Origin of the sequence: Bartonella tamiae Th239 (assembly GCF_000278275.1) — a bacterium.
GTDB classification, from domain to species: domain Bacteria; phylum Pseudomonadota; class Alphaproteobacteria; order Rhizobiales; family Rhizobiaceae; genus Bartonella; species Bartonella tamiae.
On record NZ_JH725147.1, the window covers coordinates 1,943,446 to 2,131,562 of the forward strand.

144 protein-coding genes, 4 tRNA genes, 2 rRNA genes and 3 pseudogenes (2 of these 153 only partly in view) are annotated in these 188,117 nt (G+C 38.5%); 64 read left to right on the forward strand and 89 right to left on the reverse strand.

The genetic code is table 11. The annotated features are described in order from the left end of the window. Positions 1–9: the start of a tRNA-binding protein gene (locus tag ME5_RS08765; RefSeq protein WP_008040331.1), read on the reverse strand. Its footprint begins 366 nt before the window's first position; the window shows 9 of its 375 coding nt (coding positions 1–9); the start codon lies at positions 7–9; the stop codon falls past the left edge of the window. Continuing rightward, positions 1–478, reverse strand: partial view of a type III secretion system chaperone family protein gene (locus ME5_RS08770; RefSeq protein ID WP_008040332.1) — the 5' portion only. It extends 23 nt beyond the left edge of the window; 478 of the gene's 501 nt are visible here — the first part of the coding sequence; the start codon lies at positions 476–478; the stop codon falls past the left edge of the window. The genes ME5_RS08765 and ME5_RS08770 overlap by 32 nt, the downstream gene beginning before the upstream one ends. A 345-nt stretch (positions 479–823) precedes the next feature. Beyond that, positions 824–1,135, reverse strand: coding sequence for an accessory factor UbiK family protein (locus ME5_RS08775; RefSeq protein ID WP_008040333.1), 312 nt, complete (start codon positions 1,133–1,135; stop codon positions 824–826). A gap of 212 nt (positions 1,136–1,347) precedes the next feature. Here ME5_RS08775 and lgt point away from each other — a divergent pair, with 212 nt between their 5' ends. Genes lgt through ME5_RS08800 form a run of 5 tightly spaced genes read left to right on the forward strand, consistent with a single transcriptional unit; the run spans position 1,348 to position 5,793 of the window. Next, the gene (lgt, locus tag ME5_RS08780) at positions 1,348–2,202 is read left to right on the forward strand and encodes a prolipoprotein diacylglyceryl transferase (protein ID WP_008040334.1); all 855 of its coding nucleotides are present in this window, start codon (positions 1,348–1,350) and stop codon (positions 2,200–2,202) included. Between the two features lie 27 nt (positions 2,203–2,229). Next, on the forward strand, positions 2,230–3,333 hold the full coding sequence (locus ME5_RS08785; protein ID WP_008040335.1) for a class I SAM-dependent methyltransferase: 1,104 nt from the start codon (positions 2,230–2,232) through the stop codon (positions 3,331–3,333). A 56-nt stretch (positions 3,334–3,389) separates the two neighbouring features. Further along, positions 3,390–4,181: a peptidoglycan editing factor PgeF gene (gene pgeF, locus ME5_RS08790; protein ID WP_008040337.1), complete on the forward strand. Its 792-nt coding sequence runs from the start codon at positions 3,390–3,392 to the stop codon at positions 4,179–4,181. Continuing rightward, positions 4,178–5,332, forward strand: a complete 1,155-nt coding sequence (locus ME5_RS08795; protein WP_008040339.1) for a M24 family metallopeptidase — start codon at positions 4,178–4,180, stop codon at positions 5,330–5,332. The genes pgeF and ME5_RS08795 overlap by 4 nt, the downstream gene beginning before the upstream one ends. Positions 5,333–5,337: 5 nt before the next feature. Then, entirely contained in the window at positions 5,338–5,793 is a 456-nt protein-coding gene (locus ME5_RS08800; RefSeq protein ID WP_008040342.1) for a hypothetical protein, read from the forward strand. A gap of 146 nt (positions 5,794–5,939) precedes the next feature. Here the strand turns inward: ME5_RS08800 and ME5_RS08805 are convergent, their stop codons facing one another. Continuing rightward, positions 5,940–6,872: a bile acid:sodium symporter family protein gene (locus ME5_RS08805; protein WP_008040343.1), complete on the reverse strand. Its 933-nt coding sequence runs from the start codon at positions 6,870–6,872 to the stop codon at positions 5,940–5,942. Positions 6,873–7,276: 404 nt separating this feature from the next. Here ME5_RS08805 and ME5_RS08810 point away from each other — a divergent pair, with 404 nt between their 5' ends. Next, positions 7,277–8,209, forward strand: coding sequence for a ribose-phosphate pyrophosphokinase (locus ME5_RS08810; RefSeq protein ID WP_008040345.1), 933 nt, complete (start codon positions 7,277–7,279; stop codon positions 8,207–8,209). 359 nt (positions 8,210–8,568) lie between these two features. On the opposite strand, the gene ME5_RS08815 is transcribed toward ME5_RS08810, so the two are convergent. Continuing rightward, on the reverse strand, positions 8,569–10,095 hold the full coding sequence (locus ME5_RS08815) for a helicase HerA domain-containing protein (protein ID WP_008040347.1): 1,527 nt from the start codon (positions 10,093–10,095) through the stop codon (positions 8,569–8,571). A 387-nt stretch (positions 10,096–10,482) separates the two neighbouring features. On the opposite strand from ME5_RS08815, the gene ME5_RS08820 reads away from it, so the two are divergent. Together ME5_RS08820 and pth are read left to right on the forward strand one after the other, a co-directional pair. Further along, positions 10,483–11,115, forward strand: coding sequence for a 50S ribosomal protein L25/general stress protein Ctc (locus ME5_RS08820; protein WP_008040348.1), 633 nt, complete (start codon positions 10,483–10,485; stop codon positions 11,113–11,115). 54 nt (positions 11,116–11,169) lie between these two features. Continuing rightward, positions 11,170–11,901: an aminoacyl-tRNA hydrolase gene (gene pth / locus ME5_RS08825; protein WP_008040349.1), complete on the forward strand. Its 732-nt coding sequence runs from the start codon at positions 11,170–11,172 to the stop codon at positions 11,899–11,901. Here pth and ME5_RS08830 read toward each other — a convergent pair whose 3' ends face one another. From ME5_RS08830 to ME5_RS08855, 6 genes are all read right to left on the reverse strand, one after another. After that, positions 11,902–12,729, reverse strand: a complete 828-nt coding sequence (locus tag ME5_RS08830) for an ABC transporter permease (RefSeq protein ID WP_008040350.1) — start codon at positions 12,727–12,729, stop codon at positions 11,902–11,904. A 79-nt stretch (positions 12,730–12,808) separates the two neighbouring features. Continuing rightward, positions 12,809–13,891, reverse strand: coding sequence for an extracellular solute-binding protein (locus tag ME5_RS08835; protein WP_008040351.1), 1,083 nt, complete (start codon positions 13,889–13,891; stop codon positions 12,809–12,811). Position 13,892: 1 nt separating this feature from the next. After that, positions 13,893–14,936: an ABC transporter ATP-binding protein gene (locus ME5_RS08840; RefSeq protein ID WP_008040353.1), complete on the reverse strand. Its 1,044-nt coding sequence runs from the start codon at positions 14,934–14,936 to the stop codon at positions 13,893–13,895. An 11-nt stretch (positions 14,937–14,947) separates the two neighbouring features. After that, a complete protein-coding gene (locus ME5_RS08845) occupies positions 14,948–15,724 on the reverse strand; it encodes an ABC transporter permease (protein ID WP_008040355.1) in 777 nt (258 codons plus the stop codon). A gap of 119 nt (positions 15,725–15,843) precedes the next feature. Next, entirely contained in the window at positions 15,844–16,479 is a 636-nt protein-coding gene (locus ME5_RS08850) for a TIGR00725 family protein (protein ID WP_008040357.1), read from the reverse strand. Positions 16,480–17,257: 778 nt separating this feature from the next. Then, complete coding sequence (locus tag ME5_RS08855) at positions 17,258–17,941, reverse strand: L,D-transpeptidase (RefSeq protein WP_008040358.1); 684 nt, start codon at positions 17,939–17,941, stop codon at positions 17,258–17,260. A gap of 228 nt (positions 17,942–18,169) precedes the next feature. Between ME5_RS08855 and ychF the strand changes: the two genes are divergently transcribed. Next, positions 18,170–19,273: a redox-regulated ATPase YchF gene (ychF, locus tag ME5_RS08860; RefSeq protein WP_008040360.1), complete on the forward strand. Its 1,104-nt coding sequence runs from the start codon at positions 18,170–18,172 to the stop codon at positions 19,271–19,273. A gap of 186 nt (positions 19,274–19,459) precedes the next feature. Here ychF and ME5_RS08865 read toward each other — a convergent pair whose 3' ends face one another. From ME5_RS08865 to ME5_RS08890, 6 genes are all read right to left on the reverse strand, one after another. Continuing rightward, positions 19,460–19,903: a PRC-barrel domain-containing protein gene (locus tag ME5_RS08865; RefSeq protein WP_008040365.1), complete on the reverse strand. Its 444-nt coding sequence runs from the start codon at positions 19,901–19,903 to the stop codon at positions 19,460–19,462. A 309-nt stretch (positions 19,904–20,212) separates the two neighbouring features. Next, positions 20,213–20,761, reverse strand: a complete 549-nt coding sequence (locus tag ME5_RS08870; protein WP_008040366.1) for an adenine phosphoribosyltransferase — start codon at positions 20,759–20,761, stop codon at positions 20,213–20,215. Further along, on the reverse strand, positions 20,751–21,629 hold the full coding sequence (locus ME5_RS08875; protein WP_008040367.1) for a cytochrome c1: 879 nt from the start codon (positions 21,627–21,629) through the stop codon (positions 20,751–20,753). The genes ME5_RS08870 and ME5_RS08875 overlap by 11 nt, the downstream gene beginning before the upstream one ends. Next, complete coding sequence (locus tag ME5_RS08880; RefSeq protein WP_008040368.1) at positions 21,623–22,888, reverse strand: cytochrome b; 1,266 nt, start codon at positions 22,886–22,888, stop codon at positions 21,623–21,625. The genes ME5_RS08875 and ME5_RS08880 overlap by 7 nt, the downstream gene beginning before the upstream one ends. A gap of 5 nt (positions 22,889–22,893) precedes the next feature. Next, positions 22,894–23,442: a ubiquinol-cytochrome c reductase iron-sulfur subunit gene (petA, locus tag ME5_RS08885; RefSeq protein WP_008040369.1), complete on the reverse strand. Its 549-nt coding sequence runs from the start codon at positions 23,440–23,442 to the stop codon at positions 22,894–22,896. 133 nt (positions 23,443–23,575) lie between these two features. Continuing rightward, complete coding sequence (locus ME5_RS08890; protein WP_008040370.1) at positions 23,576–25,414, reverse strand: ABC transporter ATP-binding protein; 1,839 nt, start codon at positions 25,412–25,414, stop codon at positions 23,576–23,578. A gap of 484 nt (positions 25,415–25,898) precedes the next feature. On the opposite strand from ME5_RS08890, the gene ME5_RS08895 reads away from it, so the two are divergent. Next, positions 25,899–26,381, forward strand: a complete 483-nt coding sequence (locus ME5_RS08895; RefSeq protein WP_008040371.1) for a tRNA (cytidine(34)-2'-O)-methyltransferase — start codon at positions 25,899–25,901, stop codon at positions 26,379–26,381. 53 nt (positions 26,382–26,434) lie between these two features. Beyond that, entirely contained in the window at positions 26,435–27,349 is a 915-nt protein-coding gene (gene hemF, locus ME5_RS08900) for an oxygen-dependent coproporphyrinogen oxidase (RefSeq protein ID WP_008040372.1), read from the forward strand. 20 nt (positions 27,350–27,369) lie between these two features. On the opposite strand, the gene ME5_RS08905 is transcribed toward hemF, so the two are convergent. Continuing rightward, entirely contained in the window at positions 27,370–28,638 is a 1,269-nt protein-coding gene (locus ME5_RS08905; RefSeq protein ID WP_008040374.1) for a CCA tRNA nucleotidyltransferase, read from the reverse strand. Positions 28,639–29,079: 441 nt separating this feature from the next. Between ME5_RS08905 and ME5_RS08910 the strand changes: the two genes are divergently transcribed. Genes ME5_RS08910 through ME5_RS08925 form a run of 4 tightly spaced genes read left to right on the forward strand, consistent with a single transcriptional unit; the run spans position 29,080 to position 35,943 of the window. Further along, the gene (locus ME5_RS08910) at positions 29,080–30,111 is read left to right on the forward strand and encodes an AAA family ATPase (RefSeq protein WP_008040376.1); all 1,032 of its coding nucleotides are present in this window, start codon (positions 29,080–29,082) and stop codon (positions 30,109–30,111) included. After that, positions 30,111–31,040 (forward strand): DUF58 domain-containing protein, encoded by a 930-nt coding sequence (locus ME5_RS08915; RefSeq protein WP_008040377.1) that lies wholly within the window; start codon positions 30,111–30,113, stop codon positions 31,038–31,040. The genes ME5_RS08910 and ME5_RS08915 overlap by 1 nt, the downstream gene beginning before the upstream one ends. Beyond that, the gene (locus ME5_RS08920) at positions 31,040–33,850 is read left to right on the forward strand and encodes a DUF4159 domain-containing protein (RefSeq protein WP_008040378.1); all 2,811 of its coding nucleotides are present in this window, start codon (positions 31,040–31,042) and stop codon (positions 33,848–33,850) included. Before ME5_RS08915 ends, ME5_RS08920 begins: the two co-directional genes overlap by 1 nt. Further along, entirely contained in the window at positions 33,847–35,943 is a 2,097-nt protein-coding gene (locus tag ME5_RS08925) for a glutamine amidotransferase (protein ID WP_008040379.1), read from the forward strand. The genes ME5_RS08920 and ME5_RS08925 overlap by 4 nt, the downstream gene beginning before the upstream one ends. Before the next feature lie 48 nt (positions 35,944–35,991). On the opposite strand, the gene ME5_RS08930 is transcribed toward ME5_RS08925, so the two are convergent. Further along, on the reverse strand, positions 35,992–36,543 hold the full coding sequence (locus tag ME5_RS08930) for a GNAT family N-acetyltransferase (RefSeq protein ID WP_008040380.1): 552 nt from the start codon (positions 36,541–36,543) through the stop codon (positions 35,992–35,994). A 724-nt stretch (positions 36,544–37,267) separates the two neighbouring features. Here ME5_RS08930 and ME5_RS10670 point away from each other — a divergent pair. The 4 genes and pseudogenes from ME5_RS10670 (at position 37,268) to ME5_RS08955 (ending at position 40,936) form a co-directional block, all read left to right on the forward strand. After that, entirely contained in the window at positions 37,268–37,411 is a 144-nt protein-coding gene (locus tag ME5_RS10670; RefSeq protein ID WP_008040381.1) for a hypothetical protein, read from the forward strand. A 598-nt stretch (positions 37,412–38,009) separates the two neighbouring features. Next, a pseudogene (locus ME5_RS08940) lies at positions 38,010–38,911 on the forward strand (autotransporter outer membrane beta-barrel domain-containing protein). A 629-nt stretch (positions 38,912–39,540) separates the two neighbouring features. Further along, the gene (locus ME5_RS08950) at positions 39,541–39,768 is read left to right on the forward strand and encodes an OmpW/AlkL family protein (protein ID WP_081485901.1); all 228 of its coding nucleotides are present in this window, start codon (positions 39,541–39,543) and stop codon (positions 39,766–39,768) included. Between the two features lie 262 nt (positions 39,769–40,030). Next, positions 40,031–40,936: a metallophosphoesterase family protein gene (locus tag ME5_RS08955; protein ID WP_008040388.1), complete on the forward strand. Its 906-nt coding sequence runs from the start codon at positions 40,031–40,033 to the stop codon at positions 40,934–40,936. 127 nt (positions 40,937–41,063) lie between these two features. Here the strand turns inward: ME5_RS08955 and leuA are convergent, their stop codons facing one another. The 5 genes from leuA to ME5_RS08980 all read right to left on the reverse strand — a co-directional run bounded on the left by leuA (position 41,064) and on the right by ME5_RS08980 (position 48,156). Next, positions 41,064–42,764, reverse strand: coding sequence for a 2-isopropylmalate synthase (gene leuA / locus ME5_RS08960; protein ID WP_008040390.1), 1,701 nt, complete (start codon positions 42,762–42,764; stop codon positions 41,064–41,066). A 314-nt stretch (positions 42,765–43,078) separates the two neighbouring features. After that, complete coding sequence (locus ME5_RS08965) at positions 43,079–43,651, reverse strand: NUDIX domain-containing protein (protein ID WP_008040392.1); 573 nt, start codon at positions 43,649–43,651, stop codon at positions 43,079–43,081. A gap of 6 nt (positions 43,652–43,657) precedes the next feature. Beyond that, positions 43,658–44,566, reverse strand: coding sequence for a cation diffusion facilitator family transporter (locus ME5_RS08970; RefSeq protein ID WP_008040394.1), 909 nt, complete (start codon positions 44,564–44,566; stop codon positions 43,658–43,660). Then, positions 44,566–46,734, reverse strand: coding sequence for an anthranilate synthase component I (locus ME5_RS08975; protein WP_008040395.1), 2,169 nt, complete (start codon positions 46,732–46,734; stop codon positions 44,566–44,568). The genes ME5_RS08970 and ME5_RS08975 overlap by 1 nt, the downstream gene beginning before the upstream one ends. Before the next feature lie 453 nt (positions 46,735–47,187). Then, positions 47,188–48,156 (reverse strand): small ribosomal subunit Rsm22 family protein, encoded by a 969-nt coding sequence (locus tag ME5_RS08980; protein ID WP_008040397.1) that lies wholly within the window; start codon positions 48,154–48,156, stop codon positions 47,188–47,190. Positions 48,157–48,284: 128 nt separating this feature from the next. Between ME5_RS08980 and ME5_RS10800 the strand changes: the two are divergent. The 4 genes and pseudogenes from ME5_RS10800 to ME5_RS08995 form a co-directional block, all read left to right on the forward strand. Continuing rightward, positions 48,285–49,205 (forward strand): annotated as a pseudogene (locus ME5_RS10800) (choline ABC transporter substrate-binding protein); the annotation flags it as partial. 36 nt (positions 49,206–49,241) lie between these two features. Further along, complete coding sequence (choW, locus tag ME5_RS10805) at positions 49,242–50,054, forward strand: choline ABC transporter permease subunit (protein WP_245256558.1); 813 nt, start codon at positions 49,242–49,244, stop codon at positions 50,052–50,054. Next, positions 50,055–51,095: a quaternary amine ABC transporter ATP-binding protein gene (locus ME5_RS08990; RefSeq protein ID WP_008040400.1), complete on the forward strand. Its 1,041-nt coding sequence runs from the start codon at positions 50,055–50,057 to the stop codon at positions 51,093–51,095. It begins immediately after the preceding gene. Positions 51,096–51,108: 13 nt separating this feature from the next. Beyond that, positions 51,109–51,924, forward strand: a complete 816-nt coding sequence (locus ME5_RS08995) for a TrmH family RNA methyltransferase (protein ID WP_008040403.1) — start codon at positions 51,109–51,111, stop codon at positions 51,922–51,924. Between the two features lie 149 nt (positions 51,925–52,073). Here the strand turns inward: ME5_RS08995 and mnmA are convergent, their stop codons facing one another. After that, on the reverse strand, positions 52,074–53,270 hold the full coding sequence (mnmA, locus tag ME5_RS09000) for a tRNA 2-thiouridine(34) synthase MnmA (RefSeq protein ID WP_008040405.1): 1,197 nt from the start codon (positions 53,268–53,270) through the stop codon (positions 52,074–52,076). Between the two features lie 372 nt (positions 53,271–53,642). On the opposite strand from mnmA, the gene sciP reads away from it, so the two are divergent. Continuing rightward, positions 53,643–53,918, forward strand: coding sequence for a CtrA inhibitor SciP (sciP, locus tag ME5_RS09005; RefSeq protein ID WP_008040406.1), 276 nt, complete (start codon positions 53,643–53,645; stop codon positions 53,916–53,918). 685 nt (positions 53,919–54,603) lie between these two features. On the opposite strand, the gene ME5_RS09010 is transcribed toward sciP, so the two are convergent. Next, positions 54,604–54,990 (reverse strand): flagellar export protein FliJ, encoded by a 387-nt coding sequence (locus ME5_RS09010; RefSeq protein WP_035000090.1) that lies wholly within the window; start codon positions 54,988–54,990, stop codon positions 54,604–54,606. A gap of 566 nt (positions 54,991–55,556) precedes the next feature. On the opposite strand from ME5_RS09010, the gene ctrA reads away from it, so the two are divergent. Next, the gene (ctrA, locus tag ME5_RS09015; RefSeq protein WP_008040410.1) at positions 55,557–56,258 is read left to right on the forward strand and encodes a response regulator transcription factor CtrA; all 702 of its coding nucleotides are present in this window, start codon (positions 55,557–55,559) and stop codon (positions 56,256–56,258) included. A 283-nt stretch (positions 56,259–56,541) separates the two neighbouring features. On the opposite strand, the gene chpT is transcribed toward ctrA, so the two are convergent. Beyond that, positions 56,542–57,189, reverse strand: coding sequence for a histidine phosphotransferase ChpT (gene chpT, locus ME5_RS09020; protein ID WP_008040416.1), 648 nt, complete (start codon positions 57,187–57,189; stop codon positions 56,542–56,544). 203 nt (positions 57,190–57,392) lie between these two features. Here chpT and ME5_RS09025 point away from each other — a divergent pair, with 203 nt between their 5' ends. From ME5_RS09025 to ME5_RS09035, 3 genes are all read left to right on the forward strand, one after another. Further along, the gene (locus ME5_RS09025; protein WP_008040418.1) at positions 57,393–57,986 is read left to right on the forward strand and encodes a DUF1134 domain-containing protein; all 594 of its coding nucleotides are present in this window, start codon (positions 57,393–57,395) and stop codon (positions 57,984–57,986) included. 28 nt (positions 57,987–58,014) lie between these two features. Then, the gene (locus tag ME5_RS09030) at positions 58,015–58,782 is read left to right on the forward strand and encodes a hypothetical protein (protein WP_008040421.1); all 768 of its coding nucleotides are present in this window, start codon (positions 58,015–58,017) and stop codon (positions 58,780–58,782) included. Positions 58,783–58,956: 174 nt separating this feature from the next. Beyond that, on the forward strand, positions 58,957–60,279 hold the full coding sequence (locus tag ME5_RS09035; RefSeq protein WP_008040422.1) for an NCS2 family permease: 1,323 nt from the start codon (positions 58,957–58,959) through the stop codon (positions 60,277–60,279). 300 nt (positions 60,280–60,579) lie between these two features. Here the strand turns inward: ME5_RS09035 and ME5_RS09040 are convergent, their stop codons facing one another. Both ME5_RS09040 and ME5_RS09045 read right to left on the reverse strand, forming a co-directional pair. Continuing rightward, positions 60,580–61,698 carry a DegT/DnrJ/EryC1/StrS family aminotransferase gene (locus tag ME5_RS09040; RefSeq protein ID WP_008040423.1) on the reverse strand — a complete coding sequence of 373 codons (1,119 nt, stop codon included), beginning with the start codon at positions 61,696–61,698 and terminating at the stop codon, positions 60,580–60,582. Positions 61,699–61,831: 133 nt separating this feature from the next. Then, positions 61,832–62,794 (reverse strand): Gfo/Idh/MocA family protein, encoded by a 963-nt coding sequence (locus tag ME5_RS09045; protein ID WP_008040424.1) that lies wholly within the window; start codon positions 62,792–62,794, stop codon positions 61,832–61,834. Between the two features lie 167 nt (positions 62,795–62,961). Between ME5_RS09045 and ME5_RS09050 the strand changes: the two genes are divergently transcribed. Then, a tRNA-Met gene (locus tag ME5_RS09050) sits at positions 62,962–63,038 on the forward strand. 258 nt (positions 63,039–63,296) lie between these two features. On the opposite strand, the gene ME5_RS09060 is transcribed toward ME5_RS09050, so the two are convergent. Together ME5_RS09060 and ME5_RS09065 are read right to left on the reverse strand one after the other, a co-directional pair. Beyond that, a complete protein-coding gene (locus tag ME5_RS09060; RefSeq protein ID WP_008040425.1) occupies positions 63,297–66,470 on the reverse strand; it encodes an efflux RND transporter permease subunit in 3,174 nt (1,057 codons plus the stop codon). Beyond that, complete coding sequence (locus tag ME5_RS09065) at positions 66,467–67,783, reverse strand: efflux RND transporter periplasmic adaptor subunit (protein WP_008040426.1); 1,317 nt, start codon at positions 67,781–67,783, stop codon at positions 66,467–66,469. Before ME5_RS09065 ends, ME5_RS09060 begins: the two co-directional genes overlap by 4 nt. A gap of 212 nt (positions 67,784–67,995) precedes the next feature. On the opposite strand from ME5_RS09065, the gene ME5_RS09070 reads away from it, so the two are divergent. Further along, positions 67,996–68,625 (forward strand): TetR family transcriptional regulator, encoded by a 630-nt coding sequence (locus ME5_RS09070; protein ID WP_008040427.1) that lies wholly within the window; start codon positions 67,996–67,998, stop codon positions 68,623–68,625. A gap of 53 nt (positions 68,626–68,678) precedes the next feature. On the opposite strand, the gene ME5_RS09075 is transcribed toward ME5_RS09070, so the two are convergent. The 4 genes from ME5_RS09075 to ME5_RS09090 all read right to left on the reverse strand — a co-directional run bounded on the left by ME5_RS09075 (position 68,679) and on the right by ME5_RS09090 (position 75,545). Continuing rightward, positions 68,679–69,407 (reverse strand): HAD family hydrolase, encoded by a 729-nt coding sequence (locus tag ME5_RS09075; RefSeq protein WP_008040428.1) that lies wholly within the window; start codon positions 69,405–69,407, stop codon positions 68,679–68,681. Beyond that, positions 69,407–71,056 (reverse strand): glucose-6-phosphate isomerase, encoded by a 1,650-nt coding sequence (gene pgi / locus ME5_RS09080; RefSeq protein WP_008040429.1) that lies wholly within the window; start codon positions 71,054–71,056, stop codon positions 69,407–69,409. Before pgi ends, ME5_RS09075 begins: the two co-directional genes overlap by 1 nt. A gap of 164 nt (positions 71,057–71,220) precedes the next feature. Continuing rightward, a complete protein-coding gene (locus ME5_RS09085) occupies positions 71,221–74,370 on the reverse strand; it encodes an efflux RND transporter permease subunit (RefSeq protein ID WP_008040430.1) in 3,150 nt (1,049 codons plus the stop codon). Between the two features lie 8 nt (positions 74,371–74,378). Next, positions 74,379–75,545, reverse strand: a complete 1,167-nt coding sequence (locus ME5_RS09090) for an efflux RND transporter periplasmic adaptor subunit (protein ID WP_008040432.1) — start codon at positions 75,543–75,545, stop codon at positions 74,379–74,381. A 260-nt stretch (positions 75,546–75,805) separates the two neighbouring features. Between ME5_RS09090 and ME5_RS09095 the strand changes: the two genes are divergently transcribed. The 3 genes from ME5_RS09095 (at position 75,806) to ME5_RS09105 (ending at position 78,426) form a co-directional block, all read left to right on the forward strand. After that, positions 75,806–77,272, forward strand: a complete 1,467-nt coding sequence (locus ME5_RS09095) for a sensor histidine kinase (protein ID WP_008040434.1) — start codon at positions 75,806–75,808, stop codon at positions 77,270–77,272. A 148-nt stretch (positions 77,273–77,420) separates the two neighbouring features. Then, positions 77,421–77,497 (forward strand) — tRNA-Arg (locus ME5_RS09100). Positions 77,498–78,045: 548 nt separating this feature from the next. After that, a complete protein-coding gene (locus tag ME5_RS09105; protein ID WP_081485900.1) occupies positions 78,046–78,426 on the forward strand; it encodes a cysteine hydrolase family protein in 381 nt (126 codons plus the stop codon). 475 nt (positions 78,427–78,901) lie between these two features. Here ME5_RS09105 and ME5_RS09110 read toward each other — a convergent pair whose 3' ends face one another. From ME5_RS09110 to ME5_RS09135, 6 genes are all read right to left on the reverse strand, one after another. Further along, positions 78,902–79,741, reverse strand: coding sequence for a dipeptide ABC transporter ATP-binding protein (locus ME5_RS09110; RefSeq protein ID WP_008040437.1), 840 nt, complete (start codon positions 79,739–79,741; stop codon positions 78,902–78,904). Beyond that, positions 79,738–80,580 carry an ABC transporter ATP-binding protein gene (locus ME5_RS09115; RefSeq protein WP_008040439.1) on the reverse strand — a complete coding sequence of 281 codons (843 nt, stop codon included), beginning with the start codon at positions 80,578–80,580 and terminating at the stop codon, positions 79,738–79,740. The genes ME5_RS09110 and ME5_RS09115 overlap by 4 nt, the downstream gene beginning before the upstream one ends. Before the next feature lie 3 nt (positions 80,581–80,583). After that, on the reverse strand, positions 80,584–81,489 hold the full coding sequence (locus ME5_RS09120; protein WP_008040442.1) for an ABC transporter permease subunit: 906 nt from the start codon (positions 81,487–81,489) through the stop codon (positions 80,584–80,586). Then, positions 81,489–82,505, reverse strand: a complete 1,017-nt coding sequence (locus ME5_RS09125; protein ID WP_008040452.1) for an ABC transporter permease subunit — start codon at positions 82,503–82,505, stop codon at positions 81,489–81,491. Before ME5_RS09125 ends, ME5_RS09120 begins: the two co-directional genes overlap by 1 nt. A gap of 22 nt (positions 82,506–82,527) precedes the next feature. Then, on the reverse strand, positions 82,528–84,123 hold the full coding sequence (locus ME5_RS09130) for an ABC transporter substrate-binding protein (protein ID WP_039964552.1): 1,596 nt from the start codon (positions 84,121–84,123) through the stop codon (positions 82,528–82,530). A gap of 212 nt (positions 84,124–84,335) precedes the next feature. Further along, positions 84,336–85,931 (reverse strand): ABC transporter substrate-binding protein, encoded by a 1,596-nt coding sequence (locus tag ME5_RS09135; RefSeq protein WP_196793580.1) that lies wholly within the window; start codon positions 85,929–85,931, stop codon positions 84,336–84,338. A gap of 320 nt (positions 85,932–86,251) precedes the next feature. Here ME5_RS09135 and ME5_RS09140 point away from each other — a divergent pair, with 320 nt between their 5' ends. Then, positions 86,252–87,271 (forward strand): dipeptidase, encoded by a 1,020-nt coding sequence (locus ME5_RS09140; RefSeq protein ID WP_008040455.1) that lies wholly within the window; start codon positions 86,252–86,254, stop codon positions 87,269–87,271. Here ME5_RS09140 and ME5_RS09145 read toward each other — a convergent pair. Next, entirely contained in the window at positions 87,248–87,865 is a 618-nt protein-coding gene (locus ME5_RS09145) for a TetR/AcrR family transcriptional regulator (protein WP_008040457.1), read from the reverse strand. The genes ME5_RS09140 and ME5_RS09145 overlap by 24 nt on opposite strands. A 98-nt stretch (positions 87,866–87,963) precedes the next feature. On the opposite strand from ME5_RS09145, the gene ME5_RS09150 reads away from it, so the two are divergent. Then, complete coding sequence (locus tag ME5_RS09150) at positions 87,964–89,169, forward strand: MFS transporter (protein ID WP_008040460.1); 1,206 nt, start codon at positions 87,964–87,966, stop codon at positions 89,167–89,169. 7 nt (positions 89,170–89,176) lie between these two features. Here ME5_RS09150 and ME5_RS09155 read toward each other — a convergent pair whose 3' ends face one another. The 4 genes from ME5_RS09155 to rplU form a co-directional block, all read right to left on the reverse strand. Further along, entirely contained in the window at positions 89,177–90,631 is a 1,455-nt protein-coding gene (locus ME5_RS09155) for an MATE family efflux transporter (protein WP_008040461.1), read from the reverse strand. A gap of 665 nt (positions 90,632–91,296) precedes the next feature. Beyond that, a complete protein-coding gene (locus ME5_RS09160; protein ID WP_008040463.1) occupies positions 91,297–91,893 on the reverse strand; it encodes a GNAT family N-acetyltransferase in 597 nt (198 codons plus the stop codon). 121 nt (positions 91,894–92,014) lie between these two features. Continuing rightward, on the reverse strand, positions 92,015–92,284 hold the full coding sequence (rpmA, locus tag ME5_RS09165; RefSeq protein WP_008040465.1) for a 50S ribosomal protein L27: 270 nt from the start codon (positions 92,282–92,284) through the stop codon (positions 92,015–92,017). A gap of 20 nt (positions 92,285–92,304) precedes the next feature. Further along, positions 92,305–92,781, reverse strand: coding sequence for a 50S ribosomal protein L21 (gene rplU, locus ME5_RS09170; RefSeq protein WP_008040467.1), 477 nt, complete (start codon positions 92,779–92,781; stop codon positions 92,305–92,307). Positions 92,782–93,106: 325 nt separating this feature from the next. Between rplU and ME5_RS09175 the strand changes: the two genes are divergently transcribed. Further along, positions 93,107–93,196 (forward strand) — tRNA-Ser (locus ME5_RS09175). Positions 93,197–93,645: 449 nt separating this feature from the next. Here the strand turns inward: ME5_RS09175 and ME5_RS09180 are convergent. The 3 genes from ME5_RS09180 to ptsP are packed head-to-tail and all read right to left on the reverse strand — an operon-like array spanning position 93,646 to position 98,826. Further along, positions 93,646–95,367 (reverse strand): PTS fructose transporter subunit IIC, encoded by a 1,722-nt coding sequence (locus ME5_RS09180; RefSeq protein ID WP_035000069.1) that lies wholly within the window; start codon positions 95,365–95,367, stop codon positions 93,646–93,648. Positions 95,368–95,386: 19 nt separating this feature from the next. Next, positions 95,387–96,328, reverse strand: a complete 942-nt coding sequence (locus ME5_RS09185; RefSeq protein WP_008040472.1) for a 1-phosphofructokinase family hexose kinase — start codon at positions 96,326–96,328, stop codon at positions 95,387–95,389. Then, on the reverse strand, positions 96,325–98,826 hold the full coding sequence (ptsP, locus tag ME5_RS09190; protein ID WP_008040474.1) for a phosphoenolpyruvate--protein phosphotransferase: 2,502 nt from the start codon (positions 98,824–98,826) through the stop codon (positions 96,325–96,327). The genes ME5_RS09185 and ptsP overlap by 4 nt, the downstream gene beginning before the upstream one ends. A 132-nt stretch (positions 98,827–98,958) precedes the next feature. Here ptsP and ME5_RS09195 point away from each other — a divergent pair, with 132 nt between their 5' ends. Next, the gene (locus ME5_RS09195) at positions 98,959–99,981 is read left to right on the forward strand and encodes a LacI family DNA-binding transcriptional regulator (RefSeq protein ID WP_008040476.1); all 1,023 of its coding nucleotides are present in this window, start codon (positions 98,959–98,961) and stop codon (positions 99,979–99,981) included. A gap of 128 nt (positions 99,982–100,109) precedes the next feature. On the opposite strand, the gene ME5_RS09200 is transcribed toward ME5_RS09195, so the two are convergent. After that, entirely contained in the window at positions 100,110–100,982 is an 873-nt protein-coding gene (locus ME5_RS09200; protein WP_008040478.1) for an NAD(P)-dependent oxidoreductase, read from the reverse strand. Between the two features lie 397 nt (positions 100,983–101,379). Here ME5_RS09200 and ME5_RS09205 point away from each other — a divergent pair, with 397 nt between their 5' ends. From ME5_RS09205 to ME5_RS09225, 5 genes are all read left to right on the forward strand, one after another. After that, positions 101,380–102,429: an NAD(P)-dependent alcohol dehydrogenase gene (locus ME5_RS09205; RefSeq protein WP_008040480.1), complete on the forward strand. Its 1,050-nt coding sequence runs from the start codon at positions 101,380–101,382 to the stop codon at positions 102,427–102,429. 330 nt (positions 102,430–102,759) lie between these two features. Continuing rightward, positions 102,760–103,689, forward strand: a complete 930-nt coding sequence (locus ME5_RS09210; RefSeq protein WP_008040482.1) for a siderophore ABC transporter substrate-binding protein — start codon at positions 102,760–102,762, stop codon at positions 103,687–103,689. A 114-nt stretch (positions 103,690–103,803) separates the two neighbouring features. Further along, positions 103,804–104,763: an ABC transporter permease gene (locus tag ME5_RS09215; RefSeq protein WP_008040485.1), complete on the forward strand. Its 960-nt coding sequence runs from the start codon at positions 103,804–103,806 to the stop codon at positions 104,761–104,763. After that, positions 104,756–105,706 (forward strand): iron chelate uptake ABC transporter family permease subunit, encoded by a 951-nt coding sequence (locus ME5_RS09220; protein WP_035000066.1) that lies wholly within the window; start codon positions 104,756–104,758, stop codon positions 105,704–105,706. The genes ME5_RS09215 and ME5_RS09220 overlap by 8 nt, the downstream gene beginning before the upstream one ends. After that, a complete protein-coding gene (locus ME5_RS09225) occupies positions 105,703–106,458 on the forward strand; it encodes an iron ABC transporter ATP-binding protein (protein WP_008040490.1) in 756 nt (251 codons plus the stop codon). The genes ME5_RS09220 and ME5_RS09225 overlap by 4 nt, the downstream gene beginning before the upstream one ends. A 550-nt stretch (positions 106,459–107,008) precedes the next feature. On the opposite strand, the gene ME5_RS09230 is transcribed toward ME5_RS09225, so the two are convergent. Next, positions 107,009–108,649, reverse strand: a complete 1,641-nt coding sequence (locus ME5_RS09230; protein ID WP_008040491.1) for a Na+/H+ antiporter — start codon at positions 108,647–108,649, stop codon at positions 107,009–107,011. 357 nt (positions 108,650–109,006) lie between these two features. Between ME5_RS09230 and ME5_RS09235 the strand changes: the two genes are divergently transcribed. Both ME5_RS09235 and ME5_RS09240 read left to right on the forward strand, forming a co-directional pair. Beyond that, positions 109,007–109,468, forward strand: a complete 462-nt coding sequence (locus tag ME5_RS09235; protein WP_008040492.1) for a TspO/MBR family protein — start codon at positions 109,007–109,009, stop codon at positions 109,466–109,468. A gap of 249 nt (positions 109,469–109,717) precedes the next feature. Continuing rightward, complete coding sequence (locus tag ME5_RS09240) at positions 109,718–111,802, forward strand: catalase (RefSeq protein WP_008040493.1); 2,085 nt, start codon at positions 109,718–109,720, stop codon at positions 111,800–111,802. Between the two features lie 84 nt (positions 111,803–111,886). Here ME5_RS09240 and ME5_RS09245 read toward each other — a convergent pair whose 3' ends face one another. The 7 genes from ME5_RS09245 to ME5_RS09275 all read right to left on the reverse strand — a co-directional run bounded on the left by ME5_RS09245 (position 111,887) and on the right by ME5_RS09275 (position 133,770). Beyond that, entirely contained in the window at positions 111,887–114,409 is a 2,523-nt protein-coding gene (locus ME5_RS09245; protein ID WP_245256524.1) for a hypothetical protein, read from the reverse strand. A gap of 313 nt (positions 114,410–114,722) precedes the next feature. Then, positions 114,723–115,892 (reverse strand): beta-barrel domain-containing protein, encoded by a 1,170-nt coding sequence (locus ME5_RS09250; RefSeq protein WP_008040495.1) that lies wholly within the window; start codon positions 115,890–115,892, stop codon positions 114,723–114,725. 4 nt (positions 115,893–115,896) lie between these two features. Next, positions 115,897–118,080 (reverse strand): type I secretion system permease/ATPase, encoded by a 2,184-nt coding sequence (locus tag ME5_RS09255; protein ID WP_008040496.1) that lies wholly within the window; start codon positions 118,078–118,080, stop codon positions 115,897–115,899. Between the two features lie 16 nt (positions 118,081–118,096). Continuing rightward, on the reverse strand, positions 118,097–119,464 hold the full coding sequence (locus tag ME5_RS09260; protein ID WP_245256560.1) for a TolC family protein: 1,368 nt from the start codon (positions 119,462–119,464) through the stop codon (positions 118,097–118,099). 98 nt (positions 119,465–119,562) lie between these two features. Continuing rightward, on the reverse strand, positions 119,563–121,158 hold the full coding sequence (locus ME5_RS09265) for a tryptophan 7-halogenase (RefSeq protein WP_008040498.1): 1,596 nt from the start codon (positions 121,156–121,158) through the stop codon (positions 119,563–119,565). Positions 121,159–121,217: 59 nt separating this feature from the next. Then, positions 121,218–133,376 carry an Ig-like domain repeat protein gene (locus tag ME5_RS09270; protein ID WP_008040499.1) on the reverse strand — a complete coding sequence of 4,053 codons (12,159 nt, stop codon included), beginning with the start codon at positions 133,374–133,376 and terminating at the stop codon, positions 121,218–121,220. A gap of 40 nt (positions 133,377–133,416) precedes the next feature. Further along, positions 133,417–133,770 (reverse strand): hypothetical protein, encoded by a 354-nt coding sequence (locus ME5_RS09275; protein ID WP_008040500.1) that lies wholly within the window; start codon positions 133,768–133,770, stop codon positions 133,417–133,419. A 262-nt stretch (positions 133,771–134,032) separates the two neighbouring features. On the opposite strand from ME5_RS09275, the gene ME5_RS09280 reads away from it, so the two are divergent. From ME5_RS09280 to ME5_RS09290, 3 genes are all read left to right on the forward strand, one after another. After that, positions 134,033–135,442, forward strand: a complete 1,410-nt coding sequence (locus tag ME5_RS09280) for an aspartate aminotransferase family protein (protein ID WP_008040501.1) — start codon at positions 134,033–134,035, stop codon at positions 135,440–135,442. 161 nt (positions 135,443–135,603) lie between these two features. After that, positions 135,604–136,707 (forward strand): peptidogalycan biosysnthesis protein, encoded by a 1,104-nt coding sequence (locus ME5_RS09285; RefSeq protein ID WP_008040502.1) that lies wholly within the window; start codon positions 135,604–135,606, stop codon positions 136,705–136,707. Between the two features lie 68 nt (positions 136,708–136,775). After that, positions 136,776–137,582 carry an arginase family protein gene (locus ME5_RS09290; RefSeq protein WP_245256525.1) on the forward strand — a complete coding sequence of 269 codons (807 nt, stop codon included), beginning with the start codon at positions 136,776–136,778 and terminating at the stop codon, positions 137,580–137,582. 22 nt (positions 137,583–137,604) lie between these two features. Here ME5_RS09290 and ME5_RS09295 read toward each other — a convergent pair whose 3' ends face one another. Continuing rightward, on the reverse strand, positions 137,605–138,951 hold the full coding sequence (locus ME5_RS09295) for an ATP-binding protein (RefSeq protein ID WP_245256526.1): 1,347 nt from the start codon (positions 138,949–138,951) through the stop codon (positions 137,605–137,607). Then, on the reverse strand, positions 138,951–139,709 hold the full coding sequence (locus ME5_RS09300) for a response regulator (protein ID WP_008040505.1): 759 nt from the start codon (positions 139,707–139,709) through the stop codon (positions 138,951–138,953). The genes ME5_RS09295 and ME5_RS09300 overlap by 1 nt, the downstream gene beginning before the upstream one ends. Before the next feature lie 135 nt (positions 139,710–139,844). On the opposite strand from ME5_RS09300, the gene ME5_RS09305 reads away from it, so the two are divergent. The 6 genes from ME5_RS09305 to ME5_RS09330 all read left to right on the forward strand — a co-directional run bounded on the left by ME5_RS09305 (position 139,845) and on the right by ME5_RS09330 (position 143,804). Continuing rightward, positions 139,845–140,555 (forward strand): MtnX-like HAD-IB family phosphatase, encoded by a 711-nt coding sequence (locus tag ME5_RS09305; protein ID WP_008040506.1) that lies wholly within the window; start codon positions 139,845–139,847, stop codon positions 140,553–140,555. Continuing rightward, positions 140,552–141,424 carry an alpha/beta hydrolase gene (locus ME5_RS09310; RefSeq protein ID WP_008040507.1) on the forward strand — a complete coding sequence of 291 codons (873 nt, stop codon included), beginning with the start codon at positions 140,552–140,554 and terminating at the stop codon, positions 141,422–141,424. Before ME5_RS09305 ends, ME5_RS09310 begins: the two co-directional genes overlap by 4 nt. Then, complete coding sequence (locus tag ME5_RS09315) at positions 141,421–141,789, forward strand: EamA family transporter (RefSeq protein WP_008040508.1); 369 nt, start codon at positions 141,421–141,423, stop codon at positions 141,787–141,789. The genes ME5_RS09310 and ME5_RS09315 overlap by 4 nt, the downstream gene beginning before the upstream one ends. Beyond that, the gene (locus tag ME5_RS09320) at positions 141,786–142,178 is read left to right on the forward strand and encodes a DMT family transporter (RefSeq protein ID WP_245256527.1); all 393 of its coding nucleotides are present in this window, start codon (positions 141,786–141,788) and stop codon (positions 142,176–142,178) included. The genes ME5_RS09315 and ME5_RS09320 overlap by 4 nt, the downstream gene beginning before the upstream one ends. Positions 142,179–142,183: 5 nt before the next feature. Next, positions 142,184–143,386 (forward strand): DegT/DnrJ/EryC1/StrS family aminotransferase, encoded by a 1,203-nt coding sequence (locus ME5_RS09325; RefSeq protein WP_008040510.1) that lies wholly within the window; start codon positions 142,184–142,186, stop codon positions 143,384–143,386. Between the two features lie 124 nt (positions 143,387–143,510). Next, a complete protein-coding gene (locus ME5_RS09330; RefSeq protein ID WP_008040511.1) occupies positions 143,511–143,804 on the forward strand; it encodes a PepSY domain-containing protein in 294 nt (97 codons plus the stop codon). Between the two features lie 99 nt (positions 143,805–143,903). Here ME5_RS09330 and ME5_RS09335 read toward each other — a convergent pair whose 3' ends face one another. The 16 genes from ME5_RS09335 to ME5_RS09410 form a co-directional block, all read right to left on the reverse strand. After that, entirely contained in the window at positions 143,904–144,656 is a 753-nt protein-coding gene (locus ME5_RS09335; protein WP_425338809.1) for an ABC transporter permease, read from the reverse strand. 107 nt (positions 144,657–144,763) lie between these two features. Then, positions 144,764–145,702, reverse strand: a complete 939-nt coding sequence (locus ME5_RS09340) for an ABC transporter permease (RefSeq protein WP_008040513.1) — start codon at positions 145,700–145,702, stop codon at positions 144,764–144,766. 39 nt (positions 145,703–145,741) lie between these two features. Next, a complete protein-coding gene (locus tag ME5_RS09345; protein ID WP_008040514.1) occupies positions 145,742–146,701 on the reverse strand; it encodes an ABC transporter ATP-binding protein in 960 nt (319 codons plus the stop codon). Between the two features lie 2 nt (positions 146,702–146,703). Continuing rightward, positions 146,704–147,738 carry an ABC transporter ATP-binding protein gene (locus ME5_RS09350; protein ID WP_008040515.1) on the reverse strand — a complete coding sequence of 345 codons (1,035 nt, stop codon included), beginning with the start codon at positions 147,736–147,738 and terminating at the stop codon, positions 146,704–146,706. 51 nt (positions 147,739–147,789) lie between these two features. After that, positions 147,790–149,421, reverse strand: a complete 1,632-nt coding sequence (locus tag ME5_RS09355) for an ABC transporter substrate-binding protein (protein ID WP_008040516.1) — start codon at positions 149,419–149,421, stop codon at positions 147,790–147,792. 24 nt (positions 149,422–149,445) lie between these two features. After that, positions 149,446–150,987, reverse strand: a complete 1,542-nt coding sequence (pehA, locus tag ME5_RS09360) for a phosphoric/sulfuric ester hydrolase PehA (RefSeq protein ID WP_008040517.1) — start codon at positions 150,985–150,987, stop codon at positions 149,446–149,448. A gap of 246 nt (positions 150,988–151,233) precedes the next feature. Then, a complete protein-coding gene (locus ME5_RS09365) occupies positions 151,234–152,553 on the reverse strand; it encodes an MFS transporter (RefSeq protein WP_008040518.1) in 1,320 nt (439 codons plus the stop codon). 18 nt (positions 152,554–152,571) lie between these two features. Further along, on the reverse strand, positions 152,572–153,213 hold the full coding sequence (gene otnC / locus ME5_RS09370; RefSeq protein WP_008040519.1) for a 3-oxo-tetronate 4-phosphate decarboxylase: 642 nt from the start codon (positions 153,211–153,213) through the stop codon (positions 152,572–152,574). A 29-nt stretch (positions 153,214–153,242) separates the two neighbouring features. Next, entirely contained in the window at positions 153,243–154,208 is a 966-nt protein-coding gene (gene denD / locus ME5_RS09375; RefSeq protein ID WP_008040520.1) for a D-erythronate dehydrogenase, read from the reverse strand. 1 nt (position 154,209) lies between these two features. Further along, complete coding sequence (locus ME5_RS09380) at positions 154,210–154,995, reverse strand: DeoR/GlpR family DNA-binding transcription regulator (RefSeq protein WP_008040521.1); 786 nt, start codon at positions 154,993–154,995, stop codon at positions 154,210–154,212. Beyond that, positions 154,992–155,777 carry a 2-oxo-tetronate isomerase gene (gene otnI, locus ME5_RS09385; RefSeq protein WP_008040522.1) on the reverse strand — a complete coding sequence of 262 codons (786 nt, stop codon included), beginning with the start codon at positions 155,775–155,777 and terminating at the stop codon, positions 154,992–154,994. The genes ME5_RS09380 and otnI overlap by 4 nt, the downstream gene beginning before the upstream one ends. Before the next feature lie 4 nt (positions 155,778–155,781). Further along, positions 155,782–157,056, reverse strand: a complete 1,275-nt coding sequence (gene otnK, locus ME5_RS09390) for a 3-oxo-tetronate kinase (protein WP_008040523.1) — start codon at positions 157,054–157,056, stop codon at positions 155,782–155,784. A gap of 2 nt (positions 157,057–157,058) precedes the next feature. Continuing rightward, positions 157,059–157,958 (reverse strand): L-threonate dehydrogenase, encoded by a 900-nt coding sequence (gene ltnD, locus ME5_RS09395; RefSeq protein ID WP_008040524.1) that lies wholly within the window; start codon positions 157,956–157,958, stop codon positions 157,059–157,061. A gap of 277 nt (positions 157,959–158,235) precedes the next feature. After that, positions 158,236–159,609, reverse strand: coding sequence for a sensor histidine kinase (locus ME5_RS09400; RefSeq protein ID WP_008040525.1), 1,374 nt, complete (start codon positions 159,607–159,609; stop codon positions 158,236–158,238). Then, positions 159,606–160,739 carry an ABC transporter substrate-binding protein gene (locus tag ME5_RS09405; RefSeq protein WP_008040537.1) on the reverse strand — a complete coding sequence of 378 codons (1,134 nt, stop codon included), beginning with the start codon at positions 160,737–160,739 and terminating at the stop codon, positions 159,606–159,608. The genes ME5_RS09400 and ME5_RS09405 overlap by 4 nt, the downstream gene beginning before the upstream one ends. Continuing rightward, entirely contained in the window at positions 160,723–161,403 is a 681-nt protein-coding gene (locus ME5_RS09410; protein WP_008040538.1) for a response regulator transcription factor, read from the reverse strand. Before ME5_RS09410 ends, ME5_RS09405 begins: the two co-directional genes overlap by 17 nt. 243 nt (positions 161,404–161,646) lie before the next feature. Between ME5_RS09410 and ME5_RS09415 the strand changes: the two genes are divergently transcribed. The 3 genes from ME5_RS09415 (at position 161,647) to ME5_RS09425 (ending at position 165,726) form a co-directional block, all read left to right on the forward strand. Further along, a complete protein-coding gene (locus ME5_RS09415) occupies positions 161,647–162,741 on the forward strand; it encodes an ABC transporter substrate-binding protein (RefSeq protein WP_008040539.1) in 1,095 nt (364 codons plus the stop codon). Between the two features lie 101 nt (positions 162,742–162,842). Then, positions 162,843–164,648, forward strand: coding sequence for an ABC transporter permease (locus tag ME5_RS09420; RefSeq protein WP_008040540.1), 1,806 nt, complete (start codon positions 162,843–162,845; stop codon positions 164,646–164,648). Next, the gene (locus tag ME5_RS09425; protein WP_008040541.1) at positions 164,641–165,726 is read left to right on the forward strand and encodes an ABC transporter ATP-binding protein; all 1,086 of its coding nucleotides are present in this window, start codon (positions 164,641–164,643) and stop codon (positions 165,724–165,726) included. The genes ME5_RS09420 and ME5_RS09425 overlap by 8 nt, the downstream gene beginning before the upstream one ends. A 196-nt stretch (positions 165,727–165,922) precedes the next feature. On the opposite strand, the gene ME5_RS10910 is transcribed toward ME5_RS09425, so the two are convergent. The 6 genes from ME5_RS10910 to ME5_RS10675 form a co-directional block, all read right to left on the reverse strand. Further along, the gene (locus ME5_RS10910; protein ID WP_008040542.1) at positions 165,923–166,261 is read right to left on the reverse strand and encodes an SDR family NAD(P)-dependent oxidoreductase; all 339 of its coding nucleotides are present in this window, start codon (positions 166,259–166,261) and stop codon (positions 165,923–165,925) included. Then, positions 166,249–166,545, reverse strand: a complete 297-nt coding sequence (locus ME5_RS10915) for an SDR family NAD(P)-dependent oxidoreductase (RefSeq protein WP_008040543.1) — start codon at positions 166,543–166,545, stop codon at positions 166,249–166,251. Before ME5_RS10915 ends, ME5_RS10910 begins: the two co-directional genes overlap by 13 nt. 436 nt (positions 166,546–166,981) lie before the next feature. After that, positions 166,982–168,295: an MFS transporter gene (gene tcuC, locus ME5_RS09440; protein WP_008040544.1), complete on the reverse strand. Its 1,314-nt coding sequence runs from the start codon at positions 168,293–168,295 to the stop codon at positions 166,982–166,984. A 363-nt stretch (positions 168,296–168,658) separates the two neighbouring features. Next, on the reverse strand, positions 168,659–169,282 hold the full coding sequence (locus tag ME5_RS09445) for a response regulator transcription factor (RefSeq protein WP_008040552.1): 624 nt from the start codon (positions 169,280–169,282) through the stop codon (positions 168,659–168,661). Beyond that, the gene (locus tag ME5_RS09450) at positions 169,272–170,285 is read right to left on the reverse strand and encodes a sensor histidine kinase (protein WP_245256528.1); all 1,014 of its coding nucleotides are present in this window, start codon (positions 170,283–170,285) and stop codon (positions 169,272–169,274) included. Before ME5_RS09450 ends, ME5_RS09445 begins: the two co-directional genes overlap by 11 nt. A gap of 385 nt (positions 170,286–170,670) precedes the next feature. Beyond that, positions 170,671–170,841, reverse strand: a complete 171-nt coding sequence (locus tag ME5_RS10675; RefSeq protein ID WP_008040554.1) for a hypothetical protein — start codon at positions 170,839–170,841, stop codon at positions 170,671–170,673. A 425-nt stretch (positions 170,842–171,266) separates the two neighbouring features. On the opposite strand from ME5_RS10675, the gene mgtA reads away from it, so the two are divergent. Continuing rightward, entirely contained in the window at positions 171,267–173,972 is a 2,706-nt protein-coding gene (mgtA, locus tag ME5_RS09455) for a magnesium-translocating P-type ATPase (protein WP_008040555.1), read from the forward strand. Between the two features lie 234 nt (positions 173,973–174,206). Then, the gene (locus tag ME5_RS09460; RefSeq protein WP_008040556.1) at positions 174,207–174,923 is read left to right on the forward strand and encodes an MgtC/SapB family protein; all 717 of its coding nucleotides are present in this window, start codon (positions 174,207–174,209) and stop codon (positions 174,921–174,923) included. A 389-nt stretch (positions 174,924–175,312) separates the two neighbouring features. Here the strand turns inward: ME5_RS09460 and ME5_RS09465 are convergent, their stop codons facing one another. Continuing rightward, positions 175,313–175,750 carry an Lrp/AsnC family transcriptional regulator gene (locus ME5_RS09465; protein WP_008040557.1) on the reverse strand — a complete coding sequence of 146 codons (438 nt, stop codon included), beginning with the start codon at positions 175,748–175,750 and terminating at the stop codon, positions 175,313–175,315. Positions 175,751–175,876: 126 nt separating this feature from the next. Between ME5_RS09465 and rocF the strand changes: the two genes are divergently transcribed. The 6 genes from rocF to ME5_RS09495 are packed head-to-tail and all read left to right on the forward strand — an operon-like array spanning position 175,877 to position 180,940. Further along, positions 175,877–176,797 (forward strand): arginase, encoded by a 921-nt coding sequence (rocF, locus tag ME5_RS09470; RefSeq protein ID WP_008040558.1) that lies wholly within the window; start codon positions 175,877–175,879, stop codon positions 176,795–176,797. A gap of 18 nt (positions 176,798–176,815) precedes the next feature. Then, a complete protein-coding gene (locus tag ME5_RS09475; RefSeq protein WP_008040559.1) occupies positions 176,816–177,886 on the forward strand; it encodes an ornithine cyclodeaminase in 1,071 nt (356 codons plus the stop codon). A 54-nt stretch (positions 177,887–177,940) separates the two neighbouring features. Further along, positions 177,941–178,702, forward strand: coding sequence for a transporter substrate-binding domain-containing protein (locus ME5_RS09480; RefSeq protein WP_008040560.1), 762 nt, complete (start codon positions 177,941–177,943; stop codon positions 178,700–178,702). A 38-nt stretch (positions 178,703–178,740) separates the two neighbouring features. Next, complete coding sequence (locus ME5_RS09485; protein ID WP_008040561.1) at positions 178,741–179,457, forward strand: ABC transporter permease; 717 nt, start codon at positions 178,741–178,743, stop codon at positions 179,455–179,457. After that, positions 179,457–180,152 (forward strand): ABC transporter permease, encoded by a 696-nt coding sequence (locus tag ME5_RS09490; RefSeq protein ID WP_008040562.1) that lies wholly within the window; start codon positions 179,457–179,459, stop codon positions 180,150–180,152. Before ME5_RS09485 ends, ME5_RS09490 begins: the two co-directional genes overlap by 1 nt. Positions 180,153–180,181: 29 nt before the next feature. Then, positions 180,182–180,940 (forward strand): amino acid ABC transporter ATP-binding protein, encoded by a 759-nt coding sequence (locus ME5_RS09495; protein WP_008040563.1) that lies wholly within the window; start codon positions 180,182–180,184, stop codon positions 180,938–180,940. A 175-nt stretch (positions 180,941–181,115) separates the two neighbouring features. Here the strand turns inward: ME5_RS09495 and ME5_RS09500 are convergent, their stop codons facing one another. From ME5_RS09500 to ME5_RS09525, 6 genes and pseudogenes are all read right to left on the reverse strand, one after another. Further along, positions 181,116–182,054, reverse strand: a complete 939-nt coding sequence (locus tag ME5_RS09500) for an ABC transporter substrate-binding protein (protein ID WP_008040564.1) — start codon at positions 182,052–182,054, stop codon at positions 181,116–181,118. Between the two features lie 13 nt (positions 182,055–182,067). Then, positions 182,068–182,853, reverse strand: coding sequence for an ABC transporter permease (locus ME5_RS09505; protein ID WP_245256529.1), 786 nt, complete (start codon positions 182,851–182,853; stop codon positions 182,068–182,070). Between the two features lies 1 nt (position 182,854). Beyond that, positions 182,855–183,584, reverse strand: a pseudogene (locus tag ME5_RS09510) (ABC transporter ATP-binding protein). Positions 183,585–184,443: 859 nt separating this feature from the next. Next, positions 184,444–184,520, reverse strand: a tRNA-Met gene (locus ME5_RS09515). A gap of 236 nt (positions 184,521–184,756) precedes the next feature. Then, positions 184,757–184,871: ribosomal RNA gene (gene rrf, locus ME5_RS09520) — 5S ribosomal RNA — on the reverse strand. 186 nt (positions 184,872–185,057) lie between these two features. Further along, a 23S ribosomal RNA gene (locus ME5_RS09525) occupies positions 185,058–187,867 on the reverse strand. Positions 187,868–188,117 lie beyond the last annotated feature (250 nt).

The following is a 188,117-nucleotide window of genomic DNA, read 5'->3' on the forward strand; positions in this document are numbered from 1 at the left end:
ATAAAGCATATTGCAGGGCATTTTCAGCAGATGTATCAGACCATGCAACCATTTGAAAAGCGCTATAATGACTTTCGCATATTTCAATCGCATTAAGCAGTAAAGTTTGAAGTTGTATATCTGAAGGATGGGCACCACCTGTCAAAAGCAAAGCTTGCCGATAAATAATAGAGGCAGATCGTTCCCAATAATCAAAATGCCCCATTAACAATTTTTCATTGATTGCAAGGACAAGTGAACGACTTTCAGCTTGTCGATTAGGAAAAACGACAAAATTAAACCCACAAGCCAAATGAAGTGCTTCTTGATCTTCCATCCATGAAAAGGCAATATTATAGTTCGTCCAATGCCCTTCAATACAAACAGTAATTTCATCCTCGCCAGTACGTTCAAAAGACCAATCATGGCCAAAAGCCATTTGTTCAATTAAATCGACAGGATGTTGATCCCGTTGCGTTTGGCCAAAAGCAAGGCTCATATTATTCCTCAATTTGCAAAGCGCGTCACTGCAAAGCACAAAGTTTTCCTTACAAGGTGAAAACACCCTGTCCAAACCCGCACCAAGCTGTAAACGCATAAAACACTGACTAGATGAATGAAATGAAATACAAACACATTATATTTCACAACAAGATGCTTGAAGCAATCAAAACGAATCATCAAGCAAATTCAGTGTATTGATCCAGAGTCTGAACGCTAGCCCCATGATTCAAAAAAAAACAAAGACGTAAAAAAACGAACCAAAAATTCTATCTCAGTTCGCTGTAAGAGACTCTGGATTAACGATTTTTTTTAGTTATTCACAGATGTGAAAAACTGGGGATTATTTTTTTGTTTCATCTTTTGCAGGCTTCGATGACGCAGCTGAGGAAGAATTTTTATTCTTGGCTTCTTTTTCTCGTTCCAATGCATCAAGACGAACTTTCAATGCCTGACATTCAGAACGTGCTTTCATGGCGATTTCTTTTACCACTTCAAACTCTTCACGTTGGACAAGATCCAACTTATTTAAAACACGTTCAGCCTGCGCACGAAAGACTGTTTCAGCTTCTTGACGAACACCTTGCGCTGCACCAGCAGCATCAGTCATCAATTTAGCAAGTTCATCTAATACTCGATTGGGTCCGTTACTCATTGCGCTTATCCTTTTTGGTTTCTTTAATTATGTCATAAATTTATTCATCAAGCCATAGTGTTAAATTTTTAAGAATTCTCAATAAAATAAAAAGATGATTTGAAAAATCAGTATGGTATCATTTATTATTTTAAAATCTCAATTATAGAGTTTCCCTTGACGCTGACACTATCCTCCGTCAAGTTCATAAAAAAAGAAACATTGGAATGACTATGAATGAATTGCCGTTTTGTCCTGCTATTGCCTTTCCCGCTTATCTTAATCCCGTCATTGTTCAATTAGGTCCTATTGGTCTTCATTGGTATGGTTTAGGATATGTCATAGGCATTTTATTTGCTTGGTGGTATGGCACCCAACTTTTGAAAAAAAAGACATTATGGCACAATGATTGCCCGCCCATGACACCAGAAAAATTAGGTGATTTTGTTATATGGGCTGCCATTGGCGTCGTCGTTGGTGGACGTTTAGGACAAGTTTTATTCTGGGATCCATATTATTATTTCACGCAACCAGCCGAAATTATTGCTGTTTGGGATGGTGGTATGGCTTTTCACGGTGGTCTCATTGGCACGATCATTGCTATGATTCTCTTTGCTCGCAAAAATCATATTGGTATTTGGACAACATTTGATACGATTGCCGCAGGTGTACCTGTTGGGCTTGGTATTGTACGTATTTGTAATTTTATCAATCAAGAACTTTGGGGTAATGTTACACATGTATCATGGGCGGTTTGTTTCCCAAATGATCCAAAATATCTTCCACGACACCCCAGTCAACTCTACGAAGCCTTTATGGAAGGCTTGGTCTTATTTATTCTTTTAGCCCTTGCCATTTTTGTTTTCAAAGCATTACGCAAACCTGGAATTGTTTCTGGCCTCTTTATTTTTGGATATGGTGTTGCACGTATGATTTCCGAAATTTTTCGCGTGCCGGGAGAAGATCCACAATGGTTCAGCACACTTATGCATAACACTGGTTTCACTTACGGTATGGCGCTTTCACTGCCCATGGTTTTATTTGGAATTTACGCAATGTATCGTGCGATAAAATATCAATCATCATAATTCATGTTGGAAACAACCGAGTGGATCATGTCAGAGCTTAAACAAAAAATAAAAGCGCTTATCCAAGAAAAAGGAGCCATAACTGTCAGTGATTATATGGCTTTAGCACTTGCAGATACTCAAGGGGGATATTATCACACACAAAATCCTTTTGGACGAGAAGGAGATTTTATCACTGCCCCTGAAATCAGTCAGATGTTTGGTGAATTAATTGGCGTGTGGGTTTTAACCAGTTGGAAAATGCTCGGCAAACCAGAAAAAATTATTTTGTGTGAAATGGGGCCTGGACGCGGAACATTGATGAAAGATGTTTTGCGCACACTCCATCAACTTTCTCCTGAGTTTATGCGTGCTGCTGAAATTTTTATGATTGAAACCAGCCTTCGACTTCAACACATACAAAAAATAACTCTTGAGAACAATGCCGATCGGATAAATTGGGTTGAAACATTTGATCACATTGCGCATGGTCCTTTAATTTTTTATGCCAATGAATTGCTTGATGCCCTACCTATACATCAATTTATCAAACAAGATGGAAAATGGAGAGAACGTCTTATTCATATGGATACTCAAAACAATTTTTCTTTTATAGTAGGAACAAATGAACTAGATTCCAGCTCATTGCCAAACGCTTATTCCAAACTTCACAATGGCGCCATTCTTGAACTATCCCCACAACGCAATCACATTTGTGAAATGGTAGCAAAACGTCTATATGACACACATGGCTGTGCGCTTTTTATTGATTATGGCAGTGATCATTTTCCTCATGGCGATACATTACAAGCCATTTCTAAACATAGCTATCGTGATATTTTTCAAGCACCTGGACAAGATGATTTAACCAGTCATGTTGATTTTTCTTCACTTCTTGCCATAGCAAAACAAAACAACTGCGAAGCAGCACTTTTAACTCAAGGGGATTTTTTACTCCGTATGGGGCTCTTGGAACGTGCAGGCCATCTTGGCGCAAATAAAGATATCCACATGCAAGAAAAAATCAAAGCCCAAGTTGAAAGGCTCGCAGCCACAGATCAAATGGGAACGCTGTTTAAAGTATTAAGTTTGAGTGATAAAAAGACACAACTCAATCCTATCTTTTTAGCTGATCATCATGATCATGATTGACAAGTGCTTTTGTCTCACGCACCATAAGAGTACGATCACTCAATGTCGGAATTTTTATGGCAACGCCTCTTCGCCCAATTTTTGCTTCTCAACTTTTAAATTTGCAACGCTTCGGTGTTCATCATGGTTTTTTCACTCGCCAAGGGGGGGTTTCCGATGGAATTTTTAACAGCTTAAATGTTGGATTAGGATCAAACGACAATCGCGATAATATCCTTAAAAATCGCGAACGCATTACTAATTTTTTTCATCTTAAACCACAAAATCTTGTAACACCCTATCAAATTCATTCAAATAAAGTACATATTATCGATAGCTCAAATATTGCAAAACAATTAGAAGGCGATGGTCTCATAACTTTAGAAAAAGGTATTGCCATTGGCATTTTAACAGCTGATTGTGGGCCCATACTTTTTGCCGATCCCAATAAAAAAATTATTGCCTGTGCTCATGCTGGTTGGCGCGGAGCCTTAAATGGTATTATAGAAAATACCATTCAAAACATGGAAAAACTTGGCTCAAAACGCGCCAATATAATTGCAATATTAGGACCATGTATTGGACCTAAAAATTATGAAATCAACGAAGAATTTCGTCAAAACTTTCTAGAGGAAAGAACAACAAATACAAAATTTTTTGTTGGCACTTCATCTCCAACGCACTATCTGTTTAATTTATGGGCATTTATCTTAGAGCGTCTAAAAGAAGCAGGCGTACAAGCAGAATGTGTTGAAATGTGTACCTATGAAGATGAAACACGGTTTTATTCTTATCGACGCAAAACCCATCGCAATGAAAGTGATTATGGTAGGCAAATGTCCGTCATTATGTTGGAGAATTATTTATGAGCCTTTTTTTTTCTCAAGAAGAATATCAAAGTCGTCGCGCCAAATTATTGGCAAAAATGCAAGAAGAAAAATTGGATGCTGTCATATTATTTGCACAAGAAAGTATGTATTGGCTAACAGGTTATGACACATTTGGGTTTTGTTTTTTTCAATCTCTCATTGTCACGAGCGATGGAAAAACTGTTCTCTTGACAAGGCTTCCTGATTTAAGACAAGCACAAGCAACATCTAATATTCAAGAGATTGTTCTTTGGCGTGATAGAGAACAGGTAAACCCCGCACTTGATTTACGCAATCTTCTTAATGACATGGAATTGCTCGGCTGTAAAATTGGTGTAGAATATCAAACGCACGGTCTTACTGCTGCCAATGGTCGATTGGTGGATGAGCAATTGACAAGTTTTGGTAAGATTAGTGATATTTCTGGTCTTGTTGACACTTTGCGCCTAATTAAAAGTGCTGATGAAATTACCTATATTCGAAAAGCTGCAGAATTAAGTGATCAAGCGTTAGATGAGGCTTTAGATTGCATTCATGCAGGCGCAAATGAAGCAGATATTCTTGCTCAAATGATGAAAACCAATCTTGCAGGTGATGGAGATTTTCCTGCCAATGAATATGTCATAGGCTCTGGTAAAGATGCTCTATTATGCCGATATAAATCAGGCCGAAATATATTAAATGATCAAGATCAACTGACTTTGGAATGGTCTGGTGCTTATCGCCATTATCACGCTCCTATGATGCGGACAATTTGTATCGGAAAGTCTACCTCGCGTCATGAAGAGCTTTATACTGCCTGCTATGAAGCGATGGAAGCGATGGAAACAACACTCATTCCTGGTGCAACATTTTCAGATGTTTTTGATGCCAATACGCGTGTATTAGAAAATCATGATCTAACACGCCACCGTTTTAATGCATGCGGTTATTCAATCGGTGCGCGATTTGCTCCATCATGGATGGAAATGCAACAATTTCACGCAGGCAATACCACGTTGATCGAGTCAAGTATGACAGTTTTTGCGCATGTGATGGTTTTTGATTCAGACAGCCAAACTGCAATGACACTTGCGCGGAGCTATCTTATTACACCTAATGGCAATGAAAGCCTTTCACGTCATTCACTTGATTTAATAATTCGACCGTAAAGACGATGCGTAAAATTTTTATTTTTTATTGTATCATTCTTACTTTGTTGCTCAGCGCTTGTGCAAACAAAATAAAAGATACTCCGGTTCATGACGGTTCATTACCCGCCATAGAAAATAGATTTTCTTTAAATACAATTGAGGGTTTATCGGCGCTTCATAAAGATACGTTTTATAAAACAATCGAGAATTTGGCACCCACTTATCATCTTATTGTCACACAATATCCTGCTAATATTTTGTTACGTGGTTATGTTTCAAACGAAATGGAAGACACTCATCTTTCATTCTATTATGTTTTTGATGTTATTGATCAAAAAGGACAGCGTTTGCATCGTATCAACGGAATCATTACAACGAAGGAAAAAAATAAAGATCAACTTGATAAAAAGTTTTATGAGAACATGTCTAAAGACATTCTTATAAAGTTGCAAAATTGGCTTAAAACAATGAAAGAATAATAAATCTTCATAGAAGACGTCCTGTTTATAGTGCTTATCACTATACAACTAAGATTTTGCCTATCAAGCATTATAGACATCATATTTTGAGCTTATAAATTTTTTTACTAAAATGACAGAGAAAGATTATTATCAAAAATAGAAAACTAATCTTTTATTGGTCGATTTGCCCAATATCCTGCCAATAATGATCCACTTAAATTATGCCAAACACTAAATATAGCAGCAGGTATAGCAGCAATAGGATTAAGAGTGACAGCAGAAACCAAAACAATCGCAAGCCCTGAGTTTTCCATACCAATTTCAAAACTCACCGCACGGCTATGTTTTTGAGACAGCCCAAATAATCGGCTTAATCCATATCCCGATGCTAAACCAATGCCATTATGCAAAACAACAGAAACAAAAGCAATAATCGCCATATTCGCGAGATTATTTGCATTAGCCGCAACAACAGCCATAATGATAAGAATAATGGCGACAATTGAAATGAGAGGGACAATAGACTGAATATAAGCAACAAATTTTCTCATAACACTATGCAAGAAAACACCAATAGCAACAGGTAAAATAACAACGGTTAAAATATTGAACATCATGATCCAAACATCCACGTGAATATATGAACCTGCCAAAACGTAAAAACTTATTGGTGTTAAAATTGGTGATAAAAGCGTGATCACACTTGTTAATGTGACAGAAAGAGCTATATCGCCGCGTGCAATGAATGTCATCACATTTGAGGCCGTGCCACTTGGGCAACATCCAACAAGGATAAGCCCAACGGCCAAGGCATCAGGTAATTTTAAAAGATGTGCGAGACCAAAGGCAATGAAAGGCATAAGTAAACAGCGCATAAGAACGCCAAAACCAATTATTGCAGGACGTGTCAAAACCATTTTAAAATCTTTCGGCGACATGGTTAGACCCATTCCAAGCATGATAAGACCGAGGAGCCAAGACACATAAGATCCTAAATGAAACGACAAAACGATTTCAGATTGAAAAAAAGCAAAACCTGCAAATAAAATAACCCATAAGGGAAAAAAGCGTGTCAATGTTTGCACGATTATTTGCATGACTTGTCCTTCTTAAAATATTTCTTAAAAGAAGTTTCATTACAAATCATAGTTCTATATAAAAGTTAAGAAAATTATTTTAAATAAAGTCCTATTTTATAATTAAAAACGCCATAAAACCGCAAAGATTTATTTTAAAATTATAAAGCCCCTTCACGATAAGCGATTAAAGATATGATCATGGAATAATGAAATCAACAAGCCAAGGGACAAAGATGACTCATTTTTGAGTTTTTTTTAAAAATATTTTTGATTAAACCGTTACATTAATAAAATATGTTTCCTATTCGATTAAACGTAGAAAGAGAAAAATTAAAATAATCTTGATGACTCTCTTGCAATCTTCTCTTAAAAAGTTCAAAACGCAAAAGATACTCCTTTACTCCATAATTTGAGGACCAGCCATGAAACTTTTCTGCGGCAATTCAAACCCACGCCTTGCCAAAGATGTTGCAAAATATCTTAATATTCCATTAGGTAAAGCAACGGTCCGACGTTTTAACGATCAAGAAGTCTTCGTTGAATTGCATGAAAATGTACGCGGAAAGGATGTTTTTTTGCTTCAGTCAACATCTTATCCTGCTAATGACCACCTTATGGAACTGCTCATCATGATTGATGCTTTGCGCCGTTCTTCAGCCCGACGTATCACTGCAGTGATTCCTTATTTTGGTTACGCACGTCAAGACAGAAAGCCTGGACCACGTACCCCCATATCGGCAAAGCTTGTTTCTAATCTCGTTACAACAGCAGGAGCCAATCGCGTTTTAACGCTTGATTTACATGCAGGTCAAATTCAAGGTTTTTTTGATATACCGACTGATAATTTATACGCTGTTCCAGTCATAGCACGGGATATTAAGGCACATTATTCGCTTGAAAATGTTATGGTTGTTTCCCCAGATGTTGGCGGTGTTGTGCGTGCCCGTTCACTTGCAAAACGCCTTGATAGTTTGCTTGCCATAGTTGATAAACGTCGTGAACGCCCAGGTGAATCTGAAGTGATGAATGTTATCGGAGATGTAAGCGGTAAAGATTGTATTTTGTTGGATGATATCGTCGATTCAGGTGGCACATTATGTAATGCTGCTGAAGCTCTTTTAAATAAAGGAGCAAAAAGTGTCACAGCATATATAACACATGGCGTTCTTTCAGGTGATGCTGTGGCACGTGTTGCTGGATCAAAGTTAAAAGAGTTGGTCATTACTGATTCAATTATGCCAACTTCTGCTTGTGAACAAGCACCAAACATTCGAATTTTGTCCATCGCTGATCTTATTGGAGAAGCGATTTCAAGAACAGCCGCTGAACAGTCAGTTTCAAGTTTGTTTGATTGAATATTTTACGACAACTCGTTAAGATATCGCATCATTACTTTTTTGTTGCGATATTTTAAAAATTTAAGTTGATGATAAATGCATTTCATTTCTTAAAATGAAGACTGTCATTAAATTTTAAAGTTTAAAAAATTAAATATATAAAACTTAATCCAATGTATGTGATTATAGTTTTACGTTTAATCACTTTAACATAGAAGTTGATTGTTCATTTCATAGGACCACGTTGAAAATATTATCACACATACCTCCCTTATTATAAAGACGTTTTATGTAACATTAGCGCTTTTAAAAAACGGTTTCTTTACACTCAATTTTCAAAATTAATGAAGAAAATTTAGTTGATCACACAAAATGCATTATTCTGCTGCATCATAATTATTTGTTAAGATATCAGGCTCGTCAGGATTGCCCGGCAAAGTTTCAATGCCTAGTTCTGGAAAAACAGCGATGCGTTTGCCATCAAAATCTGTACGCATCACCAAAAGACCACGTTCTTCAAAATACGTTAAAAGCCGACGTGCACGACTGAGTGAATGTGTGCCATAAAGTCTTGCAAGCATAGCATCTGATGGACATTGTTTGTGAGTAACGGCTGCTTGTGCGACACTTAAAAACACACCTTGAATATCATCTGTTAAACTTTCTGACAATTTTAATGCCATTTTCCAGCTATCGCTTGAGGCCGATGTTTCATCAATTGAAGCTTGGGCAACAGCAAGTTTACGTCGAAATTGTGCCAAATCAAGAGGCGCTCCTGAAACACGATGAATACGACACCGTACCAAAAAATCTTGATAAAGCACAGCCACTGAACGATACGACGCTTCTGGATCATTAACAATATCGCGCATAATCTCATTAAGTTTTGCATCACGTTCTGCCTCAGTAATTTCAGGGAAAAGCGTGTTATCTTCTATCGTAAGATCGTCTTTCTGACGCACAACATCTTCCAAAATTTCATTGGTCGATTTTGATGGAGGCGAAGCCATACGACGAAGCGGAAGTGCAATTTCATCAGATGAAGGCGTAAAAATAAGATCTTGTGCATCAATTGGTACCGAAGGCAATGGCATAAGCTTAGGACTTGTTGAGCGTGCTTGTGTTTCAACACTTCCAATAATAAGAGGCAAAGGTCGACGGGACAAAGCAGGCCCCAATGCAACAAAATTGCCCCGTTCCAGATCTCGAAACATTTCAGCTTGCCGACGATCCATACCTAAAAGATCGGCAGCACGAGCCATATCAATATCAAGAAATGTGCGCCCCATTAAAAAGTTGGATGCTTCTGCTGCAACGTTTTTTGCTAATTTTGCCAATCTTTGCGTGGCTATCACTCCAGCCAAACCACGTTTACGCCCACGACACATAAGATTGGTCATAGCACCAAGTGAAACTTTTCTCGCTTCATCAGCCACTTCCCCTGCGGCTGCGGGTGCAAATAATTGTGCTTCATCAACAACAACCAACATGGGATACCAATGATCACGCTCAGCATCAAACAGCCCGCCTAAAAAAGCGGCCGCAGCACGCATTTGTTGTTCAGTATCTAATCCTTCCAAATTAAGTATGACTGAAACGCGATGATGTCTTATACGATTCGCAATGCGTGTTAATTCTTGTTCACTGCGTCTTGCTTCAACCACGACATGATCGAATTTATCCGCCAATGTGACAAAATCACCTTCAGGGTCAATGACACATTGTTGTACCCATTGTGCACTTTGCTCAAGCAATCGGCGCAACAAATGGGATTTACCTGAACCAGAATTACCTTGAACCAATAAACGCGTTGCCAAAAGCTCCTCAAGATCCACCATAGCAGGCGTTGAGGCACTGAGTTTTGTCCGTTCAAGAACCGTTCCTAGATCAACCTCTACTTTCATATCTTGCCCATATTCTTACTTGTGCCTAATGCACATTTAATAATCATGTGCATTAGGCACATAAAATTATATCAACGACAGATCTCATAATCATTGACGTCACACTTATATGACTGTGAAAGACTATAAATTCATAAGAATAAAAGCTTAAACAACTCTAATCGATTCTGTGCTTGACATTCTTTTAGCATTTATGAAGCAGGAGAGGGAAATAACATCGTTTTTCCCACAACTCTTGCATATAATGATCATTTAACGTATAGAAACGCATCCGTGTAGACACCCTTGGAGGCAACACGGAATGGATATTCATAGACATGATGATGAAAGTCCATATTCATACACAATTTTTGTGATGAATCTCCAATTTTAAAAAGGACTAAAGCCATGAGTAAAGGTTATACACTCAAGGCCGAAGCACGCGAACGGGTTGGTAAGGGGTCCTCCCGTGAACTTCGCCGCAACGGTCTTATTCCAGCTGTCATTTATGGTGACAAGCAAGCCCCAATAGCAATCGCCGTTCCTTATAAGGAAGTTTTTTATAAAATTCATGGCGGTGGTTTTCGCACAACGGTTGCTACAATCGAAATTAACAACCAAAAAATTCAAGTGTTGCCAAAAGATTATCAACTTGATCCTGTGCGAGATTTTCCTATGCATGTGGATTTTTTACGCGTATCTGCAAAATCCGTTGTGACTGTAGAAATTCCAGTACGCTTCTTAAACGAAGAAGCAGCTCCCGGTATTAAGCTTGGTGGTGTTTTGAATATTGTACGCCATGAAGTCGAAGTGACTGCTCCTGCAAATTCAATTCCAGATTCGATCGAAATTGATTTGACAGGTTATGAAGTAGGTGATTCCATTCATATTTCAGCAGTTAAACTACCTAACGGCGTTGAACCTGTCATTCAAGATCGTGACTTTACAATCGCCACGATCGCCCCACCAGCAACCATGGGTGCTGAAGACAACGATGGTGAAGGTGAAACAGAATCTGAAGACGGTGAAAAGTCCGAATAATAACGATTTGGCGGGCTTTGTCCCGCCTTTCTTTTTTAAAAAGGCTCAAAGTGTATGCTGCTCATCGTTGGACTTGGAAATCCTGGTTCTCAATACCAAAACAATCGACATAATATAGGTTTTATGGCGGTCGATAGCATTCAACAAAAATCGTCCTTTTCGCCATGGACAAAAAAATTTCACGCTGAGGTGTCCACTGGGTTCATTGAAAATGAAAAGATTTTTCTTTTAAAACCGCAAACTTTTATGAATTTGTCTGGACAGGCGGTCGGTGAGGCTATGCGCTTTTACAAATTACAGCCTGAAAATATTATTGTATTTTACGATGAGCTTGATTTAATCCCAGGTAAAATGCGCATTAAAGTTGGTGGAGGAAGTGGCGGTCATAATGGGATCAAATCCATTGATGCACATTGTGGACTAAATTATAAACGCGTGCGTTTGGGCATAGGTCATCCCGGCTCAAAAGATAAAGTTACACCATATGTATTGGGTGATTTTTCACAAGCAGACAATCAATGGCGTGATCCCGTTTTAAACGCAATTGCGACGCATATTTCCATGCTTGTCCAAAAGGATGATAATAGTTTTATGAATATTGTATCGCGTTCGATAAATGATAATACAACAAAACTAAATAAAAATAGTTATGCGATTCAAAAAGCATCGGATCTAAAAGAAAAAAGTCATATTCATCAGGCTCGTCAAACAAAAAAACTGAGCAAGCCTGTTGCAGGACCAATGGCTGATATGCTTAAAAAGCTTTTTTCTAAAGATGATACTTAATTAAGTTTTTCTTCTCACAATATATGCACGAACCATTTCACCAAAGGCGATTATTAGAGTGCAAATGGCAACAAGGACGAGCGAAACTGCACCCGCTCCCGGCATATCTGTTCCAGTTTCTGATATTTTTGAATAAAGCAGTAATGGCAGTATATTCACCTGTGTCCCAGCCAAAGCAAGTGCTGTTCCGTATGCGCCTGTTGCAACGGAAGCTGTCAAACAAAATGAAGCCACGACACTAGGCATTATTTGTGGAAAAACAATATCAAGAAACGCTCGCGAAAAACGTGCTCCAAGTGATCTGGCGGCTAGAAATTGATTTTGATCAAAATTAATAAAAGACGGAAGCATGATAAGGATAACTCGTGGCGTTAAATAATAAGAATACGCAAGTGCTAACCCGTAAGGCGAGTAAATAAAACCACCTGTTATTGCAGGATCAAATCCGATTTTTTCTAACATCATGACAATAAAACCAGATCGACCAAGAAGAAGGATAAAACCATAGGCAACGATTAAACCTGAAAATGTAAGGGGCAAAGAGATTGCCATAAGTGCCATTGATCTTTGGTAGGGTTTCAGCCGTGACAGAACCATTGCTATGCAAACACCAAGACAAACCGACATCAAAGATGCTGAGAAAGCAAGAATAATCGTACCGTAAAGCCCATTCCAAAAGATACGATCTGCCCATAATTGAGAAAACGCACGGCTACCTCCTTCAAAAGCAGACCACAAAACGGTTGTCACAGGAATAAGAAAAAAAAGAATAAAGGCGATGATGGCTGGCAGGGTAAAACCAATTAAAATTATTTTTGATGTACGCACAGAACGAACAACCTTTTTTGCTAATTATGTAACAAACATTAGACAAATAGGACAGGTCTTGAACCTATCCTATCAATATTTATTGACCCAGAACAGCTTCTGCCCAACCTTTATCGATTTCAGCTTTTTTTTCTGTGGCTTTAATAATATCCAATGGCTGAACTTGAGGTACGGAAGGCATTTTATGTGCAACATTTTCAGGTAATTTTATACCTGGCACTGATGGACGAACATATCCTTCAGCAAAGATTTTCTGTCCCATATCACTCATAACAAAATTCAACCATAATTGTCCTGCTTCTGGGTTAGGACTATTTTTTACTAAAGACATGGCATAAGGTGCAGCAGCGGAGGCTTCTTTTGGAATGACAACGGCAATATCATCACCCATACCATCAGTATATTTTGCTCTCAAACCGTCATTTTCATATCCAATCCAAATAGGAATTTCACCTTTGAGAAATTGAGCATAAGGTGTTGTGCCAACAGTACGTAAAATATTGCCGCGTTTTGAAAGTTCCCCTAAATATTTAATACCAGGATTTATATCATCCATTGTGCCACCAGCACCAAAATTTGCTGCAAAAGCAACAACCTGCCCTTGCCCTGTTGACCGCGGATCTAAATAAACAATCGAGTTTTTATATTCCTCTTTCAGTAAATCACCCCAACCTTCTGGTATATTTTTGACGAGCTTTTTATTGACCAAAAATGCAACAGACAACGTATGAACACTAAACCAATCCTCGTTTTGTCCTCGCAATTGTGACGGCAGTTTATCATAATTGACAGGCTGAAAAGACTGAACAATGCCAGCTTTTGATGCATCAAGTGCAGAGCTTGCAAAATAATAGGCAGTATCAGCTTGTGGACGATTACGCGCTTTATCTAAAGCAACTACTGTAGCAGCAGAGCCAATATCATTATAAACGATTTCAATACCCTGATATCGTTCTTGGAAGGCTTTAAATTGACCCGCCCAGTTAGCCCATGTTGGACCTGTATCAAATGATACAACCATACCATAGTCTAAAGCCTTTTTATAAAGTATCTCTTCACCCTCATATAGCTCTGGCCCAGGTAAATTTTGAGCAAAAGTAAAACCGCTTAAAGATATAAAGGCTGTCCCTATGATCGTCATTAAAAAGTGCCGTCTTAACATGCTATTTTTCTCCGTCATTTTTATCGATTGGTAATAGACAAACTGCTTCTGGTGGTATGATGAAATGATTGATGTTTTCATGAAGATGCGTTTCGATCTTCACGACCTCGTTTGCCATCTGAATATCTAATCTGCGAAGGGAGCCTAAATATCGATCGGCCAGAATGTTTCCTGAAAAAGAATTCACTCTATCTGGTACTTTAATGGGTAAAATACGTTCAGGACGTACAAGTACCATGACTCGACTACCTAGATTAAAAGAGCCTGTTTTACAGCTTAGAATCCCAAAACCCGTTTGAACAACATTATGCGCGTGCACAGTGGCATACCATAAATTTGATTGACCAACAAAAGCAGCAACTTTCGCATTACAAGGAGATTCATATAATTCTTTCGGTGTCGCAATTTGTAAAATGTGACCACCACTCATAACGGCTACTTTATCTGAAATCGAAAAGGCTTCTTCCTGATCGTGCGTAACTAATAAAGTTGCAATATTTTGTGAGCGCTGCACCTTGAGGATTTCATCGCGCATTTCTTGGCGCAAGCTCGAATCAAGTGCAGAAAGTGGTTCATCTAACAATAATCCAACTGGATTAAAAATCAAAGCACGTGCTAAGGCTACACGCTGTTGTTGCCCACCAGAAAGAGCAGATGGATATGCATCACACCTATGCCCCATTCCCACACGCTCAAGCATCTCCATTGCCCGCACACGTCTTTCTTCTCTTTCCTTTCCTCGAACTTTAAGAGGATAAGCCACATTTTCCCATAAGCGCATATGAGGAAATAAAGAATAAGATTGAAAAACAACACCCAATTCGCGTTTTTCAGATGGAAGTGCGGTAACGTCTTTACCATCTATGCAAACAAGCCCAGCATTAGCTTTTATAAAACCAACAATAAGACGTAAAATGGTCGATTTTCCAGATCCTGATGCACCAATAATACTAACCAATTCCCCACGCTTAATATGCAAAGAAATATCACTTACACCTGTAGCAGTTCCCGGATAATTATATGTAATATTTTTAAGGCGAAGCATCCTTAATACCTTCAAACAGATGAAACACGTGAAAAGCGGTTAACCAGATTGCTTAAAGCTGACGCAATAGCAGCCAAAAGAAGTAAAATAACTGTGGCAGCACAAGCAAAGCCCGTAGCGCCGTAAAATGCTTGCAAAAGTACAACAGGATAGGTTCGTGACATAAAACCTGCAATGAGATTCGAAAGTTGAAACTCTCCAATAGATAAAGCTGCAACCGTTAAACTTGTTGAAAGCAAACTAGGTCCAAGCAAGGGTATAGTTATAAACCATAATCGATGGAAAAACCTTGCCCCCAAAGATGCAGCAGCCAATTCATAAACATCCAAATGAAGTTGATCCATATCGGCTAAAAGTGCAGACACCGTATAAGGTAAAGTTAGAATAAGATGACCAGCAACCAAAAGCCAAAAGCTCCCCAACCATGGTAAACCATCAGAAGAAAAGACAAGAATGAAACCAAATGCCAAAACCAATTCAGGCACCGCTATAGGCAACAATGTTACTAATCGCACGAAAAATTTTATCCCCCCTTTTGCTCCACTATGAATAGCATAAGCAAAAGGAACACCTATAAAAATATTCAAAATACAGGTAGCAGAGACAATCTTTAGACTTGTTATAAAAGCTCGACGAAATGACGGATCGTTTAATATCTCCTTATACCAATGTAATGTAAATCCATTGGGAAGAATAGAGTTAGTCCAAACTTGACCAAAAGAACCAATGAGCAAAAGCCCAACAGGCGCAATAAGGAAAATACCATATATGACGGCGACGTAATTCAACAGATTGCCATTTCTTATAAATATTAGTGCTTCGTAAATAAAAACGATTTTGAGCGTTTGTTCTCAGTCGAAAACAGGCTCTACATGCTCTAGAAAAATGACAATTATATTACAAAAATCTAAAATCCAGACAGATCGAATATTTTATTTGCAATGTGCAAGATCGCTTCCTCAACTGTTTCAACATAGATAACTCCATTGAGTTGAGGTGCATCCTTCATTGCTAAAATTTTCCTTTCAAACTGTAAACCCAATGCCATTTCTGAAATCGTTCCAACACCCCCGCCAACGGCAACTAGTACTAAAGCAGCCCTTGCAATCAAGGCATTGCGAGCAGGACCTATGCCTGTGGCAATAGGAATAGAAACATACGGATTTGCACATTCAAAATCTCCATCCGGCAAAAGCCCAATGGGCGTTCCACCCGCCTCCAAATGCCCTTTACATGCAGCTTCCATGACGCCGTTTTTTCCTCCGCATATAAGTTGTAGTCCGTATAAAGCATAAGCACGCCCAAGGTCTTCAGCCAATTTATATTGCAGTTTTGTGGCGTCCCTAGGGCCAATAATTGCTATTGGAACACGACGCAAACTATTACCTTCGGCAAGTTTTTTGAGCGCTTGTAAAGGGTTAACATTGGTTAACTTTCCAGATATTACTTCTGATAATTCTTTCCATTTTAAACTATGCCCGTCAAAAAACTGATTTCCTTTTATAAGAATGCTAGTTTCCTCAGACCATTTTAATATATCCATAAATAATTTCTTTCTGTAAAAAAGTAGATCTTTATATTAAGAATAAAATAATGCGTTCAAGTGACACATAGTATTCAATCATTGATTATAGTATAAAAATGTAATAAATATTTTTCTAAAACATCAGGAATACTATCGTAATGAATATGATATATTATTTATATAAAAATCACGATCAGTCACTATAAATAAATAATTACGTTTAATAATTTTATCACAAAAAGTATGCTGAGCACTCTATAATATGACGAACAGACATATTTACAAAAATCGAACCCTGATTATTATACTGTATTTTTTATAAATAATATACATATGGCTAATCAAGTGAAAAAAAATCTAATAAATTTCCATTACTTTATGAAAAAGATTTTCGTTACGATCGCTTATCCTGACAAATCAAATTTTCAATTAAGTGTTTTTATTATTAATTCTAACTTAGTTAATTGACTTTAAGTGATTTCATTGGTCAAAAGGTATCATTATTGATGTTTTTTATCACATGTCTTATTTCTACTTTGGATGAAATGATTTTGACATTAAATGAGTATTAATTACTTTTGATAATTTTTATCTTATGAATTTGTCCATTACATATGATTTGAAAAATAGCTGTTGAAAGGCCAATTTAGATACGCAATTCAGTCTAAGGCACCAAAATTGTGATATGATTTGAGAAAAATAATTTAAAAAACTAAGAAAACACTCATACATTTAACGACACCTAATAAAAAAGGCAGGATCAAGATACCCTGCCTCGGTTTCTTAAAATGGAAAATTAAACCATATTTGGGCTACCATGCTGTAAAACAACAACACGACTTGCATTAGGCACTCGACCATAAAGATCGATAATATCCTGATTCAGCAAACGGATGCAACCACTGGATACGGCTTTACCGATAGACCAAGCTTCATGTGAACCATGAATACGAAAGAGTGTATCTTTACCATTTCGGAAAAGATAAAGCGCACGCGCACCAAGCGGGTTATCAGGACCTGGTTCCATTCCTTGACCCAAATGACCATAACGTTCAGGCTCACGCTCCATCATTGATTGTGTTGGTGTCCAACGCGGCCATTGACGTTTATATTGTACGACCGCTTCACCTTCCAGCTCTAAGCCTTGTTTACCAACTCCAATACCATAACGCAAAGCACGAGCGTTAACACCAACGAGATAAAGAAAACGCGCTTGTGTATCGACAACAAGTGTTCCTGGCGTATAAGGTGAATTGTAAGTGACTTCCTGGCGCCAAAATTGTGGATTGATTTTACTCATATCAACTGCTGGCAGTGGATATGGTTCATCAGTAATTGGTCCATAAAGCGCACGAATTTCAGCAGGAACAGGCCAGCTTTGTGGCTGCTGTCTCACTGTTTGCTTAGGTCTATTTGTTGCACAACCAGCAAGCACGAGTGGTGCTGCAATTAAAAATGAACGGCGAGACAAGTGTCCCATAACTTCTCCAATTATTTTTTTCTCAAGATCACTATTAGTATAAAAAACTTAGCACTCAGTTAATTCCAATTAGGGCGATTTTATGCATATAAATCATAAATGATTAAAACTTTATCAATTGTATCTTTTTAGCATCACATAAAAGCCCATACTGGCGTGTTTGAAAAAACATGATATAGGACTTATTTAACGTTTCTGCATCGACAAACAAGAATAGCGAGAAAATTTATGGGATTTAAATGTGGTATTGTTGGCTTACCAAATGTTGGTAAATCAACTCTTTTTAACGCTTTAACAAAAACCGCAGCAGCACAGGCGGCTAATTATCCGTTTTGTACTATAGAGCCCAATACGGGCGAAGTTGCCGTTCCTGATCAAAGAATGAAAAAAATTGCCGCTATTGCAGGTTCTAAAGAAATCATACCAACGCGTATTAGCTTTGTCGATATTGCTGGTCTTGTACGCGGCGCCTCTAAAGGGGAAGGACTCGGCAATCAATTTCTTGCCAATATTCGCGAAGTTGATGCAATAGCGCATGTACTACGTTGTTTTGTAGATGATGACATCACACATGTTGAAGGAAATATTAATCCTGTATCAGATGCGGCTACGGTTGAAACAGAACTGATGATTTCGGATTTGGAAAGTTTAGAACGTCGCATTGCTCAATTACGCAAACGCGCTATAGGTAAAGACAAAGAAGCCCAAAGTATTCTTCCTATGATGGAGGTATGTTTAAAACTTCTTCAGGACGGCAAACCTGTGCGCATGTTATTAAAAGACATTTCTCAAGATGATCGTCTTATTCTTGATAGTCTCAACCTTCTCACGTCAAAGCCTGTTTTATATGTTTGCAATGTCTCAGAAAGCGATACGGTTGAGGGCAATACATTTACAAAAGATGTCGCTCTTATGGCCAAAGAACAAGGTGCCGAGATTGTCATCATATCAGCCGCTATTGAGGCGGAATTATCGCAATTACAAGATGAAGAAGCCGCCGAATATCTAGAAACTATGGGATTACACGAACCTGGTCTTGATCGACTGATACGCGCAGGTTATCATCTTTTAGATCTGATCACTTATTTTACTTGCGGACCAAAAGAAACACGCGCATGGACAATAAAAAGAGGCACAAAAGCACCACAAGCTGCTGGTGTCATTCATTCAGATTTTGAAAGAGGCTTTATTCGCGCACAAACTATTGGATACGAGGATTATCTCACACTTGGCGGCGAAGTGGCTGCCAAAGAAGCTGGAAAAGCACGTGATGAAGGTAAAGAATATGTGGTACAAGATGGCGATGTAATGTTGTTTAAACATAATACATAACCCAATCATAGATGAATTCAATCATATCTTTTTGATAATATGTGTTATTTGTTTTAAAAGGTACAACTACTTTAAAGTAGAGCTCAATCTAATGAAACCCTTTTTAAAGAGATTGTACCTTTTAAAGATAGAGATATTAGATTAACAGGTAAAATTTATATTAACTGTTGAACTACATAAATAGGTTTATAAATCCCAGCGTCCTTCATACTTAAATTCAGGTGCGCTTTCTAAACTTGCTTTCGTTGCATTCGTGATTACTTTCCAAGAACCGTTGTCATTGGTCATGCGGATCGTTGACGGATCAACCACAACATAGCGTTCACCGACACCAAGAAAACCACCGACACCAATAACAATGCCTTCGATTTCATTTTTTTGAATGACGACGTCTTTAATCTCTCCAATTGTTTCATCTTGTAGATTTAAGACTTTGGTATTGATAAGGCTCGAAGCAACAAAATCGGTCTTTGTTGGCGTGACATATAGCGCTGCCATATCATTTGTTGCGTGATCAGTTTGTGCTGTAGAATATGCTGTGGATGGGGTTGTAGGCGCCGTTGGTGCCTGAGCAAAAGCGACCCCTGCACATGCAGTCGTCATCATTGCTATAAGAGCGATTTTTTTCATAAGTTTTGCCTCCTTTTGTTACCACCATTAAATGATTAGGCAAAAGAATCGTTCCATCGCTTTTTATTTGTTAAAAAAATAAGAAAAGGCTTATCTTTGATTTTTATTAAAAAATTAATAGCTTACAAGGCTCAAGCTAAATTATAAAAAAAACTTATAAAGAATACAAAGAGTTTAAGCCTACCAAAAAAAACTAAATATAATGAACATAAACAATTATGACTATGCATTTTCTTCGAAGATGAAACGATTGTATGAAAGGATACACTAATGCCAAATCAACAATTTTTCTGATCATCACAAAGTAAATTAATGACCATCATAAGAAATAAGTGTTCGAACATCGACACCAAGATCACGCAATTTTTGTGCGCCACCAAGATCGGGAAGATTAACAATAAAACAAGCAGCCACAATATCCGCATCCATTTGTTTTAATAATTCTGCCGCAGCAACAGCCGTTCCACCCGTGGCAATTAAATCATCAATGAGAACCACCTTCTCCCCAGGCTTAATAGCATCTCGATGCATTTCCATTTCATCAATACCATATTCAAGACTATAGGCAATACGGACGGTATCATAAGGTAATTTGCCTTTTTTTCTTATTGGAACAAATCCCGAGGATAATTGATGGGCAACAGCACCACCTAAGATAAACCCTCGCGCTTCGATACCAGCAATTTTATCCACTTTTAAACCGACATAAGGATAAACCAAAGCATCTATAGAGCGTCGAAAAACACCAGCATTGCCAAGAAGCGTTGAAATATCACGAAATTTGACACCGGTTTTCGGATAATTATCGATTGTACGAATAGCGTTTCTTAAGGTGTTTTCAAGCGTTTCATTGAGCATGAGTTTCAGTATCCAATTCATTCCAAATGCGTCTTTTTACACCATATACTAAGCCAGAAAAGACAATTAAAAATAAAATTACACGAAAACCTGTTTTCTTTCGTGTTTCCATATGAGGATCCGCCGCCCACATTAAAAAAGCTGAGACATCTTTGGCATAATTGTCAACTGTTTGAGCTGTACCATCATCATAAGTGACTATATCATCGCTTAATGGCGGTGGCATAGCAAGGCTTTTTCCTTTTAAAAAATAAGGATTATACCAATTTCCATCTGCAATTATCACATGATCTGAGGCATCTTGATATCCTTGCAAAAGCGCAGCAATATAATCAGAACCAGCAGTTGTGTAATTGGTCAAAAGGTCACCAATAAATCCCGGAAATGGGCGTGGTGCGGCACGCGCCTTTGCCATAAGAGATAAATCACCGGGATTTGCACCATTATGAGCAAATTTTGCAGCTTCATCATTTTCATAAGGTGAAGGAAAATAATCAGATTCCAATGCTTTTCTATGAAACATTTCCCCTTCACTATTGGGACCATCCAAAACCTCATATTCAGCAGCTAGTGTTTTAATCATTTGCGCACTATACCCAAGAGCGCTCAAATCACGAAAAGCTACATATTTTAGTGAATGGCAAACCGAGCAAACTTCTCGATAAATTTTAAAACCACGCTGCAATTGTGCTTTATCATAAGTGCCAAAAGGACCAGAAAAACTCCAAGACTGTTTTTCAGGTAAAAGTAACGGATAATGCTCTTCATGTGTGTTTTGTGAAACATTTTCACTTTGTGCATTAATATCTAAACTTGGTACAAAGCTTAAGATACAGATAAAAAATAATAAAATTCTTTTTTTTACCATAGCTTCCGACCATTATTGTGTTTTGTTTGTATATCCTCCCAGACAGAAGCGGGTATTTTTTTATTTTTTTCAAATTTTCCCAATAGGGGCATGATGATTAAAAAGAAAGAAAAATAATATGCTGTTGCAATCTGTGACCAAAAGACCATCTGACCATCGATCTGTCGTGATCCTAACCAGCCTAGCAAAACAACATCCGAAATAAAAAGCCAAAAACAGACTCTATAAATAGGCCGATAACGTGCTGATCTAACTTTTGAACGATCAAGCCAGGGTACAAACAATAAAACCAGAACCGATCCTACTAAAACAAGCACGCCACCAAAGGTCGAAGAGATGGGTCCAAAATCTGCAGTAATAGCGCGAAGCATCGCATAAAATGGCAAAAAATACCATTCAGGCACAACATGAGTCGAGGTAGTCATTGTATCGCCTACGATATAATTATCTGGATGTCCCATATAATCGGGCATAAAGAACAAAAACCATGCAAAAAATATTAAAAAAACACTGAGTGCAAAGAGATCTTTGACCATTGCAAAGGGCGAAAAACGCACTGTCTCTTTTTTTGATTGGATATCAATTCCTGTGGGATTGTTTTGCCCAACATGATGCACCGCCCAAATATGAAAAACGACTAAAAGAACTAGCACAAAGGGAAAAAGATAATGAAGGGCAAAAAATCGATTGAGTGTTGGCTGTCCCACACTGAAACCACCAAGAAGCGTTTCTTGAAGCCACACACCTATAAAAGGTACAGCTTTAAAAAAACCTGACAGAACAGACGCAGCCGATGTTGACATCATCCCCCAAACTAAAACATAGCCCAAAAAAGCAGTCGCCATCATCACCAGATAAATCAAAACACCGATAATCCATACCAATTCACGAGGTTTTTTATGCGAACCATAATAAAGACCCCGAGCCAAATGAATGTAAGCGGCAATAAAAAAGAAAGAAGAACCTACAGCATGCCATGGTCCAAAAAGCCAACCAAATTGACCATCACGCATAAAACGCTCGCGCGCATCAAAGGCCAAATCAATGTCAGGCACATAATGCATAGCCATCACAATACCTGTTAAAACCTGTGATAAAAGTATAAGTGTTAAAATACCACCAAAAGTATAAAAATAATTTAAATTACGTGGCACAGAAAAAATGATAACAGCATTATAAAGTAAACGTGGAAGCGGCAAACGCTCATCAAACCAGCGTGCAAGACGCCATTTCGGATGATAGGGAGGGTGATTTTTCATATCCATTATCCGATCTGCAATAAAGTATCGGACAAAAATTTATAAGGAGGGATAGCAAGATTTTGATTGGCTGGTCCATTACGCACCCTACCTGCAGTATCATAGGCTGAACCATGGCAAGGACAAAACCAGCCATTATAAGCACCTGATTGGCCAATTGGAACACAGCCAAGATGGGTACAAAGATTGATCATAATCAACCAATTTTCACGCCCCTTTCCAGCTGATCGCGCTTCATCCGTTGCGAAGGCTTCAGGTGTGAGATTGGGATTGCGCGCCCATGGATCTTTTAGCCCATCAATATCAAAATTACGCGCTTCATCCATTTCTTTTTTCGTACGATTACGAATAACAACAGGTTGTCCACGCCATTTAACAGTTACAGACATGCCTTCTTCTATCCCCGTAAGATCAATCTCTACCGAAGCACTTGCAAGAATTGATTGATCAGGACGTAATTGATCAATAAAAGGCCACGCGAGAGCACCCACGCCAATGACACCAGCAGTTCCAGTAGCAAGGAATAAAAAATCGCGTCGGTTTTGTTTTGTCATGATTAAATTCGGACAATATGAGGTTTGTAATTATAAATACAATTAATTGTCTATCATTCTACGTCATTTTGTCTACACCATAAAAGAAAAAAGGCTACCTCTCGGCAGCCTTTTTTATGTTTAGTGTGACGGATTAAGCCGCTTCGCCAAAATCAAGTGTTCCTCTGATTTGTCTTTTCCAAAGACGTGCATAGATCCCACCTTTTTCAAGCAATTCCTGATGCGTACCATCTTCAACGATTTTACCTTTATCCATAACAATCAAACGATCCATCTGAGCAATTGTTGATAAACGATGAGCAATTGCCAAAACAGTCTTATTTTGCATCAAACGCGTAAGATTTTCTTGGATTGCAGCTTCTGCTTCCGAATCAAGCGCAGATGTTGCCTCATCAAGGATCAAAATTGGTGCATCTTTGAGCATAACACGTGAAATCGCAATACGTTGACGCTGTCCACCTGAAAGGCGTGCTCCTCTTTCACCAACATATGCTTCATAACCAACACGGCCTTTATGATCTCGTAAACCGTCAATAAAGTCATCTGCTTTGGCATCACGGACTGCGTACAAAATATCGTTTTCATTTGCATCTGGACGCCCATAAAGGATATTATCGCGAAGCGAACGGTGCAAAAGTGAGGTGTCTTGTGTCACCATACCGATATTGGCGCGCAAACTTTCTTGGCTAACATCGGCAATATTTTGCCCATCAATGAAAATAGCCCCTTTTTCGACATCATAAAAACGCAAGAGCAAATTGACCATTGTTGATTTTCCTGCACCCGAACGTCCTACAATACCTACCTTTTGTCCTGGTTTTATGGTGAGATTTAAATTTTCAAGAACGCCATTCGATTTTCCATAATGAAATCCAATATTTTCAAAACGGATTTCACCGCGACGAACAAGTAATGTCTTTGCATTTGGCTTATCTTCAATCAAACGTTTTTGTGCAATAGAACGCATGCCATCTTCAACAATACCGATATTTTCAAATAAAGCTGACATTTCCCACATAATCCATTGTGCCATACCGTTCAGCCGTAAAACAAGACCAATCCCAACAGCAACAGCTCCAACAAGTATAGAATTTTGTTGCCAAAGAAAAATCCCTAAAGCACCCACTGCAAATAATAAAAGGCTATTGGCAAAATAAACACTTATTGAAAATTTTGAAATGAGACGCATTTGACGATGGACTGTTTTCTGAAAAGCTTCAAAACCCTCACGCGCAAAAGATTCTTCACGCTCATTATGAGAAAAAAGCTTTACTGTTGCGATATTTGTATAAGAATCAACAACGCGTCCTGTCATAAGCGAACGTGCATCTGCTTGAGCTTCTGAAGCAACACGTAATTTAGGAATAAAATATCGTAACAAGCCAATATAGGCCAACATCCATAAAATAAAAGGGATCATTAAACGCCAATCAGAAGAAGCTGCAATGATCAAAGTACCTGCAAAATAAACAATAACGTAATTTAAAACATCAAAAAGTTTCATAACAGATTCACGCACAGATAATGCCGTTTGCATCACCTTAGCCGAGATTCTTCCTGAAAATTCATTCTGGAAATAACTCATGGATTGTCCAAGAAGATAGCGATGGGCTTGCCAGCGAATGCGCATTGGATAATTTCCAAGCAATGTTTGATGCATAACGATGTTATGTAAGGCAACAACCAGAGGTAAAAAAACGATAACAACAACGCCGATCAAAGCAAGTTTCATGCCTTGTGTCTGAAAAAAAGTTGCGCGTGCATCATCGTTTAGCCAATCCACAATTGTGCCTAAAAAACTAAAAAGTGATACCTCCATAATCGCTGTTAAAGCAGTAAAAATGGCCATAACAATAAGCCAAGGCCAAACACCTTTTGTATAATGCAGACAAAAAGCAACCAAGCCCTGTGGTGGGTGTTGGGGTGCCTCTTCTGGAAAAGCTTCTAAACGTCGTTCAAACCATCCAAACATGGTCTATCTCCTTTAAATCTCTTGGAACCCAACCTCGATTTTCGCGTTACCAAAAGATATATCAAACAAAACAGCGTCATGAATCATGACGTAAAAATTGCGTTACTTGCAGACGCATCCGGCCCCGTTAAGAGACAAATGAATGTTGCGGCTCACAAAGTTATGCAAACAATTCGATTATCGAGGAATGATTTAGCATGGTCGATACCAAAACATTTCAGGCGCTTTGACCTGACCAAAGTCGGCTTGATTGTCACTTAATTTATGACATTTTTTTTATCAAAGCAGATAATAAAGAATAAAAACCTACAAAGACCCAAATTTTGAGAAACATTGTAAACCTCCCTTCTCTATTGTTGAAAAATCTTATAACTTATTTTTTCATAAAATTCTATTGCTTTGCCATGCATTTTTTACACATCACCTATTAAAATCGGAATAACAGTCTTTACAAAAAGTGAAAATAAAGACTATCAGCTATAATATGAGCATTCATATCGCCCTTTACCAACCAGATATTGCAGGCAATGCAGGGACAATTTTACGTCTTGGTGCGTGTCTTGGTGTGTCAGTCCATATTATTGAACCTGCAGGCTTCAACTTATCAGACCGTAATCTTAAACGTGCTGGTATGGATTATCTTGAATTGGCAACGCTACAGCGACATCTAGATTGGCAACATTTTGTCGATAGTATGAAAGCCTTAAATCGTCGTATTATTCTTTTAACGACCAAAGCGTCTCAAAGTTATACGGATTTTTCGTATCAAAAAGGCGATATTTTACTCTTTGGGCGAGAATCGGCAGGTGTTCCGCAAACTATTCACAACTGTGTTGATGCAGAAGTCACTATTCCGATGCAATCTGAAGCACGCTCGATAAATATTGCATTAAGTGTCGCAATGTCCACAGGTGAAGCCCTGCGACAATTAAAACTTCCTTCAAATATTGGACAAATGTCTTCTTAATCCGTATGTATGACGAAGATTCACTTTAAACAAACATATGGATCTTTTCAGACATGACCGTTCACTCTATTGCCGACGATATGCCTCTTGATATTGATGACAAGAAAAAAAAAGCAGAAAGCTGGTTTCAATCTTTAAGAGAAACAATTTGCTCATCTTTTGAAAAATTAGAACATGAATTAACAGGTCAATTTCATGATTATCCAGCTGGTCGTTTCATCAAAACACCATGGGAAAAGTCGGAAGGTCTTAACGGTGGCGGCATTATGTCAATTATGAAAGGGCGTGTTTTTGAAAAAGTCGGCATTCATACGTCAACTGTTTTTGGTGAATTTTCTCCTGAATTTCGAAAGCAAATCCCCGGTGCAGAAGAAGACCCACGCTATTGGGCAAGCGGTATTTCACTCATAGCACATCCACAAAATCCTCACGTTCCAGTTGCACATATGAATACACGCATGATCGTTACAACACGACAATGGTTTGGTGGCGGCGCTGATCTTACCCCTATGCTTGCCAAACGGCGCACACAAAGTGATATTGATTCTAAAACATTTCATCAAGCTTTTGAATTTTTATGTGCCAAGCATAAAAAAGTGGCTGATTATGAAAAATTTAAAAAATGGTGTGATGACTATTTTTTTCTCAAACATCGCAATGAACCAAGAGGAATTGGTGGCATATTTTATGATTGGCTCCACAGCACAAAAGAAGCAGGTGGGTGGGATGCCGATTTTAATTTTACACGAGATGTAGGACGCACTTTTAATATTGTCTATCCTCATATTGTCAGACAAAATTTCAATAAACCATGGACAGATAATGAACGTGAAGCGCAATTATTTCAGCGTGGTCGCTATGTAGAATTTAATCTTCTTTATGATCGCGGCACCCTTTTCGGTTTAAAGACAGGAGGTAATGTTGATAGTATATTATCCTCCATGCCACCTGCTGTAAAATGGGCATAAAAGTTACAATTGTTGTGTTTTTAAGTTAAAGATAGAGTGTTGATGAGTTTTTCTTTTGATAGAGAAAATCCACTTTCAAGCCAAATATTTTCAAGCCTTTTCAAGGCGTCCCCTAATAATGGTCCTTTTTCATAGCCAAGTGCTATTAAATCTTCACCATTAACAGGAAAAAGCGGACATTCGAAACTTTCTGCAATGGCGTAAAGGCGTGCATAATGGCCAGCTTCTAGTAAAGCTTGATCATCATTCACGGCACGCGCACGCGCAGCTGACAAAGATAAAGCCAGCCGATCCATAACCGACTGCCGACCATAACGATAAATAATCTTTTTTAAAGCAATATCCGAACAGTCAGCCTTCATTGGCAAACAGTGGCTCCACTGTATAAGTCGTGCTTTTTCAGCATTTGAAAAACGCATTCTTTTTGCCATCATTTTTAAACGATCAGGATCTGGAGGTACCATTGCTTCCAGTCTTAATAAGGGATCATCTTTCCAACCATTGACTGCACCTGTTTCAACAAGAGCGTGTATAGAATCAATCCCCCATTTATCTGTTTCTGGCAAAACAACCGTTAACACCCCTGTTTGGCGCATCCAAAGCAACGCCCTGGATGGATCAGGAGCCTGAAGCAAATTTTTTAATTCCATCCATATGCGCTCGCTCGAAAGGCTTGCTAATCCTTCTTTCAAACGCGAACAAGCTTTCAAACCTTCTGCATCTGGACGTCCTTGTCCGTACCAAGCAAAAAATCTAAAAAATCGTAATATTCGCAAATAATCTTCTTTGATGCGCTCATCTGGATCACCAATAAAACGCAAAAGGCGTTTTTCAATATCTATAATTCCACCAACACTATCATAAAGCGTTCCATGAGCATCAACATAAAGCGCATTCATTGTGAAATCACGGCGTTTGGCATCAATCAGCCAATCACGACCAAATATAACCTTTGCATGGCGACCGTCAGTTTCAACATCTAGACGCAAAGTTGTGACTTCAAAAGCCTGATTTGATCCAACAACTGTAATTGTACCGAATGCATAGCCTGTCGAAATAGCTTTAAAGCCTGCTTGCACAACACGTTTTATGATCTCATCAGGCTTACATGTCGTGGCAATGTCAATATCCTTAATAGGATGCCCTAAAAGATGATTGCGCACAGCACCACCAACAATACGTGCCTCTTCATCATTTTTTGACAAACAATAAAGCACTTTTTGTACTGTTTTATCATTCAACCATTCAATATTTGATCCAATATTTCGTGTTGTTACGTGATCTATCATTCAAAACCATCTCGAATTATTTTTGGGTTACGTTTCATGTTTCATCACTTAATCTTATTATAAAAACATATTAATCTTCTTACTTCCTCATCAAAAAATAAAATTTTGATAAAGATTTAAAAACACATAACATCACAGCAAACAAGACATATCGCTGTTATAGCATAATAAAGCACCGCCAAATATATTAAAATCATTCACCATGATTGATTGTGATGATGGTTGATAATTTTTATCAAGTAATGAGTGGATAGTCCTTCTTTTCTATTGTTTTTTTGTTAAAAGACATGAAATCGTCAATGTTCAAAGACATGAAAGTGTTATGATTATAAGCTCAAAATATATGGAGCATTTTTTCGTCGTAAAATTGTTCACAGTGACAACTGTTATGTGTATAAAATTGCATTCGATTTTTTATCGCTAAAATCTTAAGGAAAAACGATGGAGCGCAAAGCAAAGACATCCCCCTCTGCAAAAATAAACAGCAAAGGTGATGATAAATCATTAAGTGTTGACGATATAGATAGCTTGCATCGTGAACTGTTAGAATTGCGTCAAAGCATTAGTCACGCTGTGTTTGGACAAGAAAGCGTGATTGAACATGCTATCACGGCAATCTTAGCAGGGGGACATGCTTTATTAATTGGCGTTCCGGGTCTAGCAAAAACGCGTCTTGTTGAAACACTGGGAACTGTGTTAGGGCTTGAACAAAAGCGTATTCAATTTACACCTGATCTTATGCCATCAGATATTGTTGGTTCAGAAATCATGGACAGTGATAGCAAAGGAAAACGTTCCTTTCGTTATATTAAGGGGCCGCTTTTTACGCAACTTTTAATGGCAGATGAAATTAACCGTGCGTCTCCACGTACGCAATCAGCTTTGCTACAAGCGATGCAAGAATATCATGTTACCGTGACCGGTGAGCGTTATGATCTCCCCCAACCTTTTCATGTTTTAGCAACACAAAACCCGCTTGAACAGGAGGGAACCTATCCCTTGCCTGAAGCACAACTTGATCGCTTTTTAATGCAAATTGACATTGATTATCCTGATATTGATACCGAACGACGTATCATTATTGAAACAACGGGAAAAAAGGCAGAAAAAGCAAAAGTTGTTTTCTCAAGTGAGCGCTTGCAACTCATTCAAAACGTCGTACGCCAAATGCCTATATCTGAAAATGTTGTGGAAGCAATCTTACGTTTGGTGCGCTCTGCGCGTCCTGATGGCAATAATAATCATGCGCGCAACCACATAGCATGGGGCCCCGGACCACGCGCTTCACAAGCGCTTTCATTATGCGTACGCGCCCGTGCTTTATATCAAGGGCGCTTAGCACCTTCACCTGATGATGTCAAAGCACTCGCATTACCAGTCTTACAGCATCGCATGGCACTTAATTTTAATGCACGTGCGGCAGGTTTAAAAATAAATGATATTATTGCTGATCTCGTGAAAGAAAATATCTAATGGCGATTGGCACATCCACCACTTTGGGTTCTTTGTCTCACGTGTCTGAACAGGCACGTGTGCAAGCCGAAAAACTACCTGACCTTTTATTAGAAGCACGTAAAATTGCCAATCATTTAAGTCTTGGTTTGCATGGTTTGCGCAAACGCGGTCAAGGGGACAATTTTTGGCAATTTCGTCCTTATAATAAGGGTGAAGATATCTCACATATAGACTGGCGTCGCTCAGCGCGTGATGATCAAATATATGTTCGTGATTTTGAATGGCAATCAGCACAAACAATTTGGATCTGGACAGATCAATCTGCTTCCATGGACTATCAATCACAATTTTCAAAAACAAGCAAAATTGAACGCGCGCTTTTAATTGCTTTAACATTAGCAGAAGTTTTTATGGCAAAAGGTGAGCGTATTGGTGTACCTGATCATATTATACCTACCACGTCACGCAATATAAGCGATCGTATTGCTCAAGAGTTTATAAAACCAAAGCAGTTGCAAACAGATCATAACAATCATAAAACTTTGCCAAGTTTTAACGATATGAACCGATTTGCGCATCTCGTACTTATCAGTGATTTTATTGATGATCCTGACATTCTTATCAAAAAGCTTTCGGCATTGACCGATCGAAATCTGCATCTTCATTTTATCGAGATATGCGATCCGGCGGAAGAACGCTTTCCTTATAATGGGCGCACTGAATTTTTCGATCCTGAGACAGGTACCAAACTTCTGACAGAGCGCGCAGAAGATTATCACGATGCTTATCAGCATCTTTATATGGCACGCCGCAGTGAATTTACTCAATTTGCCAGTAAAAATGGTTGGAGTTATCACATAAGTAAAACCAATCGCCCTGTCAGCGATGTTCTTTCTCGTTTGACGCTCACAATGAGTGAGGCAATAGGCTATAGGAAGCGTTTATAATGGCATTTGGTGCGCCTTTTCTTTTACTTGGTCTTTTAATTTTACCAGCAATATGGTGGCTGTCACGCATCACGCCACCACCGCCACAAACAGAAATATTTCCACCTTTGCGGTTACTCCTCAAAGTCACTGGGCGCCATACAACCCCCAGTCAAATTCCTTGGTGGCTTCTTTTATTGCGGCTTATAATGGCTGCTCTTGTGATTATCGCCCTTGCCAATCCCATTTATAGACCAAAGGCGATTGAGATAAATAACAATCACCCATTAGCACTGATTATTGATAACAGTTGGGCTTCAAATCATGATTGGCAAAATCTTATCAAGGAAGCAACGATTTTGATTGATCAAGCCATTCGCGCTCAACAATTGGTTTATTTGGCCACCACAGCTGATGGCAGTAATCAAGATATGCGCCCATTAAGTGGCGAAGCAATAAAAAACCGTTTATTGACACTAAAACCTCAACCAATCGCTCCAAATCGACTTGTTATCATTGAAAAACTGCTTGAAACAGTAGATGCAGAAAAGGTAGATATTGCGTATCTCACCGATGGTTTAAAAACACAACAAGACCAAGAAGCATTTGAAAAAATCAAACAAATAGCAAGTGATTCACTTTTAATTTACACGTCTGATATCTCTAAGCTTTATGGTATAAACACATTGAAAAGCGAAAAAGATGCGCTTGTTGCAACAATCATTCGTAGTGATACAAAAATAGACAAAACGCTCAACCTTGGCATTTATGATCAAAAAAACAGACGTCTTGGCGATGCACAAACTCAATTCAAACAAAGTGAAACACAATCACAAGCTTATTTTTATTTGCCATTAGAATTGCGCAATGATGCCGCTATGATTCGCATTGATCATCAAAATAATGCTGCAAGCACCTATCTTGTTGACCAAAGAGAACGTATTTTTCGCGTTGCGATTTTATCCTCTTCAGCCAATGAAATAACACAACCACTTCTTGCACCGCTTTACTATGTTATAAAAGCATTAGAAGGTCAGGCTGATCTTATAACAGCAAGCGGTGGAGTTTTTAGTGATGATGTTGAAAAATTGCTCAATCAAAATCCATCTATTTTTGTTTTGGGCGATGTTGTTAATATGCCCCAAAATACCGAAGATAAATTGAACCAATTTATTCAAAATGGTGGAACACTTATTCGTTTTGCAGGAAACAATCTTGCCAATGCATCAACACATGATCATTTACTCCCTGTAGAATTACGCCATGGTGAAAGACAATTGGGGGGCATTATGTCTTGGGTAAGTCCTCAAAAACTGGCACCTTTCACTCAAAATAGTCTTTTTTCTGATATTCCATTTCCAGAAGATGTAACAGTTTCACGGCAAATATTGGCTGAACCTTCTCCTACACTTTTTGATAAAACTCTTCTTAGTCTGAATGATGGAACACCACTTGTGACTGCAAGCACACTTGGAAAAGGTAAGCTTATTTTTATTCATACAGCGCCTGAACCTTCATGGACAACATTGCCTTTATCAGGATTCTTCGTTGAAATGCTCAAAAAGCTTGTTCAATTCAGTGCTGTATATGATGAAAACCTACAAGAAGAACACGTTAATCAAAACTCTAGTCGTCAGCCATGGCGCGTACTTAACGGGCAAGGGCAGTTAGAAATGGCTGGATCTCATGTTCTTCCTTTATTATTGACGGATAAAGCCTCATTGCCAAATTATAATCATCCTCCTGGATTTTACGGTCGTGAAAATAATTTATATGCTTTAAATTTGCTCGATCAAACATCAAAATTTTTACCTCTTGATTATGCATCTTTTGGTAAAAACAGCCAAATTCTTGATTATAGTGCTGGTGATGAAATCCGCTTACATGGCCCCCTTCTTATTCTCGCAGCACTTTTATTTGCTCTCGATAGTCTGCTTATTCTTGGTGTCGGACGTTTTTTTAAAAAACGCCGCCATATCCTAAGTCTACTAATTATCGGTATAAGTATTTCTGTTGTATTCCCCCTTTATTATCCAACACCAGTTCATGCTCAAGACTTATCACAAAAGGATCAAATTCTAGTACAATCGGCTGGGAAAACCCATCTGGCCTATGTCATAACAGGTGACAGTCAGATTGATAATATAAGTAAGACAGCACTGGAATCTTTAAGCCAATTTGTCGAAGCGCGCACGACTATAGACTTTGGTGCAGTTTCTGGTCTGGATCTTGATAAGGATGAATTGGCTTTTTATCCACTTATTTATTGGCCAATTGATGCGAAAACAACCATACCGAGTGAAAAAGCCATAGAAAAAATAAATGCCTATATGCTTTATGGCGGTACAGTTTTATTTGACACAAGAGATCAAATAACGGCAGGACTAAATTTGGAGGGATCGGCCACACCAAATACACAAAGATTGCGTGAAATTTTATCAGGTCTTAATATTCCTGCTTTGGAACAAACGCCTCCTGAACATGTCATTTCTCGTTCATTCTACTTAATGCCTGATTTTCCTGGACGCTATCGTGGTTCGCCCTTATGGATTGAATCTTCTGCAATGGCAACAAGAGATGATCGTCCGATTTATTCAGGAGACGGCATAAGCTCAATTTTAATCACGGCAAATGATATGGCAGGTGCATGGTCGCATGATGGGAAAGGGTCATGGACATTTCCTCTTGTACCAGATGACCCAATGCAACGCATTTGGGCGTTTCGTGGTGGTTTAAACATTATTATGTATACACTCACTGGTAACTATAAGGCCGATCAGGTTCATGTGCCTGCACTTTTGGAACGATTAGATCAAGAGAGACAGAAATGAATCAGTCACTCACTTTTCAGCCCGTTCTTCCATTTTTTTGGGCATTTATAATTATTGGTATAGCCGCACTCTTTGTTTTTGTTGCACTCATTATACGTAAAAAAGGTTCATTTCTTAGGTCGTTAGCACTTGTGGCTTTAGGTATTACTCTTTTAAATCCTATTATTATAGGACAGAAAACGGAACCACTCGAAAGTATCGTCGGTGTCGTGATTGATCGTACACCGAGCCAAAATTACGGAACGCGCACAAAAGATACAGATGAAGCATTGGCAGAGCTTAAAGCGGCATTGAAAAATTATCCGCAATTTCATCCCCGTTTCATTGAAGTTCATGGTGAAGCTGATAACAATCAAGCTATTGAGACAAGATTATTTAGTGCTCTTAACCAAGAAATTTCAGACGTACCAAATGCACTTTATGCAGGAACTATTTTGATCACGGATGGGCAAGTCCATGATATTCCCCAAAATGCCACTAGTGTTTTTGCACAACATCCTGTCAATGCGCTCATTACAGGACAAAAAGATGAGTTTGATCGTGAAATAAAATTTGTCGAACCGCCTCGTTTTGGTTTTACAAATCAACCCACAAAATTTACGCTTAAAATCGATGAGAAAGGACAATTTCCGCCTCATAATTCCGTTGTTACGCTTTCCATTACTGTGAATGGCGAACATATCCGAGCTATAAATTTAAACAACCAAACAAATGCTGAATTTTCAATCACACTGCCAAAAGTTGGAAAAAATATTATTCAAGCTTCCGTTTCAAAAATAGACGGTGAATTGACAACTGAAAATAATGAAACGGTTGCCATTGTTGAAGGTATCAAAGAAAATCTTCGCGTTCTTTTGGTCTCAGGCGAGCCTTATAATGGTGCCCGTATATGGCGTGATCTTTTAAAAAGTGACACAAGTGTTGATCTCGTTCACTTTACTATTCTTCGTCCTTCAACCAAATCTGACAACACACCTTTAAATGAATTATCATTGATTGTTTTCCCAACAACAGAGCTGTTTGTTGATAAAATTAATGATTTTGATCTTGTTATTTTTGATCGCTATCAACATTACGATGTCTTACCGTTACTATATTATGATTATGTCGCTCAATATGTTAAAAATGGCGGTGCACTTCTTATGGCAACGGGACCTGAATTTTCTGGTAACACATCTTTAGCACGTACCCCTTTAATAAGTGTATTACCTGCTCTACCAACAGGCGAGGTCATAGAAAAGCCTTATCGACCCCAATTGACACAACAAGGTGAGCGTCATCCTGTTACCAGAGGATTGACAGATTCTGGATCCTCAAATCGAGAATGGGGCCGTTGGATGCGCCAAATCGCTATTCAAAACAATGGCGACAGTACTGTTTTAATGAGTGGTGCTGATGATAAACCCTTAATGCTACTTTCTCATATCGGAAAGGGTCGCGTCGGCATGCTTTTATCCGATGAAGGTTGGCTATGGGCGCGTGGATTCGAGGGTGGTGGTCCTTATGCAACGCTTTATCGACGTTTGGCCCATTGGTTGATGAAGGAGCAAGATTTAGAAGAAGAAGCTTTAACGGCCAATAGTAAAGGTCAAACACTTATGATACGTCGTCAAACAATGGCTGATAAAGCTGATGACGTTGACATTCATTATCCCTCTGGAAAAACCATCACGCTGCCTTTAACAAAAGAACAAGAAGGTGTTTTTGTTGCACGTCTCGACACTGACGAAACGGGACTTTTTGAAATAAAGAATGGCGACAAAACAACCATCGCACATGTCGGTCCCATGAATTCACCCGAATTTTCAGAATTAATTTCAACAAAAGAAAAATTAAAACCATTTGTAAATGAAACGGGTGGAAGTATAAGCCGGCTGCATGAAAGCTCAAAAGATCATATTGATTTACCCCAAATTGATGTCGTCAAAAATGACATAAAAATACAATCAAATATTCAACACACTCTTCGATTACATGAAGCGCAACAAACACGCGTGGTTGATAGCGTACAGTTTTCACTTTTTTCAGGAATGACCGCTCTTCTTGCTTGTATTTTTCTTTTTATGAGTATGTGGTATCGAGAAAGTCATTAGAAAACTTTTTAAGTCTATAATCAATGGTGATAGAGACTGATATTTTTCTTAAAATGACATGCGATGCTTAAGTGTTCCAATAGCCTTTTCAATACTATTTTGTTTGAGTTCTAAAATAAGAAGACGTTCAGGATTTACAGGTGCGGGCATTTTAATATCTTCATATAAAGCTTTTTTAAATCCAAATTTACGATAATAGGGTTCATCACCGACAAGAATAATAAAATCAGCATTGTGATTTTTCGCACTTTCTATACTACGCACAATAAGTTGGCTGCCTAAACCTTCATTTTTAAAATCCTGTGCGATCACAATCGGTCCTAATAGATAACCTTCTAAGTCACTAAGCTTAACGGGTGTCATGCGGATAGTGCCAATGATTTGGCTATTATACTCAACAATGAATGAAAGGTTTAAATCATGCCCACCCTTTTCTCGGAGAAGATGAGCGGCACGTGTAAAACGTGCAGGACCAAATGCCTCAGCATTCAAACGATTAATAGACTCTAGATGAAACTGTGTTTCATTTAAAACAATAAATTCATCTTTATTTTTTATTCCATCGTCATTTGACGAAGCCGCTTGCGATAAAGACACCATAACAACTCCACGAAGCAACACATTAAAAGAAAAATAACCCTTTTTGGGGTTTATAAATTTCTTTCATCGTCGTTGGTTCGTTGCAAACATCAAGCCTTACTTTTATCTTTAGCGTATATTTTATTCTTATTGAAGACGAGAAACACGTCTATATAATTCACTAAAGAAATTTTAAAAAATGTAAACATATAAATTGCAACAAAATCATCACATTTCATGTTGAAAATCTCATTCATGTAAATTGAGCACATTTAAATAAATACCAATCGATAGTTTATTTAGGCCCAAAACTTATTATTTTTTAGATTCTCGTGTTACTTAATTTGTAAATTATTGGTTTTATGGAAGTAAGGCTAATGAATGTTTTATTTTTATTAAGCGATAAGCAAATGGCACGCATATGGTCTTTTTTTCATTGTCACACGGAGTTGCCCGTGTCGATGATCAGTGTGTTGTCAGCGACATCGTCTATGCCATTCAATATAGTTTACAAATGAAAGCCTTCTTACTAGAATTTTAGATTTGTCAAAATAACATCGAAATTATTATTTTAAAATTGATATTTTATCATTGAAAATAAAGCTATGATTCAGTCAAAAATTTAAGATTAAGCTTTTCCACCTTACCCTAACTATTTAAGTGACCAGTATAAAAGATAGTACGCCTTAAACCTCTCGCATTCATAGAAGTCATCAAAATTATCACGATCATAAAGGAGGATCCGATGACGATCTATAGCAATATTGCATCAGGAGCACAAATTATCAATCGTGAAACGGATATATTAACGATTAAAAACTATAATGCTACTGGTGCTAATGTTTCTTATGAAAGTTCAGGCGTTATGCACATTTCAAATAATACGTAGGGCAAGCCATTCTTAGCGATAAAAGTGACGGTGTGGTGTTTGCAGACAATATTACAATGATTGGAATTACAGAACTTATCAGCAAAAATAACATGTCACGTTTTAGGAACAATACAGGCGAAAATATCGACATGAGAGTATGCGCTAAAGAATCAAAGATTTATTCATACGGTAATAAATTTAAAGGTGGACTGGTTACTAATAATGGTACTATAATTTTTGATCGTGAAACATAAAAGAATCTATTTATACTAGTCTAACAATCAATAATAACTCATCAATGTATCTTGCTAGTGCAATAGATTTCAAAAAATCGATAGTAAATAACTCGACGTCTAGTGAAATTATCCTTGATCAAATAAATGTAACAAATGAAACGGTCAATAATTCCGGTAATAATTAATTTGTCTCAAATTCTAGTTTTGGTAATGTAAAAATGCTGGTTTGATCAATTTTTAAGCGAACAGACTCCATCTATAATATTAACAGTGAATGGAAATAATCAAAGAACCTATGGTGTTATCATACTAGGCTTAGTGTTAGGTGATGATACTTCACCGACAGACTTTTTGCACATTACTACAAATAGCTCAGGAAAATCTTACGTCAGGTTGTTAATCGTGGTGGTCTTGGTGCTTTAACCACTGGTGATAGTATCCAAGTCATTAAGATGGACGGTGCATCTTCTAAAGATAGCTTCTCTTTGAAAAGTGATTATAGCTTTGAAGGACAGGGAGCAGTCTTGAGTGGTGCCTATGCTTATTTTCTCTATGCTGATAATAAGGATGGCAATATTTTTTGTGGTTGGTGTCTATGATCATTTTATTAACCCTCAGTAGCACTAAATGGGGTCTATCCTCAAGTCTTGCAACAATTAAACAAGCTTAGCATATTGGAGCCGCACATTGGTAAACTCACATGGATTGGAACAAATTCTGATAGACAAACGACGGCAATCAACAATGAAAATGAAAAACGTGGTTTTTGGATAAAGATAGAAAGCTCTGCTGTTCACATCAATTCCAATGTTAATAAAACCCGCAGCAACTATGATCTTGATATAATCAAAACACAGATTGGCTTTGACGTCGAAGTCACAGTAAACAATGCTGGTAAGCTTATCGGCGTTGCCTCTGTGCAATATGGACATGCTAAGGCGGATGTGTTTTCACCTTATGATCACGGTTCGATTAAAACAGATGGCTATGGACTTGCGGGTACATTAACTTGGTATGGTGCCAATGAATTTATATTGATAGTGTGGCGCAGGTTATGTGGTATGATACAGCTATTAAATTAGATTGGTTAAACCGTCGAGAGCTTATCAATAATGATGATGGAATAGGCTATGCTTTGTCAGTTGTAACGGGCAGGAAGATTACACTTAATCAAGAATGGACGATGACACCGCAGGTAAAGCTTTCCCACAATGCTTTGGGTTTTGATAGTTTTAACGATGCTTATAATGTGCATGTCAGCCGAGATGATGGTGATGCGTAGACTGGTCGTTTAGGCCTTGCATTCAACCAAGAAAAGGCATGGAAGTCTGAAGCAGGAAATACACGCCGTTTAAAAGCCTATGGCATAGGCAATCTTTACTATGAATTCCTGAATGCTACATAAGTTTCGATTACAAATGTTGACTTCCGCAATCGTTCAGATCACTTTTAGCATAGTCTTGGTATGGGAGTTTTCTATAATTGGCAGGATGATTCCTATCCTATCTACGGTGAGATTGATGGCCGCGCCTCATTCACTGACTTCGGTGATAGCTACTCGCTTAATGGGACAATGGGGTTAAGAGCCAAGTTTTAATTTGATCTACTCAGTATTTTGCTACTCTCGTTCATAGTTTAAAAAATTTTGTATTTAACTAAACACTTAATGGTATCTTTCTTTAGAATTTAACATAGAACTTAATATAAACGTAACAGTGTCCTTCAAAAACCTATATTTTTCAAGATATGTAGTTTGCTCGTATAGTAAAGTCGTTTGATATTAACGCTTGGTAATATTGATTTATAATAAGGAGATTCTTATTATAATGCGAAATCAGATTTTGCTTTAAAGATAGGACTCATCGTTTTTAGTAAGAAGGGGCAGGATCTTTAACATCTGCTGGTTCTGGAATACTCGGGAAAATACGGATTCTACAACCAACATTGACTTTACAATATTATGTTACAAATTTGGAAAATTTTAAACCCTATATTGGTGCGAGTGTAAATTACACAATCTTTTACCAAACAGATGCTAATGAAAACAATGCTGGTATCGGTTTAAGTTATCTTTATATTGATAATAGTTGGGGTTATGCATTACAAGCTGGTTTTGATTATATGCTTAAACAGCATTGAGGTTTTAAATTCGATCTAAAAAAATTATATTTGCGCTTCGATTGGCACGGTAAAATCAATAGTGCTACCGCAGACGCACTTGGACTAGATCCTCACATCAGCGCAAAAACTAAACTTAATCCTTGGCTTATCGGTACGAATGTTACTTATCGATTTTAACATCAATAAGGATAATCGATGTAATTAACGATGCAGGTCTTTTTAATTCAAGAAAGAAGGCTAAATAGCCTTCTTTTTTATTGCCTATTTTTAAGAGCCGTTTATGCTGTTATCTATGTTTTATTTAGCACATATATCTGACATACATCTTGCTCCGCTACCAAATCCATCGGTGGCAGAATTGTTTGGTAAACGATTAACTGGCTATATGAATTGGAAAAAAAATCGTCAGACAAATATGGGCATAGAGACACTTAATGCTCTCATGCTAAATTTAAAAGCAAAAAAGCCTCACCATCTTCTCATTTCAGGTGATCTCGTTAATTTGTCACTTGATGATGAATTTTCACAGGCTCGTCAATGGCTTTTAAAACAAGGCAGCCCTAATGATATCTCTTTAACATTTGGTAATCATGATGCATATGTTCGCGGAAGTTTTGATAAGGCCTGCAACATTTTCTCACCATGGATTAAAGGCGATTTACAAACCTCTTGGAATGATGCATTTCCATTTATGAGAATACGTGACAATGTTGCAATCATTAGTGCATCATCTGCTATAGCAACACCACCTTTTCAAGCTTCAGGATATTTTGGCTCGAAGCAAAAAGAGCATCTCGCAACACTTCTCAATGAAGCCACAGAAAAAAAATTCTTCCGTGTTGTTATGATTCATCATCCTCCATTTCGAAAGGCAACATATTGGCATAAAAAACTTTGGGGCATTCAACGTTTTCAAACCACTATTCAAAATCAGGGTGCTGATTTAATTTTACATGGCCATACCCATCTTCCTACATTGCATTATATACAAGGTAAAAAAAGAAAAATACCCGTAGTTGGCGTCTCATCTGCTTCACAAAGTTTTAGTGGGCATAAACCACCTGCCAATTACAATTGGTTTTCTATTTCTCGCCAAAATGATAAATGGAAATGTAAATTACAACGTTATACAATTATCAATACAAATAATGAGATTGAGTGTACTGAAGAAGATATTCTTTATTGATTGGATGCATATCGTATACAAAATCTATGCTATTCAAAAAAATCAAAGTATTAAACAATTCTATGAGACACTAAAAATCCAATTCAACCGCAAGAACCCGTCTTGCGGTTGATTGAGTAAATCTACATTATTTTAAAAGACGATTTGCGGCTGAAATAATTGCAGCTAAAGAAGCATTCGCTATATTGTCATCAATTGCTACACCAAACGCTTTACCTTTAGGCGAATGAATTTCCATATAACAAATCGCTGTTGCATCTGATCCTTGTTGCAGGGAATGTTCGGAGTAATTTATGACAGATAATGGCAGATTGAGATAATGGGATAGTCCATTTATAAAGCCATCGACCAATCCAGTTCCTTGTCCCTCAATATGATGTATGGTGCCAGTATCGGTAATATCAGCACTGACAATGCTTTTATGGCGATCAGCACTATCGGTTTTTGTATAATAATCTACAAAATTTAAACGTGCATCTTTTTGATCAATATAAGCTTTTGTAAATTCATCATAAATACGCTGTGATGAGAGTTCTTTTCCTTCTCTATCGGTAATATCTTGAATGATCGTGCGCAATTCAACCTGTAAGTCACGCGGTAAGTTAAGACCGTAGTCTTGTTGTAAAATATAGGCAATTCCACCTTTTCCAGATTGCGAATTAATACGGATAATCGCTTCATAAGAACGCCCGACATCCTGCGGATCAATCGGCAAATATGGGACTTCCCATAACGATTTATTTGATTTTTTAATCGCTTTCATACCTTTATTAATAGCATCCTGATGGGATCCAGAAAATGCTGTATAAACAAGTTCTCCCACATAAGGGTGGCGTTCTGGTATTACCAATTGATTGCAATATTCGTAAACTTCTTTCATTTTTTCAATGTCTGAGCAGTCAATTTCTGGATCAATCCCTTGTGTAAACATGTTTAAAGCCAATGTTACAATATCAACATTCCCTGTGCGTTCACCATTACCAAATAATGTGCCCTCCACACGATCAGCTCCAGCCATTAGGCCCAGTTCAGTTGCAGCAATACCTGTTCCACGATCATTATGGGGGTGAAGAGAAATGACAACACCATCACGCCGATCAATATTGCGACACATCCATTCTATCTGATCGGCATAGATATTGGGTGTCGACATTTCAACCGTTGATGGAAGATTTAAAATCATTTTATTCTCAGGGGTGGGATTAATAATTTCAATCACAGCATTGGATATTTCCAAAGCCACCTCTAATTCAGTGCCGGTAAAACTCTCTGGAGAATATTGAAATCGATATCCGTTCGATGTTTTTGTAGACATATCCATAATCATTTTGGCTGCATCAGTAGCAATTTGTTTTACACCAGAAACATCTTTACCAAAAACAACACGGCGCTGTAATTCACTTGTTGAGTTATAAAAATGGACGATTGGATGTAGAGCTCCATCTAAAGCCTCAAAAGTTTTGGAGATCAATTCAGGTCGACATTGAACCAAAACCTGTAAACTTAAATAATCAGGCACATCACCATGCTCAACACACCAGCGCGCAAAATCAAAATCTGTCTGAGATGCCGAAGGAAATCCAATTTCAATTTCAGGAAAACCCATTGAAACGAGAAAACGGAACATGCGTTCTTTACGATCTTGTCCCATAGGATCAATCAGAGCCTGGTTGCCATCTCTCAAATCTACAGAGCACCAAATTGGTGCTTTTTCGATTTTTTTATCTGGCCACTGACGATTTTTAAGTTGGACTTGTGGGTAAGGTTGATATTTTAAAGGAGCGTTTCGCATTCCTTTTGATAATTGATTGTGATTTGAATAGGACATAGTTTGCTTCTCTAATGATCCGGCAACACCGGTTTTGAAAATGAATATGAAAGGAGCGTTTATTGCCGGCAGGCTTAACGGCCACCGGGCGCCCCTCACCGGACCCGGCAACCGCACATAAGGTCTAGAAGAAGCGTATTGAAAAAGCACACAAAAACGTAAACGCAATTTTTATTACGCCCTATTAGTAAGCTTTGTGTTTCAAGTTTATCCATACATGAAATATTGCACAAGATCTCTTATCTTGCAAATAATTTTATTTCTCATTCACAGCAGCCCCTTTTTTTAACGTTTTAGAATGAAAAAAATTAATCTTATAAGAAATATTTTTGCCGCAGAATAGTTAATAATAAAGCTGTTTTCATATCATTGATCTGACAATTGTCTAAAAGCATGAAAGCTTTTTCTATTGGCATTTCAATACACTCGATCTCCTCCCCCTCTTCCAAAAGACCACCAAAACCTGTTTTATCTTCCTGTTCATAATGCGCAAGATAAAGAATAAAACGCTCTGTAGCATATCCCGGTGTCACAAATCCTTCAAACACGCGATCAAGATTATGTAATTGAAATCCAAGTTCTTCTTTTGCCTCACGCATTACTGCCTGTTCTTCTGTTTCTTTCTCATCAACCATTCCTGCACATGCTTCTAAAAGTGAGGTTAATCCCTGTTCCAGATAGGCAGGGATACGAAACTGTCTGACAAAAACGACAGTCTTTGTTTTTAGATTAAAAGGAAGAACAACAACGGCTTTCTGACAATGATAAACTTCACGTGTTTGTTTACGCCAATGGCCATCAGCAAATTTTTGTTCATATGATGTTGCCGTTAATTGACGCCATCCATATGATAAGGTTTTATTTTCTACATTCCTAATTTTTGTCATGATTTCTTAAGCAAAAGGAACAGCTTTTGTTCCTAAAGGTAATTTTGCTTCCTTTTCAGGCTCCACATGAATAACAATGCGCGCACTATCAATTTCTTCTTTGATAGCATCTTCAATACGATCACAAATTTCATGCGCTTCACCAACGCTCATTACCGCAGGTACAACCAAATGAAATTCTATAAAAGTTGCCCTTCCTGCTACCCGCGTTCTAAGATCATGGGCTTCAATCGCGCCATCAGCATGAGAAGATATAATATCTCTAATGCGCATTGTTTCTTCAATCTCAACACCAACATCCATTAAACCTTGAACAGAACTGTTGATCACTTTCCATCCTTGCCATAAAATATTAACGGCGACAATAATTGCCAAAATAGGATCTAAAATAGCCCATCCAGTAATCAATGCAGCAATCAAACCAATAAAAACACCAAAAGAAGTGAAGACATCTGTCATTAAATGAACGCCGTCAGCTTTAAGTGCTGGGGAACGATAGAGTTTTGACTGATGAATGAGTAGTAATGCCCATAGACCATTTACAATACTGGCAAAAAGATTAATGCCCAATCCAAGACCCGGTTTTTCTGGCAAATGCGCAGTCGATAATGCAGACCATGATTCATTAAGAATCAAAAGTGCAGCAACTATAATCAATGCCCCTTCAATGACTGCAGAAAAATATTCTGCCTTATGATGACCAAAAGGATGATCTTGATCGGCGGGTTTCATACTGATGTTGATTGCCCACCACGCGGCAAACGCTGCAATGACATTAACAATTGATTCAAGCGCATCCGAATAAAGAGCGACAGAACCTGTTACATGATAAGCAAGATACTTAAGAGCAAAGACAATAATCGAAACTGGAATTGTTAAAATTGCTAAACGTTTGACCCATGACTTCCTATCCATTATGCTGATACCTTGTTCAAAAGTTTGGACACAACATTATTTATCATACGCATTCCTGCATCTTCTCCCAAACTCATAATTGATTCAGGATGAAATTGAACAGCAGCAATCGGCTCTTCTTTATGTTCAATTCCCATAATGACATTGTCATGAGTGCGTGCAGTGATTGTAAAAACATCTGGAAGCGTCGAAGGGTCGGCAAAAATAGAGTGGTAACGCCCTACTGTAATTTCATTGGGCAACCCATCAAAAACACTGCCTGGCACATAAATATGAATGCGTGATGGTTTTCCATGCATTGGAACATCCAATTGATCCAATTGACCACCAAAGGCTTCAACCAAACCTTGTAAACCAAGACAAACACCAAAAATAGGAATGCTGCGTTGTCTGATATGCTGGATTGTTTTCTCCATATTAAAATCTTTAGGCGCACCAGGACCAGGCGATAAAACAACGAGATCTGGTGACAAACGATCCAAGAGCGCTTCTTCAACAGGTGTTCGAACAGTAACGACCTTTGCACCTGTTTGGCGAAAATAATTGGCTAATGTATGAACAAATGAATCCTCATGATCAATCAATAAAAGAGTGCGTCCCTGCCCTAATTTTTGATTGATAATATTGGGCGTTTTTTCATTGTTATTGATACTATCACGAATAGCTGCAATCATTGCAGACGCTTTTAATTCAGTTTCTGCCTCTTCTGCTTCAGGATCAGAATCATAAAGCAATGTTGCGCCTGCGCGTACAGAGGCGATTCCATCTTTGATTCGCACTGTGCGTAAGGTCAGCCCGGTATTCATGTCGCCATTGAAATGCATCATTCCAATAGCACCGCCATACCAAGCACGCGCACTTTTTTCATGATTTTCAATAAATCGCATGGCCCAAATTTTTGGCGCGCCTGTCACTGTTACCGCCCATGTATGCGATAAAAAAGCATCAAAGGCATCCATACCATCACGCAAACGTCCTTCTATATGATCGACAGTATGGATAAGGCGCGAATAAATTTCAATTTGACGCCGCCCGATGACACGCACAGATCCTGCCTCACATACACGACTTTTGTCGTTTCTATCGACATCAGAGCACATGGTGAGTTCTGATTCGTCTTTTTTAGAATTGAGAAGTTTTAAAATTTGTTCCGAATCAGAAATGGCATCTTGACCGCGTTTTATAGTGCCTGAAATTGGGCATGTTTCAACGCGCCTTCCAGAAACTCTGACAAACATTTCAGGTGATGCACCAACCAAATATTCTTGTTCGCCTAAGTTTATGAAGAATGAATAAGGAGAAGGATTGGTTTGTTTAAGACGTTTACTGATAGCAGATGGAGTAGATTGGCAAGGCTCGAAAAACGTCTGTCCCGGTACAACTTCAAACAAATCCCCTTTTTTAAAACTTTCCTTTGCAGCCCTTACCAGTTGTGCATATTCCCCGGGAGTATGATCGCCTTTTGGAGGTAAAGTTGTTGATGGTTGAAAGGGTTCGTCTTGGGTTTTACGCGGCAAATCCTTTGTTGTTTTTCCATCAAACGAAAAGTCATAATGATCAACCCATGCGCGCGCTGAATAATGATCGACAATCAAAACAGAATCTGGCAAATAAAGAACAAGATCGCGATGATCTTCTGGGCGTTTTATTTTATATTCAATAGGCTCAAATTGAAAAGCCAAATCATAACCAAAAGCACCGTAAAGTCCGAGGCTTTTATCTTCTTTAGAAAAAAACAAATCAACAATCGCGCGCAAAACACTAAAAACAGATGACTTATGCGAACGGTCTTCTTCAATAAATTGATCAGATGTTTTTTCAACATCTGCAAGAATCGTTCTTTTTGTAATTTCTAAAAGTGTTATGTTGTTTAAACCTTCAACGACAGGTGCAATTACATGCAATAAAATTTCACCCCGCTGATTTAAAGCTTCAATTTTAATATGATTTTGCTTTGTTGTTATCACAATTGGCGGGTCAACAATCCCTGAGTCCCAACGAGTATAACGACCAGGATATTCATAATTTGATGAAAATATCGCACCACGACGGCTATCCAATGCATCAACAAGATGATCGATTGCTCCTTCATAAGCAATAGCCTCTCGTTGACGCGAAATCGTAATAGCACCTCGTGTTTTATAGTCTAATCGATCATATTCATTCATAGTCTTTATCCTTCGCTCTTTTGGCTTTCTTAGAAACCAGTTCGGAGCAATAGAAAAAGGCCGCCTGGTTTTCCCTTGCGGCCCTTGCAAATTATATCACACATAAAACTATGTCTGGCCGCTATGAACGACACCACCACCAGATTTTCAATGTGCAAATATTTTCCATAATAGTCTCTTACTCCTTCACATCGACCAGTGCAATATTAAAATAGTCTCGAAACACTATCGATCACACTTTTTAAGTGTAATGGAGAGAAACCACACAAAAGAAAAGTCCGAGCATTGGGGACTCGGACTTTTCATTCCTCCATAATGAAGGTTTATACAGGCCTAGGAAATAGCGGGGGACCTAATTGCCTGTAACCGACGCATAGTGAAGATCAGATGCATCAGGTAAAAACAAGCATATACAAAAAATTGTAATAGTCAATTACTTTTACAACCTAAGGTTTATTTTATTTCATCACCCCATTCACATCTGCGTGCTTGATGATAGCGGGATGTCTCCTTTTTGCTCACAATCTCATGTTTTACATCACCATTTGGCAAGCAAAGCTTAAGATCTACACGTCTTCCTGAGCGGAGTGGACGACGAAGAACACGTTGATGGTTGTGATCAATGGGGAATTTAGAAACGGCGATATAATGATATTTTTCATCCTCATAAGGCACATCAGCTTTTTTGGTTTGACGATGAATTCGTGAACGCTCAATACGAACTGAGAAATGACACCAGTCAGGTTTAGCTAATGCACACGGATTTTGATGTGGACAGGGTGCAACCACAAAACCACCCCATGTGATCAAACGTTGCCTTTGCCGCATAAGCCGCCTCCATCCATTTGGTGTACCAGGCTCTACAATAATCAATATGTGTTCAGTTTTTTGCCAAAGCAGTTCTATGAGCTGATCTTGTTCACTTTCTTTCAGTTCATCAAGTACATAGGCAAGTGTCACAAGATCGGCATTATTGAGGTCTTCATTTTTAATTTTCTGTATAGAGGTAAGATGCCATTGCGTTTTATAATCAAAACTCTGGTTAATAAGACATTGAGCAATTTTTTGTATTGGCTCGCTATAATCTGTCATTTCTGCATAATTTATCGATGGAAACAGTGCTTTTGCGGCAAGAACTGCTGTTGCTGGACCAGATCCAACATCAAGTTGAGTGAGTGGTGAAAAATCTGGCAATGCATGGATAACATGATTAAATACTGAAAAGACGGCGCCGTAAGTTGCAGGGAAACGAGCCGCGACATAAGCAAGTGCTGCTTGGGCAGAATTAAGATGAGCGGTGCCATCTAATAATTCTGAGCGATAGCGATGACTTAACCGTAAACTTTCTTCTTCCAACTTGGCAAGTGATATATTTCGTAAAAGCTCATCAATCGCCTTTTTTAAATCTGCTGGAAGTTGCATTGCCTATCCTATAAGTCTTCAATTTTATCAAGTGTTATTCCATTTTTTACCAAAATAGTCTAATTCCTAAGATAATTTTTATATTCTTATCCGAAAGACGCTTAACGATCTTGTCTTATTTAAAAAATATGATGTCCTTTTTTCTTCTTGCTTTGTGTGTTAGCTGTGCGCAAGCAAATGCAAAAGAACAAGATTCTTGCCAAATTGTGCGTTTCGCCGATACAGGTTGGACAGATATTTCTGCAACCACGGGTGTTGCAACAACACTTCTTAATGCGCTTGGCTATAAAACAGAAACACGTATTTTATCTGTGCCTGTAACCTATGCGTCTTTAGCCTCAGGAGATATTGATGTCTTTTTAGGGTATTGGAACCCTTCCATGACACCTAATCTAAAACCTTATCTTGAAAAAGGCAGTGTTGAAACTTTGCGTTATAATTTAACAGGGGCAAAATATACCCTTGCTGTTCCTCGTTTTATTTATGATCAGGGCTTAAAAAGCTTTGATGATATTGCCCGCTTTGGTCCTGCACTTGATTATAAAATTTACGGTATTGAACCAGGAAATGATGGCAATCGTACGATACTTTCAATGCTAGAAGATGGTGCTTATGGGTTGAAAGATTTCCATATTGTAGAAACTTCAGAACAGGCTATGCTTTCAGAAGTTAAAGCCCATATTCGTGAGCAAAAACCCATTGTCTTTTTAGGCTGGGAACCTCATCCTATGAATGTCCGTCTTGAGATGGCATATTTAAGCGGTGGCGATCAATATTTTGGACCTAATTTTGGCGGAGCAAAAGTTGGCACCAATACACGCAAATCCTATCGTCAAGACTGTCCAAATGTTGGACAATTTTTGTCTAATCTTATTTTTACGCTTAACGCTGAAAATGAAATAATGGGGGATATTCTTGATAAGGGCGAAGATCCTTCTTATGCGGCACAAAAATGGCTACAAAAAAATCCCGATGCGATCATTCCATGGCTAGAAAATGTCACAACTTTTGATGGCAATAATGCTTTAGATGCCGTCACAACAACACTCTCAGCAAAACAAAATCAAAACAATCAAGCTTATAAAATTCCTGTTGGCAAATGGGCAGATCATGCAGTTGAATGGCTTATTGATCACGCAAGCATTTTTTTTGATACAATCAGGCTTGGTTTAGATGAAGTTTTAAAAATAACCCTCACCTTACTTTTATGGCCAAATCCACTTATTCTTATCGCCATTTTATGTCTTTTGGCATGGATCATACAACGCAATTGGCGTATAGTCTTATTAACAAGTCTTGGTTTTTTATTTGTTATCAATCAAGGCTATTGGATTGATACGATGGAAACGCTTACGCTGCTTCTTTGGTCGTGTATCTTATGTATGGGTATAGGTGTTCCCATCGGTGTCATGAGTGCACATCACCCTCGTCTTTACCGTTTCATACAACCTATACTCGATCTCATGCAAACTTTGCCCATATTTGTTTATCTCATACCTGCGATTATATTTTTCCGTATCGGTATGGTTCCGGGTTTAATTGCGACAGTCGTTTTCGTTCTTCCTGCCCCCATCCGCCTTTCACAACAAGGTATTGCCTCAACGCCATATTCATTGATTGAAGCAGGAAAAGCATTTGGTGCCAATCGACGTCAAATCTTATGGAAAATCGAATTTCCGCACGCTATGCCGCAAATTCGTGCAGGCATGACTCAAACAATCATGTTGTCGCTTTCTATGGTTGTCATTGCAGCAACTGTTGGAGGCAATGGGCTAGGTGTCAAAGTTTACCGTGCTTTGCAACAACATGATGCAGCAATGGGTTTTGAGGCGGGCTGTGTGATTGTTGTTGTCGCAATCGTTCTTGATCGCTTATTTAGACCAGGAAAGGCGCATTAGATGGCACATATCGTACTTGATGATATAAGTGTATTTTTTGGTAAAAGACAAAAAGAGGCTATTCTTTTAGCCAATGAAGGGGCATCAAGAGCTGACATTAAAGAACGCACCGATACTGTTTTGGGTATTCATCAATGCAATTTAACGGTCGATGAGGGTGAAACACTTGTTCTTATGGGGTTGTCAGGTTCTGGAAAGTCAACTTTATTGCGCACAATTAATCGTCTCATCAAAACTATTCAGGGTCAAATTGTCATTGGAGAAAACGGTCATGACATTGATGTAACAAACGCCACCCCTGACGCGTTACGATTTTTAAGAACACGCCTTGTCTCTATGGTTTTTCAACAATTTGCTTTATTGCCATGGCGTAGTGTTTTCGATAATATTGCTTTTGGCTTAGAAATATCAGGTTTGCCCAAAAGAGATCACCAAAAAGTGGTAGAAGATCAAATAGATATTGTTGGCCTTGGAGACTGGGCATACCGCCCTGTTGGCGAACTTTCCGGTGGCATGCAGCAGCGTGTGGGATTAGCACGCGCCTTTGCTACAGGTGCGCCAATATTATTAATGGACGAACCTTTTTCAGCGCTTGATCCTCTTATTCGCAATCACCTTCAAAACGAAATGCTTAATTTACAGCAAAGATTGAACAAAACACTTGTCTTTGTCAGTCATGATCTGGATGAAGCGCTTAAAATGGGCAATCGTATTGCGATTATGGATGATGGACGAATATTGCAATGTGCAGCTCCTCAAGAGATCGTCACATCACCTGCAAATGAATATGTGGCTAATTTTGTTCGTCATATCAATCCGCTTAACTTTTTGACAGCACGCCATATTATGCGTCCTCTTAATGCACAAAATGCAAAAGAACATGTTGTAGGAATGGCGAAACCTGACACAAGTTTGCGTGATCTTATTCGTTTTTGTGATCGAAAGGATGCCTCCATTGGCATTGGGGAAAATGGACGCGTGATTGGGGTTGTGCATCAAAGTGATATCATTCATCATTTAGCAGAACATCAAAAACGATAATGGATGAGATCTAATGTCCCTCAATCTTGTGGCAATAAATGACGTGCATGATCTGCGTTTAGCTCCTTATCGCAGTATAAAAGAAAAAGATCTTATCGGTCGCCAAAATCAATTCATTGCTGAAGGTAAGGTTGTTTTAAACGTCTTAATGGAATCACAACGATTTGCGCTTCAATCCATGTTGATTGTTGAATCAAAACTTAAAACATTAAAACCGCTCCTTGAGCACTATAAACCCAAATGCCCTATTTATTTTGTACCACAAAATGTCATGGATCATGTCGCAGGTTTTCATGTCCATCGTGGTATTCTTGGCTTAGGAGAGAAAATTCTAGCAACCAATCTTTCCGATTTTTTGCAGAAAGTGACACAAAATGCTCTTCTTATTGTCTTATGTGGAATATCAAATCACGATAATATGGGTGCTATTTTTCGCAATGCAGCTGCCTTTGGGGCCAATGGTATTATCATTGATAAAACAAGTTGTGACCCACTTTATCGTAAAGCCATACGTGTCTCTGTTGGTGCAGCCCTTAAAGTTCCATATACACAGGGTGAAGATATCGAAACAATCGTTTCAGAACTCAAACGCCTCAATTTCGAAATTTACGCACTGTCTCCTTCCGCTTCAACGTCTTTAAACAGTATCAATTCAATTCAAAATAAAGCATTAATTTTGGGAACAGAAGGCGATGGACTTCCACAATCTCTGCTCGCAAAAGTCAATACACTTTCGATCTTAATGGTCAAAGATTTTGATAGCCTCAATGTTGCCACAGCAACTGGTATAGCACTTTCTCATTTCTTTAATCTTAAAGCTGAGCGATAAAATACATATCATCGCAAAATCAAAACAAGATTTTAAAAGCGTATTTATACGCACTTTAAAAAAAAATGATTATTTTGTGCGCTATCCTGATTGCATCTCATAAATAATGAAGCAAAATTAAATATCAAAACAATATTTACTTTTAGCACTTAAGCCGCAGTTTCAGTTTTAAGTTTTTGCATCAATTGTTTTAATTGTGTTTCAGCTTCAACCGAACGTTCAGAACGGGCAATAAAACCACCGCCTAGAACGCGTGCGTCATCATCTTCATGATCATAGAAAACGCAAGCCTGACCAGGGGCCACACCACTTTCACCTTTTATAAGTTCTACTGAAAATGTTTCATTTTCATACCGCAAAAGAGCTGGGCGCGGTGGTCGTGTTGAGCGGATTTTCGCAGCAACTTTTATCCCTTCCTGAGGGAAGTTACCCAAGATGTCATCACCCAGCCAATTCGCATCACGCAAAATTAATTTATAGGTTTCTAATGCTTCTTTCGGTCCAACAATCACACGCGCATTTTCAGCATCAAGATGGATAACATAAAGTGCTTCACCAGTGGCGATGCCGATACCACGTCTTTGACCAATAGTATAATTCACGATACCACTATGATCACCTAAGATACGACCATCAATGTGAACAATAACACCGGGATTTGCAGCTTCTGGACGAAGCTTCGCAATCACATCAGAATATTTTCCTTGCGGTACAAAACAAATATCTTGACTGTCATGTTTATCGGCCACAACAAGACCCATTTCAGCAGCAATTTCGCGCACCCGAGGTTTTGGCATTGATCCAAGCGGAAAACGTAAATAATCAATCTGCTCTTGTGTTGTCGCAAAAAGAAAATAACTTTGATCTCTTTCGGCATCAATTGGACGGTACATAGCACGATGAGCTCCATTGGCACGCGAACGAATATAATGACCCGTTGCTAAAGCATCTGCACCTAATTCTTTCGCAGTTGCCAATAAATCAGCAAATTTTACAGTCTGGTTGCATGCCACACAAGGAATTGGTGTTTCCCCATGAACATAACTTTCAGCAAATGGATTGATAACAGCTTCACGAAAACGCTTTTCATAATCCAAAACATAATGAGGTATGTCTAAAGTTTCACAAACACGTCTCGCATCTTCAATATCTTGTCCAGCACAACATGAACCAACACGATGAGCGGCTTGCCCATGGTCATAAAGCTGCAAGGTTACACCAACAACATTGTATCCTTCGTTTTTTAAAAGCCCTGCAACGACTGACGAATCAACCCCTCCAGACATGGCAACAACCACACGCGTATCTTCAGGCGCATTGGGAAGATCTAAACTGTTGAGAGACATGTATTTACCTTTTAATTGAATAGTATCGTTATGAAAACTTCATCATCAAGTTATATATCGATGTTTTATAGACTTAACGCAACCCGATTTGTAAATCGATTGAAGGTTTATATAAGCGTCTTAAAACCAAAAAAATAATAGACTGAGGAGATAATTTAAAAAAAAATACAAAAAAAATAAAGTAGTCTTTTTTATTCAACTTAAAAAAAATACCAAAAAAAATCATATCTCATTGTATTAATTATATTATTTTATATTTTAAATAATCATTGAAAAAAAAAGAGTTAAATTTTCCTTTCCAGCTTTTTAGGTCTTTTTTAAAGCTCAGCGGATATGGTCACATTGGGTCCTTGAAAAAGAGTAGAGAGTACAATGACCGATTTGGTAAGACCACGAGTAAAATATGTTATTGGCCCTGATGGCAGTCCGCTGACGATCACTGATCTTCCGCCGACCACCACAAGGCGCTGGGTAATCCGCCGCAAGGCGGAAGTTGTTGCTGCTGTAAGAGGTGGCTTGTTAAGCCTTGATGAAGCTTGTCAACGTTATGCATTAACGGTTGAAGAGTTTTTATCATGGCAATGTTCAATTGATGAACATGGGCTTGCAGGTTTACGCACAACACGTATCCAACAATATCGTCATTAATTGGAACAGAAATTTTAAAACAACAAATGCTCACTGTAACTTTTAACAATGAAACCGCATAGATAAAATGGAATGGAAACATTCAGATATCAAAATTTTATCCGTATATTTTAAGATTTCTCTTTCAATACAATTTAATTTAATAATAAAAAATGGTCGGATTTCCGACCATTTTTTATAAATATGCATGAATCATTTTATATTTACGAAGTGATAAACAACACACTGACATCATTAAAAGACGGCATAAAAACACTTATCACTTATCCACGATAAGTGGAACACATTGCACACGACGTTTAAAGCTATAAATCTATAATTTCAGACGTTTTCGATCAGGATATATAGAGTTAATAAACTCAAATGACTCTCTTACAATATTTTTTGCCAAATGAAGCTCATGCCCACTTCATTTGAATGAAATGGAACAATAAATAGCTAAAAAGACAAAGAAGACAGTATAAAGAGAACGATATATTTTCTTTTTAGCTTTTTGACAAAAAAAATTGAAGCGGTTTTTGTATCCTTTGGATATGGGAAATTTTATCGGTAACTTTGTCAAGCTGCCTTGAAAATATCCATATCCCCTGCGGCTTCATTCTTCGTTGTAAAAAAATTCATACCATATTGATAAAATGAAGTGGTCGTGAGCCTCATGGGCAAAATTAAAAATTGCGCTTATTATTTAGCCAATCATTGAACGACGTTGAACAAATACAATTTCATCGTCAGCCAAAATTTTTCCATCACGCTCTTCAAGTGCCTGAGCACGTTTCAATTCTTCTTGTGCATCATGCAAAGCCACTTCAGCATTTGTTTTTTGTATTTGAAGATCTTGTAATGAATTTATTAAATTTTCTCGTCTTAAACGAGCCGCGCGTGCAAAAGTAGGGTAAGCAAAATGATGAACATCTGTATATCCTGATTTGCGTTCTTCATTTAGAATTTGTGTTTCAAGTTCATTTGCCATACGCTCAAACTCGGTCATCATCACATCAAGTTGAGAAATTTGACGGCGCTTTTCACGCACTTGAAACATTTTTAATCGAACAACACTTTCACGCGGCTTCATACGCATTACTCCCTACTCCGCAACTCTATCAGTCACGCCATCACATTATTTATAAAGACCAAAAGTTAAAACTTTATCTAAGATGAGGTCATCTTCATTTTTATTCCAAAGAAACACGATCGAAAAAAAAAATTTTTGATATGACTTTGGTAACACTTTATTTACGGTCTTCACACACTATAGATTAAGAGACTTAAAGCTCGGTAAACAAAACAGCATTTCGATTATAAATTTCACGAGTCAGAAGAGTCAGTTACGATGGTTTCTTAAAGAAATTATTAAGCATAAAAATTAACTATTTATCTGCTTGAATCAATACTATACGCATATTTCTTCATAAAATTTTATTAATAGCTTGCCAAGAAGAATCATAATTTGTTAACCATTTTCCTGCAAAATATAAAAACAGGCAACAATAGTTCTGCGTGCTGCCATATCATAAATCTTCGCTAGCTTATAAAGCGCTGATTTTGTGGTGTTTTTAAATCAACCTAGCAGCCGATATGACGGTTGTTTAAATGGACCATTGTCAAGTCTGATTCGGCTGACAGAAAGGGGATATTCGAATGCGTATATTATTGATTGAAGACGATCGTGCAACAGCAACAAGCATTGAGCTGATGTTGAAGACTGAAAGTTTTAACGTTTATACAACCGACCTGGGCGAAGAAGGTGTCGACCTCGGTAAGCTTTATGATTATGATATTATTTTACTAGATCTTAATTTACCTGATATGTCTGGCTATGAAGTTTTACGCACCTTGCGTTTAGCAAAAATTAAAACGCCAATTCTTATTCTTTCTGGAATGGGTGGTATTGAAGACAAAGTACGCGGGCTTGGATTTGGTGCTGACGATTATATGACAAAACCTTTCCATAAAGACGAACTTATTGCGCGTATTCACGCTATTATCCGTCGATCAAAAGGTCATGCACAATCGGTGATAACAACAGGTGATTTGCTTGTTAATCTCGATGCAAAAACTGTTGAAATTGCAGGATTGCCTGTTCATTTAACAGGTAAAGAATATCAAATGCTTGAATTATTATCACTTCGAAAAGGCACAACATTAACGAAAGAAATGTTTTTGAACCATCTTTATGGCGGCATGGATGAACCTGAATTAAAAATTATAGATGTGTTCATCTGTAAATTACGCAAAAAGCTTGATGCTATATCAGGGGGCATCAACTATATTGAAACTGTTTGGGGCCGTGGTTACGTTTTACGCGATCCGATAACACAAACATTGCGTGAATCTGCATAAGTTTAATTGATAATTATAGATCAATTTAAAGCTCAGTATTTTTAATGCTGAGCTTTTTCTTTATAGATGATCATTAAGGAAATATTGATTATTTATAGAATGCTGTATTTGAATGGATAGTGTTTTATTAAAACATCAATAATTTATGGAAAAATTTATATCTTTTAAAGTCGTACACACTGTCATTAAAGCTCAGCTACACAAAAGGTAAAATTTTTAAATTCGCCGACTCTCAATCAACGTCTAAACACTTAAAATTAACAATCAAAAATCCAGATTTTTTTTACGATTGGGCTGTAAATACAATATAATCAGATTGACTATCGATTGAAAGTGACATTTTGCTCAGTTCAGCCATAAGTAATGTAAAATAGGGTTGAATGGCATGAGCATCAATTGGTTCATCAGGGATTTTGCCTTCATAAAGTTCTAAAAATTTAGATGGAATACGTAAAACTTTTCCCTCTACTTTTATGACAAAAAGGCGACCACTTTCTATCTCATTAATTTTTTTATTTTCAATAGAGACAGAGAGATTTCCACCTCTTGGAATCGTTGCATTGGCAATGAGCAAAAGATTGAGTAAAAATTTAATTTCATTTTTAGGCATAAGAAGCCTTGGTGCATGCCAATCTAAATGTGCTTTTTCATTTTTCATATAATCTTTGGCAACCTGTTCTGCATCGCCTGTATCTATTTCGCTTCCTGCAGAACCTGCAGCACCAAATGCGATACGGGCAAATTGCAAACGTGCAGATGCATTGGCAGCCGATAATCGAATCAAATCAAGAGCAGCTTCTTCCGCTCCACCTTCATCGTAAAGTTCCATCCCATTATTGATGGCCCCAACAGGTGAAACCAAATCGTGGCAAATACGGCTGCATAACAATGCCGCCAAATCAGCAGGGCTTAAAGAAAGTGCAAGCGTCATTATTTTATAACTCCATAGTTTTTATCCTTCTATCTGGCAGGTAACTTCTTAAGATTCCATGCACAAATATGAAAGAAGTTTCATTTGCTTGAATAATTTTTAAACTTTAAGGATTTAAATAACTTTAGCGAATATTATCGCTAAGAATCAAAGCTTATGATTGAATAAGTTTTTTATTGACTATTTTAAATAAGGGGAAACCCATGTTACGTTCTCAACTCTGCAAAAAGCTTCATCTTTCATTGATTATTTTGACATTTCTGTTTGTTCAAACAGGTCAAAGTCATGCGCAAATGGTGCAGCAACATCAAGATTCACGCTATTCCTCACAAGAAATTGTTGATTCAGGCCATCGTTTTTTTGGTGATGCGGCTGGCGGCATCGCAACAGCTGTTGAAAATATTTTTTCAAAATATGGACTACCTAACGGTTATATTCTGGGTGAAGAAGGTTCAGGCGCATTTATTGGCGGCTTAACTTATGGGGAAGGCCAACTTTATACAAAAAATGCAGGCGATTACAAAGTCTTCTGGCAAGGACCATCTGTTGGATGGGATTTTGGTGGACAAGGATCGCGTTTAATGATTTTGGTTTACGATCTTGATTATATCAATAATCTCTGGGGTCGTTACGGTGGTATTTCTGGATCAGCCTATTTTGTAGCAGGTGTTGGTTTTCACGTACTTAAACGCCAAAATGTTCTTTTAGTCCCCATTCGCACAGGTGTCGGTGCAAGACTTGGTATCAATATTGGTTATTTAAAACTCACACCAACTGCAACTTGGAATCCATTTTAAATTATCCACGATAAGCGCGGTGCAAACAATGCTTATACAATCGGTATTATTTTTTATTTTAGGAATAAGCGTTATCTCTTTAATACTGATATTGCTTGCACCAGTTATGTGGCGCCGTGCAGTTTTTATAGCGCGCAAAAATTTGCAATCTGAGCTGCCCCTGTCATTTGAAGATATTGAACATGACATCAATGCTTTACGTGTCTATCACGCAAAAGAAATAGCGCGTGTTCAAAAAAATTACGATAGTCTTTTAGAAAGCTATACTGCACAAAAAATCGCATATGACGAAGCAAAAGAGCAAATATATATTTATCGTGATAAAAAATATCAAAATGATCTTTTAGAAGATGCGCGCATAGAGGCAGAGGAAGTCGATCTGATCACAAAGCTTGATCCACATCAGCAGACTGTAGATGAGGATATACAAAAACCGACGGAAAAGTATAAAATGCCTAAAAAAAAACGCAATAAGATCAAAAATTTACAAAATCTGATTGAACGTATTCAGGCGCTGGAAAATCATCTACAAAAATATTCAAAAAAGGACAAGGTGATTTATCCCGATGCAGATGATCTCGCAAAAATAAGGCAGGAAATGGTTGATGTTACTGCTTTGATGACTGCACAAACGGCATTGAATGAAGGATGCTCTTCACCTATTTATACTCTTGTTAAACAAGTAAAAGATCAAGAGAGTTTAGCCGCATATATCAATCATTATCTTTCAACGGCAAACACAACGCCATCTGAAGGTCTTCTATTATCATCGAGTAAAATAGACAAAAAACTCTAAGATGAGACACAAAAACTGTGAATCATGACAAAACAAACAAGACCGTTGGTTCACAGATACTAGTCAAGATAACACTCTTACGTATAAGATAATAGTTGTTTGAAATGATAAAAACATTGCCTCATCATTCATAAACAGATTGAATTTTTTTCTTACGTATAAGGATCTGCTTTTTTGCTTGAAAAACTTTTTCACTTAAAAGAAAACAAAACACGCATCGGCATTGAGATCGCCTCAGGCTTCACAACTTTTCTGACTATGTCTTATATATTAGCAGTTAATCCGCAAATTTTAGGCGATGCAGGAATGGATAAGGGAGCTGTGTTTGTTGCCACATGTATCGCTGCAGCACTCGGTTCTATCATTATGGCACTTGTTGCCAATTGGCCTGTAGGCATGGCACCCGGCATGGGTTTGAATGCCTTTTTTGCCTATTCAGTGGTCCTCAATATGGGATATAATTGGCAACAAGCCTTAGGTGCTGTTTTTATTTCGGGTATTATTTTCTTTATTTTAACAGCAACAGGCATTAGACGGTGGCTGATCGAAGGTGTACCGCAATCTCTGCGCAGTGCAATTGCTGCAGGTATAGGTATGTTTTTAGCCATTGTTGCCTTTCAAAATGCTGGTATTGTTGTCAAAAATGACGCAACGCTCATCGGCTTAGGGGATGTTACCCAAACAGCACCCATGATGGCTGCACTTGGACTTATGATTATTATTGCCTTGGATAAGTTTAATATTCGTGGTGCTATTTTAATTGGGATTTTTGTCATCACACTTTTATCCTTTTTCTTAACAGAAGAAGGTGCGCGTAATTTTCAAACATTATGGAATACGGGTGGGATTTCAATGCCCCCTTCAATTGCACCTACTTTTTTACAACTTGATATTATGGGGATTTTAAATATTGGAATTATCCATATATTATTGGTTTTTGTTCTGGTTGAAGTATTTGATGCGACTGGCACTCTTATTGGTGTTGGAAAGCGTGCTGGTCTTTTAAGAAACGATAAGCCCAATAATCTAGGAAAAGCACTTTTTGCAGATAGTACAGCTATTCTTGCCGGCTCACTTGTTGGCACAAGTTCAACAACGGCCTATGTGGAAAGTGCATCAGGTGTGGCTGCAGGCGGGCGAACTGGTCTTACCGCCTTAACAGTTGCGGCTTTATTTTTGTTAGCATTATTTTTTGCACCTATTGCATTATCTATTCCAGCTTACGCTACAGCACCAGCGCTCATTTTTGTTGCCTGTTTGATGATGCGTGAATTTACCGAAATTAACTGGTCAAATCTTGTAGAAGCGACCCCAGCTGCTTTAACAGCTCTTCTTATGCCTCTAACATATTCTATCGCAAACGGATTAGCATTTGGCTTTATCAGTTATGCTTTTCTTAAAACTGTTACGGGGCACTGGCGTGAAGTCCATCCAGCTACATGGATTATTGCTTTATTATTTATTTTACGCTTTATAATGGAGGCTGGTATTTTGTAAAATTATAAATTGTAATTATAGTATAGAAAAACACCACTCGTAGAACACAAGTTTAAAATGCAGAAACGCTTAAGTTTAAGTTAGTTATCATTAAAGGATAAAACCTTTTTTCTGATAAATTGTGTTTTTATCTAAAATTAAAAACGACTTTTAAATGATTTATTGTGCGCAATCACAGAAATAAACAATAAATAAAAGATCGGCTTTACCCGACCTTTCATAATCATTATAAAAATTTTATCTTATCTTAAGAAAACAAACAATGCGTTTGCTCTTTACGCCTGTTTCAACATCCCTGCATCATGTATGATAAAACTGTCTAATTGTATGAATAATTTTTTCCTGGTCACTTTGTGCAAGATAGGGATGCATGGGAAGACTTAATACATGATCGGCAGCTCTCTCAGAAACAGATAAACCACCGGGGCATTGAGGATAATGCTTATACGCAATTTGTTGATGCAGTGATTTAACATAATAAATCATGGTTGGAATACCTGCATTATTAAGATGCGCTTTCAAACCATTACGATCTTCAACTTCAATTGTATATTGAGCAAAAGCTGAGCGAAGATTTGGTGCAATTTCCGGTACTTTTACGACGTCTTTTAAACCATCAAAATAACGTTTACCAATCAACGCTCTTTTTTCCATCTCATCTTCAAGAATCGTCAGCTTTTCAAGTAAAATAGCAGCTTGTATCGTATCAAGCCTTGAATTTAGTCCAACATAGATATTGTCATATTGCGTCTCACCTTTACCGTGAAAAAGAATTGACCTTAGTTTTTCTGCCAAAGCATCATCATCTGTAAACATGGCACCGCCATCTCCATAACAACCTAAGGGTTTTGCAGGATAAAAGCTTGTCGATGCCACATCTCCAAAAGCGCCGCACATAGTATTATCGCGTTTACCACCAATAGATTGTGCTGCATCTTCAATGATAAAAAGATTCTCACGAGAAGCAATTGCTGAAATTTCTTGATAATCAGCCGCAAGTCCAAAAAGATCAACAGGAATGATAGCACGTGGAGTTAAGCGTCCCTCTTTCTTAATCATATCGATCGCTTCTGCAAGTCTTTGCGAATCAATATTATAAGTATCCTTATCAATATCAACGAATACAGGCTCTGCACCGACTAAAGCAACAACTTCAGCAGTGGCTGCAAAAGTAAAACTGGGACAAAATACTGCATCACCGGGTCCGATATTTTTGGCCATTAAGGGCATCATTAAAGCATCTGTACCATTCGCACAGGCAATAACATGTTTAACACCGATATAATCGGCAAGACGCGCTTCCAGTTCACCGACTTCAGGACCTAGAATAAATTTTCCACTTTCGATGACATGGGCTATTGCTGTATTGATTTTATCTTCAATACGAGCACGTTGTGCTGCAAGATCAATAAATTGCATATTATCTCCATCATTTTAAATGATAAAACCGCCACCTTAAAGACGAATCATATCAAATTATTTATAAATTATACTGCCATGACTAACGAAAAGATAATCAAAGTTATATGATCTTTGTTATAGGTTTTGAAGTTTATGTAGGAATAGAGTGATCAACACTACCTGCCGTTAGAATGCGCAGCACTGCAATCGCTTCAGCACCATTAGTGCGCGGTTCTTCACGTGTTTCAATACAATGTAAAAAATGTTGTAATTCTCGTGTAAGCGGCATCCCCTCTTCAACAGGGATATATTCAGGTTCGTCGGCAGTAAAAGCCCACTGATTATTATCTTGCCATACATCAAATCGGTAAATTGCCAATTTGCGAATCCAAGGTTCAACATCATCAAAAACAGCCATTGCCTTAGTACCAACAACAGTTAACCGACGCTCACGATAAGGGTTTAATCGAGAAGCAAACAAATGGCTGCGCAAACCATTAGGAAAAGTCATATGGACATGGGCAAAATCTGAAAGCTGATCAATAATGGCAGCCCCCTCACCTCGAATGTTAGATGGCTCGCACCCTGTCAATGCAAGAATCATTGAAAGATCATGGGGTGCCAAGTCCCATAAGGCATCACTTTCAGTATGAAATTTTCCAAGTCCCAAACGATGAGAATGAATATAACGCACCTCGCCAAGTTCACCACGATGAACAAGATCCAACATTTTTTCAAAAGCCGGATGAAAGCGTAAAACATGACCTACCATAAAAATACGCTTATTTTCATGGGCAATTTTTACCTCATGTTCTGCATCCGCAACGTTTAATGCAATGGGTTTTTCAACCAGAACATCTTTACCGTTTTCAACCGCACGAATAGCATTTTCTGCGTGAAACTGTGGAGGCAGAGCTAAAACCAATGCATCAATATCAGTGCGTTTGAACACTTCATCGACTGGTATTGCCTCAACATCATGTTCTGCAGCAAATCCCTCTGCTCGATGTGGATTTGCATCAGCAACAGCTTTTAATACACCTAAATTTTTTAACGTACGAATATGATTACTTCCCCAATAACCACATCCTAAAACTGCTACGCTTGGCGCCATTATCTATGCCTTATCTTGATTGCTCTATCAAAAAGCAATATCTTATCTGTTCAATAACGTTGATAAGTGCGAATGACAAGAGAAAAGCTTAAATTCGATGCTTGACATAATGTCACTCAACGCCTTATATCCGCGCCACGGTTATTTTTTATAATTGACCACATCCTGGCGGAGTAGCTCAGTAGGTTAGAGCAGAGGAATCATAATCCTTGTGTCGGGGGTTCGAATCCCTCCTCCGCTACCATATTTCTTAATTTCATCTTTTTTTATGAAATAATTATTTGTGAAATAGTGGTGAAACGATACAAAATTTTTAAATAAGCGCAGCGCTTTGCCTTCAAATCTAATAATGACGACCTTTGTCTTTTTATAAACGATGCTTTCATCTTTTCTTTTGCGACGCGCAAATCAAACAATGAAACTGTTTTTTTAACGCCTTTCGCCATAAATAAAAACCCCGAAAAACGGGGTTTTTAATCTCTTAAATAAAGATATCTTTATTCTAATTGCTATGTGCTGGCTTATCAGAGGTGGAATGTGACGTCTTCTTTTTCTTTTGATCATCATTTGATGATTGGTCAGCACTACGGTTTGTACCGCCGCCAAACACCCGATAAAACATCGGAACAAAAAACATCGCAATACAAGTTGCAGCCAACATACCACCAATAACTCCTGTACCGATAGAATGACGACTTGCAGAACCTGCACCCGTTGATATTGCCATAGGAACAACACCAAGAATAAATGCGAGAGACGTCATAACAATCGGACGGAAACGCATCCGGGCTGCCGATATAGCCGCATCGATAACAGATTGTCCCCTTTCACGTTCAAGAACCGCAAACTCGACAATCAAAATTGCATTTTTCGCCGCCAAACCAATCAGAGTCACAAGACCAATTTGGAAATAGACGTCATTGGTTAACCCACGCAGATAGGTAAAGGTCAAGGCGCCCAATATTCCAAAAGGAACAGCAGTCACAACAGCAAGTGGCAATGTCCATTTTTCATATTGTGCGGCCAAGATTAAGAATACCATGATTATACCAAAAATCATCGCTTGTGCCCCAGCACCGCTTGTTGCAACTTCTTGATACGCCGATCCAGTCCACTCAATTTGATAAGTATTAGGCAAAATATCATTTGCAATAGCAGTCATGGCAGAAATCGCTTGACCAGATGTAAAACCGTCTGCGGGATTACCCATAATTTTGGTTGCATAAAAAGCATTAAATCTTTCAAGCTGATCTGAACTTGTTATTCTTTCAGTTGTTACAAGCGTATTAAGTGGAATCATATCCCCTGAATTAGAACGAACAAAAACCTGCTTAATATCTTCAGCACTTTTGCGGAACTCACCGTCGGATTGAATCTTAACCTGATAGTTACGACCATAAAGTGTAAAATCATTGATATAAACATTACCAAATGTTGCCGATAAGGCATCATAAATGGTATTGATCGGAACATCCATCGCTCGCGCTTTGACACGATCAACTTCAAAATTATAGGTAGGAACATTTGGATCAAATGTCGTCCGAACAGCTGATAATTCTGGACGTTGATTGGCAGCATTAACCAATTTCATAGTCATCGCATAAAGATCTTCAATCGAACCGCCGCTACGGTCTTGAAGATACATTTCAAATCCACCAGTCGTCGATAATCCGTTAATTGGTGGTGGATTGAAAGCGATTGTCACACCATCTTTAATGCTTGACGTCATACCAGAAACTCTAGGCGCAAAATTACGGGCATCATCTTTAGGATCCGTCCGCTCTTTCCAATCTTTAAACATAACAAACAGTGCACCAGAACTGGTTTTCAAACCGCCTGAAAGCATATCAAATCCAGAAATTTCTGCTACATCTAAAACTGCAGAGTTATCGTGTAAAATGTTTGATGCTTGTTCTACGACAGCTGCAGTACGTTCAAGTGATGAAGCTGATGGTAGTATAGAAACTGCAAGAATGTAGCCCTGATCTTCATCTGGAACAAGTGAACCTGGCACTTTTTCAAACATAACAAATGTTGCAACACAAACTAATACAAAAACAAGAATGCCTGCCCAAATTTTATGAACAAAAAAAGTAACGCCACCTACATACCAATTCGTTATTTTTTCAAAAAAACTATTAAAAATACGAAATGGTTTCATTGGTTCTTTATGCGAAGGTTTCAATAAAATTGCACAAAGTGCCGGTGTTAATGTTAACGCGACAACCCCAGAAATAACAACAGACATAGCGATCGTGATCGCAAATTGTTGATACATGACGCCAGCCATACCGCCCATAAAGGAAACAGGAATAAACACAGCACAAAGCACCAAAACAATTGCAATAACTGGTGCGGTCACCTCACTCATTGACTTTACAGCAGCATCATGGGGAGACAATTTTTCTTCATCCATAACACGTTCGACATTTTCCAGAACAACGATAGCATCATCGACGACAATACCAATGGCCAAGACAAGACCAAACAGTGTTAACATATTTATAGAAAAACCGAGAATATACATACCAGCAAAAGTTCCGATAATGGAAATAGGCACGGCAATAATTGGAATAAGTGTTGCTCGCCAATTTTGTAGGAAAATAAAGACAACAACAATCACCAGTATAATCGCTTCAATAAATGTATGAACAACCTCTTCTACAGACACTTTAATAAATTTAGTTGTGTCGTAAGGTACAGAATATTCAATACCTGAAGGAAAGGATTGGCTGAGCTCCTGCATACGTTGTTCAACTGATTCCATAACCGCAAGAGCATTGGCCCCTGGCTGAAGAAAGATAAGGATCGGAACCATTGGGTTTCCATTGAGTTTTGACTCAACAAAATATTGTTGCGTACCAAGTGTAATACGTGCGACATCTCGCAAACGTAAAGCTGCACCTGTATCATCAGAACGCAAAATGATATTGCCAAACTCTTCTGTTGTCACCAAGCGCCCTTGAGTGGTCGCAGAATAGGTAAACGCGCCGTCAATATCTGGTTTTTCACCAATACGCCCAACTGGATATTGGGCATTTTGTTCACTCACAGCCGAAATAACATCAGTAGGCGTTAAATTATATTGAGCAAGCTTATCAGGACGCAACCAAATACGCATAGAATAATCAACATTACCCAAAACTTGGGCATCACCAACACCCGGGAGACGTTTAAGATCATCAATCACATTAAGCAATGCATAGTTACCAACATACGTTTGATCATATGCACTGGAGGTAGATTGCATTGCAACCATACCAAGAATATTTGATGAACGTTTATCAGCCACAACACCTAAGCGCTGAACTTCCTGTGGCAAAGTTGTTAAAGCTCGCTGAACCCGATTATTGACATTAATCGTAGCCTGATCAGGATCTGTTCCCAATGCAAATGTTACGGTAAGTTGCAATGTACCAGATGCATTACTGGTCGATTGCATGTAAAGCATATCTTCAACACCGTTGATCTGTTGTTCAAGCGGTACAGCCACAGTTTGTGCAACTGTTTCAGCACTAGCGCCAGGATATTGTGCTGTGACAACAACTTCTGGCGGAAGCAAATCGGGATATTGCGCGACAGGCAAGATACGAATACAAACAATCCCAGCCAACACGATCACAATAGAGATCACAGCCGAAAAAATCGGTCGATTAATAAAAAAGCTATAATTCATTGTGCAGATCCTGTTGAGTTGGATGCATCAGAAGCTTGTTGTTCAGGCTTATTTTTAGTTACCTGCACTTTCAAACTTTGACCAGGGGGCACACGTGCCAAACCTTGTTCAATATAAACTTGCCCTTCTGTTACAATTTCATCACCATCTCCAAGACCTTTCACAATTTGAGATTTATCATTGTCATCATATTGTGCAGAGGCAAGCAGCCATTCACCATTATGCAATTGGCGTACGACTTCAACAGGACGTTGTGAAACTTCCATCAAACGTGCCCCTTCTTCAATTTTCGATGCCGACAGTTTAGTATCATTCTCATTATGAGCTTCAGATTTTGGTTCTTTTAAAACATAAACAAACTGTCCATTGCTTGTCTGCATCAAAGCTTTTTCAGGAATTGTTATTGCATCTGCCAAGGTAATACCTGTAACTGTTACACGAACAAACATACCAGGAACCAAACGATGATTAGGATTTGAAATAATGGCGCGCGCACCAAGTGTTCCAGTTTGCTCATCAATTGTTGGTGATGTAAAATCAACTGTTCCCTGTTCTGGATAATCTACACCTTCGCCAAAACGAACAGTGACTTTCAAATTATCAATCTTCTCACCTCTTTTTTGCATCTGACTCATTAAATTACGAATTTGCTCGTATTCACCATCTGCAAAAGAAAAATTAACATATGTTGGATCAAGTTGAGTAATCGTTGTCAAAAGACTAGATGTTGTATCTGTACCAATGAGCGAACCTTCTGAAACAGCTTCTCTGCTGGTTAATCCACTGATAGGCGCAGCGACTTTAGTATATTCAAGATTTAATTCTGCTGCGCGAAGCTCTGCTTGAGCACGCATTAACGTTGCTTTATCTGCATCACGTTTTGCAAAAGCTTGATCACGTTGCGCAGTTGATTGCACACGCTGTATGACCAACTCTTCGGCACGATTTGCATCACGCACAGATTGATCATAATTGGCTTGTGCCTGAGCCACTTGGGCACGCGCTGATGCGACAGTGGCTTCATATTGGTCGGGATCAATTTCAAATAAAATATCCCCTTGTTTAACCTCAGAGCCTTCGACAAAATTACGATGCAATAAGATTCCACCAACACGCGCACGCACTTGTGTTTCGCGATAAGCAACGATGCGTGCCGCATATTCATAATTGATCGGAATTTCAGCCTTATGAATTACTTCTCCACTCACCTTAGATGGCGGCGTAGATTTAGATTCCTCTTTGCCACAAGCAACAAGAGCAAAAGACAATGCACCAATAACAAGTGCGGCTGAAAGTTTCTTTAATATCGTCATATGAAGTCAGACCTTGATTTTTTTCCGTGATTGGTAAAATATACATACACGAATGATTGTAAATAGGCAAAAGATTGTTAATCATTAAATATCAGTAATAATAAAGATTGTTAATCATTAAATATCAGTAATAATAAGGTATCACAACCGATAGAAAATTAAGAATAATGTTTTTCTGTTAAGAAAAAAGTGATCAGAAATGTGAGAAAAAAATGCGTCGAACGAAAGCCGAAGCAGCTGAAACACGTGAAATGATACTTGATGCAGCTGAAATAGCCTTTTGGGAAAAGGGTGTTTCAAGAACTTCGTTGAAAGAGATTGCAATAAAAGCGGGAGTAACACGTGGAGCGATTTATTTTCATTTTCGTGACAAACCAACTATTTATAATGCGATGATTGATCGTATTAAATTTCCTCAAGAAGAATTGATTGATGAAATTCAAAAAAATGATTCGATAAATCCAATCGATATTGTCGAAAAAGCAGCATGTTCTTGTTTGAAAAGATTTGCTGATGATGAACGTCAACAACGTGTTATGACCATCATCACGTTGCGATGTGAGTATGTACATGAATTTTCTGAAATGATAAAGCGTCTCCAACATGCTCATGATAGCATGATCAATCTGTTTGAACGTATGATGCAAGTGGCGCAAAAGCGCAATATGTTAGCGCATGATTGGAGCCCTGAAGATGCTGCTCGCGTAATGGTTTCGGTTGTTAGTGGTATTTTAACAGATTGGCTAAATTCAGAAAAAACTTTTGATTTAAAAAGACTGGGTGAAAAAATGGTGACAACTTATACATCGTCATTTCGTAATGTTGTCGAAAAAGCAGCGTAATTTTACTAAGATGTACCTGCAAATCTGTTTTACACTTTCATTGAACGCATGAACTATGACAAATAAATACCATTAAAAAAATCTGGTAATTCACGGATTGAAGGTAATAAAATATCGCTCATTTGACGCAAACACTCCGCATTACCTGTTCCAGATAAGACAGCAATTGCTAGACCTGCTTGTGCATTGCGTGCAGCTAAAATATCGTGCAGATTATCTCCAACCATTGCGATTTCACTTGAATGAAGTGACATCTTATCGGCAAAAGCTATAATTTGATCTCCCGCTGGTTTTGCATTGAAAACACTATCATAACCTAAATATTCATCTATCAATGACTCACAGCCCAAAAGTTGCATCGCAACAATTACACTATCACGTGAATCATTGGTTGCAATACCCAATTTATACCCCATAGATTGAAGTGTTATGAGAGACTCCTTCATTCCATCGATTGGCACGATGGTGTTTTTCATCTGATCTGAACAGTATTGCTTATAAAACGTGATTTCCGCACTATACCCTTTCTCTTTAAGCTCTGGGTGCCAAAGAGAAACAATGTCTTCAAGTGTTCCTGCTGCAATGACGCTCTCTGGTTGAAAACAATCAGCTTCAAAATCGAATCCTCCTGCTTGTAACAACAAACGCGCTTTTGCTGTATCGCCAGATGCTGCTCTTAGAGCAAGTGCAAAAGAAATATTTTTCCATGTTTGATTAAAATCGATTAAGGTTCCATCCTTATCAAATAAAATGGCTTGAATATTCTGATATTTTTTCTTCATTATTGCTCAATACGCGTGCGAATATGGTTTAACAATCCTAATGTCGACGCATCACGATTGTCTGCTTTGCTTTCGCCTGCGACTAAGGGCAATAATTCATTTGCTAATTCTTTTCCCAATTCAACACCCCATTGATCAAATGAATTAATATTCATCAATACACCTTCAACAAAAACACGATGCTCATAAAGCGCAATCAAACGACCAAGCGTATATGGTGAAAGTTCATCTTGAATAAGAGTAAGACTTGGACGATTACCTTCAAAACTTTTATGCATCGATAAATTTTCAGCACCATTATTTTTCATACCATTTTGTTCCATGATATGTTTTGCCTCTTTTGCTGAACGCCCCTTCATCAAGGCTTCAGACTGGGCGAGACAATTGGCAAGAAGCTTAAAATGCTGATTTTGCAAATGAGGTTCATGACCATTGACAGAAACAATAAATTCAACAGGAATAATATCCGTACCCTGATGAAGTAATTGAAAAAAAGCATGCTGTCCGTTTGTTCCAGGTTCCCCCCATACAACTGGCCCACTTGGTGTTTTTAAAGGCATGCCATCAAGGCTCACATGCTTTCCGTTTGATTCCATATCAAGTTGCTGCAAATAAGCAGGCAAACGTGATAATCTTTGTTCATATGGTATAATCGCTCGTGTAGGATAGCCACAAATAACACGATGCCAATACCCAACAAGCCCCAAAATAATAGGTAAATTTTGACGCATTGGCGCTTCATAAAAATGACGATCCATGGCATTGGCTCCAGCAAGAAAACGCCGAAATTTTTTTGCACCGATTGCCATCATCACAGGCAAGCCAATGGCTGACCAAACAGAATAACGCCCCCCCACCCAATTCCAAAATCCAAAGACGCGTTGGCTATCAATCCCAAAATCTGCAACCTTATCACCTGCTGTTGAAACAGCCGCAAAATGCTTTGATACAGCGAGCTCTCCTAAGCTTTCACTAATCCATTGCCGTGCAACAAATGCGTTCGTAATTGTTTCAGTTGTTGTGAACGTTTTTGATGCAACGATAAACAATGTCGTTGAAGGATTTAAAGTTGATAGAGTGTCCGCAATATGAGCACTATCAACATTTGAAACGAAATGACAACGTGGACCATCATGATAAGGATGAAGTGCTTGTGTCACCATAACAGGGCCTAAATCAGAACCACCAATCCCAATATTGACAATATCGGTGATTTTTTCTCCCTTTTCACCTTTATAACGTCCATCACGTACAGCTTCACAAAAGTCTTCCATACGCTGTAAAACGTCTTGAACAGCGGGAACAACATTCTCATCACCCAAAAGAAAAACGCTATCAGAAGGTGCGCGCAAAGCAACATGCAATACAGAACGATTTTCTGTTACATTTATTGCCTCACCAGCATACATTGCATTGCGACGTTCTTCGACATTGGCCGCTACGGCGAGATCTTCTAATAATTTCATCGTTTTAGAATTTACAGAAGATTTTGAATAATCAAATAAAAGATCATCTACAACTAAAGAAAAATGATCAAACCGATCAGGATCTTTAGCAAATAATTGACGAATATTAAAGGTCTCATCTTCACTGACATGCGCTTTTAAAGCGTTAAATGCTGAGCGAAAATTATTTTCATGACGATGCATTATACAAGTCTCCCTTTTCTCCATTGAAAGAAACTAGGATTAATTGATGCTAAGGGAAAGAAAAAAATAGAAACTTTGATCATTTGTTTAAAATAAAACAAATCTATCAACAATAATTGTCCTATTATGATCCTTTCAATAATTTACACATTTCATTCAAGCTGTTATCTATAAAGTGATAATTCTTGATTCAGACGTTCAGCTTCTTCAGCTTTTGGTTTGATGAATCGTGCAAGCAACATATAAGCGACAGGTGTGACATAAAGTGTCGCAATCGTTGCTAAACCCAACCCTCCAACAATAACCCATCCGAGTGAAATTCGCGCTTCAGCACCAGCGCCACCAGCAAGCACCAAAGGAACACCACCCAAAATTGCACAAATCATTGTCATGCAAACGGGGCGTAATCGAACATTTGATGCATATTCAATCGCATCACGCACAGATTTGCCTTCATCACGCATTTGATCAGCAAATTCAACAATCAAAATACCGTTTTTAGCCATAATTCCAACAAGCATAACAAGCCCAATTTGACTATAAACATTCATACTCGTTCCTGTTACCATCATAGCAATGACAGCGCATCCAAGACCAAGCGGAATTGTTGCCATAACAATAAATCCTGAAATAAAACTCTCAAATTGGGCTGCAAGTACTAATAAAATAATGATGAGAGCAAATCCAAAAACCACAAATATCCCTGTCGATGTTTCATCAAGCGTTGCCGCTTCTGCTAACGGTATAATGTAACTTCCAGGTGGTAACAATGGTTCTGCGATTTCCAAAGCCCTTTGATAAGCATTACCCAGAGCAAAGTCTTGTGCTAAATTAGATGTGATCGCTATAGAACGCATACGCTGTTCCCGAGCCAATTGTGGCGGCACTGGTCGTTCTTCCACATTAGTGATTGTCGACATCGGAACAAAGCGATCATCCCCTGTTTTCAAAAATATACTTTCAAGATCTATGGGATCGTTAACAGGATTGGTATTCGAAACAAGTTTCACATCATAAGAGCGGTCGCCTATATAAACAGAACCTACTTTTCTACCATCCAACATTGATTGAACGGCATTGACTAATCCTGTAATGTCAATATTCAAGTCTGTTGCTCTTTCACGATCAATGTCAATGAATAATTGTGGTTGAGTTGCTTCAACACTCAGACGGGGTTGCATAAATCGTTTATCAGCCTGCATTGCTGCTACGATTTCATCGGCCACAGGCTGCAAAGTCTCATAATCTGTTCCTAAAATTGCAAATTGTAGTCCCTGCCCAGCACCTCTTATCCCTAAAGAATTGCCTTCCGCAGCAAAAACACGCACTGCTGGCAAATGTTCCATTGCCTTATTAATGTCTTGAACAATTGCTTGTTGATTGCGCTTACGTTCATCCCAAGGCGCCAAAGAAAGCATTAAAAACCCATTATTCGACGAACCAAAAGTTCCAGAAACAGAATAGGTATTGATGATTTCCCCATTATCACGTAATGGTTTTAATGCTTTTTCAATGCGATCAATTTGATCGCTTAAGTAATCGACGGAAATACCTTGTGGACCATTAATGCGCAAAAATACTTGAGCGCGGTCTTCAGAAGGTGTTAACTCTTGGCGAAGAGTTGAATATCCACCTGCACATGAAACAACAAATATAAGAGAAGACAAAACAACCATCCACGGATGATTGAGACAAATATGTAGGCTTTTGGCATAAAATCCACCGAGCGTTGCACCTATTTTTTGGAAAACAGCAGGTCCATGTTTTTGATTTTCTTTATCGTCTTTTATCACTTCATTATCACGTGCTTTTAAAAACTTTGATGCAAGCATTGGGCACAAAGTCAGTGCAACAACAGCTGATAAAAGAATGGAAATGGCCAAAACAAACCCAAACTCTCGGAAAAGACCTCCTGCTTGCCCGGGCAAAAATGAAATCGGCACAAAAACCGCGGCTAAAGTTAAAGTTGTTGCTACGACAGCAAAAAAAACTTCTTTTGTGCCTAAAACCGCTGCTGCACGTGCACCCATGCCCATATTGCGTCGTCGAACAATGTTTTCCAAAACGACAATTGCGTCATCAACCACCAAGCCCGTTGCAAGGACTAAAGCTAAAAGCGTTAAAATATTAATTGAAAATCCTGCAAGATAAATTGCAGCCACAGTACCAATTAAAGCAACAGGAATTGTTAAGGCAGGAATAAGCGTTGCACGCGCGTCCCACAAAAATAAGAAAATAACGACGACAACACCAACAATGGCAACAATTAATGCAATCTCAACCTCATGAATAGCGCCATTAATGAAATTCGCATCATCACTTGTGATTGCTACATGAACGCTAGATGGTAAAATAAGATTAAGATTATCAACCGCTGCCCGTACGCCTTTAGAAATATCAAGCGTATTGGATTGTGCTTGACGCACAATGCCCAGACCAATACCTGATTGACCATTAACCCGAACAATAGAAGTTTCAACATCAGGCCCCAATGTTACATTGGCAACGTCACCAATACGCACACGAGGGTTTAGATAAACATTTTCAAACGCTTCAGGCGTTGTAAGATTTGCCGTTGCACGAACGACCAATGCTTGGTCTGAACTACGCAATGAGCCAGCAGGTGCATCAAGCGCCATATCGGAAAGAGTTTTTGTGATGTCTGCAATTGTAAGACCATAGCTTGCCAAACGTTCTTGATTAATATCGATTCTAAAAATTTTATCGCGATCACCATTAACTTGAACATCTGCAACACCGGATACCGCTGATAAGGTGTCAACAATCTGATCTTCTGTCAAAACAGTCAAATCATCAACACTCATTGTTGAAGAGGTAACTGCCAAACGCATAACAGCATCTGCATTAGAATCGGCTTTAATAATACGCGAAGCATCTGCATCATCGGGAAGATCATTTGTTACGCGGGAAAGCGCATCACGAATATCTGCGGACGCCACATTGAGATCAATTCCATCATTAAATTCAACAGTCACACGAGAGCGGGCAAAAGACGACCGAGAAGATATTGTTTTTACGCCAGAAACACGTGCAACTGCATTTTCCAGTGTTTGCGTAATTTCGCGATCAATTGTTTCAGCAGAAGCACCATCAAAATCCGTTGATACAGTAATAATAGGGCGATCCACATCGGGTAGTTCACGCACATCAACGCCAGAAAATGCTGCTAGTCCTGCAACCACGATCAAAGCATTAATTACAAATGCCAAAACAGGACGTCTTATCACAAAAGACATAAGACCACTTGGATCATTCGAAACTGATATGTTTGAATCTTCAGACTGTTCTATCATTGATGTACCTATTGTTCGATAAGATCCAATGTTTTTTTGTCTGAACGATCATTCATGACTGTATCCACGTTTTGATCTTTATTAGCAATAATAACAGAACTTCCTTGACGAATATTTTGAAGACCTTGAATGACAACTTGATCGCCCTGACTAAGCGCACCTTGCACAAGAACATAATTTGTTTCGCGTTGGACAATTGAAACTGCAACACGTTGAACATGATGATCCACAACACGCCATACGTAAGATCCTTCACCACTCCATTGAATTGCAAGCGGATCAACAGCAGAAAAAGGGTCACCGGGAAACTGCAAAGAGACAGCAAATGACATACCAGAACGTAAGACATCATTTTGATTGTCAACTTCAGCCCGAACGCGCAATGTTCTACTTTTTTCGTCAATCATATTATCAATAGCACTAATATGACCTTGATAATCTTCACCAGGGCGCGCAATCGAACTTGCTTTTATTTTATCACCAATATTAATAAGAGGAGCAAATCTTTCTGGCACCCATATATCCACTAAAATTTGTTCACGATTATCAATGCGCGCAATAGTCGTTTCTGATGTCACATAGTTGCCAGCATCAACAGTAAAAATTCCAACAACACCATTTATTGGTGCCCTAATTGTGCGTCGATCCAATGCGATCTCTGCTTCTCGAAGAGCAAGTTTGGCATTATCTAATTCTAATTGAGCGGTTAATTGTTGCACTTCTGTTGCTGTATTTGTAGCACGCAATTTCATTGTTCGTGCTAAAGCAAGCTCCGCATCATGGACCATCACTTTTGAGCGTTCAACAGCAACTTCTTCTGTATCGGAATCAAGCTTTGCAACAGGTTCATCTTGTTTTACTTTATCTCCTGCGACAACAAATATCTCATCCATTAAACCACTTGACCAGGGGGTAAGATGAACTGTGGAAACAGCAACCCCCGTGCCAATTGCACTCAAACGATCATTAATAAATTTCGTATCAACCGGTTTTACAACAACAAGACTTGCAGATACAGGAATAGGTTCAGAACTTATTGGACTACTGTCTGATTGAACCACCTTTTGTCCAATCTCCTTTATAGGTTGGTCGCGTTTCCAACTTATCCATTGATATGCACTAAACAATAAAACCACGAGAAGAATAAATGGAATGGCTTTTTTTAAAAGTTGCATCTTATAGTCCTGATCTTAATATACAAAATCTCTAGCAATTGGAAAAAAAATAATTAAATGAAGAATACCCCAACTGGTCATGCTATCATCGTATGAAATAACACATGTTATTAAGTCCAGTTAAATTTCGGTAATACGACAAAACAAAGCAGATTAAATCGTTTGAATATAGAAATTATTGTCGTTTATATAGGATATGACTCAACTTACTATACACTTAAATACCATTCAAAAAAAAATATCTTCAAAATGGGTTTTGGATGAATAAAGACATTATAAATAAAGAAGAAAATACAGTCTCATCTAAAACGCCAATAACCGGGAAATATTCAACGATTCCATTTTATCGTCGCTTACGTTTTAAACTGTTACTTTTAATTGCTTTGTCTGTTTTTATCACTGAAATCTTAGTGTTTATACCTTCTATTGTCAGTATGAGACAAAGATGGCTAGAAGATCGTCATCAATCCGCTGAAGCCATCAGCCTTATCCTTGCCGCAGTTCCCTATCAATTGTTTGACAAGGAATTAAAAAATAATGTTCTTGTCGCAACTGATGCTTTAGCAATTATGATCACATCTCATGACAAAAAACGTGAACTAATTCTGCAAGATTGCAAACCTCAAATTGATAATATTATTCATTTAGGAGAATTTAGTGAAACAAAAGCAATCCTTGAGTCTTTTTCAACGCTTTTTTGGGGTGGCAATAAAACATTATTATTACGCGAAACAATTGAAGGCACAAACATTGAAATTGATATGATTATTGGCGATGCCCGTCTGCGTGACGCTATGCTACGCTTTACAGGTTTTTTTATATTAATCTCCTTAACTATTGCCATTATTGCTGCAACACTCATCTATTTAATCATTTATGAATTGCTTGTTCGTCCTTTGCAAAATATTTACAATAATATGATTGAATTTGTCATTGAGCCTGATAATCCAAGCCGTATTCTTGTACCAGAATCTCGCCGTGATGAAGTGGGTGCAACACAAAGACGGATTGCGGCAATCGAAATTGAATTACAAAAAAACTTTGTGCGACAGAAACATTTAGCAAATTTGGGTTTAGCGGTTTCTAAAATTAATCATGATATGCGTAACATCTTAGCCTCAGCTCAGCTCATGTCAGACCATCTTTGCAATGCAAAAGAGCCGATGGTACGAAAAATGGCTCCAAAATTGATTAAAGCAATCGACAGAGCTGTAAAATATAGTCATAGCGTTTTAACTTACGGGCGGACGCAAGAAATACCACCCAAATGTGAAATCATTGCTTTAGAAAAATTGGTTGATGATATTTTTGATTCTCTTAAAATGCCGGGCTCTGACCAAATAGAATTTTTGAACTGCGTTTCACCGCATTTCAATATATATGCTGATTATGAGCAATTGCATCGTGCACTTACCAATTTGAGTAGAAATGCCGTACAAGCAATGATTGAAAGGCCTCAGAACGGATACCATATTAATCGTCTTTCCATCAAAGCCTATCATAGCAAGCAGATGGCTCATATCATTGTTGAAGATACAGGCCCTGGCCTTCCAGAAAAAGCCAAAAAACATCTTTATTCACCTTTCGAAGGATCAGTCGGTCATAATGGCTCTGGATTAGGACTTGCCATTTCGAAAGAACTGATCACTGCGCATGGCGGAACATTAAATTTTATAGATGATGGGCAAATTGGTACAAAATTTGAAATAGATTTGCCAGATAAATGAAAAACACCTTTATGACTATTTTCAGGAATACATGAACACGCATTGCAATATAAATATGAAAAACCCTATAAAAAAGTAAATCTTCTCTTGCAATTCATCGCCGAACGCTTTAGTTAGCGCATATCTTAAAACGAAAACTCGTTTGATTGCACCCGTAGCTCAGCTGGATAGAGCACCAGACTACGAATCTGGGGGTCAGGAGTTCGAATCTCTTCGGGTGCGCCACTTGTTTTATATGTATGATTGTTTTGTCTAAATCGGCTATTTTTTGTAAATAACCCTACTTCCTAAAGCCAATTATTTTGCACTCACATATATTTACCCCTCCCATTGATAAAATTAATATCGCTTGAGCCAATATATTAAAATTACTTCATTGTCGAACAGAGAGATAAAAGAAAACTATCATGCATGGCATAATTATGCCATTGTTAATGTCATGCTATAATTTTTAAAACATCACACAATTGATCATTATTTTAACTCACATTATATAATATCACTCTTTTACATATACTGCTACACTTGAGCAAAAGGTCACAGGACATGAATGTCTTTCTGTCCAAGAAATACTAGGTGTGAAGGTTCCATGTGCCATTAAAAAAAGGCCACGACAGTTCTGGTTATTGACTTTCAAAATGAATATTTACCTGAAAATTTCCTTTTCCTAACGCGCAAAATGCTATAAAAATTGCCAATCGTGTTATCAAATTTGCTGATAAAATTGTATTTTAGTAACACATGGGCAACATATTTTTCCTGCCGGTGCGTCAATTTTTGCAAAAAATAGTCCCACTTCTTCATTTCAAAATGATATCCAACCTCATAATAATCAATTGATAATAATAAAAGATCAGGTCAGTGTTTTTGCATCAACAGATATTGATAAACGCTTAAAAGAAAAAGGCATAAATACACTTATCATAACAGGTCTCATGACACACGCTTGTGTTTCAGGTGCAGCAAGAGATGCCGTTCCTAACGGCTACAACGTGATCATTGTTGATGATGCTTGTGCGGCAAGACAACTTAATGTACAGGACCACCAACCTTTATCAGACGTACAGGTTCACGAAGCTTCATTTGCAACCATTAACGAAGGTTTTGTTCAAATTTTCACGACGGACGAAGTCTTAAAATTTGAGCTTATTTAAAGCATTTACTCAATTACGTGATAATTACAAAATTGCCTTAAGTTAGTAAAAATTTTCATATGAGTGATTATAGCAAGAGAATGTTTTATTAAAATTTTGTATGTCATAGAGCAGATCATCTTCGTTTAAGTGCATATGAAACGTGTGAACAGAAATACCTTTAATGGTGTTAAAGTTGACTTTTGCAAATCCTTAAATTTTTTATTGCTATTGATATGAGCACTTCCTAGATGGTTCCAACCGTGAAATGGACAGCCCCATATTCAACCTCATCCGTTATAAACGCGCTATCAATGAAAATTTATGACACAAGCAATATGTAATCTCTTAAATCACGTATGATTAAAATGATTGGCGAAATTGCGATTTAAAATTTTCAGCTGAGATTTTAAAAAATTTATAAAATTGACAAAAATTATGAGCCGCAATGCTCAATTTTTGATTTAAAAATTAAACTATGGATAAACAATATGAATTAAAACGCGTGAGAAGACACTTTTTTAGCAAGACGGTTTTTGATAGCTGAAATACTTGCCGTAGGTGTCGCCGCAAAAAGTTTTTTCGTATAGTCATGTTGCGGATTTAAAAAAATGTCCTCTCGAGATCCATATTCAACGATTTCCCCAAAATACATCACCATAACGCGATCCGCAATATAGCGAACAACAGATAAATCATGACTAATAAACACATATGTTAACTTAAATTCTTCTTGAAGGTCTGCCAGAAGATTGAGAACTTGCGCCTGAACTGAAAGATCAAGTGCTGAAACGGGTTCATCAAGCACCAATATTTTTGGGCGCAACATTAATGCACGTGCTATGGCAATTCTTTGACGTTGACCACCTGAAAACATATGGGGGTAACGATGAAAATATTCTTTTGGTAAACCAACCTTTTCAAGCATTTGCTCTGCTTGATATTGGCGTTCTTTAGAAGATAAATCCGTATTCAACAATAATGGTTCAGTTAAAACATTGCCAATTTTTTGTCGTGGATTAAGCGAGCCATAGGGATTTTGAAACACTATTTGAACTTTTTGACGCATTTGCGTTGTAATGCACTGTTTTGCAATATTCATCTCCTCTCCATCAATGGTTAACTTACCAGATGTTTGAGGATCAATAAGGCTAAGGATACGCGCAAGAGTGGATTTTCCACATCCTGATTCACCCACAATCGCAAGTGTTTCGCCCTTTTCAACTTGAAAGGAAACATGATTGACCGCATGTAAGATATTTTTTTTGCCAAATAAACCCGATGTACTGACATAATCGCGCGTTACATCTTGCGCATCAATCATAATACTTGTCATAAGGCTTCTTCCTGTATGTCCATAAAGTCTGAAACTGTAGACAAACGCGTACCGTTTGCATTTTCTGGAAGTGCAGATAAGAGAGCTTTGGTATATGGATTTTGCGGTGTTTCAAAAAGCGATAAAACATCCGCTTCTTCCATTTTTTGCCCTTTATATTGAACAATGACACGATCAGCCGTTTCAGCAACAACACCCATGTCATGTGTTATCATTATGATCCCCATATTATGACTTTTTTGTAACTCAAGCAATAAATCTAATATTTGTTTTTGTATTGTCACATCAAGCGCGGTTGTTGGCTCATCTGCAATAAGTAATTTAGGATTACAAGCAATAGCCATAGCAATCATAATACGCTGACATTGCCCTCCTGATAATTGATGAGGAAAACTTTTTAATCTTTTTTCAGGTTCAGGCAAACCAACTGAATGCAAAAGCTCAATTGTTCTTATCCGTCTTTCACGTCTTTTTAGATGCAAATGTGCTTTCAATACTTCTTCGATTTGATAACCAATTGTAAAACAAGGATTAAGGCTAGCAATTGGCTCTTGAAAAATCATTGAAATTTCTTTGCCAATAATTGCACGCTTTTGCTTTTTTGTAAGAGCTTTAAGATCAATACCTTCAAACAGCATTTGATCAACTGTAACGGTCGCTGTTTTTGGCAAAAGTCCCATAACAGCCAACATACTCACAGATTTTCCTGAACCAGATTCACCAACAATTGCCAAAATTTCATTATTTTCAACATTTATGTCAATATTTTTAACGGCATAAAAAGGCCCAGCAGCTGTATCAAATGAAACGCTAAGATTGCGTATTTCTAAGAGTGACATCGCTTAGCTCCTTTTCAATTTTGGATCGAGAGCGTCGCGCAATCCATCACCCATTAAATTTATTGCCAAAACCAAAATAAGGATTGATAATCCAGGAAAAGTAACAATCCACCATCCACTTCTTACAAATTCGCGGGCATCTGCAAGCATGGTTCCCCATTCTGGTGTAGGCGCTTGCGCTCCCATTCCAAGAAAACCAAGTGCTGCGACGTCCAGTATCGCTGTTGAAAATGAAAATGTTGCCTGTACAATAATTGGCGCCAAACAATTGGGTAAAATTGTTTTGAACATCAAACGTAAAGAGCCAGCGCCTGCCAGTTTTGATGCCACAACATATTCACGATTTTTTTCAGCTAAAACCGTAGCACGCGCCAAACGCACAAAATGCGGTTGCAGTGCCACAGCTGTAGCAATAATAGCTCCTTGCAGACCATATCCAACAATACTAACCAATACGAGTGCCAATAAAAGCGAAGGAAAAGCCAAAACGATATCCATAATACGCATAATAACTGTTTCAATAACACCGCCAATATAACCAGCAATCACACCAACAATGACCCCAAAAATCATTGCAGCAAGTGAAACCACGACCCCAACCATCAGTGAATAACGTGCACCATATAAAAGACGGGACAAAATATCACGACCAACAGCATCGCTACCAAGAATAAATTGCCAGGAGCCACCTTCTTGCCAAACAGGGGGGCGTTGCAAAGCTTCGCGATATTGCACCTCATAACCATGAGGGGCAATCAGCGGCGCAATGATGGCTAAGATGATAATGGTAATAAAAACGAGCAAACCAACAACAGCACCGCGATTATGTTTAAAACTATACCAAAACTCACGAAATGCTTGCGCACGCACTGAATGCGTTGTTGTGCTCACTGTCTCTATTTTGCTCATCATGAACCTCGATTATGTCTTACACGCGGATTAATCAAGCCATAAAGCACATCAACAACAAGATTAACGAGCATCACTAATAATGCGATTATTAAAAGCCCCCCTTGCACCGCTGCATAATCACGCCGAGAAATGGAATCAATCATCCATTTGCCTATTCCTGGCCATGAAAAAATTGTTTCTGTTAAAATTGCGCCTCCCATCAAAACGCCAACTTGCAAACCAATCGTTGTAATAACTGGAATGAAAGCGTTGCGAAGCGCATGAATACCAATGACACGAAATGAACTTAAACCTTTCGCTTGCGCTGTACGCACATAATCTTCACTCAATACTTCAAGCATTGCAGAACGAGTTTGGCGCGCAATCACTGCCAAAGGAATGGTTGCCAAAACAATCGTTGGCAATATGAGATGAGAAATAGCAGAAGAAAAAGCCCCCTTTTCACCAGATAACCAACTGTCAATTAGCATAAACCCTGTGGGCTGATCGAAAAAATAAAGAAATGATATTCGCCCTGAAACAGGGGTCCATCCTAAAATACCACTAAAAAGCATAATCAGTAGTAAACCCCACCAAAAAATAGGCATGGAATATCCTGTGAGTGCGACGCCCATTGATGTTTGATCAAACCAAGATCCACGTTTTACTGCAGCAAATACACCAGCAGGCACACCTAGAATAATGGCCAGAATAATGGCACAAAGACCTAGTTCTAAAGTTGCTGGAAATAAAGTGAAAAATTCATGTGTGATGCTTTGTTTTGTTGCAAATGATGAGCCAAGATCACCATGAAGCACACCCCACAAATAATCTAAATATTGTTGCCAATAAGGGCGATCAAGCCCCAATTGGGTCATTAATTCAGCATGGCGCTCTGGTGAAACGCCTCTCTCTCCCGCCATTAGTAAAACTGGATCACCAGGAAGCGATCGAACGAAGATGAAAGAGATCAGCGTTATTCCAATAAAAGTAGGAATAATATAGCCTAATTTTTTCAAAATATATGACACCATTAGGCTTAAAACTCCAAATTTTTTATTCTTCTATATCAACCGAGAAAAAATGATTACCCGCTACTGGATAAATTTTAAATCCCGTTACCTTTTTAGACATAGGCATATAAACGGTTGAGTGATCCAAAACCAACCAAGGTGCTTGTTCTTTAAAGATAAGTTGTGCTTCTTCATAGAGTTTTGCACGCGCATTTTGATCATTGGTGATTTTGGCCTGGTTAATCAGCTTTTCAAATGGCTCATAACACCAGTTTGAATAATTATTTGTACCAATAGCCTGACAACTATTTAACACACTCAAAAAATTATCTGGATCACCATTATCACCAGCCCATCCTGCAATCATTGCGCCATCACGGTCTTTTTCACGCCCAAGCTTTAAATATTCCCCCCATTCCATAGAAACAATCTCGGCCTTCACGCCAACAGTATTAAAGTCAGCTTGAATAAGTTCAGCCGCACGGCGCGCATTGGGCATATAAGGACGGCTCACCGGCATCGCCCAGATCTTCATTTGAAGACCCTTTACACCTGCAGCTTCCAACATTTGTTTGGCTTTTTCAGGATTATAAACATCATCCTTAACCGTGTCATTATACCCCCACATGGTAGGCGGTATAGGGTTCTTAGCAACCATTCCACCATCATCAAAAACCGCTTGCAATATAGCCTCTTTATTCACTGCCATATTTAAAGCCTGGCGCACTTCAACCTTATCAAAAGGCGGTTGTAATGTGTTATAAGCCATATAGCCAACATTAAGACCAGCATTTTCTAAAACCTTAAGATTGGCATCTGCTTTTAAATCTTTAACATCAGCAGGTGACGGATAAGACATAATATGGCATTCACCTGCTTTAAGCTTTTGTGCACGCACCGACGGATCAGTCGTAATAGCAAAAACCAAATTATCAATCTTAGGACGATCGCCAAAATAATCATCATTGGCTTTATAGCGAATAACCGCATCTTTTTGATACGCCACAAAAGTAAAAGGACCTGTGCCAATCGGATTCAGATTAAACTGTTCTTTCCTATCTTCTTTTTCAAGCTGATCAGCATATTCTTTCGAATTAATTGAAATAAAGGCCATCGCCAAATCCGCTAGAAATGGTGCCTCTGGTTGATTAAGCGTAATCTTTAGCGTGTAATCATCAAGCTTTTCAACCGTTTTGATCAAATCTTGCAATCCCATACTATCAAAATATTGATAGCCAATGCCTGGAATATAATCATGCCAAGGACTTTGTGGATTCATAGCACGATCAAAGGTAAACAAAACATCATCGGCATTCAATGTGCGGGTTGGGGTAAAATAAGATGTAGTTTGAAATTTAACACCTTCACGCAAATGAAAAATATACTCCAAGCCATCATCAGAAATTTCCCACTTTTCAGCCAAACCTGGCAAAATGCCTGTTGCATCAGGATTAAACTCAACCAAACGATTATAAATTGTTAAAGCCGCAGCATCTACCGTCGTGCCACTGGTATAAAGTGCTGGATCAAACCCTTCAGGCGAAGCCTCCGAACAATAAATCAGTGTCTTTGCCGAAGCAGTACTGGCTAAGCTCATCATTGAACATGCAACCAAGGCAGTTCTTATTATCTTTTTCATCAATGTCATTGTGTTCTTTTCACTCATTTATTTTTTGTAATAAAAACTATTTTTTTCCACGTTACAAGTTTTTCGGATAAATCAAAAGCCATGAAATAGCTTAAGAGACTATTCTTATTGAGAAAATGATACATGCAGACTGTTTGCCTTGAAATGTTTTTTTAAAAAACATCTTTTTTAAAAAAATTATAATACGGAATCAGATTTTCATTTTATTCTTCTATATCAACCGAGAAAAATCGAAAACCACCCACTGGATAAATTTTAAATCCAGTTACTTTTTTAGACATGGGCATATAAACGGTTGAGTGATCCAAAACCAACCAAGGCGCTTGTTCTTTAAAGATAAGCTGTGCTTCTTCATACAATTTTACACGCGCATCCTGATCATTGATGATTTTGGCCTGATTAATCAGCTTTTCAAATGGCTCATAACACCAATTTGAATAATTATTTGTACCAATAGATTGACAGCCATTAAGAACATGAAAAAAATTATCTGGATCACCGTTGGCACCAGTCCAACCTGCAATGATTGCACCATCACGGTCTTTTTCACGACCAAGCTTTAAATATTCCCCCCATTCCATAGAAACAATCTCTGCCTTCACACCAACAGTATTAAAGTCAGCTTGAATAAGTTCAGCCGCTCGACGCGCATTGGGCATATAAGGACGACTTACCGGCATAGCCCAGATCTTCATTTGAAGATCCTTCACACCTGCAGCATCCAACATTTGTTTGGCTTTTTCAGGATCATAAACATCATCCTTAATCGTATCATTATACCCCCACATGGTAGGCGGTATAGGATTTTTAGCAACCATCCCACCATCATCAAAAACCGCTTGCAATATAGCCTCTTTATTCACTGCCATATTTAAAGCCTGGCGCACTTCAACCTTATCAAAAGGCGGTTGTAATGTGTTATAAGCCATATAGCCAACATTCAGACCAGGATTTTCCAAAACCTGAAGATTGGTATCTGCTTTTAACTCTTTAATATCAGCAGGTGACGGATAAGACATAATATGGCATTCGCCTGCTTTAAGCTTTTGTGCACGCACCGATGGATCAGTCGTAATGGCAAAAACCAAATGATCAATCTTAGGGCGATCGCCAAAATAATCATCATTGGCTTTATAACGAATAGCCGCATCTTTTTGATACGCCACAAAAGTAAAAGGACCTGTGCCAATCGGATTCAGATTAAACTGTTCTTTCCTGTCTTCTTTTTCAAGCTGATCTGCATATTCTTTCGAATTAATCGAGATAAAGGCCATCGCCAAATCCGCAAGAAATGGTGCCTCTGGTTGATTAAGCGTAATCTTTATCGTGTAATCATCAAGCTTCTCAACCGTTTTGATCAAATCTTGCAATCCCATACTATCAAAATATTGATAGCCAATGCCGGGAATATAATCATGCCAAGGACTTTGTGGATTCATAGCACGATCAAAGGTAAACAAAACATCATCGGCATTCAATGTGCGGCTTGGGGTAAAGTAAGAGGTGGTTTGAAATTTAACACCTTCACGCAAATGAAAAATATACTCCAATCCATCATCAGAAATTTCCCACTTTTCAGCCAAACTCGGCAAAATGCCTGTTTCATCAGGATTAAATTCAACCAAACGATTATAAATTGTCAAAGCCGCAGCATCTACCGTCGTACCACTGGTATAAAGTGCTGGGTCAAACCCTTCAGGCGAAGCCTCCGAACAATAAATTAATGTCTTTGCCGAAGCAGTACTGGCGAATGCCATCATTGAACCCGCAATCAATGTGGTTCTTATTATCTTTTTCATCAATGTCATTGTGTTCTTTTCATCACCGATCATTATTTTATGATGACATATTCAATAAAAAGGAAGCAAGCTTATTAAAACCAAAAAAATTTTCTCCATTAGAATGATTTTTTGGTTTTCTATTTATCGATAAAAATTCATTTAAAAAAGAGTGTATTATAAATCATCGTCATTTTTACGAAAGTATTATAATAATGAAATAATTGTTTTTAAAAATATAACACAATTATAAAAATTATTTATAAGTGTTACATCATTCTGACATAGAGACTAAAATATCCAACGAATATTATTAAATAAACATTTTGAGATTATGAAAAATGACAATACCCTGCTTTGACGGCCATAACGATGTTTTATTAAAAATTTGGCTTTCCGAAAATTTATCCGTTGAATCATTTATTGATGGTCATGAAGATTTACACGTTGATCTGGTTAAAGCACAAAAAGGCGGGCTGGTTGGTGGGCTTTGCGCAGCATTTCCACCTTCACTTAACAATCACTCCTCTTCAGAGACACCACAACTTTCTCATGATATAGCACGACAAGCAACATTTGCTATGGCTGATCTTTTTAAGAAAATTGAATGTGCCGCACCTGAAAGTTTCCAATGTTGCAAAACCACACAAGACATAAGCGCTGCAATAAGCAATCAAAAATTTGCAGCCGTTTTTCATATTGAAGGTGCAGAAGCGATTAGCGAAGGATTGGATGAATTATATGAACTCCATAATTTAGGATTAAGAAGTCTTGGACCTGTTTGGAGTCGACCCAATATTTTTGGTCATGGTGTTCCTTTTCGTTTTCCTTCATCTCCCGACATTGGGCCTGGCTTGAGCGAAGCTGGAAAGCGATTGATAAAAACATGTGATGAACTTGGTATTATCATAGATCTTTCACATCTTAATGAAAAAGGATTCTGGGATGTGGCAAAATATTCACAAAAACCGCTCGTTGCCACACATTCAAATGCCCATCATATATGTCAACAAAGTCGTAATTTAACCGATAAACAATTACATGCCATTCGCGATAGCGATGGTTTAGTTGGGGTGAATTTCGGAGTAAAATTTTTGCGTCCAGATGGTGAAAGAATCGAAAAAACACCGTTAAAAATTATTACGGATCATATGCGTTATATGGTTGACATTATGGGTATTGACCATGTTGCTTTTGGATCAGATTTTAATGGTACAACACTTCCTTATGAATTAAGAGATTGCTCACTTTTACCCAATCTTATTATAACGATGAAAGAAGCAGGCTTTCATAATGACGAAATCGAAAAAATTGCTTTGAAAAATTTTCTGTCGCTTTTAAAGCGTAGTTGGAATGACTGATTTTTTTGGATTTTGACATAGTCCTTTCATAAGCAAAGAAAAAGCTTGCCATGCATGCTCGAAAGTTTGCTTAGGATTATCAGAGTTTGCGATACCAAAAGCAGCACTATAAAGAGCACCATTTATTTGACGCGTCAAAGCAGCAGGATCGCAACAATATATGACATTATGATCCATTAAAGACTTAATTTTTGCTATTGTTTGATCAAGATATTTATTTTGGCTTGGCCAACTTGAAATATCACCTAAAATTGCTGGACCATCACGCATAAGAATTTGCTGAATTTCTGGGTCCAGCATACAAAGCAAATACATGCGTGATTCCATAATAAAACACTCCCACTCAGAGTGCATATCTTTGGTAACCGCCATAATTTTTTCGTCAATCTCTGCGTCAATTTGGTCAATCACTGCAAGAAACAAACCAATTTTATTGCCAAAATGATGATAAAGAGCCCCGCGTGTCAAACCAACTGCTGCGGTAAAATCATCCATAGAAGCATTCGCATAACCCTCACGTGCAAATGCCTCACGCGCCGCAGAAATTAATTTAGAACGCGTTTCAGCAATCATTTCAGCACGACTTTTACGCAAAATTTTTATCCTTCAATTTTTTTTGACAATGCTATTGACATACGAAGCGTATGTCAATAAATATCTACATACGTTTCGTATGTTAATGGAAAATAACAATGGCAAATGCATATCGTGAAATTTTTAAAGCACCGGGCGCAATCGCTTTTTCAACGACAGGTTTTATTGCACGCGCACCAATTTCGATGATTTCTATCGGATTAATGACCATGTTTGCAGCAAGGGGTGATAGTTATGGAAATGCTGGATATGTAGCGGCAAGCTATGTTCTTGCCAATGCCATTATTACACCGCAAATTTCTCGTCTTGCCGATCGTTATGGGCAAGCGCGTGTTGCACGTCCTGCAACGCTTATTTCTGTTGCTTCGCTTTGTGGTCTTCTTATCGCATCGCATTATGGCGCGCCCCTTTATGTGCTCATTTTCACTGCAATTATGACAGGATTTATGCCAAGTTTTGGTTCTTTTGTAAGAACGCGTTGGTCAAATCTTTATCGTGGTTCACCTTTATTGCGATCAGCTTTTGCTTACGAATCCATCGTAGACGAACTGATCTTCATGGTCGGCCCTATCATTGCAATTGAATTAACAACTCGGTTTTTCCCTTCCGCTGGACCGTTAGCTGCTGCAATAATCTTACTGATTGGTTGTTGGTTATTTACATCACAAAAAACAACAGAACCTACGCCTCATCCTGAAAAAATTGAAGGATCAACCTCTGTCATTCGTCTTTTTTCTATCCAAATTCTGGCAATTATGTTGTTTTGTATTGGGACAATTTTTGGCACAGCTGAAATTACAGCTGTTGCACTTGCAAAATCTTTGGATTTATCACATTATACCGCATTACCATTAGTGGCGTATGCACTAGGATCTTTTATTGCGGGCATCACATATGGTGCTTTACAAACCAGTATGCCACTCCAAAAACAATTGCTTATTTCAGTGACTATTGCCGCAATCACAACTTTACCCCTCTTGCTTGTTATTGATCTATGGAGCTTAACAATTGTCTTATTTATAGCAGGTGCTGCATGTTCTCCAACAATCATTATCTGTATGTCATTAGTTGAAAACATCGTACCTAATGAAAAGTTAACTGAAGGCATGTCATGGGCAATCACAGGAATGGCCGTTGGTGTTGCCGCTGGTGCTGCTATGTCTGGTCAACTCATTGATACATATAAACCTGAAAGTGGTTTTTATATTTCAATGATCGGTGGTTTTTTAGCATTTTTAATTGCTCTTATTGGTCAGCACTATCTTAAACCAAAAACGCTCATGCGAGAATTGAACAATCTTTAAAATTCAATTATGCATTGGGCCTCGTGCGTGCAAGGGGTTCAGCTGATGCTTCAACCCCTTCCCGCGAGGCTTCAAAATTTGGTGCTGTTAACTGTTTTCTTTTTTTCCAATGACCAAAACGATAGTAAACAATAGCCATCAATAAAAGTGCAAAAGCACCAACTGGAAAACTTATCCAAATTGCGTCCGCTCCAATATATCCATAAAAAACGTAATAAAAACCAAGGCGAATAGGATACATAGCAATAAACAAACACATCAAAGGTACAAGAACCACACCGTTAGCACGCATCGTTGCATAAATAATCATTGAAATACCAAAAAACAAAAAACTCCAACTGGCAAGAAGCTGAATATGGCGTGCATAAGTGGCAGCTTCACTTTCTCGTCCTAAGAAAAGAACCATGACAGATTTATCAAAAATGAGAATAATCATAAGCAGAATTGCTGTCATAACAAAGGTTGTAATACATCCAATTTTCGTAATTTTACCTATTCTATTCCATTTTCCAGCCCCAATATTTTGTGCAGCCATGGCACTCACTGCAGCACCGACCGCCATGGCTGGCATTTGAATATATGTCCATAATTGTTGCGTAACATTATAAGCAGCTGTATTCATAATTCCTTCTCTATTGACCAGACCAATCATAACAAGACCTGCTGTGGCCATAACAACCATCTGAAGGCTCATCGGAAAACCTTTAAAAACAATAATGCGCAATAATCTTAAGGGAGGTAAAATATATAAAATTTCATTCCCCTTTAAACGCAACGGCAATTTTTTAACGTAAATATAAATTATTAAACTGATAAGAGCCATATAGCTAGAAAGTGCTGTGGCAAGTGCTGCCCCCGCAATCCCCATCTGCGGAAAAGGTCCAATCCCTAAAATCATTAAAGGATTAAGAATGATATCGAGAACAACATTTACACCCATAAACATTAAGGGCGTTATGGAATCCCCTGATCCACGCAATCCCATCATGATCATAACGATGAGCAATATGGCCGGCATAGCAACAAATATAAAACGTAAATAATCTTTCGCCAAAGAAAACGCTTCCGAGGGTGTTTTCAAAAATTCTAAAATTTCAGATGAAAATATCCAACCACCTATTGAAACAAAGAAAGATAAAAGAATACAAAATCCTATAGAAGCACCAAATGCTTGGCGTGCATCGTTAATATTATGACGACCATAAGCTTGCCCAATAAGAACTGTCGCAGACATCCCAAAACCAAAAACGAGCGAAAACAATAAAAACATTATGATATTTGCATTAGCTGTCGCAGCAAGTGCATTTTCTCCTAAAAAACGCCCTACCCAAATTGTATTAATCGATCCATTCAAAGATTGTAAAACATTCGACAACAATGTTGGAATAGCAAAAATTAGCAGTGTTTGTGTAATCGGTCCATCAACTAAATTTTGCGATTTGGTCAATTTTATCTGCGCCAAAATAATACTCCAAACATTTTATAATTTTTTTAATATGATACATAAAATATCGTCATAGAGTTAAAACAGGCTTTATATTTTACAAGTTGTTAGCGTAAAAAAAACAAAAAAATCAATGATTATATAACTTAGATTTGCTAAAATTTACTATCTTTATTCCATAAATTCAGTTCCTTCACATCAAATGAAACATCGAAAAAATAACAAAATTACAAAAAAAAGATATTTACGAAGTGAAATCCGATAGCGTCAATAAAACAGACACATTGTTATACTTATTGTGAAAGAAGCAGATATGAACAATAAAATATTTTTTTTCAATGTCACATAATGACAGTATTAAAAAATACTTAAAGCTTTGGACCACTTCATTTTGTTAATATTGTATGAGGATTTGTTTAAGAACAAGGAGAGAACTCGTAAAAAATGTGGAATTTTCAGAGTGGCTCGACACAGTTACTAACGAAATGTCCTTATCTAAAACGCACAAACACAGCTTTAATCCGCTATATAGCAAGCGCAACGGATCATTCATCCACTTATCGTTTTTTTCTAACAGATTATGGCTGTTTATCATGCTATTTTAACAAAATTAACGCGACCTGAACTTTAAGCATTAAATTATAAAATATACATTTTTATTAAAAGATAACGTCCTTGCTTGGTTAAGCAGATATGCTTTGTCGACCTAACCATTCTGACCGAGCGAGAGCGTAAAGATCACTAAAAACCAAACCCGAAACTTTTGAATAGCGTTCAGCCGTTGCAATAAGCCTAAATCCCGCCTTTACTAAGACCCGCCGTGAAGCCACATTTGCACAAAAGGAAGAAACATACAATGTTTCAATCGTGGTCGCACGAAAGACAACATCAATGAGTGCACTCGAAGCTTCACTGGCAAAACCTTTATTCCAAAAAGGTTGACCAATCCAATAATTAATTTCTAAGCCATTATTTTCTGAGCAATCTTTGATACTACCGATACCAATAAACTGACCACTATCCGCTAATGTAATAGCATAGACACAATGACCCAGCTCGCCTGCAACTGCACGGAGAATAAATTCCGCTGCATGTTTTCGTGTATAAGGATAAGGCATATTTTCTAACATCGATGATATGCGGCGATTGTTGGCGAGTTCGGTAATTGTGTCCATGTCTTCAACATGGGGTGGTCTTAAAACCAATCTATCTGTAACAAGAACAGGACAATGAATTTGCCGTGACCTTATTTCAGTGTGTATAAAAGTTTCCGCGCTCATATCGTCCTCCTGAGCAAAAGAAAAAGGGAAAGATGATGTTCCATCTTTCCCTTTACAATTTTGCCAAGAAGCGTATGAGCCGGGTTCAATGGAACACCGGCTAATTTTTAAGAGCTCCGGCTTACTCTGCTGCCTCTGCCATTGGAATGACAGAGACGTAAGAACGGTTATTCGCTTTCGTACGAAACGAAACCTTACCGTCTGAAATTGCAAAAAGTGTATGGTCTTTACCCATGCCGACATTATCGCCAGGATGCCATTTTGTACCGCGTTGACGAACAATAATATTGCCGGCAACAACAGCCTCACCACCAAATTTTTTAACGCCTAAACGTTTTGATTCTGAATCGCGACCATTACGCGAGGAACCACCAGCTTTTTTATGTGCCATAGCTGTTCTCCTTTAAACTCTTACTTCTCTGTTTTATCAGCTGCAGCCTTTTTGGGCGCGGCTTTTTTAGGTGTTGCTTTTTTTTCTACTGTTTCTATTTTTTCAGCAGATGCTGTTTTTTCTTTTGTTAGTGGAGCTTCTTTTTTTTCTGCTGATTTTTCAGAGGCTTTTTTCGGCTTTGCTCCACCAGTAAGAATCTCTGAAATACGAATTGTTGTCAATTCCTGACGATGTCCCCGTGTTCTTTTTGAATTTTGGCGACGACGCTTTTTAAACGCGATAACCTTACGCGCACGTCCCTGCTCAACCACTTCTGCAGTTACCAAAGCATCCGAAACAATCGGTGCACCAATTGTGGCGTTATCACCTTCACCCACCATAAGCACTTCATTAAATTCAATACGATCACCCGCATTGCCGGTAATTTTTTCAACTTTAATCAGTTGATCAGCAGTAACACGATATTGTTTACCACCTGTTTTTATGACTGCGAACATTATTTATCCTTCCGTTCATTCCAGCTCTTAAACAATGCTTTTAAAAAAACATGATGTTTTGGCTGTCTTTTTATCAGTCGTTATACTTAATAATTGTGGGATTAAATTCTATACCACAAACGAAATATGCGCAGTATACACCACGCCTCAAACAGTGCTTATGAAGAAAATTCTTATAAGAGTCAAGAAACAGAACAAAAAAACATAAAAAAAGCTTGTCAGAAAAGCGATTGAAAGCTATTTAGCCGCTAGCCTTTTAATTTGTACTCTTTATGTGAAAAAATTAAGCATAAGGCATATTAAGTGATCATGGATCATTTAATGAGGAGAAGTGGCTGAGTGGTTGAAAGCACCGCACTCGAAATGCGGCATAGGGGAAACTCTATCGGGGGTTCAAATCCCTCCTTCTCCGCCAAACACTCTTTAGCGACAACACCTCATCACAGCCATTCATTCATAAAATTTAGGAAACTTCATCATTGAAGACAATTCCCTATAAAATTTTCATGAGTATGACATAATTTAAAAAGCACGCATGATTCCTTGTACTATTCGTGTTTAAGTTTTTCATTAATTGTTCTCATTCGCCGTGAGCCTGACACCAATTCATTGGTAGACCCGCTTCATCTGACATATAAGAATTTGATTGAAATAAATTGCAACATTACAATTGTTATCATGGTTTCGATATACATGAAACAATCATCAAAAATCATTTAAATTTTTATGGTATCATGCTTTATTATAAGCCATCAAAGACACAAAAGTTTATAAGACTATACTAAAGCTAAATGCTCGTAATCGTATAATTTTGCTTTTTCGCGAAAACATAATAGATTTTGCGAAAAAGCATTTAAAAATAATTTATGCAGCTTGAGCCGCAATTGGTTTACGAAGAATACCCAATGCAATTGTAGATGCCGCCGTTCCAGCAATTATTGCCAAGAAATAGCCGACATAATTAATAACAACACCTGGTATAAAGACCAAGAAAATACCGCCGTGTGGTGCACGCAAACCTGTTCCCATTCCCATAGCAATTGCACCAGCAATTGCCGAGCCAATAACCAAAGCAGGGATAACACGGAAGGGATCACGTGCTGCAAATGGAATTGCACCCTCACTAATAAAAGCAAGACCTAAAACAAAAGTTGAAACTTTAGAATTGCGTTCTTCAGCAGTAAATTTATTCGGAAAAAACCAACATGATAGTGCAAGTGCCATAGGTGGTGTCATACCCGCAATAATCGCCGCACCGATTGGTCCGTAAATACCTGCAGAAATTAAAGCGACAGATGTTGCATAGGCAGCCTTATTCACGGGGCCTCCCATATCTAAAGCCATCATGCCACCAATTAAAGCGCCTAAAATTACTGCATTGGTTCCTTGTAAACCTTTGAGCCATTCAGTAAGAAAATTTAAAATGGCAGCAACTGGTGTTCCAACAGCATAAACCATTAAAAGCCCCGTTATGGCTGTTGCTACCAAAGGCAGCACCAAGACAGGCATGAGACCCTGTAAACTTTTTGGTAAAATAATAAAGCGGATTGCAAGACGCACGGCATAACCTGCAATAAAACCTGCAACAATTCCGCCTAGAAAACCTGCACCAATTTGTTGTGCTATCAAACCACCAATCATACCTGGTGCAATGCCTGGCCTATCAGCCATGGAATAAGCAATAAAACCTGCTAGGGCTGGCACCATTAACGCAAAGCCGCCCTGTGAACCAATCACATTAAGTGTATATCCAAGCGTTCCTTCTGTATCCATGACATGAATACCGCCTATGGCAAAAGAAAGAGCAATCAATAGCCCGCCAGCCACAACAAACGGTAACATATAAGACACACCGGTCATCAAATGCTTATACACACCACCAATTGAATCTTCACTTGTTTCGTTAGAAGCATTATCTGATGTTTTAGCAGACTGAAGTTTTGCTTTAGAGACCGCCTCTTTAATGAGCGCTTGACCATCACTGATTGCCAATTTCGTGCCAGTGGAATAAACGCGTTTCCCTGCAAAACGACTACGATCCACTTCTCTATCTGCTGCAATAACAACCAAATCTGACGCTGCTATTTCTTCCGAGGACAAAGGCGTTCCTGCACCGACAGATCCTTGCGTTTCAACTCGGATATTATAACCAAGTTCACCAGCTGCAACACTTAAACCTTCAGCAGCCATAAATGTATGGGCTATACCTGTAGGACAAGATGTTACTGCAACGATTCGCTTCACTTCATTATTTTCATCCGTTGATTCTTTTTGTGAAGATGATCCTTGCGCTTCATTGGGAATAGCAGCCGTTGGGTTATCAAAAAGCGTTTTAAAACTTATACGTTTGAAGTTTCCGCTATATTGCTGAATATTATCATCTTGCCATTGATCATCGTCACTTATCAAAAGCAATTGTGTTTGATCACTTGCATCAACTGGAATTTTAACTTTGCCATCCTGTTCAATAATTTCAACACTTAATTTAAGATGAGCCGCCTCACCTGCCTTCGTTAAAACTTCTTTTGCGAGTAATGCGTGAACCTCCCCTATTCGCGCATCTATCTGAGCGATAAAATTCATCATTTCCTCCTCTTCCTCTCTTTTATATTGAAGATATTAAACGACATTCTACAGAAGATGCCAAAGATTCTATTGTGTCACGACTTGGAAGCGCTGGTCCATTTTTGCCAAGCTTACCAACTGCAAAAGCTGTGCCCAATCGTGCAATACGTTCCAAAGGTTGTCCAGTTGATAAAGCTGCTGATATGCCTGCCACCATTGCATCCCCTGCACCAACAGTACTTTCGACGCGTGATGCCTTAAGTTGTGCATGGATTGCTTGTTCTTTTGATACAAAAACGGCACCCTTTGCCCCCATAGATACCGTTACAAGAGATAAGCCGCGTGATATTAAGTCTTGTGCAACTTGTAAAATATGAGAAATATCAGTCAATTTTTGATGACAAAATTGCGACAATTCGTCAATATTCGGTTTAATCGCATAAGGCAATATTTTTGCATTTAAAACCGACTGTAATGCATCACCACTACAGTCAACAATAATTTTTGTTTTTGCGGCCATATCTTCGACACGACGGGCATAATATTGACAATCCATTTGAGGTAAAAGGCTACCCGCCATCACAATCAAAGCATTAGAAGATGCAAATGAGTGCAAAATATCATCAAGCTCTTGTTCCAGTTCATCACTTAACGGATCTCCAGAAAGATTAATATCCGTCGTCCCTTGCTGATCAACAAGTTTAATATTGGTGCGTGTTTGCCCTTTACGGCGAATAAAACGATCCTCAATATGACTTGCTTCAAAAAGAGCTTCAAATATATCACTATTATCAGCGCCCAAATAGCCAGTCACAGCGGTTTTTATGCCAAAATCTGCAAGGCATGCAGCAACGTTGATACCCTTCCCGCCGACATTAAAACGCACAGAAGAAGCCCTGTGGACCTCTCCTGGAACAAGTCGATCGAGCATAATCGTTTCATCAATAGCAGGATTGAGAGTAAGTGTTGCAACTTGCATCATTGACCATCCAGCGCACGAACATCAGGAGCAGTTTCACAAGCAAGAGCTTTCTTTGCCATTGCTTGCATTTTTTCCAAAGTCATTGATCTTAAACGTGCTTTAACGGCCGGAATATCACGCGGTGTCATTGACAGTTCATCGACACCAAGGCCGGTCAAAATCATTGCACCAAATGGGTCTCCTGCAATACCACCGCATACACCAACCCATCTTTTATGACGGGCTGCACCTGAAACAGTTTGATGAATCATGCGCAAAACAGAAGGATTAAGACTATCAGCTTCCGCCGCCAAATCAGGATTTTGACGATCCACAGCCATGGTGTATTGCGTTAAATCATTGGTTCCAATGGAAAAGAAATCAACATGTTTTGCCAATGCATCCGCCATAATGGCGGCTGCTGGAACCTCGATCATTATACCGAGTTTTAAGACAGGGGCATCAAGATCAGAACGTATTTCTTCAGCAATATTTTTTAATGATAATACTTCCGAAACTGACATAATCATAGGAAACATAATCCATGGTTCTCCGCCTTCTTTGGCAGCACGATAAATAGCGCGCAATTGCGGCACAAGAAGATCTTTACGACGCAAAAGCAAACGCGCACCACGAACTCCCAAGAAAGGGTTATCTTCCTTAGGCAATTGCAAATGGGCAACCTGTTTATCACCACCAATATCCAGTGCACGTATGATTAAAGGTTTACCTTTTAAAGCAACAATCATGTCACGATATATTTTATATTGCTGATCTTCGTCAGGCGTTTCATTGCTTTCAAGGAACAAAAATTCTGTCCTCATAAGTCCAACGCCCTCGCCACCTTGCTCTAATGCAAAAGGTACCTGATCGGCACGGTTAATATTGGCTGCAACATCAATTTTATGTCCATCAGATGTTTCAGCAGGAAGTGCGCGAGCCGCCGCCTGTTTTTCACGTTCTTTTGCTAATTTTTCAATTTGCTTTTTTGCCGCTGTCAAATCATCATCAGTTGGGTTTAAATAAATTATACCATTGTCACCGTCGACAATGGCTTTGCTTTCATCTTCGGTTTTTAAAATGTCTTGACCAGCAGCAACAATCGCAGGAATGCCTAAAGTACGTGCTAAAATAGCTGTATGCGATGTAGGGCCTCCAACAGCTGTCACCAATCCTCTTACTTTTTGTGGATCAAGATTAGCTGTATCTGAAGGCGTTAAATCTTCAGCAACAATAATAGCACCATCCTTAATGCCTTCAAATGAACCTTTGGCATACGCAGGATCAATTTCAGCCAAAACTCGCCCCCCAACATCGCGCAAATCAACAGCACGTGCAGCAAGCATTGGATTATCCATACTGGCCAAACGATCAGCCAATTGTTCAACCGCTTGATGCCATGACCATGCCGCACCATGACCTTCAGCCATGAATTGACAAGCGGCTGCAATCAAATTTTCATCGTCAAGCAAATTGGCCTGTGCAGAAAAAATGGCTGCATCACTAGCACCAATACGTCTTGTCACATCATCAACGATTGCTTTCATTTTATGTTTGGTATGTAATAATGCTTCTTCTAAAAGTTGCGCACCTTCATTAAGACCTTGGCTAACATCGTCAACTTTTATCTCTCCCGACTGTAAAACAAATATTTCACCAATTGAAAGTCCTGGACTTGCAGCAATAGCAGATTGACCTTTTTGACCTGATGGCGGTGTCCAACCATGAACCGGCTTTGCTTTAATCTGTGCTTTTTCGGCTGAAGCTTTTTCGCTTGCTGTTATTTTTTTAGCGTATTTTATCGCCTCTTCCAGCAATGTTTCACCTTTATCTGAATCTGTAGAAAAAATAAGTGTATCGCCTTTTTTTGCACCTAATTGTAACAATTCAGCCAAATTTTTCATATCAGCACTTTGCTGATCATTACGTATTTGAATGGTTGCACCACAATTTTTTGCAAAGTCAACCCACATTGAAGCAGGGCGTGCATGCAAGCCTGAAGGATAATCCAAGACCCAATCCACCTTAGATGACAAATCTGTCACCGCTTTTTGTGGTGCACTTACACTATTATCCTCTAAAAGTGCTGCAAGGATCTGATCTTTATCTTTCGTTGTTGCCAGATCATCAAGTTTTTTAGTATCTGATAAAAGACGGGTTAATTTTTTTAAAATTTCAATATGTCCATCAGAATTTGCGGCAATTGCAAAAATAAGACGCGCTTTTTGTCCATCTTGCCATTCAACGCCTTGTGGCACTTGTAAAACTGCAACACCATCATGTTTGACTTGGCCTCGATCTTCTACCATACCGTGAGGAATCGCCACACCATGACCAAGCCAAGTATTGGCAACCTTTTCTCGTGCCAGCATACTCTCTACATAGTTCGGATCAATAGCACCTTCTTTGACCAAAAGCGCGCCTGCAGCGCGAATAGCTTCTTCTTTATTATCAAAGCTTGCCGCCAAACCAATACCATCTTTAGACACAATCGCAGTCTTTGCCGATACTTCTGTCACGATGTCCTCCCTTAATACTTGTCTCATCGGATTGAAAACGTTTTCTTGAAAAAAGTCAAGCAATAGGCTAAGCTTAAATATTGATTATCGGCATGAGAGGAAAACGTTTTTATAAAAACGTTATGGGTGCCTATGGCTATCGGAATAAAAGATGTTGCGCGTTTAGCAGGTGTTTCTCCTGCAACGGTTTCTCGCGTTCTTTCAGGTGGCATTGTCAGTGAAAAATTACAACAACGCGTTTGTGCGGTAATTGAAGAAATTGGTTATAGACCTAATTTATCAGCCAGACGTTTGCGCGCACAAAAAAATGACACTATTGGTTTAATAATTGCAGATATTCGCAATCCTTTTTTTACAGCTTTTGCGCGTAAAATTGATGATGAAGCACAAAAAAACGCTCAACGTGTAATTTTATGTAATACAGATGAAAATCCAGAACAAGAATTAGCCTGTCTGCGCCTTATGGAAGAAGAAAATGTTGCAGGTGTTATTCTTGCACCAACATTATCAACACTCAAAAACCCGCAAATACTTCCATCACGAAGACCCATCATGTTTATTGATCGACCCCCCATACAAAAAATACACGACGCTGTTATTATTGATAATGAAGAGGCAAGTGCAAAACTTGTTAACCATTTGTATGGGAAAGGATATAAAAATATTCTTTGCCTTTACGGCGCTTCAAGCGCGACAGGATTTGAACGTGAAAAGGGATATGGTAAAGCCGTCAAAAAACTTGGGCTTCCTTCTTTTTCAATACCTGTCAAACATGCTATTGGTGAAGTTGAACGCGCACTCCAACCTCTTTTATCAGGGATCATTTCGCCTGATGCTCTTATTGTAACAAACGGCGTTTTGGCACTTAAAGTTGCTTCACTTTTACTAAAAGAAAAAATACAAGTTCCAGATCACCTTGCTTTAGCGTGTTTTGATGATGAGCCTTGGATGCAACTTATATTTAATGGAATAACAACTATTGCACAGCCCATAAAACAAATTGCTGAATTGGCACATAAAGGTTTAACACGACGCATGCGCGAAACAAAAAATCCAATAAATCATGTTGTTTTAAAAGGTAAACTGATTATTCGTGGCTCCACACAGAACATTAAAGACAAACATCCCCGACCATATGATTTGAAAATATTATAAATATGTTTGTAATCGTTCCACTCTATGCAACTCTTACTTCACTTTAATATAAGAATGACAGCATATTTTATAATGAACCACTCTGTTTCATAAAACATTCATTAAAGTGACCAAGGTCGCAACATTCTTTAACGAGAATGCGGCAAACGTTTTATAAGACTCGACGCATCTAAACGTCCTCCACCTTGTGACTGGATATCACCTAAAAATTGATCAATTAATGATGTAGAAGGCAAAACAGATCCATTGCTCTTTGCCTCTGCAATACACATTCCTAAATCCTTGCGGATCAAATCGACCGCAAAACCATAATCAAATTTATCAGCAAGCATATTAAAACCACGATTATCCATCTGCCATGAGCCAGCCGATCCCTTTGAAATAACGTCGAGAACTGTTTGCATATCAAGACCTGCATTAACACCAAATGCCAGCCCTTCAGAAAGCCCTTGAACAACACCAATTAAGCAAATTTGATTAACCATTTTGCACAATTGACCGCTCCCACTTTCACCTAGGCGGCGTACTGAAACTGCATAGACATTAACGATTTTTTCAATTTTTTCATAAACCGATTGAACGCCCCCACACATAATGGTCAATTTTCCCTCTTCAGCACCTGACTGTCCCCCAGAAACTGGTGCATCAATAAAACCAATATCGACTTTTTTTGCTTTTTCAGAAAGCTCTCGCGCTAATTTAGCAGATGCTGTGGTATGATCGACAAAAATACTTTTTTCATGCATAGCTTGAAAAGCACCTTCTGCACCTAGTGTAATTTCTCTGACGTCATCATCATTACCAACACAAGCAAAAACAATATCTTGTCCTTTGACAGCTTTTGCAGGTGTCGTTTCATAATGTCCACCAAATTGCGCCACCCATTTTTTGGCTTTTGCAACTGTCCTATTATAAACTGTCACGTCATGGCCAGCCGTTGCTAAGTGACCTGCCATTGGAAAACCCATAACACCCAATCCTAAAAATGCGACTTTTGCCATTTTTTACTCCTTTATGAAATGTTCCAAATTTACAAAACGCTTTTTAAACATCTCTTTCAATACATTTATACGTGATAAAAGAAACATAGCTATAATTTAAGACCAGCGTGTAAAGGGAGTGATGAATTTACGTTAAAAAAAATTGAATGAAAGCGTATTTAAATAAAAAAACATATTTAAATTCTTTAAAGTTATACCTACATAAAATAAATCAGTGATACTTTTTTAAAAACAATCAACACATTATAAAAAAGATGATCAGAGCAAAATCGTATTTTAGTTTAAAGATACTCCAAACCTATCACAATAAAATACAATCAATGGATAAAATACTCATTCAAGTTTAATACATACTTATTTCATTTTAAATGCGGGATATTCAAAAGGAGACTGTTACATGTTTACATGTGAAGCATTTGCCGTTAGTGGCCCTGAACAAAAATTTGAACCCTTTTCGTTTGAACGCCGTGATCCTCTTGATCATGATGTTGACATTGACATTCTATACTGTGGTGTTTGTCACTCTGATTTACACACAGCTCGCGGTGAATGGGCAGGAACACAATATCCTTGTGTACCCGGTCACGAAATCGTAGGTAAGGTCAAACGTGTGGGCGCGAAGGTTAAAAAATTTAAAATTGGTGACAAAGTTGGTGTAGGTTGTATGGTAAATTCTTGCCGCACTTGTGAAAGTTGTCTCAATGGACTTGAGCAATATTGCTTAAATGGTAGCACGCAAACATATAATAGTCCCGATCCTGAAACAGGGCCACAGCGTTATACATTTGGTGGATATTCAAAACGTGTCGTTGTCAATGAAGACTTTGTTTTAAAAATTCCTGATAATCTTGATCTTGCTGCTGCAGCTCCGTTACTTTGTGCTGGCATAACAACCTATTCACCCTTGCGTCATTGGGGCGCCAAAAAGGGAACAAAAGTTGGCATTGCTGGTTTAGGAGGACTTGGTCATATGGCCGTTAAAATTGCTCATGCTATGGGATGTGACGTTTCTATGCTGACGACCTCGCCTTCAAAAGCAGATGATGCAAAACATTTAGGTGCTGATCACATTGTTCTTACACGCGATAACAAAGAAATGGAAAAAGCCGCAAAGTCACTTGATTTAATAATCGATACGATTGCTGCTGAACATAATATTGATTCCTATCTTAATCTCTTAAAAGTAGACGGAACTTTGGTTCAAGTTGGCGCGCCCGTAGATCCCCTTCCTGTCCAAGCTTTTTCACTTATTGCCACACGCAGAACATTTGCTGGTTCAATGATAGGTGGAATTGCCGAAACCCAGGAAATGCTTGATTTTTGTGGCCAACATAACATTATAGCCGATGTTGAAATGATTAAAGCACAAGACATTGATCATGCCTATGAGCGCATGTTAAAAAGCGATGTAAAATATCGTTTTGTTATTGATATGGCCTCATTTTAACCCATATAGAACGGACATTTTTATCCGCATCACAGATTATTAAAAATAAGCCGATAATTTTATCGGCTTATTTTTTGATCTTTTTATGCATAAAGCAACAATATTGTAATTTTTATGCAATTTGCTCAATAAGGGTGTTGACAGATCTTCATAATTACTCTTTTTTAACTGGACAACTTCTATCAACTTTAAATTTGTAAAAGTTTCAATAAAATTTTAAGTCATGTTGAAGCAAAAGTCATACCGATGCCTGTGTAGCCTAGATTAAAAATGTCTTGTCACAAATATAAAAAGATAGAATATTGAGTTTAACCAAACCGAGAGGGTAAAATGATCACAAGACGCAAGACTTTAACCGCATTGCTTTTGGGTGCATTAACAGCTGCTGTTTCGTTTACTACACCAGTCTTAGCAGATACAACGATTAAACATGTTTCGGGTGAAACAACAATTACTGATCATCCAAAAAAAGTTGTTGTTTTTGATCTCGCCAGTTTAGATAATCTTACCCGTTTAGGTGTTCATGATATTATTGCTGTTCCGGAAGGGGTAAAACCAAAATATTTAGAAAGCTATAATGATGATAAATATATCAAAGTTGGTACACTTTTTGAGCCTAATTATGAAACAGTTGCAAGTCTAAAGCCAGACCTCATCATAGTTGGCGGTCGTTCTCAACCAAAATATAATGATCTTTCAAAAATTGCACCAACGATAGATCTCACCGTAAGCAATGACAAATATTTAAGTGACGTTGATCGCAATGTTACTATTCTTGGCGATATTTTTGATAAACAAAATGAAGCCAAAACTGAAATCGAAAAACTTAATGCAAGACTGGCACAAGTTAGCAATGATGCCAAAGATAAAGGCAAAGGTCTTCTTATTCTCACAACAGGCGGAAAAATAAGTGCTTTTGGACCAGGCTCACGATTTGGTCTGTTGCATTCAGGTTTCGGAGTTATTCCAGCAAATGATCATTTGAAAATTGGTAATCATGGACAACCCATTTCGCCAGAATTTATTTTAGAAACCAATCCAGACTGGTTATTTGTTATCGATCGAGATGCGGCGATTGGTCGTGAGGGAGAATCAGCCGCTCAACTGCTCGATAATGCTTTGGTCGACAAAACCATCGCTGGTGAAAAAAAACAAATACTCTATCTTGATCCACAAAACTGGTACCTTATTGGTGGTGGTTTAACAGGTCTTAATGAAACAGCAGATCAATTAGAAAATGCTTTTTCTAAAGAAAAATAATACTGCGTATTCTTGACAAAAATTATTGAGACATGACTTGATTGTCTTATCAATAAACACTTAAACACCAGCGGCCATACTTTTGCTTGGCCGCTGAATTTTTGAGAGATGTTAATGGTACGAAACTATATTATTGGAATAGCATTTATAATTTTCTTTTCTGTCATCAGTATCTTTCTTGGTTTTTCAAATGTGACACTTTCACGGTTGATAGAGGGAGATCCAAACGCCTGGCTTGTCTTTTGGCAAACACGTATGCCAAGGACAATTTCCCTTATCCTTGCTGGTATGTCGCTTGCATTGGCTGGCATGATTATGCAAATGCTTGTGCGCAATCGTTTTGTTGAGCCTTCAACAGCTGGAACTGTTGAGTCAGCCTCACTGGGTATTTTATGTGTTATGATGTTTGCACCAGGCATACCAGTGATTGGAAAAATGATAGTTGCAGCTATATTTGCCCTTATGGGTTCTCTTTTGTTTATGTTTATAATCCGTAAAATTCCATTACGATCAGTGTTAATTGTGCCATTAACAGGAATTATGCTTGGATATATTATTGGTGCCTTTACCAATGGTGTTGCAGATAATGAAATGTTGCTCCCCTCATTACAAGCTTATCTTTTTGGGAGTTTTTCTATGGTTATTGATGGAAAATACGAATTATTATGGCTATCTGTTCCTTTGTGTATCATTGCTTATATTGCTGCAGACCGTTTTACCGTTGCAGGACTTGGAGAAGATTTTGCCAATAATCTTGGACTTAACTATCGTAATATAATGATTTTGGGACTGCTCATTATTGCCATGATCACAGCATGTGTGATTTGTACTGTTGGGCGGATTCCATTCATTGGACTTGTTGTCCCAAACATCGTCTCTATTATGATGGGTGATAATATACGACGGAGCGCTCCATGGATTGCGATGACAGGTGCTGGTCTTGTTCTTTTATGTGATATTTTTGGACGTCTTATTGGTCAATCGGGTGAAATCCCAGTAGGCACAACAATGGGAGTTATCGGAAGTGTCTTATTTATCGCTCTTTTATTGCGCTGGAGAAAGCGCATTGGTTAAACGTAAATCTGTTATTTTAACTTTAACTCTCTTAACGCTTTGTGCTCTTTTTGTCATAGCGCTTTATATGTCATGGAATATAAATTTAACAATATGGTCTTTTCGTTTTACCAAACTTGCCTCTCTTGTATTGGTTGCCTACACGATTGCCGTATCAACGGTACTGTTTCAAACGGTTTCAAATAATCGCATATTGACACCGTCGATTATGGGTTTTGACCAACTTTACATCCTTATTCAAACAATCTTTGTATATTTTATCGGAACAACGACACTACAGGGGTTAAGTGAAGAAATAAAATTTTTAGGTGAAGCGCTTATTCTTGTAATATTTTCAACATGTCTTTTTCGCTGGCTTTTTTCAGGTAGTGTCAAAGGTCTTCATATGACACTTCTTATTGGTGTGGTTTTTGGTGGACTTTTTTTCAGTCTTCGCATGTTGATGCAATTGCAACTTAATCCTGATGAAGCGGTTCGCATTACTGATGTTATGTTTGCCAATTTTAATCGTTTTAACACAGGACTGATAGGTATTTCGGCAATTATCGCCTTGATTGTTTCTCTTATCGGATGGCGACAGCGTCATCTTTTTGATGTCTTAATTCTTGGCCGCGACAGTGCAATTGGATTGGGTGTTGATTATAAGAAAAAAGTCACATTAATTCTTGTTTTAATATCTATTCTTGTTTCTATTTCTACAGCTCTTGTTGGTCCTGTAACCTTTTTTGGACTGCTTGTTGCAAGTCTTGCTTATCAATTTTCACCAAGTGGCAAACATATTGTTGTTTTACCTATCGCAGTTTTATTAGCCATTATTTTTCTTGTTGGCGGACAATTTATACTCGAACAATTATTTAATATGGCGAGCCGCCTTAGCTTTATTATTGAATTTATTGGCGGCATCGTCTTTTTGAGTTTGCTGATGAAGGGAAAACTGAAATGATCGAAATTGGGCATGTCTATAAAAGCTACGATGACACGCTTATCATCGACGATTTATCGTTAAGTATTCCTAAAGGTGGCATCGTTTCAATCATAGGGCCTAATGGCGCGGGAAAATCAACCCTGTTAACAATGATTAGTCGATTATTGCCTATGGATAAGGGAATAATCACCGTCGATGGATTGGATGTCACCAAAACATCTGGTGATATATTTGCAAAGCGGCTTTCAATTTTAAAACAAGAAAATACCATAAGTGCAAGATTAACAGTCCGCGATCTTGTGAGTTTTGGTCGTTATCCTTATTCTCACGGGCGTTTAACAAAAGTGGACATCCAATTTATTGATAGTTCCATACGCTATTTACGATTAGAAAAATTACAAAATCGCTTTTTAGATGAATTATCTGGTGGGCAAAGACAACGCGCTTTTGTTGCAATGATCATTTGTCAAGATACAGATTATGTTTTGCTTGACGAACCGTTAAATAATCTTGATATGCAACATTCCGTGTCGATGATGAAACATCTTCGTCGTGCAGCAGACGAACTTAACAAAACCGTCGTCTTAGTTATGCATGATATTAATTTTGCTTCCTGTTATTCCGATTTAATCGTCGCATTAAAGGAAGGAAAATTAGTTCATAGCGGTACGCCAAAAGAAATTATGCAGCCTGAAATTTTAAAATCAATTTATGATCTCAATATTCACGTGTCTGAAATAAACGGTCAGCGTATTGCGATTTATTATTAAATGTCAATTTTTAATGAAATCATTATCCATATTTTATCCTAAGAAAAAATGTACTCGTCAAATTAATGCTTAACTGTTTTTTTTATAAAACTTATGGTAACGTTATTAGACACACCAATAATATGGACAGCCATGTTCGCAAGGACATCCTTCTTTACTGGGCGCTAATCTGATCATATTTGCCCTTTTATTCTTGTATCAATTGGTTTGATATTAGGCGTTATAGGCCTATCACTTTTAAGTATGACGTCATTACACACGTCTTTATATATTTTAGTAATCAGTAAACATTTATGCAGTGCTGGAATAGGCTTTTTTTAACGCGCCTAAGCAAAGTATTATTTTATCTTCTGCGCGCGTAAAGAAGTGGCGCGGCAAGTGGTATGATTGGAATGGCAACACTATTAGATTAATTCATCGGCAGTGCATTTGCTGCTTTCCTTTTATTTTTATCCCAGTCATAGAGGTTACAATTCGCTTTATAGTTCAGCGTATTGTGCTTTCTAGCGCAATTATATTCGCTGGTTTAAGATTAGTTTTTATAAAAAAACTAACTATTACTAAAACGTGTTTCTAATAAATCAACCTCTTGAATAAAGCGTTTTGTTGCCTCTTCAGATAGTTGATGCCGACGTCCACATGCATAATATGTTTGTCGCTCTGCCTTTAAAGCTTCCAAACGCAATCTGCGCTCAATTTCATCAACTTTATGTAAGGTTTCAACATCTTCATCAGATATACTCTGGCTCGCTAAACGATCGCGATATGTTGCCATGACCCGTGCTGCCGCATTGGTATAAAGATCAACATCATTGCGCCCCTCACAATAATTATGCACCGCTTGTTCCACAGCTTTAATTGCTGCTTCAGCAGCAGCCATACGCGCACGTTCTTCCTCTTTTTGGTGTGACGGTTCAGGAGGAAATTCCAAACCATTTAAAAAATAAGGCAAAGCTATACTTGCCACAATTAAAGAAATAAGAATAACACCAGTTGCAAGAAAAATAGCCAAATCACGAGCTGGAAAAAGTGACCCATCGGGTAAAAATAGCGGCAAAGTTAACACACCGGCCAAAGTCACAGTACCACGGACGCCAGCAACAGATGTCGCTGCAATGAGCCGCCAACTTGGAACAAACGGCTTTTTTCCACGGCGATGAGCTTGAGCAAGTGTAAAGCGCAATGATACCCAAACCCAAACAAAACGTAATAAAGCAAGTGCTAAATAAATAGCAAGAACATAAATGATCAACCAAAACGATTCACGATGACCTGTTTCTTGCACAACATATGCCGCACCACTAACAATTTGAGGAAGCTGCTCTCCTAAAATAACAAATATGACACCATTAGCGACAAATTGCACCGTATCCCAAACCGCAGAACGGCGAATACGCGTAAGAGCAAGATTACGCAAACTATCTTCTGTAAAACTCATTGAAATACCCGCTGCAACAGCTGCAAGAATTCCAGAAGCTTCAATCTGTTCTGCTGCAAGATAAGCAACAAAGGGTGTTAATAAACTGACCAAAATAAGTGAACCCGTCTCTTCACCAAATTTTCGACTCCAAAAATTGCTAATCCACGTGACACAAAAAGTAGTCGCAACACCAACAAAAAGACCTGCCAAAGCTGTCCAAAGAAATGTTCCAAATGCCGCAATAAGTGAAAAACTTCCTGTCATTGCTGCTGTTACAGCAAATCTCATGCTTACCAATCCAGACGCATCATTAAGTAAAGACTCTCCTTCCAAAATATTCATAAGACGTTTCGGAATAGGCACACGTTTTGCAATCGCTGTTACAGCAATTGGGTCGGTTGGCGAGACAATGGCTGCCAGCGCAAATGCAACGGCTAATGGCATTCCAGGAATAATCCAATATGTAATAAAGCCAACGACAACAACTGTAAAAATGACAAGCCCTAGTGCCAATTCTAAAATCGTCCATTTGTCGCGTTTTAACCCTTCTTTCGGAATACGCCATCCGTCAAGAAATAAAAGCGGCGGAAGAAAAAGTAAAAAAAACAATTCAGGTCTTAATGTGACACCGAGATTGCCCGTTAAAGAAATAAGTGCACCGACCAAAATTTGAATAAGTGGAAGTGGAATAGGAAGTGGAAGAGCCCGCGAAACTGCTCCACTTAAAACAACTGCTAAAAGTAAAATCAATATGAGAACGACTGTTTCCACTTTTTAAAGTCTTTCTTTAATTATTGAATTGGATAGATTTTCAAATCGATCATAGCGTACTTAATAGATTATTGCCAGTTTGATAAAAACCATATTTCATAAATAAGAATTCACTTCATAAACGTTCAAATCAACAAGAATTGAACCTTTATGAATTCAAAATAAGACTATAATTTTCTTAGAATACAAAGACAAAGATATTTGTTTAAAATTTATTTGACAAAAAAATGAAATAAAAAATAAATTTTAGTGCCTTTAATAATTATATTAATATAAGAATTGATGCCAATATGATTTTATTTAAAATAAACATACTCTTAAATTTTATTAATACATTAACGCCATGGTGATTAGACGATGAAAAAATGGTTTTTACTTATCGTTTTTATTATTTTAGTCGTAGGCATTGGTTCATTTATTGGATTTTCGACATCACCTGCTTCATGGTATGCAGCACTTAATAAACCACCATTCACACCGCCAAATGCATTTTTTGCTCCAATATGGATTACGCTTTACGTCTTGATCGCCATTGCAGGTTGGCGTGTATACGTCATTGACTTTCACAAGACGCTTTGGTTCTTATGGATCATACAAATTCTATTAAATTTCAGCTGGTCTCCAGTTTTTTTTGGTATGAAGATGATGGAGACAGCACTTCTCATATGTCTAGTGCTTTTCATCACCGTTGCAGGTTTCATCATTTTATCTTGGAAACGGGATCGAATTTCAGCGCTTATGTTTATCCCTTATATTATATGGCTCGGGCTAGCAAATTACCTTAATGCAGGCGTCATTTACCTTAATATAATTCTATAAAAATCATTAAAATATAAAGGATGATGGTATACTTATTTCTTGATCACTTTTATCATATTTAAAGGACATAATACTTTAATTATTAAATTTAAACATGAAATCACAAGATTTTGATGGGAAAGTACTAAAAATAAAAGTCTCTCTATCAAATATATACATAAAATGTTTTATTAAAATTTATGTCAATGTTACGATCTTTTATGGAACAAAGTTTCAATATTTGATTTATCGTCCATGAAGGAGTTTATCATGTCAGAAGTAAATCAGACCAAGCAAACGAAATTAGGCAATGGGGGAGAAATCCATCAAACAGATGAAATGGGATATGACACATTAACCACACAGCAAGGTATTCCTGTCAGTGATGACCAAAATACATTACGAATAAATGCTAATGGTCCTGCTTTGATGGAAGATTTCCATTTTCGTGAGAAAATATTCCACTTTGACCATGAACGCATTCCTGAACGCGTTGTGCACGCACGCGGCTACGGAGCACATGGTTATTTCGAAACAACAAAATCTCTAACAAAAATCACCAAGGCGAATATTTTTCAAAAGGTTGGAGAAAAAACGCCTGTTTTTGTTCGTTTTTCTACCGTTGCAGGTAATAAAGGCTCATTCGATGTTGCCCGCGATGTACGTGGATTTGCTGTTAAATTTTATACAAAAGAAGGCAATTGGGATCTTGTTGGAAACAATATTCCAGTTTTTTTCATTCAGGATGCCATTAAATTTCCAGACATGATTCATGCAGTGAAACAGGCCCCTGATAGAGATTTTCCGCAAGCACAAAGTGCCCATGATAATTTTTGGGACTTTGTTTCTCTCATGCCTGAATCTATGCACATGATTATGTGGGTCATGTCTGACAGAGCTATTCCACGTTCTTTTCGTTTTATGGAAGGATTTGGCGTTCATACCTTCCGTTTTGTAAATGAAGACGGTCAATCCTCCTATGTAAAGTTTCATTGGAAGCCAAAACTAGGTCTTCAATCCGTTATCTGGAACGAAGCAGTTAAAATTAACGGTGCCGATCCTGATTTTCACCGTCGTGATCTATGGAACGCAATTTTACAAGGTCATTATCCTGAATGGGAATTGGGCGTTCAAGTTTTTGATCAAGAATGGGCTGACCAATTTGCGTTTGATGTCTTAGATCCAACGAAAATTATACCAGAAGAGGAACTACCTGTAGAAATTGTTGGTCGTCTAGTTCTTAATAAAATGCCAGAGAATTTTTTTGCAGAAACAGAACAGGTTGCTTTCTGCACCCAAAACATTGTTCCAGGTATTGATTTTACCGATGATCCTCTTCTTCAAGGTCGAAACTTTTCTTATCTCGATACGCAAATTAAAAGGCTTGGCGGTCCAAACTTTACGCATATTCCTATTAATGCACCAAAATGTCCTTTTCATAATTTTCAACAAGATGGACATATGGCTATGCATAATCCTCGGGGACGTGCAAATTATGAGCCTAATAGTTGGGATCCTGAATTGGCAGGACCCCGCGAAAGTCCTAAAACAGGATTTACAAGTTTTAATGCGAAACTATCTGGTGAAAAAACTCGACTTAGACCAGAAAGTTTTGCCGATCACTATTCTCAAGCAAGACAATTTTTCATCAGTCAAACACCTGTAGAACAAGCGCATATTATTGATGCATTGACATTTGAACTCAGCAAATGCGAATTTCCAAAAATTCGTCAACGAGTTGTATCTCAATTGATGAATATTGATGAAAATCTTGCACAAACTGTCGCTAAAAATCTTGGTCTAGATGAGAATATAAAAGCGGCTGAAACATTAGTAACACTTAATCATTCTTTAAAACCATCTGATGCATTAAGTATTCTTAAAAATAACGGCTCAACATTTAAAGGACGCAAACTTGGCATTTTCATCTCTGACGGAATTGACCCTCAACAGTTAGAAAATATCGAAAAATGCTTTACACAAGAAGGCGCAAATGTTGAACGTATCGCGCTTAAAGTTGGTGGTATTAAAGATAAAAACGGGACAAAAATTGAAGCGCATCATCAAATTGATGGTGGCCAATCTGTTTTATTTGATGCCGTTGCACTTATTATCAACGTGAGTGAAATAGATACATTGACTAAAAGTGCTCCTTTACGTGATTTTATCAATGATGCTTACGCCCATTATAAATTCATCGGTTATAATGAAGCAAGCGAAGAACTTCTCTCCGCCCTTTCCATGACGGATAGAAAGGATGAAGGATTTTTACGTTTATCATCGAGTGATGATATCGCTGTTTTTCTTAATCAATGTAAAGCATTACGTTTTTGGAAACGTCCTGACGGCGCATAAATTTTCATGATGGCAATCGGGTTCTAAAGACCTGATTGCCCTTTTTCTTACAAATATACAAATAATAAAAATCTTTACGTTTCATCATCCTTCAATCAATTTTTCAATAACTTCAGTTCCTGTTATACCCTTATCTATATAAATAAAAAATTTTTTATTCTCAGAATTGGTAAATATAATATTGATCCCTTCAAATATTTTCATTAATTCTGTATCATTATTCATAATGTTTTGATCAAACAATATGGCAGCTGCAAAATAATTATCATCAAATTTTGAAACTACGATATTTTGATTTAAAAAAATTTTATTGGTTTCTAGATCTATATGATCTATCTCTGTAACAAATTTATTTTGATCAGGTTCTGTATACTTAAAGCGCAACTCAATGATATAACTCGCAGCTAAATTTTTATCATGATTTTTTTTAAATGTGATATCTGCAGCTAAATTTTGATCTGCAAATAACGTATCTGACTTTGCAGTATATTCGCGTCGTCCAGCAGCACTAACCAATAATGGAATTCCTGACCAATTAACTTGACTAGATGATATTTTGTTCCATTTTTTATCTTCTGTTTGATCGTAAAGCATGGCAGTCGATAATGCAGAAATAAGCTGTGTTTTTTCAGTCGTTGATGATTGTTCTGCGGTAAGATCAACGGATGAATGTGGTACAGCTAAAAATTGTGAAGTATTTTGTTCATTCGCGGCAATATGAGTAAACGGTGCATTAAAAAAGACTTCAGGCTCATTATGCGTTTGTGCAAAATGCTGTACCCCCTCACCATTATTCACTTGAGCTGGCATATATGTCTGTATTTGTTTTTGACCGTTATCATTTATTGTGTCATTATGTTGGACATTTGTAAAATTTACAGCATCATTATTATAGGCATGATTTTCAATTTTGGCAATTTTCTGCTGAGATTGTGAGAAATTTTTACCACTTTCCCCTCCAGACTGGTATGATAATGCGACTGAAGTTTTTAAATTACCATTACCTGAATATAACTTCACGATAAAGTAAATACTAAAAACAACAAACAAACTGATTAAAGCATAAAAAACATAAGCAACATTTTCTACACGCAACAATCTATCAGATTTTTTTGTTATATTATTATCATATATTTGAGTGTTTTCTAAAACACTACTATTAATGTCGTTTATTGCCCCTTCAGTAACAAAAAAATTTTTTTTTTCGTCTTCGTTCTCATGATAATCAGCTAAAGGAAAAAATTCTTCTTCCACCGCTTTTTCTGTGGCCAAAACAGCATCTTCTTCTGATTTTATAATATCATTTAACAAGGGATCTTCATGAAAGGTGCTATTTTGATCATAAGTTCGCGGTTCTTTTTCATGAACCAAAGGAGCCGCCTCTGACACATTATTTGTTGTTACTATACTGTCTTGTTCCAATATTTTATTGGACAAGGCACCCGTGTCAAAAGGGTGTAAATCTTGATCCTGTCGAGAATTTTGTGAAACTTTTGTTTGAACATCGTTATTTAATTGACCATTTTCAGACTCTTGCAGTTCCTGATTCTTCGTATCCTTATGATCATCACTTTCATTTGTTTGGTTTTCATAAGAATTCATAGAGTATGAGTTTATATCTTGTGTATCATTTTTGGGAGATGGTTCTTTATACCTCTGAATAGAAAAATTTGGTATTGCACTATCACTATCGATATAAAATTTTTGTTCTTCTAAATTTTCATATTGTCTGTTTACTGAATTATCTTGTTGAGTATTTTGCGAAACTTTCCAAGGTTGTTCATCATTAAACTGTTTAATGCTCACAATATCAATTTTTGCATGTCGTGAATGCGCAATAGGTGTTGAATTATGTACAGATTTTACGTTATAGACATGCTTATTTGTGATAAGATCATTTACATAAGCGCTTTGTTCTTTTAAAGTATGATCTTCATTTATAACCACAGCGCTTTTTACACAATGTTTTAGATCAGTTAATTGTGCATTTTTGTTTGTAGTCTTCGCCACTTTGTATTTAAAATAAGGATCGCTTTTTTCCGCAAATTCTATATCAAAATCACCATGTTCGCGGATGTGAATAGTGGGGCTAGAGCGTGTTTCTTGTTGAGAATAGGTTGAAACATCCTTATTTTCATGCGCTTTTACAGTATTTAGAGAATCATTCATAGTGTGGCTTTCCTCAGCTAAAGAATGATCATGTGACATTTGTTTTTGAGTAAATATCTTATCGTCATCATATTTTTTAGCACTTGATGAAACCGTTTCAGGTTGAAATTTTTCAGTCAAAGAATTCGTTGAAAAAGCAGATTTTGATGTTAAATCCGATTTGAGCTGGCTTTCATAAGAACTTTTTTGCTCCGTCACTGATCTGTCTTCAGCACCTTCCAATTGTGCTTTCATACGATCAGTTTTACTGCTTAATAAAGTTTCATTATCTTTTGCTTTAATATATTTTTCGGCAACCTCATCTAATTTTTGAAAATTATCTTCAATATCAAATTCGTTGGTATTATTATAAAAAGATTTATCAAGTGGTGCAATTGCGCCTGATTTTTTCAATTCTCCCATGATTGTTTCAGAAATATAAAATGTTTCAATCTCCATGATCGCTTGTTCAAGCATTGCTCGATGTTGCTTGACAACACTATCGGTTGCTTCTACTTCTAGCAATTTCATATCAATCGCAAGTCGCGCTTTAATATAGATATGACGCCTAAAAGATGCTGTCGGATTTTTCCGATGCGCAATGGCCTTTTTCAATAATGCAACATATTTGGTCATAATAAAATGATATCCTCTACATGTACAAGGCCATCAAATCGAAACAGAATTGACAAATCTATGCAAAACCAAGAAACGAAAATAAAAACAATGTTCTGATCTAAAAGAATGAAATATGATTATTCCAATTGTATAATTATCTTTCGCGTAAGGCTTCACCAGCTCGATTTAAAGGTTTTAACAAATAAGACAAAACTGTCTTTTCACCTGTTTTTATTTCTGTCATTGCCACCATTCCCGGCATAATTGGATGACGTTTTCCATCTTTTGTTGTTAAGTAACTATTATCAGTCAAAACATAAGCACGATAATAATTTATTTTTTTATCAACATCGTCTTGAATAGAGTCTGGCGAAACCATAACAACCTTTGCAGGAAGAGAACCATAAATAGCAGAATCATATGCTGTTATTTTTACATTGGCGTCCTGCCCAGGATGAATAAAGGCAATATCACGTGGGCTCAATCTGGCTTCAATAAGTAATTGATCACCTAGTGGTACAATTTCCATCAAAACACCTCCCGGAGAAACAATGCCACCGATTGTCGTCACACGAATGTCTTTAACAATACCTCTGGCTGGCGAACGAATAATCGTACGACTTAATTGATCGCTCAAACCTTCATTTGCCTTTAATAATGGTTCTAATTCAGCCATTGTATTGGCATAATCTGCACGAAGAGCAACATAATATTCGCTTCGCGTTGCCGCCAATCTTGAAGTTAATTCCGCTGCATTTTGCTGCAATCGTAAAACTTCAACCTCACTTGCTGCTCCAGTTTTAAGCAAAGGTTTTGCAATTTTGACTTCATCTTCGGCAAGTTTGTGCTGTTCAGTCAAATTCATCACATTGCTTTGAAACGCTTGACGATTTGTGAAAAAAAGTTCTCTTTCACGATCAATAACATTTCGCGCATTTTGTATATCTTCAGGAAAATTGACATCACTTTCATTATCAATTTCTGCTACCAACCGTGCAGCTCTTGCCTTTAATGCGATAATTTTAGCTAATGTTTCTTCAACATTTGCACGCGCTCTAGCAGGATCAAGCGAAGCAAGCTTTTGCCCCTCTTCAACAATATCACCCTCCCGAACATCAAGCTCAGCAAGAATTCCCCCTTCAAGATTTTGTATAATTTGACCACGCGAGGCAGGTGTTACTTTGCCCTCTCCAATTGCAACTTCATTTAATTTGGCAAAATATGCCCAAATTATAAAAATACCGATTGTAGCAATCATAATCCATAACATTAAACGCGTTCGGTTGGATAAATTACGTATTTTTACCAAGCTATCGACATCCATGACTCTATACCTTTCTTGGAGCAGGACGGCGTTTTTGGACATCGTCTGTTTGATTGGGAGTTGGGACTGTTTTTAAATTCGATAAAAGCACATCTTTTGGACCATCTCGTACGATACGTCCATTTTCAATCATAATAATACGATCAACCAATGAAAGCACCGGATAGCGATGTGTTGCAACGATCAAAGTTCGATCACCAAGCCAATTTTTCATATGTTCCAAAACACTAAGTTCTGTGGCTTCATCTAAAGAAGCTGTGGGTTCATCAAGTAAGAGTGTATTGGGTGCACGAAGATATAAACGCGATAACAGAATCGCTTGCTTTTGCCCACCTGATAAACCGACGCCACTTTCACGAAGCTTGAGATCCAATCCGTGAGGTTGATTCAGAACCAGTTGATCTGCACAGGTTAATTTCAACGCTTCTAGCAATTGTTCATCATTGGCAAGCGGATTAGCAATGAGCAGATTATCTCTCAATGTTCCATAAAATAAACTGCTTTCTTGCAAGACAGCGCCAACATCACGACGAATATCTGCTATATCAACCATTTTCAGAGGTGTTCCATCAAGCTGCACTTGCCCTTGTATGGGAGAACTTAAACCAGAAAGCATACGTAAAAAGGTTGATTTTCCTGCTCCAACACGCCCTAAAACAGCAATTTTTTCACCTGCTTTAATTTTTAATTTAGGAATAATAAGTGCAGGTTTTTCCTCTGGACCGTAGCCATAAAGAACATTTTCAAAACTATAATTTCCTCGGATATTTGGTTTATGATAATAATCTGTATTCGCATCATGATCCACAGGAAGTGTGAGCAGACCATCAAGTGCTTTTTTACCAACGCGCGCATTTTGCAAACGTCCTAAAACTGCTGGAACTTGTGCCAATGGCGCTATCGTACGACTTGTTAAAATAGAACACGCAAGAACTGCACCAAAAGAAAGTTGACTATCCAAAATCCCATAAACACCAACAATAATGACACCAATATAAGCAAATTGCTGTATCATTTGCGAAAAATTCATCAAAAAAGATGCGATGCGACGTTGTTTAAGACTGATGTCTCCATTCACTTTATTGACTTCATTCCATAAGCGACGAAAACGAGGTTCTGCTTGCAGCAACTTAATATCTTCAGCGCGATAAATTGATTCCATCAAAATTGCATTGCGCAGCATCGATTCATCCATACCTTGATTAGAGAGCTTCGCCAATGGAATTTGTAAAAGAACGCCGGGAAGAATAATTAAAGGGATCGCTGCGATTGGAACCCAAACAAGAGGCCCACCAAGCAACCAAATAATAAATAAAAAAACCAAAACAAAAGGGAGATCTATTAAGACACCAAGTGTACTGGACGTTAAAAGCTCACGCATCTGATCCAAATCACGCAACTGTGCAATGAGAGTACCAGGTGAACGAGGTCGTGCGTCATTGCGAATATTCAAAGTACGTGCGTAAAACATTGCCGACAGTTTCAAATCTGCCTGTTTACCAAAATGATCGGTGACTGCAACACGGGCAGTTTTCATAAATAAATCAAGAAGAAGCGCTATGGCAACGCCAGAGGCAAGAACCCATAATGTATTTATAGATCGCCCTGGAATAACACGATCCCAGACCTGCATAGCAAACAAAGATGTTCCAATCGCTAACAAATTACCAAATAAGGATCCCAAGCAAAGTTGGCCGATAATCGTCCAATTTGAAGCAAAAATACCACGCAACCAAGATTCTGGTTTTTTCTCAATATATGTTTCCAGCCTGTCTCCTCGAACCCTTTGATGACGACTAAGAAGTAGAATATCGATTTTTGATTTATCAGAAAAATCCCGTATAGAAATCTGTCGCTCAAAAAATGAATTTGCGGCACAAAAATGCGCTGTTAATGTCTCTTTATTAATTGCTGTTACAAAACCTAATGCGTCATTTAACGGAAGAATAAAAGGCAGCATTGCTTCAGATATTGAATCAATATCAACTGAAATAAACTGTGCATCCAAACCAGATGCATACGCAATATCAATAATTGTATCCGTTTTATCATGACCAGCTGACCAGGTCGCAGCATTACGCACAAGTTCTGACGAGACGGAAATATTCATATCTCTCGACGCTAACAAAAGGATATCGACCCAGGCGTCTATGGGAAGATGTGCGTTTTGTGTTTGTTGTTCAGACATCTAAATTTCCATTTTCTTATGCACCCTCGCGGATACGTGCAACAAATTGCCCAACAGCTGTATACGCCTTTATACGCGCAGTAAGACGATCAGTCTGGGCAAGGATAAAATCACTTTCGGCAATAAATGTATCGCGTTCAGCATTCACCACATCGGTCAGTGGCCGTTTATTGAGCGTATATTGTTGCCAATAAAGATCCCGTGAAGATAAGGACAACCCTATCATTTCTTGTGCATTGCTCATACGCGCTTCAGCACCAGAACTTTCTGTTTCTGCTGAACCTAATGTGGTACGTGTTGTCATAAGGTCATTATCACGCGCTTGCTTTGCAGCACGCAATTCTGCATCAGAGGCTTCAATTTGATATTTTTCACGCTTGCCAATAGAAAAACGACCACTAAGTTGAAGACCAACAAAAGTGCTATCATTGGCAACATTTCGATTGCTTGACGCTTTTGATTGACTAACACCAAGGCTGACCGATGGAAATCGATTTGCTTTCGCGAGATTCAAACGCTGCTCAGCAGCATGAACTTCTGCAGTGGCAGCTAATACTGATGGTGTATCATCAATGTTATCTGAGCTACGTCTTAAATTTTCAATAAATTTTGTTGTATCATTTAAACTTGCAACCCGCTGAGGGCGAATGCCTGTCATTTCTGCAAAGCGTCCAGCAGCCACATCATATTTGGTTTGTGCAGCCAAAAGATCAGCTTTAGCTCTTTGCATAGCAACATCAGCTTGATTAAGGTCTGAAACATCAGAAAGTCCTGCACGAACACGCTGCGATATTTTATCGCGTGTTCCTGTCAAAGCGGCAACTTCACGATTGGCTGCTTCTATAGTTTCCTGCGCGCCAGAAAGTTCTATGAAGATAGATGCCATTTCAGAAGCCACCTTCTCCATCGTATCATTTAAAAGATGTTGTTGTTTTTCATATGTCGCTCGGGCCACTCCTACTCTGCTTGATGTGCGACCAAAATCATAAATGAGCTGATTGACACCAATCGTTCCCGTAACATTGACATCGTTATTATCATTATTTGTGTTATTACTTCCATAACGACTATAACCAGGATTAACACCATATTCGAGTGTCGGATACCAAGCAGATTGTTCAATAGCCACTTGCGCATTACTTTGAGCCACGACTGCGGTTGCACGTCCAATATCTGGATGACGCGCCAGAGCAACACCAACGGCATTTTGCAAAGTAATTCCTGGTATTGCAACTGTCTTTGTTTGTCCGCGTATTTTCTTTGTATTGTTTTCTTGCGTCCCATTTACACCAGAGCCATTAATTTGTGTTGCTGGAACATGACGGACAATACGTGATTTTTGTGGTGTGCAACCACTAATGATTGTTGCTGACAACAAAAACACAATACATGATGAAAAACGCAAATGAACTTGCGATAAGTTATGTTTTTTCGTATTAAAAATGTGTTTTTTTATTTTTGCAAAAATGGTCATAATTTCTATCAACCCAATCTTTGCTGATAATCAGTTTCGCGCATATCACCTGACATAATTAATCGTATAAGCTCTGAATCTTGAAAATCATTCATATTGTTGCGCCCATTTAGACCCATATTTTGTAATCGCGACATATAAGGCGTGATTTGCTCACGCAATGATGTTGGCAATCCTAATAATTCAGATGCTCCTGCACGCGCTGTAATCAAATTTAATGGCGCACCAACCAAAAGCCAATTGACCATATGAAAAATTGGCGCCCAACCATGACCAATATAGTTTTCAATATCCAACATACGTGGCAAACGATGATCAAAACAGGCACGCAATTCTTGATATCGATCAGAACGGGGTAATTTCGAAACATCTTTCCAAAATCTTGTATCATCACGTCCGCCTTCAAAATGCATACGGCAAAAATCAATAAGCCCCAACCAGCCCTCGTTATTAGATCGATTAAAAGAATCTATAATATTGTTTCCGATGACCCCTCTTCCATCGATGAACACCTTTTCAACATTTCGGAGCTGTTCAAACATTTGTCCACTTGATGTTGCTTCTAATAAGTCAATGAACCCTGATGCCGCGCCCAAGGCTAAAACATTTTTGCGCCAAGCAGTTTCAAAATTTCCTGGATCAAATCTTATTAAACCCATAGGTGTAATATCATGGCCAACATAATGCTCGATTTCTTTTCTCGCATGATCTTCGCTTATGTGTTTGCTTGAAAAAATATAAGATGCACTGACTTGATCTTGAAGTGGAATTTGACTCATCCAACCAGAACTCATTGCCACAGCATTGGTGAGTAATGCTGGATTCTTTTGAGGATGTGCGGTGGAAAAAGGTAACACTCGATCCAAGATTTGAAAATCTTTAAACGACTGCCATTTTTCTTTGTAGGTTTCACCCATAGCTATTCGTTTAAAACCAGAAGCATCTACCACAAAATCAACCGCAACTTCTTCGCCTTCGACCTTTAATGCATACGTCAAACCTTCTGAGGTTAAAAGAAGCTTATCAACTTTCATAAGACGATGTTTTATGCCACGTTTTAAAGCGACAGATTTAAGATATTGTTCTGCTTTTTGATGATGAAAATGATAAGATGGTGCAAGACCACTTCTTTTTGTTGCTAAAACAGCGCGTGCTTCAATCTGGGAAGCATTGTCTTGAATGAGCGAAAAACCTGGAAAAAAACTATGCAAATCTGCCCCAGCGGAAACACGTGCGGCAAGAAGAGGCATGATCCCAAAGGCTATGAATTCAAGTTCTTGAACTTGTTCTCCAATCATAGGTGAAAGATGATAAAAAACATCGCTTTTTTCGCCATTTCTCCACCCTTCAAAAGATGTCCCTAGTTTAAATGTCGCACCACTTTCACGAACAAATTCTTCGACATCGATTTTATTACGGTTGAGTGATTGAATAAGATTATTCAATCCACCCTCACCTATACCAATGTCAGTTTTTTTGGGATCTTCAAAGACAACAATTTCAACAGCAGAACTAAATATACGACGAAGCGTCAGAGCAGCAAACCACCCCCCTATATCACTACCAATAATAGCTAAACGTTTTGCTTGTCTTAAATCAATCAAAGTACTCAACTCCAAAACAGAACACAAGAGGAGTGAAAATTTCCCCGGCCATCAAATTATTAAAGAACGATCTGATTATTTGCTAATAGTTCTTCTAGACTGACTTTTGTATCAAGAAGCGTAATAAGAGCTTGCGAGTCGAAAGTACCACCTAAACCATCACGATCAATATGAAGGATTGTATTGTTACCTTCATATGTAACAGACAAGTAATCAGCAATAGTATCACCGTCATCAATGACCGCAACACCGTTCACATAATGGGCTGCACCATCTGCATCAGCTTCATACCCAATTAACAGTTGAGAAATGTCGAAACGATCAGATGATTCACTATCATCGTAATCAAAAATCGTAATCCCTGATACCGTATCATGACCATTACCACCAGTTGCATCATCAGTGTCAATTAATTCATAAAGAAGTGTATTGTGCCCGCCATTATTGAGGAAGAAGAAATCTTCCCCCCCTCTACCGTTTAAGATATTCATTCCCGAGCCATCAGTAAATGTATCATTGTATTGAGTTCCGTAAATACCTTCAATATTGGTTAACGTAACTATCCCGAAATTGGTATTTTGAGCACTTGCAAAACTTAAATCTATGACAATACCCCTACCTTGAAAATCAGCAAGTTTAAAGTCAAGAACGTCCATACCGGTATTTACATCCCAATAACGTTCACCATTTCCGACAATCCAGCCACCACCACCATTATATGTGTGCGTACCCAATGTCGCAAAGAAGGTATCATTATAACCAGTACCAACGATTCCTCCACCATTATAATTTCCTGTATTACTTCTGTTAGTATCGCTTTCAGCGGTTAAAACATAACCGTTATAAGACTGGGTCGCCTTGAGATCTGTCCAACTCGCATTCACATTCTCAATAGTATTATCATTAAGAGTTGCCAAGCCTCCAATATCACTCGATACACCATTAACGTTTCGAATAACAGCAGCAGTATAAGTTTCATCAGGATTAAGCCCGAAATAATTTACCAAAGCAGAAGTGTCATTCCAACCAGTACCATATTGTGGATTGATTATCTGACTTGAAACAAGATTTCCTTTCGAATCGAACAATTGTACGGTGTTACCAAACAATGTGTTTGATCCATCCGGATTAAGAATACGAAGATGCAAAGAGGTGCCATTAGCGGGTCTATTTGGATTACTGACCACAACAGTTGCAAGAGATGTATTATCTCGAGAAATCAATAAATCAATATCACCATCCCAGTCATAATCTATAGCTGCAGCACTTGAAGAATTTACAGATCGATCGACTTCAACATTAGTCATAGTTTGACCACCAGAGGTGGCTATACCCATCTCTTTTATGTTTTGTTTCTCCCAGATAACCCGATTATTCCCATCAACTTGTCCAGTATTATGCCAAAATATAGACTGACCAATGGATATTGTAGATTCAGGCACTTCAATAATATCCATTAAACCATCACCATCCCAGTCGATTGCAACTGACGATTTGCCTTTTACACCATCATTGAAACGTTGTCCTTCAAGCAGATTACCTTGACCATCATTATAGAAGATAACGCTATCATTGCTCGTATCACCTCTAGCACCAGGCTGTGATTGGTTACGAGTATTGGTTTGACCAATAAATAAATCCATATAACCATCACCATTATAATCGGCCCAAGTGAGCGCTATAGTGTGTTCATAAGTATCGTCAATCCAACCATTATAATAAAAGACGTTTCGTAATTGTTGCTTAATAGACCAATTCGAACCGTTTGTTGAGCTAGTTCCATCATTTTCTAATACAACCAAATTATTAAGATTAGCATTTATATCAACAAAGCCATGAACGACCAGATCAACAGCACCATCATTATTGATATCCACACCAGATAATTCATGGTCAATACGAAAATTATTAATTCCTTCAGCAAATATACCAGTTCCGTAACCGTAAATATCCCATTGTCCTCCAGTAACGGTTCCATCACCTGGCAACCCCTTATTATGAAGAAAAGTTGCACTATCACTACCAGAATCACCAATAAAGACATCAAGCCAACCGTCACCATCCATATCGATGGATATAGCACTAGAAAAGTGAATTGTTGTGCGAACGTCAAAGACATGTGCTTGATATGATCCGTCCGGCTGTCCGCTATAAACTGTGGCTGTTGCACCATCATATGTGCGATCAGTTAAGAAAATATCCATGTAACCATCGCGATTAAAATCGCCATAAGTATACGAACTGAATAATTTTTGAGCTGGATATTGACCACCAATATTTGACCAAATACCTGCTGGCCATGTAAGGCGATTTGGTTCATCATATTGTCGAAAATTATTGCCATCGGAGCTATATTCCGCCATGTCAGTTGTCATCACCCAACCGCCATTGGAACCTAGACGCGTCGCCATAGAATATGTTGGATATTCACCACCTATTCCAACATTGGGTGCCAAGGCTGCATCAGTAATGTCTATACCGATTTCAAATTGATTTGATCTCGCACCGTTAAGACCTGCACCACTCTGCACAGCTGCTGTATAGGTATAAAAATGTGCATCCTGCAAACCAGTATCGGCGAAACTCCATCTATTACCTACAACATCCGCATATCCAACAATACGTGTGCCACGATAAATTGCCACAACCGAATTATTGGTTAAAGGTACACTCAAACTACCATGAAGAATCGGTGATGTATCATCCGTATAACTTCCTGATTGAAGATTTGGATTACTAACGTCACCATGATTATCGGAGAAATAGTCAATCGATATGTTATTTGTTGGCCTTTGATTATCAATGACAATAACTTGTGAAGATGCAGGACCAATATTACCAGCAGTATCAACAACCCTTGTTACGAAGGTATGTGAACCATTAGAAAGAACATTATTACGATTGTCATAATCCCAAGTATCTGTTGCAGCATTATATACTGCATCATGCCAAGTCTCTCCCCCATCAACGGATATTTGAACATAATCATTGACAGCCAACTCACCTTGCACTTTAGCCGAAATAATCAAAGTTTGATCATTTGTGATAAAGTCATCGCTAAAGCGTCCTGTATCATCAGTAATACCCGATATAATAGAGTTAACTTCTGAAGCCAGCCGATCAAGATTAATAGTAAAGTCAGCTGTAGTCGTCCCAACATTACCAGCTTGATTAACAATAGAAGCGGTAAATACGTAAGCTCCGTCACCATTATCTAAACCAGTGTTTGCTTCATCGTCACCAACTTGATAACTCCAATTACCATTTTGATCAACAATTGCATTTCCAAGCTCTTGCCCATTCAAATAAATCTTAATAACTTCACCCGCATTAAGACCGGTAACAGTTCCCTGAAGAAGAGGTGATCTGTCATTTGTGTATGTACCATTACCTAAAATGCCAGTTATTGGATCGACATTATCTACATAACCAGTAAATGCTAAACTATTACCCTCAGATGGTGATGACGTATCAATCACTAATATCTGTGACGCAGGTGTTGTTGTACTTGGATTCCCAACAGCATCACGAACGATCGTTTCAACAGTATAAGTACCATCGGCAAGTTCCAGATAGTTTGGACTATCAGGATCGTTAGAATCTATAACATATTTACCAATCGTTTCATCAAAATGAGCTTGAATCCAAGCACCGGAAACTCCCCCTTGAGGGATGATACGCAACCATACGCTATCACCTTCAGAGACACTGACACCCGTAGCATTAATTGTAAATATTAATGTATTATCACTGGTTATAAAATCCGAAGAAGATGAACCAGTATCGTCAGTGATTGATTCTAATATGGCAGTTGCGTCTGGCCCCGTTAAATCAACTGTTAAATCGAAACCGTTTGACATACTACCGTCGACTCCAACGTTATTTATAACGACCGCGGTGAAGCTAAAATCGCCTTCAGTCAACGCTTGATCAGCAGTTACTTGATATTCCCAAGTAGTGCCATCCGCACCAATTGTTGCAAGACCAAGATCCCGTGTCCCATTTGCATCAGTTACACGAATAATAATCGTATCACCTGATTGAAGACCCTGAACATTACCAGACAACTTTGGTGTTGCATCGTCGGTCACCTGACCAGATTCACTAACGAAACCTGTAAAGGCGCCTTGATCGTCAAAGAACCCGCCAATAGTAATAACTGCATCTGTATTGCCACCCGTTTGAATATTGATAACTTGTGAAGATGGAATAGTTGCATTACCTGCTTGATCTCTAACAATAGTTTCAACTGTATATTCGCCTGAAGCAAGTATAACTTCAGTCGCCTCAGCATTATGATCAACAATATAAGTACCAGATCCATCAGGATTGAGCGTTGCTTGAATCCATTCACCTGGTTGACCATTTTTCGGCGTAACACGAAGCCATACAGTATCACTCTCTTCTAACGTGCCTTCTACTTTTATTGTATAAATTATTGTTTGATCACTCGTATTAAAATCACCAACAATCCCTGTATCATCTGAAATAGATACCAACTCAGAAGAAACATTTTGAGGAATAGTTGTATCAACTGTAAGTGTATACTCAGCACTATTGCCAATATTACCGCCTTTATCTTCAACCGTCGCGGTAAATGTATATTGTCCTTCGCTTAGCGCTTGAGCATCAGAAACGGGCATATTCCACTGACCATTCTCACCAGCAATCACATAGCCAAAGTCAATCACACTGCCATCTGGACCAACAGCCGTAATATGAATACGATCTCCTCTTTCCGCTGAATTCAAACGTCCTTGAATTTCAGGTGTTGTATCGTCTGTGCGAGGATTATCGCCAACAATAAGACCTGTATATGGACCAACATTATCAACAAAACCATCAATCGTGACTGTCGCAGCTGAGGCCCTCGTATCAATGACAACTGTTTGTGTACCTGTAGCTCCATTATTACCTGCGGCATCTTTAACAACTGTCTCAACACGATAGCTGCCATCTGCAAGAGCCGATTGCGCATTATTGTGATTAACAACATATGTGCCATCTTCTTGACGCGTTGCTTGAACCCAAGCACCTGGAGTACCAGGACGACCATCAGCTCCAATCGGTGTAATGCGCAACCAAACCGTATCACCTTGTGTCACACCACTGGCCTGCAATGTGTAAATAAGACTTGCATCATTGGTGATAAAGTCACCAGCAATACCATTATCATCGCTAATGGAGGCAAGGGTTGCAGTGCCCGTCGGTACCGTCAAGTCAATATTGACAACAAAGTCCGTCCCTGCACTTTCATTGCCTGCTGGATCCGTCGCTGTCACACTGACTTCATGTGCGCCTGATGGCAATGCAGAAACAGTCACTGACCAACGGCCATCAGAACCAACCGTTGTTGAACCAATAACATTACCATCTTCATCACGGATCGTGATCGTTGAGCCAGGCTCACCATCACTGCCCTGGAATGTCGGTGTTGTGTCATCTGTTGGCTGACCACTGGTCAATGGAGGCAATGGCGGTGACTGGAAGTCTCCAACATCATCTATAACCTCAAACGTCGGTGCTGCAGGAGCTTGCGTGTCAATCGTAATATTGCCTGTCGCTGTCGCAACCTGACCCGTACCGTCAGTCGCTGTAACTGTAAAGTTAACACGTCCATCTGGAAGATCATCTGTCGCTGTTATGCGCCATTCACCCGTCACTGTATCCGCTACAACGCTACCAATCGTGACTGTCTCACCTGCTGCATTCACATAAGTGATAACAACTTGAGCTCCGGGCTTGGCTTCACCAACAAAAATACCATTGGCATCATTCGTCAATCCACCACTATTAATATTGGCTGGCGTACCAACACTATCAGCATAATGGCTAAAGCTTACTTCAACACCAGTCGTATCAATCACAAACGTCAAATCATCACTTGGATCACTCTTATTGCCTGCAAGATCAACAACTTCATAATAAATCGTATGACTGCCATCTGGAAGACGAGGAGATTCAACACTCCATTGACCATCAGCTCCAACCGTCGCTGTCGCAATTGGAACATTTGGTGTATCACTATTCCTATCATAAATATAGACAATAGCACCCGCTTCATTCCTAGACTGCTCGCCCGAGAAGGTCGGCGTAGCATCATCCGTCGGCGCACTGCCATCAATAATGCCTTCAACATTCACATTATCATACGCCGTAATCTGACCGCTAACCTCAGGTGCAATCGTATCAAGTCTGATCTCATAACCACCCGTTGGATCACTCTCTTGTCCCGCAGCATCAACCATCGTCGCTGTAAATGTATAAGTCCCTTGCGCGCTCAAGCCTTCCTGAAGCTCATAACGCCAACGACCATTCGCATCAACACGCGTCGTATCAACCAATACACGCTCCCCATTAGGGCCAACCATGTAAATATTGATCGTCGCTCCAGAAACACCCCCCGTACCACTCAATATCGGCGTCGCATCATTCGTCAATCCGCCCTTTTGAATAAGCGTTGCTGTGGCACTGCCATCAAGGCTGACATTGTCATGGATAAAGTCAAGTGTCGGTGGCTGTGGACGCTCAGTCACAACCGTAAAACTCCACGGTGAGGTCGCAGGACCTTCATTACCTGCAAAGTCAACAGGTCTGGCCGTAAAATTATAGTCGCCTGCACCAAGCGGTGGGCGCGGCGTAAAACTCCACGAACCATCCGCATGAACTTCCCCGCGACCTATAAGAGACGTATTGCCATTACTGTTGGTATTATAAACATTAATATAGGCTACTTCCTCAGGATCAACCGCATTCTCGCTCTCATCACGATAGGTCGGGGTCGTATCATCCGTCGTATCACCTTGACCAATAACACCTTGAACAGGACCAAAATCATCCCATAACTCAATGTTATCTCCATCCATCGCCGCAGGGCCAGTAATGTCATAATCAATGACAAAGCTTGCACTATTGCCTAAATTACCACCCTTATCTTCGACCGTCGCGGTAAACGTGTAATGACCTTCACTACTAAAAGCTTTGTCATCTGGAACTTGTAAACGCCAAGCACCACTGCCTGCAGCAATCACATAGCCAAAATCAATCACACTGCCATCTGGACCAACAGCCGTAATATGAATACGGTCACCTTGTTCCGCACCACTTAAAACACCATGCAACTCAGGTGTCGCATCATCACTCTTTTGACCAGACGTCGTATAATCATGCTGTTCTAAACCAACATTATCAACAAAACCATCAATCGTGACTGTCGCAGCTGAGGCCCTCGTATCAATGATCACTTCTTGTTCATTGGCAACAGAGGCATTCCCTGCGGCATCACGCACAACCGTCTCAATTATATATGTACCATCTGCAAGAGCAAAATCGGCATGATTACGATCAACAATATATGTGCCATTTTGTTGACGCGTTGCTTGCAGCCATTCACTTGCTGCACCATCCGCATTTACGATGCGCATCCAAACAGTGTCACCATTGGCAACAGAACCATTAACAGTAATGGTATAAACAAGCGTATTATCACTTGTTAAAAAGTCTGAAGGGTCAATACCAAGATCTTCAGTAATAGCGACAAGCGTTGCTGCCGTTGCTGGACCTTGTGTATCGACAATAACTGTAAAATCTGTCCCATCACTTTCATTACCAACACTATCTGTAGCTGTCACTGTAAGATCATGCTGACCCTCACCCAATGGGCGAGTGGTCACTGTCCAATTACCCTCAGCATCAACAACACCTTCACCAACGATTGTGCCATCATTATCTTTAATATGGATGGTTGAGCCAGGCTCGCCACCGCTCCCCTCAAAAGTTGGCGTTGTATCATCAATTGGTTGACCAGAAACAATTTGATCCTGATCAGGACCAACATCATCATAAACACCATCAATCACAGGAGCATCAGGTGCTGTTAAATCAACATGCATCTCAAAGCCCGTAGAAGCTTGATTACCTGCAGCATTCGTCGCCGTCGCTGTCAATTGATAATCCCCTTCTGCAAGAGGTGTATCTAAAGTCAATGTCCAATTACCAGCAACATCCGCTGCTGCTGTACCCAAATCGTTGCCTTCTTGATCGCGAATAACAATCGTTGCATTCGGGCTACTCGTTCCTACAAAAGTTGGCGTACGATCATTTGTAAATCCACCACTTGTAATCGTTCCAAGCTGTGGCTCTTGATCATCACGAACATGAGTAATCGTGATTTGAACTTGCGAACTATCAAGTGTGAAATCAAGTGAATCGCTAGGATCACTTTCATTACCCGCAGGATCTGTCACCGTCGTCGTAATGGAATGCTCACCATCAACTAGCTCTTGATCTGGCGTAAAACTCCAATTACCGTCTTTATCAACAACAGTTTGACCAATAACATGACCATTATCAATGATCGTGACAGTCGAGCCAGGCTCTTCATCACCTCCTGATAATGTCGGTGTACGATCATCAGTCGTACTTCCACCAGTTATTTCTCCCGTTTCCATTCCTTGATCATCATGGCCTTTAGGAACATCTGGGGTATCTGGCGCAGTTGTATCAAGAATAATCAAATAGTCGCCTGTCTTACCACTTATACGACCATTATCTGGATTTGTTGCTGTTGCTGTAATAACATATTTGCCATCCGCATTAAGCAATGGATTACCGTTACTATCATTGCCAATTGTCAATTCCCAATTACCATTTGAAGCAATAACGACCGTACCAGCTGAGTGACCATTGACAAAAACTTCAACAATTTCCCCTGCCTTACCCGTACCACGTACAGTCGGAGTTGTATCATCTGTTGTCTGACCTTTCTCCAGACGACCAACAACCGTACCAACATCATCGTAAATGCCAATAATTGCTGGTACAGATGGAGATGTAACATCAACTATAAAGTCCCAATGATCTGCAACAGGACCCTCATTACCAGCAGCATCAACTCCATGAACTGTAAAACTATGATTACCTGTATCTAATGAACTAGGGGAAACAAAACTCCATTGACTATCAATAACCGCAGCACTGCCTAAAAAGATATTTCCATCATAAACATTAACATAGCTTACACCAGCTTGTGCCGTTCCATGCAAGGTTGGTGTCGTATCATCTGTAATACCACCTTGACTAATCTCGCCTGTTGCGGGCTCAACATTATCCGTCAAACCAATAATAGCAACATCATTTGCTGTCGGTGCACGTGTATCAACATTAAAGCCAAATGCATCCGAAGCCTTCGCCTCATTACCTGCCATGTCGGCAACTACAGCAACGTAAGAATAAGAACCATCCGTCAAACCATCAAGCTGATAGCTCCAGTCGCCATTCTCACTTAAAATAGATTGACCAATATATTCTCTCTCACCATTAGACAATATACGATATAGTTGAATATAAGAACCTTCCTCATACCCACTTGCTGTACCTTGAAGCAAGGGAGAGGTATCATTGGTCGTCGTCCCATTCGGGAAAACACCCTCTTGTGGAGCAACATTATCGTATAAAGATTCAATCGTAACGTTAACAGATCCAGCTGGCAAAGTTTGCCCATTTGTATCAATGACAATATTTTGATCATGAGCATCAGAAGCATTGCCTGCAGCATCGCGCACAACAGTTTCAATAGTATACGTTCCATCATCAAGCGCAAATTCTGCACTATTACGATCAACAATATAGCTGCCATCTTCTTGACGCGTTGCTTGCAGCCATTCACTTGAATTACCATCAGCATCAACAATGCGCATCCAAACAGTGTCACCTTCTTCAAGTGTTCCAGTCACACCAATCTTATAAATAAGCGTATTATCGCTGGTAATAAAGTCACTAGGATCAAAACCAAGATCTTCACTAATAGCAACAAGCGAAGCTGTTGCCGTAGGGGCCTCAGTATCAACAACAACCGTAAAGCCCGTACCAGCACTCTCATTACCAGCACTATCGGTCGCTGTTACTGTAAGATCATGTTGACCTTCATCCAATGGACGGGTTGTTACTGTCCAATTACCGTCAGCATCAACAACACCATCACCAACAATGGTACCATCTGAATCTTTAATATGGATGGTTGAGCCAGGCTCACCACCACTCCCCTCAAAGGTTGGCGTCGTATCATCTGTTGATTGACCAGAAACAATCTGTCCTTGTTCAAGACCAACATCATCATAAACACCATCAACCACAGGAGCATCGGGTGCTGTTGTATCAAGAATAATCAAATAATCATTAGAAACGTTACTGATGCTACCCGTATTTGGGTTTTTCGCCACAGCAGTAATCACATAATTATCATCTTTTTCAAATAATGGAGAACTATTTTCACGCGTTATTTGATTTTCTGCAGCATTGTTACCAATCGTTAATTCCCAATTTCCATCCGATCCAACGATCACAGTGCCGGCAGATTGACCATTAACAAAAACTTCAATAATTTCGCTTGCTTTACCCGTACCTTGTACTGTCGGCGTTTTATCGTCAGTCGTATGACCATTTTCAACATTGCCGACAACATTTGGCTGATCGTCATAGACACTGGTTATAACAGGCGCCAGAGGCTTCGTCGAATCAATGGCAAAGCTCCAACTTCCGGCTTCTGCGCCTTCTATATTAGAATGACTAACACCATAGACAACAAAATTATGATCACCATCACTCAACTCATTAGGGGGAACAAAACTCCATTGACCATCAACAACGTCTGCAACACCTAAAAATACATCACCATCATAAATATTAACTCGAGCAACATTATCCTTGGCTGCTCCATGCAAAGTCGGAGTTTTGTCGTCTGTAATACCACCACTAGCAATATCACCCGTAACTGGTTCAATATAATCTGTCAGACCAATAATCGTTACATCATCTGCCCCCGGTGCACTTGTATTAATTTCAAATTGCCACGATGAAGTCATTGGTCCCCGATTTCCAGCCTCATCAACAGCGCGCGCTGTATAGGTATGACTGCCGTCACCTAAATCTTCTGATGGCGTCCATGACCAAGTTCCGTCCTCATTAACTGGGACAGTTGCAACCAATTTTCCATTATCAAAAATTTCAATAAATGAGGCATCTTCTGAATCAGCAATTCCTTTAAATTCAGGACGCGAATCATCTGTAGTATCTCCGCGACCAATAGTTCCTGTTACCTCACCAACATCATCAAGTAGATCCATCGCACTTTCATCAAGCGCGACCGGTGGTATTGTGTCAACGACAAATTCGAATGGAGGCGTAGCAGCACTTTCATTTCCTGCTAAATCGGTAGATGTAATAGTAACACTTTGCGCACCTTCACCAAGATCAGTATCCAGCTCAACAGACCATTTTCCATCTTTATCAACAACACCCTTAGCAACAACTTTGCCATCTTTATCGTAAATTTTAATCGTTGAATTTGGCTCTCCCGTACCAGAAAAAACGGGGGTTTTATCATTACTAATGGCACCATACTCAATATTACCTACATGAGGCTCAACATTATCATAAACATTAATTAAAACAGGCACATCAGGAGCCACTGTATCAATAGTAATCGTAATAGATGTTTCGTCACTATAATTCCCTGAATTATTTGACTGAGTAACAGTAATCGTATACTCACCATCAATAAGTTCTGGCGTAGTATACGTCCACGTACCATCACCACCTATCTGAACTGTTACAGCTTCATGACCAGAAATATGGATCGTTACAAAGCCGTTGGGAATACCTCCAACACCATTTAATGTCGGCGTTGTATCATTTGCGTAACCATTCGGAGCAACAATACCAACACGAGGCTCCACATTATCAAATACTGTAAATTGCGGTACAGGTGGCCGTGTAAGTGGCTCACCATTTACCCCCCCACCCCGACCTCCCGAAAGTGCGGCAGCGATACCACCAATAGCAGCAGACGCAACCAAAATACTCAAAAGAGCATCAGCAGAATCACCATCTGTTAATTCTTCGTAAAATACTTCAGGATCAACAATACCATCACCAACTGAGATGAGAGCTTTACTGAAATCAGTTAACCAATGACCATTTTCATCAATAAAAACTAAATTATTAAAGTCGTCACCATTTAAGAAAAAATTAATTATTTTAATAATTTTCCCACTATCAAACTTAATAACAAGCGCGTCACCTTCACGGGCATAATTTAATATACTACCTTTATCAGCTGACAATAAAAAATTCTTAGGCTGACCAGAGGCATTAATAATTCCACTATCAGTGTTAATCGATACATTAGCATGATTGTTCAAGACGGACGACAAAGCCATTTTAATATCCTTTTATCAATTTCCCCGCAGATCGACAGGACTATAGTCGCACGATACTACGCAATTTCAGTAGCTGGTTATTATTTTGAAGTATCAGCGTCAAACCACAGCATATATCGCTTTTCAGAAACATTATTAAAAAATATCGATGAAGAGTGATAAATGCCGTCTTGATTGAGCTTTGATAAAAATGGCCAATGCGCCCTCCAAGAGCAAACAAGCGAAGAGAAAAGGGAACATGAGATGGGGGGATAATAAGACGAGCAAAGACACCAGGCAAAAGCCAACTCTTATCCACAAAAATGGTAACAGTCACACTCATTCTACACCAATGTACTTCAGTCACCCCAAAAGAGGCCCAACCCGCTTGACCAAAGAGGCAAATGTTAAACATTCAACCTCTGATTGATTCCTTTATCCTTTTTGAGATAGTGAGTCAATCAACTCAACAAATTTTATACCAATACCGTTTAGTAAAAAGTTAAATCTAAACAGTTATGCATAATATGTCACTTTTATTAATTTCATGAAATATCATAATATTCTTGTCACAAAGAATGAACAAATTCTGTTACTAAACGGAAACAAAAACGCTACAGCTCTGTTTACCTCTAACGTTTATATTTTAGATTAATTAAACTATTTGGAGAGCAAATATGGCAAAACCCGAAAAATTGACTAAAAGCGAAGCAGATAAACAAGAGGCAACGCTTTTGTCTGATGAGGCAAAATATTGTTCCTTTGGAGATACTGTTCATTATGTCAATCCTCCAAAAATTTTTGCTGGGTGCGAAGGGTCTTATATGTATGATCTTGAAGGCGTGCCTTATTTAGATTTGCAGATGTGGTATTCTGCAGTGAATTTTGGCTATGCCAATCCGCGTCTTGATAGCGTTTTAAAAAAACAGATAGACACTTTACCACAGACTGCGAGCCAATATCTACATCCAACAAAAATTGAATTGGCTAAAACCATTGCACAGGATATGAATAAAAAATTCAATCTTGATGGGCGCGTTCATTTTAATGTTGGCGGTTCACAATGTATTGAAGATTCTTTAAAGATTGTGCGCAATGCTAAGGGTGGTAAAAGCCTTATGTTCGCATTTGAAGGTGGGTATCACGGAAGAACACTTGGTGCATCCTCCATTACGTCAAGTTACCGTTATCGCCGTCGTTATGGACATTTTGGCGAACGTGCAATGTTCATGCCCTTTCCGTATCCTTTCCGCCGTCCAAAATCTATGACGGTTGAAGAATACGGCGAACATTGCGTCAATGAATTTGCACGCTTATTTGAAACTGAATATAATGGTGTTTGGGATCCAAAAGCAAATGAAGCTGAATATGCTGCCTTTTATATTGAGCCTCTTCAAGGCACAGGCGGATATGTTATTCCACCCCGTAATTTTTTTAAAGGCATTAAAAAAGTACTAGATCAACATGGCATATTGCTTGTTGTTGATGAAATACAAATGGGCTTTTATCGTACCGGTAAATTATGGTCAATTGAGCATTTTGATGTAACGCCAGACGTTCTTGTTTTTGCAAAGGCACTTACAAATGGTCTAAATCCATTAGGTGGATTATGGGCACGTGAAGAATTGATCAATCCTAACATCTTCCCTCCTGGTTCTACTCATTCAACTTTTGCTTCAAATCCTCTTGGTACAGCGCTTGGTCTAGAAGTTTTGCGCATGACTGCTGAAACAGATTATGAAACGATGGTTATGGACAAAGGGAAACATTTTCTGAAAGGATTACAAGACCTGCAAAAACGCCATCCTGAAATTGGCGATGTTGACGGATTAGGACTTGCACTTCGCGCTGAAATATGTGCTGAGGATGGCTTCACCCCAAATCGTGAGTTGCTGGATCGCATGGTGGATATTGGTCTTTCTGGAGATCTTGATTGGCAAGGGCAAAAAACTGGTCTCGTTTTAGATGTTGGTGGATATTATAAAAACGTTATCACGCTTGCCCCTTCACTTCATATTTCAACAGAGGAAATTGATAAGGCTATTGCTCTTCTTGATCAGTTAATAACACGGGCAAAAAATTCATAATAAGTCTCATAAAAAGCGAACTTAATTTAAAAAGATACAGCGTAGATTTTTTATATAATTTTCTGCGCTGTATTTATTAAACACTTAAAACAAACCTTTTCCCAGAATTTGAAAACCAGCTACAAAGCTCATTGTCATATTATATAAACTTTTGGTGAAAAATGAACGCTCAAACAAAGACCGTAGCGATTATTAAAAAATGGTTCAATAAATTGGAACCTGACCATTTATTGGCAACCTTCTTTGTTCACCCTCCCCTACACTTCAAAGCTTGGATTGATCAATATAAACTACCCAATTTTTCTGCAATTTTTGACCTTTTAACCACAATGGATGAAAAAGACAGAAAAAAAATCCAAGCCTTCCCTTTTTTTAAAATTTGGTCGCGTTTAACGCGTTATAAAGCATTATTTATTGGAACAACTGTCTCAGAATTTGTACCTTTTCCTAGTGATCTTAATCTGGATAATGCTGCACGATCCATACGCGAATATGGTCAATCAAATCATTCACTGATTATTGTTAAAGATTTGCCAAAATCTTGTGAACTTCTGACCACTGAAGAAAATATAAAAAATACAGAATTTTTAAGCGCGTTAAATCGTGAGGGGTTTCTAACGGTTGAAGGTCAGGCACTGGCCTATGTTCCCATTCACCATACATCAATTGATGATTATCTACAAAATTTTTCAAAATCACGGCGTAAAGATTTTCGTAGGAAGTTAAGATCCATAAATGATCTTAAAATTGATGTTATAGACAACACTCATCCTTTATTAGAAGATGCAAAAACATTAAATCTTTTTTATCGACTTTATCTCCAAGTCTATGAACAAAGCGAGATACACTTTGATCTTTTGAGCGAGATTTTTTTTCAAAATATATTAAAAGCAAATGATAAAACACGGCGCGTTATTCTATACCGCACGAAAGACGACAAAATTATTGGATATAATATATGTTTCATTGTCAATAATATGTTGGTTGATAAATATATAGGTCTTGATTATCCCGCGGCGATTGAAAATAATCTTTATTTTGTAAGCTGGTTTTATAATCTAGAATATGCGCGTAAACATCATTTGGATTTTTATATTGCTGGTTGGACTGATCCCGAAATAAAAGCCTATTTAGGTGCTCGCTTTGTCTACACTCAACATGCAGTTTTTATAAAAAATCCGTTTTTGCGCTGGATATTAAAACGCTTCCAACATCTTTTTGAAAATGATTCAAAATTTGAGAAAAAAAAAGCGAGTAAGAATTAATGAAACAATCCGTTATTCTGGATTTCGATAAAAGTGTTAAAGATTATAAACAGTCTATGAGATTGGATATGACATCGTGGCAAGATACCATACGCTTTTCAACGACCTATAAAAATTTTCAGCGTCTTGAAACAAGTTTAGATGTTCATCTTCCCAAAAACTATGGAGTGATTTTTCTAGGTAGTGGTGATTATCATCACGTTAGTCACTTGCTCATCAAGCGTATGAAAAAAGACTTAAACAAAAAACCGCTTACCATCATTGTTATAGATAATCATCCCGATAATATGCGTTTTCCTTTTGGTATACATTGTGGATCTTGGGTCAGTCATACCGCTGCTCTACCTTATGTCAAACATATCCATGTTGTTGGCATTACATCCAATGATATTGGTATAAAACATTCTTGGGAAAACCGTTTAACGCCACTTTTAAAATCCAAATTGACCTATTGGTCAATTGGGGTCAATGTAAAATGGGCAAAACTTATAGGCTTAAAAAACGCCTTTCAATCATTTGCTGATATTGACACTCTTATGTCCGCCTTTATTAGCAGCCAATATAATCAAGAAACGCCAATATATTTATCAATTGATAAAGACGCTTTATCACCTGCATGTATTCGAACCAATTGGGATCAAGGAAAGATGCAAACACATCACCTTACCGATCTTATAACAACATTTGGAAAAAGATTAATTGGTGGTGATATTACGGGCGAAGTTTCTAACTATTCTTATGAAAACCGATGGAAACGCTTAATGAGTAAGCTTGATGGTCAAGATCCGATTGATCCAAAGATGCTCATTGAATGGCAAGAGCAACAAAACTTGTTTAACACAAAATTATTGGCACTTCTTAATCATTATTTGTAAATGTAAAAACAAAAGTTTCTCATTATAAAGAAAAGCGCATGACAAAACGAGCTCCACCCATTGGACTTGTCAAAACGAAAACCGAACCGTGATGTAGCTCAGCAATTGCGCGAACGAAAGATAAACCGACACCATAACCATTATCTGTTATCGATTTACCTGCTTCCAATCTTACAAAGGGAGAAAAAATTTCAGTACGGGCGTTTTCAGCAATACCAGGACCATCATCATCAAATTCAAAGATTAATGCATCATTTGCAGTATCAATATGAATATGAACTTTCGAACGCGCATATTTAAAGGCATTAAGGACTATATTTCTAACAGCCATTGCCGCCAGTTCAGGATCAAAAAAACCTTCTTTATTGGCAATATCATAAGTTAAGATGAAGCCTTGAGGTTTAAGAACCGATAAATCATCAATGATTTTTTCTGCCCAACGTTTTACTCCCACGATTTGAGGTTTTGTAGGCATATTTTTATTATTCATTCTGAAATAATCGAGCGAAATTTTAATGAGTTGCTCAAGCTCTTCAATATCTTTTTCAATTCCATCATAAAGTTTTGCTTTTTTTTCGGCTTTTGCTTCATCCAGCATGCTTAAACCAAAACGTAATCGTGCTAAGGGTGTACGAAATTCATGTGCCATTGCGTGTAGCATTGTTTTATTATGATCAACAGAAATCTCAATACGCGATGCCATATCATTAATGACATGACCAATCATTTTTAGCGGTTCACTGTGAATTTTGGGAACACGTGCCGTTAAATCCCCTTCCCCCAATTTATTCGCCGTTGCACGAATGGAACGCGCTTCACGCAAGAGAGTGAAAAACGCGATATAAATGACTACAAAAAACAACAATGCATCCAAAATTGATAAAAGCGCTAAAAGAATGACAATCGCACTAGTATACACATCATTAATATCAGGAGAAACGAGAGGACCAAGCTTTAGATAACCGCCAACTGCAAGAGGTGCATAAAGATGATCATTTTCATCATCATAAGCAATACGATAAATGTTCAATTGATCTTTAACATCTTCGGAAAAGTTATGATCTGTTTTCAAATAATTTAAAGTGAAGCGAAAATGAGGTTGCAACTGAGCCAATACATCTTCAACTGATGTTTGAGGTTGTTCTAAAATTTGTTTTTCAATCATGTAAACCGTGCCTATATGGGCATCGCGTTCTATTTCACTATCCTCAACAATGCCTGTCCAACTTGCTGGCAAAGAAAGAAAAAGCTGTAATGTTCCATAGGCAACGGCGCCTTGGACAAATAGCAGAAAAAAAAGTAAGGTTACAGCACGTAATAATGAAGTTCGTCGTTGAGTTTTTCGTCTATCTTCATAAGTATTTTGCATCACACATTCTGCCATTGTAAAAACAAATAGCCTTTTGAACGCACGGTTTTTATATAATGAGGATTTTCCAGATCATCCCCCAATCTTCGTCGCAAACGCGAAATACGGGCATCAATTGAGCGATCAAGCCCATCAAATTCAATTCCACGCAAAGCATTTAAAATGTCATCACGTGATAGGATTGTACCTGCTCGCGCGGCAAGAAGCCATAAAAGATCAAATTCTGCTGTCGTGAAATCTATAATTTTTCCGTCAATAGAAACACTGCGATTATCACCGTCAATGATAAGAGGACCAAAAACAAGTTTTGAACATGCCAATTGTTTATCATTTTCTTTGAAAAAGCCGTTTAATGTCTCTCCACCTTTATCTCTTTCTTCTATAAGGCTTTCTCCTTCATTACGACGAAACAAAGCACGCACATGTGCAAGCAATAAACGAGGCTCGACGGGTTTTGAAAGATAACCATCCGCACCAAGTTCAAGGCCAATAATTTCATCAATATTATCTTCACTCGCTGTCATAATTAAAATAGCACCATGATAAAAGGGGCGGACATTACGACAAACATCAAAACCAGATTTTCCTGGCAACATAACATCTAATATAACCAGATCTGGTTGTTGTGCTTTAATGACAGCTTCTGCCTGATCTCCGTCACCATGAAGTGATACGCTATATCCATGTTGTTCCAAATAAGTGGACACCAGTTCAGCCAAGCGCTGATCATCTTCAACAATTAAAATTCTTTTATTCATATACTCGTTCTTTTCCAGTTACACAAATGCAACAAAGATCGCATAGTCACGTTAATCATTTATAAGCTATCATGACAAGACAATTCAAGTTGGATCGAGATTTCACTATAGAAATAAGGTAGAGAACGAATAATAATGACACTAACGTTCCCAGATTTACGAAATAACAAACACCCGTCATCTTTTTCAACCGTGTTTATTGACTTTGACGGAACTATTGCAAAAAACGACGTAACAGATATCTTACTTCGCCAATTTGCCTCAGCTGATTGGGAAGAAATTGAGGAAGAATGGCTATCTGGAAAAATTGGTGCGCGTGAATGTATGAGCCACCAAATCAGTCTTATCAAAGCATCTCCTGAAGAGCTAAACGCTTGTTTAGATCAAATGGAAATTGATCCATACTTTATTGACTTCATTGAGATACTTTCCCAAGAACGTGTGAATGTTGCCATTGTGAGTGATGGACTGGATTTCAGTATTCATCGCATTTTGAAACGGTATAATATTGTTACAGTTCCGATATTTGCTAATCGATTAATATATCTTGGCAATGATCATTGGACGTTACAATTTCCCTACAAAAACGATACATGTTCTGCAGGCAATTGCAAATGCAGTCGTTATAATACACTTCAACGTGGATTTACACTGTATATTGGTGATGGGACATCTGATTTTTGTCCATCAGAAAAAGCCGATCTTGTATTGGCAAAAGGAAAACTTGCCGATTACTGCAACAAACAGCATCTTAATCACATAAGGATTGATAATTTTTCTGATGTTTGTGCCATTTGGCATCAATTTAACCATCAGTTCAAACCATTTAAAAAGGTCGCATCATGATTACCGATGTAAGTTTTTTTCTTAAAGGTGGACGCGCTGGCGTGTTATTAATTCATGGATTAACAGGCACACCCGCAGAAATGCAAATTTTAGGTAAAGGTTTGCATAAAGCAGGATTTACTGTTTACGGCATGCAATTGGCTGGTCATTGTGGCAATGAAGAGGACCTTTTGGCGACCAATTGGCATGATTGGTATGAGAGCGTCAATCGTGCTGCGGATCGTTTGCTTGAACATGTTGATACGCTCTTTGTAGGTGGACTGTCCATGGGTGCTGTTCTAGCTCTGAAGCTTGCAGCGGATCGACCCAACATCGTCAAAGGCGTTGGTGTTTATGGTCCCACTTTCATTTATGATGGGTGGACAATTCCTTATTATGCAAAAAAACTCGGATTTTTGCTAAAATGGTTCAATATGTTTGGAATTTTCCGTAAAAATGTATTTATTGAACGCCCACCTTATGGATTAAAAGATGAGCGTATTCGTAAAACTGTATCCGAAAGCATGTTATCAGGAGATAGTACGAAGGGTGGACTTGCTGGCAACCCTTTTGGGTCTTTGGCAGAAATGCTCGTTTTGTCAAAAGTTACAAAAGCTCAATTGAAACAGATAAAAGCACCCTGTTTGATTATGCATTCAATAGATGATGACATCGCGTCCTTAAAAACAAATTCTGGCTTGGTTGAACGTTCCGTATCAGGGCCTGTCAAAATGGTTCCTTTAAACAATAGCTACCATTTGATTACGATTGATCGTGACCGTAAAATCGTCATTCAAGAGAGTATCAACTTTTTTAAAAGCCTATGTTGTCCTGATACTGAAAACACACCATCACATTCAAACAATTTCGCTGAAATGGCATACGCATGAGTTGGCTTGTTTTTGTTTTATGGCTTTCTAACATAGTTTGTGACACGGTTGGACAGCTTGCCTTTAAAGCCGCGGCTATTGAACCTCAAAGTGATAAACCCGAAGACTCATATAAAACTTATTGGTTCGCTTTGTTAAAAAAGCCGGTTCTTTGGCTCGGTGTTGGTGCCTATATTGCTGAATTTTTACTTTGGTTGGCATTTTTAACTTTGGTACCTCTCTCAGAAGGTATCTTGCTCGGATCCATTAATATTATTGTTATTATGATTTTAGGTCGATTTTTATTTAATGAAAAACTGACCAATATGCGTGTCATCGGCATAAGTCTTGTGGCGATCGGTGTTGCAATTGTTGGAGCCACATGATGGGACGTTTTTATATTATTGGTTTTCTTTTTTTAATGGCGTTCGACACGTTGGGGCAAATCAGCTTTAAAATGACGGCGACTGCTGCAGAACCGCTTGAAGCAAATATTGATTGGTTAATACGCATTTTCACCCATCCATGGGTTTATCTGGCGATTTTAGGCTATATTGGTGCTTTTTTCACATGGATGACCCTTTTAAGACGCGCACCAGTAGGGCCTGCATTCGCAGCCTCCCACCTTGAAGTTGTGACCGTTATGATTGCATCTGTTATTTTGTTTGGTGAACATATCTCTCTTACTCATTTAACAGGCGCTGTTTTCATTGTTTGTGGTATAATCTTTTTGGCTTTTGCCGAACGTGATGAAATCAAAAAACAAAAAGAGTAAAATACATGGTTTTCTTCCGTGAAATACCACCAACGGCTGGTCTTCCTATGCTTTGGAGAGATTGGCTTCCAACAAATCGTAATTTAAAACACGACGCGGCGATACTTTTTAAGCTTCCTCCCCTTCTTTTAGAAAGTTCCGGAACAGCAGCATTTATCATAGCTTTAGAAACTTTGAAGCGCATGCCCCAAAACATTGAGCGCACTGAAGTCATCATTCCTGCCTTTAATTGTCCGTTGGTTCTGCTAGCCATTGCTCAATGCGGCTTAATACCGCGTCTTTGTGATACAAAATTGAACCACTTTGATTTTGATCTTATCGCATTAGAAAAACTTTTAAGTAAAAAAACGCTCGCAATTGTTCCAACACATATTGGTGGGCAATTAGCCGATGTGGATGCTGTAATGCCCCTTGCACATTCTTATGGTGCTTTCGTTATAGAAGATGGTGCGCAAGCTTTTGGCTCTTCAGCAGGCAAAAGTGCTGATATTGTATTTTTTAGTCTGGCTGTTGGTAAAGGCCTTACACTTTTTGAAGGCGGTTTGTTAACTGCTCGTGAAGAAAAAATGCGACGAGCCCTTCAGCAAACACATGATCAATTTATCCAAAGAAAACCATCTTTAGAAGCAAAACGCATTTTAGAGCTTTTGGGTTATACCCTCGCTTATCGTCCATTTATGCTGCAATGGGCTTATGGCACTCCTCGCAGAAACAATTTAAAAAAAGGTGATATTGAAAATGCTGTCGGTGATGTATTTTCATTTCCAATACCCTTACATAAGGTGAGTACATTGCGAGAAAAACGTGGTGCACGAGCATTGCAACGTTATCCAGTTTTTTTAGAAAAAATAAAAACTCAAGCGAAAAGACGTATTGATCATCTTCATACAATACCTTCAATTCATGTTATAAAGGGCATCACTAAAGAAACAAATATTTGGCCTTTTTTAATCCTTCTTATGCCTGACCGTAAAAGTCGTGATCAGGCTCTTGAAACATTATGGCCCTCTCCTTATGGGGTTACGCGCTTATTTGTACATGCGCTTGCAAATTATAATTATCTCAAACCTTTTCTTGATAATCAGGACAATACACCGAACGCCATCAATTTTGCTGATAGACTGTTGACGATTTCTAATAGTCTTTGGATGAACGATGATGATTTTGACTGTATCATAAAAATTCTAAAGCAATCTCTTCCACAATAGAGACATAAACAAATAGCTCTGAAAAATCGTTTTCAAACTGACAATTCACTGACAGGTTTCAAAGGCAAAGTATCAGTAACACTTTGATAAAAAGACGACATCAATCATTTTAAGGAGAAAATTGATGTCTAAAAAAATCATTTCTGTCGTTCTTTTATCAACTGCTACCGCTTTAACGAGCCTAACAGGGTTTACAAATGTTGCAACAGCTCAGCCAACGCCACAAACGCAAAATGCAGCACCACGTATCAGTGTTTCTCAAATGGCCAGCAAATTGGAACAAGATGGTTATCACATTCGTGAAATTGAACAAAAAAGATATGGATGGGAAGTTAATGTCACAGACACAAATCACGACCGTTTAGAATTGCGCGTGAATAAGCAAGGCAATATTACCGCGCAAAAATATGATGACTAGTTCATTTTATCATGAACTTTTCATTATTATATTCAAAACATAGAATCTGATTTCGATGATTTTCCATCGAAATCAGATTTTTCTAAAAAGAACAAAATATTAGCTGTCATGGTCGAGCTTATCACGCACCCAATCACCAAAAAAGCTGACAGACATTGTCGTTAAAATAATGATCAAAGACGGTGCAAACATGATCCACGGTGCATTACTTAAATATTCACGTCCAAAGCTTATCATATTACCAAGACTGGACATAGGAGGCTGCACACCTAACCCTAAAAAAGAAAGACTGCTTTCTAAAAGAATAATTTCTGGAAATATTAACGTCATAGAAACAATCAAAGTCGATGCAATATTTGGTAAAATATGATGAACATAAATACGTAAAGGACGCGCTCCTAATTGCCGAACAGCTCCTGCATAACCTTGACTATTGGCTGACAATGCCAAACCTCGCGCAATACGCGCATATCTTTCCCAACCATAAAGCCCTAATAAAAGAGTGAGAATAATTATAGAGTTTCCTATAAATGCCAAAACTGATAATGCAAGGATTAGAAAGGGCATTGCCGCCTGAAAATCTGCTAGCATCATGACGCAATTTTCAACAATACCACGAAATCTTGCCGCTAAAAATCCTAAAAACGTTCCTAAAACAGCTGAACATATCGTCGCACCAAAAGCAATTTGCATTGATACGCGAATAGATTCAATAAGCCGTGAAAGAATATCACGTCCTAGCTCATCAGTTCCAAGAAGGTGTGAATTGAAACCCGGAGAAGCCAATCTGTTCATAAGATCCAACTGTGTAATAGGATATGGCCTTAATACATCAGCAAAAATGCTGATCATAAAGATTATCAAAAGCCAGAAAAAGCTAAGCTTTATAGAAATAGGCATAGATCGAAGAAAACGAAAAATAAAATTAAATTGGCGTTTTTTTTGAGATAAAATAATACTCATGATGAGGACTCTTTCGCTTGGCGATCAGCAAGACGGGGATCAAGATAACTATAGAGAAGATCAACAATAAGATTTGATAGAACCATAGTGAAAGCAACAAGGATTAAAATACATTGAACAACCGCCAAATCACGATTCGCAACTGCAATAACCAATAAACGCCCAACGCCTTGCCAAGAAAATAAAGATTCAACGACAACCGCACCAGCAAGAAGCGAACCAACCATAAATCCAACAAGTGTTACAATCGGAATAGCTGCATTGGGCAAAGCATGGTTATAAACAACATACCGCCACGAAAGACCTTTTGCACTGGCTGTGCGAATATATGGTCTGCTTAAAATTTCAATCATGGCACTTCGTGAAAATCTTGCAAGAACAGCTGCACCACCAAGACCAATTGTTAAGATGGGAAGAATGGCATATTGCACTCCTTCCTGGCCTCCTGAAGGCAACCATCCTAATTGAACAGAAAAAATCAAAACCAGATAAAGTCCTAAAACAAAAGACGGCATTGTAAATCCCAATACTGATAATCCCATAACGAAACGATCCATTTTACTATCACGATGCAGCGCGGCATAAACTCCAGCAGGAATGCCGATAGCCAATTTGAGTAAAAGCGCAGGTAGAGTGATAAATAAAGTAGCAGGAATACGCTCTAAAACCATATCAAATGCTTTGCGTCCATCACGCATGGAAACACCAAAATCACCTTGTAAAACAGCATAAACATAGCCCGTAAATTGTTGCCATAAAGGTGCATCCAACCCCCAACTTTTTTGGAAGGCCACAACAGCTTGCTGTGATGCTTCGGGTCCTAAAATAATCTGCGCAGGATCGCCTGACAAACGCAAAACAAAAAAAGCAAATGTAATCACCAAAAAAATCGTTATAAAGGCGCGTAATATTCGCGTTGAAAAGAAAAAAAACATGAGACCTTCGCTATAAGATATAAATCAAGTGTAAAGGCTTCAAACATGATGACAGGCAACCAATCGAGCATCATTTTGAAGCGATAATTTCGGTGTCTTTTGTCGGCATATATCACTGGCTAAACAACATCTGGGATGAAATGCGCATCCACTAGGACGATCTGCGGGATTAGGCGGCTCACCTTTTAATATAATGCGCTCAAAGGTCTTCTGCCCTGGTATTAAAACACTTGAAACCAAGGCTTTTGTATAGGGATGATTTGGTTTTGCTAAAATTTGTGAACAATCCCCAAATTCAACAATACTGCCGAGATACATAACAGCCAAACGATCAGCAATATTTTGCACAACTTTAAGGTCGTGGCTTATAAAAACCATTGTTAGTTTTTCTTTTTCTTGAACATCGCGTAAAAGATTAACAACCTGCGCTTGGATGGATACATCTAAGGCTGAAACAGGCTCATCACAAATGAGCAGTTTTGGGCGCGTAATTAGAGCGCGCGCAATCACAACTCGTTGTCTTTGCCCCCCAGATATTTGATGCGGCAATCTCGTATAATGAGCCGCACTTAGACCAACACAATTGAGCATTTCAATAACACGATTACGACGCTCGTTTTTATGACCTATATTATGTATTTTAAGAGGTTCGAGAATTTGATCGCCTATTGGCATACGTCGATCAAGAGCGGCAAGCGGATCTTGATAAATCAGTTGCATATCAGCGCGCAATTTTCTCCATTGAGAACCAAAAGCTACTGGCATAGAAGTTTCATTAAAAAACACTTCACCCCGACTAGGGTTTTCAAGCCCTAAAAGCAAGCGACCAAGCGTTGATTTGCCTGAACCAGACTCCCCTACAATACCTAAGGTTTCTCCTAATTGTATAGAAAGTGAAATATCATCAACTGCGCCAACTGATCGACCTTTCGAAAAAAAAGAATGACCTGAATAATAAGTTTTCGAAAGATTGTGAGCATTTAAAATTGTTTTGCTCATCTTTAAAATCCAATTGGTGCATTTGGTGTCATATCTGAATTTAATAAAATATTATTGTTTTGTTTTTTTGCTGAAACATTATGTGTTTTTGGATTAAAACACGCCACACTCCTCAAACGATCTGAACAATCAGTATGAAGTGGTGGAACCTCATCATTGCAACATACAAGGCTGAATTGGCAGCGCGGATAAAAAGCACATCCCTTGATATTATCTTGAAATTCTGGCACTCTACCTTCGATCGGTACAAGCCTTTTACGTGTTCCATCAAAGGGAGGAATCGACGTAAACAATCCATGTGTATAGGGATGTCGAGGCCTATAAAATAAGCTATTTGTTGGACTATCTTCAACAATACGCCCTGCATACATAACACAAATTCGATCACATATTTGCGACACTGCCCCTAAATCATGACTAATAAAAACAAGACCCATATTTCGCTCACGCCGCAATTCATTTAAAAGATCAAGGATTTGTGCCTGAATTGTTGCATCTAATGCTGTTGTCGGTTCATCAGCAATCAAAATATCAGGAGCACCAGCAAGCGCCATGGCAATCATCAAGCGCTGATTTTGCCCCCCTGAAAATTGATGCGGATAACTATCAAATCGTGCCTTTGCATCAGGAATACCAACCCTATTCATCAACGCTAAAACTTCTTCTTTTGCTTGTTTTTTGTTTAATTTTCGATGTAAAATAACCGCTTCTTTTATTTGTTGCCCAACTGTTTTGACAGGATTTAAAGCACTTGAAGGATCTTGAAAAATCATGGCAATACGACCACCGCGTATTTTCTCAACATAAGGAATGGCGGACGTAATAATATTTTCTCCACCATCCAAACGAACTTCACCACTTAATTTTGCTTTTGAAGGCGTTAAGCGCAATGCTGCAAGCCATGTTAATGATTTACCACATCCAGATTCTCCAACAATCCCAATGCTTTCACCACGAGCGATAGAAAGATTTATTCCGTGTAGTACAGGAACGCTATTGAAAGACACTTTTAAATTTGAAATTTCGAGTTTTTTCATAATCAGCTAAAGCCCTATTAAGCATGTCATGCTAGACCTTAAAACACTTCATTATCCCCAATTGCCGGGGCGAAAATCCATAGCAAAGGATGATGCTGCTTGCCATTTTATATCTTTTCGTTTTGCAGTAAAAACAGCTGTTTGATGCAATACTGTATATGCAGGATCTTCTCTTTCACAAATTTCAAGCATACGTTTAAACATAGCCTTTCGTTTTGCAAAGTCTGTGCTGCGTTCCATGAGACCTGACAGCTCATTCATCTCACTATTTGTCCATTCACCCACTTGTTGTTGTTCACCATTGGGTCCATGTTGGTTGACGATTGAAGAAATAGGATCATCAAAAGCGGCAGAATTTGACCAATCACGAACACCCCGATGGCTATTATTTTCAAGTACTTGCTGCCAATTTTCTTTCATTTCAATTTCAACATTTAATCCAACTTGACGCCACATTTCCGTTAAGACTTGAGCGGTTGCCGTTTGATTAATGTAATAATTATTAAGCAAACGATAGGGAATGGGATCACCCTTATAATTTGCTTGTTTTAAAAGATCGCGCGCGCGCTCAGGATTAAACTCAGGCACTGTCCAACCTTCAATAAACATTTTTCCATAAAACGGCCATTGAAGGCCTGCGGGTACTTCTGTACGTCCCCCCCATAATGAATCAACAATGGCTTGACGATCAATAGAGTGGCTAAAGGCACGACGAACAAGAGGGTTTTCCAACTGCGCATGATTTTTATCAAATGTCGTGAGGCGGTGATTAAGAATAGTTCCTCCTTTAACATCAAAGTTTTCATTGCTTTCAATGAATTTTATTTGATCTGGTGGAATATCACAAGCAAAGTCATATTCGCCCGACAAAAGACCATTTATACGCGATGCAACCTCAGGCACTTCAATAAAACGAATTTGTTTGAGTGGCGGTCGACCACCCCAATACTCATCATGAGATGTTAAAACCAACATGTGATCAGGCACATAGTTGTCCACCATATATGGACCTGTGGTTATGGGTTTTCTTGCCCATGCCAAATAGCTTTGCGCATCATCCCAACCGCGACGGCTCATAATTTGACTTCCCACACAAGCAATACGCCCTTCAAGCGTAACATCTGGTGTTGCATTATAAAAACGCACTTGATAACGATTGATGACATCAACACGCTCTAATGATGGCCATGTACGACGTGAAATCGCTGCCACTTCAGCAGGAAGTTCTTTGCTCAGAAGATTGCTTGGTACTGAAAAATTTGATGCGATTGTTTCTTGACCTGCAATAGGCGAATTGCCAAACATGCGTTCACGACTAAAAGAAAAAGCAACGTCATCTGCTGTCATTTCTTCGCCATTATGAAATTTAACGCCTTTACGCAAATCAAGTTCTAAAGTTTTATCATCAATGCGTCGCCAAGCTGTAGCTAGTGATGCTACACCAGACATATCGCCAAGCCAATTTGGATCAATCAACCCTTCCCATAAATGGGTAAAAAATGAACGTGCCCCAACATTTGAGCGTTCACGCAAAACATCTAATGTATTTGTCGTTGAAATTTTCTGTACAGCAATGGTGATTGAAGGACGATTGTCACTTTGTCCAATGGCAATACGTGGAAGAAAGAAACTACCTGTTGCGGCGACACCGAGACCTAATACTTTTCTACGATTGATAGACATAAAATGAACCTTTGTGTTAAAATATTAATTGTCATAATGTGTTAAACCATCAGGAGATGCACGAAAATGTGTCAGTGTCTTATCCGCATGCGATAAGCGCCATGAAAGGGCTCTTTGAGCGTAATCGAGCATCCGTGAAGTGTAAGCGGGATCATTGGCAAGATTATTCAATTCATTAGGATCTTTTTTCACATCAAAAAATAAAGCTGGAAGCTTTGCAAAATGAACATATTTAAAATTTTCATCTTCTATAACACATAAGCTACAATCATCTTGATCTAGATGAAGGCTTGATTGTGGTTGATCATAAAATATATCGCGAAAATCATATTCGTAATGCAAAGCATCACGCCATTTTTTTGGCTTTCCTTGCGTTAAAAAAGGAATAAGTGAAGCACCATCACAACTTATTGGTATTTCACCGCCTAACCAATCTAAGATAGAAGGCATAACATCAATACTTTCGGTGAAAGCTGTTTCAATTTCTCCCGCACGTGGATTAACACCACCATTTTTTATAATTAAAGGAATTCGAAAACTTTCTTTGTTATAACCAATTTTTCCTAAAAGATGATGATCCCCTAATTGTTCACCATGATCGCTGGTAAAAATAATCAGCGTATCATCCCATTGTTGCGTTTGATCCAGATAGCTAAAGATTTCCCCCAAACAATCATCAATCTCTGTTATTAAACCGCAATAGGTTGCCCGCATTTGTAAGATTTCTTCTTCATTCAGCGTAGCACCATAGCCTTCAGCATTAACAAAGAAAGAGTCTTGCATGATATGGTCAATATAATGCTTCATTAAAGGATGCTGTGCTGCTTCTTCTTCTGGGGAATTGGCGCGCATTGGCCGTGGCATATCATTGGGACGATACATTGCATGGTAAGGAGCGGAAGCAATAAAAGGTGGGTGAGGACGATAATATCCTAGATGTAAGAAAAAGGGTTTACCTGCTCTTCCCTTTAAATAAGTCAAACCCCGTTCTGTAAAATAACGTGTATCAGAATACTCTTTTGGAATTCGTGACGGTTTACTGGTTGCACCAGGAATTGTTTCCTCCCCCTCTGGGAGCCAAATATTATGACGTGGCTCTGGTAAAGAAAAACCATTTTGTTCGACCCAGCCATAATATTCATCCATATGCGGTTCAAAAGCACCAACATTACGAAACCCTTCCATCATATCGCCCAAATCAAGAAAACGTGGATCTTTATGTGACGTAGAACGGGGATCAGGCGTTGTCGTTGTATATCCAACAAGAGCAGGATCATAACCGATTTCGCGTAATGCTTTACCTAAATTTTTATGACGATGATCAAGTGGTACAGTATTTTGCACCGCACGGTGATTCATAAGATAAAGCCCTGTTAAAAGACTTGCCCTTGCAGGACCACAAGGAACACAACTTGTGACATGATTTTCAAATGTAAGACCTTCACGGCACAATCGATCAAGATGAGGTGTGTTTAAGAAAGGCGACTGTCCTTTATGCTTGATGAGATGGGGAATAAAATCCGAGCGCCATTGATCGACAACTATCAATAAGACATTTTTTTTCATCACATAAATCCTCTTATATGAAAAAGAGGACTATCAATTCGATATGACAGTTATTTTATCATTTTATGACAGTTCTATGAATGATGATGTGAGGGATTAAGTTTCATTTTCAAAATTTATATCACTAAAAACGTAAAAAAATGGATTTTAAGTATCTTTAAATAGTTATTGGCTTAAATTACTTAATACATAGTCAAATATTTTAAAAAGACGGTCTTTGGTAACCGCCTTTAGAATCTTTGAATGTTATCGATTCACTTTACTGGCAGGTACCGTTAAAACCAAAACAGCACCTAAGAGTAAAAATCCAGCCAAAACGTACATTCCAATCTCTGACGATTTGGTCAAATCATAGAGCGTTCCAATCATATAAGGGCTAACAAACCCGGCAAGATTAGCAATGGAATTGATAATTGCAATTCCAGCTGCCGCAGCAGCTCCACTTAAAACAGCTGTTGGCAAAGACCAAAAAAGTGGAGCACAAGATAAAACACCTGCAGCCGCAAGAGACAAAAATATTATCGAAACTGTCGTGCTTGTTGCAGATGCTGCAACAATAAATCCCACTGCTCCCAGCAATGCAGGAACAACCAAGTGCCACCGTCGTTCACGATATTTATCGGCACTGCACGAAAAAATAACCATAGAGATAATAGCACAAATAAAAGGGATCGCTCCCAAAAGTCCAATAGTTAAAGTATTGGTTACGCCTGATGCCTGAATAAGAGTAGGCATCCATAAAGTTAATCCATATTGACCCATAACAAAACAAAAATAAATGCAAATCATTAACCAAACAATGGGACTTTTTATGAGGCTAAAAAAGGAATAATTTGCTGCTTTTCCTTGTGAATCAGCATCAATATCACGGCTCACCAATGCTTTTTCAGCATCATTTAACCATTTGGCACCCTTCACATTATTATCAAGGTAAAGCAAAACAATCACACCAACAACAACAGCTGGAATGGCTTCAACAACAAACATCCATTGCCATCCTTGCCATCCACCAAAAGAATGAAAGCGCTCCATAATCCAACCAGATAATGGATTACCAAAAATGCCAGCAGCTGGGCTACCCGCCTGAAAAATAGCAAACATTTTTCCCCGACGATGCGATGGAAACCAATATGTTAAATAAAGAATAACACCAGGATAAAAGCCAGCTTCAGCCGCACCTAAAAGAAAGCGCAGAATATAAAATTGCCAATCCGTTTGCACAAAAGCAAAAAGACCTGACAGCAAACCCCAAGTGATCATGATACGGGCAATCCACATACGCGCACCCACACGATGCAAAATCATATTGCTTGGCACTTCAAAGAAAAAATAACCAATAAAAAATAATCCTGCGCCCAATCCATAGACAGTCTCACTAAAATTGAGATCATCAGACATCTGCAATTTTGCAAATCCAACATTAACGCGATCAAGATAGGCGATAATGTAGCAAATCATTAAAATAGGAATAATGCGGATAACTATTTTACGATAGGTAAAATCTTCTTGTTGTTTTGTCATACCACCTAGTCCAGAAGTTTTATCTGGTTCTTTATCTTTTGTCATAATGTCCTCCCATAAGTTTTAAATTTTATCCTGAAATACTGTTAGCAAATCATCAATTTGTTCTTGCGTAAGCTTTCTTATGTCTTGATTTTGTAACATCAGTGACAAACGTGCCGATTCTTCCAGCTCCTCCGCTGCATAAACTGCATCGGTCAGCGTTTTTCCTGATATTACAGGTCCATGATTAGCCAAAAGCATGGAAGAGGCTGTTTTGGCTGCGTCATAAATCTCTTTTTCCATGGCACCATCACCAGGACGATAATAAGGGATAATAGGAAGTTTGCGACCAATGCGCATAACAAAATAGGGCGTAAGCGGCATAATAGGCATATCGCTATGAGAAGGTTGAAGACAGCTTATAGCGGTGGCATAGGTTGAATGTAGATGCACAACGGCACCAGCTTGCGCTCGAGCTTTTAAAACTGCACGGTGCATAAACACTTCTTTTGAAGGCTTATCACCTGAAATATGGTTCCACTCATGGTCAAGCTTGCTAAGCCGAGTTGCATCCAATCTGCCCAAGGAAGAATTAGTGGGTGTCATCAAATATCCATCGTCTAGACGTACAGAAATATTCCCCGCACTGCCGACACTAAACCCCCTTTCAAAAAGACTTGCCCCCAGTTCAACAAGTAACAATCGCAGGTCATGTTCTTTCATCATTTCACCTGTTTGATCTTTCGTAACATTCAAATATTTGAAACAAATTCATCACGATATTGAATTATGATGGAGTCAAAATCGCTGTCATAGCTGAAACCCAGAGCTAAGGGACGCTTTACGTCAAAATTTCCAGGCCAAGAACAAACAATATCCACCACGCGTTGTTCTGGATTTGCACTCACTAAATCACGCGTTTGTTTCCCTGCAATTCTTTCAAGACTATCAAGCATTTCAGCAACGCTCACACAAAGTCCTGGTAAGTTAAGAACACGGTTTGAGCCAATCTTTTCACTTTTTACAACCAAAGCATGCGCTAGATTTTTTACAGCTATATTGGGTGAAGAAAGCCACATGCGTGTATTTTCTGGAACAGGATTATTTGAGCGTATGGCTGATAAAGGTTCTCTTATAATGCCACTTGCAAAAGACGATGCCGCCGAATTTGGTTTTCCTGGACGAACAACAATTGTTGGAAGGCGACAGACACGTCCATCAATAAAACCTTTACGCGTATAATCCCCAACAAGTATTTCGCCAATTGCTTTTTGCGCCCCATAAGAGGATTGAGGAAGAAGTGCCAAATCTTCAGGTACAATATCGGGCATATCACCGCCAAAAACAGCCAATGAAGAGGTAAAAATAAAAATTGGAACCTCTTTCGTATGGCGGGCTGCTTCTAAAAGCATTCGTGTTCCATCAATATTAACACGCATTCCCATATCAAAATCATCTTCTGACTGACCGCTTAAAACGGCGGCCATATGGTAAATAGCAACGGTACCAGACGTTATCACTTGTTGAGAAAATTTCTCATCTGCAATATCACCTGTCATAGAAACAATGCGGTTATCATTTAATGGACAAGGTGCAAGATCAACAGAAATGATTTGATCAAATTCGGGATAGCCTTGGTGTCCCTTTACGGAAAGCAATGTTGCAATTAACCGACTGCCAAGAAAACCTGCACCACCTGTTACAACAATTTTTTTCATTTTATTCTTCTTTCGTTTTTTGTGGATAATCGACCAAATGCAGCGCGATACCATGTAGGTTGATCGCATCACGGCCATTTTGACTTAAGCCTTCATCTGTGATGACTGCACTCAAACGATCAAGTGGAATGACATTAAATGCGCCTATACGCCCATATTTGCTGCTATCAGTTACCAAAATGCGCCGCGACGAACTTTCAATTATCGCACGCTTAACGGCGATTTTATTTTCATGAGGTGTTGATATACCGCGAAATCCGAAAGATGATGTCGAAATAAATGACAGATCAAAGTTAAAACTTTGAATCATCATTACAGCTTGGGCTCCAACGCAAGATTGATTTTCCCGCTCAATTTCACCGCCTGTATGAAAGATCCGACATGCACTTTCTTGAGCTAAAAAGGCGGCAATGACAAAATCATTTGTAACAACTGTTAAATTTTTTACATCAGTTATGTGATGAGCAATTTCTAAAATCGTGGTTCCCGCGTCCAGATAAATAACGCCCCCATCTTTAACCATTTTTGCAGCAAATCGACCAATTGCAGCTTTTTGTTCATGTGCCAATACACGTTTTGCCAAATGGGAAGGTTCGGTGATTATACGTTCAATGAGTTGAACGCCGCCCGCTACAGAAACGGCGCGACCTTGATCTTCAAGAACGCGAATATCACGACGAACCGTCATTTGTGAAACATCCAAAATAGCAGAAATTTCTGCAATAGATAAAACACTGCGTTCTGATAAGCGTTCTAATATATGAGCCTGACGCTCAGCCGGTATCATGACAATTTTTTCCGATAAGGCTCAAACCATGCAAGACCATCAACAGTATGACCGCGTGGATGATATTCGCACCCAATAAAGCCTTCATATCCCATATCATCAAGTTTTTTAAACAAATGAGAAAAATTCACCTCTCCTTCATCAGGCTCATGTCGATCAGGCACAGATGCAATTTGTACATGAGCAAATTTGCCTTTCATTTTCTCTGTAAGTATCGTTAAATCACCGTCCATAATTTGTGCATGATAAAGATCATATTGCACAAAAACATTTTTTCTTGCCACTTTTTCCAACAAAGACACGGCATCGAGTTGATGATTGATAAAATATCCCGGCATATTGCGTGTATTAATCGGCTCAACCAAAACGCTTATACCATATTCAGCTACGCGATCTGATGCATAACGAAAATTATCTATGAAAGTTTTTTCACAATTTGCACGATCATGACCATTCATAAGACCTGACATTGCATGGAGATATTGACAATCAAGAGCCAAGGCATACTCTAATGCTTTGTCCACATTTTTGCGAAACTCTACTTCCCGACCTGGCAATGCCGCAAGACCACGCTCACCTAAGTCCCATTGTCCTGGCGGCATATTAAACAGTGCCTGTTTTAGTTGATTTTTTCGTAATTCAGCTTGTAAAATTTCAGGTGCATAATCATAAGGAAATAAAAATTCAACTGCTTCAAAACCTGCTTCAGCAGCTTTTGAAAAGCGATCAAGAAAAGGCACTTCCGTAAACATCATCGATAAATTTGCTGCAAAACGAGGCATGTTTTCAATCCTGTGCAACTGTAACAGTATTTTGTGCCGCAAAGAAAAAATCTTCTTGACCAAAATTTCCAGATTTTAAAGCTAAAGAAAGTGGCTTACTAAGACCGCGGACCCAAGGCACACCTGGTGCGATTTGAGGACCAATAGCAAAACCATCAACATGAAGTGCTTGAGTTACCGAACCAGAAGTTTCACCCCCTGCAACAATAAAACGTGTGAAGCCTTTTGCTTCGAGTAATTGTGCAAGCTTCGCAAAAAAAGCTTCAATTGCTAAACTGGCTTCTTTTGCTCCATAACGTTGTTGTATTGTTTTTAAATCATCAGATTTCATTGTTGCATAAACCAAGGGAGCATAATCACCTGATTTGTTTTCTAAAACCCACTCTAAAACACTATGCGCATAATTTTCATCATGAAGCGTATGGGCAATATCAACAGCCAGTGATGGTGCTTTTTGTTTATAGTAATCAACTTGTGCATTTGTCATTTGTGAACATGAACCAGAAATAATCACCGTCGCACCATCAAGTGGCGCACCTAATAATTCTGCAGGATTAGCCTGAGTGTCATTTGATGACACTATCCATGTTTTTGCCATACCCGCAGCAAGTCCTGACCCACCTGTTACCAATTTCATAGATGAAACGGCTTGACCTAAAGTATCAATATGATCCATATTTAACGCATCAAGAACAGCATAACGAATATTTTGATTTTTTAAACTATTTAAAGCATCAGTAACCGCACTCACACCTTGATCAATAATTGTTGTATCAATATTGCCCGCCTTACCAACAGATTGGCTTTCCATAATGCGCATAATATTACTGTCGGTCATAGGATTAACGGGATGATCACGCATGCCCGATTCATTTAAAGGCACACCATTTACAAAGAGATAACCATTATAAAGCGTACGACCATTCACAGGCAGGGCTGGGCAAACAACTGTGAATTTTTCACCTAATGCTTCAAGCAATGCATCTGTCACAGGACCAATATTTCCTTTAAGGGTACTGTCAAAAGTTGAACAATATTTAAAGAAAAATTGCTGACACTTCTTAACTTGCAACCATTTTAACGCCGAAAGACTGTCGGCGACAGCTTTTTCAGACGCACAAGAACGACTTTTTAAACTGATAACCACCGCATCAGCTTTAATATCTTTGTCAGAGGTTGGAACACCATTTAATTGTATTGTTCGCAATCCATGACTAACGAGAAAGCCAGCAATATCCGTAGCCCCTGTAAAATCATCCGCAATCACGCCAAAACGCATCTTTATTTATCCTTGTCTGGCAATTCAATGCCTGAAAATATTTTAATAACCGCTGCATCATCTTGCTCCCCAAAACCAGCATTAGACGCTGCTGAAAACATTGAATAAGCCGTATTCGCCAAAGGAAGTGGAAATTTCAAAGAGAGACCTGTCTCACTCACGAGACCTAAATCTTTAACAAATATATCTACAGCCGATTTTGGCGAATAATCCCCCTCAACAACATGTTTCATACGGTTTTCAAACATCCAGCTATTTCCTGCCGCATGGGTGACAACATCATACATCACATCCAATGGAATATTTGACCGCGCAGCAAGTGCCATCGCCTCAGCGCCTGCAGCTATATGTACACCAGCAAGAAGTTGATGAATAATTTTAACTGTCGAACCGAGCCCTATTTCTTCACCGATTTTATAAACTTTTCCTGCAATAGCATCAAGCAAAGGTTGTAGCTTTTCAAAAGCCGCATTTGTGCCTGAAGCCATAACGGTCATATCCCCTTTATTTGCTTTTAAAGCACCACCAGAAACTGGTGCATCAAGAACAAAAAGACCATATTTTGACAAATTTTGTGCGATATCTTTTGCTTCTTTCGTCGCAATCGTTGAAGACATCATCACAGCGGCGCCTGGCTTCATACGACAAGCCAAACCATTTTCACCAAAAAGAACGGTTCGACATTGATCACTATTTACAAGCAAAAGTAAAACGGCATCAAGATTATCTGCATATTCACAATAAGCACCCGCTGCTAAAGCCCCATAATCTATTAATGTTTGACATTTAAATGAATCCACATCGACACCGAATGTTTTTAATCCAGCGAGAATGCATGATCGAGCCGCTCCCATGCCCATAGAGCCAAGCCCAGCAACACAGACATTATAATTTTTGTCCATTCTGTCCTCCCTGCCTTTCCCGTCAGGTTAAACAAAAATTATAAAAATACAACAAATTTTAACAAATTATCACATAATAATTGTTTATTATATTGTAACATTTAAAAGAAGTTCTATTTTTTAATATAATTAGCGCGTTTTCAGAACATTCATGCGCTTTTATTGACCAGTTGGAAAAAATTTCATTCTTAAGGATGAATAGTCTATTATATCTATAGAGTTGTGGCACTTTATAAAAGATGCATATTTTTATGAATGTATCTTTGTGACACTTTTCTTAATAAGAATGTCCGATAGGAAGACGTATTTCCACACAAAGACCTTGCCCATAAGGACTATCAACAAGTGTTAACGAGCCACGATGCGCTTTGGCAACTTGGCTTGCTATCGATAATCCTAATCCCGTCCCAATTTCCTGCCCTGCGGTTTTACCACGTTGAAAACGCTCTAAAACATATTCACGTTCAGATATATGAATTCCCGGGCCTTCATCAATAACATCGACACACAAAAAACATTCATCTATTTTCGTTGTTAAACTAACCGAACCTTGCGTATATCTTAGTGCATTATCAATAAGATTACGCAACATTTCACGCAGTGACACACGATCCCCGTTTAAAAAAACACGACGTGTTTTTGAATCATTATGCACCAAAACACGTTCTCTCTCATCTGGATCAAGACGATTGATAACATCATCAATAAGAGTATCTACACCAACCTCATGATGATCTTTTTGCTCAAGACGGTGAGTAATCGTCGCATCCATAAGAATTTGTGAAACGAGCTGGCTTGCCTGAAGTGTTGTGCGTTCAATTTTCAACAATCGATCATGCCGCCGATTACTGTCCTGTTCATGAAGGGCAATATCAATATGCGAGCGTAAAGATGCCAAAGGTGTTCGAATTTGGTGCGCTGCATCAGCAACAAGATCACGCATACGCTTTAGAGATATTTCTAACCTTTGCATAAAAATATTAAGAGCAATGACCAGCGCATTCACTTCTCTAATCGGTTTAATCTGTAAAGGCGATAAATCTGAAGGATCACGTTGCAACAAATCATTTTCAAGTTTTTTTAAAGGAGATAATGCGAGCCCTATCCCGATCCAAATAGCACCAAGGGCTATAAGCATTAAAGCACCTATGGAAATCACCTCATAAGTGATAATATTTTTGCGCAGCGCATGATGCTCAAGCTGTGTTTGGGCAACGCGGATTGTTACCCAAAAAAATGCATCATTTTGCATCACAAAACGTCCTACACTTACCACTCTTATTAATTCATTTTTATAATGAACTGTATCAAAACGTGGCTGACTGTTAGTTGCAAGATCAAGTCCAGTATCAAGATCATCATAACCTGTAACATAATTGCCCAAATGATCACGAATAACATAAAACGTCCGATCTTTTCCTGAAAACATCGAAAATGAACCACTTGGTATTTCCACAATCACTTTATCATTATCCGTTTGCACCGCATTGGCAATCATATAAGCAGAAGACGACAACAAACGGTCTGAAGCATTTCGGGTAGCTTGATCAATACCTTGCTGTACAAAAATAAAAAGGACACTACCAGAACTAAGAAGAAGCAAAAAAGCAAAACATGATATGCGCCATTGAAGAGAAAAATGTTGTTTCACTCGCCATGCCTATCGTCTAATATTTTATCATTTTGCAAATTTGTTGCACCGATAACTTCATGCCAAACTTTTAAAAATTGTGTTCGTTTTTGATGATCATAAGCAATCAATAAAGATGGCATAAAAGCGATTGGCTGTACTGTTCCTGAACTCATTTTCAAAATCGTTTGCTTATTAAATTGACTTTTAAAATCTTGTGTCACAGATTCAAATCCTATTTCTCCTGAAGCAATTTCTTGACCTTGGTTTGATAATAAAAAATCAATAAATCTTTTTGCAGTTTGTGGATTTTTGGCTGTTCTTGGGATAAGAACCGAACGCGATAAAACCAAAGCATAATCATTTGGAACGATAATGCCCAAATCTTTGTTTGAAGATGCACGAGCAAAGGCATACGATCCTAAAACATTATAAGCCAATGTTAATCTTTCTTCCTCTAATGCATCAAGAAGCTCAGATGATGAACGGCTTAAATAAACATCAATATCTGCAAAGACATTTGTCATTTGCCAAAATTTAGATGAAATTAAAACATCATGCGTCGCCAAAACATACCCAACCCCAGATGTTGCGATATTATACGTTCCCACTTTTTTCATAAATCGGCTTTTGTTTTTTTCTAAAAGCTTAATAAGTTGCAAATGCGTTCTTGGAGCTTCACCGTCACTTAAAAATTTTCGATTATAAACAATGACAGCTGGCTCAAATGTAAAGCCATAAACTTCATTGCGCCAATGAGCCCAATCAGGAAGACGATGCAAGTTTGGTGACCGATAGGAAAGTGCATAAGCATCATTGGCCAATTTCATCTGTAGATCAGCGGCGGATGAAATAATGAGATCAGCTTCTGGTTGTAAGTCATGACGCAGAATGCTGTTAAAAATGATGCCACTTTCAAGTTCTTTATAATAGATAGAAACATCTGGATTATTTCTTTGAAATGACTCACTAAATTTTGAAAAAAGGGAAGAATCTGTCGTCCCGTAAATGACCAATAATTGTTGATCACTCATTGTTTGATTTTGTGGATAAGCGATAAATTGCGCATGAAGTGTCTTACAAAGAAGCGCAAAAAAAACAAATAGTCCACAAAACACGACAAAGCAAAAATTCTTAATGCGAGTGACCATGGCGCTCCTGAACACGATACCCAATACCGCGCAATGTAAGAATTTCAATATCAGCTTTTTCAAGCTTGCGCCTTAAGCGCGAAATATAAACCTCAACTGCGTTGAAAGAAACATCATCCTCAATATCAAAAAGACGCGTCATGAGCATTTCTTTGGTGACTGCACGCCCTAAATAATGAATTAAAATTTCTAAAAGTTTAAATTCGCGTCGATTATATTCTATTTCCTGACCTGCGATTACCAATTGATGCGCTGCCAAATCAATGCGCGTATTACCAATAGTAACGATATTGCTTGTCATCCCACCAAGACGACGTATTGCTGCCCGCAGACGTGCTTCCAATTCACGAAAATCAAAAGGTTTAACCAAATAGTCATCCGCACCCAGATCAAACAGACTGAGCTTATCATCAATTTCTGAGCGCGCAGTAATAACAACAATTGGAAGAGAAAAACCGAAATGTCGCAGTGCTTTAATAATTTCAAATCCGCTTTTTTTCGGCAGCATTAAATCTAGCACCAGTGCATCAAAATCATGCGCCCGCGCAGTTATAAGCGCATCTTCACCATCTTGTACCCAAACAATAAAATGACCAAGTTGCTTTAAACGTGCTGCTATTGCCTCGCCTAAATCTTCATTATCTTCGACAAGAAGAATATGCATTGCCCCTCCTCCCTCGTTTTTTTTAAAACATGTTTTTCCTACATTTTTTATAAAACGATCTCATCTATAGAGGCATAAGAAATTCCTCTTGTCAAAAAATATAGATTTATGACAGCTTCTTGTCAGCTTTATCTGTCATAGTATAAAATGGATTGCCCTTAATCTATGGAGGAGACGGGCAAACTTTATAAAATCATAAAAGCAATCAATAAAATTGCTTAATTCATTGGAGGAGGAACCCAAATGAGATTTAAATCTATTGCGACTGGCGCTACTTTTGCAGCAAGCCTTATACTAGCCACCTTGCCTGTTAAGGCACAGGAATTACCAGAAGGCTATCCTGCAGATTATAGTGATCTTATTGCCAAAGCAAAAAAAGAAGGGCGTGTTTCTTTATATGCAGCCACGGATGAAGAACAGGCGACCGCATTATTAACTGCATTTACACAAAAATATGGCATTCAAGTCGATTATACTGATATGGGCACAAACAATGCCTATAGCCGAACCATTGCTGAGGCAGAGGCCAATCAAACTGGTGGCGACATCATTTGGAGTTCTGCAATGGACTTGCAATTAAAGCTTGCTGTTGATGGATACACAGAAACATACGAATCACCTGAAATTAAAAACTTGCCTGAATGGGCGAATTATAAAAACATGGTTTATGCAACAACTGTTGAACCTGTGGGTACAATTTACAATACCAATAGCTTTCCTGATGATAGCTTCCCTAAAACGCGCGCAGCTTTAATTGCATATATTCAAAATCATCGTAAAGAATTATCGAATAAAATTGCAACATTTGATCCAGAAAAAAGTGGCGTTGGATTTGTAATTCAAACAAATGATGGACGTAGTAGTGAAAGTTTTTGGCAATTGGCAAAAGCCATGGGTGAAGCAAAAGTAAAAAGTTATTCTGCTACAGGAACGATGCGAGAAACTGTTGTTTCAGGCGAAAACGTTATGGCTGTTAATGTTATTGGGTCTTATGCTTTAAATTGGATCAAAAATACGCCCAATCTAGGTGTCGCCTTTGGCACTGATTATACCGCTGCCTTCTCCCGTCCTGCCATTATCCCACGCGGAGCGCCTCATCCGCATGCTGCACGTCTTTTTCTCGATTTCATGCTTTCAAAAGATGGGCAAACAGCGATCGCAGAAAAAGGGCTCCCTTCCATCAGAACAGATATTGAAGGCTATCTAGATCTCGATTCACTTAATGATATGGTCGGCGGCAATCTTCAGCCAATTGCACTTGATGATGCTTTGTTGGAATATCTTAAACCACAAAACCGCGTGAAATTTTTCCGCGAATGGAATGCTGCAGTAAAATAAATAACGTCATCGTATGATCTATGAGGGCAATATTTTGCCCTCACTCAACCGCAACATTTTTCAATTTATTAGATGTCAATTAGCATATCTTCATCAATTTTATGCATGAAAGACGCACGATTGAACATGTCTCATGCATGTTTTTTAAATTTAATTATTTGAAAGAAAGAAAGTATAAAATGGACCAAAGAACACTTCCTCCTCCAAGACCTTTTTCTTGGACAAGGCTCAAAGCCGATGCCGTCATTTACCGTTGGCTGACCATTTTAATTGTAACAATCATAGTTTTGTCACCTGTCAGTCTTATCGTCTATCAAAGTTTTTTGGATGAAGCCTTTTTTAAATCAAATGCCACCTTTAGTCTTGATGCTTATCGATTTGTTTTAACAGATCCTGACTTTTACCGTGCGCTATGGACAACAATACTTATCGCTGTTGGTATGGTTGTCATTTCTGTTCCTTTAGGAGGTATTCTTGCCTTTTTACTGACACGGACCGATTTGAAATTTCGCGGTCCTTTAGAAATACTCGTTCTGGTTCCAATGTTTATTTCATCAATTGTGCTTGCATTTGGGTATACCATTTCAATGGGACCATCAGGTTTTCTCAGCATTTGGGCGCGCAATATTTTAGGCTTTATTCCTTGGAATATTAATTCTGTTGGTGGTATTATTTTGGTCGCAGCACTAAGCCACGTCCCTTATGTTTACCTTTATGTGACAGCAGCCATGCGCAATCTTCCTTCTGATCTTGAAGAAGCTGCACGTACGACAGGGGCTTCTATTTTTCGCGTTTCACGCGATGTCACTCTTCCCATGGTATTGCCTTCGCTCATTTTTGCCGCAGCACTTAATCTGCTTTTAGGATTTGAACAATTTGGCATTCCTCTTGTCCTTGGTGACCCATCTGGAACTCTTGTATTAACAACCTATATTTATAAACTCACAACATTATTTGGCGTTCCCACATATCAATTGATGGCTGTTGTTGCCATGGTTTTGATCATTCTTACTTTGCCACTAATTTTTGCACAACGCCAAATTTTAAAACATAGTCGTCGCTATGCCGCCCTTGGTGGCAAAGGCGCGCGCGCTTCTCCGCTTAAACTTGGAGCAAAAGGACAGGTCATTGCATTAACAGTCATAGGTTTATGGCTCTTTATTTCAGTACTTGTTCCAGTCGGCGGCATTACATTACGTGCTTTTGTGAATGCTTGGGGACAAGATATTAATATTTTTGATCACTTTACTTTAGCAAATTTTAATCGCCTTTGGGAAGTGCGCAATTTATCAACTGGTATTATCAATACAATTATTCTTGGTGTTTTTGGGGCACTTTTGGCAGTCTTTGTTTATCTATTAATTGGACTTTCTGGTCATAGAAATCGCGGTGCAAGTGGCACTTTGCTTGATTATATTATTTTACTACCGCGAGCATTGCCGGGTTTAATTATCGGTCTTGCCGTTTATTGGGTCTTTTTGTTCGTCCCTTTTTTAACACCATTACGCCCAACACTTTTTTCATTATTAATTGCCTATATGATCGTTGGACTTGCGTATGGTTTACGCTTACTTCAAGGCACGCTTTTACAAGTTTCACCTGAGCTTGAAGAAGCCGCTCGAACAAGTGGGGCCACGATTGGGCGAACATGGCGCGATATTGTTGTGCCACTCGTTCGTCCTGGGCTCACTGGAGCATGGGCACTCATCATGATTATATTTTTACGTGATTATTCAACAGGTGTTTATCTTATGGGAGCCAACACAGGTGTTATTGGATCTTTAATCGTCCAACAATTTGAATCTGGCGCTATGGACACCATTGCCGCCCTTGCATTTGTCAGTATTGTTCTAACAGCAGCAGCCCTCGCGCTTGCTTTGAAACTGGGAGCGAAAATCAATGAATAGAACAGAACTTGTTGTTAAAAATGTTGAAAAATGGCTTGGAGGATTACAAATCCTTAAAGGCGTTGATTTCACGGCTCAACGTGGCTCAATTGTTGCTCTTCTAGGAGGATCAGGATCAGGCAAAACAACTCTTTTACGATGTATTGCTGGATTAGAAAATCCAGAAATAGGCTATGTCCAAATTGGTGATAAGACTGCAAGAGATAGTGAAAAAAACATCCAATTACCCCCTGAACAACGTCACATTGGACTTGTTTTTCAATCCTATGCGTTGTGGCCTCATCGAACTGTGTATGAAAATGTGGCTTATGGATTAAAACTACGTAAAGTTAACAACGAAGAAATTAAAAAACGTGTCAATCATATTTTAAAAACAATGGGGCTTGATCATTTGGCTGAGCGATATCCAAGCCAATTATCAGGCGGTCAGCAGCAACGCGTATCAATCTGTCGCGCCGTTGTTTATGAACCTCGTGTTTTATTGCTTGACGAACCATTGTCTAATTTGGATGCAAAATTACGCGAAGAAGCACGCTACTGGATAAGAAAACTTATTCTTGAATTGGATATTTGTGCCATCCTTGTAACACATGACCAAACGGAAGCATTGGCTGCTGCTGATCATATTCTCCTTTTACAAAATGGTCGTATCATTCAACATGGAACACCGCTTGAAATTTATTCCAATCCCAACTGCTTTTATTCTGCTGAATTTCTTGGGGCAAACAATGTTGCTGAAGGAAAAATTTTGAAAATAGATGGAAAAATCGCGGTTATTGGTTCGGATAATTGGACCTTAACGGGAACATTGCGTGACGAAGACCCCAGCAATATTGGAGATATTGTAAAAGCTGTTATTCGTCTTGAGCATATTCATGTGCATGAAAATACCAATAATGATCCATCACTTGCAACAACACCCATGCACTTAGATGCCAGTCTTTATTTAGGAGATCGTTGGGAATATCGCTTACATCAAGGCGATTTGGAAATAAAAGCAAGCGGAGCTCGTACTTTGCAAGAAGGAAATGTTCAGGTCAGTATTAAACCAGAAGATATTTGGATTTTTAAACAATAAATAAATGACAAAGTCAAAACGCTCTGTTTATTCAATAAGCAGAGCGTTTTATAAATTAACGATTTTATCAATCATTTTATGTGATCATAGTTAAATCGTCACTTTAAGATATTAACGATAAACAATACCACCATCAGTAATGATAGATTGACCCGTAATATAGTTTGAATCTTCACTTTTTAAAAAAGAAACAAAATTAGCGCATCTTCAATCGTTTGTGCACGACCAAGCGCAATACCATCAACAATTTTTTATAGGTTTCACCCTTTTTGGCTCCTGTTGTTACGCTAAAACGTTCATCAATCTCAACCCACATATCTGTACCAACAATACCAGGGCAATAAACAATAACTGTAATACCTTTTGAGACATATGCCTTAGCAGCCGCTTGTGTTAAAGCGCGGACTGCAAATTTTAAAGAAGAGTAAACACGAAGCATAGCCATACCGTCTTGCACAGCGATGGAAGAGGCATTAATGATTTTTCCTTTTTGTTGAAAATTTATAAATTTTTTGCTGCGGCTTAAATTTCCCAAAGCGTACCCTCAACATTAATCTTAAATATACAATCAACCTCTTCTGGAACGACATCTGATAATGCGTTAACCTGCATAATCCCTGCATTATTAATAATGACATCAAAGCAACCTAAATTTTTTTCAGACTGCAAAAAAATATTATTACGTTTTGATACATCTGAAATTTTATCCGGGTTCATATCTAATAAAGCAATATAAAATCCATCTTTTGCCAAACGCAATGCAATGGCACGTCCAATGCCCTGACTCGCTCCTGTTATCAATGTGACTTTATTTAACATAAATGACACCAATTTATCACAGTAATAACTCTGATGTGGGGATAAAATAAATGATATATAATTTTAAATCAAAATAAAAAAATATACGTCAAAAAGTAAAAATAATAAATATCAATGTTGGCGTATAATAAACCACATTTAAAATTTGTGATAATATTTATCGTAAAATATTATCACAAAGAAACTAATTTTAAATATAACCACATTTTTTCTTTGGTATATATTTATAAAACATATCTTTAAAAGACATTCGGTAATTGATTGCACTTTAAATTTAAAAAAAAACTTTTCCTAAAATTTTAAGGAACCTTTAAAGAAGTAGTCGTCCAGAAATATTTAAATTTTAAAGTAATCAATTTAAATATAAATTCTTATTACAAAATCATGCCATCAAATTGGTGGCATGAAAAATAAATAAACAAATCTATCAATGATTTTATAAATCGACCTTATGTGCTTTTGCCAGATGTGCGCGTACTTGGTAAAGTATGACGACAGCAATAATGCTTAAAAGAGCAATAAATGTTAGCCAAGCACCCGGCATTGCATCAGCCATCCATCGGTTTTCTTCGCTTAAATGACGTCTGGCAACATTAATAAGCCATGTACAAATAAAAGGCGTAAAACCGCCAAATATGGTTGTTGCCAAACTATAGGCAAGCGAAAACCCTGTAGCACGAACAGCAGCAGGCATGACTTCTGTAAGTGCCACGACCATTGCACCATTATAGCTACCATAAACAAATGAAAGCCATAACCCAACACTTAACAGTCTTCCAAAACTTGGATTGGACGCAAGCCACATCATGAGAGGAAAAGCTGTAACAATTGTTGCTAATGTCGCTCCGATTAAAATTGGTTTACGACCAAGTCGATCACTGACAGCTCCCATGACAGGCAACCATATAAAATTAGATAAACCAATACATGTGGTGATCACAAGACTATCAATATCAGATAATTTTAACTCAACGCGTCCAAATGTAGGCATATAGGCTGTAATAAGGTAAAAAGTCCCTGTTGTCATGCCAACCATCATCATACCTAAAACAATAGCAGGATAATCTGAAAATATTGATTGAAAGACTTCCCGCATAGACGGACGTGTTTTATTATTTTCAAAAACCTTACTTTCAGTCATTGAACGACGAATGTAAAAAAGAATAGGAACAATAAGACAACCGATAAAAAAAGGAATACGCCACCCAAAACTTGCAATAAAATCGACTGAGAAAAATGAATGCATTAAAACACCAAGACCGCTAGCAAATATAACGGAAACTTGCTGACTTGCTGATTGCCAGCTCACATAAAAGCCGCGATTGGAACTGTTGGATATTTCAGCAAGATATACAGAAGTCCCCCCCAGTTCTGCACCAGCAGAAAAGCCTTGTAATAAACGGCTTAAAAGAACGATAATCGGCGCCAGAACTCCAATATAGGCATAGTCAGGTGTAATTGCTAACAGCAAGGTTCCTGTAGCCATAATTGTTAATGTTAAGAGCAAACCTTTTTTTCTGCCCATTCTATCAGTATAGGCACCCAAAACAAACGCGCCCAATGGACGCATCATAAAACCGACCCCAAAAGCGGCAAAGGATTTTAATAATGAAGCGGTTGGATCGTCTGATGGGAAAAAAGCATCGCCAATGTAAGAGGCATAATATCCATAGACCATAAAATCAAACATTTCCATAAAATTGCCTGAAACAACTCTGAAAATGGTCATGAATTTATTAGATTTTGTCATTCGTAACTCCTCACATATTAGAGAAATTACATTGCTTATTTCCAATCATTGCACCAGACAAAAGAATGTGTATGCATACAAAATAATGTGAAGTGAAGCATATTATAGTGTTATTTAAAAATATATCATATGACAATGTTTATCTTTTAATGAAAGCGCATATCATTTTCTGTAAAAATTTATGCCACTCAACTTTTTTATAATTTCCCTAAATAAATAATTACTGTAATTTATAGTTGATTACTAATTAATTAAAAAATAAAAACATTATATGAATTCATTCTGACACTTATCGTTTTATAAAACAAACAAACTTACTTTTATTTTTTTAATGTCGTAAATTCTACTATTGGAATTTTGTAATTATTTGGAATCGCAATCTCTTTTTTCAAGTTCAATCCCCATACGAATAAGATCAGCAAATGATTTTGCCTTCATTTTTTGCATGATGTTTGAACGACGAACTTTAACCGTAATTTCACTGACATTCAATTCAGCTGCGATTTGCTTATTCAGATATCCTTTAATCAATAAAGCCATAACCGCTTTTTCACCCAAATTGAGAACACTGTATTTTTTATCAATTCGCTCATTATAAGCACGTTGAGTAATACGATCGTGGCTAATTTCGAGTGCTCGGTGAATTGCTTCAAGAATATCTTGTTCACGAAAAGGCTTTGTTAAAAAATCTACAGCACCACGTTTGATCGCCGTCACTGACATAGGAATATCCCCATGACCAGTAATAAAAATAACAGGAATATCAAGACCAATATTTTGCATATGATGATGAAAATCCATACCACTTTGCCCCGGCATACGCACATCTAAGACAAGGCACGATACCGAAAGCGGCTTATCGGCTTTTACAAAGGTTTCAACATTTTCAAATGTTTCTGTTTGTATATCGACCGATGATAAAAGATCCACAAGTGCTTCTCGTACGGAATGATCATCGTCAATGATATAAACAATTTTATTGTCCATGCAAAATTACCTCAGGTTTTATTGCCAGGGGAAGGGATATTTCAAAAATCGCACCACCGTGTGGATTGGTTCTTGCGGTTATAACACCTTTATGTGCTTCAACAATTGCACGACATAATGTTAATCCCAATCCTGTACCTCCTTCACGTTTTGTCCAAAAAGCATCAAAAATATGCTTCAAATCATCATCACTTATTCCAATTCCAGTATCCGTCATGCGTAAATTCGCGCGATTATCCAATATAAATGTTTTTACTGTTATAAAACGGTCTGCTGCATGACGTATATTCAAAGCCTCAATGGCATTTAAAAAAAGATTACCTATAACCTGCATGATCTGCACACGATCAGCATCGATCAATAGTTTACTCTCACACCGGTTCCAATGCAATTCAATATCATTATGTTCAATCAAAGCTTTTGACAATGCGATTGTTTCGGCAACAATTTCATTGAAATCGACTATTTCTTTTTTTGTTATTTCATTTTTAGAAAGGCGGCGCACGCGCTCAATTACTTCTGAAGCTCGATGGGCTTCTTTGCTGATACGTTCAAGCGCCTGCACTGCGCGACCAATATCAGGCTTATCACGCACCAACCAATTGCGGCAAGCATCAGCACTTGCAGTTGTCGCAGCCAAAGGTTGATTAATTTCATGAGCGATTGATGCGGTCAATTCACCTAAACTTTGAATGCGCGCCATACGTGTCATTTGTTCTGTAGCATTCATGGCACGCTTTTCAGACATTTGTGCGCGTATAACAATATAGCTTGTCAGGTAAAGCGCCATAAGAGCGATGATAGTGTTGATCAATCCTTCTTTATAGGCACCATCTTTTGTTAACAAAAAAGAAGATATCGTAAGAACAGTACATACGACTGATAAAAGGATAATACCGCGTGCAACAAAATAACGCGCACCGATAAGAATCACAATAATATAAAAGACTGCTGCCGCTATTTCCAAACGTGATACAGTATCAAATATAAAAATTGTAACCAATATTATGCTTAATAAAAATGCATGTATGATCAACCGAATAGTCAGTGTGAAATCCTTAATGTTGTGCTGGATAAAATTAATCAGTTTAAAAAAACCCAAATTCAATAAACCTTTATTAAAAAAGGCATAAAAATCAAGTCTAACTTTGTGATGAATATACACTTTCATAAAAGCATATGTCATTTAAGGACTTGCAAATAAACTCATTTAATTTCAAAGAACATATCATAAAAATGATCTGCAATATTACTTTTATAAATCGTTTTTATATCTTTTAATTTTAATCGTTTTGACAAAATAATTTGAAATAAATACTAAAAAGCAGGTCGTAAATTTAACCAGTACATAGAAATATAAAGCGTATTTCATAAAGCCAATAAGCAGACTAAGCGTTCTTATGTTCCGTCTTAATTTTTGGATTGTCATAAGAAGGTTTATTGTTTTCACCTTCAGACGTTTGACGCATAGAACGCATAATCAATACACGCATGACTGTCATAAGCAAAAAGAGACAAACGATCGAAAGTAAAATTGTTTCATTGCTAAAAACTGTCATTGCATCTCTCCTTTTTGGATACAAATACAAAGAAATCGTGCAGATAAAAAAATGATTTTAAAGCGACATTTCATCTACTTAATCATCTAGGACAGTGTATTTAAATGCAATTGTACATAAGAATAGATATTTTATACTAATGTATAACAAGAGTATCAAAGTAGATAATTGTAATTTTCAATCCCCAATGCGACAAATCGACGTCTTGCAGACAAAATTTAAATTAATTCCATGAAAGCAAGGGGGCTATAATGGACGATCCATCTAGTATTAAGGCTGGCGCCACAACTATGTGTAGTCAGCCGTTCAAAATAAAAGACACCAAGAAGACTTTAGGCAGAATAAATAGCGCAGTTATAACGACTTTGAAATAATCAATCGTCGTTATTCCTGTCGCTGTGTTCGTGCGACAGGAGTTTATTGCCATGAGCAATTCCAACACACCGAACTCATCGGGAATACAGAAAAAAAATACACTTTCAATGCGTGTTGTGCGCGAAGCACAAAACAACTTGGAAACAACTTTACTTAATGTAAATGCAAGCTTAGACGGGTTGACGATACCAGAAGCCGCAACACGTTTTTCTAATGATGGACCGAACGAAGTGGCTCACGACCGACCACCTCATGCGATTATTCAATTTCTTTTAGCTTTTAAAAATCCATTTATCGGCGTTTTAGCAATGCTTGCAGTCATTCAGTTTTTTACTGATTTTTGGCTTCCATGGCGTGAAGGCGAAGAAACCGATCTCACAGGCGTTATTATTGTTGTGACGATGATACTTATCAGTGGTATTTTACGTTTTTGGCAGGAATATCGTTCTAATAAAGCAGCTGAAGAGCTTAAAGCTATGGTGCGTACAACAGCAACCGTTTTGCGCCGTGATAATAACAGTTCTGAACCCCGCCAATATGAGATTCCCATGCGTGAATTGGTTTCAGGCGATATTGTTCAGCTTTCTGCAGGTGATATGATACCTGCTGATGTAAGATTAATTGAATCTCGCGATCTTTTTGTATCACAAGCTGTTTTAACTGGTGAATCTTTACCTGTTGAAAAATATGACACTTTAGGTTCCGTTGCTGAAAAACATGCTGAAACCATAGTAAAAGATCAGCATGATCTTTTAGATTTACCTAATGTATGCCTTATGGGTACCAATGTTGTCAGTGGTACAGCACGCGCATTAGTCGTTTCAACAGGACCACGCACCTATTTTGGTTCACTGGCTAAATCAATTGTTGGCACACGGGCTCAAACATCGTTCGATCGCGGTGTAAATTCCGTTAGCTGGCTTCTTATCCGTTTCATGCTTGTTATGGTTCCTATTGTTTTCTTAATCAACGGCTTAACAAAAGGTGACTGGCTCGAAGCGTTTTTATTTGCGGTTGCCGTAGCTGTGGGCTTAACACCAGAAATGCTTCCTCTTATCGTTTCAACGAACCTTGCAAAAGGCGCGGTTTCGATGGCACGTCACAAAGTAGTTGTCAAACGGCTTAACGCAATTCAGAATTTTGGTGCAATGGATATTTTATGCACTGATAAAACAGGAACTTTAACTCAAGATAAAATCATTCTAGAACATCACGTTGATTTTGAAGGAAAACCCAATAATTATGTTTTCGAGCTTGCATGGCTTAATTCCTTCCATCAAAGTGGCATGCGCAATCTTATGGATCAGGCGGTCGTTCATTTTGGCGAACGTTTTAAACATAACACAGCTATTCGTGCTTATCGCAAAATCGATGAAATTCCTTTTGATTTTCAACGTCGTCGTCTTTCAATTGTTCTTGAGGGAACAGACAACCAACACCTTCTCGTTTGTAAAGGGGCGGTTGAAGAAATGCTTTCAGTTTCTACCAGTGTCCGTGAAGGCGATAAGGTTCATAAACTTGATGCACAATCTCGCAAAAAACTTTTGGAATTATCACAGCACTATAATGAAGATGGTTTCCGTGTTCTCATTGTAGCGTCACGTATTATCGCAAACGATGAAAAGTCAGAGCTTTACAATGCGAGCTTTGAAAAAGAACTTATTGTTGAAGGCTTTCTCACCTTTCTTGATCCACCAAAAGAAACAGCACGTTCAGCGATCTCTGTGCTTCGTGATAATGGCGTATCTGTTAAAGTTCTCACTGGTGATAACCAAATTGTAACAGCAAAAGTATGTCGCGAAGTGGGTCTTGAACCAGGTGAAGCACTTTTGGGTCGTGATGTTGAGGCAATGACCGACCAACAATTGCAATATGAAGTTGAAAAGCGTACGGTTTTTGCCAAACTTTCTCCATTACAAAAGTCAAAAGTGCTTAAAGCTTTACAAGCTAATGGACACACCGTTGGTTTCCTTGGAGATGGTATTAATGACGCTCCAGCATTGCGTGATGCTGACGTTGGTATTTCCGTTGATAGTGGTGCTGATATTGCTAAAGAATCTGCTGATATCATCTTGTTAGAAAAAAGCTTGATGGTACTTGAAGAAGGCGTCATTAAAGGCCGCGAAACATTCGGTAATATTATGAAATATCTAAATATGACAGCCAGTTCTAACTTCGGTAATGTTTTTTCGGTTCTTGTGGCAAGTGCATTCATTCCGTTTTTGCCAATGTTAGCCATTCACCTCCTCTTACAAAACTTGCTTTATGATATTTCTTGTTTGTCCATTCCTTGGGATAAAATGGATAAAGAATTTCTTGCAAAACCCCGTAAATGGAGTGCACGCAATATCGGTCGATTCATGATTTATATTGGACCAACTTCATCAATCTACGATATGACAACCTATGCATTAATGTGGTATGTATTCTCAGCTAATTCAGTAGAAATGCAAGCCTTATTCCATTCTGGTTGGTTTGTTGAAGGTCTTCTATCGCAAACTCTTGTTGTTCATATGTTGCGTACGCAGAAAATCCCATTCATTCAAAGTACAGCCGCTTGGCCAGTATTGGTTTTGACTGGTCTTGTCATGGTGGTTGGTATTTACATTCCATTTTCACCACTTGGCAATTATGTCGGGTTGGTTCCACTTCCTTGGGAGTATTTCCCATGGCTCATTGCAACACTTGTCGCATATTGCTGTACGGCTCAAGGAATGAAAGCATTTTATATCCGCAAATTTGGACAATGGTTCTAAACAAACCAAAAATCTTTATGACAAAAAAGGTATGGCGTATTTAACGCCATGCCTAAAGTTTTTTTCTCATAGTGTCTTTTTCACGTAATGTTTCTTACACGCAAATATCTTGTAAATACGAATATTTCATTGTTTCTTCAAGTTTGGATAGTAAATGTCATAAATACGATATACTATCTTTTTGTCTGTTGAAAACAAACCAATACTTTTTGATGCTCTGAAAGAGGTGTTCTTTTGCAATTCATTCATAATTTCTCCTTTTTCGATTTAATAGACACGACACTGTCTATGTTGGCAGCATTTATTTTGGGCACTTTAATTGGAGCAGAACGACAGTATCGACAAAGAACAGCAGGATTACGCACCAATGTTCTTGTTGCAGTTGGAGCGGCGGCATTTGTAGACCTTGGCCAACGCATGGCTGGTGATATAGAAGCCGTTCGTGTCATTTCCTATGTTGTTTCAGGTATTGGTTTTTTAGGTGCTGGTGTCATTATGAAAGAAGGCACCAATGTACGCGGATTAAACACAGCCGCAACACTTTGGTGTTCAGCAGCGGTTGGTTGTTGTGCGGGAGGCAACATGCTTGCAGAAGCCACAATCCTCACATGCTTTGTTATTTTTGGAAATACGTTTTTACGCAGACTGGTTAACGCTATTAACCGTATTCCTCTTAATGAAGAGACAGGGGAAACCACCTTTGAAATTCGCCTAAGTGTTCAAAGAAAAGCAGCACCAATGTTACGTGAATTATTGGTAGATATGCTAGAAAAAGCGCAATATCCAGTGAGTGATGTTGAGTTTTTTGAATTATCTGATGAACGTATCGAACTGGTTGCAACACTTATCAGTACCGCGATCGATAAAAAGGAAATTGAAGCCGTTGTCGATGCTCTTGAAAAACGACGTGATGTCTATCACGCCAATTGGGAAAGCAGCACAAGAGAATAATCTTAAATTATGTGATATGCAGACATTTCATTATATCATGTTTTTCATTAACGGCTTTTTAATATAGCAAGAAATCATTCTTAAAGCTAAAAATATGATACAAAATACATTCAATTATTTTCTTAAAAAATAAGAAAATAATTGAACACAGTGCATTTTTACAAGTTATATTTGAAAAAACGGCGCAATTTTTTTTGAAGAATTTCTTGATATACCTATCTCATCCAGATGAACATATTATTTCAGATATTGATATGTCTGAAAGACAGTCACTTTATAAACAGCTATTTAATCTGGCGGCATTAATCATCTAAGTAATGTCTTGATTGTTGTTATTGAAAGACAAATTATATCAACGCCTGAGTTTGTCGTAGAAATTTTAACTTTCACTATCGGGATTTTAAAACAGCGCGCCTTGTTGCTAATAGCAAATGGGTTTCACTCGCTTTGATACCTGAAACCAATCGTATATTGCGCAATATAGTATCAAATTCAGCAAGATTTTGTGTTTTTAATTCTATAATCAAATCAAAACGGCCATTGGTTGTATGTATAAAATCCACCTCAGGAAAAGCAGAAAGTATATCAGCGACACGATCAGCATTATGACGATCAACTTCAATCATCATAATACCTCGAATAAAATTATCCGTCTTATCGTTATGCAAAATAATACTATATCCTCGTATAACTCCTTTTTTCTCGAGCTTTTTCATTCTTGCACGAACCGTCGCCCGCGAAATATTTAATCTGCTGGAGATTTCAGAAATGGAAACACGCGCATCACGACGCAATAATTCTATAAGTTTTAAATCTATTTGATCCATAATTTTACCAATTTGATCAATTTATATATTCAAATTGATAAATAAAGAAACAGTTTTTGTCAATAATTAGACTTTCAATCTCCATTGAAACACGCTTAAACTCTTAAAAAAAAGAAGAGGCGTAAAATGGATATCAAACTTTTAGGCATACCACTGCAAGATGGTTCTCGACGTTTAGGTTGCGAAATGGGACCTAGTGCCTATCGCGCTGCAGGTATTGTAAAAACACTTGAAGATCTTGGTCATAATGTCGTGGATACAGGAAATGTCACGCTTCCATCATGTAATGAAATGACTCATTCCAATAAAAGTCTTCATAATTTACCGCAAATAAGTGGTTGGATTAAAGCCATAACCGATAAGGCATATGAATTAAAGAAACAAGGATTTCCGATTTTCATGGGCGGTGATCACGCCATGTCGGCAGGCACTGTTGCAGGCGTTAAAAAACAAGCTGATGAAGCTGGACGCCCTCTTTTCGTTCTGTGGTTGGATGCACACACGGATTTTCATACATTAAACAGTACAAAAAGTGGCAATCTCCATGGAACACCTGTTGCTTATTTTAGTGGAATGCCGGGATTTGATCATTATTTTCCGCCTATAGCTTCTACTGTTCCATTAGAAAATATTTGTCTATTTGGCATACGCAGTGTTGATAATGATGAACGCCTAGCCCTCAATGAAACCTCTATCACCGTATTTGATATGCGCAACATTGACGAAATGGGTGTTGGTGTTTTGCTCAAACGTTTTCTTGAGCGCGTCGCTGCACAAAATGGTCTATTGCATATTAGTCTTGATGTTGATTTTCTTGATCCATCTATTGCGCCAGCTGTTGGAACGACTGTTCCCGGTGGCGCAACATTTCGAGAAGCACATCTAATTATGGAAATGATATTTGACAGCGGTCTGGCCACAAGTCTTGACCTAGCAGAACTTAATCCTTTTCTCGATGAACGCGGCAAGACCGCCACTTTGATGATGGATCTAGCTGCAAGCTTATTGGGGAGGCGTGTGATTGACCGCGTGACAAAGAGTTATTAAAAGGGAGAGAGGAAACAAATGATTCTAGATCGCAACAAACTGAATGTTGTTCCATTTGTCAGTGTCAACAATATGATGAACATAGTTTTAGACATTGGTGTTGAACATGTTCTGACACAAATTGCGGCTTATATCGAAGATGATTTTAAAAGATGGGAGTCGTTTGATAAAACGCCGCGTCTCGCAAGCCACTCTCATGATGGCGTGATTGAACTTATGCCAACAAGTGATACAAAATTTTATGGCTTTAAATATGTCAACGGCCATCCTAAAAATATGAAAAGCGGCCTTCAAACTGTAGCCGCCTTTGGTTTATTAGCCGATGTTGATAGTGGTTATCCAATTATGCTCAGCGAGATGACTATTCTAACGGCTCTAAGAACGGCTGCGACATCTGCTCTTGCTGCAAAATATTTAGCGCCAAAACACAGCAAAACCATGACAATCATAGGCAATGGTGCGCAATCAGAATTTCAAGCACTTGCATTTAAAGCATTGCTTGGCATTGATCACTTGCGCCTCTATGATATTGATCCCGACGCAACCAATAAATGTGCCAAAAATATTGAAGATAAAGGTTTTACTATTGTTAAATGTAAAAGTGTTGAAGAAGCAGTTATCGGGGCAGACATCATTACAACAGTGACCGCTGATAAACAAAATAATACAATATTGACCGACAATACGATTGGTCAAAATGTTCATATTAATGCGGTTGGAGGCGATTGTCCTGGAAAAACAGAATTACATAAAGACATTCTGTTACGTTCTGACATTTTTGTTGAATATCCTCCGCAAACCCGTATTGAAGGTGAAATTCAACAACTCAATCATGATCATCCTGTCACAGAATTATGGCAAGTTATTGTAGGAAAAAAGCAAGGACGTACACATAACAAACAAAATACCTTGTTCGATTCTGTAGGCTTTGCTATAGAAGACTTTTCTGCGCTTCGTTATATTTATGATCAAATGCAGAATACAAAATTTTGTGAAGAATTAGACATGATTGCTGATCCAGATCAACCGCGTGATGTATACGGCATGCTAAAAAGAAAAGATCAAGCAATTAAACGGCTTAACAACTGACGGTGAATGGAAACAAAAATAATGCATTACCGTTCAAGGATAGGATGAAAGGTAATGGGAGGAAAAAAGTCTGTCATATTTGCCACCTTGCTTTTATATATTATAACTGGTGCAAATACTTATGGACAAAATTTTGTATTTGCAACAGAAGGCAATTATCCACCATTTGAATATGTCGATTCAAACAATAATTTACAGGGTTTTGATGTCGAAATTGCTCGAGCTCTGTGCGAACAACTAAAATTCAACTGTTCAATTGTAATCCAAGACTGGGAAGGCATTATCCCGGGGCTTCTTGCGCATAAATATGATGCCATCATCGCCTCAATGGGTCCAACGGAAGAGCGTCTCAAAAAGGTTGACTTTACAAATCCTTACTATCGCACGCGTTTAGCGATCGCTGTTAGGAAAGAAAGTGACATTAAAACATTGAATATTGATGAACTTGTTGGCAAAAGCATCGGTGCTTTAGCTGGATCTGTTCAAGCACTTTATGCTGAGGATCATTTATGGCCTCAAGGTGTTAATATGCGTTTTTATCCAAATGCAGATGATGCAAATACTGATCTGACGATCGGACGCACCGATGCGGTCATTCATGATAACTTTCCTCTATTAGATTGGTTAGAAAATGATGGCAAGGATTGTTGCCGCCTTTTAGGTTTTCTTGAAAAAACTGAATCTCCAATATCAATTGCAATTCGTAAGAATGAAGGTGATCTAAAAGCCAAACTTAATCAAGCTATACTAGATATCCGTAAGAATGGAACATATCAAAAAATTTCACAAAAATATTTCGGACAAGATATCTATTGATCGGCTAGACGGTAATTTTACTTATAAAAGGACACTCAATGGGAGAGTATTTTCAATTACTATCTTTTGGAGAAAATGGTTGGGGATTGGTGTTACTTATCGCATGCGGTGTAACAGTTTCTCTTGCGCTTTGTGCCGCACCTGTTGGATTTTTTCTCGGGCTCTTATCGGCTTTAATGATCCGCTCAAATTCCAAAATATTAAGAATCGTTGCAACGGTTTTTTCTTCGGTCTTTAGAAGCTTGCCCGAATTATTAACCCTTTTCATCGTCTATTTCGGTTTACAAATTCTCTTGCGGCATATGATGCATTTATTTGGTTTTACAGAAGAAATTACGATTAATGCCTTCCTGTCGGGTATTCTTGGACTAGGGTTGGTTTCAGCTGCATTTTCTAGTGAGATCTGGCTTGGTGCTTTTAATATTATCCCACGTGGACAATATGAAGCCTGCAAAACATTGGGACTTTCTCGCACCAAAACATTTACATCCGTTATTTTCCCTCAACTTTTAAAACACGCATTGCCTGGCTTATCAAATAATTGGCTTACTTTATTTAAAGACACATCGCTTGTGTCAACCATTGCTTTGGTTGATATTATGCGCCAAACCAACTTAGCTGCATCACAAACCAAACATTATATTTTTTTCTACAGTGCGGCTTGCTGTCTTTATCTACTATTTTCAGCTTTATCGGGCATTTTTTTTCGTCATCTAGAACGCAATTTAAATAAAACTTATCAAGGGGGAATATAATGGATTTCATATTTGCCCCTGCTATTTGGCAAAGATACGGCCCCCTTTATGTTCAAGGTTTTGCTATCACCATTGCTCTTGTGATCGTTTCATTTATCCTTGGCGGTATTTTTGCAATATTTATCGCACAAGCAAGAATTTCAAAAAGCAAAATTTTAAAAAAATGCGCGCGTGTTTATATCTTTTTTTTTCGTGGCTCACCACTTTTGGCTCAACTTTATTTATTTTATTATGGGATCGGTTCGCTTTCAAGCTTTTGGCAAAGCATCGGTGTTTGGTGGTATTTTAAAAGCCCTTTTTTATGCTGTGTCACAATATTTGCGCTTAACTCTGCAGCATATCAAGCAGAAATATTGCGGGGAAGTTTTCAATCTGTTCCTAGGTCACAATGGGAAGCTTGCAAAGCTTTAAGTCTAGAACGTAAGACAACATTTTTCAGGATAATATTACCACAGGCCATGATTTCGGCATTACGCCCATTGAGCAATGAATTTATCATATTAATCAAGTCAAGCGCAATTGTTTCGCTTGTTGCAATGTTTGATATTATGGGTGTGACGAAACTTGCTTTTTCGCGTAGCTATGACTTTCAAGTCTATCTATGGGCCGCACTTCTTTATCTCCTTTTGGTCGAAATAGTCCGAAGACTTGTGCAATATATTGAAAAACGTCTCACCCTCCACATTGTCACTTAAATAAATAATAATATTATCAGGGTACAAAAATGTCTGAATATCATGATCCTTCACAAGCCATTATTGTTATGGAAAATGTAAATAAATACTACGGTAGCTATACTGCTTTAAAAAATATTAATCTTAAAGTGCAAGCAGGAGAACGCATCGTTTTGTGTGGACCTTCGGGGTCTGGAAAATCAACACTCATCAGAACACTAAACCAGCTAGAAAACGTCAATGAAGGTCTTATAAAAATTGATGGCATTGATATTGTTAACGGCGCGACGCGTGAGGTTAAAACAATATTACGTGAAGTTGGTATGGTCTTCCAACATTTCAATCTTTTTCCACATATGACGGCTTTAGAAAATTGTATTCTTGCACCTATCTCTGTTCGAAAAATTTCGAAAAAAGATGCTATAGAACAAGCTCGATCTTACCTTGAGAGAGTTGGATTAGAAAAGCATGAAACAAAATATCCAGCGCAACTTTCAGGTGGTCAACAACAGCGTGTAGCAATTGCCCGTGCTTTATGTATGACACCACGTATTATGTTGTTTGATGAGCCAACTTCAGCGCTTGATCCAGAAATGGTGGGCGAGGTTTTAGATGTCTTAATCAAACTTGCCCAAACAGGAATGACAATGATGTGTGTCACACATGAAATGGTATTTGCACGCCAATTCTCCGAGCGCGTTTTATTTATAGAAAATGGCGATATTATTGAAGATTCAACACCTGAAATCTTTTTTAATAACCCATCAAGCCAACGCAGTCGTGATTTTCTAAAACGTATTCAGCACTGAATATCGATGAGAACATTAATGTATCTTTTGCATAAAAATGCAATAGGACATACAAGACATAATATTAACAACAAAGAAATTAATGCGAAAAATAAAATTTTTAGTAAGATAATGATATCGTCTTAAAAGTATTAAATATAAGCATTCTTCACCTTACGCATTAAAGCATCTTTATTCAGTTCAACTGAGTAGCATAACTCTCAATTGGATAATCAGCCTTTATGACACCTGCTTCATATAAAAATGTACCATATGAAATATATTTGTTCTTATTCAAAATAATTGGATGATCACTAAATAATGGAGCGGTTTCCAGCCATATACTTTCATTCAAATCATTATTAAGTTCTGAATGTTTTCTAGCAAATTCAACCCATGTTTGTTGTGGATGTGCTTTTAAATAAGCAGCTCCTTCAGAAAGAGCCAATAAGAATTTTTTGTACTTTTCCTCATTTATATTATCTTTATGAATAATAAACACCAGTTCATCATATGGAGGAACACCATAATCTTCCACCTTCATAATGATTGGCTCAATACCTTGTTGACGCATTTCATTGCCTTCAACATTTCTAAATCCACCAATAACAGCGTCTACTTGCTGAGACAGCAATGCACTCACCAAATTGAAATTGACATTAATGAGTTCAACATCATTGAGAGTTAAATTTTGATTTTCAAATATAGTTTCTAAAAGTGCTTCTTCCACTCCGCCATTTGAAAATCCAATTTTTTTACCCTTTAGATCAGCTGGAGAACGAATGCCGCTTTGAGGTAATGCCATAACAGTATTTAAAGGCGTTTCAATAAGTGTACCAATTCTGATCAAAGGCAAATCTTCTTCAACAAACATGTAGAGCTGTTGTTGATAGGAGATCGCTATATCTGCTTGTTTTGCTGCCACCAATCGTGAACCTATATTTGGATCAGATGGTGATATCATTTCAACATCCAAACCGTGTTTTTTAAAACTTCCAATTTGTTGAGCAACGATTAATGAAGCATGATCAGGATTGAGATACCAATCTAAAATCACTGATAGTTTTTCGTCAGACCATGATACATTTGTACCGAAAATTGTGGCGAATAGGATTATAAAACCTTTTTTAAACATGATCATTCCTCCCTTATTCTAAAACATCCTGAGATGCTTCAGGCACCCAATATAATACACGTTTTAAAATGGCGTCGATCATTTTCCATAGCATTATCGCCATGAGTGACAATATAAATAATGCCGCAAAGCAAATGGGCGTTTGCAACCGAGCATTTGCGTTAAGCATAACATATCCCAAACCACCTGAAGAGCCAACCCATTCACCAATAATCGCTCCTATAGGCGCAACAGCCGCAGCAACTCTTATGCCTGAGCCCAAAGCTGGCAAAGCAGCAATAAGTCTTATATGTATAAGTTGGGAAAAACGACTTGCTCCCATCGTTTGTGATAATTGTAACAATCCAATATCAGTTCTTCTTAAACCATCGAAAAATGCCGTTGTCACTGGAAAAAATATAACCAAAACAGACGCAACAATTTTTGATAAAATACCATAACCAAACCATAGCACCAAAATAGGGGCTAAAGCAAAAATCGGTATGGATTGACTGATAATAAGTACTGGCATAATCCATCTTTGTAATATCTTAGAAAACATTAATAACAAAGCGATAACAGCACCAAATGCGACCCCTAAAATAAACCCTAATATGATTTCTGTCAGTGTTATGAAAGCATGTTGAAAAAGATAATCACGCCCTGACCATAAGGCTTGAGCAACATCTATAGGCGTCGGTAAAATATATCGCGGGACGTGAAATATGATTGCAATTAACCACCAAAGCGCCAATAAACCAAACATAATAACAATTATATGGCTATGACGCATTATCGTATTTATTGGTAAAAATTTCACCTTAGCAAGCTTTCAAAATGTGCATTAATTCTGTCTCTATATTTACAAGATCGTAATTACTTCTTTCTTTTGGTGAAGTATCATTCATAAGTATCGGCTCCAATAAAGTAGCCGGCTGATTTTTTAGAACTAAAATTATATTGCACAAACGTGCAGCTTCTAAAGGATCATGCGTTATTAACAACACAGTTTTATCTGCAAGAAGATTGGCTGCTAATTCTTGCATATTAGATCGCGTAACAGCATCAAGTGCGGAAAAAGGCTCATCCATTAAAACAATTGGTTTATCTTCATATAATGTGCGGGCAATTGCAACTCTTTGACGCATTCCACCTGATAAGGTAAATGGATATTTATCACCTGAATCCAATAATTGAACCTTTTTTAACAAAGTCTTAACTTTGTGATTATCGGAAGATTCATATCGTAATCTTGAACCTACAGAAATATTTTGTGCAACATTCAACCATGGAAAGAGTAAATCCTGTTGCCCCATATATGCTATTTTTTTTTATCGATTGTCCGTCTGAACCTAATACACGACCACTTGTAGGCTGAATCAATCCAGCAAGTATTTTTAAAAAAGATGATTTGCCAATACCACTTGCGCCTAACAACCCAACGAAAGAACCGCCTTTAAAGTCACAGTTCATACAATCAAAAATTTTTTTCTTTCCATAATGAAAGGAAAGATTCTCAACTTTAAAACCTAAACTTAATGGGGGTGTCATAATTATTACTCATAAAGTGAAATACAACTATACAAGCGTTTTCATTACGATATGTCAAATGAATGATTAACATTAGAACTTACGAATTTGAAAAGTTTATTTAAATTACTAACCTTCATTATCATTTGCAAAAAGTTAATCTACTTTATGTTTATCAAAATAATCTTTTTTATAAGATAAAAAAAACTTATATATAATAGTATTTTAATTGAATAATAAATTCATATCACTCAAAGCCAAACTTACCTACATTAATAAAACTTTCAATTTTTGAATAATCGGCAATAAATATAGCCACCAATAAAAAGTCTAAAATAGAATACCATTATCAAATCATAAGTCAAATTCTGTGTTATTTTAGAAATGATAAATGATTTTGTAATCGACAAAATTTGAGATGGACGTTCTGTACCTACTATTCATAATTGTTTATTTTTATTGATTATTAATAATTTGATGACAGGCACGACTATTGAGACATTTTATAAGATATTATAAAGAAAAGCAAAAAACTATCTACATATGGACTGTAAACAAAGTGATGTGATGCACACTGCTTGTTAATGGCCTCAAACGGTCAAATTTATCTTAGTCAATATTTAGTCACGAGGCCGAGACTGATATAAGAAGTATGATTTAATTTATTCATGCCACATTGTTTGATATTGATGAATTACACAAAACTATTCAAATATTTTTTTTCTGAATAATGACGTTGGGAATTTTGTTTAATATCTTTCTTTTTTCACTGCTATTTTTCATCAATAAGTGCGTATTTTTATAATTTTCATGGGAATATGTTGAGAAGAACATGCAACAAAAAAGCCCCACAGTTGAACTATGGGGCTTATATTTTTTTTGGTTGCGGGGGCAGGATTTGAACCTGCGGCCTTCAGGTTATGAGCCTGACGAGCTACCGGGCTGCTCCACCCCGCGTCAAGGAAAGAAAAGATACTGTCACAATTTATTATGGCAGATAACCTATTCTCTTATCTGTTACAAAAAAGATTATAACAGTATTTTTGAATTTGACAGTTTTTTTTTGAAAGCGATGAAAGCCTAATTAAACGAGGCACACACCGCCAAAAAGAAACAGAGTTTATTGATGATCTGTAAAGTTATGGCAATGAGAGCCATTAAAAGGGATGAGAAGCATTTGATGCGATTGGCAGACCTGGCAGCGACTTACTCTCCCGTGCCTTAAGACAAAGTACCATCAGCGCTGGAGCGTTTCACGGCCGAGTTCGGAATGGGATCGGGTGCAGCCGCTCCGCCATAACCACCAGGTCGGCAAAGCGCATCGAATGAAGAGAAGCTGGATTTTCTGTTGGTTTTGTTCTTTTACAGTCACCTTAAAGCCTTTGGCTTGTAAGGACAACTGTCCGTCGCCGATGCTTCGGCGCGATCACACAAGCAATGCGTAAGCGTTAAGCCACAAACGCAATAAAGTAAAGATGAAGATTTGTAATGGGAACGATCAAGTCGATCGAACGATTAGTATCAGTAAGCTTCATGTGTTGCCACACTTCCACACCTGACCTATCAACGTGGTCGTCTTCCACGGTTCTCAGGGAATACTCGTTTCCAGGTGGGTTTCCCGCTTAGATGCCTTCAGCGGTTATCCCGTCCGTATATAGCTACCCTGCAATGCGGCTGGCGCCACAACAGGTCCACCAGAGATACGTCCATCCCGGTCCTCTCGTACTAGGGACAGATCCTGTCAATATTCCTACACCCACGGCAGATAGGGACCGAACTGTCTCACGACGTTCTGAACCCAACTCACGTACCGCTTTAAATGGCGAACAGCCATACCCTTGGGACCTGCTCCAGCCCCAGGATGCGATGAGTCGACATCGAGGTGCCAAACAACCCCGTCGATATGGACTCTTGGGGGTCATCAGCCTGTTATCCCCGGCGTACCTTTTATCCGTTGAGCGATGGCCCTTCCACACGGGACCACCGGATCACTATGACCGTCTTTCGACTCTGCTCGACTTGTCAGTCTTGCAGTCAGGCAGGCTTATGCCATTGCACTCGACGAACGATTTCCGACCGTTCTGAGCCCACCATCGCGCGCCTCCGTTACTCTTTAGGAGGCGACCGCCCCAGTCAAACTACCCACCATACACTGTCCTGGATCCGGATAACGGACCGCAGTTAGACATCCATGTCGATAAGGGTGGTATTTCAAGGATGACTCCACAAGGGCTGGCGCCCCTGCTTCAAAGTCTACCACCTATCCTACACATGCCGACACGAATGCCAGTGTAAAGCTATAGTAAAGGTGCACGGGGTCTTTCCGTCTAACCGCAGGAACCCCGCATCTTCACGGGGAATTCAATTTCACTGAGTCTACGTTGGAGACAGCGGGGAAGTCGTTACGCCATTCGTGCAGGTCGGAACTTACCCGACAAGGAATTTCGCTACCTTAGGACCGTTATAGTTACGGCCGCCGTTTACTGGGGCTTCAATTCAATGCTTGCACATCTCCTCTTAACCTTCCAGCACCGGGCAGGCGTCAGACCCTATACGTCGTCTTGCGACTTCGCAGAGCCCTGTGTTTTTGGTAAACAGTCGCTACCCCCTGGTCTGTGCCACCCCCTAACGGTTGCCCGCTAAAGGGTCACGCTTCTTCCGAAGTTACGCGTGCAATTTGCCGAGTTCCTTCAACGTAGTTCTCTCAAGCGCCTTGGTATTCTCTACCGGTCCACCTGTGTCGGTTTCGGGTACGGTCTATTTGTGGGAGCTATTTCCTGGAACCGCTTCACTGCAAGATCAATCCAATAAGACCTTACAATACACGCGATCCGTCACTTCCCACAGGTCCACGAATATTAACGTGGTTCCCATCGACTACGCCTTTCGGCCTCGCCTTAGGGGCCGACTAACCCTGCTCAGATTAACTTTAAGCAGGAACCCTTGGACTTTCGGCGAGGGAGTCTCTCACTCCCTTTATCGTTACTCATGTCAGCATTCTCACTTCCGATACCTCCAGGAGCTCTCACGAGTCTCCCTTCACAGGCTTACGGAACGCTCCGCTACCACGCGTCATATGACGCATCCACAGCTTCGGTGTATGGCTTTAGCCCCGTTACATTTTCGGCGCAAAGACCCTTATTTAGACCAGTGAGCTGTTACGCTTTCTTTAAATGATGGCTGCTTCTAAGCCAACATCCTGGTTGTTTTGGGATCCTCACATCCTTTCCCACTTAGCCATAACTTGGGGACCTTAGATGGTGGTCAGGGTTGTTGCCCTCTCCACGACGGACGTTAGCACCCGCCGTGTGTCTGCCCGTCAGTTCTTCCAGGTATTCGGAGTTTGGTTAGGTTTGGTAATCCGGTGAGGACCCCTAGCCCATCCAGTGCTCTACCCCCTGGAGAATACAACGAACGCTCTACCTAAATAGATTTCGCGGAGAACCAGCTATTTCCGAGTTTGATTGGCCTTTCACCCCTAGCCACAAGTCATCCCGATCTATTGCAACAGATATGGGTTCGGCCCTCCAGTAAGTGTTACCTTACCTTCAGCCTGCTCATGGCTAGATCACTCGGTTTCGGGTCTAATCCAACGAACTGAACGCCCTGTTCAGACTCGCTTTCGCTGCGCCTACACCTACCGGTTTAAGCTTGCTCGTTAGACTAAGTCGCTGACCCATTATACAAAAGGTACGCCGTCACCCAGAACTAATCTTGGGCTCCGACTGTTTGTAGGCATTCGGTTTCAGGTTCTCTTTCACTCCCCTCGTCGGGGTGCTTTTCACCTTTCCCTCACGGTACTGGTTCACTATCGGTCATGCACGAGTACTTAGGCTTGGATCGTGGTCGACCCATATTCAGACAGGATTTCACGTGTCCCGCCCTACTCAAGGACTTAAGTCAGATTTACGTTTACGGGACTGTCACCCACTTTGGTCGAGCTTTCCAACTCGTTCTACTTTTCTTAACTTAAGCCACTGGCCTGATCCGCGTTCGCTCGCCACTACTAGCGGAGTCTCGTTTGATGTCCTTTCCTACAGGTACTTAGATGTTTCAGTTCCCTGCGTTCGCTTCTTACACCCTATTTTATTCAGATGCAGATACCTTATTAAAGATAGCTAGAAACCTAAACTGTCCATCACTGAACAATTTAACTTTTCTAGCCATCAAAGGTGGGTTGCCCCATTCGGAAATTTACGGATCAAAGGGTATTCGCACCTCCCCGTAACTTATCGCAGCGTATCACGTCCTTCATCGCCTGTGCATGCCAAGGCATTCACCAAATGCCCTTAAGACACTTGATCGTTCTCATTGCCAATATTCATCTTTAAGCAACATCTTGTGCAAAATGTTACCATAAATATCAGCAGAAAGACCAGCTTCTCGAGATATATTCGATGGTGCGGTTAAGCTTCCAATCATAAGCAAGGGCTTTGAGCATTCCCTTGCGACATAATCATATCTTAATCACTTCTATCTTTATCAAAATGCTTTCAATGTTTCTTTCAAATTATTAAGACGATGAATCTTAATTAAAGTGTCCAAAACAGCAAT

Excerpts from the sequence above, each read along its gene's own strand:
- ME5_RS08930 (WP_008040380.1), bottom strand. The coding sequence starts at position 36,543 with ATGGTGTCTTTATCGCAAGCGGCTTCGTCAAATGACGATGGAATAAAA.
- ME5_RS09290 (WP_245256525.1), top strand. The coding sequence starts at position 136,776 with ATGACATCGTGGCAAGATACCATACGCTTTTCAACGACCTATAAAAAT.
- ME5_RS09010 (WP_035000090.1), bottom strand. The coding sequence starts at position 54,990 with ATGAAGCCGCGTGAAAGTGTTGTTCGATTAAAAATGTTTCAAGTGCGT.
- ME5_RS09215 (WP_008040485.1), top strand. The coding sequence starts at position 103,804 with ATGGTACGAAACTATATTATTGGAATAGCATTTATAATTTTCTTTTCT.
- ME5_RS09130 (WP_039964552.1), bottom strand. The coding sequence starts at position 84,123 with ATGAAAAAGATAATAAGAACTGCCTTGGTTGCATGTTCAATGATGAGC.
- ME5_RS09310 (WP_008040507.1), top strand. The coding sequence starts at position 140,552 with ATGATTACCGATGTAAGTTTTTTTCTTAAAGGTGGACGCGCTGGCGTG.
- ME5_RS09350 (WP_008040515.1), bottom strand. The coding sequence starts at position 147,738 with ATGAAAAAACTCGAAATTTCAAATTTAAAAGTGTCTTTCAATAGCGTT.
- ME5_RS09335 (WP_425338809.1), bottom strand. The coding sequence starts at position 144,656 with ATGATCAGCATTTTTGCTGATGTATTAAGGCCATATCCTATTACACAG.
- ME5_RS08880 (WP_008040368.1), bottom strand. The coding sequence starts at position 22,888 with ATGAAAAATCACCCTCCCTATCATCCGAAATGGCGTCTTGCACGCTGG.
- ME5_RS09060 (WP_008040425.1), bottom strand. The coding sequence starts at position 66,470 with ATGAATTATAGCTTTTTTATTAATCGACCGATTTTTTCGGCTGTGATC.
- lgt (WP_008040334.1), top strand. The coding sequence starts at position 1,348 with ATGAATGAATTGCCGTTTTGTCCTGCTATTGCCTTTCCCGCTTATCTT.
- ME5_RS08840 (WP_008040353.1), bottom strand. The coding sequence starts at position 14,936 with ATGCTTCGCCTTAAAAATATTACATATAATTATCCGGGAACTGCTACA.
- ME5_RS09185 (WP_008040472.1), bottom strand. The coding sequence starts at position 96,328 with ATGATGCAAGTTGCAACACTTACTCTCAATCCTGCTATTGATGAAACG.
- ME5_RS09210 (WP_008040482.1), top strand. The coding sequence starts at position 102,760 with ATGATCACAAGACGCAAGACTTTAACCGCATTGCTTTTGGGTGCATTA.
- ME5_RS09125 (WP_008040452.1), bottom strand. The coding sequence starts at position 82,505 with ATGGTGTCATATATTTTGAAAAAATTAGGCTATATTATTCCTACTTTT.
- ME5_RS08965 (WP_008040392.1), bottom strand. The coding sequence starts at position 43,651 with ATGACAAAAATTAGGAATGTAGAAAATAAAACCTTATCATATGGATGG.
- ME5_RS08805 (WP_008040343.1), bottom strand. The coding sequence starts at position 6,872 with ATGCAAATAATCGTGCAAACATTGACACGCTTTTTTCCCTTATGGGTT.
- ME5_RS09415 (WP_008040539.1), top strand. The coding sequence starts at position 161,647 with ATGAGATTTAAATCTATTGCGACTGGCGCTACTTTTGCAGCAAGCCTT.
- denD (WP_008040520.1), bottom strand. The coding sequence starts at position 154,208 with ATGAAAAAAATTGTTGTAACAGGTGGTGCAGGTTTTCTTGGCAGTCGG.
- ME5_RS08785 (WP_008040335.1), top strand. The coding sequence starts at position 2,230 with ATGTCAGAGCTTAAACAAAAAATAAAAGCGCTTATCCAAGAAAAAGGA.
- ME5_RS09425 (WP_008040541.1), top strand. The coding sequence starts at position 164,641 with ATGAATAGAACAGAACTTGTTGTTAAAAATGTTGAAAAATGGCTTGGA.
- ME5_RS09115 (WP_008040439.1), bottom strand. The coding sequence starts at position 80,580 with ATGTCACTCTTAGAAATACGCAATCTTAGCGTTTCATTTGATACAGCT.
- tcuC (WP_008040544.1), bottom strand. The coding sequence starts at position 168,295 with ATGACAAAATCTAATAAATTCATGACCATTTTCAGAGTTGTTTCAGGC.
- ME5_RS09490 (WP_008040562.1), top strand. The coding sequence starts at position 179,457 with ATGGATTTCATATTTGCCCCTGCTATTTGGCAAAGATACGGCCCCCTT.
- ME5_RS08820 (WP_008040348.1), top strand. The coding sequence starts at position 10,483 with ATGAGTAAAGGTTATACACTCAAGGCCGAAGCACGCGAACGGGTTGGT.
- pehA (WP_008040517.1), bottom strand. The coding sequence starts at position 150,987 with ATGAAAAAAAATGTCTTATTGATAGTTGTCGATCAATGGCGCTCGGAT.
- ME5_RS08955 (WP_008040388.1), top strand. The coding sequence starts at position 40,031 with ATGCTGTTATCTATGTTTTATTTAGCACATATATCTGACATACATCTT.
- ME5_RS09485 (WP_008040561.1), top strand. The coding sequence starts at position 178,741 with ATGGGAGAGTATTTTCAATTACTATCTTTTGGAGAAAATGGTTGGGGA.
- ME5_RS09045 (WP_008040424.1), bottom strand. The coding sequence starts at position 62,794 with ATGGCGCCAAGCGTAGCAGTTTTAGGATGTGGTTATTGGGGAAGTAAT.
- ME5_RS09110 (WP_008040437.1), bottom strand. The coding sequence starts at position 79,741 with ATGACAAGTATTATGATTGATGCGCAAGATGTAACGCGCGATTATGTC.
- ME5_RS09475 (WP_008040559.1), top strand. The coding sequence starts at position 176,816 with ATGATTCTAGATCGCAACAAACTGAATGTTGTTCCATTTGTCAGTGTC.
- ME5_RS09495 (WP_008040563.1), top strand. The coding sequence starts at position 180,182 with ATGTCTGAATATCATGATCCTTCACAAGCCATTATTGTTATGGAAAAT.
- pth (WP_008040349.1), top strand. The coding sequence starts at position 11,170 with ATGCTGCTCATCGTTGGACTTGGAAATCCTGGTTCTCAATACCAAAAC.
- ME5_RS08995 (WP_008040403.1), top strand. The coding sequence starts at position 51,109 with ATGTCCCTCAATCTTGTGGCAATAAATGACGTGCATGATCTGCGTTTA.
- sciP (WP_008040406.1), top strand. The coding sequence starts at position 53,643 with ATGACCGATTTGGTAAGACCACGAGTAAAATATGTTATTGGCCCTGAT.
- ME5_RS08815 (WP_008040347.1), bottom strand. The coding sequence starts at position 10,095 with ATGAAAGTAGAGGTTGATCTAGGAACGGTTCTTGAACGGACAAAACTC.
- ME5_RS09065 (WP_008040426.1), bottom strand. The coding sequence starts at position 67,783 with ATGACGATATTAAAGAAACTTTCAGCCGCACTTGTTATTGGTGCATTG.
- petA (WP_008040369.1), bottom strand. The coding sequence starts at position 23,442 with ATGACAAAACAAAACCGACGCGATTTTTTATTCCTTGCTACTGGAACT.
- ME5_RS09140 (WP_008040455.1), top strand. The coding sequence starts at position 86,252 with ATGACAATACCCTGCTTTGACGGCCATAACGATGTTTTATTAAAAATT.
- ME5_RS08980 (WP_008040397.1), bottom strand. The coding sequence starts at position 48,156 with ATGCAACTTCCAGCAGATTTAAAAAAGGCGATTGATGAGCTTTTACGA.
- ME5_RS08810 (WP_008040345.1), top strand. The coding sequence starts at position 7,277 with ATGAAACTTTTCTGCGGCAATTCAAACCCACGCCTTGCCAAAGATGTT.
- ME5_RS08925 (WP_008040379.1), top strand. The coding sequence starts at position 33,847 with ATGAATCAGTCACTCACTTTTCAGCCCGTTCTTCCATTTTTTTGGGCA.
- chpT (WP_008040416.1), bottom strand. The coding sequence starts at position 57,189 with ATGACGCTTGCACTTTCTTTAAGCCCTGCTGATTTGGCGGCATTGTTA.
- ME5_RS09280 (WP_008040501.1), top strand. The coding sequence starts at position 134,033 with ATGGCAAAACCCGAAAAATTGACTAAAAGCGAAGCAGATAAACAAGAG.
- ME5_RS08915 (WP_008040377.1), top strand. The coding sequence starts at position 30,111 with ATGGCGATTGGCACATCCACCACTTTGGGTTCTTTGTCTCACGTGTCT.
- ME5_RS09180 (WP_035000069.1), bottom strand. The coding sequence starts at position 95,367 with ATGATGAATTTTATCGCTCAGATAGATGCGCGAATAGGGGAGGTTCAC.
- ME5_RS09465 (WP_008040557.1), bottom strand. The coding sequence starts at position 175,750 with ATGGATCAAATAGATTTAAAACTTATAGAATTATTGCGTCGTGATGCG.
- mnmA (WP_008040405.1), bottom strand. The coding sequence starts at position 53,270 with ATGTCTCTCAACAGTTTAGATCTTCCCAATGCGCCTGAAGATACGCGT.
- ME5_RS09240 (WP_008040493.1), top strand. The coding sequence starts at position 109,718 with ATGTCAGAAGTAAATCAGACCAAGCAAACGAAATTAGGCAATGGGGGA.
- ME5_RS09225 (WP_008040490.1), top strand. The coding sequence starts at position 105,703 with ATGATCGAAATTGGGCATGTCTATAAAAGCTACGATGACACGCTTATC.
- ME5_RS09500 (WP_008040564.1), bottom strand. The coding sequence starts at position 182,054 with ATGTTTAAAAAAGGTTTTATAATCCTATTCGCCACAATTTTCGGTACA.
- ME5_RS09205 (WP_008040480.1), top strand. The coding sequence starts at position 101,380 with ATGTTTACATGTGAAGCATTTGCCGTTAGTGGCCCTGAACAAAAATTT.
- ME5_RS09305 (WP_008040506.1), top strand. The coding sequence starts at position 139,845 with ATGACACTAACGTTCCCAGATTTACGAAATAACAAACACCCGTCATCT.
- ME5_RS09345 (WP_008040514.1), bottom strand. The coding sequence starts at position 146,701 with ATGAGCAAAACAATTTTAAATGCTCACAATCTTTCGAAAACTTATTAT.
- ME5_RS09410 (WP_008040538.1), bottom strand. The coding sequence starts at position 161,403 with ATGCATATTCTTCTTGTCGAAGATAATGAAGATTTAGGCGAGGCAATA.
- ME5_RS09160 (WP_008040463.1), bottom strand. The coding sequence starts at position 91,893 with ATGAGCGCGGAAACTTTTATACACACTGAAATAAGGTCACGGCAAATT.
- ME5_RS09380 (WP_008040521.1), bottom strand. The coding sequence starts at position 154,995 with ATGATACCGGCTGAGCGTCAGGCTCATATATTAGAACGCTTATCAGAA.
- ME5_RS09295 (WP_245256526.1), bottom strand. The coding sequence starts at position 138,951 with ATGCAAAATACTTATGAAGATAGACGAAAAACTCAACGACGAACTTCA.
- ME5_RS09270 (WP_008040499.1), bottom strand. The coding sequence starts at position 133,376 with ATGGCTTTGTCGTCCGTCTTGAACAATCATGCTAATGTATCGATTAAC.
- ME5_RS09070 (WP_008040427.1), top strand. The coding sequence starts at position 67,996 with ATGCGTCGAACGAAAGCCGAAGCAGCTGAAACACGTGAAATGATACTT.
- ME5_RS10675 (WP_008040554.1), bottom strand. The coding sequence starts at position 170,841 with ATGACAGTTTTTAGCAATGAAACAATTTTACTTTCGATCGTTTGTCTC.
- ME5_RS09275 (WP_008040500.1), bottom strand. The coding sequence starts at position 133,770 with ATGTTTAACATTTGCCTCTTTGGTCAAGCGGGTTGGGCCTCTTTTGGG.
- leuA (WP_008040390.1), bottom strand. The coding sequence starts at position 42,764 with ATGTCCTATTCAAATCACAATCAATTATCAAAAGGAATGCGAAACGCT.
- ME5_RS09325 (WP_008040510.1), top strand. The coding sequence starts at position 142,184 with ATGGTTTTCTTCCGTGAAATACCACCAACGGCTGGTCTTCCTATGCTT.
- ME5_RS08855 (WP_008040358.1), bottom strand. The coding sequence starts at position 17,941 with ATGGGACACTTGTCTCGCCGTTCATTTTTAATTGCAGCACCACTCGTG.
- ME5_RS08920 (WP_008040378.1), top strand. The coding sequence starts at position 31,040 with ATGGCATTTGGTGCGCCTTTTCTTTTACTTGGTCTTTTAATTTTACCA.
- rocF (WP_008040558.1), top strand. The coding sequence starts at position 175,877 with ATGGATATCAAACTTTTAGGCATACCACTGCAAGATGGTTCTCGACGT.
- ME5_RS08990 (WP_008040400.1), top strand. The coding sequence starts at position 50,055 with ATGGCACATATCGTACTTGATGATATAAGTGTATTTTTTGGTAAAAGA.
- ME5_RS09300 (WP_008040505.1), bottom strand. The coding sequence starts at position 139,709 with ATGAATAAAAGAATTTTAATTGTTGAAGATGATCAGCGCTTGGCTGAA.
- rpmA (WP_008040465.1), bottom strand. The coding sequence starts at position 92,284 with ATGGCACATAAAAAAGCTGGTGGTTCCTCGCGTAATGGTCGCGATTCA.
- ME5_RS08970 (WP_008040394.1), bottom strand. The coding sequence starts at position 44,566 with ATGGATAGGAAGTCATGGGTCAAACGTTTAGCAATTTTAACAATTCCA.
- ME5_RS09480 (WP_008040560.1), top strand. The coding sequence starts at position 177,941 with ATGGGAGGAAAAAAGTCTGTCATATTTGCCACCTTGCTTTTATATATT.
- ME5_RS08875 (WP_008040367.1), bottom strand. The coding sequence starts at position 21,629 with ATGGTAAAAAAAAGAATTTTATTATTTTTTATCTGTATCTTAAGCTTT.
- ME5_RS09025 (WP_008040418.1), top strand. The coding sequence starts at position 57,393 with ATGTTACGTTCTCAACTCTGCAAAAAGCTTCATCTTTCATTGATTATT.
- hemF (WP_008040372.1), top strand. The coding sequence starts at position 26,435 with ATGACCGTTCACTCTATTGCCGACGATATGCCTCTTGATATTGATGAC.
- ME5_RS09405 (WP_008040537.1), bottom strand. The coding sequence starts at position 160,739 with ATGGTCACTCGCATTAAGAATTTTTGCTTTGTCGTGTTTTGTGGACTA.
- ME5_RS09150 (WP_008040460.1), top strand. The coding sequence starts at position 87,964 with ATGGCAAATGCATATCGTGAAATTTTTAAAGCACCGGGCGCAATCGCT.
- ME5_RS09365 (WP_008040518.1), bottom strand. The coding sequence starts at position 152,553 with ATGACAAAAGATAAAGAACCAGATAAAACTTCTGGACTAGGTGGTATG.
- otnK (WP_008040523.1), bottom strand. The coding sequence starts at position 157,056 with ATGCGTTTTGGCGTGATTGCGGATGATTTTACAGGGGCTACGGATATT.
- ME5_RS09135 (WP_196793580.1), bottom strand. The coding sequence starts at position 85,931 with ATGAAAAAGATAATAAGAACCACATTGATTGCGGGTTCAATGATGGCA.
- ME5_RS09200 (WP_008040478.1), bottom strand. The coding sequence starts at position 100,982 with ATGGCAAAAGTCGCATTTTTAGGATTGGGTGTTATGGGTTTTCCAATG.
- ME5_RS09095 (WP_008040434.1), top strand. The coding sequence starts at position 75,806 with ATGAATAAAGACATTATAAATAAAGAAGAAAATACAGTCTCATCTAAA.
- ME5_RS09090 (WP_008040432.1), bottom strand. The coding sequence starts at position 75,545 with ATGCAACTTTTAAAAAAAGCCATTCCATTTATTCTTCTCGTGGTTTTA.
- ME5_RS08865 (WP_008040365.1), bottom strand. The coding sequence starts at position 19,903 with ATGAAAAAAATCGCTCTTATAGCAATGATGACGACTGCATGTGCAGGG.
- ME5_RS08795 (WP_008040339.1), top strand. The coding sequence starts at position 4,178 with ATGAGCCTTTTTTTTTCTCAAGAAGAATATCAAAGTCGTCGCGCCAAA.
- ME5_RS09250 (WP_008040495.1), bottom strand. The coding sequence starts at position 115,892 with ATGGATGTCGATAGCTTGGTAAAAATACGTAATTTATCCAACCGAACG.
- ME5_RS09320 (WP_245256527.1), top strand. The coding sequence starts at position 141,786 with ATGATGGGACGTTTTTATATTATTGGTTTTCTTTTTTTAATGGCGTTC.
- otnC (WP_008040519.1), bottom strand. The coding sequence starts at position 153,213 with ATGAAAGAACATGACCTGCGATTGTTACTTGTTGAACTGGGGGCAAGT.
- ME5_RS09420 (WP_008040540.1), top strand. The coding sequence starts at position 162,843 with ATGCATGAAAGACGCACGATTGAACATGTCTCATGCATGTTTTTTAAA.
- ME5_RS09075 (WP_008040428.1), bottom strand. The coding sequence starts at position 69,407 with ATGAAGAAAAAATATCAGAATATTCAAGCCATTTTATTTGATAAGGAT.
- ME5_RS09355 (WP_008040516.1), bottom strand. The coding sequence starts at position 149,421 with ATGTCTATCAATCGTAGAAAAGTATTAGGTCTCGGTGTCGCCGCAACA.
- ME5_RS08835 (WP_008040351.1), bottom strand. The coding sequence starts at position 13,891 with ATGTTAAGACGGCACTTTTTAATGACGATCATAGGGACAGCCTTTATA.
- ME5_RS09040 (WP_008040423.1), bottom strand. The coding sequence starts at position 61,698 with ATGCAATTTATTGATCTTGCAGCACAACGTGCTCGTATTGAAGATAAA.
- ME5_RS09120 (WP_008040442.1), bottom strand. The coding sequence starts at position 81,489 with ATGAGCAAAATAGAGACAGTGAGCACAACAACGCATTCAGTGCGTGCG.
- rplU (WP_008040467.1), bottom strand. The coding sequence starts at position 92,781 with ATGTTCGCAGTCATAAAAACAGGTGGTAAACAATATCGTGTTACTGCT.
- ychF (WP_008040360.1), top strand. The coding sequence starts at position 18,170 with ATGGGATTTAAATGTGGTATTGTTGGCTTACCAAATGTTGGTAAATCA.
- ME5_RS09085 (WP_008040430.1), bottom strand. The coding sequence starts at position 74,370 with ATGATAGAACAGTCTGAAGATTCAAACATATCAGTTTCGAATGATCCA.
- pgeF (WP_008040337.1), top strand. The coding sequence starts at position 3,390 with ATGGCAACGCCTCTTCGCCCAATTTTTGCTTCTCAACTTTTAAATTTG.
- ME5_RS09255 (WP_008040496.1), bottom strand. The coding sequence starts at position 118,080 with ATGTCTGAACAACAAACACAAAACGCACATCTTCCCATAGACGCCTGG.
- ME5_RS09235 (WP_008040492.1), top strand. The coding sequence starts at position 109,007 with ATGAAAAAATGGTTTTTACTTATCGTTTTTATTATTTTAGTCGTAGGC.
- ME5_RS08775 (WP_008040333.1), bottom strand. The coding sequence starts at position 1,135 with ATGAGTAACGGACCCAATCGAGTATTAGATGAACTTGCTAAATTGATG.
- ME5_RS09030 (WP_008040421.1), top strand. The coding sequence starts at position 58,015 with ATGCTTATACAATCGGTATTATTTTTTATTTTAGGAATAAGCGTTATC.
- ME5_RS09285 (WP_008040502.1), top strand. The coding sequence starts at position 135,604 with ATGAACGCTCAAACAAAGACCGTAGCGATTATTAAAAAATGGTTCAAT.
- ME5_RS08905 (WP_008040374.1), bottom strand. The coding sequence starts at position 28,638 with ATGATAGATCACGTAACAACACGAAATATTGGATCAAATATTGAATGG.
- ME5_RS08890 (WP_008040370.1), bottom strand. The coding sequence starts at position 25,414 with ATGTTTGGATGGTTTGAACGACGTTTAGAAGCTTTTCCAGAAGAGGCA.
- pgi (WP_008040429.1), bottom strand. The coding sequence starts at position 71,056 with ATGCATCGTCATGAAAATAATTTTCGCTCAGCATTTAACGCTTTAAAA.
- ctrA (WP_008040410.1), top strand. The coding sequence starts at position 55,557 with ATGCGTATATTATTGATTGAAGACGATCGTGCAACAGCAACAAGCATT.
- ME5_RS08870 (WP_008040366.1), bottom strand. The coding sequence starts at position 20,761 with ATGCTCAATGAAACGCTTGAAAACACCTTAAGAAACGCTATTCGTACA.
- ME5_RS09330 (WP_008040511.1), top strand. The coding sequence starts at position 143,511 with ATGTCTAAAAAAATCATTTCTGTCGTTCTTTTATCAACTGCTACCGCT.
- ME5_RS08910 (WP_008040376.1), top strand. The coding sequence starts at position 29,080 with ATGGAGCGCAAAGCAAAGACATCCCCCTCTGCAAAAATAAACAGCAAA.
- otnI (WP_008040522.1), bottom strand. The coding sequence starts at position 155,777 with ATGCCTCGTTTTGCAGCAAATTTATCGATGATGTTTACGGAAGTGCCT.
- ME5_RS08800 (WP_008040342.1), top strand. The coding sequence starts at position 5,338 with ATGCGTAAAATTTTTATTTTTTATTGTATCATTCTTACTTTGTTGCTC.
- ltnD (WP_008040524.1), bottom strand. The coding sequence starts at position 157,958 with ATGGACAAAAATTATAATGTCTGTGTTGCTGGGCTTGGCTCTATGGGC.
- ME5_RS08975 (WP_008040395.1), bottom strand. The coding sequence starts at position 46,734 with ATGAATGAATATGATCGATTAGACTATAAAACACGAGGTGCTATTACG.
- ME5_RS09445 (WP_008040552.1), bottom strand. The coding sequence starts at position 169,282 with ATGGACAATAAAATTGTTTATATCATTGACGATGATCATTCCGTACGA.
- ME5_RS09245 (WP_245256524.1), bottom strand. The coding sequence starts at position 114,409 with ATGGAGATTGAAACATTTTATATTTCTGAAACAATCATGGGAGAATTG.
- ME5_RS08895 (WP_008040371.1), top strand. The coding sequence starts at position 25,899 with ATGAGCATTCATATCGCCCTTTACCAACCAGATATTGCAGGCAATGCA.
- ME5_RS09195 (WP_008040476.1), top strand. The coding sequence starts at position 98,959 with ATGGCTATCGGAATAAAAGATGTTGCGCGTTTAGCAGGTGTTTCTCCT.
- ME5_RS09340 (WP_008040513.1), bottom strand. The coding sequence starts at position 145,702 with ATGTTTTTTTTCTTTTCAACGCGAATATTACGCGCCTTTATAACGATT.
- ME5_RS09315 (WP_008040508.1), top strand. The coding sequence starts at position 141,421 with ATGAGTTGGCTTGTTTTTGTTTTATGGCTTTCTAACATAGTTTGTGAC.
- mgtA (WP_008040555.1), top strand. The coding sequence starts at position 171,267 with ATGAGCAATTCCAACACACCGAACTCATCGGGAATACAGAAAAAAAAT.
- ME5_RS08850 (WP_008040357.1), bottom strand. The coding sequence starts at position 16,479 with ATGGATATATTAAAATGGTCTGAGGAAACTAGCATTCTTATAAAAGGA.
- ME5_RS10670 (WP_008040381.1), top strand. The coding sequence starts at position 37,268 with ATGACGATCTATAGCAATATTGCATCAGGAGCACAAATTATCAATCGT.
- ME5_RS10915 (WP_008040543.1), bottom strand. The coding sequence starts at position 166,545 with ATGTTAAATAAAGTCACATTGATAACAGGAGCGAGTCAGGGCATTGGA.